The following is a 223,770-nucleotide window of genomic DNA, read 5'->3' as shown; positions in this document are numbered from 1 at the left end:
TCAGCACGGAACTGGTGGATACGCTCGCAGCCATCCACGGCGTCGACTACGAGGCCGTCGGTCTCGGCGAGTTCGGCTACCCCGAGGGGTTCACCCAGCGGCAGGTCGATCGGTGGCACGAACAGTTCGAGTGGGCGCGGGAGACGACCGCCGACCACCGCGACCTGCCGGAGCTAGAGCGAGTCACTGCGTGGCTCGACGAGCACGTTCCCGCGGAACATCCACACACGCTCGTCCACGGCGACTACAAACTGGACAACGTGATGCTCGCGCCGGCGAACGCCGACGGCGCGACCGACGCGGGCGACCCGGAAGTCGTCGCCGTCTTCGACTGGGAGATGGCTACGCTCGGCGACCCCTTCACCGATCTCGGCTGGATGCTCTCGTTCTGGCACGATGCGGACGATCCCGAACCGCCGATCCCGGACCTGTATCCGACCCTGACGGCCCGAGAGGGCTATCTCACGCGACGGGAACTGATCGACCGCTACGAGGACCAGACCGGATTCGAGTTCGACGAGCCCCGGTTCTACGTGGTGCTCGCGATCTACAAGATGGCCGCCCTCGGAGAGATGTTTTTCCGTCGACACCTCGAGGGTAACAGCGACGATCCGCTGTACCCGAGAATGGAAGACGGCGTCTCACGGCTGTTCGACGAGGCGACGAGCCTCATCGACGGGGAGTACGAAATCTAACGGCCGAACGGAGGCCGTCGACTACCGCGCCGTCCAGCCGCCGTCGGCCGCGAGTACCTCGCCGGTGACGTAACTCGCGGCGTCGCTCGCGAGGAAGACCGCCGGGCCGGCGATCTCCTTCGGATCGGCGAACCGATCGAGCGGCGTCCGGTCGATAATCGACCGTCGGAGCCCCTCGTTGTCCCGGAGGTCGTCGGTCAGTTCCGTCGCGACGTAGCCGGGAGCGATCGCGTTGACCCGTACGTCGGGAGCCCAGTCGATCGACGTGCTCTTCGTGAGGCCGACGAGGCCGTGCTTCGAGGCGACGTAGGGGTGCTGGCGTGGCAGTCCGACCAGGCCGCCGACGCTGGCGACGTTGATGACCGCTCCGCCGTCGCTCTCGAGGAGTTCGTCGGCGGCCGCCGTCGTCACCTCGTAGGCGCCGTTCAGGTTGACGTCGAGGACCCGATCGAGGCTCTCGGTGGAGACGTCCTCCGGCCGCCCGAGTGCGTCGTCCGGGTTGAAGCCGGCGTTGTTGACGACGACGTCGACGGAACCGAAGGCGTCCGCTGTTCGATCGATCGCGTTCGCAACGTCGTCCGGATCGGTCACGTCCGCGGAGACGGCCAGCGCATCGCCGCCATCGTCCTCGATCGTCTCGGCGACCGCCTCGATCTCGGCGGTCGATCGGGCCGCAGGGACGACGGCGGCCCCCGCGTTTGCCAGTTCGACGGCGATCGCGCGGCCGATTCCGCGTCCGCCACCGGTCACCAGTGCGACTCGTTCGGAGAGGTCGAAGAGATCACTCATCAGTCAACACCACGTCGGCCCACTTGCGTAATCCTTCTGCCGGTCCGGTGGTCGTCCTGAACACGTACCGTCCCCCGAGTTCCGGTACCAGTCGGGCAGTCACGCGGGTCGATCGAACGCACTACGATCGACGTAGGAACCGGTAGCTTCCCGTATCGGGTAATCGAGCGACTACTATGAAACCAAGACTGAACGCACTAGAAATTATTTACCGGGAGTTCGTACGCCCCTCCCATGCTCGAAGCAGGTCACGAGAGAGCCGGACGGCGGATAGAACGGGTTCGGACCACCGTTCACGGGATTATCAGAAGTGGTAATGTGTACATGAATTTTTTGAAGGGGGAGGGATAGGGTGGATTCAATGGCTATTGACGAGGCCGACCAGTCGGATGCCGGGCAATTTTCTGAGGGCGAGGCGTCCCAATCTGAGTCGGAGGACCAACGATCCCACGAGTCGGACTCGAACGTCCGTGTCGGAGAGTACACATGGGCGGACTTCATGGAGGAACACGGACACGATGACGAAGTCTCGGAGCTCTACCCCGACGATAAGCCGGGGAGTCGGCTCGGACTTACCACCGGCGGATCGAACGAACCGGTTCCGAGCGGAGACGACTGGAACCAGGTCGAGTTCGATCCCGAGTCCTATCTGGGATTTCACCCGGACGACCTCGAGTCGATCGTCACGGATACTGCGGTCCCGAACGCCGGGACGCTCCAGCGGATCTTCCTGGATCACGTCGATCCCGAGACGACTCCGGTCACCAAGGACGTCTACTCGTGGGAACACTACAAGTGGGAGTACTACTACGAGGACGACGGCAGTCGACCGCGTGACAGTACCGGCGAGATCGTTCGCCACGACGAAGAGGCGGCGCTCGGCTTCGACCCCGACACGCTCGAGGACCGCCTCTCGATCGGGGACGATATCGCGATGGAACTCGACGACGTGGTCGAGGAACGGACGGTAAACGTCCAGCAGGACTTCGACGAGGACGAGTTCTTCTCGACGGCCGCGGGGAACACTACCGTTACCAACCGGTACGATCTCGAGAAGGCAGTTCCGATGGCCAAGAAGACCCACTTCCAGGAGGTCGAGCGCTACTGGGTGAACAAACCCTACGCCTGCGTCGTCATCTTCCACTCCGAGAAGGAAAACGAGAAGAAGTACTACGTGATCGAGCCGTACCTGAACGACATCGAGACGGAACTCCAGGAGTTCCTCTCGGGGAAACTCAGGACGGCGATCAAGTACTCCGAGGAAGGGATCAAGGAGAAAGCGAACGAAGACGGTCGACGGGACGTCATCGAGAACGAGACGCGACGGCTGTTGAAGCGATACGACCTCTTCGAGAAGACCTCGAGCAAAGCGAAGGCCGGCATTCTCGAGACGATGCGGACCCTGCTGGACGACGACAGGGACGACGAGGAGATCGAGGTTGGTCCGACCCAGCTCGATGGGATCGAGGTCCGACCGGAGCCGAATATCCTCGCCGACGACCCCGATACGTTGAACGAGTATCAGGTGGAGAAACTGCTGTACCTGCTGAAGCGGAACTTCATCGGCTACGAACGGATCGACGGAATCAAACACGACATCAACGTCGAGGACATCTCCGTCGACGGCTACAACTCTCCAGTCTTCGTTTACCACTCCGAGTACGAACAGATTATCACGAACATCTACCACGGCGAGGACGAACTCGACGACTTCGTCGTCAAACTCGCCCAGCGCTCCGGGAAGGGGATCAGTAAACGACTGCCACAGGTCGACGCGACCCTCCCCGACGGTTCGCGTGCCCAGTTGACGCTGGGGAAGGAGGTGTCCGACCACGGGACCAACTACACGATCCGACAGTTCAAGGACGTCCCGTTCACCCCGATCGACCTCATCAACTGGAACACCTTCTCGCTGGACGAGATGGCGTTCCTCTGGCTCTGTATCGAGAACCACAAGAGCCTGATCTTCGCCGGAGGTACCGCCTCCGGGAAGACGACGAGCCTGAACGCCGTCTCCCTCTTTATTCCGTCCAGCGCGAAGATCGTCTCGATCGAGGACACTCGCGAGGTCGAACTCCCACAGCGCAACTGGATCGCGAGCGTGACCAGACCCTCGTTCGCCGACGACGAGCAGGGTGACGTCGACGAGTTCGACCTCCTCGAAGCCGCACTGCGCCAGCGACCCGACTACATCGTGATGGGTGAGATCCGCGGTGAGGAGGGCCGGACGCTGTTCCAGGTCATGTCGACGGGCCACACCACCTACACCACCTTCCACGCCGACTCCGTCGACGAGGTGCTCAAGCGGTTCACGACGGACCCGATCAACGTCTCGAAGACGATGTTCACCGCGCTGGACCTGGTGTCGATCCAGACCCAGACCCGCGTCCAGGGGAACAAGGTCCGTCGGAACAAATCACTGACCGAGATCAACCACTACGAGGCCGAACACGACGAGATCAACGTTCAAGACGTCTACCAGTGGCAGGCCGAGACCGACGAGTTCCTCAAGATGGGGGACTCCAACACCTTAGAAGAGATCCAGTTCGATCGGGGCTGGAACTCGGAGAAACTCCAGGACGAACTGTTCAAGCGGGAGGTGATCCTCGCGTACCTCATCAAGAACGGACTGAACACGTACGCGGAGGTTGCTGCGACGGTCCAGGCGTTCATCAACGATCCCGACACGATTCTCACGCTCATCGCGAACGGCCAACTGGAGGACAGCCTCGACGACCTCCGGGAGATGGAGAGCGTGCTGATCGACGTCGACAAGGAGAAAGAGGAACTCGTCCCACGGCCGGAGGCGACGAGCGAGACGTACAACCTCTCGATGGACGTCCTGGAACGGGCCGAGGAGTCGCTTTTCGAGGAGTACCGCGGGAAAGTCCCGAGCGGCCTCGCGAGCGCCCTCGGCGACGTGGAACAAGAGAGTACGATCCAGGTCGACAGCGCGGAGACGGACGACTTCGACTTCGCCGGTACCGTCGACGACGTCGGAGCGGACGGCTGGGAACTCGGTGACGGCACGACGGACTTCGATGCCGGGACGAGCGGCGCCGGGGGCGGCGAACCGGCGTGGCTCGACGACGACAGTGGATTCGACATCGGCGGCGGCGACCCCCAACTGGAGTCGGCCGACGGCGATGCGACGGCGAACGCCGACGCGGCCGGCGGTGGTGTCACGTCGTCCGGCGCGAGTGAGTCATCCGCCGCCGGCGCGGAGGCGGCCGGCGACGACGGCGGTACCACTGACGTACCCACGAGGCCCGCGGACACGGGTGGACAGGGCGGGACGTCGGCTCGCCCTTCGGACGACGGAAGGGACGGAGATCTCGGCGGGTTGTTCAACGATATGGGCGAAACGCTCGACAAGATGGAGGCGGAAACCGGTGGCGAACCCACCGGGGGAACCGGGGGTACCGGCGCGAAGCCCGACACGTCCGGCTTCGACGCGATGTTCCCCGACGACGACCTCGACTCGATCTTCGATCCGGGCGCCGACGACGAACCGCCGGAAACCGACTTCCGCGATCAACTGGAGAGTGCGACCACGGACGCCGAGAGTGACGGGTTTGCTCCGGAGACACAATCACGGGACGATCGCGACGAGCCGACGCCCCCGACGATCGATCTCGGGGAAGACGACGCCGACGAATCGTCACCGACCGCGGGCGACGGAGCGACGGCCGGGTCTGGGGACGACGAGCCGTCCCCCCCGACGATCGACCTCGGGGACGGAATGGAGACCGACGAGCGCGACGACGACTCGACGAGCGATCGTCCGGACGGGGCGGACGGTGCGCCACCCGACGCCGACGACGGATCGATGTTCGGCGAGGACTCCGGATCGATCTTCGACGACGACGAGGACGACGAAGATTCCGTCTTCGGAGACAGTGACGAGGAGAGCGACGCATGAGCTTGCAAACCGACGATAGCGGGGGAACCGGCGTCTCGACGAGTTCCGACGCACTCGGTGAGATGTTCTACCCGCTGTACGACCGGCTGTTCGGCGAGGAAAGCGAGTTCGTCTCCGACCTCGAGGAGAAACTCGCGCAGGCGCGGATGACCGACACCGTCGAACTCTACCTCTCCCGTGCGCTGGGGATCGGATTGATCGCCGGGATCGGCCTGTGGCTGATCGGCCTGATGCTCGGCTACGGCTTGTTCGCCACCGGGGTCGTTCAGGTCGACGAGATCATCGGCATCCCGATCGGGAGCGAGGCGATCCTCGAGATAATCGAACTGCTCCGGGTCCCGGTACTGGTCCTGTTCACTGGGTTCCTCTTCGGTACGATCGGGTTCGGTCTCGGCTTCGGGTCGCTGGTCGCGATCCCCTACTCGCGTGCGTCCGCCCGCAAGCGCGAGATCAATATGCTCCTGACTGACTCCGTCTCGTTCATGTACGCCCTCTCGGTCGGCGGCCTGAATCAGCTGGAGATCATCGAGGCGATGGCTCAGGCCGACGACACTTACGGCGAGGTCGCAAAGGAATTCCAGAGCGTCGTCAAGGAGACGGAGTACTTCGACGTCGACTACCGGACGGCGATCCGCAAACAGGCACTCGAGACGCCGAGCGACGAACTCTCGCAGTTCCTGACCGACATGCTCTCGATCGTCAACAGCGGCGGTGACATGGAGAGCTTCCTCGAAGACAAGAAAGAAAAGCACATGCGGACCGCCAAGCAGGAGCAGGAGCTAACCCTCGAGACGCTCGAACTGTTCGGAGAGATGTACATGACGCTCTCGCTGTTCCCGCTCCTCCTGATCATCATCATGGTCGTCATGCAGATGATCCCTGGCGCCGACGTGACCGACCAGATGCTGTACATGACCGTCTACGGGCTGATCCCGCTGACGGGGGTCGGATTCATCGTCCTCGTCTCGACGGTCAAACACGACGAGCCGGGAGACGGCTACCTGACACTGGGCGGCGGCGACGATCGCCGGGTCGAGAACAGTCACGAGCAAGGACTGCTCAACCTCGGCCTCGTCGAACAGTTCACCGGCGAGCACAGCGTCTTCGATCGCATCAAGAACCGTGAGGGGACCTACGAAACGGTGAGCGTCCTCAAGCGGCCGCACATCTTCTTCCGTGACAACCCGCTGTTGACCCTGCTGTTGACCGTCCCGATCTCGACGATGATCGTCGTGACGGCGATGGTCTCCGGCTCAGCGCCGACGTCGTGGAACGGGATGGTGGCCAATCCGATCTGGGGGACGTTCATCTACGTGTACGTCCCGCTGTACATCATCGCGGTCCCGCTGTCGATCTTCCGAGAGTGGAACGTTCGCCACCGCGGTGCCGTCGTGAACAAACTCTCCGAAGACCTCCGGAAGCTCTCGAGCGCGAACGACACCGGACTCACGTTGCTCGAGTCGCTCAAGTCCGTCTCGGACACCACGAGCGGGAAACTGGCTCGCGAGTTCGAGATGATGCACACGAAGGTCAACTACGGGATGAGCCTGAAACAGTCGCTCATCGAGTTCAACAACAAGTATCACATCCCGCGACTGGCACGGACGACGCGGTTGATAACGGAAGCCCAGGAGGCGTCGAACCAGATCTCCGACGTGCTCCGGACGGCGGCCCGGGCCAGCGAGAATCACGACGACATCGAGCGGGAACGCAAATCACGAACTCGGATGCAGGTCGTGATCATCATCATGACGTTCATGACGGTGCTCGCGGTCATCACGATCCTCAAGACGCAGTTCATCGATACGATGGCCGGGCTCGAGGGTGGCAGTGCGGACGTCAACGCAGGTGGTGGTGGTGTCGGTAGTGGGCTCGCCGACGCCAACCTCAGCGAGAACATCGACGTCGACAAGCTGTCGATGTTGTTCTTCCACGCCGTCACGCTCCAGGCGATTATCTCCGGCTTCATCAGCGGCTACATCCGGGATGCGGACCTGCTGAGCGGGCTGAAATACGCGATCATCCTCGCGACGATCGCACTCGTCGGCTGGACACTCGTGGCATAACATGACTCGAGGCAACAGCTCTCGAACCCCAGCCCGACGCAGTCGACCACGGACGATTTCGGTCTCGCTGTCGGACCGCGGGCAGACGACGCAGGACTTCGCCGTCGGGATCGGCGTCTTCCTCCTGGCGGTCGCGTTCATCTTCACGTACGTGCCGTCGCTGGTGACGCCGTACGACTCGTCGGTTGGGGGAGCCGAAACCGCCCAGGCGAATAGGATCGCGGATCGGATCGTCGAGAACACGACCGATTCGTCGACGCCGAACGAACTCAACGGAAGCCTGTACCAGGAGCGGTTCGCAGACGATCCCGAGAACCTGATTGCAGAACTCGGACTCCGGGCGAACGACGATGATGACGTCTTCGATCGGGTGAATATCACGATCGAATCGCTCGGCGACGACTCGGTCGACGACGCCGACTGGAGCGGCGGCCACGTCTACGACGACCAGACTGCGGCCAGTTCGGCCCGAATCGTGACCATCGACGACGACGACGGGAGTATCGACTGCGATCCGGGCTGTCGGCTCGTCGTGAGGGTCTGGTGATATCATGAGAGGACAGACGGACCGCGCACAGGCGTACACGCTCGAGGGATTCATCGGCGCGATGATCCTCCTGCTTGCGGTCCTCTTCGCGCTCCAGGCGGTCGTGATCACGCCGACCACCGGCGGACTGGCCGATCGGACCGTGCAGGCCCAGCTTCAACAGGAGTCACAGGATGCACTTTCCGTCGCCAGTCAGGACGGAAACCTGTCGGAGACGGTCCGCAACTGGAACACCTCCCAGGAGAAGTTCCACAACGCGACCGAGCCCAGCAGTCCCGGACAGGAGGTGCAGACGTACACACCCGGGGAGTTCGCGAACCAGTCGCGACTCGGGCAACTCCTGCAGGATCGGTACACGAACGACGGCTGGAATTACAACGTCGAACTCGTCTACGAGAACGAGGACGGCGACGGATTCAACAGTACGCATCTGGTGTACCAGGGATCGCCGCCGTCGGACGCGTTCACGGCGAGTCACGTCGTGACGCTGTACGAAGACGACACCGTAACGGCCGGTGACGGATCGTCTCTCGAGGACGCCTACGACAACCACGAATATCCAATCCCACCGGCTGAGACCGACAGCGAGTACCTCTACACTCTCGTCGAGGTTCGGGTGATACTATGGTAACGACGAGTCAGCACAGCGATCAGGGGCGGAACCGCGACCGTGGACAGCTAATTCTGATCGGAGCCATCACGCTCGCGTTCATCATTCTCGGCGTCGTCGTCGTCTTCAACGGCGTTCTCTACACCGAGACGCTCTCCTCGAGTGCGACGAGCCAGAGTGCGAGCGATGCGGCGACGACGGAAGCAGAGGTCGCGCGCGGTATCGGGTGTCTCGCCGAGAACGTGAACGGGGACGCCGACGTAACTAATCCGAGTGACGAAGTCGAGACACAGGTCGAGAAATTCAGTGAGATGTACCGGAACACGACTGCTAACTCGGAACCAGCGATACGGAACGTCAGTCTGGTCGACGAACCACAGACCGACGGCAGTAACAACGTGACACAAGTAAATGTGACAGTCCAGTACAGTTCGAACGACGTCGACTATTCGACGGAACTGCAAATCGAACCCGAGAACTGTCCGGAGACGGAGTGAGATCGAATGAGACGACCACTACTCGGCGAGCGATCTCGCTCCGAACGGGGGATGTCGATCGCGATCACCCACGTTCTGACGATCGGGATCACTACGATCCTCATCGGCCTGCTGTTGACGAGTTCCGGTGCGATGCTGGACACGGAGACCGATCGGAGCGCCGATCGATCCCTCGAGACGATCGGGGAACGGCTGGCGGGAGAGATTGCGAACGTCGACGCGATCGCGACGGACAGCGACGAGAACGTCACGCTCACGACCGAACATCCACGGACGGTTGCAGGATCGGGTTACACGGTCGAGTTACTCGCCGCGGAAGAGGACGTCTGCGGTGACGCGCCCCTGCTCACCGACAGCACCGACTGTCTGCGTCTGACCGCCTCCAGTGCGGACGTGGAGATGTACGTGCCGTTGAAAGTCGATACGGACGTCGAGCACGAGAGTTCGGCATCCGGTGGACTGATCGAGATCAGATACGACAAGAGTCAGGACCATCTCACGATCGAGAGTGGTACGTCATGAACGAGCCAGGAACACCGCTCGGGACGGCTGCGGACGCACAGGGGGACAGGGAGCGTGGCGTCACGGAGGTGATCGCGTTCATCCTCGTCTTCGCGATCATCCTCAGTTCGGTGGGGGTGTTGTACACCACCGGGTTCCAGGCGATGGACGACTACCGGGAGAACGAACAGCTCAGCAACGCACAACGCGGGATGACCTCCCTTGGGGACAACTTCAACGACGTGCTGCGGTACGACGGCGTCGAGCGGCGGTACGGCGAACTGACGCTCCGTGGCGGCACGATCAGAACCGGTGGTGAGAACACCACCATACACGTCGCAACTGGTTGGAACGGATCCGATACGTCCGTGGCAAACAGTACGGAACTCGGGGCGCTCGCGTATGAGGGCGAATCGGCCACGGTCGCGTACGAAGGCGGTGGTGTGTTCCGCCGGAGTGGAGACTACAGTTTCGCGATCAAACAACCGCAAGTGCGGTGTACTCCCGAGAGCGACACCGCCGTCATCTCGCTCCTGGTCCTCGATCACGACGGCGAACGATCGTTCCAGAGCAGCGACAGCGTCGGGTTCACGATCGTCGAAACGAGTACGACGCGACACACCGACATGTCCGAGATCGACCCGACTGCCGACGAGATACGGATCGTCGTCGACGATGGCCCGTATCAGGACGGGTGGAACCAGACGCTGGAACGGGGCGGGTGGACCCGGGACGAGGACGACCCGGGGTACACCTGCGACGTCGAGGACCTCGAAGTGCAGATCGTCACCGCGGAGATCGAGTACTGATCCGTCGCTCACCACGTCCGGCAGTTTTCTCCCGGTTACGCTGGCTAGCGGCCGTTCATCACGTGGCGCACAGAGAGATGCGTCCGGATGGCGACGGTCGCGCGCGGAACCGAGATCCGCAGCCAGGAGCGGGAGCAGTCAGGAACGCCCGCAGTCAGGAGCAGCCGGAATTCCGGTGGCGACGCGAATCCCTCTCAGTTCCGATCGTCCTCCCAGTCACCCGTCAGCATCGCCCGTAATCCCGATCGGGACGCCAGCGCCGCGACGCGGGCGGCGCGATCGTCGACGCTTCCGCCGGTGTTGAGATAGAGTCCGTTCGAGAGTTGCTGGGCCGCAGCCATCGGGGAGCCGTCGGCGTGAACCGGTTGATCGTTCAGCGCGGTGCTGTCGCTGTCGTCGGGGCTCCAGGGAACGTCGACGCCGGAAAGTCCGCGTTCGAAACAGTACTCGGCGGCGTGAACGAGTGCGCGGTCCGAGGTCGAATGACCGATCGCCCCGATCGAGCCGCGTTCGTTGAAGAATCGGACGACGTAGTCGGTACCACTGCCGTCCTCGGCGCTGACCTCGTCATCACTGCCGACGTCGGCGCTGTCGTTGTCGGCACTGCCGTCGTCACTGCTGTCAGCGGCGCTGCCGACGTCGGCGCTGTCGGCGGAGGCACTGACGTCAGTGGCGCTGCCGACGTCGTCGCCCTCAGTACCCTCGGCGGTGTCGCCGTCGGCAGCGGCTGTCGACCTCGACGGTGCATCGTCCTCCTCGATCGCGTCCGTGGCTGCCGTGTCTCCCGATCGATCGGCGGCGTCCGCGTCCGTCTGTGACGCTTCAGTCGAGTCGTCTCGAGGAGAGGTACCGGACTGGGTCGCGTCGTCCGTCTCGGGCGTCGGTTCGGTAAACTGAATGGACACGCCCGCGTCGGCGTCCGATCCGTCGGCCGCGGGACGGGTCGTGGCGTCCGTGGCGAACGAGGCGACGAGTCGCTCGAGAAAGCGGTCGGTTTCGGACTCGAACTCGCTCTCGTAGGTCGACCCGCCGATGGCCACGAGTTCGTCGACGATCGAATCGACCAGTGCCGATCGGTCGATGGCGATTTGTCGGGCGACGTGATCACGCGAGTGGCGTTCGAGACGGCGGCCGATCCGATCGGTCGTGTAATGTGTCAGTGACGACTCGTGGTCGTCGATCGCAGAGAGCTGATACGTACTCTGGCCGACGTCGCTCGACCGGGCGAGCAACGCCACGTGACGGCCGTTCGTGTAGATCGCTCGATCGACACCCGTCCAGGCCATCGTCCGATAAATCGCCGATGCGCGGTCCTGCTCTAGCGACCCGGAGAAGGGTTCGACGGCGACGAACAGGGCAGGGATCGAATCGATCGTACAGACGTACTCGAAGCGGGTTCCGTCCACGGTCCGGCCGGTCAGACACGAGTCGGCGTGGACGTCCCAGCCGAGCGCTTCGAGGAGAGGGTCGACGATCCAGGCACGCGTTTCTCGTCGAGTGGTCGGCGGCGAGGTGTCGACCAGCGCCCGGTAACGGTTCGCAAACGAGCGGAGGTCGAGATCAGTCATTCAATGGAGTTACTCGAAGCATGTTCATGTAAGGACCGGTCATCTATCAGTACACGTTGAAATTAGTGAATAGTTCTCACCCGTGATAATCGTGGGAGAGGATTTATTGTTTGTCGAGAGGGTCTAGGTACTATATGTCTGGCCCGGTTCGGAGCGTCGTACCTGATTTCGTCCGGAAGAGCTACGCACTCAAGTTCGCACTGGTGTTGCTTCTTCTGGGCCTATCGGTGGGGGCGATCGGGTACGTTGGGACGGAACTGGTCGCAGGAGAGGTCCAGGAACAGGTCCACGATGACCAGAAACAACTCGCAGCACAGGAGGCGCGGAACATCGAACAGTGGAGCGAACGGAACGAGTTCTTCGCCAGTGACGTCGCCAGCGGCGTTCAGAACGCCGACGACGTAAACGCGTATCTCGACTCGAGAGCAGCCGAAGAAGAGGGAATCGTCGATATCCACCACGTGGATATGTCGACCGGGACGATTCCACACAGCACCAACGACGAACTCGACGGGGGAACGATCCTCGACACGAACGAGACGTGGGCGGCGATCGATCCCGCGGCCGTCCAACAGCGTGAGGGCGGACTCGAGTCCGAACCGATCATCGGATACGCACACGACGGCGAGACGGCGGCCCTCTTCTATGCGTCGTACGTCAACAAATCGCAAGGAGAGATCGTCATCGTCGTCATCGACACGTACGACTACGTCAACGAGATGATCACGGGCGAAGGGAGCGCCACCTACGCGGTCTACGCCGGCGATGCGAGCGCTATGATCGACGAGAATCGAGCGAGAGACGACGAACCGATCGCGCGTTCCGAGGACGTCGTCGTCATGGACACGTCCGGCGAGGCCTTCTTCGAGAACTACGAGAACGACGCGATCGACTTCAACGAGGTCGGGTTGGAGGCCGAACTGTACGAGATGGGGACCCCGGTGGAGCCGCTGACCCGGTCGGTCGACGAGGACCACCACGACGAGGAGTTCCTCGCGACGACGGCCCAGGTCAAAGAGGACAGCAACTTTTACGTCGTGATCCACTCCTCCAAGCCCGACGCTTACGGGATCGTCAACGACGTGAGTACCTACGGCATCTTCGCCTCGATCGCCGGCATCTTCCTCGTCATGCTGGTCGGCGGCGTGATGGGACGGAACACGTCCCGGTCGATCGATCGGCTGACCTCGAAAGCCGAACGGATGAAAGAGGGGGATCTCGACGTCGAGTTCCAGTCCGACCGCATCGACAGTATCGGTCGGCTGTACGCCGGCTTCGGTAGCATGCGCGACTCGCTGAAAACCCAGATCCAGACGGCCCACGAGGCACGCGAGGAAGCCGAACGGGCCCGCGCCGAGACCGAGGCGATCAACCGCCACCTCGAGTCGAAAGCCGACGAGTACAGCGACGTCATGCGGGAGTGTGCCGACGGCGACCTCACCGCCCGGATGGAACCCGAGAGCGAGAGCGAGGCGATGGAAGCGATCGCCCGCGAGTTCAACGAGATGATCGGGGAGATCGAACGGACGACGGGGCAACTCAAGGCCTTCGCCACCAGGGTCGCGACGGCATCCGAGCAGGTGACGGCCTCCAGCGAGGAGGTCAGATCCGCATCCGAGCAGGTCACCGACTCCGTCCAGGAGATCGCCCGCGGTGCCGATCGCCAGAACGAAAGCCTGCAGTCGGTCAACCACGAGATGAACGGGCTCTCGACGACGATCGAACAGATCGCGGCGTCCTCGAACCAGGTCGCCGACATCGCCGAACGGACCGCCACGACCGGTCGCCGTGGGCAACAGGCCGCCCAGGAGGCGATCGAGGGAATGAACGAGATCGAAGACGAGTCCGAACAGGCCGTCACGGAGATCGAACGTCTCGAGGAGGAGATGGCCCAGATCGACGAACTGATCGAGTTCATCTCCGAAGTCGCGGAGCAGACGAACATGCTGGCGCTGAACGCCAACATCGAGGCCTCGCGCTCGTCGAACTCCGGCGAAGGGTTCTCGGTGGTCGCCGGTGAGGTCAAGGATCTCGCCGATGAGACGAAAGAGGCGGCGGAGAACATCGAGGGCCGCCTCGAACGCATCCAGGAACAGACCGAGCGGACCGCCGAAGAGGTCCAGTTGACGAGTTCGCGCGTCGCCGAACACACCGACTCGATCGAAGAAGCCGCGGACGCGCTCGAGAAGATCGCCGACTACGCTCAGGAAACCAACAACGGCGTCCAGGAGATCTCGGCCGCGACTGAAGAGCAGGCCGCATCGACTCAGGAAGTCGTGGCAATGGTCGACGAAGTCGCGACGATCTCGGAGGAGACGACCACCGAGACCGACAACGTGGCCGCCGCAGCCGAAGAGCAGACGTCCGCACTCACCGAGGTATCCGAGAGCGCCAGCGACCTCGCGAGTCAGGCAGCACAGCTCTCGGAGGCGCTGGACCGGTTCGACACGGATACCGAGCCGGAGCTGGATGCCGACGGAACAACGAGCGGAAACGGGCTCGCAGCCGGCGACTCGACACCGCTCGAGTCCGAAGCCGGGGATCCAATACCCCTCGGCAGTGGCGACGACTCCACGGCCGACACCTCGGCCGAAACCGGTGCCCACGACCTCGATAGCTCCGACGAACCGACCGAGTCGGACGAGGTCTTCTCCTTCGGAACCCCCGAGGACGACCAGTAGCCAGCACGCGACCGGTCGGCCAGTCAGCTACGTGTCGGCGTTTTTCCCGGCGACTCGATTCACGTATAGCCGCGGACGGCCCTCCGGGGGCTCACGGCTCCGGATCGATCGGCTCTACGCGTCTCTCGACGGGTCGATCGGTCTGACGCGACGTACTGATTACCGCCTGCCGCGACGCTATCGACGATCGGGTCACAGGCCCACCGGACGTCTGTCTCCGGGGCCGAAAACGAGTCAGGAGCCTGAACTGGTGTCGGCACGGCCCCTGCTGGGTTCGGCCTCGGCGTCGGCGGGGTCACGCTGGTAGATGCGGAGTCGAGCATCGCGCACGGAAAACGCCGACTTGAGGTTCGGCGGGATCGTCTCCGCCTTGCCGATGACGAGGTAGCCTTCCGGGCGGAGGGATCGCGAGATCGTCCTGAGCATAGGCTGTTTGTACGCGTTGTCGATGTAAATAAACAGATTCCGACAGACGACGAGATCGAACCCTGACTTGGGTTCGTCGTTGATCAGGTCGTGGCGTTCGAAGGTGACGGTTTTCTTCACGCCGGCCCCGATCTCGTACCGTCTGCCGTCGACGTCGACGTACTCGGTGTACTCGTCGAGAAAGTCGAGTTGATCGGCCAGATCGATGGTCCGGGATTCTTCGTACACGCCTTGCCGTGCCGTCTCGAGCGCCGGCGTGCTGATGTCGGTGCCGAGGATGCTGACGGCGGCTTCGTCGATGTCGGGATCGGCGTGGGCGAGCATCGACAGCGAGTACGGTTCCCGACCGTCTGCGCAGGCGGCACTCCAGATACGGACGGTGTCGTTGGCCGCCGACAGCGATCGGAGCACCTCGCGGATGCCGGCCCAGACGTCGGGGTTGCGAAAGAAGCCGGTGACGTTGATGCTCATCGAATCGAGCAACGCCTCCTGTTCGTCCGGATCGTCCCGTAACAGATCGAAATACTCGTCGTACGTGTCGGTTTGCGAGCGACGCATCCGAGAGGAGATGCGCCGATCCAGATAGCTATCGTTGTAGTGGCTCGTCGCGAACGCCAGTTCGTCTTCGACGTACTCGAGCAGTTCGGTGAAGGCCCTGTCGCGATCGTCGCTCACAGTTCGGTCACTCCGTTCTCGCTGTCGGCGGAGGTCTTCACGACGAGTGCCCCCGATCCCGGCGTGAATTCGACGGTGCGGCCGTGGTCACCGCCGACGTCCTCCGCCACGAGAGGGACCCCGAGTTTCTCGAGTTCGTCCCTGGCGGCGGTGATGTTTCGCTGTCCGACACCGTCGCCGAAGCTTTCGAACTCGAACATGTCACTGCCACCCGCGATCTTGGCTTCGACGGTCGTGTAGTTGGCCCCTTGCTCGACCATCCGGCGCAACAGCGCGCGAATCGCGGTGTCTGCGTACTTCCCGGGTTTGACGTCGCTGTTTTCCGCCTCGTCGCCGTCGGGTAACATGGTGTGTGCGAGGCCGCCGATTTCCGAGTCACCGTCGTACAGTGCGATCGCGAGACACGAACCGAGCCCGTAGGACTTGAGCGTGTCGTCGCCTTCGCTGACCACCAGTTCGGAGATGCCGACCTGGACCGGCGTCGGTGCACCTGGTTCTGTGCCGTACGTCTTCATACGTTATCGACTTCCTGAAACTCCGCGGTCGTCGGTGCCTCCTCGATTCGATCGACGTCGAGATCGTTCAGCGCCCGTTCGAGGTCGTCTTCGTCGGGGATGGCGTACACCTGGCAGTTGAACTTGCGGCCGTCGGCCACGACGAGGGTATCGAAGACGAACGCGAAGTCCTGATTCTCCCCGAGCTGGATGATGACGGGATCGACTGCTGCCGCGCCGATGTCGTGGATGAACTCCGGCGTCGAGTGGTCGATCGTCGTATCGAGCACGTTCGCCCAGCCGTCGAGGAAGCCGCTGGCCATGATGTTTGCCAGTTCCGTGATCGCACTGATCGCCATCTCGCCGAAGCCGTCCTCGTCGACCTCCGTCGGGACCATCGCGTCGACGATCTCGTGTGCCGACTCCTCGTCGAACATGAAGACGAGATAGCCACTCGGCATCCCGTCGAACTCGAAGGCGACGCCGACGAGTTTCTCGTCCGCGACCTGCTCGGGGATCGCCTCGAGCGAGACGAAGTTCAACTGGCGAATCTCGACGCTGGTGTCGATCCCGGTCAGGGTCGTCGCCGTCTTGGCGACCTCTTCGGCACCACGCTCCGCCATCCGATCGAAGCCGTCGAGTTTGTCGTAATCGATCCCGTCGCTCGTCCGAAGCTGTTCCAAGAGGCGGGACATCGACTCCCGTTTCGGGAACAGGTAGTGGCTGAACCCGACCTCGGTGCCGACCGTCTCGATCCGACTCTGGAAGAGCAAGGCGAGGTCGTCGTCGGCGGGGACGCCCGTGACGTCGCCGAAGAACGGTTCCGCGGACTGGCCCTCGACGAACGTGGGGGTCGAGACGTCGATCACGGCCTCCAGCACGTCGGCCCAGCCGTCGATGAACCCGCTGTTCATGATGTGGCCGACCTCGGTGGCGGCGCTGCGGGTCATCTCGTCGAACTCGACGCCGTCGGCCTCCGAGAGAAGGGTCTCGACGAGTCGGAGCGCGTTCTCGCGTTCGAAGATCACCACGGAGTAGCCCTCGATGGCACCCGTGAGTTTGACGCGAATGCCGACCTTCTCGGTCGAGTCGTCGAAATCACGACGGATCTCCCGCCCGCGCATGAAGTTGAGTTTCGTGACTCCGACCTGCGTCTCGACGTCGGTCATGTGTGTCAGCCGGCCGGCAGCAAGGCCCGCGCCCTCGCGAGCCATTCGGTAGAACGTCCCGAGCGCGTTGACGTCGAGTTTCATGCGGGCTGGACTTCGATACCGTTGACCATTTCGACGAACTCTCCCAGGTCCGGGAACGCGTAGATCTCCGCTTCGATCTGGTAGCTCGGCACGGTCAGATCGGAGTCGAAGAACAGCGCGAGGTCGTCACCGCCGAGACTGGCCGTCCGGGTGACGATATCACCCGCCGGCGCGTACACCAGTTGCGGTGCAGCGATATCGATCGCACGCCCGAGCACGTCGGCCCAGCCGTCGATGAAGCCACTCGCCATCATGTTGCCCATCTCCTCGACGGCGCTTCTGGCCATCTTGCCGGAGACGTCGGACATGTCGTCGACGACGTCTCGAAGCATGATCGCCGTGATCTTCTTCGCGCTCGCCTCAGGGAACAGGACGAGGATGTGGCCGTGGGGCGGGTCGAGCAGTCGGACGCGGACGCCGACCCGTTTCCCGGGTTCGAGTTGACTCCCGATGTCGTCGACGTCGATGAAGTTCGTCTTCGTGACCTCCATCTGGGCGTCCTCGCCCGTCAGTTTGCTCATGTTGTCGGCGACGCCGTTCGTACCGACCTTTGCCATTTCGTTGATGAAACTCAGCTTCCGAATGTCGACTTTCATCGTCATAGATTCCTCCGTAGGTGTTCGTGTTCGTTCATAGTGTCGTCACGTCCAAGATGTTGACTACCTCTCCCCGACCCCGCACCGTTGCCCCACTGAGTCCGGGGATGTCACGCATGAAGCCTTCGAAGGGCTTGACGACGACCTCCTGCTGGCCGTGTACGTGATCACAGTGTAGCGCGATCGGCCGTACCTCGTCGCGGATCCGAACGACCATTCCGTTGCCGTTGGCACCGGCACGTGGGGTGTCGAGCAACTCGTCGAGTTGCACGACGGGACAGTCATCGCCCTCACCCTCGTCGCCCTCGTCGGAGAGGACGGGTTCCCCGTCGACGATCTCGATCACGGTCGCATCTTCGACGTCGTCGACCGCCTTGGTCGGGACGCCGAACTCCTCGCCGCCACACTCGACGAAGAGGATGTCGTCGATCGCGACCGACACCGGCAGCGTCATCGTCACCGTCGTCCCGGCACCTTCCTCGCTGTCGATCTCGACCGTCCCTTCCAGGTCCTCGATCGTCCGGTTGACGACGTCCATCCCGACGCCGCGGCCGCTGACGTCCGTCACCTCGTCGGCCGTCGAGAGGCCGGGATGGAAGATGAGTTCGTACACCTCGTCGTCCGAGAGGTCGGCCGCCTCGTCCTCGGAGAGGAGGTTCGCCGCGACGGCTTCGGATCGCAGGCGATCCGGATCGAGGCCACTCCCGTCGTCGGAGACCGTGATCGTGACCCGGTCACGCGATCGATCGGCGGTCACCGCCACGGTCCCCTCCCGGGGCTTGTCGGCTTCCTCCCGCGCTTCGGGTGGCTCGATCCCGTGGTCGACGGCGTTGCGAACCAGATGAATGAGCGGGTCGCCGATCCGATCGAGGATGCTGCGATCGAGTTCGACGTTCTCGCCGGTCATCTCGAACGCGACCTCCTTGTCCTGTTCGCGCGCGATGTCGCGCACCACGCGTGGCAGACGGTTTGCGACCGTCTCCAGCGGCACGAGACGGACGTCCATCACCGTCTCCTGGAGGTCAGTCGTCAGGTCCTCCAGATCGTCGAGTTCCTTCGCGATCGTCTGCAAGTCCTCCCCTTCATCGATCGCGTGCCGGAGTCGGACGCGACTCGTGACCAGTCCCTCGACGAGCGTCAGCAGCGAGTCGATCTGTTCGACGTCGACGCGGATCGACTGAATTTCGCCGGTCTGCTCCTCGGCGTCCGGCCGATCGGACGGTTCCGGAACGGTGATGTCCGGAATCTCGAGGTCCGGTTCGTCGACGATCCTGACGACGTCGTCGCCGTCCGTGTCGACTGCGTCGGCCCCGAAGGAATCGACCGACGCGTCGGCCGCGTCGAACGACGCCTCCGTCGTATCGAACTCGTCGTCCGCGATCGATTGGTCGGCCGTGTCGTCCTCGAACGGCTCGTCGGCGAACGTGTCGTCGGCCGCATCGGTGCCGAACTCGTCCTCCTCGTCGACCGCGAAGTCCGTCGAATCGATCGCGCTCGCGTCGGCCCCCTCGAAGTCGGCCCCGGTCGTCTCGAAGGATCCGTCATCGTACTCCGCGACTTCGTCGTCGAAATCCGTCCCAGCGGCGTCGTCTTCGAAGGGGTCGTCGTCCGCGACGGCATCCCCATCGTCTTCGTCCGCGGTTCCGGAGGCGTCGTCCGCGACAGCCGTCGTACCCGCGAACTCGTCGTCCGCATCGTCGAAACCGGCGGCAGGTGCGTCGTGGGTTTCGTCGGCTGTCGGTGCGTCTTCGGGTCCGTCGTCCTGGGCGGAGTCGTCTTCGGCCGATTCGTCGGCCGTCTGCTCGTCGGCTGTCGGTTCGGAGTCGTCTTCGGCCGAGGCATCGTCGATCGATCGATCGGCCGACGCCTCCGCTTCCGCGGACTCGTCACCGTCGAAGGCGGGATCCGGATCCGGTCCGGATTCGTCGACCGCGCCGTCAGATTCGGTCGTAGTCTCTGTGCTGTCCGCGGACTCGATCGAGTCAGCGACCAGTGCGTCGTCGGCTTCGACCGACGAATCCGCGTCGACGAGCACGTCGTCGATCGCCTCGTCCGACGGGTCGTCCAGAAGGAACGAGTCGTCGTCGAGGTCGACGTCGTCACCGAGCAGGTCGTCCATCTCGACCTCGTCTTCGTCGTCGAACTCGTCGAACTCCAGTTCCTCGAGTTCGTCCTGGAGTTCGTCGAACCCGACCATCTCGACCTCGTCTTTCAGTTCCTCGAAGACCGCACTGGCGTCGTCGACTTCGTCGTCGGCCCCCTCGGCCGCGTCGTCGACCGCCGATCCGTCTTCCTGGGGCCCGGCATCGACCGATGGCTCGCCTGGCCCCGCGTCGGTGTCGTGCTCGTCGAGGAGGTCGTCGAAGGACCCGGCGTCGCCCATATTCTCGAACGGCTCCAGGTCGTCGTCCTCGAGTTCTTCGACCTTCTCGTCCAGGTCGTCGAACTCGTCGAACTCGTCGAGCAGTTCGTCGACGTCGAGATTCTGGGCCTCTTCGTTGGAGAGTTCGTCGGAGGAGTCCCCGTCTTCGGCGTCGGTCCCGGACCCGAGAGCGGTGCCTTCGGCCCTCGCGTCGGACCCGGATGCGCCGGCCGCGTCGAATCGACCGGTTACGTTGACGATTTCGAAGTCAGCGACCTCGTCGACCGGTTCCAGCCCGGACCTGATCGCGCTCTCGCCGACGGCGCTGCCGAAGGCGGCGTCGAAGCTCCCGCCGTACCTGTCGGCGTCGATCCGATCGCGCCCGGGATCGGTCCCGATCAGGTCGAACGCGTCGATGAGTGCCTCGACGACCAGCGCCCCGTTGTTGACCTCGTCGTCCGGAGTGATCGCGAGCCGTACGAAATACGCATCGTGGTCATCGTCGGCCGGCGGATCGAACCGCGCGAGGACGTCGTCGATCTCGCTCTCGCTCGGCGGGTCGATCGACGGGGACCCGGACGGCTTCTCGAATTGGCTCCGGAGCGCCTCGATGGTCGCCGACGGATCGGTCTCGATCTCGCCGGTCGCCTCGACCTCGTCGATCATCGTCTCGAGTTCGTCGACGGCGTCGAAGACGACGTCCATCAACTCCGGCGTCACGTCGAGGGCGCCGGTCCGGACTGCGTCGAGGAGATCTTCGATCGCGTGGGCGAGATCGCTGGCCGACTCGAGGCCCATCGCACCGCAGTTCCCCTTGAGCGTGTGGGCGATACGGAAGATGTTCTCCATCGCCTCGTCGTCGTCGGGATCGCGTTCCAGCGTGAGCAGTGCGTTGTTCAACTCCGTGATTTGTTCGTCGCTCTCCTGAACGAAGTCGGTCACATAATCAGTCATCGTTCTCACCGTCCGTTGCAAACGCGTCGACGATCTGTTCGACGATTTCGTCTGCGGGGGCGACGTCGTCGATACAACCTGTTTCGATCGCCTGACAGGGGATGCCAAAGACCGGACTCGTCGCCTCGTCCTGGGCGATGGTGTAGCCACCGGCAGTCTTGATCGCCTCGACGCCGGCGGCACCGTCACGCCCCATTCCGGTCAGCACAACGCCACAGAGCGGGCCGTCGACCGCTTCGGCGGCCGTCTCCATCGTCACGTCGATAGCCGGCCGAACGCCGTGAATCCGCGGCCCGTCGTCCAGTCGAAGTCCGACGGTGCCGTCGGTGTTTCCCGTCACTTCGAGGTGGTGATCGCCGGGTGCGACGACCGCCTCGCCGGGTCCGATTCGATCGCCGTCCGACACTTCACCGACGTCGTACTCGCTCAGCGAGTCGAGTCGATCGGCGAACCGGCCGGTAAAGCCGATTGGCATGTGCTGGACGACGAGAATCTTCGCACCCAGGGCCGCCGGAAACCGTGTGAACAGCCGTTCGACGATCTTCGGACCGCCGGTGGACGCACCGATCACGATGGTCGGATCGGCTTCCGGATCGCCGCCGATCGGAACCGGTTCGGTCTCCTCGTCGGCACCCGCCGGTCCCGGATCGGGACCGGGTTCGGGAATCGATGCCGGACCGGCTTCGGTGGCGGTGCCTGCAGTGCGCGCGGACGCTACACCGCCACCGGCCTCCGTCGTACCGGCGCGGCCCGTCGAGTGGACGGCTGCCGCGGCCCGGGCGAGAGCGAGCGACGACACGTCCGCGCCCGCGAGTTCGTCGACCTTGTCGACGACTTCCTCCGCGAGGTGTGCGATGTTCTTCGACTCCGGGTTGCCGGGATCCGGCTTGTGCAGGAAGTCCACTGCACCGCGCTCTAGCGCGTCGAGGGACGCTTCCGAGTCCGATTCGGTATACGCGCTGAGCATGAGAATCAGCGTCGGGTTCGTCGCCATAATCCGCTCGACGGCGTCGATCCCACCCAGTTCGGGCATCTCGACGTCCATCGTCACGACGTCCGGATCGTACTCCGCGACAGCCTCGATCGCCTGCGAGCCGTTCGATGCCGTTTCGACGTCGTAGCCAGCGTCGGTGAGCGCGTTGCCGATGACTGTCCGCATAAACTGCGAGTCGTCGACAACGAGTACTCCCGTCATGCAGCAACGACGTCGGAGAGGGCCTTTCTGACGCTGGGTTCTTCGAACGGTTTCGTGACGTAGCCGTCCGCGCCGGCTTTCACGGCGAGTTTCATCTTCTCTCGCTGACCGACACTCGTACACATGATGACGCGCGCGTCAGGATCGAGTTTCTTGATCGCCGCGGTAGCCTTGATGCCGTTACATTTCGGCATCACGATGTCCATCATCACGATGTCCGGATCGTGTTCTTTGTACAGTTTGACTGCTTCAGCGCCGTTGGACGCCTCTCCGAGAATGCGGTAATCCTGTTCGAGGATCTGACGGAGTAAATTCCGCATAAAATGAGAGTCGTCCACGATGAGCACCCCTGTCGACATTCAGTAGTACACCAACCGCTGATAGAAATACAACTACCATAAATGCTGTCTCTCGATTATCAGTCGTGATAAACGTCGAATACGGCTGAGAGAGCCGCCTCAAACCCCGACATCTGAGCTACCATCTCTGGGCCTCATGCGGTGTGGCCCGACGCTAACAGGAGTTTGTCCACGTCGATCACTGCAGTCACCTCGACGAGAATCTCCCGGGTCCGTTCCTCCGACTCGACTGTCTCTTCTTCGCCCTCCTCGGCGTCGATATCGAACGTCTCACCGATAGCGTCGATTCCCCTCCCGACCGATTGGCCCCGCGACGACAGCGCGGTTACACCACCCGGCCCGGTCGGAGCCCCGGTGTCGATGCCGCTTCCCTCGTCGGCCGTCGCCTCCGTGGCGACCACGTTCCCGGCAGTGATCTCCGGTTCGCGCTGCTGTTCGACCAGCGCCTCGACGAGCGGATGTTCGAGGGCGTCGCCCGACAGGTCACGCTCCTCGACGACCGTCTCGTCGAGGACGTCCCGTTCCGGGATGCTATCGACTCCGATCACCTCGTCGATCCGGATCGCCGCCGACTGCTGGTCCGCGGTCCGATCGAAGACCAGCAACCGTTCGCGTTCCGGTCGATCGTCCGTCACCGGGAAGTGGACGCGCGGTTCGACCACCACAGTGATGTCGCCCCGGAGATCCGTCACGCCCTCGATCGCGGGCGGCGAGCGGGGCACCCGTGTCAGGTCCTCCGGGACCTTCGTGATCGTCTTCACCTCGTCGACCGGGAGTGCGAATCTGTGTTCACCGATTCCGACGAAGACGAACCGCTGGTGTGAATCCTCGTCCTCCGATCCGTCCGACTCCCCACCTTGCTCGTCGGCGTCGTCGATATTGATTCCGAGAAGCTTTTCAGGCAGATCCGGGGCCATGTTCCTATCCGTTTATCACATTCCATCAATAAAACGTTGACTCCCAACGCAGTCGAGATCGCTGACAGAACCGATCGATCGCTCCGATCGATTCTGGCGTCGCAGCGGCGATCCCGCGACCGTCCTCGGCGTGAACGGGGTGGAGACGCCGACGTCAGCAGCGGATCCGTGGACCGCCGGCACCGCCACCGTCGCCGTGAACGGGTCCGGGTCGTCGAAGACCGACGGGCTACCGCAAGCCTGGCGGCGGGCCGTCGTCCGAATCGTCCTCCACGTCGACGTCTAACCCCAGTTCCTCTCGCTGTTCGCGGAGTCGTTTGACCTTCCGGTAGTAGTAGCCGATCCCGACACCGCCGAGCAGGACGACCGTTCCCACGAGCCCGGCGAACAGCGTGATGTCCCGGGCGTGATAGAACCGAATCGAGATCGTGCTATCCACCTCCTCCCAGACCAGTCGTTCCCGGTCGCCGTCGACCGTCTCACGCTCGTAGCCGCCCGGATTGACGTCGCCGAACAGGAAGTTCGTCGTCCGGTGGTCTTCCGGGAGCGTCACCTCGTAGGATCCCGTCACGAACGCCGGCAGACGGAAGGTCTTGCTGCCCGCGTCTCCCGAGAACGCGAGGGTGCCGTTACCGTCCGGCACGGCGACCTCGGTACTCGATCGGCCCTGGTCGACGTCGAGTTCCGAGCCCGTCAGTACCGTCCCGTTGGGATACCAGTACCGGACGCTGTGGATATCGAAGGCCTCGTCCCGGTAGAACGACGAGCGGTACAGCGAGAGTTCGTCGGTCTCGTTGAGATCGTAGACCGCGCGGAACTCGCCGTCCCCGATCAGTCCGCCACCCTCGACGTCGATCGCGACGTCGGCGTCGCTGTCCCTGAGGTCGTCGTACTCCTCGTCGCGGTCGAGTTCCTCGTCGGAGATACCGCCGAAGATCGTCGAACAGCCGGCTATCGACACGAGGAGTGCGACCGCGAGGATGGCGAGAGCGAACCGTCGGTTCATGCTAGGGGACGACACATCGCAGTTCCGCCGGCAGGTACTCGCCGACGCTCGCGAGGAGGCCCGGCGGATCGGTATCTTCGGTACAGAGGACGCTCTGTTCGAGCAACCCGAGTCGCTCGACGGTGACGTAGTCCTGGGCGTGTCCGGCCCGGTTGAGCGTGGCCCGCACCTCCGCGCGCGTCGCGCTGTTGACGTTGAGCCGTCCGGTGCCGCGAGTCCACTCGTAGAGCCGATCGACTTCCTCGTCGGCGAGCCGCGATTTCCCTTCCGCGTCCGGATCCTCGTACACGAACCGCAGCGGCACGTGCTGGACCAGTCCGTACCGCTCCCGGATCTGGCCCGGGGACCCGGGACCGAGTCCGAGTTCGGCCGCCGGAATGCGGACTCCCTCGCCCTGCCCGGCGTCGAGGGCGAACCCGTCGTCGTCCCACGACTCGAGCGTGCCGACGTAGGTCTCGCCGGCCTCGAGGTCGGGGACGATCTCGCCGAACTCCTCCCGCAGGACGTTTCGTGCGACGACCGCGTCGTCGCCGTCGATCGTCACCGACGGGAAGTCGTCGTGGCGGATCCCGACCTCGTACTCGACGTCGAGGTCGCCGATCTCGTTGTCGACGAGCGATCGCAGCGAGTCCAGTGCTCGATCACGGGCGTCACCCTCGACGTACAGTTTGGTTGCGAGTACGACCATCAGGCTTCCGCGTCGATGTTGAGTTCGTCCTCGAGTGCCTCGAGTCGATCGTCCATCGCGTTGACGAGTCGGTCGTTGTCCATCGATTCGACCGGCGAGCCACACTCGGGACACTCGAAGCCGAAGTCCATCGCCTCGCCGAACTCGAAGCGGATCGAGCAGATCTCACAGAGGTAGAACTCGTGGTTGCGCTCGTACTCCCGGCGGTCCTCCAGGGCCTCGTGGAGCCGGTACATCTCCTCTTCTAAATTCTCCGGAATGTTGTCGTACTCGAAGGTCCAGAGGTAGGTGAGCCACCCCGAATCCTCGTCCCGGAGCCGACGGTACGTCGCCAGGTCGTTCTCGTAGAGAATGAACAGCGCCCGGCGCACGTCGTTCAACTCGAGGTCGAGTTCCTCGGCGAGCTCCTCGTCGGTTACTTCCCCGTCCGGCGGTGCCGCCGCGACGGGCATCCCTTTGGGACCGACCAGCTCGTGCAAGTACTTCTGGATGACTGGATCCTCGAGCAGGTCCTCAAAAGCCATTACCTGTCTATAACGCCATCCGGCCATTAAGTCTTGTCAACTGCTCGCGGTGGCGCGGGACTCGGCAGCGACCTCCGTCATTACCGTCACCGTCCGCGGAACCACAATGGGTCCGTACTGGGCAAGACCGTGACTCGAGACGATCCGATGGAACGGCGGTTCCGACTGTAAATACGAACACCGCTTCGATTCGAGTGGCGGGCTGTTCAGCGACGAAGTACCGGATCCGGCTGCCGTCGAGCACGGCGCTCCGGAACGTCCATATTGAACGACGTGACCGATCCAAAATTTTTAATAATTAGATACATAGTTTACGGACGGTGCGTATGAATGACAAACCCTAACACACCACCAGCAGCAATGGAATCGAAGGCGGACTCAGTCGCGGGCCACACGGCGGCCGACGACAGCGGGGGCAACGGCCCGCCGCGACGGAAGGTCCTGAAGCTCGCCGGAACGACCGTGGCGGCGACGACCGGTATCGCGGCGTTCTCCGGGAACGCGGCGGCGCTCAGCTGCGGCGACTATCTCGACGCTTGGACTGGCTACCCCCACCTGTACTACGGACGCCTCAACAGCGTTCGGGGCGGGATGACCTACCGTCTCGTGAATTCGGACTACCCGGACAAAGTGATGGACGTCGAAGGGGCGTCTACCGACAACGGGGCCGACGTTCACCTCTGGGACTGGGACGGCGGCGACAACCAGAAGTGGCAGATCGATTGGGCCGGCGATGGCTGGCGATTGACCGCCCAGCACAGCGGAAAAGTGTTGGAGGTGGAAGCCTCCTCCCAGGACGACGGCGCGAACGTCCAGCAGTGGGAGTGGCTGGACAACGATAACCAGAAGTTCGACATCTTCCTCACGGACGGCAACGGCGACCTCAGACTCGAAGCCCAACACAGCGGCAAGGTGGTCGACGCCGACAACTACGAAGGCGATAACGGCACCAAAATCTTCCAGTGGGACTGGTGGGGTGGCGAGAACCAGCAGTGGTCCCCCGAGTTCGTCGACAACGACGGGACGTTGGTCATCTTCACGCACGGGTGGCTCGAGGAGATCGGCGGCACCGCCCAGGACCAGGCCTACACGGCAGAGGACGCCCTCAGGAACGAGGGCGTGAACGTCCCCGTCATCGGCAACAAGTACGATTCCAAGACGTTAGACTGGTGGGATGCCAAGGAGGAGGCCAAGAACGCCGGGAACTACTTCGGCGACTGGCTCTCGGGGTTCATCGACCGGAATCCGAACGTGACGATTCGTGTCATGGGCCACTCCCTTGGTGCGATGATGACGTTGACGGCGCTGAACCGGCTGTCCGACCACGGGAAGCGCATCGCCACCCTCGACCTGGTGGGCGGCGCGGTCGACCACGACTCCATCGAGGACACCTGGGCCGACGGCGTCCAGAACGCCGCGGGCGAGGTGCACAACTACCACAGCTACAACGACGGCGTCCTCGACGTCATCTACGAGGTCGGCGAGTGGGACGATGCATTGGGGTACTCCGGTGCCGAGGGCTGGACGCCCGGCAACTACTACGATCACGACGTCTCCGACGACGTCGGCTCGCACTGCGAGTACTTCAAGCGCGACGGCTGCATGCACCACGTCGTCGCCAACTGGTGAGTCGGCAGGGGTATTCGATCGCCCACGCGTCGCCTCGCCGGTTCTCGGCAATAGTCGTATGTTGGCCGGGACGATACTCAGACAGTAGCGTGAGTGCGTGTTGGTGCCGCAAAAATACCGTCGAGCCCCGTTCCTTCGTCAGGATAGCTTCTCGAGGAAGCGAGGGAGAACGAGAGCCACTTGAGCATCTGCGATCACGACGTAGACGACGAGGATGTAGACGAGGAAACGGTCGAGCAACGGCGGGAGGCGGCCGACGAACTCGAGGCCGTGCTCGACTCCCTCGAGGCGAAGGCCGACTACGACGAGGGCGCTCCCGAACCGGTGGAGTACGTCCGCTACGAGGGAGAACGGTATCGAATCAGTATCACGAACAGTGTCGTCTGAGTTGTGTACTCGTTCGCAAAGTCGACTTCCGGACGGCGGTCAGATGATTCGAGGGCGTGACTTCGAACTCCGGGTGAGAGGTTCGACGCGTTTCGAGTCGATCTAACCGCTCTCGAACCGGCTTTCGTCGCCCGACGATGTTCGATCTCTCGCCGGCCGGGTCACGCGGAACGGGAGGATAGATTAAAGTCGCTCCCAGGATGTTTTAATCTATGACGCACCGGCTTCGGTTTTTCGAACGGTTCAGACAGACGATCGCTTCGATCATTCACCTTCCGCTCTCCGCAGTCGGCCTCTATGCCGAACGGAAGACGCCCCGTGACCAGTACGCCCTCACGGTCCGAGCGCCGAACGGTGAGTTCGAAGCGACGCTACACCGCCTCGGGTTCGTCCGCAACTTCGTCTCGTCGCTAAAACGCCGCGAGTACGATGCCCCGCCCGAGGTCTCGGTGGCCAGTTGGGTGTGGTACCCCGACAACGCGCTGTTCAGCACGCACCAGCTCCACGTCGCCCTCTACGTCGGTCCGAACGGGGAGACGACCGACGTATACGCTCACTGGGAGCCGTCGTGGATCCGACACCCGATTCGCCACTACCGGGCCCGCGAGGTCGACAACTCGAAAGGCGTCCAGCGAATCCGTGAAATCCTCTCGGATGCAGGCGTCGAGTACGTCGAAAAGCCGGCCGACGAGCGATTCCCGAGCGCAGACGAACGACGGTAGGAGTGGTCCGGATCCGGCTCACGGATCACCGATCGTCGGAAGCGCCGCCATCGAAATCGACGGAATCGACGCCGACGTGGAGGACGAGGTGACGTTCGAACGAGACGACGGCGTCCGATACTATCGGACGACGTGATCGGGGCGACTCGTGAACTCCGTCGCGCGGTCTCGTCCGATCGCGGAGCCAGCCGGCGGGTCGAATCACCAAACCGTTTTGACAGTCGTGCGCCTCCGTTCGGTATGGTCCACCCACAGGAGACCCCTGCCCGTGATCTGCTCGCTCACGTCCTCGTCCCGGTCGCAAACGACGAGGACGCTCGGGTCACGGCCCGCGCGCTCGAACCGTACGACCCGACCCACGTCACGGCACTCCACGTCGTCGAAAAGGGCGAGGGCGTGCCGGACAAGACCCCGGTCGAACAGTCCGAGGAACTGGCTGCGGACTCGTTCGCCGCCGTACGAGAGGTGTTTCCCGACGCCGACGATCACGTCGCGTACGACAGGAACGTCGCCGAGTCGATCTTCGACGCCGCCGACGAGGTCGACGCGAGTGCGATCGCGTACCGGGCGCGCGAGGGCGGTCGGCTCGCGAGGTTCCTGTCCGGCGATCTGTCACTGAAGCTCGTTACACGGGCCGATCGGCCCGTTATCGCGCTTCCGCGCGCCGACGGTGGCGAGGACTGAGCCGTGACCCCGCCGAGGGGGACGATCCCCTGCACGGGGATGCGGCGAAACTACGGTATCGGTTCCGTATCGACTGGAAATTACGCGGGTCTAACGCACGGCGAATGCAAAAGGTTCAAATTCACCTCGCCTATCGAATAGATATGTTGACTCCTCAGATGGATACCCCTAGTCGTCGACACGAAAGCGTGAGACGATCAGGATCGCGGCCTGCTCCGCATGCCGAGTCACAGGCGAATACTGGCCAATTTCAGGCGTGGTGATCGGTCGTGAGTACAGAGGAAGAACTCGCGAAGGACCTCGGACCGCTCGCCGCGCTGACGATCGGGATCGGGACGATGATCGGTGCCGGAATATTCGTCCTGCCAGGGACGGCAGTCGCACGTGCCGGGCCGCTCGCTGCCGCGACGTTCGTTCTCGGCGGAATCATCGCACTCTTTACGGCGCTGTCTGCCTCCGAACTCGGGACGGCGATGCCCAAGTCCGGCGGCGCGTACTTCTACGTCAATCACGCGCTCGGCCCGCTGTTCGGGTCGATCACCGGCTGGGCGAACTGGATCGGACTCGCCTTCGCGTCCGCCTTCTACATGTACGGCTTCGGCGAGTACGTCAACGCGCTGGTCGGCATCGGCGGACTCGCACTCGGGCCACTGACGCTGTCGGCCGGCCAGTTGATCGGTTTCGTCGGGGCGTTGTTATTCATCAGCGTCAATTACTTCGGCGCCAAGGAGACCGGGACGCTCCAGATCCTCATCGTGATGACGTTGCTCGGGATTCTGGGCCTCTTTACCGTCGTCGGACTCCTGAACGCAGACCTCGCCTCGCTCAGACCGATCGCGCCACCGGGAACGACGGCGGAAGTGTTACCGGTGACCGCCGTCGTCTTCGTCTCCTTTCTCGGCTTCGTCCAGATCACGTCGGTCGCCGAAGAGATAAAGGATCCCGGTAGAAACCTGCCGCGGGCGGTCATCGGTTCCGTCGTCATCGTCACGGTGGTCTACGCGCTGTTCCTCCTCGTTCTCCTCGCGGCGGTCCCGAACGAACTCGTGGCCGACAACGATACGGCGGTCGTCGACGCAGCAGAGCTCCTGTTCGGACAGTACGGCGCACTCGGATTCGGATTCGGCGCGATCGGTGCCGGCCTGCTCCTGATCGGCGGACTGTTGGCCACCGCCTCCTCCGCGAACGCGTCGATCCTCTCCTCGTCCCGGATCAACTTCGCGATGGGCCGTGAAAAGATCGTCACGCCGAAACTCAACGAGATCCACCCGCGCTTTGGCACGCCGTACAAATCGATCGCGATCACCGGCGGCCTCATCCTCCTCTTCCTGGTCGTCGGCAATCTCGAGTTGCTGGCGACGGCCGGCTCGGTCCTCCACCTGATCGTCTACGGACTGCTCAACATCGCGCTGATCGTGATGCGAGAGGCCGACCCCGAGGACTACGAACCCGACTTCGAGGTTCCGTTCTACCCGTTCGTCCCGATTATTGGCGCCATCGTCTCGTTCGCCCTGATCGCGTACATCGAACCGGTCGTTATCATCCTCTCGGTCCTCTTCGTCGGCTTCGCAGCGCTGTGGTACCTGCTGTACGCGCGCCGGAAAGTCGAATCGTCCGGGATTCTCGCCAACTGGATCCTCGATCGCTCGGAGACGATGCCCGACGCTGCAGTCTCCGCGGCGACGTCGGTCCAGCCGGAGAAAAGCACCTATCGCGTGATGGTGCCGCTGGCGAACCCGGAGACCGAAAAACACCTCATCACGCTCGCGTCGGCGATCGCGAAGCAGCGAGACGGCACGGTCGTCGCGGTCAACGTCGCGAACGTGCCCGACCAGACGTCACTGGAAGCGGCCCGCGACCGCGGCGCGTACGACGCCGCCAACGAACTGCTCGATCGCGCGAAAACCGACGCCGAGACGTTCGGCGTCGACGTGGAAACGCACGTCATCCTCTCACACCGAGCCTTCGAAGAGGTGTTCGACGCAGCGACGATGTACGACGCGGATATGACGGTGATGGGATGGGGTGAAAACTCCCACGGGTCGCCGGGCCGTGCGGAGTCCGCGATCGACGAACTCGCACACAACCTGCCCAGCGATTTCCTCGTCTACAAGCACCGCGACTTCGACCCGTCGCGGATTCTCGTGCCAACCGCCGGTGGTCCGGATTCGGCCCTCTCGGCAGCGGTCGCACAGACGCTCAGAGCGGAGTTCGACGCCGAAGTGACCCTCCTTCACGTCGCGGACGATACCGACGCCGGGCAGGCGTTCCTCCGAGAGTGGGCCGCCGAGCACGACCTCGAAGACGCGACCCTTCGCGTGGAGACCGGCGACGTCGAGAGCCGTATCGCGGAAGCGGCGACGGATGCGACGCTGCTCATCATCGGTGCGACCGAGAAGGGGCTGCTCTCACGGCTGGTCCGTGGCTCGCTCGTCCTCGACGTACTGGACGACGTCGACTGCTCGGTCTTGCTCGCCGAAACGCAGCACAAGCGTGGCCTCCGGGAACGGGTGTTCGGCACCCGCGATCGCGCTACCGGAGAGAACAAATCGGAGAGCGAGGCGGAGACGAGAGCGTAGGAACTCCCCCGTTCCGAGGCGGAGACGAGGGGAGTCCTCACGCATTCTGCTGGCCACTCGAATCAGTCGTAGAGCCGACGGTCCGGCGCGACGCCCGTATTCACGTCGTCACGCGGAACGAGACGACCGCGAGATCACCGCCGCCAGAACGCGCCGGTGAACAGCACGAGCGCGGGAATGACCTCGAGGCGGCCGACCCACATGAGGAAGGTCATCAGCAACTTCGACGTGTACGGGAACTCGAGGTAGCTTCCGAACGGTCCCAGCGAGCCAAAGCCCGGTCCGATGTTTCCGATCGTCGCGATGCTCGCGCTGATGGCCTCGAGCGTACTCAATTCGTAGCCAACGCGGGACGCGTCCAGTGCGATCAGGACCGCCGAGACGCCGAAGATGAGGAAGTATATGAACGTGAATCCGAGGATTCCCCGAACGGCGTCTTCGTCGACCACGTAGCCGCCGAGTCTGATCGGCCGGACGGCCTCGGGGTGGGCGGCGGTGAACAGTTCCCGGTGGGCGACCTTCAGGACGATCAGCCAGCGGATGATCTTGACTCCGCCGCCGGTCGATCCGGCGCTCCCACCGATGAACATCGCGAACAGGAGCACGATCTGGCCGTTCGTCTCCCACTCTGCGAAGTCGCTGGTCGCGTACCCGGTCGAGTTCAACAGCGAGACGATCTGGAAGGCTGCCTGTCGGAGCGCAGGCTCGGTCGTTCCTTCGGTCGTCCCGCCGAGGTTCTCGAGCGGCGGCGCCGCACCGCTGTAGAGTAACACACCGACGATCCCGGTGAGCACGGCGATCGCGCCAGCGTAGGCGCGAAATTCGGTGTTGCGGATGAGCCGTCGCGGTTCCCCGCGAAGGACGTACCAGAACAGTGCGAAGTTCATCCCCGCGACCGTCATAAACGGGATGACGGCCCACTGGACGACGGCGGAGAACGCCGCGATACTGTCCGCTTCGGGGGAGAACCCGCCGGTCGGGAGCGTCGTAAACCCGTGGGCGACCGCGTTGTAGAACCCCATATTGGGCGCGAGACCCACGAGGTGGAGCCCGTAGAGCAGGCAGATATAGAGGATCGTGAAGGCGAAGTAGACCAGCCACAGGATCCGCGCCGTCTCGGCGATCTTCGGCGTGAGTTTCTGTAGTTCCGGCCCGGGTGCCTCGGCGCGAATCAACTGCGCGCCGTTGACCGCCAGTTCGGGGAGGATGGCGATCATCAGGACGATGATCCCCATCCCGCCGAGCCACTGGGTGAGCTGGCGCCACATGAGCAGCGCGTGGGAGTGCCGTTCGAACGAGATCTCACCGAGCACGGTCGCCCCGGTGGTCGTGAACCCGGACATCGACTCGAAGAGCGCATTGACCGGGTGTGAGAGGGTCGACGCGGTTCCGTACCCCGCGAGCACGTACGGGACCGCCCCGACGATCGCGACCGCGAGCCAGGAGATCGCTACCAGCAGCATCGCCTCTCGCGGCTGCAGGTCCGGATTCCGATCCGGATGGAGCCGTTCGAGGGCGCCTCCGAGCGTGACCGTGAACGCGATCGTCACCGCGAACACGAGGATCTCCTCCCGATAGACGAGCGCGACGACCAGCGGGACGAACATCGTCAACGCGAGATACTTGAGGGTCGTCCCGGTGAGCGCGACGCTCGCGCGCCAGTCGATCCGCACCATCAGCGCCGTCCCCCCGACCGGGCGCTCGTCGTCCTCCCCTTCGATCGCACGTCCGTCATACTGTCCGAGACCGACTCGGGGAGATGTCTAAAGGGCTTCGTCTCGTAGCGTTCCACGAATGCACGTACGTCTGCCCAGTGTCCGCCACCCTCGAACGTTTTTCGATGTGTTCGGGGTCGTCGTCATTTCGATCGGGCTGATGGCCGCCGTACTGACCGTCTGGCACGGAACGATCGTCCGGCTGGAGATGGTGGCGTTCGTCGTCCTGGTGTTCGTCTGGGCGGCGTGGGCAGTGGACAAGATACTCGAGCGATCGGTCGAGAGTGCCGAACGAGAGTCGGGACAGAACCGGGAGTGGCGGCGCTGATCGCAGCCCCGTCGATCGCTGCCGCGGACGCGACCCGGTGACCCACGCGTCGATAGCGGATCGTGCCGGATTACAGGACGTCGAGGACGTCGTCGAGGACCCTCGCGTCGACGAAGAGAACGACGTGATCCCCCGGTTCGACGACCGTCGTCCCGCGGGGCGTCACGAGTTCGCCGCCGCGGGAGATCGCGCCGATCACGACCCCGTCTGGCAGGTCGGACGTCGTATCGGCTATCTGTCGATTCGTCAGGATGCTGTCGACGCCGGCCTCGATCTCGATCACTTCGGCTCGATCGTGTTCGAGCATGGCCACCTTCTCGGTGTGGTCGGCGCGGGTAAAGCGGATGATGTCCTCGGCGGTCTCCTCCCGCGGGTTGACGGCGACGTCGATCCCGACGGTCTCGAAGACGTCGGCGTACTCGGGGTGTTCGATGACGGCGACGGTCCGATCGACCCCGAGCCGACGGGCCAGTAGCGAGACGAGCAGGTTCTTCTCGTCGCTGTCGAGCGCGGCGATGACGATGTCGGCCTTGTCGACGTGCTCTCGGGCCAGAAACTCCGCGTCAGTCGCGTCGCTTTCCATCACCATCGTGTTCGGCAGTTTCTCTGCGACCTCTCGGGCGCGATCGGGATCCTGCTCGATCAGCCGCGACCGATGACCCTGTTCCTCGAACAGGCGGGCGACCTGGAATCCGATCTCGCTCGCTCCGACGATGACGACCTCCTTAGAGCCGTTCGACTCGGCCGTGACGATGTCGGCCGCGAATCCCCTGACTGAGTCGGGGCTGCCGATCACGACAATCTTGTCGCCGGCGCGGATCATCGTGTCACCGGTCACGACCATCATCTCCCCGTCGCGGAAGATGCCGGCGAACGTCAGCGAGTCGTACTGGTCGGCCTCGCGAACGGACAGGCCGGCGACGGGGCTCTTCGGCCCGATGTCGAACTCGGCCATCCGGACCAATCCGCCGGCGAACATCTCGACGTCCTGGGCCGCTTCCAGGCCCGAAATTCGGAAGATCGCCTGCGCAGTAAGGAGATCGGTACAGGCCATGAAGTCCACGCCGAACGCCCCCTGTGAGCCCTGCCAGGTCTCGAGTAACGTGCGCCGCTTGACGCGGGCGATGGTGAACGCGTCGCTTCTGGTCTTCGCCGCACCACAGACGACGAGATTGGTCTCGTCGTCGTCCGTACAGGCGATGACCAGGCCGGCCGACTCGATCCCTGCCTCCTCGAGCGTCTCGATGTCCGTCCCGTCCCCTTCGATCGCGAGGACGTCGAGCGAGTACGTCAGATCTTCGACGACGCCGCTGTCCTGATCGACCACCACGACGTCGTGTGAGTCCTCGAGGTTGGCGGCGATCGTGCGCCCGACCTCGCCGGCACCGACGACGATCACGCGCACGATGATCCCTCGCGAATCATTGCTAGCTTGGGGTTTTCGTAGCGCGGGGATATACGTTACGCACCATCAATACAGCATTCAAAAAGCAGTCACGGGCCCGCTTCGTGGTGTGCTTCGAGCTTGTACTTCTGGACCTTACCGCTCGTCGTCCGGGGCAGTTCGTCGACAAACGTCACCTCTCGGGGGTGTTTGTACTCGGCGATTCGATCGAGACAGTACTCCGTGATGGCCTCGGCGGTGACGTTCTCACCCGGGTCGACGTTCGGCGCGGTGACGACGAACGCCACCGGTACCTCGTTGCGCCGATCGTCGGGAACGCCGATCACCGCCGCGTCCGCGATCGACTCGTGGTCGACGAGCAGGGCCTCCAGTTCGCTGGGGTAGATGTTGTAGCCGCCGCTGACGATCACGTGTTTCTTGCGATCGACGATCTCGTAGTAGTTGGACCCGTCTCGCCTGGCGACGTCGCCGGTCCGGAGGTAGCCCCGATCGGTGAACGCGGCGTCGGTCGCACGAGGCATGTCGTGGTAACCCGCCATCACGTGCGGGCCGCGGACGAGGAGTTCGCCCTCCTCGCCCGGCGGGACCTCGTCGCCGTCCTCGTCGACGATCTTGCAGTCGGTCATCCGGAGCGGCTGGCCGACCGTCCCGTGTCGCAGGCCGAACGTCGCCGCCGACTGGGTGTGGGTCGCACCGTGGGTCTCGGTGAGTCCGTACCCTTCCTCGATGTCGACGGCCGCGGTCTCCTCGAACCGCTCCTGGACGGCTGCGGAGAGCTTCGCGCCGCCCTCGGCGGCCATCTCGAGACTCGTCAGGTCGGCCTCGGCGAACGACTCGGACTCGACCATGTCGGCGTACATCGTCGTGACGCCGACGAAGTGGGTGATCCCCTCGGCCTCGATGAGGTCGAGACACGCCTCCGGGTCCCACTCTAGCGCGCTCCGGAAGAAGAGCCCGCCGCCACGGACCAGCGGCTGGAGCGCCGCGTGGGTGAAGCCGGTGATGTGATACAGCGGGAGCCAGATGAGACTCCGGATCTCCGTCGGCGCGAGGTCGTCGTTCGGAGCCGCGAGCACCCACGAGAGCTGTGCCCGGGTGTTCCGGTGGGTCAGCTTCACTCCCTTCGGGTCGCCCGTCGTGCCCGAGGTGTACGGCAACAGGGCCACGTCGTCGTCCGCACGATCGATCAGCGTCGGCTCCCCCGTCACGTCCTCGAAGGCGTGGTCGTCGGAATCCCGGTCCACTGCCTCGGACGCGACGGTAATGACCGTGGGGTCCAGTCCCGTCTCGTCACGGGCCTCGTCGACGATCGGTCGCAGCGCCGGGTGCGTGACGATCGCGGCGGCGTCCGTATCCGAGAGCTGGTGGGCGACCTCGCGGCGCTTGTACTGGGGGTTGACCGGCGAGATCGCGACGCCGGCCCTGAACGCGCCGATCGAGGCGACGAGGTGTTCGGGGCAGTTCGGCAAGAAGCACAGCAGCCGATCGCCGGGATCGAGCCCGAGATCGTGGAGACCGCCCGCGAACGCGGCGGTCCGATCCCGGAGGTCGGCGTGCGTCCACCGCGTCCCGTGGTGTTCCATCGCCAGCGCGTCCCCGTGGCGGGCCGCGGTTTCGTCGAACAACCGTGCGACGGTCCCCGTCCGCGAATCGTGCGGGACGTCACCGAGGTTCATGGCCGACACACACTGCCCCGACCCATAAAGTCACACGTCCGGACGGCTCTTCGCGAGCGATCGACCCGGAACGCCCCTCTCCGCGGCCGATAGACGGCCCGACTCGCTACGCCGCGTCGGACTCGGCGTCTTCGTCGACCGATTCGACCCGCTTGCCGGTCTCCATCGGGATCACGCGCCGATCGGCGTCAGCCCAGTCGCGGTCGAGTTCCCGACCCTCGAAGAGCCGATCGAGGAAGACCGCGAGGCCGGCCACCTCCGAGTGGGGCTGGTTGGTGATCCCGACGTTCCAGTCGGCCGCCTCGTAGACGTCGAACGGGACCTTCTCCGCCCCGACGACGACCAACAGCGGTTCGCCGTCGTCGCGGTGGGCCGATCGGATTTCGCCCTCGACGTCCTGGACGCGCTCGCCGTACATCGTGAGGTGGACGATCCGGCCGTCCCAGTCGCGGATCGAGGCCCGCGGCGAGTCGGTGCGTTCGACCGCGAACGGGCCGCCGAACCGATCGGTGATGTCCGCGACCGTCTCGTGGGACTGGCCCGCGTTGTCGGGGAAGACGGCCCGATCGGCCCCGAGCGCCCGCGCGGTCAGCCCGACGTGGGTCGTCATCCGCTCGTCCCGGCCGGGCCGGTGGCCGAGTCGAAGGACGGCGACCTCGGGAAACTCCTGCATGACGCTACCCACTGCGGCGGGAGGTTAGGGGATTTCGTTTTCGTCCCCGACTCCAGATGGCGCGATCGGACCGACAGTGCGATCGCTCCGGTGGCGCCAACCGTTATTGATCCGGTCTCCGTGCGGTGAACTATGGAGAAAATCAACGACTCCGACCTCGAATGGGACGAGTACGATCGCGACGACACGGACGGCGAAACCGCCTTTCGCCGAAAGGAACTCGCGAACGCCGTCGACGCCGACGACCTCGGCTGTAGCCTCTACGAACTGCCCCCGGGAACGCGATCGTGGCCCTATCACTACCACACGGCCAACGAGGAGGCGATGTACGTGCTGTCCGGCGAGGGACTGCTCAGGGTCGCCGACGGCGAGGAGTCGCTGACTGCCGGGGACTACGTGACTCTCCCGGCGAACGAGCGGGGCGGCCACCGGGTCGTCAACGACGGCGAGGACCCGCTCCGGTACCTGATGGTCTCGACGATGACCGAACCGGACGTCACGATCTACCCGGAGATGAACAAATTCGGCGTCTTCGTCGGATCGCCGCCGGGCGGACGCGACGATCGATCGTTCGAGGGATACTATCGAATCGACGACGAGACGGAGTACTGGGAGTAGTTCGACGATAGGCTTTTTCGGGCCCCCTGCGAAACACTCGCGTGATGATCGATTCCGGGAGCGGACGGGTGAGCAGTCGATGAGTGGCGTTCGCGAGTGGCTCCAGACCGCACGAGAGGAGCGATGGGGGATACTGACCGATCTCGCGTTCGCGATCGTCTGGGTGACGATGGTCGAGGTCATCGACTACCTGCTCGAGACCCCGACCTGGGTGTACTACATGCTCATGCTCGCGGGGATCCTCGCGTATTTCGGATTCGTCTGGAATTTCGAACTCGCGACCAAGCAGAACCGGTAGTCTCCGACAGTCGCGGTTCGACCACCGTCCCCCGAAACTGTCGAACGAACACCGCTCTCTCGGGATCGGTCGGAACCGGTCTCGGAGTTCCCCTTCCCAACGGCGCCGTCGCTGTCCGGCGTGGCGTCACAAAAAACGAGCCGCGGTCCCTGATTCGCTAGTCGTTTCCGTTCACGTCGACGACGAGGACCGGCACGTGCGTCGATCGAAGGGTTCGCTCGGTAACGCTGCCGAGCAGCGCCCGCGTGACCCCCGAGCGACCGTGCGACCCCATCACGACGAGATCGATCCCGTTGTCCTCGACGTAGTTGGCGATTTGCGTGTGGGGTTTGCCCGCCGAGACGTGCTCGACGGTGTCGAGTCCGCGCTCGCTAGCGCGGTCGGCGACGTGGCCGGTGGCGCGTTCGGCACGCTCCCGCACCTCGTCCATCTCGCCGTACCGGCCCTGTTCGATGCGATCGAGCTGTTCACCGCCGAGGGTGAGGCTCATCGAGTCGGTGTCGACGACGTACAGGGTGTGGATATCGGCCCCGTACATCTCGGCGAGGTCGATCGCGTGATCGACGGCTACTTCGGACGTCTCGCTACCATCAGTCGGAACGAGTATTTTTTCGTACATGGTTAGTCGTCCGCGGGGGTCTCGCCCCCGTCGGTCACAACGTCTTCTGCGGTCCTGTGCTGGCCCATCGGTTCAGGGCTGTGGCACTGGCGCACGACGCGTTTCGTCTCCATGTCCGGTTCGGCGGTCACCAGCGAGACGATGATGGTGACGGCGAAGACGATCGGCAGGGTGATCAGCGCCGAGCCGATGGCCGGCATCCACTGTGCCAGTCCCGCCGACAGCGGTGCCTCGAGCGAGGACATGTACGTCGGGACGATCTCGTTGATCATCGGGATCGACCAGCCGACCAGCCCGGTGGTCATGCCGGCGAGAGCACCCTGCCGGTTGGCGTTCTCCCACCACATCCCGATGAAGAACATCGGGAACAGCACGGACCCGGCCAGCGCGAACGCGTAACCGACGAGCGCGGCGATCGACGACGCGGGATTGAGTGCGGCCAGCGTGGTCAGCGCGCCCAGTGCGACGATCGAGAGGCGACCGACGAGGATCTGTTGGCGCTGGGTCGCGTCCTCGTTGACGATGTTCGTGTAGATGTCGTGGCTGATGGCCGACGAGCCGGCGATGAACAGCCCGGCGACCGTCGCGATGGCCGCGGCGATACCGCCGGCAGCGACGAACCCAACGAACCACTGCGGCAGATTCGACAGCTGGGCCGCCAGCACGACGATGACCTCGCTGGCAGCACTGGCCATGCCGGGGTCACCGTACGTCGGGCGGACGTTCGAGCTGTAGAGGTCGGTCCCGAACGCCGCGAACGCCGGTGCGCTCCAGTACAGGAGGCAGATGAAGAACAGCCCCCAGACGGTCGACCAGCGGGCCGTCCGCTCGCTCTCGACCGTGTAGAACCGCACCAGCACGTGCGGGAGCCCGCAGGTGCCGACGATGAGCGAGAACGTGGTCGCGATCCACAGGTAGTAACTCGAGGTGACGAACGGTTCGGAGAACTCGCTGCCGAGTTCGCTGATGAGCATGCCGTACTCCATCTGCGGCAGCACCGTCGAGTAGCCGTTCGTGTAGCCGACGACGAACAGGCCCAACAGGAACGCTGAAATGAGGATGACGTACTGGACAGCCTGGTTCTTCGTCGCACCGAGCATTCCGGACAGCGTCAGGTAGCCGACGGTAATCGCCATCATAAAGACGACCATCACCTGGTAGCCGTCCAGTCCGGGGATGATACCGCCGTAATCCCCGAAGACGTACAGACCGACGAGTGCCATACCCTTCGCCTGGCCGATGGCGTAGACGAAGCCGATGAGGAACGTCGTGACGGCCGCGATGGCGCGTGCGGTGTCGGAGTTAAAGCGGTCGCCGACGAAGTCCGGCGCGGTGTACTTCCCGAACCGGCGCAGTTGCGCCGCCAGGAAGATGAGCAGGATGAAGTAGCCCGTCGTCCAGCCGACGACGAACACCAGCCCGTAGAAACCGGCCAGCGCGATCGAGGCCGCCATCCCGAGATAGGAGGCGGCAGACATCCAGTTCGCACCGATGGCCATCCCGTTCTCGACGTTCCCGATGGAACGGCCGGCGACCCACATGTCTTCCGTGTCTGCCACGCGGAAGACGAACCCGATGGCGAGGAATAGCCCCAGCATCCCCAGCACGAGGATGGCGGGGAGCAACTTAAACGAGATGTTGAGCGACTCGGGAAGGAGACTCTCCTGCAGCGGAACGATCGGGACGCCGGTCATTCGTCGACACCCCCGTCCGTGGCCGCGGCCTCGCTGCCGCGACCGGCCTCTTCAACCGTCTTGTGATCGATGCCGTACTTCTCGTCGAGCGCGTCGCGCTTGCGCGAGTACCAGAACGACAGGATCAGCGCGCTGGTCGGTGCGCCGAACGCGACCAGGAAGTAGTGAAGCGGGAAGCCGAGCACCGGCATCTGGGTCGTCATCGCGTCGGTCGCCAGGTACGTCAGCGTCACCGGCCCGAACACCGCCAGTACCCAGATGATAAAGCCCGTCCAGACCACCCGCAGGTGATCGCGCATGAACGGCGTACTCGGATTCAGGAGGTTCACCTCCGAACCGAGGTAGTCGGTGTTTCGGTGGGCCTGGCCGGCCTGGCCGGCCACGCCACCGTCCGTTTCCACGGTATCGTTCGAATCTTGGTTGGTATTATCTGCCATATTTTTCGTGTTATATGTTCTCGTGTATCTCGGTTAACCCCATAAAAATCAATCGATCGATCAGTCGCTTTCCACCTGATCGGCGATGTCGTCGACGACTTCGGGGTTCCGCAGCGTCGACGTGTTTCCGAGTTCGTTTCCACTCGCGATGTCCTCGAGCAGACGGCGCATGATCTTCCCCGATCGGGTCTTGGGCAGTTCGGGCGTGAAGATCACCTCTTCGGGCTTGGCGATCGGCCCGATGGAGTCGAGGATGCCCTCGATGGCCTGCTCCTCGAGTTCTTCGTCACCCTCGTAGCCGTCCTCGGGGATGGCGTAGACGTAGACCGCCTCGCCTTTGACCTCGTGTTCGCCGCCCACGACGGCGGCTTCGGCGATTCCCTCGACGCCGACGACGGCGGACTCGATCTCCATCGTGCCCAGCCGGTGGCCGGAGACGTTGATCACGTCGTCGACCCGGCCGAGGACCGTGATGAAGCCGTCCTGGTCGATCTTGGCGCCGTCCTCGGGGAAGTAGACCCACTCGTCGGCGTCCGGATCGGAGTACTCGCTCCAGTACTCCTCGATGAACCGATCGTCGTTGTTGTACAGCGTCCGCAGCATGCCGGGCCACGGGTTGTTGATCGTAACGTAGCCGGCCTGGCCGGCGTCGACTTCCTCGCCCTGCGCGTCGACGACGCGGGCGTCGATTCCCGGCAGCGGCGGCCCCGCGGAACCGGGTTTCATGGTGTTGATCCCCGGCAGCGTCGTGATCATCATGCCCCCGGTCTCGGTCTGCCACCAGGTGTCGACGATCGGGCACTCCTCGTTGCCGATGTGTTTGTAGTACCACTTCCACGCGCGCGGATTGATCGGCTCCCCGACGGTGCCGAGCAAGCGCAGCGACGAGAGGTCGTGGTTCTCCGTGTACTCCGCGCCCCACTTCATGAACGCCCGGATCGCCGTCGGCGCGGTGTAGAAGATGTCGACCTCGTTCTTCTCGACGATCTCCCAGAGCCGATCCTTGTCGGGGTAGTCCGGCGTCCCCTCGTACATCACGGTCGTCGTCCCCAGCGCCAGGGGCCCGTAGACGATGTACGAGTGGCCGGTAATCCAGCCGATGTCCGCCGAGCACCAGTAGGTGTCGTCGGCTTCGATGTCCAACACGGCGTGGCTCGTCCACGCGGAGTACGCGAGGTAGCCACCCGTCGTGTGCTTGACCCCCTTCGGTTTCCCGGTGGTCCCCGAGGTGTACATCAGGAACAGCATGTCCTCGGCGTCCCTCGAGACCGGCTCGACCGTCGACCCCTCGTGGTCGGCAACCAGTTCGTCGTAGTCGTGCTGGTTGTCCGCGAGGTCGTGCTCGAGGTCGTCACCCAGCCGGTCGACGACCACGACGTCGGAAACCTCGTGCTCGACGCCCTCGAGGCCCTCGTTGGCCTTCGAGATGTGATCGAGTGCGTCGCCGCGACGGTAGTAGCCGTCGCAGGTGACGAGGTACTCGCTGTCGGCCGAGTTCATCCGCGTCGCGAGCGCGTCCGCCGAGAAGCCGGCGAAAACGACGCTGTGCGGTGCGCCGATGCGGGCACACGCCAGCATCGCGATCGGCAATTCCGGAATCATCGGCATGTACAGCGTGACGACGTCGTCTTCCTCCACGCCGAGGTCACGCAGCGTCGCGGCGAAGTCCTCGACCTCGTCCAGCAGTTCGTCGTAGGTGTAGCTTCGCGTCTCGCCGAGTTCGCCTTCCCACTCGATCGCTACGCTGTCGCCAGCACCGTCCTCTACGTGCCGGTCGAGACAGTTGTACGATGCGTTGAGTTCACCGCCGGTGAACCACTCGTAAAACGGCGCGTTTCCGTCCTCGAGGACGGTGTCGTACTCCTCGTCCCACGTGAGCAGGTCGGCAGCACGCTCCCAACACTCCGGCCAGTTCTCCTCGAACTCCTCGTATACCCCCGGATCAGTGACGTTTGCCTGCTCGACGAACGACTCGGGCGGCTCGAACGCCTCTTGCTCCTCGAGTCGTGCCTCGAGATTGGCATTGTCCTGTGACATGGTACACCCTCTCAATTGAGTACCCACTTAGTAAAGCCGGCCTCTAGTTGTGCAAAATCGACCCGATTCTCGGAAGATCATCTAGCATGTATTGACGATATTAAGACATGATTGCTCTTCGTGACGCCCGTTTTGTCCGGAATATCCGCGGCGCGACGCGTCGATTCTCGACGGACTAGGACGACTCGCGTGGGATCGCGTCCCGGAACTGGTCGACCCGATCGGAACGTCTAGAGATCTAGTACCGAGTCGATCGGGATCGCTTCGGCGCTACCCGTCCGGATCGTCGAAGAACGTTCGGAGCAACTCGTGTTGGCCCTTCCGCAAATGGTTGTGGAGCGTCGGCGAGGAAACCCCCATCGCGTCGGCGACTTCCTCGGCCGTACTCTCTCGGGGCCAGTCGTAGTAGCCGCCGAAGTAGGCCGCCCGAAGTGCGGCCTCCTGGCGGTCCGTCAGCCGATCCTCGAGACCCTCCCGAAACTCGCGAGCGGTCTGGACGGTCCGTTCGGCCTCGCGTTTTCCCTGCAGTTCGGAGTTCGGGAACGCGGAGCGAAGCCCGTCGAGGATCGTCCGGAGGTCGGCGTCGGCAGCACAGTCGCCGGTAATCGTCGCCGAACCGGTCTCGAAGACCGCCTCGTGGACGGTAACGCCGTACTCGGTCAGCGTGACGATCGGACAGGAGCCCTCGATGACGAACTCGACGCGCCACCCCTCCTCGTCGGTTTCGACCAACCGACAGTCCTCGATTCCTGGGGCAGCGTCGGCGAGGTCGAAGACGTCGGCCGGCGACGCCCCCTCGAGCCGGACGTAGTAGAGCTGTGTCGACTCCCCGATCGGAACCAGCGAATCGAGTTCGAACCGGCAATCGAGCCGGCGCGAGGCGTCGACGAAGAACGATCGATCGTCGCGACAGGCGACCTCGAGTTCGACCACCCGATCGGACAGCAGGAGGTTCCGCCGCCGGATGGCGGCGATCGCGTAGCCGATCTGATGGCCGATCGTCGCGAGCCACGCCCGTTCGTCGTCCTCGAACGCGCCCGTGCGCTCGGTCGCCACCGAGAGCGTCCCGTAGACGGTATCGCCGTATGCGAGCGGGACTTTCGCGATGGCTCCCTCGAACACGTCGTCGTCGAGCGTCGCCGTGACGTCTTCCGCGACCGTCAGCGTTCCGTCTTCGGGCCGGACGTCGGCTGCCGATTCCGAACGCTCGAGCGCGCCAGCCGAACCGTCCGTACGCCACTCGTCCGGCACGACTCGTTCGACCGCGCCGGGGGCGATACCGCTGGACGCGCGCCACTCCCGGCGGCGATCCGAGATGGTCGCCCGATCGATCCAGGCGAACTCGTAGGCCTCGCCCTCGGTGAGTGCGGTACACGTCGCCGTCTCGACTTCCTCGTGGTCGGTCGACTCGAGCAACGCGTCGGTCACGTGTCGGTGTCGCCGGGAGACTGCATAGAGCCGATCGAGTTCGTCCCGTTGCTCGCGAACGGACTCGAGTTCCTCGTGGGCGGCCGTCACGTCGCGGACGAAGACGGCGAACCCGCGGTGGTGGCCCTGGTCGTCTCGTAGCGGCGAGACGACTTCGGTCGCTCGGAACTGGGATCCGTCCTTGTGAACCCGCCAGCCGTCGGTTTCGCAGCCGGATTCGTCGAGCGCAGTCGAGAGCGTCCGTTCGGGAACGCCGTCTTCGACGGCCTCGTCGGTGTAGAACGCCGAGACGTGGGTGCCGACTATCTCGCCGGCCCGGTACCCGAACATCGCGGCCGCGCTACGGTTCCACTGTTCGACGTAACCGTCCGCGTCGAGGCGGACGAGCGCGTACCGATCGCTGGCGGCCAGCAACAGTCGGACGACGCTGTCGTCGCTCACCGCAGGACCGGGCTGGTGATCGCCGGCGCGAGGACCGGTCGCCCCCTCGACGGCGTCGAACGCGTCGACGATCTCGGTGTCCGTCGGCTCGGGTAGATAGGACTCGAGGGCTTCGAAGCTGCGCCAGCCGCCGACGGTTTTGACGACCCGCGGGTTGACGTCGTGGTCGACCAGCGCGGTCCGCGCAAAGTACTGCCGAAGGTCGCTCGTGGAGACGTGGGCGAGGTCGGGGTCGTCGAACAGGTCGCTCGCGCGATCGGCGACGTCCGAGACCAGCATCTGGAGCCGACGGGGCGTAACGGTGAAGATCGGATCGTCGGTCGAGAGGCCGTTACTGCGGGCGTAGCGCCGGAGTTCGCGTTCGACGCGGGTCGGAAGGTATGCAGTTCGGCCCCTGTCACCGTCACCGGTTGGTACCCGTATCAGGTACCGTGGCGGATCGATCCGCACCTGCTCGACGTCGTCGATCGTAACCCGCGTCAGCTCGGCCGGCCGGAGCCCGGCGTCCCCACAGAGCCGAATCACCAGCGCCTCGCGGTACGTTTCCGCGGCGTTCAGGAGAGACTCGTACTCTCGCCGCCCGAGAATCACCCCCGTAGTCCCCTCGAGACTCATGGCGTCCGGTTCGCCTCTTCTGGCGACGCGAACATAACTGTATCGCCTGCCGTCGACGATTTCGGGATCTCTGCGAATTCGGTGGCGGACGATGACCGGCGTCTCGTTTCGTAACTGTTGAAACGGCGAAACGGGATCAGTTACGCTCGTTCGCTTCGCCCTCGTCGCCGATCTCGGCCTGAATCTCGCCGACGATCTCGGGATTTCGCAGCGCGCTCGTGTCGCCGAGTTCCTCGTCGTTGGCGACGGCCGCGAGCAGGCGACGCATGATCTTCCCCGATCGGGTCTTGGGCAGTTCCGGCGTGAAGATCACCTCGGCGGGCCTGGCGATCGGGCCGATCGTCGACTCCACGCTCTCGACGATCGCCTCTCGGATCGCGTCGCCATTCTCGCTGTGCCCCTCGGTACTCACGTACGCGTAGACGTCGGTCCCGTTGGCGTCGCTCGAACGTCCGACGACGGCCGCCTCCGCGACGCCGTCGACGCCGGCGATCGCGGACTCGATCTCCATCGTACTCAGCCGTCGCCCCGAGACGTTGATCACGTCGTCGATCCGGCCCAAGACGGTGATGTAGCCGTCCTCGTCGATCCGGGCCGCGTCACCGCTGAAGTACCACCACCGGTCCGTCTCGGGGTCCGAGAACTGGGTCCAGTACTCCTCGAGGAACCGATCGTCGCCGTCGTACAGCGTCCGGGCCATCCCCGGCCACGGCCGGGCGAGGACGAGATAGCCGGCTTCGCCGGGCGCGACCTCCGTCCCCGAGTCGTCGACGACGCGGGCGTCGATCCCCGGCAGCGGCGGCCCCGCGGAACCGGGTTTCATCTCGTCGATCCCGGGCAGCGTCGAGACCGTGATGGCACCCGTCTCGGTCTGCCACCAGGTGTCGACGATCGGGCACTCGCCGCCGCCGATGCGCTCGTGATACCAGTCCCACGGCCGCGGACTGATCGGTTCTCCGACCGAACCCAGCAAGCGCAGCGACGAGAGGTCGTGTTTGGCCGGATACTCCGCACCCCACTTCATGAACGCCCGGATCGCCGTCGGCGCGGTGTAGAAGACGTCGACCGCGTTTCGATCGACGATCTCCCAGAGGCGGGCGCGATCGGGGTAATCCGGCGTCCCCTCGTACATCACGGTCGTCGTCCCCAGCGCCAGCGGCCCGTAGACGATGTACGAGTGGCCCGTGATCCAGCCGATGTCGGCCGCACACCAGTAGGTGTCCTCGGGTTTGACGTCCAGCACCGCGTGGCTCGTCCAGGCGACGTGGGCGAGGTAGCCGCCCGTGCTGTGGACGACCCCCTTCGGTTCGCCTGTCGTCCCCGAGGTGTACATCAGGAACAGCATGTCCTCGGCGTCACGGGCCACCGGGTCGACGGTCTCGCCGGAAAACTCCTCGCGGAGGTCGTGATAGTCCCGTTCCCCGTCCCCGAGAACGTGGGGGAGGTCGTCACCGAGTCGATCGACGACGATCGTCTGGACGTCGTGGTCGAGCGCGATGCAGGCGTTGTCGACCTTGCTCTTCTGGTTGAACGCGTCGCCACGTCGGTAGTAGCCGTCACAGGTGAGCAGGTACTCGCTCTCCGCGGCGTCCATCCGGGTGGCGAGGGCCTCGGCCGACAGTCCGGCGAAGACGACGCTGTGGGGCGCGCCGATTCGGGCGCAGGCCAACATCGCGATCGGTAGCTCCGGGATCATCGGCAGGTAGATCGTGACGACGTCGTCCTCGCCGACGCCGAGGTCGCGCAACGCCGCCGCGAGTTCGTTGACCTCGACGAACAGATCCTGGTAGGTGTAGGTCTCGCGTTCGCCGCGTTTGCCCTCCCACCTGATGGCGGTGTGTGTCTTTCGTCCGGCCTCAATGTGCCGATCGAGGCAGTTGAACGACGCGTTCAGCGTTCCGCCGGTGAACCAGCGGTAGAACGGCGCCTCCTCGTCCTCGAGGACGGTGTCGTAGGGTTCGTCCCACGCGAGCAGGTCGGCAGCGCGCTCCCAGCTTGCCGGCTCGTCGAACTCCTCGTGGATCCGCTCGTTCGTCACGTTCGCCTGCTCGACGAACGACGTGGGCGGATTCCGAGGCAACCCGGTGGGGGCGGGTCGCTCCCGCCCCCACCCGTTCCGATCGTCCATGTGTCGTACGAATCGAGGACAGTCAGACGAATAAACGTTCCTCCAGCGGTCCGAAAATCGGCGGTCGAGGTGAGCGACGGTCGCCCCCGACTGATCGGGACCGCGTTTGCCGATCTAGAATCGTCGAGCGTCGGCCGCGTCGCCGCGGAACCTTGAACGATCGTGAGAACTGACTCATCTGTCGCGTCTGACCGTCCCGCACCGGGTTAGAACGGATCCGTCGTCGAGTCGACGTCGGAAATCTCCTCCGGATCGACCTCGGCAGTGGGGTGGCGAACGACGTAGACGTCGTAGCGGTGGTCGTTCGCGACCGGGCTTCCGACGCTCGACTGCGGTGCGATCACCGACCCGGCGTTCTCCGACCCGATGAACACGACGGACGCCTCGACTTCGGCGGCGATGCGACGGATCTCCCGAACGACGTTCGTCGTCGCCGTCGCCGTCGGTTCGTCGGAACTGACCCGTTCGACCCGGAACGACGCCTCCGGTGCGACCTCGCTGGCACGCGTCTGGATCCCCGCGGCGATCCGTTCCGAATCGAACGGTTCACCCTGGGTGATCCAGCCACGGTCCACGGCGTAGTCCGCGTCGTCGGGGATCACCGTCAGCACGACGACGTCTTCGTCCAGCAGATCGCCGAAGGTCGACGCTTTCTCGAGTGCGTTCGTCGCGAGTTCCGATCCGTCGAAAGGGACGAGGAGTGTCATGGCGCTATCTCGTACGAGGGCGGTGGTAAATGTTCGCCCTTCTCTTCTCGAACGAATGTATGAACCCGGAACGGGTTCTCAGGTTCCGACGACGAGGACCGGCCGATCGGCGAATCTGACGACGCCGTCGACGGTGCTCCCGAGCAGCGCTCGTCTGAGGTTCGATCGCCCCTCCGCACCCACGACGATGACGTCGACGTCGCGCTCGCTCGCATACGCGACGATCTCCTCGTGGGGAACGCCCGATCGGATCGTCGTCTCGACGGGGATTCCGGCGTCGCTGGCGGCGGATTCGACGGCCTCGATCGATTCCTCGGCCTGCTCGCGAAGCGCGCGTTCGGCCTCGTCGGGATCGACGATCGCGTTGTCGTAGGCCGTCCGGGTCTCGACGACGGCGATGCCGGACAGCGAGGCATCGAACCGGGTCGCGAGTTCGATCGCGTGCTCGGTCGCGTCCATCGCGGCGTCGCTGCCGTCAGTGGCGACGAGGATCGCGTCGTACATACGCGACGATAGGGGGCCCGACACTAAAGACACATACCCACTCGTGGGACCTGCAACGAGCCAGTAGTCCTGCGCTCGCCCCGGCCGGTCAGTTCCCTAATCGTCGATTTCCTCGCCCGCTGACACTGCCGCAACGACGTTCTGGACGTACCGCATGCTCGTCGCGATCGACATGACGCCGTCCATCAACCGCTGCTGACTCGCCCCGTCGGGATAGACCCGGTACTCGACCTGTATCGTCTCCGCGTCCCGTAACTGACAGGCGGCTCCCTCAGGGTCGAGGAACGTGTAGAACCCGGGCGTCGACGCGAGCATCGGCCCGACGTACTCCAGTAATTCGCTCCGTCGTCGATCGTCCCGGAGCAGATCCTTCGCTCGATCGGTGTCGAACCCGCTCCGACCGACGATCCGAATCGGTCCGAACGGCTCCTCTTGGATCACGTGTACCGGCAGCCGCGAGAGTTCGATCTGGAAGTTGAACGCGGTATCCTCGTCCGCGTGGCGCGTGACGTCCTTGATAGCCGTGTCGTCCAGCCAGTCGCGGACCTGTTTCTCGCTGATGTGTCTCGACATAGGGGTGCCACGATCGACGGGCCGATAAGGCTTCAGCGCGCGCTATCCTGCCGTCGCGATCGGGTCTCGGCGACCGAGGAGATCCTCGACCGCCAGGCCACCGTTCCGTCGGAATCGAGGGCGTCCGTCGCCGCCGTTGACGCGCCCGTCAGTTCTTGTCCGGCATCGTCGAGTATCGCCTGACGGCGCGCATGTCCGCTCGCTCGGACGGTGGCGGTGCCATCGTGGAGTGTCTCGAGGACTCGCTCGGACCGCTCCGCAGGTCCTGTTCCCCGCCGAGAAGGCCGTCCTCGTCCGCCGTTTCCTCGTCCTCGGCGTCGTCCGCTTCGGCCGACTCTCCTCCCGTTTCGTCGTCGGCCGCCGCGTCTTCATCCGCCTCGTCGTCCCCTGCCGTACCGTCGCCAGTCGCGTCGGTAGCCGCCGCTTTCAGTTGCTCCTGGAGCGACGAGACGTCGTCGCCGAAGTCGGCCACCCGATCGGACAGGGACGATCGTACCCGGTCTTCGAGGCCACCAGACTCCGCGTCCTCGGACTCGGCTTCGTCGGAGTCCGCCCCTGCCCCGGCTTCGTCGCTGGATGCTGCCCCGTCCTCGCTCTCGGACGACTCCGCCGTCCCGCCCCCCGTCTCGATCGACTCCTTGAGACTCCCGACTGCGTCGTCGAGGCCACCGTCGTCGGACCGATCGGCGAGGTTTGCGAGATTCAACAACCGCTTGAGATCGTCCACCTGCTCAGGATCCCCGCGCGCGATCGCTTCGGGGATCGTGTCCGGTTCGGACCCGTCGGGAAGCGTGTCGAGGCCGACCGCGGCGAGCAGTTCCTGCGGGTCGGTCGATTCGACGAGATCGCTCGCTTCCCGGGCCGTCTCGCCGAGCGACGGTTCGCCTGACGAGTCGGCGCCATCGGACTCGTGAGAGAGGGCGGCCCCGCTCGCGGCGTCGGCCTCGGCCAGCAGTTCGTCGACTCGTTCGGTAAGATTTTCGCTCATGTGTTCGTTGGGTTCCGTCGCGCGACGCTCGCAGTCGAATGCAGTGCTTACTCCGCTTCCTGTGTCGCCTCATCGTCCGCCGATTCCCCATCGGTGCCTTCCGACTCGTCCTCCTTGCCCGACACCGTCTCGATGATCTCGTCCGTCATCTCCTCCCGGCTGAGGTTCGCCTTGACGTCGACGTCCTTGGCGATCGACTGGAGGTCCTGGTAGGACATCACCCCGAGGAAGTCCGAAAGCGTTTCCCGCCTGAGATCTTCGAGGTCTTCGGCCGACGGTTCGGAATCGGGTTCGGCTTTGTCCGCCTCGTCTGCCGACTCCTCGCCTTCCGACGGTTCTTCCTCGTCTTCGCTCGCTTCGTCCTCCTCCGTTTCTTCCTCATCTTCGGTCGCTTCGTCTTCCTCCGCTTCTTCCTCATCCTCGACCTCCTGCTCCCCCGCTGACTCGTCTCGATCGAGCAGCCCTCCCAGCCGGCCCCCGTCGGCGGCCGACCCGGCTAGCGATTCGAGGGCCTCCCGCCCGCCGATTTCGTCCAGTGCGTCGCCGACCCCGTCTCGGACCCCCGACGTGACGTCGGATCGGAGTTCCGAGAGGCTCTTTCCCTCCTCGACTCCCCTGGCGAGCGCCTCGTGCACCTCGCGGCCGATCGAGCCGCCAAGTTCCCGGCCGATCTGCTCGCCGAACTTGCGACCGACTGCGGCCCCGATCTCGTCGCCGTCGATCTCGTCTTCGAGGTTGCCGTCGCCGAGCAGTTCGGAGATTCCGACCTGGTTCGTGACCTCTTCAGTCACGACGTCCGTCAGCCCCGACTCGTTACTCATCGTCGTCACCTCGCGTCGATCGGCCGTCGATGGAACGGTGCGTTGTCACGGAGTTAGGCCTCCTCATCACTGTCGTTGTCGTCCTCTTCCGCCTCGGCTTCGGCCGCTGTTTCGTCGCTCTCGTCGGCAGCGTCTTCTTCCTCCTCGGCTTCCGCCTCGTCACTCTCGTCTTCGGTCTCCGCTTCGGCTTCTTCGGCCGCTTCCTCCTCGGCCTCGTCGGTCTCTTCTTCCTCGCTTTCCGCCGCTTCCTCCTCAGCTTCTTCCGCCTCGTCCGCCTCGGCCTCGTCTTTCTTCCCGAAGAGTTCCTCGACGACGAGGTGGCCGATCGATCGACCGAGGGTCTCGCCGAGCTTTCGGCCGATAACTGCTCCGATCATCGCACCGAGTGCCTCGCCGAGGGGTTCGTCCTCGTCGATCTGGTCTTCCCACTGGGTTCCCTCGATCAGTTCGTTGAGGTTGATGTTCTCGGTGATCGATTCGTAGTCGATCCGCTGGGTCATCGATTCGGATTCCTGACTCATGGTTATGCTTCCGCTGGTGCGCCCTCTTGCTCCTGTGTGTCCCCTTCCTCGCGTTCGCTCTCCGGTTCGAGTTGCTCGAGGAGTTGTCGGATCGCGCTGCGAACGATCGTCGCGATGACCTCCTCGATCGGCAACTCGGGAACGAGACCGACGAGTTTCTCCTTCAGCCAGCCCGCCGCACCCGACAGTTTCGATCGGACCCACTGGACCGCCGAGGCGATCCGTCCAGGTTCTGCCTCCGCTTCCTCCTCGGCCGGTTCTTCCTCCTCGGCCGGTTCTTCCTCCTCGGCCGGTTCTTCCTCCGCTTCTTCTTCGAGATCCTCCGCTTCACCTCGGCCGAAGAGACTCCTGAGGAACGCTCCCGGTTTCCCGAGCAAGTTGCTGAGCACGCTCTTTACTTTCTCCGACAGGGACCCGAGCCACTCCTTCGGCTTGCCGAGTACCGACTTGAGTTTGTCCGTCAGCGATCCGAGGAACTCCATCGGTTTGCTCAGCAGCGACGTTACCTTGTCCAGCACCGCGCTCGGGCCATCCAGTAGCCCTGTTACGGCGGAGAGCAGGTTCCCGAGTAAATTGCCCCCGCCGGGCCGGGCCGAAACGTCGAGCGTGACCGGGTTCAGGTTGACTTCGAGCCCGAGCAGATCCAAGAACAGACCGTCGAGATCGAGGTGCAAAACGCCGGAGGCGTCGTCACCCTCGTACACGGTTTCGGCGTCGTCGGCGTGACCCTCCGCGCGATCGTCTTCGACGAGGTCCCCGGTTACGTCAAGTCCCTCTTCGGCTTCTTCTTCGGCTTCCTCAGGCTCGTCTTCTCCCTCTTCTTCGGCTTCTTCGGCTTCTTCGGCTTCTTCGGCTTCTTCGGCTTCTTCGGCTTCTTCGGCTTCTTCAGCTTCTTCCTCGGCCTGGTCTTCTCCCTCTTCTTCGGCTTCCTCCGCAGTCTCTTCCTCCGATTCTTCGCTCTCCTCTTCAGCTTCCTCCTCGGCTGCTTCGGTCTCCTCTTCAGCTTCATCAGCCTCCTCTTCTGTCTCTTCTTCGACTTCTTCGGCCTCCTGTTCGTCGTCTGCCTCGCTCTCGTCGTCTGCCTCAGGCTCGGTCTGTGCCTGCCCTCCGTCGGTCATTACCCGTCGGGAAGACTGGGCCCACCGATCGGCCTCGTCGTGACGGCTCGAGGTGGATCCGACCTCCACGGGATCCGGACATTCCTCGCTGCCGTTATCTTCTAGTCCCGCTGTCATTATTCGAGAACACAGACGAGAGACAGCGTTGTGGTGGTTTCCCTTGCGTGTGCGACTGTTCGAAAAACTCGAGATCCGGACCTCCTCGACGGCCTGATAGATCGGCTATCGGAACGGGTGACCGTGTCGAGAGTGAAACGGACTCCCGCGACGATCGAACGGGTCAGTTACTTTCGATCGGGCCGACGTGAAGCACGTACTCGCCGCGCGTCTCGCCCTCGTCGTGGTACCCGACGGGTTCCTCGATGACCGCGACCGTCCCGTCATGGACGGCGGCCGCGGTCGCGATTCCGTCGAATCGACCGTCGCCGCCGGTTCCCGTCTCGAGGTCGAACCAGCGGACGGCGTGAGTCTCGGGGTCCCGCACTCGGAAATTCTGCGCGCAGGGCGCGACGATCGTCCCATCGCCGACGTCGAGTCCGTGGACGAAGCCGCGGACCGCGTCGTCCCACGCGGGGTCCCCCTCGACGTCGAAGGCCGCGATGCGGTGTTCGTTCGGATGCCGGTTCTCGGTCTCCCGACTCTCTTCAGCGTAGGTGTTGCCGGTCACGAACGCGACGCGGCCGTCGTTGGCGAAAACGTGGTTCGGATAGGCGTACAGCGTCTCCCCGTCGACGTCCGTCTCGACCCCGAGGTCGACCCGCCACTGCTCGGCACCGCCCGGCCCGAGCAGGTAGCCGCGCTTGTCCCCGTGGCTCGCGACCGCGATCCGATCGCCGTCGAAGGAAACGTCACCGACGCGCCGATCGCACGGCGTGCCGGGGTCCCACGACCACTCGGGGTCGCCGGTCGCCGCGTCGAGGACGACCAGCCCGTGATCGTGGTCGCCCAGACAGCGGTTGTAGCCGACAGCCAACTGTTCTCCGGCGTCGTCGAGATCGATCGCGATCGGGGACGCGTCGGTCTCGTACCGCCAGCGAACGGTACCGTCGACGCCGATCGCGAGGACGGTGCTGTACCAGCGCCGATCATCGCCATCCCGTTCGTACCGTCGAGTCGCGGCGTAGAACCGTGCGTCCTCGCCCGTTCCGGCAGTCTCGATCGCGACGACGTACGGCAGGTAAAAGACGGTATTCATGATCGGGTCGCCGACGTCGTCGACGGTGTCGTAGCGCCACTGCTGGCTCCCGGTTTCGGCGTCGTAGGCCACGATCGCCCCCGTGTCACCGCGACCGGCGACGACGACCGTGTCGGCGTCGCTCACGTTCTCGGTCCCGTCCCCGCCAGCGAGCGTCGCGATCCCGACCGCGTGATCGGGGTGGACAGTCGTCCACCGCGTCTCGAGCGAGCCGGCATCGAACGCGGTGACGGTGCCATCCCACTCCCCCGCGAGGACGACCTCGTCGGTGACGTGGACGGCCGATCGGGTCCACATGTGGCGACTCCGCGCGGTCTCGACGTCGCCGAGGGGGATTCGACGGAATTCCCCGACGCGATCGGTCCCGGCTTCGGTGTCGGATTCGGATCTCGCCATGGTCACTCCGCTACGGGGAACGTTTCGTGGAGGGTGTCGTGGGTCTCGCCGAGGCCGTCGACGATGCTCTCCCCCTGCACGATCAGTCGCCGGACCGTCCGCTCGGCGTTGCGGACCTCGAGCAATCTGCCGCGGGTGTAGTCGTACGCCGGGTCCTGGCTATCCATCGTCGCGACCTCCGCTTCGAGGTCGACCAGCGCCGCGTCGAGGTGGCGCTGGATCTCGGTGAGGCTCTCGGCGTTTGCGAGGCCCTCGATCGGTCCCTCGAGGTGGCCCTCGAGTTCCTTCTCCGCGTGGTCGCGGGTGCTAACGTCCCCGACGCCGAGGACGGTCATCAGTCCGAGTCGTAGCGCTTCGATTTCGTGACAGCTCATGTGTGTTTGTGGTAATTCGTGTCGGTGGTCGTGTGTCAGGGGAGCGATGCTCCTCCTACAGCGTCTGATCGACGAGATCGCCGACGATCCGATCGCGATCGAGGTGGTCGGCGACGATCCGCTCGGCGTCGTCGGGGCCGACGTCGCCGTACCAGATCCCGTCGGGATAGACCGCGACCATCGGCCCGTCGCCGCAGCGACCGAGACAGGACGATCGCGCGATGCGGGCGTCGCAGTGGTCGGAGTCGCGGGCCGCCTGCCGGAGTCGTTCGATCACCGCTGGCGATCCCATCTCGGCGCAGGTCCGGTTCGTACACACCGCGACGTGGTTCGCCGGCGCGTCGTGGCTGTGCGGCTCGTCGTCGACGTCGTCCCGATCGGCGTGAGCCTCCTGATGGGCGAGCGCGCGTAACATCGCGCGTGCGCCGCCGACGTCCTCCTCGTAGCCCTCGAGGTCGACTTTGTACTTGCAGGTATCACAGGACATTTCGACGCTGCCCGTCCGGGCCGCCTGCCACCGATCGGCGAAGACGTCGAGCAGCCGCGAGTCGGTCCCGAGCGGATCGCCGGCCAGCGCGTCGACGTACGGATAGCCGTCGTCGAAGTCCGCCGTCCAGTCGCGGACGCGCCCGGTGAGCACGCCGTCGCCGAGCATGTACGGCAGGACGACGACCGCGTCCGGCCGGTGTTTCGAGAGCCCGTGCAGCGTCTCCTCGAGCGTCGGCTCCGTCACGCCGACGAACGACGCCTCCACGCGATCGAAGTCGCGTCCCTCGTACAGCAGGCGAGCCAGTTTGTGGACGTCCCCGTTCGCGTCCGGATCGCTCGACCCGCGCCCGCAGAGGACGACCGCGACGTCGTCGGCCTCGCGATCGACGCCGAGTTCGCGTTCGACCGCGGCGGCCCGATCGTCGAGCAGGTCGACGATCGCGGGGTGGATCCCCAGGTGCGAGCCGTTGTTGATCTCGACGTCGTGGGCCGCGCGAGCCTGGTCGATCGCCAGCGGCACGTCGTTCTTGACGTGGCTCGCGGCGAACAGCGAACAGTGGACGACCGTGACTTGCGAGGCGATCGTCGCGAGTTCGGCGAACGCATCGTCGAGCGCCGGTTCCGCGAGTTCGAGGAACGCCGCGTCGACCGGGATTCCCAGGCGCGACTCGAGGTCGGCGGCCAGTTCACGTACCTGTTCGTTGGACCTCTCCCTGCGGGAGCCGTGTCCCACCAGCAGGACTGCCTCGTCGTCGAACGTCGTGGACGTGGTGTCGTCGGGTGTGCTCATCGTGGAATACGCTATGGGTCGTCAGACTCGGCCCGTTCGAGGCTCCGCTCGAGTTTGCGGCGGCTCGGTGCGAACAGGCCGGTCTCTTCGCAGTTCTCGTACAGCCACGTTCCGAACTCGGGTGCGGCGTCGTCGTCGATGCCGAACCAGGAGCCACCCGAGGAGGTCTCCGAGAGGTCGCCCATCGGGGCCGAAATCGGACAGTCGGCGATCAACTCCTGGACGAGTTCGAGCAGGTCGCGATCGTCGTGGACGAACGAGATTCCCACAGTGCCGCTGGAGGACTTGAAACAGATCGTTCCACAGCCCTCGAACAGGCCCCGGAGCAGTTCCCGATCGTACTCGGCGAAGGCCCCGAAGCGGTAGTTACCCCGTCCGTCGACTGGAAGGCCGATCCCGCCGCCGCGGCCGAGGAGTCCGGCGGGGTCGTCGTCCTCGCCCTCATTAGCGCCGATCGAGAGCGTGTACTCGTCTTCGGTGCGAGTAATCGATGTGTCGCGGGCGTACTCGCGAGTGGTCGTCTCTTGCTCGACGTCGCCGCCGGCGATCGCCGCGAGTACCTGTGCCGACTCCTCGTCGCCGGTGACGACGCCGATACCTGTACTGGACACCTCGCCACTGCCCGCGACGTGACCCCAGAAGTACGCCGTCGCAGGGTGGCCCGCGAGCGGGTCGGCGGGCACCTCGATCTCGCGGTCACGCCCGTCCGCTACGACGTCGCTCATTCGCCCGCCTCCTCGACGACGATCGCGTCCGTCGGACAGGCCGCCGCGGCCTGTCTCGCCTCGTCGATCCGATCGTCGTCGAACGTCGCGACGACGCGATCGTCGGTGTCCGTGACCGTGCCTTCGCAGTCGTAGACCGGATCCGCTCCGGGCTCGATCGTCGCGAGACCGTCGTCGCCCTCGACGAACCGCGGATCGCGGGTCAGGCAGGCGAAGATGCCGTCGCAGGCCTCCTTCTCGATGGTGACTTCGTATCGTGGCATGGCTAGTACTCGTACTTCGTCTCGTAGCCGCGCGGCGTGACCATCCGGTCGTCCCAGACGTAGGTGTCCTCGGTGCCGACGACGATCGTCGTCGTCATGTCGACGATTTCGTGTTCGCCCAGGTCCTCGAGGTCGCCGAGTTCGGTGAGCATCACCTGCTCGTCCTCGCGGCCGGCCCCGTGGACGATGCCGACCGGCGTGTCGGGATCGCGGTGGGTGAGCAGGATCTCGCAGGCCTTCTCGAAGTTCTCCCGGCGCTTGCGGCTCCAGGGGTTGTAGATCGTGATGGTGAAGGTTTCGCTGGCCACCGCGTGGAGGCGCGACTCGATCTCCGGCATCGGGACGAGGTGGTCCGACAGCGAGACCGAGACGGTGTCGTTCACGAGCGGCGCGCCCAGCCGAGCCGCACAGGACTGGGCCGCCGGGACGCCCGGCACCACGTCGAAGTCGACCATCGACGCCGTCGCCCCCTTGGACTCGAGGATCTCGAGCGCGAGGCCCGCGAGTGCGTAGACGTTGGGGTCGCCGCTGCCGACGATCGCCACGTCGTTGCCCGCGAGCGCGCGATCGATCGACTCCTCCGTGCGGGAGACTTCGCCGCACATCGGCGTGTCGTAGATGTCATCGGCCGCCTCGGTGATTTCGTCCGGAATCAGTTCGATGTAAGTCGTGTAGCCGACGATGTGATCGGCCTCGAGCAGTGCGGTCTTCGCCCGCTCGGTCATTCCCTCCGGATGACCGGGACCGAGCCCGACGGCCGTTAGCTGGCCGGGTTCGGCGTCGAAGTCGTCGATCGTCGCGCCGACCTCCTGCTCGTTCGAGGTCTCGTCGTCGGCACTCGCGGCCCCGCACTTCGAACTCGAGCTCTCGGCGCTCGCTTCGCTGCTCTCGCCGTTCGAAGACGCGCCGCATTTGGATGTCGATTCGGCGTCAGCGTCCGCGTTGGTGTCCGTGCTCATGATCGTCTGGTTTCTCAGAAATCGTCGACGTCGCGCCCGCCGCGCGGGGTGACGAGGTACGTTCGATCGTCGTTGCGCCAGGTTTCGGTCTCGTGGTTGCCGATGATCAGCGAGGTCCCCATCCCCGACACCCTGTCGTCGTGGTCGGCGGCCTCGCCGAGGGTGGTGACGAATTGGCTCTCGCCGTTCCGGCCGGCGTCTTCGCGTCCGGCGTCGTTGACGATGGCCACGTAGGCGTCGTCGGTCCGCTCCTCGCGGACGATCTCGACCGCTTTCTCGTAGTTTCGCCAGCAGTTGTAGAGGACGATCACGAAGTCCGAAACTGCGGCCGCCCGCAGTTTCTCCTCGATCTCGTCCCAGCCGCGCCACTTGTCCGACAGCGAGACCGTACAGAAGTCGTTGCACAGCGGCGCGCCGACGTTGGCCGCCCCGCCCAGCGCAGCGGTGAGGCCGGGGACGATCCCGATCGGCACGTCCGTCGCGTCGTCCTCCTCGGCCATCTTGAAGATCAGGTCCGACTTGCCGTAGACCGAGGGATCGCCACCCGAGACGTGGGCGACGTCCTTCCCTTCGCGGACGTAGTCGAACGCCGCACGGGCGAGTTCGATCTGTCGGCCCATCGTCGAGCGGACGATCTCCTGTTCGAAGCCGTCGTCTCGGGTCGCGATGCCGTCCTCGTCGGTCGCCTCCTCCGACGGGACGGTCCCGTCGTCGCGCAGGAACTCCTGGTAGAGACTCGAGGCGATAACGACGTCCGCTGATTCGATGACCCGCTTTGCTTTCGCGGTCATGTGGTCCGGCAGGCCGGGTCCGATGCCGACGACGTAGAGGGTGCCGTGGTCGTCGGGGGTGCCGCCGGCCGTCGGGCCCGTCGACTCGCTCTCACTCCCGCTCATCGACCGATCGCCACCGTGACCTCGTTCTCGTAGCTGATCTTCTCGAGGACGAGTTCCTGTTCGGCCCCGCCCGCGATAGCGGAGGCCTCGGAGACGCCCGGCCAGCCGATCAACTCCTTCGATTTGGAGGGCGTCGGCCCCTCGTGGTCGAGCAGGGTCTCCTTGTCGAACGCGACCACGCCGAGATCGAGTTCCTGGGCCGCCTCGAACAGTCCCTCCTCGTCTTCCTTCCGGGTTGCAGTTCCGACGAACTCCACGTCCTCGAAGTCGTAGTCGGTCCGATCGAGTGCATCCTCCCACGCGGCGATGAACGACTCCTTGCTCGCGCCGGAGACGCTGCCGGTACCGAGGACGCACCCCTCGTCCTCGTTGCGCTTGAGGACGGTCACGTCGTCCCCGACGAGGACGGCCTTCGGCCCGTCGAGTCGGGCCACAGGACCGAGGTTCTCGTCGAGGACGGCGAGGTTCGTCTTCACCGTCGAGTCGCCGTTGACGACGTGGGCGTCCATCGCCTTCGCGCGGGACTCGACGCCCTGCTTGCCCGCCGCCTCCGAGGCGGTGGTCATCGCCGGGACGGCACCCATCGTCGCCAGGTCCCGTGCGACCTGGTTCGCACCGTGGTGGCCGCCCGTGATCGGGATGGCCCACGTCAGTTCCTCGTCGACGACGCAGATCGCGGGGTCGTCCCACTTGTCCTCGAGCAGGTGGGCCGTCTTTCGCATCGCGATCCCGGAGGCCATCAGGCCGACGAAACAGTCGTACTTCCCCCAGTACTCCTCGAAGACGTCGCCGTGGTACTCGAGGATCTCGATCGCCTCGTAGCGATCACCGATCTCGTCCCTGATCTCCTCGGCGGTTTCCATCTTCCGTCCGAAGGAGACGATCGCGATCTCCTCGGCGACTTCGCCGTCCGAATCCGGCGTGGAACAGTGTCCACCGTCGGAGTCCGATTCCGCATCGTCCGTCGTATCCGCGTTCTCGGTTCCTGAACTCATCGTGTAAGCTCCATCGAATCGAACGAGTCCGCTCCGCGTTCCACAGCACCGTCCGGTCCGCCGCCCGGGTGGGACTGGCTCCTTTCAGCGTGTTTGCGGTAGCTCCGTTGCATCTCAGTCATCACCTGCCTCCGGTTCGCTCGTGTTCTCCGACGACGGACTGCGATTGGCCCAGTCGCCGTAGAGGAACGATCGCTCGTAGCCCGCGCCGGTCACGGCGTCGCCGATGACGACCAGCGCCGAGGCGCGGTAGCCCGCTTCCTCTACCCTGTCCGCGATATCGCCGATCGAACCGACGATCACGTCCTCGTCCGGCCAGGAGGCGTGGTAGATCACCGCGACCGGCGTCTCGGGATCGTGGTCGTCCGCGAGCAGCCGATCCATCGTATCGCGAACCGCGTGGGTCCCCAGGTAGATGCAGGTCGTCACGTCGCCCATCTCGACGAAGTCGGAGATGTGGTCCTCCTCCTCGGTCAGGGTCTTGCCCTGCGGCCGGGTGAACGCGACGTGGTTCGAAACCTCGTTGAGCGTCAGCTGGGTCCGAAGCGTCGCGCTGGCCGCGAACGCAGACGTGACGCCCGGCACGAAGTACGTCGGCACGCCCTCGTGTTCCAGCGCGTCCATCTGCTCGAGCGCGGCTCCGTAGATGGCGGGATCGCCGCTGTGTAGCCGGACGACGTTCCGGCTGTTCTCGTAGGCGTCCCGCATCAGCGGGATCAGTTCCTCGAGGTCCTTCCCCACGGAGTTCACCGGTTCGGCGTGGGAACAGTACTCGTCAAGGAGTTCGCTGTTGACCAGCGATCCAGCGTGGACGACCAGATCGGCCGTCTCGAGCAGTTCCTTGCCCGCGACGGTCAGCAACCGCGGGTTGCCGGGTCCGGCACCGACGAAGGGGATCCCCTCCCGTTCGTCGCCGGCGCTGTGCTCGAAGATCCGATCGTCCAGTTGCTCGCGGCGGCGGTCGCCCTGCGAGTCGATCGCGTCCTGCGGGTCCGACGACGCGTCGTCCGTCATCGTCGTCCTCCGTCCGTGACGGGCTCACCGTCTGTCGTCGCCTCCTCCGACCCACTCTCGTCGTCGGTCCGGAAGGCAGCCGTCGCCCGCTCGACCTCGAGGGCCTCCTTCTCGGCGTAGGCCAGCGTGTAGTAGTCCCGTTCGTCGATCGTCTCCGGATCGTCCGTGACGATCGTCTCGCCCTGTTCCATGAACAGTCGTCGGCCGTAAGTCACCTCGTAGCCGGCCTCGACGAGGCCCTCGTGGGTCGCCGGCGCGTCGGTGACCTTGAACAGGATCATCCGATCGGGACCGGTCGGACTCGCTCCGCTCGCGGCCTCGCGCAGGGAGAGGCCCGCGCCGGCCTCGATCTCGACGCCCAGCGCGGTCGCGAAGGCCGTCACCGCGCTCACGCCGGGAACGGTCTCGAGGTCCACGCCGGGGTGGAACGCGTCGATCGTCCGGCGCAGGTGTCCAAAGGTCGAGTAGACGTTCGGATCGCCGAGCGTGACGAAGGCGACGTCGCCGTCGCGTGCGTTCGGAGCGATCTCCGCCGCGGCTTCCTTCCACGCCGTTCGCAACGTCTCCTCGTCGTTCGTCATCGGGAAGTCCAGGTCCCCGATCGTCGACTCGTCGACGTGGTTCAGCGCGACGGTCCGCGAGAGGCGACCGGGCGAGTAGACCACGTCCGCGCCCTCGAGGATCCGTTTCCCCCGGACGGTGACGAGGTCGGCCTCGCCAGGGCCGAGTCCGACGCCGTAGAGCGTCATCGATCGGGACCCTCCGTCTGCGAGCGGCCGCTTCCGTCGACGGCGACTCTTTCGTCGTCGTCGTCCGCATCGGCAGCATCGTCATTGGGCGTCGCGCTCCCGATCAGCATGTAGACCGGGTTGTCCGCGTCGAAACTCGTCGCCCCGGCGAGTTCGTAGCCGTGGCTCACCTGGAACTGGACGACCTCCTCGAGCAGATCGCGCTCGCGAAACGCCGCCGTCGCCTTACCAGCGACTTCCAGACGCGAGACGTTCATGACTACCCGATCGATTTCCGTCTCGACGGCGTGGTCGAGCACGGCCTCGAAGTTGCGGCTCCCGCCGAGAAAGAGCGCGTCGGCGTCGTCGGGCAGTCCCTCGGGCGCTTCCGCGTTGCGAAACTCGACGTCGGCCCGCACCGACTCCGCGTTCGCCGCGAGGTTCTGCTCGGTCGTCTCGAGGCGCTCGGCTTTTCGTTCGAGAGCGGTCACCCGCTCCGCTCGTCGTGCGGCTTCGATCGTGACGGCCCCCGTACAGGAACCGACCTCCGCGAAGTGATCGTCCGAGTCGAGAGCGAGTTTCGACTGGACGACGGCGCGGACCTCCGGCTTGGTCGGCCCGGCCTTCGCGTCGTGTGGAAGCGCGATGGGTGGCATCACTCGTTGGAACAGAGCCCGGGCCTAAAACAATTTTGTTTGGAGTAGCACAATCCCAGTTGCCCATCTCAAATTGGGATAGCACAAATCGTATTGTTCGGGGCCGATCGAACGTCCAGTTCAGGGGCGATCGAACGTCCACGTTGCGGAACGACTCGTCTCGATCCACGGGTCGATCGACTGCAGGGGCACCTCCTGTGCGACGCGGACGACGAGTCGCTCGACAACGATCGACGAACGGTCCGAAGGCAGAGAACAGCGCGCCGAGACCGGGCTCGAACCCGTGCTACCACCGGTCACGCGGATTCGGTCGTGACGGTTCGAGCGTGACGGCAGTGGAAAACGGGGTCAGCGTTCGATCGACTCGAGGAATCGATCGAACCCCCCGCTCTCCGCGTGAACGTGCACGTAGGTGCCGAGCGACTCGTACTCGGTCAGGCCGTCGCGGTCGCCGTCGATGCCGTCGCCGCGCACCGTCTCGAACGCGAACCGGGCGTCGCGACCCACGTTCGCACTCGAGTAGTGGAACTCGTGGCCGCGGATCGATTCCCCGGCGCGAGCGGTCAGCGTTCCCTCGATCGCCTCGAGTTCGACGTGATCGAGCGCCCGGTAGCGATCGTGCATCGTCACGTCGGCCGGCAGGATGCCGGCCATCTCGCTCCGATCACCCTCTGCGGTCGTCAGCGACTGGCTCATGGCCATCAGACCGCCGCACTCGCCGAGGACGGGGAGCCCCTCGCTCGCCCGATCGCCGAGTTCCGAGAGCGTCCCCGCAGACTCGAGATCCTCGGCGTTCAGTTCGGGATACCCGCCGGGGAGGTAGACGCCGTCACAGTGGGGAACCGGATCCCCCGCGATCGGCGAGAACGTGACCAGTTCGGCCCGCTCGCGGAACCGCTCGATCGTCGCCGGATACCGAAAGCAGAAGGCCGCGTCGCTGGCGACGGCAACAGTGGCGTCGACGGCATCGGCGGCTTCGACCGGCGTTTCCGGCCGGGGCGGTTCCGTTGCGACCGCTGCGAGTCGTTCCGCGTCGATCGTCTCCGCGGCGTCCTGCAACGCGTCCCTCGGCAGCGCCGCCTCTTCGCCCATCTCCAGCCCGAGGTGGCGATCGGGGATCTCGAGGTCGGGAGACGGCGGAATCCGGCCGAAGTACTCGAGGGCCTCGGGCAGGGCGTCGCGGATCCCCTGTTCGTGGCGGCCGCCGTGGGCGCGCTGGGCGACGATCCCCCCGACCTCGACATCGCGACCGATCGCGTCGGCGTACTCGCGGAAGCCGAGCGCGGTCGCCGCGACGCTCTCCATGCCCGCCTCGGCGTCGACGACCAGGACGACCGGCAACCCGAGGGCTTCAGCGACCATCGCGGTGCTCGAGCCGTCGCCGTCGTACAGGCCCATCACGCCCTCCACGACGCAGATATCACCCTCGCCGCGGGCGTAGTTGCGCCGCAAGCCGTCCTCGCCTTCGAGCCACAGGTCGAGCGTTCGTGAGGGACGTCCCGCGATTTCCTCGTGGTGGCTCGGGTCGATGAAGTCCGGGCCCGCCTTCGCGGGCTGGACCTCGTAGCCGGCGTCCGCGAGAGTCCGGACGATCGCCAGCGTCGCGACCGTCTTGCCGACGCCGGAGCTGACGCCGCCGAGCACGAACCCCTTCATCGGTCTCGCTCCGGGACCCGATCGACCCCCGCAGTGATTCGTTCGAACGCGTTGGCCGTGCTATCCACGATCATTGTATTTGAGTTACGACAAGTGAACTTGAATCCGTCGGTGGCCGCGATCGATCCGGCGGAAAGGAAACGGGAATTCGAAGATTTCTGGGCCCGCAGTCGGGGTACTCCCGAGAACGCTATCCGCTTCGATCCGGTTCGATCGTCGTACGTTCACGACCGCGACGGGCGGGCTCTCGACCGACCCGTAGTGCAGTTCGTCCCGCTCGCCCCCGATCGCGGTCGCGTTCCGACGACTTACCTGATCGGCCATCGTCTCGGAGTGGCCGACGCCAACAACCCGTCCCTCGGAGCAGCCGCGGCAGCGGACTCGATACCGGGGCCACGGCCTCCCTATCGCGCCGATCTCGACTCGAGCAGTGCGGTAACGATCTTCTTCTCGGCTTTCTGCAGGTGATCCGATACCGTATTCGGCGCACACCCCATCCGATCGGCCAGGTCCTCGTGCGTGGCCTCCCGTGGATGGTCGTAGTATCCGAGCGAGAACGCCGTGACCACCGCTTCCCGCTGGCGATCGCTCAGCATCGAGAGCGGCGAGTCACGACGGCGATCGAATTCGCCGATCGTGTCGATCTCCAGTTCGATATCCGACGGGAACTTGCCGATCGCCGCCTGCAGGGCGGACGAACTGCCGACGATACGGGAGTGAACCCGTTCGTCGCGGTAGACGACGGGTTTCGCAACGACCATTCCCTCCTGCGTGATCGCCCCGAACGCGTCCCGAAGCAGCGCCACCGTCGACGGATCGAGCGTGACGAGGAGATTGAACGTCCCGTCCGTCACGGGTGCCGTCTCGACCGACCGGACGCCGTTCGACCCGTTCAGTTCGGTACGGACCCGATCTTCGTCTCCGTCCACTTCGAAGAGGCCCGTCGGCTTCCCGCCCGGCGACACGTTCAGGTCGAACAGTCGGGCTTCGGTCACGTACGAGGATCCCGCCAACACCCGGAAGAACTCGGGCGCTCGTTCCGGATCCGGTTTTCCGGTTACTCGTACGTACTTCATGCGTCACTCGATACCGCGGTCTTATTTAAATATCGCGACTATGGTCGCCAGAGAATCTTATTTTGTCCTCATCCTATATACTCGCATGATCATCAGCGAATCGGCAGCTACCGCGGTCTCGAGGGGTGCCGCCGGTGAGAAAAACCGCGGAACGGACGGTGACCATGAGGGATAGTCGGGTCGGTTCGGAGAGCGCGACGTACGCCGTCTCGTTCGAGGACGGTGAGGCGACGGACGCCACCGTCACCGGCGGGAAAGGGGCGACTCTCGCGCGGCTCGTCGACGCGAACTTCGCCGTCCCGCCCGGGTTCTGCGTGACGACGGCCGCCTATCGGACGCTCCTCGCCGACGCCGAAACGCGACGGGCGATCGAATCAGTAGACCATCTCGATCCGTCGGACGTCGATCGGATCGGTGAGCGAAGCGCCGCGATCAGAGAGCGGATTCGGAACGCAGACGTCCCCGATCCGATTCGGCGGGCGATCGAAGCGCGCCTGGACGCGCTCGATGCGAACGCCGTGGCCGTGCGATCGAGCGCGACGGCCGAAGATTTGCCGACGGCTTCGTTCGCGGGTCAACACGAGACGTTCCTCGGAATAAGCGGGCGAGAAGCCGTTCTCGATCGGATCCGTGACTGTCTGGCGAGCCTGTTTACGGAGCGAGCCGTCTCCTACCGGTTGCGGAACGACGTTTCGCACGCAGACGTCGCGATGGCGGTGGTCGTCCAGGCGATGGTCGATCCGGACGCGGCCGGCGTCCTCTTCACCGCCGATCCCGTGACGGGAAACCGCTACGTCGCGTCGGTAGACGCCAACTACGGTCTCGGTGATACGGTCGTCGCAGGAGAGATTTCGCCCGACAACGCCCGCGTCGATCGACGGACCGAAGAGATACTCGAGTACGAAATCGGGGATAAGAGCCACGCCCTTCGTGCGAGGACCGACGAAAACGGACCGGAACGAGTGGCGGTGGCGTCGACGCAACGAGAATCGCGCGTGCTATCGGACGCACAACTGCGCGAACTCGTCGAACTCGGCGAGCGCGTCGAAGAGCTATTCGGTACCCCGCAGGATATCGAGTGGGCGCTGGTCGACGGTGACTGTATCGTTCTCCAATCTCGGCCGATCACGTCGTTGTTCCCGCTGCCGTCCCCCGCTCCCGGCGACGATCGTCTCCGCGTCTACTTCAGTTTCGGACACCAGCAGGCGATGCCGGAGGCGCTGCCGCCGCTCGTCGTGGACTGGTGGCGAGGTTTCCTCGAGCGGACGGCGACGCGAATCCGATCGCAGGACGCCGGGGCGCCGTGGGCGGTCGAGGCCGGCCACCGGGTGTACGTCGATCTGACGCCGCTTCTCCGAATCGGGCCGCTCCGACGGCTGATTCCGACCGTGCTCGCGGCGGCGAACGAACCGGCGTCGGACGCGCTCGAAGAGTTGCTCGTTCGGCGTCGCGACGCGTTCCCCGATCGCAGACTGTTCGCAGACGTCCGTGCCGTGGGCCGGATCGTTCGCCGCAGGGCACCGAAGCTCGTTCCCGTACTCCCAAAAGCGATCGGTCGATTCCTCCGGACGTTCCTCACGGGTTCGCCCGATCCCGAGCGTGAGCAAGCCCAGATCGAGGCCTGGGGCGAGGAACTCGCCTCCCGAGTTCGCGAACCGGAGACGCTCACCGATCGCGTCCGAGTCGCCGTCGACGAATTCGACCTCGCGGCGGTTCTCGGCGGACTGTTGCCCCGCATCGGTCCCCTCCTGGTAGCGAGCGTTCTCGCCCGGAAGGCGCTCGGACGCCTGTTTCCCGATGCCGACGCGGAACTCGACGCGATCGGCAAGGGACTCGAGATGGAACTGGTCACGCGGATGAACCAGCGACTGGGGGACCTCGCCGCCGTCGCTCGCGAGCACCCTGAGGTCCGCGCTGCGCTCCAACGAGAGGCGTCGCTCGCGGAGATCCGGGCCGCGGAGGGCGGTGATGTCTTCGTCACCGAACTCAACGACTTCCTCGGGGAGTTCGGCCACCGGGCGAGCGGCGAGATCGACCTCAGTCGATCGCGCTGGACCGACGATCCCGAGACGCTGATACGCACGATCCGGAGCGATCTCGCGGGGACCGAACCCGGAGCGCATCGGGAACACCTCCGTCGATTGGAACGCGACGCCGAGGACGCGGCCGCCCGACTCGAAGCGCGCGCCGATCGCGGCGCGCTCGGACCGGTACGGAAGGCAGTGGTGCGACGGCTGATTCGGGCGTACCGGGGCGGAATCCAGCTTCGAGAGTACCCCAAGCAGGGTGTGGCACACTTCTTCGCGGCCGTCCACGAGGCAGTCTCCGACGCCGGGGAGTCGCTCGCCGCCGAGGGCCGCCTCGATCGTCCCGACGATGTCTGGTACCTCCGCAGGGACGAACTGCTCGCCGCGCTCGAAACCGACGCGCCGATCGACGCGGACGTCGACGCTCGCCGGCGGCATCACGATCGCGCCGCGTCGATGACCGCGCCGCCGCTGCTCACCAGCGAGGGAGAAGCGCCGACGGCGGTCGAGGACGGCGATCGATCGGACGGGACGCTCACCGGCACGCCCGTCTCGTCAGGCGTCGTGGAAGGACCCGCCCGCGTAATTCGCGACCCGTCCGGGGAATCCCTCGAAAAAGGCGAGATCCTCGTCGCGCCATCGACGGATCCGGGGTGGACGCCGCTCTTTCTGAACGCGGCCGGACTCGTGATGCAGGTCGGCGGGCAAATGACTCACGGAGCGCTCGTCGCGCGCGAGTACGGGATTCCGGCCGTCGTTTCGGTCTCGGACGCGACGTCGGAGATCCGAACGGGGGAGCGGATCCGGATCGACGGGAGTCGCGGCACCGTCGAACGGCTCGACCGATCCTCGGAATCGGCCGCCGAAGACGATCCGGAGGGGCCTCCCCGCGATACCGACGATGATGCGTAACGAGTTGGCGGAACGGATCGACCGCGACGATCTGGACGCAGCGATTACATTCCTCGCACTCATCGTCGTCCTCCTGGTACTCCCGAACGAGAACCTCGACGCGCTGTTCGGGGTGAACCCCCAGCGCGTCTGGTCGGTCGTCGTGTTCGTCGCCGGCCTGAGTTTTTTCGGCTACCTCCTCTCGAGAGTCGTCGATCCGACGACCGCGATCGGGGTCACCGCGGCCGTCGGCGGGTGCGTATCACCGGGGTTGACGATCACGTCGCTCACGGAGCAGGTGCGGCGGTATCCGGCGTTCTCCCGAATCTACGCGTTCGCCGCCGCGATTGCGGTGACGATGCTGTTTCCCCGGAATCTACTCGTCGTCGGGATCGTCAGCCCGTCGCTCGCCCGCTCGGTCGCACTGCCGTTCGTCGCCATGGCCGGCGTTGGGGGTGCGGTCACCGGGTTGCTGTGGATCCGAATCGAACGACACGAGCGGCCGGCGGGCGAACTCGAGACACCGTTCCGGCTTCGATCGGCGTTCGCGATCGGCGCCGTTGTCGCCGGTATCGTGCTCGTGATCGAGACGGTCCAGCCGTCGATTCCGTCCGACGTCACCCGGCTCGGACTCGTACTGCTGACGATAGCCGAACAGGTCGTCTACGTCGGCGTGACGAGGGCGGCCGGCGCGAGGACGATAGCGCTGGCTATCGGTGCGATACTCCTCGGCAGTGCGAGCCTCGGAATCGCGCTCGTTCTCCTGCTGTAACGGACCGCCGCGGCGACGATCGACCCGGGATCGGACGCGATCGACCGGTCGACCACCAATGCGCTTACCCGTTTCAATCCCATACCTGCCGCTCCGATCACCCATGAACGGAGACGACCACCACGGAACCGAGTATCACCTCCGGGAAGCGCTCCGTCATCTGGGCGAAGCGCGGGACGAAGGCGATCTCCGGAAGACAAACGACACCGCGATCGAGGAGGTGTCGAACACGATCGCGACGGTTCTCAACGAGTACAAGAGAGACGAGCGGTGACGTCCCGTTTTTTGGAACGCCGTCTCACGCCGGCTCCGAACCAGCGACGGCGCCAGACGCGTCGGCATACCGAATCGGCAGGGGCACCGACGTCATCTCGGCTGTCGAACGGCGAGTACGACGAGATCGGAGAACGGCGTGTCCTCCCGGCCGTCTCCGCCGGCGTGCTCGGCCAGTTCGGCCAGCGTGAACCGGTGGATCTCTTCGTCGTCGTGAGTCAGCTTCTCGAGAACCAGCGCATCGAGATCGGGTGTAGCGCCCGCCGCGAGCAGGAACTCGGCGATGTCGCCCGGCATCCGATCGTACGGCCGCGGGAGGACGAGCAGGTGGCGATCGTCGACCGCCTCGGCGAGTCGATCCATGTCGGCCTCCAGATCGCCGCTCTTGTGAAGCGTGATGAACTCGGTGTCCTCCATCGGCGTCCGGGCGCGACTGGCCGCAACCTGCAGCGAGGAGATGCCGGGGATCACCCGGACGGCCCGAGGAGCGACGGAGCGACGATCGGCCTCGCGCTCGACGGCATCCTGAACCTTTCCGACGAACTGGTAGCCCGAGTGGTTGGGATCGCCCATCGCGACGGCGGTCCCCGACTCGCCGGCCGCCACGCGGTCGCCGAACTCCCGGAGCGCGTCGGCCTCGTCTTTGTACCCGCAGGTGAGCAGATCGGCGTCCGTCTCGTCTTCGACGAACTCGACGACGGTGGTGAAGCCGACGACGACGTCCGCCTCGCGGAGCGCCCGCTCGCCGCGCGGCGTGAGGTACTCGGGATTCCCGGGTCCGACGCCGACGGCGTAGACCGGATCGTCGGCGTCGATGTCGGGTTCCGGGTCGGCGGCCGCGAACGTCGCCGGATCCGGCCCGCTGTCGAGATCGTAGTCGTCGCTCATGCGTCCGTCCCACCGCGATCGGACGCGAGGTCGTCCTCGAGTTCGCCGGTACGGTGATCTTTCGCGACGTGGATCAGTTCGTTCGTCAGTGCGGCGGCGAGGCCGCTCCCGCCGCGGCGGCCGACGTGCGTGATCGCCGGCACGCCGTAGGCCTCACTGACCTCGCGGATGCGCTCGCGGCTCTCCTCGGCCTTGACGAAGCCGACCGGGTTCGCGACCACGACCGCCGGTCGCGTGCCCTGTTCGATACAGTCGGCGAGGGCGAACGCCGCGGTCGGCGCGTTGCCGATCGTGACGACCGCCCCCTCGAATGCGTCCTCCCTGTCGAGTTCGAGCATCGCCGCCGCGGTCCGGGTCATCCCGGTTTCCGCGGCGAGTTCTTTCCCGTGACCGATCGCCTTCGACACGTCGCAGTTGTGGCCGCGGCCCGTGACGCCGGCTTTCACCATCGTGATGTCCGTGATGACGGCCGCCTCGTCGAGGACGGCCCGCGCGCCGGCACGGACGGGAGCGTCCTCGTCGTCGCCGAGGTCGTCCGCGCCCGTAAAGCGGATCAGGTGCTGGAACTCGATGTCGCCCATCGAGTGGACCGACTTCTGGCGAAGCCGATCCGCGAGCGTCTCGTCGGGGACGAACTGCCTGACGATGTCCATGCTCGTCTCGGCGATGTCCATCGCGTTCTGCGTCGTTGCTCCCAGGTCGGCGTACTCTCTGTCGAACTCCTGATTGCTGTCAGTCATCGGTCGTCACCTCGATCGCGTCGTTGGTCGTCCGCGCCTCCAGATCGCCTTCGATCTCGAGATTCAGGTCGCGCAGACGATCGATCGTCTCGTCGTCGGCGTCCCAGAGGTCGCGCTCGATCGCCTCGAGCAGCGTGTCCGTGATCGACTCGAGCGCCCACGGATTCACGTCGCGCAGCCACTCCTGGCGATCGTCGTCGAAGGCGAATTTCTCCGCGACCTCCTCCCACAGCGTATCGGAGACGAGGCCGGTGGTGGCGTCCCAGCCCAGCGTCACGTCGACCGTCGTCGAGAGATCGCCGGCGCCCTTGTAGCCGTGTTCTTCCATCGACTCGAGCCAGTCCGGATTGAGCACGCGCGATCGCATCGCCTTGCGGACCTTCTCCTCGTTCGTGTAGACGTCCACGTTGTCCGGGTCCGAGGAGTCGCCGACGTAGGAGGCCGGTTCTTCGCCCGAGATTTCGGAGACGGCGGAGATGAACCCGCCGTGGAAGGCGTACCAGTCCGAGGAGTCGAACTCGTCCTGTTCCATCGTGTCCTCGATCTTGACCGTGGCGTCGACGCTCGAGAGGCGACGTTCGAAGGCGTCGTGAGCGTCCGAGACCCGTCCCCTGGAACCCATCGCGTAGCCGCCCCACTGGACGTAGACCGACGCGAGGTCGGAGCGATCGTCCCAGTTGCCCTCGTCGACGGCCTTGTTGGTCCCGGCGCCGTAGCCGCCGGGTTTCGTCGTGAAGACGCGGTGTTTCGCGGCTTTTCGGGCCTCTGACTCGCCGAGTCCCTCCGCGTCCTGCAACGCTTCGGCCTCTTCCTCGACGTGCTTCTTCACGAAGTTCAACTCCGGCGGTTCGTCGAGGTCGACGACCGCGTCCACGGCGTCGTGGATGACGCCCGCCGCGGCCGGGAACGCGTCCCGAAAGAGACCCGAGACGCGCGTCGTCACGTCGATTCGTGGCCGCCCGAGTTCCTCGATCGGGATCGGTTCCACGTCGTCGATCCGGCCGGCGTCGGTCCACCGCGGTTCGACGCCCATCATTGCGAGCACCTGTGCGATCGTCTCACCGCGGGTGCGGACCGTCGGGGTTCCCCACGCGACGACGCCGATCTCCTCGGGGTACTCGTCGGTCTCGGAGAGATGGCGATCGAGCACCCCCTCCGTGACCTCGCTTCCGACCTGCCAGGCGGCCTTCGCCGGCACCTTGCGCGGGTCGAGCGTGTAGAAGTTCCGCGCGGTCGGCAGCAGGTCGACGCCGCCGCGGGTCGGCGCGCCCGATCCGCCGGGCGGGACGTACTCCCCCGAGAGGGCGTCCGCCGTTCTCGGAATTTCGTCCTCGGAACCCTGGACGCGAGGCTGGGCTTCCTCGCAGATGTACGCGAGCACCTTCCGCAGGTCGTCGTGAGCGCCCGATTTCGCCCGGGAATCGCCGATCGTCTCGAGGTCGACGACGAGGAGGTTCATGTTCACCTCGTCCCCGGGACCGGCTTCTCGCTCGGATTCGGGAACGTCGAAGTCGTGTTCGGCGAGCGTCTCGATCAGGTCGACGCTCGTCTCGTAGACGACGTCGGCGGCCTCGGCGTAGGTCAGCCCGAGCGTCGCGTCGTACTCGCCGGGCGACTCGAGCATCGTCTCGTAGTCGACGCCCAGCGCGCCGGCCACGCTCTCGCGCAGGCTCGGCGCGCCGGGGTTCTCGAGTCGGGTGAGGGCGACGAGGTACTCCACGAGCCGATCGCTCTGCGGCGGCTCGGACATGGTGTGCAGTCCCAGCCGGATCTGAGTCGTCTTGACGTCCGTGAGGTACTCGTGGACCCGTTCGACGAGTTCGTCGATATCGACCTCGTCGCCTTCGATCGCACCCTCGGCGAGCGTCGAACCGGCCTCGTCCGGGCCGCGGACGGTTGCCTGCTCGTCGACCGTCCCCGCGATCCTCAACTCGACCGCGAGATCCAGTTCGTCGACCGTCTCACGAACGAGGGTCTCGAGGTGCTCACCGTCGTCGTTCCGGGCGTCTTCCATCCCGGCCTCGCGGTACTGGTTGGCCAGTTCTTCGAGTTCCGCGAGTTCGTCGTACGTGCCCGCCGATCGCATGACCGGCGTGAGGTAGTCGACGATCGCGGCGTACGACCGGCGCTTGGCCTGGGTCCCCTCGCCGGGGTTGTTCACGATGTAGGGGTAGACGTTCGGGACGTCGTCGATCAGTCGATCGGGCGCGCTCTCGCCGTCGAGGCCGACGGTCTTGCCGGGGAGCCACTCGAGGCTGCCGTGGGTCCCGAGGTGGACGACGGCGTCGGCCTCGAAGGTATTCCGAAGCCAGCCGTAGAAGGCGTAGTAGTCGTGTGGCGGCTGGAGATCGGAATCGTGGTAGACCGTCGAGGGATCCAGCCCGAACCCGCGCGGGGGCTGGACGGTGACGAGGACGTTGCCGAACTCGACGCCCGGAATCGCGAACGGGCGGTCCGGTGGGGCACCCCACTCTTCGATAACGTTCCGCTGGAACCGATCGTCGGCCTCGGCGAACCACGCCGCGTAGGTGTCGGGTGAGACGACGTCGATCGAGCGATCGCGGACGTCCTCGGGTGCGATCCAGCGATCGTCGAGGGTCAGTTGCGAGGTGAGCGTCTCGACGAGGGACTGGCCGCTGTCCGGCATCTCACCGCCGAGGTCGTAGTTTCGGGCTTCGAGTTCCTCGAGCAGATTCACCGTCGATTCGGGGCTATCGAGACCGAAGGCCGTCCCGATTCCGTCGTCGCTCGGCGGGTAGTTGTGCAGGACGACGGCGACCCGCTTGTCCTCGTTGGGCGTGTGGCGGAGTTTCGCCCAGTTGACCGCGAGACGGGTCGCGTGGTCGATCCGATCCTCGATCGGGAAGTGGTGTTTCGGCGCGCTGCCGATCCCGGCCTCGTCGTCGGTGCGTTCTTTCCCCGAGATAGGGTGGGTGATCACGTTACCGTCGAACTCCGGCAAGGCGACGGACAGGGCGAGTTCGAATCCCATCACGCCCGTGTCGCTGGACTGGTAGCGCGATCGCGATCGCATCGTCGTCACCGTCTGGAGGACGGGGACGCCGAGTCGATCGAGGAAGACGTCTTCCGCGCTCTGGCCCTCGTCGCTGGCGCTCCGGCCGCGTTCGTCCATCGAGAGCGAGAACATGAACGAGGAGAGGACGGCGTCGACGATCGGCTGACCCGCATCGTCTATGAGCCAACTATCAGTCACCCACTCGGCGTCTTCCTGCTCGTCCGAATCCGTCGCCGGATTGCAGAAGATCGGCAGGGCGTTCGCGCCCTGTTCCTCCAGCGCCCAGACCTGCGCGTCGACGTAGCGGGTGTTCTCGTGTGTCCAGTGGGACTCGTAGAACCAGATCGCCACGGTCGGCTTCTCGGGGTCGTGGGTCGCGAGCAGTTCCTCGTACTCGATCCCCGGATGATCGGGGTGGTAGACCCCCTCCGTCGGCAGTTCCGTGGGGTCGTCGTACTCGAGGTCCCGCCCCGCGTACTCGGCGGCGAGGAACCGACAGCAGTTCTCGACGTTGATCGTGCCGCCTCTCTCGAGGTACTCGTAGACCCGATCGCGGTGGGCCGCGGAGACCGTCGTATCCTCGACGGCGAAGGCGTCGCCGGTCGACTTGACGATCAGCGGCACGCCCGCTTCTGCGAGCGCGCCAGTCGCGTAGTCGTACCCCGGCATGCTATCCTCGGCGCCGTGCAGCCAGAAGATGGCGGCCGCGGCGTCGGTCAATTCCTCGACGAACTCCTCGATCGCGGCCTCGTCGTCGAGATCGCTCTCCGATCGAACGACCAGTTCGACGTCCTCGAGGCGCTCGGCCGCCCGGCCGATCGAGCCGAGTTCGTTCGCCGTCGCGGTGTAGATCCCGATCCGTGCCATCGAGTTTTTAAACCTCTATTGTATTAGCGCAAGTATGGTTGCAAACGCCGGGGGCAAAAAGCTATCGTCACTCCCCTTTCCGGCGATCGTCGGACAGGCCGACCTGAAGCGGGTGTTGCTGGCCGTTGCGGCCAACGACGACCTCGACGGAGCCCTGATCACTGGCGAGAAGGGGACCGCGAAGTCGACGGCCGTGCGGGCGCTCGTGGATCTCCTGCCCGAACAGCGGGTCGTGGCGGACTGTCGGTACGGCTGTTCGCCGACCGATCCGGACCTGCAGTGTGACGACTGCCACGCGCGCGACGCCGACGATTTACCCGTCGAGACGCGGCCCGTTCCGCTCGTCACGCTCCCGCTGGGGGCGACCCGCGATCGGGTCGTCGGGACGCTCTCGGTCGAGGACGCCCTCGCGGGGTCGGCGGAGTTCGATCCCGGCCTGCTCGCCCGTGCCCACCGCGGGATTCTGTACGTCGACGAGGTCAACCTGCTCGACGACCACCTGGTGGACGTCGTCCTCGACGCCGCCGCGAGCGGCGCCAATACCGTCGAACGCGACGGGACCAGCGTCGTCCACCCGTCGGAGTTCACGCTGATCGGGACGATGAACCCCGAGGAGGGCGACCTCCGACCACAGCTCCGGGACCGGTTCGCCCTGCAGGCCAGCGTCGAGGGCTGTCGCGAGATCGACGATCGAGTCGAGATCATCGATCGGGCGCTCGCGCGGGGCGAGACGGGCGACGGCGACGACCGCGACCCGGCCACGGCCGACGAGGTCGATCGGCTCCGCGAGAAGCTGGCCGACGCCCGCGACCTGCTCCCGAGGGTCGACCTCCCGACGGATTTCACGGAGGAGATCGCCCGGCTCTGTCTCGAGGCCGGCGTCGACGGCCACCGGGGGGACGTCGCGACGGCACGCACCGCCCTGACGCTGGCCGCGCTCGACGGCCGGACGACGGTCATCGAGTCCGACGTCCGCGAGGCCGCGACGTACACGCTTCCCCACCGCCTCCGGAGCACGCCGTTCGAGGAGACGCCTGACATAGCGGACCTGCTCGAGGAGCACTTCCACGAGAGCGATCCGGACCGTGAGGCCGACGGGGACGACGCCGAGAGGGATGTCGACGAGACGGACGTCGGTCGCAGCGAGGGCGACACGGGCGACGACGCGGCCGGGGACGGTACTCGAGGTGGCGAGTCGAGCGACGGAGAACGGGCGACATCGGACGGCGGGGATCGATCGGGCGATGCGGCCGCTGGTGGGAGCGACGAAGCCGACGGTTCTCCTCCCGAAGATCCTCGAAACACCGACGACACTGCTGCCGGGACTCCAGCACCTGCAGAACTCGGCGGTGACGGTAACTACAGCGAGGGCGACGGGTCGAGCGAACCGGATCGTGACGACGGGAACGGCGACGACGGAACCGGTGACGGCAACAGCGGCGACGGTGACGACGAGGGCGAAACAGCGACCCCGATCGTCCCGGGTCAACGGCGGGCCGAGATCGGCGAGGCGCGAGCGCCGGACCTCGAGACGCCGGGACTCGACGGGGCCGGCGGCGGGACCGGATCGCGAGCGACCACGACGCCGAGCGTCGACAACCGCGGTGCGCGGGTCCGGACGGAACCCGCGTCCGGGGACGGCCCGATCGACGCCGCCGCGTCGGTCCGATCGGCCGCGACCCGGGGCGAGACGCGGGTCGAGAACGGCGATCTCCGACAGTCGGTCCGGGCCGGGGAGACGTCGGTGACGATCGTCTTCGCCGTCGACGCGAGCGCCTCGATGCGGCCGGCGATGCGGACCGCGAAGGGCGTCGTCCTCGACCTGCTCCGGGACAGTTACCAGCAGCGCGACCGGGTGGCGTTCGTCGCCTTCGCGGGCGAGGACGCCGACGTCCTGGTGCCGCCGACCGACAGCGTCACGCTCGCCGCGCGCCACCTCAAGGACCTCCCCTCCGGCGATCGGACGCCGCTGCCCGCCGGCCTCGAGACATCGCGGCGGGTCCTCGATCGGGCCGGGACCGACGCCGCTGTGGTCGTGGTCGTGACCGACGGTCGGGCGAACGTAGCCGAGGGGAGTCCGACCGAGGCGACTCGACGGGCCGCCCGTGCGCTCGCGACGGACGACACGCACGTCGTCGTCGTGGACGCGGGGACCGACTCGCGGGGTGGCCTCTCCGAACTCGTCGCTGGCGAGACCGACGGGGAACTCGTCTCGCTGTCGTCGCTGTCGACGGAGACGGTTCGTGCCGCGGCCGAGCGGGCGGCGTCGGAGCGATAGTCGGTACTGACCGACACGAAACCGGCACCACTCACCTGCTGCGGTTTCGACGGCGTCCGTGCTACCAAAGTGTGTGGGGGCATCGTTTACGACGGCCCGGTACGCAGTGCACAGTACTGTGGGAGATGTTGATTGTCCGGACTGTTTGCACAGCACTGGCGTCGAAACGGCGCGGCAGGTGCTCGAAAGTGGACTGAAACGGACGTTCGAGTGTGACAACTGCGGCCACGTCTGGAGCGTCGTTTTCTGATCGTCCGTCTCTTAGCCCGTCACTCCCTCGATCGCGGACCGGCTACGTCCGCGATCGGCGCCCAGTTACTGTACCCGCTGCCGAGAGTACGGGCGACCGCGGATCAACACCCCTATGAGCGGGCTGGGCCGTTATCCGACGACGGAGCATGACGGACGACGCAGCCGGCACGACCGCGGCCGGTGACGACATCGAGTACGGTATCGACGATCGGCCACCGGTGGGGGAATCGATGGTCCTCGGGGTCCAGCACTACCTGACGATGGTCGGCGCGAACATCGCGGTGCCGCTGATCCTGGCGAGTGCGATGGGAATGACGGAGTATCCCGGCGTGACCGCGCGGTTCATCGGAACGTTCTTCGTCGTCTCCGGGATCGCGACGCTCGCCCAGACGACGTTCGGGAACCGGTACCCGATCGTGCAGGGCGCGCCGTTCTCGATGCTCGCGCCGGCGCTGGCCATCGTCGCCGTCGTGACCGCCGGCGGCGTCTCGGGACAGCCGAGCTGGGAGGCCGCGCTGTTGCAGTTACAGGGTGCGATCATCGTCGCGGCGACGGTCGAGGTCGCGATGGGGTACTTCGGACTGGTCGGGAAGCTCCGCCGGTTCCTCTCGCCGGTCGTCATCGCGCCGACGATCGCGCTGATCGGCCTCTCGCTGTTCAGCGCCCCGCAGATCACGACGCCGAACCAGAGCTGGCCCCTGCTGGCCCTCACGCTCGGCCTGATACTCCTCTTCTCGCAGTACCTCGACGTCAAACACAGGGCGTTCCGTCTCTATCCGGTCATTCTGGCGCTCGTTATCGCCTGGATCGTTGCCGCGGCCCTCTCGCTCGACGTGACGGTCGGCCCGCTATCTATCGATCCCGTCCTCGAGAGCGACCATCCGGGCTACGTCCCGCTCGAGCAGGTCAGGGACAGCCGGCTGCTGCTCCCAATCTACCCGCTCCAGTGGGGGATGCCCCAGGTGACGACCGCCTTCGTCGTCGGGATGTTCGCCGGCGTGCTGGCCTCGATCGTCGAGAGCATCGGCGACTACTACGCGGTGGCGAACCTCTCGGGGTCGGGAGCCCCGAGCGAGAAACGGATCAATCACGGCATCGGGATGGAGGGGCTGATGAACGTCTTCTCCGGCGTGATGGGGACCGCCGGTTCGACCTCCTACTCCGAGAACATCGGCGCGATCGGCCTGACCGGCGTCGCCTCGCGATACGTCGTCCAGATCGGAGCCGTCATCATGCTGTTCGTCGGCTTCGTCGGCTACTTCGGCCAGTTGATCGCGACGATCCCGGGCCCGATCGTCGGCGGCCTCTTCATTGCCATGTTCGGCCAGATCGTCGCCGTCGGCGTCTCGAATCTGCGCCACGTCGACCTCGACTCCTCGCGGAATACTTTCATCATCGGCTTTGCTCTCTTCGTCGGGCTTGCGATCCCGGCGTACATGGGTAACTTCCAGAGCACGCTCGCGTTCCGCGAGACCGTCGGTCTCGAGGCGACGATCGACTCGCTGATCGGGGCGATCGCCGTCGCGGACACGGCCGCTGCGATCTGGATCGAAGCCGCCGCACAGGCCGTCGTCGACACCGTCTACATCATCGGTTCGACCGGCATGGCCGTCGGCGGCCTCGCGGCGCTCGTGCTCGACAACACGATCCCTGGCACCCGCGAAGAGCGAGGCCTCGCGGAGTGGGACCGCATCACCGAGGACGACGCCGAGTTCGAACCGTTCTGGGACCGCTGGATCGGCGTCGACACCGAGAGCGCCACCGACGCCGAGGTCGACGCTGCACGCGATCGCTAATCTCGACGCCGGAACTGCGCCGTTGCGGACGGTTCCCGTTCGACCCCGTTCCGATCCCGACGCGCTCCGATTCTCAGCGGCTTCGTACGCAACCCGTCGTACTATACGCGTCCGGCCCCCAGAACAGGGAGATGACAGAACTCTCGCGTGACGACGGCACCCTCTGGTACGAGACTGCAGGTGACGGCCACCCGATCGTGTTCGTCCACGGCGGCTGGATGAACGGCGAGGCGTGGACGAACCAGGTCAGTCACTTCGAAGACGACTATCAGGTCGTCACGCTCGACGTCCGCGGCCACGGCAAGACGGGCGCGACCGAACCGGATCGGTACTCCATCGAACTCTTCACGGACGACCTCGAGGCGCTGCTCGACCACCTCGGGATCGACGAGCCGATCGTCTGCGGGATCTCGCTGGGGTCGATGGTCGTCCAGGAGTACCTGGACCGACACCCCGATCGGGCGGCGGGCGCGATCATGTGTGGCGCGGTGCAGTCGATGCCGCCGGTCGATCTGCCGACGGACCTCAAACCGTGGCTGTCGCCACTTCCTGCCCTGTCGAGTTCGCTGACGATGACCGGCCCGAAGACGACCTTCCGATCGATGCTGGGATCCATTCGAGCGACGACGGGGACGCCGTGGCTGGCACTCTCCCCCGAGGTCCGATCGGAAGCGATAGACGCCGTCGGCGACTTCTCCCGACTGGAGTTCCGGAAGGTCTTCGGAGCACTCTACCGGTACGAACCGCCCGAACTCGGGCACGTCGACACGCCGACGCTCGTCGTCCACGGGGCCCACGAGGCTCCGCTCGTGAAACGGCAGGGAAAGGAGATCGCGACGGCCATCGACGACGGCACCTGGCTGACGATCGACCGGGCAGCCCACCTCGTCAATCAGGATCGGCCACGGGCGTTCAACGACGCGAGTACGACGTTCTTCGAAGGACTGCCCCTGGCGTAGCGATCGAGTCGGAACCGAAATCGCGCCGTCGTTCGACGGACCGTCCAAAGTGCTTTGGAACGGAGTAAAAGAAGACTGACGTCCAACGTTTGGACGGCACCGCACGGAGTCGGTGTTGCCGCCGCGCGATCGATCTCTCGACGAACGATCCGCCACAGCAGGCGAAACCAATGAGTAGTCAATCACCGCAATCCGTCGACGTCGATTCGGCAGCGATCAACGAGCACTGGGCGAACATCTCACAGCACGTCGTAAACAGCTACGTCGAAGCCAACAACGCGTTCCTGGCAGCGATGGGGCTCTCTCCATCGTCAGCCAAGCGTGGAGACGACGGGGAAGCGACCGCGACGGAGGAGTCCGAATCGGTCCCGTCGGTCGCCTGCAGTGACGAAACCTGGACGATGGAACGATCGGTCGCCGAGGTTTCGGACCTCGGGGTCGGTGACGGCGTCCAGTTCAGCAAACCGATCGCGGAGACCGACGTCTCCGCGTTCGCACAGGTGAGCGGCGACACGAACCGGTTACACCTGGACGACGACTACGCCGAAGCGACCCGGTTCCAGGATCGGATCGCCCACGGCACGCTCGTCGCCGGCACGATCAGCGCCGCGCTGGCCCGATTCCCCGGGACCACGATCTACCTCTCGCAGGACCTCGAGTTCCTCGCACCGGTCGACGTCGGCGACACCGTCACCGCCGACTGTACGATCGTGGAAGCCCTCGGCAACGACCAGTACCGCCTCCAGACGACCGTCTCGAACGACGAGGGCGAGACCGTGATCGACGGGGAAGCCGTCGTCATCATCACGGCCTCGCCCGACGCGGAGTGACGCGAACGCGCATCACGTGACCTGAGGGATGTATCCTGCCGCTCCCAGACGTACCCACTGCCCCCAGACTTACACACTGTCGCGGTGGAGCCACCACCCGTGCCCGTAACGATCGTCTGTTCGACCTGCGGGTTCGAGCATCGAATTCCGGACCGGACGTTCGATCAGGGTCGTGGCGGGACGGTGTGTCCGTCGTGTGGCGATCGAGAATACACCGTCGAGCACAGTGGGCTCCGGTGGCATCCCTGAGCGGAACCGATCGCCGGCCCGGAGGGCCTCGGCGCGAGCCCCCGTCACCGAGGTTCTTGGCCCCGCCTACCGTAGGAACCGACGGATGACGGACGTCACAGGCCCGGTCGACGTGCAGTTACGAACCGCCGCCGAACGGGACGCGTTCGCCGTTGCGACGCGGTACGCCGACGCGAACGACCTCGCGAACCCGCCCGAAACCGCGTACCTGTCGGTACTCCCCACAGCCCGATCGATCGCCACTCGACGGCTGCTCCGCGGGCTAGTGCGTGGTTCTCCCGACGCGCTTCCCGACCCCGAAACGTGCCGGCCGACCGCCGCCACGACGATCGCCCGGCGCATGGTGCCGACGCTCGACGACGCGAACTGGACTGACGGCTCTCTCCAGGTCCCCGACGGCTGCGATCGGGTCGCCCTGTTGCCCTTTCCGGAACCGGCCACGGTCGTGTGCGCCCCGATCGAGGGGGAGTACGGCTACGGTCGGCTGCGGCTCGCTGAGCCGATCCGTCGGCTTGCGGTGGCCGGGATCGTCGATCTCGACCACCCGCTCGACCTCGCGGCGCTCCTGCGGCGATCGGAGGCGTTTCGCGACGTCGAGCAGGCCGCTCGGATCGAGCGGGAACTGGCCGAGAGCACCGCGAACCTCGCGCTGGCCCGGGTGGCCCGATGCGATCACCGACGTTCGTTTGGCTCTGCCGGGACTATTCTCGGTCCAGGCTCCGACCCCGAGGACGTAACCCGGAGGCTCCGCGCCGCCGACGCTCCCGCCGCACTCGAACGCCTCGTCACCGACGGCCACCCGCTTCACCCGAGCGCGAAGATCCGCCGCGGGATGGCCGGGACTGCAGGATTGGCGTACGCACCCGAGTTCACCGGCTCGATCGACGTCCGCTTCGTCGCCGTCCACACCGAACGGGTGCGGGAGACGTCGATAGACGACCGATCGCTGACCGATCGGCTCTATACGGCGTTCGACGGGCTCGCCGACGCGGTTTCGCGAACGGTGCCGACCGACGCCGGCGAGTACGCGGTAATCCCGGTCCACCCGTGGCAGTTCCAGCACGTGCTCCCCGACCGGTACGAGAGCCAGCGTGCGGACGGGACGGTCGTCCCGATACCGGATTTCGTCCGGTCGGCGACGCCGCTGCTCAATCTCCGCACGGTCGTTCCGTACGCGGCAGCCGAAGACAGCGCCCCGACCGCCCCGCTCCACTGCAAACTCGCGATCGGCGTCCAGTTGACGAACGTCGAGCGGACGGTCTCCCCGCAGGCGGTCCACAACGGCCCGCGGGTGACGCGCCTGCTCCGCGAAATCGCCGATTCGGCGGCGTTCTCCGGACTCGGCTTCCTCTCGGAACCCGCCGCCACCTGTTACTATCCGCCCGGCGGTCCCCACGTCGACGGCGACTCGTACGACGACGTGCGACACCTGTCCGGACTGGTTCGATCGAACCCCCGATCCCATCGACTCGTCGGTACCGACGGGCGGGTCGTCCCAGCGGCTGTGCTCGTCGCCGACTCGCCCGCGACGGGGGACCCGCTCGTTCGCGAGGCCGTCGACCGGTACGCGGACGCGATCGACGCGACCGATCTCGCGGACGCAACGCGGGCCTTCGTCGACGCCTACGTCTCGGCCGTCGTCACCGACCAGCTCCGTCTGCTCTCCGCGTACGGGATTGCGCTCGAATCGCACCTCCAGAACAGTTACGTGGTCTTCGAGGACGGTCGGCCGACCGGGACCCTCGTCCGGGACTTCGGCGGGATCCGCGTCCACGAAGAGCGACTTGCAGAACGGGGCCTCTCGATGGAGATCTATCCCGACTCCGATATCGAAGCCGACGACGAGCGGGACCTCCACTGGAAGCTGTTCTACGCGCTGTTCCAGAATCACCTGACCGAACTGTTCGTCGCGCTCGTCGAGTCCACGCCAGTCGACGCCCGCGAGTGCTGGGCGATCGTTCGCGATCACTGTCGATCGACCTTCGAGGACCTCCGCGGGTCGGGAGTCGTTTCGACGGAGCGGGTCGATCGGGACGAGACGGCCCTGTTCGCCGAGCCAGCGACCCACAAGGCGCTCACGACGATGCGACTCGAGGGGAAGCGCCACGAGTACGCGACCAGTTCGGTTTCGAACCCGATCGGCGGTCGATCGACGTCATCGGATCGGGTCGACAGGTCCGAATGAACGCAAACAGCAGGACCGTGTTCGATTATCGTCGGTACGTAGCAGTCGGCGCCCTCGTTTCACACGCGATTTGAACTGATCGCTACGTTCAGACAGCGTGTGCAGTATCGACGGAAATCTCACGCGCCGGATTCGGTGCTGACCAGCGTTTCCACTCCCTCGATAGTACGAGAAACCAGCCGTCGTCCCTCGTCGTTGCTCATGATTTATAATCGCTCTCCTGGTACGGTCAGGTCTATCTAAGGTTGGCGCCGGCACTGTCTAGCTGAACGCCTCCCGACTCGGGAACTGTTTCAGAAACGCCGACCCAGCAACCGCCGATATGCGGGTCCAGAGCCACCTATACTACTGGTACCGGCTACTCTGATCACTGCTCTATCTCGGTGTAGTGGACCACCACCTCGGCACGGTTGGACTCGACGACCGGCCCGGTCGGCAGGTGAATCGCCGATTCGGCGTGGACGCTCTCTCGGGACTGGATCTCGTCGCCGATCGGCGGCGGGTCGGTTCCGATCGGATGGCCGACCGTGACGACGACCCGTTCCGGCTGGCGGAACGGAATCGGGTCGGTGTACTCGATTCTGACGTCGATGAGTGTCAGGTCGGCGTACTCGGGCGAATCGAGGACGGCGGCGACGTCTTCGTTGACGTCCTCCTCGTAGGCCCCGGTCCGGTACGTGTCGTACGTCACGCCGCCGAGAAACCCCGAGAGGGCGACGATCGCGACGGCCAGGACGACGGCGCGTTTTTTCGTGGCGACGCGAGCGTCGTCCTGCTGGAACCAGTTCTCCGGTCGATATCCCTTGTACCAGAGGACGGCGAGGCTGGTGACGTTGATCGTGAGGATGTTGACGAGGACGAGGACGCCCGCGGCGAGAGCGACCTTCGGGAGACCCCACGCGAGACCGATGCCGACGACGCCGAGGGGCGGAACGAGCGCCGCGGCGATCATGACGCCGACGAGGGCAGCCGACGTGCCTGCAGTGAGCGTCCACGCACCAGCCACGCCGGCACCGATCGCGATGACGAGCGAGAGCAAATCTGGACGTAACCGTCCCTGGATCTCCGAAATCTCGAAGAGGTCGATCATCGGTGAGACGAGCCCGGTTGTCCGGACGACGAACGCGAAGGCGGCGGCGGTGACGATGCCGACGCCGAGCCCGATCGCCTGGAGCCTGATCCCCCGACGAAACAGCGCGCGATCGTTGATGACCGTGCCGACGCTCGCACCGAGCGCGGGTCCGATCAACGGGGCGATCACCATCGACCCGACGACGACCGCCGGTGAATCGAGCAACAGGCCGGCGGTCGCGACGACCACGCTCATGATCGTCATGACGATGTACGTGCTGAATCGCGGGGTGAGGTCCTTCGCTTGCGCCTGCATCTCCTCGCGAGAGATGCGCGCGGTGTTCCGGGCGTATCGCTGTTCGAGGTCGTCGAACCGTTCGGAGATGACGGTTTCCGCCTCGACGATCACGGTGTAGGAATCCTCGTCGATCCCCGTCTCTCGGACGTCGTCGAGGACGGATTCGACCGCGGGTGCCGGAAGCGGGAACGTGATGACGACCGAGGGCTCGCTGCGACTCTCTTCTTCGATGAGGGTGTAGTCGATATCCTCTCCCTCTAACACCTCCTCGACGGCTTCGCGCTTTCGTTTCGGGATCAGGATCTCCACGAGGCGCATACTCTCACCTCCACGATGCCGTGGAAAAACGTTCGTCCGGCAGTGAACCGGCTCGCTGCTACCGATCGATCCGTCGAGTCTTCATCGACGGGGGATCCGAGACTCTGCTGCCGACGGAGTGCTGGTTTCGCACGCCCGTTCCCCGTCCGGTCGAACCGCGTCCGACTGGCGAGACGGGCTCCTACTCGTCGTCGCGACCAGCGACACGCCCGCCCAACGGCTGTTCGACTCTGCGAGACGGTCTGAGCACGCGCCACGCGACGCCCGGACGCAGCAGTGAACTGGGGGGCCGCTCCATCATGAGCACGCGCACGAACGCGTCGGTCAGCGAACCGTCGGTATGAGCACTCCTGAACAGTCGCTTCAGATACCAGTTGAAGAAGGCCGTTCCGCGAGGCTTCCGGCCGCGCGTTTCCGGAAATCCGAAGTCGGCACCGACCGCCATCGTCCACGCGATGTCGACGACTGCCGCGGCCCGGTGGAAGAAGCGGCGCGCGAGATCCTCGCGGCCGCCCTCCGCGAGCGCGCGGTGAAGCACCAGGGCCTCGAGTGCGGCGACCGACATCCCCTGGCCGTAGATCGGGTTGTAGCTGGCGATCGCGTCGCCAGTGACGACCAACCCCTCGGGGACCCGATCGAGTTCCTCGTACCGGTACCGGCGGTTGGCCGGAAACGGATACTGGTCGATGTCGTCGGCCCTCCACTGGTACTCGTCGAGGAGGTGCTTCAGTTCGGGAGTGGGAAGGCTCGCCGCGAACGTCGTGAATCCCGCCGCATCCGCCGGGGGGTGGTCGCCGTGCATGCCGTGGAGGTTCACCAGCCAGCGATCGCCTTCGATCGGCATCACCGCGCCACCGCGGGTACGAGGTGCCTCGGCCAGCACGCCAACCGTCCGGCGGTCGTCGGCAGGACGGTCGATAACGGCGGTGCTGTAGCCCAGATCGATACCCACCTTCTCACGAGGAGGCGACGCGTAGCCGTGGTTCTCGAGCCAGGCGGGCGTCCGGCTCGTCCGGCCGGTGGCGTCGACGACCAGTTCGGCGGACAGGGCCTCTGTCTCGCCACCTCGATTCCGGATCGTTACGCCGTGCACAGCGGTCGCCGCATCGTCGGAGATGTACTCGAGAAATTGACAGCGAGACCGCACGTGAACCCCGTCGAGTTCGGAGACCCGCCGCCGGACCAGTTGCTCGTACAGCGGTCGTGTCGCCAGGTGAAGGCGGAACTGTTTCGTCCCGCTGGCGAGGTAGTCCCCCTGGCTGTACTGGAGGAGGTCCCGGCGTCCGTCGATCGATACCCCGCCGGCTGCGAGCAACTCCTCGCTGTAGCCCGGGAAGAGGTCGTCCAGCGTCGCCCGTCCGGCTTCCCACAGCAGATGTGGCTGGCGGGCCTGGGGGACCCCGCGACGGGCGACTGGTTCGTCGGGGAGTCGGTCTTTTTCGACGATCGTGACGGTCTCGAACGCGTCAGCCAGGACGCGGGCCGCGACGAGACCGGCCACGCTCGCTCCGACTACCACTGCACGCCTCCCCTCCCCGGAGACCCGATCGCCGTCGTATCGTGGAACGGTCGCCAGGGTCATCGGGTCAGATCCTCTCCCTCGTCGAGGGGTTTGGAATCCGATCTGATCGAATCGTACACCCGACTGGCCCACTCGCGTGCGATCGGCGCATCCGTATCGACGAACACCTGCATGAGTCCGGTGGTCTCGTCGTAGCCCCCGATCCCGACGCGCTCGTCGAAGATCGCGAGACCGTACGGCAACTCGTCGCGCGTCCGGAGGGCCAGGTGCCCGCGATCGATCGCCTCCCGGGCGCGTTCGGGGTACGTCTCGAAGAGCGTCTCGACGATGCGGGGAAGGTAGACGATTTCGGTGTCGGTCTCTTCGAAGATCTGGTGGTGAAACTCGCCGAGGACGAGCGGTGCCATGTGCGTCGTGTTGAACCCGCGGAAGGTCTCCGATTCGCGGAGCAACGAGACGAACCGCCTGACCGGCTGGTAGGGGGCGTCCGGTTCGGCGAGGGTTACCCTCGCATCCACGAACGGTTCGATGACGAACTCCTGGTGGTCCTCACAGATAACGTCCAGCAGCGGTGCCAGCCGGTGGACGGTACGCACGTTCGCCTCGAACCGGAGCATCTCGTCGGCCACGGCCTCACCACGCCCCGTCAACTGGAACCGGCCCTCGACCTTTTCGACGAACCCCTGCTCGTCGAGCCACTGGGTGAAGCGGTGGCTCGTCGCCCGAGAGACGTTCAGGCGCGCTTCGATCTCCCGACGATCGAGCGGTTCCGTGCGGAGCGCTTCGAGCACCGGTCCGTGACGCACGATGTCGCCGAGCAGATCCGTGTCGACACGATCGCCCGCCGCGTCGAGTCGCTGACCGAGATGCTGCCGATCGCGAGCGTTCTTCAGGATCGCCTCCAGGACCGGCGAGCCAGGCGGTGGTCGTCCGTCAGCAGCCGCTCGATCGTCTTCCTGGCGTCCGTCAGCAGCCGTTCGGTCGTCTTCCTGGAATACCATGATATCATCTAACTAGGTAGAGGATGGCATAGGTAGTAACTCTATTTTGTACGTCAGGCGAAATTCATCTCACGACCTGAAACGGTGCGTCTTCCGTCGAACGCGTCTCCGTAAATGAGGCTAACAGCCTGGCAGCCGACCGATCGTATATGGCACGACTGACCATCGGTGACGAGCAGATCGAACGGTTTCGGGCCGGCGTTCGCGGGGACGTGATCCGGCCCGTTGACGCCGCTTACGACGACGCCCGGGCCGTCTGGAACGGAATGATCGACAAGTATCCGGGGCTGATCGTCCGGTGTCGAGGCGCGGCGGACGTTATCCGCGCGGTGGAGTTCGCCCGCCAGAACGACCTTCGCGTGGCGGTCCGGGGCGGCGGTCACAACGTCGCCGGAACGGCCGTCTGTGACGATGGCCTCGTCATCGACCTTTCCGAGATGACGGGTGTGCGGGTCGACCCTGACGAGCGGACGGCGTGGGTCCAGGGCGGTGCCACGTGGGCCGACGTCGACCACGAAACGCAGGCGTTCGGCCTGGCGACGCCTGGAGGCGTCGTCTCGGATACGGGCGTCGCGGGCCTCACTCTCGGCGGCGGCCTCGGGCACCTCCGGTGTCGGTACGGCCTGTCCTGTGACAACCTCGTTTCCGTCGAACTCGTCACGGCAACCGGCGAGTTCCTGACCGCCAGCGAGGACGAGAACCCGGACCTCTTCTGGGGGCTCCGTGGTGGCGGCGGCAACTTCGGGGTGGTGACCGGGTTCGAGTTCGACCTGCATCCCGTGGGGCCGGACGTTGCGACCTGTCTGGTCTTCTACTCCGGTGACCGGCTAGCCGAAGTGTTGCGAGCCTACCGGGAGTTCGTCCTGGAAGCGCCCGACGAGATTAGCACGCTCGTCTTCGCCGGCGAACTCCCGGACGAGGAGTTGTTCCCGGCAGAGCGGGTCCACGAGGGAAAGTTCGCCATCATGGGCTGCTACGCTGGCCCCGCCTCCGAAGGCGAGCGGGTACTCGCACCGCTCCGGGAGTTCGCCGATCCGATCGCCGACTTCAGCGGGACGATGCCGTATACCGACTTCCAGCGGGTTCTCGACGAAGACTACCCGGAGGGGATGCGATACTACTGGAAATCGCTGTATCTCGACGGCCTCTCCGAGTCAGCCATCGATCGGATCGCCTACTGGGCCGAGACGGCCCCGTCACCGCTCTCGACCGTCGACGTCTGGCAACTGGGCGGCGCGATCGCCGACGTCGGCGTCGAAGAGAGTTCCTTCGCCGGCCGGCACGCACCGTTCCTCCTCGGCGTCGAAGCGAACTGGGAGGACCCCGAGACGGATGCCGCCAACGTGGAGTGGGTCCGCGATTGCCTGACCGACATGCAGCAGTTCTCCGACGGTTCGGTCTACCTGAACTTTCCGGGCATGCTGGAGGACAACGACGAACTGATGGAGACCACGTTCGGGCCGGCCTACGAGCGGTTGGTCGCGTTGAAAGACGAGTACGATCCGACGAACCGCTTCAGTCTGAACCAGAATATCAAGCCGACGTGAGGGCGGTCGGACTGTCTCGGTTTTCCGCCCGCCGTGACGAGGGCGCGTCCCCTATCCATCACGTCAGTTGCGGTCTTTTAGTTCCGACCCGATCGTCGGGCGTTCAGTAGACGACGCGTTTCTACCGCGATTTTCGAGCAAAATCAGCGGGACAACGTGACTGGACCTTTCCGGCCAATCCGTGTTAACAATTAACACAGCTCGTGTCCAAGTACTACTCGGCGTTCTCTGCGAGACACCGGCGGCGACGAGGGGGAGTCGAGATGAGCGCGCCGGAGGACACTATGCCAACAACTGAAGCGACAGACAACCGGTTGACGTCGAACACGGACGCCAGGATACGGGCAGGAGGAGTCTGGCTCGCGATCGGGGCCCTGCTGCTCGTGGGTGGATTCGTCCTCCACCCGCTGCCGTCCCCCGATCCGGCCGAGTTCGTGGCGACCATCGCCGACGCGCCGACCCGATGGGTGGCGGCACACGTGACAACGGCGATCGGGCTCTCCGTGGTCGCGATCGCGGCGCTGATCGTACTGACGGCCGACTCGCGGCTCACCCGGACCTGGTGGACGACGACAGCGTGGGCCGCGCTGATCGTGAGCGCACTCCTGGTCACGACGGCCGCCGTGGTCGAGGCGACCGTGATCGCCGAGGCCGCCATCGGCGGGGACACGGCAACGTTCGAAGCGTGGTCGGTCTTCGCCGACGTACATAGCGCTGCGTTCCTCTTCTTTGCCCTGGCGATCGCGGTGATCGCCGGCAACGAGGCCCGCAGCGCGCCCCAGACGACACCCGCGTGGGCGTCGTGGATCGGCGCCGTCGCGGGAGTCGCGGCCTTCGGAGGGATGGTCCTCGTGTTCGTACTCGGGATCGCTCCGGGTGGCCCCGTCTGGATCGGTTCCACGATCGTGATGAGTCTGTGGACCGCCTGGTTCGGCGTCGTTCTGGCGCGATCCGAGGCCGACGCCTGGATCGTGTCCGAGGAGCCACGGGCCGGCGGACAGGAGACCGTTCACTGAGACCCACCGGGCACGGAAGCGCCCAGTGCCGATCGACGGCGCAGACGCGGTCGCTATCGGGCACCTCTCTTTTGACGCCTTCCGGAGAGGCCGACGAGTCCACGCCGAAGAGAGCGGCTGAACCGATCGCGGCCATCGCGTTCTCGACGGGATCCGCTCGGGCGAACCAGTCAGCGACTAGCCCAGACTGACGTCGAGGTACAGCATCACGACGACACCGGCCATCACGCCGAGGGTGGCGATTCGCTCGTACCCACTGGTGTGGGTTTCGGGGATGATCTCGTCGGAGATAACGAAGAGCATCGCTCCCGCCGCGAAGCCCATCGCGTACGGGAGTAACGGCGAGACGATGCTCACTGCCAGTGCACCCAGCACCGCGAGCGGGATCTCGACGATGCCCGATCGCAACCCGGCGAAGACCGCGTAGAAGCGTCGATCCAGCCCGGCGTTGATCGCGGCCACGGAGACGGCCAGCCCTTCGGGAACGTTCTGGATGCCGATCGCGAACATGAGCGCGATCGCGTTCTCGACGTCGCCGGAGCCGAAGCCGACGCCCACTGCCAGTCCCTCCGGCATGTTGTGGAGCGTGATGGCCAGGATGAACAGCACGACGGGGACCAGCCGCTCGCTGTCGACGGGGAGAGACGTGCTCGGATCGGCTTCGTCCGGTCGACGCCGCCCGGTCAACAAGTAGTGTGCGTGCGGGACGAGGCCGTCGGCTCGATCGAGAAAGATCGCGCCGAGCACCACGCCCACGAGCGTGGGAATCGGGTTTCCGTCAGAGTACTGCTCGATCCCAGGGATGATGAGACTCGTGAAGGCTGCGGCGAGCATCACACCGGCCGCGAATCCGAGCGCGCCGTCGAGCGCACGCTCCGAGGGATTCCGCCAGACGAGTACTATCGACGCGCCGAACAGGTTCAGCCCCGCGATGACGATTCCGCCGACGAGTCCCTGAATCACCGGGTCTTCGCCGGCGACCCGAACGAACAACTCGACTACTGAAACCATGCGTTCATCCTTCGAGTCGGTGAACGGACGTCGTCGCGTCGTCTCTCACCAGGTACCATTTCCGTGGTGTATACCGACGGCGATCAAAAAAACTCACCGGTCGGGTGGAATTACCGATCACAATCGACCTCGAGACGACCGATCACGGGGGGTTCAGTCGGCACGCTGTTCGGTCGGCTCCGACTGATCTACGTGCAGTGGATCTCCCGAGGAGGGTGCGGTCACCAACCGCAAGAACTCGCCCGCGTTCGTGAGGAGCTTGTTCTCCGCCTTCCGGAGGTGCTCTTCGTACGTCGACCGGGCGACTGACGTCCGATCGGCCAGTTCGCGAAGCGACGTCTTCCGGGGCTGCTCGTAGTACCCGCTCTCGAGGGCCAACCGCAGGGCCGCCAACTGTCGCTCGGTGATCTCCTCGAAGAGTTGATCGACTGGGGCTAACATACTGTGCGGGATCGCCTGTTCCGCGATGGTAGTCTTGGAGAGCACGTCGATGTCCCGATCGGCCTCCAGGTCCCGAAGCAGCGCCCGAACGTCGGCCTCGTCGAACGCGATCACCGTGTAGTGCTCCCAGCCCTGGCGGTGGATCGTCGGCGGTTGATACAGGCAATTGTACTCCTCGAATCGATCGATGATCGACCCCTCGAGCGAACAGAGACACGACTGCGTGACGACGTGAAGCCCGGAGTCGTCGATCGATCGGTGGAGGATCGTTCCCAGACTATCGATCTCTTCGAGCAGATCGTCCGTCGGCGTCCCCGTGGAGGTGATCTCGAGTACCTGGCAATCGCTCACGTACCACTCGCGTATCGTGAGGTCCGGGTAACGCTCCGAAATCTCCCGATAGGGACACTCGTGTTTCACCCGGAACGAAGCCTCGTACAGGCTCATACGCGCTATTTGGTTCCCGGACACGTAACGGTACCGGTCATGACCGGCACCACCTATATTGGAACAGCTCTCTTACGAGCGATCATCGATGACGGAAGTGAGCCCGGACGAACTCGGGAATCAGTTGCAAGCCGTGGAGGACGACGTTCTCGTCCTCGACATTCGTCACCAGGAGGACTACGACGACTGGCACATTCCGAACAGCGTCAACGTCGACGTCTACGACGAACTGACCGCCGACCCGGAGTCGGCGAAAGATCGCCTCAACGAACTTCCGGACGACCGCGAGATCGTCACCGTCTGCGCCGCAGGGGTCGTCTCGCAGACGGCAACGGACGTCCTGCGAGAGATGGGCTACCACGCCGCGACGCTCATCGACGGGATGAACGGGTGGAGCCGCGTCCATCGAAACGCTCCCGTCCAGGCCGACCTCGACGGGACGCTCGTTCAGGTCGCCCGTCCCGGGAAGGGCTGTCTCTCGCACGTCCTGGTTTCGGACGGCGAGGCCGCCGTGTTCGATCCCTCCCACTACCTCGACGAGTACGGTGCAATCCTCGACGAGCACGACGCCGACCTCGTCGGTGTCTTCGACACGCACGCGCACGCCGACCACGTCTCCGGCGGTGCGGAACTCGCCGAGCGTCACGACGTTCCATACTACCTCCATCCGAAGGACGCGCTCGCGATCGACGCGACCCCGGTCGAAGACGGAGCGACGATCGAAGTCGGGACCGTTGACGTCGACGTAATCCACACGCCGGGACACAGCGAGGGAAGCGTCTCGTTCGATCTCGAGGGCGAGGCCCTGCTCACGGGCGATACGCTCTTCCACGAGAGCGTCGGGCGCGTCGAACTCGGCGTCGAAGCCGGTATCGAAGATTCCGATATCGAAGGGAATGCGGCGACGCTCTACGAGAGCCTCCAGCGCTTGCTGGACCGGCCAGACGACGCGGTCGTCCTCCCGGCACACGACCCCGGCTCACCCGAGCCACCGGTGACTGCGACACTCGGTGAACTCAAAGAGCAAAACGAGGACCTCGGGCGTGACCGCGAGGAGTTCGTCGCGACGCTCGCCTCGGACGTACCGGACCATCCGCCGAACTTCGAGCGCGTCAAGCGCACGAACGTCGGGCAGGAGGACGTTCCCGACGAAGAACTGTCCGAACTCGAACTGGGCCCCAACCGCTGTGCAGCCGAGTAATCTATGAACGGGCAAACTAACTTGAGACAGGGCATTCGCGAACACCTCGGGCAGTTCTCCCTGCACGTCCTGCTGGTGTTCGCGACCGGGCTGACGATCGGGTCCGAGCGGACCGTCGTCCCCGTCCTCGGCGAGGAGGTACTGGGCGTCGAGTCGTTCTTCGTCATCGGCTCGTTCGTCGTCTCTTTCGGCTTCGTCAAGGCCCTGCTCAACCTCTATGCCGGCAAGTGGGGCGAGGAGTACGGCCGCAAGCCAGTGCTCGTGCTCGGCTGGCTCACCGCGCTGCCGATCCCGGTGATCCTCATCTACGCGCCGAGCTGGAGCTGGATCACCGTCGGGAACGTTCTGCTGGGGATCAATCAGGCGCTGACCTGGAGCATGGCGATCAACGCCAAGATCGACCTCGCGAGCCCCGACCAGCGCGGACTCGCCGTCGGCATCGACGAAGCCTTCGGCTACACCGGCGTCGCAGCGGGGGCGTGGATTACCGGCGTCATCGCCGGCCGGACGAGTCTCCGGCCGGAGCCGTTCTACTTCCTCGCCGCCGTGGTGGTGCTGGCGTTCCTCATCTCGATCTTTCTCATCAAAGAGACGGTCCAGCTGGCACACCTCGAGGGCGACGATGACCACCACGATGCGAACCTCCCGTTCTACGACGTCCTGAAGCGCGCGACCTACGGCGACAAGACGCTGTTCGCGGCGGCCCAGGCCGGCCACATCGAGAACTTCGTCGATACGCTGTTCTGGATCGCCGTCCCGCTGTATCTCACGAGTCAGGGCCTCGCGATCGAAGCCGTCGGCGTCGTCGTCGGCGTTCACAGCGCGATGTACTTCCTCCAGATCGGGACCGGCGGCCTCGCCGACCGGATCGGCCGCCGGCCCCCCGTCGTCGTGGGAATGTTTATCGCCGGTGCCGGCGTCCTCGGGATGGTGTTCGTCGAGAACTACCTCCCGTGGGCCGTTCTGGCTGGCGTCTCCGGCCTGGGGATGGCGCTGCTCTACCCGAACCTGATGACCGTTCCCGGCGACGCCGCCCACCCGACCTGGCGATCGGCCGGCATGGGCGTCTACCGGATGTGGCGCGACGCCGGCTACGGCGTCGGCGCGATCGTGATCGGCCTCTCCATGCAGTTCGTGAGCGCCGAAGCCGCCTTCTACGTGACCGCGTTCCTGATGTTCGTCTCCGGCGCGATCGTGTACCTGTGGATGGAGGAGACACATCCCGACTTCGGCACCCACGAACCACCGGCTCCGGCTCCAGACGCACGGTCGCAAGCGACACCCGACGACTGACGGTATACACGACGTGCCGCCATCGTTCGAACGCTGATCGATCGGAAAACCGATAGTCGACGAAATTTCAATACTAGTGATGTTTTCCCTGTCGGCCGGGTCGGCATCTCGGTGCCGGTTCTCGCGTGGATCGCTACCGGTCTCGCTCGCCGCTCGGAACGTCCGTCGAACGGTGGCGGTGCAACGGCTGTCCCACAGATTGACCACCAGTCGATCGATAACGAACGGTGCGTAAGAGACCGGGTTACTACGCGTTGTCGAGGTGGCACTTGCAACTCGGCGGGCGAGGCCATTCCGGAAGGCGTGTCCCGTTCAACTCACTGGTCGAACCGGCGAGATGAGTTCTAACTACCGCTACGTTGTCGGTTGGATTCTCACCGACTCAAAGAGAAGTGGGGAGTTGCAGGCTCCGGTTCGACTGTCGAGCGAATCGCCCTTTGAAGCGTGTGACGTCCGATTTCGAGGGGTTCAAAGCAGGAGCGCTAACAGGTTCTGAGAGAATTCGTACTCCCGTTCGTCACCGAATTCGGCACTGCTTTTTGGCCTAACAGGCGGGTTCCTGTTCGCTCTCGGGGGGACGGAGATACGTTTTGCCCCATTCTTCGAGTGAGTCGATTACCGGCTCCAGTGACTGCCCACGTTCGGTAAGCGAGTATTCGACGGCGACGGGCTTTTCGTTCACTATCTCCCGGTCGACGAGTTCGTTCTCTTCTAAATCTTCCAGGCTCTGTGACAGCATCTTGTTCGTGATGCCATCGACCTCCTCGCCGAGTTCGTTGAATCGCAGTGCCTCGTGTTGCAGGAGTCGGTGAACGATCACAGGGTGCCACTTTTTCCCGATGACGTCCATCGCACACGTGACTGCGCACCACTCGTCGCCCGCACACCAGACCGCCAAGCAGTCATCTTCTGGAACCTCGGCCGTGTCGCTCATAGATCGACTTTGGATGCCTGAACTGAAAGTAGTATGCCTTCGATACGTCGTATACAAACGAAACCGCGGTTTCGCGGACGAAACCCCGTTTCGTAACACATACCTGATACTTATTCCGCAGGCGGTCCTTGGCTGAACTGCAATGACGGAAGTCAACATCGAATACTGTGTCCCGTGTGGCCTGCTCGACCACGCCGTCGAGACGCAGGAAACGTTGCTCGAAGAGTTCGGGAAAGACCTCGAAGGAGTTCGGCTTCAACCTGGACACGGTGGTGTGTTCAATGTCCACGCCGACGACGAACTCGTCTGGGACAAAGACGAACACGATGGTGAAATCGACCTTGCGGCGATCACCGAGGCCGTTTACGAGCACACTCACGCCCACGCCTGAGTCCTACTGAACACCCGGCCCTTGAGTCACCTAACCCATGTTAGAACTCTACCAGGCAGAAGGATGTGGCTACTCGGCGAAAGTCCGTGAGGACTGAACTACGCCGATTCTGTCTCTAGTCGTTCGACTAATCCCTCACGGAACATCTGTCGCGTTCCCGCAGGGCCAGTGACGGTCAAAACCGTCTCTTCGTACGGGGGCGATACGATAATCCGGTATTCCGCGAACGAACAGCATCGCAATTCGTCTGACGTGAACCGAGCGACTGCTTGAAGGGACTCGTTTGTACCTTCGAACCGAATGTCCAACCCGTCTTCGGAGTCTTCGTACCCGACGTAGTGCGAGATGAGACGTGATCGGACTTCCGCTGATCGTTCCGTTTCCTGTTCTTCAGTCAGCGTACACACAACCTCCCGTGATGAGTCATTTTGACTCATGATACAGCATTACTTTGAATGCCGAACTATTTATACTGTCAAGTCCAAAGTATAGAACCAAGTGGGGTAAATGAAAGCTATGGCGGACTCCCCTGACTCGGCAACTGAGACGCTCGACTCCTCAAATACTGACCTAGACTGCCTTTGTCCCCTGGGCGGAGTGATGGATCTCCTTAGCCGTCGCTACGCGATGCAACTCATTTGCGTGGTCGGCGCTATCGGTCCAGCAAGGTACGGAGACATCGAGGAGACGTTCGATGGGGTGAGTAGTTCGACGCTCTCGACGAGATTCGACGAGCTAGTCGAGGCCGGGATTCTCACCCGCGAACAGTACGCGGAAATCCCACCACGGGTCGAATACGATCTCACGGAAACGGGTGAAGAGTTAGGTCAACATCTGGAACCCCTCCTCAAGTGGGCAGACGAAGCTGATGTGGAGAATACGACGGTCAGTCAGGAATAGTTTCCTGGGTCCATACCGGGACGAAATAGCGGATCGTAAGCCGACCTGCTGTGAGGGCGAATAGGACCGCAGGAACGGCGGTCTTCGACGGCGGGACACCGATGTGAACGTGGGTCAACACCGCTCCAACCACGACTCCACCGGGGAGGAAGCCGCCTGCCCACCCTCCTTCGGGTCGCCACAACAGTCCGATCCCGCCACCGATCTCGACGGTTCCGGTACCAACCCGGAACCAGTGTGGTTATCCGTACCGCTGGAACTCTCCTGTTTGATCTTCTCGGATGGTATCTTTCACTGCACCGCCTCCCAAGCCGACGCGTCCGAGTAGTGCTCGAGAGGCGACGATCGCAACGTTCCCAGGATTCATTCTGCAACCTCCGGCGGGGCCGTCGCCGTCAGGGCAGCGGCGATAGGCACCCCGGATTCCAGCGGAATTCCAACCGTGGTCGCAGCCACATCCTCTGCCCAGCGTTCGTAGTCCTCACGGGTGTGGAATGCCTTTACGTACGGGCAGACGGACCCATAGACGTCCTGAGCGGTAGGGCCATCGCCAGCGGGGCCGTCTCGATCAGTGGCTACGCCGAAGGACATGACCGCATCCGGCGGAGCGACGTCGATATCGCTCTCAGGTGATACCTGTATCTCGATGGATTCCTTCGTGGGGGTCTCCGTTCGAATCTCGACCTGTTCACCTACGAGATGTGCGAGTGCTATCCCGTCGTAGAAACACCGGAAGTAGTAGGTCTCGTCGTCCGTCGTCGCGTAGTGGGGAGTTTTCCCCTCGACGTGGCAGAGTTCGTCGATGGCGATCCCGTCCCCCTCGACCACGTCCCGGACTGCCGATATCACGTCGTCGAACGCTTCGATCGACTCGCCGAAGAACTGACTCATGTTCTCCGCCACACCCACCGGGAGTTGCGCGGTCTTCACCGGTCGCTCCTCGATCCACCTATCCGCACTCGCAGCGCGTTCGGTTGCCTGATCCACCGTTAGATCGGCGCAGTTGCAGCCTTGATCCGACATGCACCTATACATCTATTCTCGAAGTAGTTATACTGCCAAGTCCGAAGTAATGCATCAACTTCGAGCAATCGAAGTCGGTGACCCGATCGAAATCAACAGGATGGTTGTAGTTACCTTGCCGCAGAATTCGTATGTACCTACCTGGTGAACGACCGTGTGAGTTCTCTTCAATTGCCGGGTGATTTTCTCGATTGCCACCAGTTTGGATGCACGCGAATCCCGGAGCAGATCACTCCCTCGTGTGACCACCGAGCGAAAGCGAAACAACGACCGATCGAGATACAGACCCGCCGCTATCCGGTGATTATCCCGCAGTCAGATACGAGCGCTGCAGGCTCCGGTTCGACTGTCGAACGAATCGGCCTCTGAGGCGCGGGACGGCCGAATTCGTGGAGCTAAAAACAGGGCACTCTATGAGTCAGTGCTCCCAGTGCAAGATATCGCGTGCGTATTCCTCGTCGAGTTGGTCACGAGCAGCGATATACATTATACTGTGGTACGCATACACACATCATGGATGTCGCCACCGAAGAAATCGAATTTCTCGCCCGATCGAGCCACCGAGTCGGTGTGATGGAGGGACTGATCGATGGCTCTTGTGAACGAGGGGAGCTTCGCGCCGCGACGGGCGCCTCCTCACCGACCATGAGCCGGATTCTCGCTGACTTTGAAGATCGTCGATGGATCGTCCGGGAGGGCCCGACCTACGAACTGACCCCGCTCGGCGAGTTCGTCGCCGAACGATTCCTTGAGCTCCGAGAAGCGATGGAGATCGAACGCAAGTTACGCGACGTTTGGCAGTGGCTGCCGCGGGAAATGGATGGGTTCTCCGTCGACCTCTTCACCGATGCGGTGGTCTCCTATCCCGGACCGGGCTACCCGTACGAGCCCGTCGAGCGTCTGACCCACCTCATCGAGGGGACCACTCGACTGCGAGGGTTCGACAGTATCGTGTTCAAGTCGATCAACAACGAGACGGTCTGCCAGGCTGTCCTCGACGGCATGGAGTTAGAGTACGTGTACTCGCCGACAGCGCTTGAGAAGACGTTCGCCTGGAACCCGGAACGCGTCACGGAGGTCGCCTCGTGCGACCACTGCACCGTTTTCGTCCACGATGACCTCCCCGACAGGTCCCGGTGTGGCCTCGGTATCGTGGACGACCGCGCTGGCATCTGCTGTCACGACACCGAGACTGGGGCACTGACAGCCGTGATCGATACGGACGCTCCGGCGGCCCGAGAGTGGGCCATCTCCACCTTCGAGCGCGTCCGCAAGGAGGCGAGGCTAGTCGAGCCCCAGGCGTTCGAGACGCTCGTCTCATCGGATCTTCACTCGTAGGACGCCTGCGGGTGGCGGACGTAGTTTCGGCGCTTCGCGATACGCCCAGCTATTATGAATCGAATCTAATACGTGTGGCAATCAACCGTACCAGATCGTGTTTCCTTTCCGTCGGAAATCCGACGCTTTCTTCACAGGGTGAAATATTTCACAAGGAATATACATGTCTGCGGCGAGCCTATTGGGAATCGAGGCATCATGGCCGATCAAGCAGAGATACAGGACGCATGGACCGAAATCGCACCGAGGTATGACGAGCACGTTACTCCATCGAACATAGCCATAGCGGAGGAGGCCCTCCAGCGGGCTGGGCTCCGCCCAGGAATGGAAGTGTTGGACATCGCGGCCGGCAGTGGTGCGTTGAGCGTTCCCGCGGCTCGCGCTGGCGCACAGGTGCTGGCGACGGACATCTCGCCCGCCATGGTCGAGCGACTCGAAGCACGGGCGCGTGAGGAAGGACTCTTCAACCTGGAAGCCCGCGTCATGGACGGTCACACTCTCGCACTTGAGGACGACGCGTTCGACATCGCCGGCTCACAGTTCGGCGTCATGCTCTTTCCGGATCTGCTGCGCGGTCTCGCCGAGATGGCGCGCGTCACCAAGCCGGGTGGTCGCGTGCTGCTGGTCACGATGGGCCCGCTCTCGGACGTCGAGTTCCTCGGAGTCTTCCTCGACGCAGTAACAGCTGTCGTCCCCGACTTCACGGGCCTCCCGATGGACCCCCCGCCGTTACCCTTCCAGGTAGCGGATCCCGAGAAACTGCGCGAGAAACTGGCCGACGGCGGACTGACGGATATCCGCGTGGAGACAGCGAACCATCGGTTGGAGTTCCGCTCCGGCACGCAGATGTGGGACTGGGTGACCGCCAGCAACCCGATCGGGGCGGAGATGGTCGCCGATCTGACGGCGGAGCAGACAGCCGCGGCCCAGCAGGCGCTGGATGAGAAGCTGAGCGAGCGGTCCGGAGGAAGCGGCCTCGCCGTGTTGAACAACGCGGTTAACATCGGGATCGGGACGAAGTGAGCCAGTGCACCCGACGAAAACGATGACCAGACAGGAACAACAAACGGAGGACGCTCGGGAGCGGCTGCTCGTCGAACTCCCCGTCACGGAACGACGGCTGCAGCTGGCTGGCGTTTCGACCGCCGTGCTGGAGGGCGGTGCTGGCCCGCCGATCGTCCTGCTGCACGGCCCCGGCGAATCCGCGTTCTGGTGGATGCGGGTCATTCCGGATCTGGTGAGGACCCACCGCGTGATCGTCCCCGACCTGCCCGGTCACGGCGCCTCCGAGGTACCGGACGGCGCGCTGGACCCCGACTCGGTGGTCGCGTGGCTCGGCGAACTGATCGAGCAAACCTGCCCGACGCCGCCGACGCTGGTCGGACACCTGCTCGGCGGCGCGATCGCGGCCCGCTTCGCAAGCGACGAGAGTGACCGACTCCAACGGCTGGTGCTCGTAGATTCGTTGGGCCTGGGCTGGTTCCGGCCGTCTGCGAGGTTCGCGTTCGGTTTGATCCGTTTCCTCGTGCGACCGACGGAACGGGCATACCACAGGTTCCTCGATCAGTGTATGCTCGATCGGGACGGCCTGATCGAGGGAATGGGTGATGACTGGGAGCCCTTCCTAGCGTACAACCTCGATCGCTCACGCACGCCAAGCGTGAAGGCCGCCATGCGGACCCTCATAAAGGAGGTCGGGGTGTCTCCGATCTCGTCAGAACGCTTGGACCGGATCACGGTTCCGACGACTCTGATCTGGGGACGGGACGACCGCGCCATCCGGCTGGAGATAGCCGAAGACGCGAGCGCACGATACGGATGGCCACTGCGCGTGATCGACGACGCCGGCGACGATCCCAAACTCGAACAGCCCAAGGCGTTCTTGGAGGCGCTTCATGGGGCGATCGACGGCGATCCAAACTCCAGGAGGAGATCGTTGACGTCATGAGTACGTTCTATCGGATCGCGTACCGTCTCGACTTCCACCCCTGGGAGGACGCCGCAGGACATCCCCCGTTCGTCGAGAAAATCGCGGAGCTGTTGGATCACGAGGAAAACGGCCGCGAGCCGCCATATGGACGGGCGCTCGACGTCGGTACCGGCAGTGGAATCTGGGCGGTTGAACTGGCGAAACGGGGCTGGCAAGTCACCGGTATCGACATCGTCGATGGGGCCCTCCGACGGGCCCGTGACCGGGTACAAACTGCCGGTGTCGACGTCCGTCTCGTCCACGGTGACGTGGCGGAACTACACGCAGTCGGTGTCGAGCCCGGCTTCCGGCTGGTACTGGATACCGGCACCTTCCATGGCCTCGACAGCGCTCAACGGCACGCGATGGGTCGGGAGATCAGCGCGGTCGCCGCTGACGATGCTACCGTGCTACTGCTCGCGTGGACGCCCCAACGCAGAGGACCCTTGCCACGTGGCGTAAGCTACGGCGAGATCGAGACGGCCTTCCCTGATTGGGACGTAACCGACGTCGGACCCACGCACTTCGAGGCCCCCAAGCCAGTCGAACTGCTGATGAATCCAAACGAGCGCTGGTATCGGCTCCGTCGTGAGTAAGTCGTCCGCTACCGACCCACCTCTTTACAATACGATGACGGACGCGATACAGACTGTCCAGTAACGTCCTCGACTACCGATCGCGGTGAGCTCAGCACCCAAATGAGAGACTGCCTCTGTACCCAGCACGTAGATCTTGACGGTATCTCGGTAGCTCGTTCAGACTCTACCGAGCACAAGGCGTGTATTCATCAAAGAACTGCCGCCGAATCGGTTTCGGAATCAGTTATCGCCCCGTCGCCCACCGTCGGTCCGAGTGCTTCCGGACGGCGTGACGTTCTGGTTCAGCCGGAACAGGTTCTCGGGGTCGTACTCATCTTTCAGCGCGACCAACCGCTCGTGGATCTCTCGACCGTGCGCCGCACGCACTAACTCTTCGCCCTCTTCGCTGAAGCCCGGGAAGTTCAGGTAGAGGCTACCGTCGGAGAATCTATGCATGTCCGCCCACGCCTCGCGTGTCCAGTCGACCATTTCTTCGCTTTTGGCTGGATCCTCCCAGGTCGAATCGAAGCTCAGCATGAAGTCCGTACTCCGGCCACCGTAGGCCGTTTCGGGAGGATCCACGCGGTTCATTGCACCGCCGTGATGCCAGATCGGGATGAGAACTCTGTCGTCGGGGCGATCCTCAGCGATCGAGACGATCGCCTCGATGACTTCGTCGTCGAGGCGGTCCAGATTGATCGACTTCCAGTAGTACCGTAGCTCTCCCTCGGGCAAGAACGGGTCGAACATCTGCTGGACCTGCGTGTACGGGGCCGGCCCGCTCAGATCGATGAGTGGCTCGGCGAGTTCGCGCAGCGGCTGGAGAACCCGACGGCCCTCCTCGACCGAGCCGCAGTGCATGGCGGGAAGTACAACGACGGACTTGCCACGTGTTTCCTCGGGGAAATCGGGGAGTTCGGGAACCGACCAGAAGACCGCCTCCGCAGACACTTCCTCCGGAGCGTCCGCGACGAACTCGCGCCAGTCGGGGAGGACGTCGCGCGCCGTCTCGAGCGGGTACATCGGCGCGGCGAACATGACCTCCGGGCCCACCGGATGGAGTCGGTACTCGAAGCTGGTGACGACACCGAAGTTGCCACCACCTCCCCTGAGTCCCCAGAACAGGTCCGGATTCTCGCGGTCACTGGCGGTACGGAACTCGCCGTCGGCGGTGACGAGGTCGACAGAGACGAGGTTGTCGATGGTCAGGGCGTACTTCCGGCGGAGCCAGCCCATCCCGCCACCGAGGGTCAGCCCTGCGATACCCGTCGTCGAGACCACGCCACCGGGCGTCGCCAGCCCAAAGACCTGCGTCTCTCGGTCGAGATCACCCCACGTCGCACCTCCTTCAGCCCGAACGACTGATGCATCGAGATCCACGTGAACGCCGGTCATCGCCGAGAGATCGATGACGATCCCGCCGTCACAGACGCCGGATCCAGCGACGTTGTGACCGCCACCGCGGACTGCCACCAGGAGATCGTGCTCGCGGGCGAAGTTCACGGCTTCGATGACGTCGGCGACGCCGGTACACGTGGCGACGAGTGCCGGGTATTTGTCGATCAGTCCGTTCCAGACCGCGCGCGCATCGTCGTAGCCGGCATCGCCGGGACGAACCACCTCGCCGGCGAAGCTCTCGACGAACGCTTCTAGGTCAGCGTCGGCGAGCAGCGTCCCGGACCACTCCACGATCGAGTCCTCCTCAACGTGGATGACCTCGAAGCCCGAGAGCGTCGGTTCGTCGTCCTCGCCGTCAAGGTTCTCCGAGCTGGCACGACCGACCGTCCGGACGGCCACCGTTCCATCGGCGACAGTGACGTCCTCGATCGTCAGTTCTAGGTCAGCGGCTTCGTCCGTGATCCGCGAGACGTACCGTTGGTACCCTGTGGGCCCGATTTCAGCGGTCGGATTCGCGGGATCGTGGACGACGACATCGTTGGTACACAGGCCCTCGACCCGGTCGAGATCGCCGTCGTTCCAGGCCGCGTCAACGAACGTACGGCCGAGCGTTTCGTGGTCGGTCGGAGATGGGGATTCAGTTGCCATCGGTCGCTCACTCGATTGATTGGTTTCTCGTTCCCGACTGCCGGGTCGAGACTGCCCGAACGGGGCATACGTCCACGACGGTGGGCGAATAATTGTAATTAACTAGTGAGATTCTCGCGGGTGATGAGAGCCCCTACGAGGTGTCTCACCCCCTGAGACAGATCTATTAGCAACAGGCGCGAATCATGCGTATGGCTACCACACCACGAGGCGAGCATCTCGACGTCCTGATCGACTTGCTCCGGCGGTCGCCACTCTTAGAGGAACTCCAGGGAGACGGGTTCGATCGACGGGAGTTACAGGACCGGCTGGACGTATCGCGGGCGACCATCCACCGACACACGAGACTGCTCGAGGAGTTGGGCGTGATCGAGAAGGTGAACGGAGAATTCAGGCTTACGCCGTCAGGTTTACTGCTCGCCGAAGCGGTCGTCAGCTTCAAGCGGGAGGTAAGCTCGGCGCTCCAGCTCGCCCCGGTACTGGAGGCTATTGGGGATGCGCCGATAGATATCGACATCCACGCGTTTGCCGGAGCGAGGGTGACGAGCGCCGTACGCGGTGATCCCTACAGCCCGGTGGTGAGGTTTGTCGCGCTCGTTCGAGAAACCGAGTCGCTCCGAGGGTTCGATATCGATGTTATCGCTCCAGTCTACTTGGACGAAATCCAGCGAGAAATCGTCGAGGGGATGGAGACAGAGACGATCGCCCTTCCCGAGGTAGCCAAGGACACTATTGACGGCTATCCGGAGAAATGCATAGAGGCATGTGCGAGCGGCTATCTGACGGTCCAGCTACACGACGAACTCCCGTTCGGACTCGCTATTTTCGACGATCGGGTCGGTATTGGAGTCAGCGAGCCGGACACCAGGCAACTCAGCGTGTTTGCTGATACCGACTCGCCGGCGGTGCGTGAGTGGGCCGAGACCGTCTACGAGGTGTACGATTCCGAAGCCGTTGTGCTGGAGGAGGTTACGCACAACGGATTCCAGCAGGCCATGGAACGGCAGGCGCTCAGCTGATCGTTCGCTCCCGGCTCATTCGAATCACCGTACTGGTCTAACTTAGGGAGATCGATCCCTTGTGTTTTTTGACACGCAATCGCACGTTCAGTTACCAATGGCCGACATCGCCGCGCATTCTAAGGCCGACAACGAGGAAAACCCTTAGAGCGGCAGCGTGAGCGGATGGAGCTGCTGTCACAGGAAACTCGACACAGCATCATTCAGGCACTCGCGGGGCACCCGAAAATCATCGCGTCGGCGGCTGAAATCAACCATTTCGTCCCGAGTAAATCGAAAAAGACCGTGGAAGAGCAACTGGACGTGCTCGTTGAAGCGGACATCCTTGCGATCTACGAGTATCCCCCAAACAAGGAAAAGCGCGGCTTGCCGTGGAAATTCTACGGCTTTACCGAGTGTGGTGCCGATATCCTCGGGGACTTCAACCACCTCAAGGGCGTCCCAATGGCGCGAACCGTTCACCAGAAAGCGCGAAAGCCCGAAAAGATCGAGCGGCGCGAAACGTCCCCACGACCGCCCCTCCCAGAATCAGTCCGTGCGACGTTCCGACTCGACGAAGAGGCGAAATAACGGCGATCGTCTGGAACTGGTAGGTGTCTCAGCGGTCAGTTCGCAGTCGTACCGATCGCTGAGGTTGTCAAACCCATACTCTTTACAACCTATTTAGAGGGCGGTGTATCGATCGGCGATTGATTTTCTCGGTCCCGACCAGTTTGGCTGTACGCGAATCCCGGTGGCAGCCACTCGTCCATTCGATCATCGAACGAAAGCAACGGCGCTGCGTTCGTAGTAGGGATCAACCCGCTGCTGTCGGGCGATTACACCCCCTGAACAGATGGGCGCTGCAGGCTTGAGTTCGACTGTCGAACGAATCGTCCTTTCAGGCGTGAGGCGGCCGATATCGGCCGTTTCAAAACGGAGTTTCTAACGGGGGTCCGCGTGGAGACGATCAATGAGTCCCGAATCAATCGACCCCGACCACGCACTCGAACTGTACTTATCCGACCGTGAAAACAGTGTAACCCAAGCGACGATCTATTCACATCGTTCAGGATTGGGCCACTTCATCCGATGGTGCAACGAGGAAGGAATCCAGAACCTGAACGAGCCTCCGATCGTGCTGTCGTAGTGAATCTGCCAGTTTTCGTAATGTGACCGTACGGTTCGAGACGACTCAACGTTTGTCATCGGGACGGGACAGGCGTCGCGTCGCCCGTGCTTATGGCTGCCCAATACGTTGAGTCAGTATGGATCTGATTTGTGGTCGAGAAGTTGCCGAGGGGGTGTATCGGTTCGGCACGAGTCGGATCAACTGGTACGTCGTCGAGGAGGGAGACGCGCTCACCGTCGTCGATGCCGGACTCCCCGGACATTGGCAACTACTCGTCGAGGGGATCGAACGGCTTGGATACACGTTGGGAGATGTCGCGGCCATCCTCATCACCCACGGCGATTTGGACCACGTCGGGTTCGCCGAGTGGTTGCGACAGGCCGCCGATGCTCCGGTGTGGATTCATCCGGCCGACGTCCAGCGCGCGAACACGGTCTCACGGTCGCTCCCCCCTATCGGCTTCCTGAAGGAGCTCTGGAGGCCCTCGGCGTTCGCGTACTTCGTCGAGGTCGTTCGCTCCGGGGTCGGGTCGGTGCCACAACTCACGGCGTTCGAGATCTTCGAAGACGGCGACGACCTCGACGTTCCCGGACATCCGACGGTCATCCACCTCCCGGGCCACACGGCCGGTTCGTCCGCGTTCTACCTCTCCGACAGAGACGTGCTCTTCTGTGGCGACGCCCTGATGACCTATAACGTTCGAACCGGCCGCCACACCGAGCCGACGGTGCTGCCGCCGATACACTACGACGCGGAGAAGGCGCGCTCGTCGATACGGAAACTAGACTCCTGTGGCGAAGTGGTGCTGCTGTCTGGGCACGGTGAACCGTGGAGAGGCGACGTTAGCGACATCGTCTGACGTCTAGAGCCAGGTCAAGAACAAAGTCCGCTCAGAACGAAGTGGGAACCGAACACGAGACGCGGCCTGTGGAAGCCACCCCGCTTCTCGGAGCCAGCACGATGAATCCAATTACAAAAGGGAAGATCACTCTCGACGTGTGGCGTGCCAACCGGGGGACCCGCTCGGATATCGAAGCCCGCCAACGAGGACGGCTGGCTGACCTGCTGGCGTTCGTCAGGCGGCAGTCTCGATTCTATAAGCGACACTACGCAGACGTTCCCGAGGGCAGTACCGACCTCGAACAGTTCCCGCCGGTGACCAAGCCGATGCTGATGGAGAACTTCGACGACGTGGTCACTGACACAGCGCTCACGAAAGCCGAGATCGACGCGTTCGTCGCCGACGAATCGACCATCGGCCAGCGCTTTCTCGACCGCTATCCGGTCTGGTTGACCTCGGGAACGACCGGCGAACCGGGCTTCTTCGTTCAGGACGAGACAGCGCTGACGCTGATCAACGTGCTTCCCGACCGATGGACGCTACCTGCGTTACTCGATACGACGTCCATACTGAAACTCGGAAAGAACCGTTTCAAAGGCGCAGAGATAGCCGTCACCGGCGGTCACTTCGCCGGTGCCTCCGGAATCGCAATGTTACAGCGCGAGTCGAAATTCCTCCAGCACCGAATTCGGTTGTTCTCCCCGACTCGACCTCTCGCCGAACTCGTTGCAGACCTGAACGGCTATCAACCCGCGTTCCTCGTCGGATACTCGACCGTCCTCGTCGAACTGGCGCGGGCGCAGCAGGAGGGGAGACTCGACATCAGTCCCGCCTTCGTCGCGCCGACGGCAGAACCGATTTCGGACGCGGAGAAGCGCAAACTACGGGAGAGCTTCGAGTGCGAGGTACGCGAGATCTACGGGGCCACGGAGTTCTTTCCGATTGCGGTCGAGTGTGAGCGCGGGAATCTGCACGCAAACACGGACTGGGTCGTCCTCGAACCGGTCGATTCGGAGTATCGACCGGTCGAACCCGGCGAGCCGTCGGAGACAGTGCTGATCACGAACCTCGGAAATCGCATCCAACCGCTCGTTCGGTACGATCTCGGTGACAGCATCACGATGTACGAGGAGCCGTGCCCGTGCGGAAGCCCCTTCCCGGTCATAGAAATCGAGGGGCGACAAGGAGATGTGCTCCATTTCGAGACGGAGGAGGGAGAGCGCGTTCCCGTGTTCCCGCTGGCTATTTCGAGCGTCGTTGAGGAGGTACCGGGCGTCCATCGGGCCCAGATAATTCAGACAGCTCCGCAGACGCTCACCATACAACTCGACGTAACCGAGGATTCCGACGAACGGACCGTCTGGGGCCACGTAGAGCAGGACGTTGAGACGTTTCTGGACCAACGCGGTATCACCGAGATTAGCATCGAGAAAGCGTTAGAGACACCACAGCGCGACTCCGGTAGCGGAAAGTTCAGACACGTCTGGTCTGAAACAGATTGACGAGAGTGCCTACTGCTTCGGGGAAATCTGTACTCAACCGAGCGCGTCCGCCAAATGTGATTCTGGACCCAGTCGACTCGTGAGAGGTTGTTCTCACTGCAATCGGAGATTGATTTTCTCGAATGCGGCCAGATTGGCTGTACACGAACTCCGGTGGAAACCACCCGTCGTTCGACCATCGAACGAAAGCAAACTCAGACCCATTCGCCCGATGATCGCCATGCTGTATGGCGATTATCCCGCCTCAAATGTATGGGCGCTGCAGGATTTGAACCCGCGGCAGCTTGGTCCGAAGCCAAGTACTCTGTCCAGGCTGAGCTAAGCGCCCGCACCCGTATTTTCCTGCCGACTCCGTATAAGTCACACGATTCGCATCGGTTTCGTCAGCCACCGACACACCGATCGATCCCAGTTACTTCTCACACAGTGAAAACCGCCTTCGGGGGTCTTTGTGCTGGCGAGACGAGAGACAGTCGTGCCATGACGGTGAACGAGGCCCCGATACCCGAGGACGGTCAGCGTAGAACGGCACCGCTCGAGTTGCTTTCCGACGGCGACGAGACGGTCTGGACGGCCGTTCCCGTCGACGCGAGCGGCGACGAACGGGTGACGAAGTGGCTCTCCATCGAGACGGACGGCCTCTGTGATCTGGAGGAGTGGCGGTAGGTCCCACACGCCCGATCGAACTATGCTGTGATCCTGCGTTGCTGTGATCTGGAGACGCGTGCGCCGGCAGATCGTACCGTTTAACCACGACGACTGAGCACCCACGGGTATGACAGCGGGGGAGACGAGCCGCGGGTTGCTCGAGTTGACGCGGCCGGTGAACGTGATCGCGGCGAGCGCGCTGACGTTCATCGGGGCGTTCGTCGCCGGCGGCGTGACCGCCGAGTCGCTCGCCGTCGCGGCGGCGGTGGGTGCGACGGGGCTGGCGGTCGGTGCCGGGAACGCCATCAACGACTACTTCGATCGGGATATCGATCGGATCAACCAGCCCGATCGGGCGATTCCGCGAGGAGCCGTCAGCCCGCGGGGGGCACTCGCGTTCAGTATCGTCCTCTTCCTGGGTGCGGTTGCGCTCGCGCTTACCCTTCCGGCGCTGGCGATCGCGATCGCGGCGATCAACCTCGTCGCGCTGGTGGCCTACACGGAGGTGTTCAAGGGACTTCCCGGGGTCGGCAACGCGCTCGTGGCGTACCTCGTCGGCAGTACGTTCCTGTTCGGCGCGGCGGCGGTCGGCAACGTCGCCAGTGCGATCGTGCTCTTTCTGCTGGCCGCGGTGGCCACGCTGACGCGGGAGATCATCAAGGACGTGGAGGACCTCGAGGGCGATCGCGAGGAGGGATTGAATACGCTTCCGATCGCGATCGGCGAGCGGCGTGCGCTCGTCGTCGCGACGGCGTTGCTCGTCCTCGCAGTCCTCGCCAGCCCGATCCCGTACGCGCTCAGGTACTTCGGCCTCGCCTACCTGCTGGTCGTGGTGCCTGCCGACGCGATCATGCTGTACGCGGCCTACGAGAGCTTCGAGAATCCGACTGCGGGCCAGTCACACCTCAAGTACGGGATGTTCTTCGCGGCGCTCGCGTTTATCGTCGGACGGGCGGCGCTTGCGGCCCCGACGATCGGCTGAGATACCTTCGACCGGATCGCTCGACCCCCAACGGGAAAGGGTCCGGAAGAAATGTCAGTTGCCATAGGATAGCTAATGAAAAGTATTATAAGCTGGATGCTGCATCTTCGTACCACACGACGGTGCGGACAGCGGTTCCGCTGACGGTGGACGCAACGCTGTAGATGGATGTGAGTATTCGGTATGTATGATCTCGCAGACGTCCTTCCGGACGCCGAACTCGATCCCGGGACGAACGTACTTATCGCGGGTCCTCCACTGACGGGTAAACGTCGAATCGCGCTCGACGTCCTCGCAAGCGGCGCCGACCGTGGCGACGGGTCGATCGTCGTAACGACGAAAGATAGCGGCGGCGACGTACTCGAGGAGGTCACCGGACACGTCGCGGCCGAGGACTTCGACGTCGGCGTCGTCGACTGCGTCACGAAACAGCGGGGCATCGGCACGGTCGTCGACGACCCACGGATCAAGTACGCCTCCTCCCCCGTCGACATGACCGGCATCGGGATCAAGCTCTCGGAGTTCCTCCAGGAGTTCCACGACGCACGGGGGCTAACCGAGAATCGGGTGCTGCTGCACTCGATCTCGACCCTACTGATGTACTCGAACCTCCAGACGGTCTTCCGGTTCCTCCACGTCTTCACGGGCCGCATCCAGAGTGCGGACGCCTTCGGCGTCTACGTCATCGACTCGTCGGCACACGACGACCAGATGATGAACACGCTCAAACAGCTGTTCGACGCGGTCATCGAGGTCGAAGAGAGCGAGGACGAAGACGAGTCCGAACCCGAGATCCGGACTGTCGGCCTCCCCACCTGACCGCTGCGCTCTCACCCTGCCCGCGTTCCTGGTAACCTGACCGACGATCGATCGACGAGTTCGTCTCGCGAACGTTTCCCGATCGAGTCCGAAAGTGGGATATGCCAGTCGATACCGACGCAGCCGTTCGAGAGATCCTCGAATCGCGAACGGAGACGGTTACCGTCGTCGGCTGTTCGAGTACGCCGGGGAAAGCGGCCCACGACGTCCCGAAGTACCTGCTCGAGCACGGCTACGACGTGCTCCCGGTCAACCCGCACGCAGACGAGATTTTCGGCCGCGAAGCGTCCGACTCACTGGCTGACGTAGACGACGAGATCGATCTCGTCTGTATCTTTCGCCCCAGCGAGGACGTGAGCGGGATCGTCGACGAGGCGATCGTGCGCGACGACGTTGACGAGATCTGGACGCAGCGGCGGATCCGCGACGACGAGGCGGCCGCCCGTGCAGAACGGGCCGGGCGGGACGTCGTGCAGGACCGCTGTGTGAAGGTCGAGCACCGGCACCTGGCGGCCGGAGTCCGAGTCCGGTTCGCCGAAGCGGTTCCGCGTGCTTAGCCGTCGAGCGTCGCCGCAACGATCGTGGCTTCGGCCCGGCGCAGGAGTTCGTTGGCCGTACTCGGGGCGCAGTCGAGTTCGTCGCCGATCTCCTCGTAGCTGGTCCGACGGGGCGTCTCGTAGAAACCGAGGTCGTAGGCCGTCCGGACGGCCTCGCGCTGGCGAGAGGTGAGCCGTCCGAGCGCGTCGGATTTCCCGGGCTCGTAGCCGCCGGACCACTCGATGCTGACGTCGATCGTCCCGGTCGCGTCGTGGTAGGCGTCCCGAATCGCGCTCGCGTCGCCGACGACCGTCAGGACCGCGTCGCCGTCGACGAACCGGATCGGCCGTTCGAGTACGAGTGCGTGTGCGTCCGCGATCGCGAGCAGTTCCGACAGCAGTTCGCGTTCCTCGACGTGGACGTAGCAGTACCGCTCGCGATCGCCCGACGCGACGAAATCGTAGTCGATGACCTCCTCGTGAGACGCCAGCACGTCGTCGAGTTCGGTGCCCGGTTCGACGGCGAGTCGGTACAGCATCGAGTACGTCCCATCACCGAGCCACTCGAAGTGCACGAGTGCCTCGCGGTCGACTCCCTCGGTCGTCGCGAACACGGCGTCGACCCCCGGGAACGATCCCTCGGGCGGCCGGAGGCGGAGTCGCACCGTCTTCATTTTGTTGCCATTCAGTGACACGTCTAATAAGCCTACCGTCGCCCACCGGGGACCGGTCGATCGGGGGCTCGACTGCGGTGTGTGCCCGCCACCGTGCAGTTCGTGTCTCCAGGACCGTCCCTCCAGAACCGCACCCACGGTTCAGGACCGAACCGACGATTCAGTACTCGAATCGGGTGTCGATCTCGCCCGCGTTCGCGGTCATGACGACCGCGGCGTCGCTGTACTGCAGCACTTTCTGCATGTCGCCGTCGAGGTCGAACTGGCCGTTCATCATACCCTCGACGGCGTCGACGTCCCCGCGGACGAGCGCCTTCCAGTCGGTGTAGTTGCCGCGGAACGCGAAGCCCCAGTCTTCGCCCTCGGGATCGTCGGTCCGGTAGGCCTCGGTACACTCGCCGTCCTCGAGTCCGACGAAGAGGGAGAGCGTGTCGCCGTCGTAGGTCTTGTCGGGGAGGATCTCGAAGAGAAAGTCCCCGTTGAACCCGACGCCCCATCCCTCGCCGACGTCGCCGTACTCGTCGGACTCGTTGAGGGTCGTCTGCCACGCGTCGATCCACTCGTCCGCCTCGCTCGGGAGTGCGATTGCCATACGAACTGAGTCGACTGAAACTCCGTTACCCCTTCTCCCGAATGGAAGTGGATCTTTAAGTGAACCGCCGACGGTCAGAACTCGTCGCAGACCGGGATCCCCATCGTGTCGTACTCGCCGAGGCGCTCGATCACGTCGGGAACGTCGCCGAGCGAACAGGTCTCGCCGACGATCCGGCCGGGATCGATCAGCCGACGTTCGGGACGTCGCCGAGGTTCGTCTTGACCGTCTTGACCTCCGAGTAGTCTGCGATGGCCTCGTCGCCGAGTTCGCACCCCATCCCGTTCCCTTCGTAACCGCCGTGCGGTGCGGAATCGAGCAGGTCGTTGTACGTGGTCATCCAGACGGTCCCGGCCCCGAGGTCGGCGGCCATCTCGTGAGCCGTCTCGAGGTCGTCGGTCCAGACGCCGGCGGCGAGGCCGGAGAGTGTCGTCGGTTCGCCGAACGACGTCGAACCGATCGCGATCGTAGAATTCCACCTGATCGGTCACTCCTCCGCCTCCGCTTCGGCGAGGACGCCGCGATCGAGTTCGACGCCGAGTCCCGGCCCCGACGGCGGCGCGATCGTTCCGTCCGCCTGTTCGATCGGTTCGGCAAGCATGAAATCCCGGACTGCGGGGGTCCACGGCGGTTCCAGCGGGTACTCGCACCACGGCGCGTCGACCGCCGCGATCACGTGGAGGTTCGCGACGAAGCCGATTCCGTTGGTCCACGTGTGCGGAACGAACTGCGCACCCGTCTCCCGGGCCGTGCTGGCGACTTCGGTGGCGCCGAGGACGCCCGTCGCGAGCGCCGCGTCGGGCTGATAGATATCGAGCGCGTCCCGCTCGGCGAACTCCCGGAACTGGAAGATCCCGTCGTTGAACTCGCCGCCCGCGATCGGGACGTCAGTCGCATCCCGGAGACGGGCGTAGCCGTCGTAATCGTGGCGTGGGAGCGGTTCTTCGAGCCAGGCGACTCCGCCGATCGCTTCGAGTTCGCGGGCGACCGTGAGGGCGTCCCGATAGCTCCAGTGCTCCTCGTGCTCCATCACGCGTACCGACCAGCCCTTGTTGGCGTCGACCATGAGCGTCAGGTCGGGGAACGCCTCCCTGACCTCGCGGACGATCGCGACGTCGTCGACGCTCGTCACCCGGAGTTTGACCGCGTCGAACCCCTCCTCGACGCGCCGGCGGACGTAGTCGATACGATCCTCGGGGGGCTGGACCTCGCCGGTGCTCGCGTAGACCGGAATCGGGTCGCCGGTCCCGCCGAGCAGTTCGTACACTGGCTTGCCGGCGTCTTTCCCGATGACGTCCCACAGCGCGATTTCGAGGTGCCAGGGCCGCGGTCCGACGAGGTTGACGCTGTCGAGTTTGCGCCGAATCCCCCGAACGTCGTGTGGATCCTCCCCGACCAGAAAGACCGAGAGCGCGTCGGCGTAGTCGAGCCCACCTGCGAAACTCGGGCTCGCGGCCAGGCCCGTGATTCCCGCGTCGGTCTCAACCTCGAACAACTCGACCTCGTGGCTCCCCTGCGGATAGCCGGGGATCCACGTCGGCTCGAACGACCCCTCCATCGAGTGCTGCAGGTGATGCTGGGTGACGTCGGTGATCTGCATACGGTCGCCTTCGACCGACTCGTCGGTAAGGCTTCAGACGGATCGGTTCGGACAGTTAAATCCCGGCGGCGAATCGATCGATCGTCCCCCATCCTTTCGGCTCCCCCCCTCCGCCTCGCGGTCGTGTTTCTTTCGGCTCCCTCTCTCTGTGCCTCTCGGTGACGTTTCGCGGCGATCGATCCCTGGCCGGCCCCGCCGCAATCGGTGTCAGTTAACCGTTCGCTTTCTCGGAATTAGCATTATTCGTCTCGAGTGGGTACCAACAGCCATGGGTGTGAATAACAACCATGATCTCGAAGGGGTCGAGGTCCTGACCGGCGGTCTCACGGCAGGCCTCGCCGGTGGCATCGGGATGGGACTGGTCCTCCAGCTCGGACCGAACGTCTTCGAGATCCTGGGTGCGCTCATCGGTTCGTCGACGATCGTCGCCGGGTGGCTCGTCCACCTCGCGCTGAGCATCCTGTTCGGGATCGCGTTCGCGACGATCGTCTCGCGCCCCGCGGTCGCGGAGTTCGTCGGGACGTTCGAGAGTTACGTCGGAGCCGGGATCGCCTTCGGCGCGGTGCTCGGGATCCTCGCGGGTGGCCTGATCCTTCCCGTCGCGGTCAGTCAGGCCGGCGTGGCGGTTCTCCCGCTCCCGTACCTCCCGTTGCCGGGACCGGCCGCGGAACTCGTCGGTGCGGCTACCTTCGCCGTCGGTCACCTCGTCTACGGCACGATCGTCGGGGCCGTCCTCGCCACCATCGTCGGTGCTGTCCCGGCGCGATTTGCCGATCGAACCGTTCCACACGAGTAAGAGGCGACACGAGTAGAGGTGACTGCGTGGATTCGAGCACGGCGGGGGAAGGGTGACGACGTGAGCGCGAACGGGGCGGGCAGAGAGCGACGATGTGGGGCTTACGTATCTGGGGCGCCAGTGAGTTCGATCCGGCCTTCGTGGTCGACTGCAACCTGATAGCCGGCGTAGTGAAACCTGACAGAGCCGATCGCGTCCTCTCGATCGAACAGCGCGTCGAGTGCAGTCGGATCGATCGCGTCGTAGAGCGGCCCGAACTCCCCCGCGAGTTCGATCGCGTCGATCCCCGATGCCGTCGCGACGGCGTCGATCACTGCCTCGCTGGGCGGTCGTTCCGGGGCCGCATCGGACGATTCGCTAATCGGTTGTGAGTCAGAGGTGGACATTCCAGTACCACTTCTACCGGTGCCTCCCGGGAAACGAACGGGGTTGAGTGGTAAACTCTTTAAGTCGGGTCGCGATCCAGCGCGATCGTATTCCGGAGCAGATTGGCCTGGCCGCGCCGAATTCGGGCCGACAGCGCCTGATCGGAGATGTCGAGTTTCGAGGCGACCGCCGAGAGCGTCGTGTCTCGGGGGACGGCGAAGTACCCGGCCTCGAGCGCAGCGAGGAGTGCCGTTCGCTGCCGATCGCTGAGTCCGTACCGATCGCTGTCCACGGGCTCTTCCTGGTAAATTCGCTGGAGGCGGAAAGGGATCTCTTTCTCTCGGCAGCCGTCGCGGTACGCGGCCAGCGCCTCCCTCGATGGGACCCTGGCCCGAATCTCGGTCTCTTCGAAGCCCGTGACGTCGAGAAACGTGATATCGTGTTCCACCGCGAGCGGATAGGTCAGACACTCCATCCCCCGGTCGGACAGCGTCACCCGGTACAGTCGCCGATCGGCCGTCTTATCGATCAACGAGTACTCGTCTACGGTTTCGTCCGCGTCGAGTCCAGATTCGAACGCCTCGAACGCGTCCCCGTACGCCCAGAAGATTACCTTCGCCGGTCCCGTCGCCGGCTGGGTGATATCTTCGATCGTGCGCCGCTCGATCTCCTTCGATGCCTCCCGGAGGATCGGCGACCCCAGTACGAACTCGACGATCAGGGTCATAGACCCACTCGCAACGGGACGGCAGTTACCGTTGTCGGTCTTCGCGGATCGATCTTCGGTGGGACGACTGAATCCCGGAATTGCGATCGAAACCCGGTGGGACGACCGACTCCTGGAATCACGACTGAATTTCCGTGCGTCGACCGGATCGGCTCCCTCCGGGACGGCCAGTCGGATCCCCTGCCCAGATCCCGGCCCCTTATCACCGCTGCCTGCCTGCAGAACCCATGAGTCTCTTCGCCGAATTTCACGTGCCGTCGGACGTCTTCGCGCTCTACCGGACGTTACAGGCAGTCCCGGAGACGACCGTCGAGATCGAGCGAGTCGTGGCAGCCGACGAGGTCCTGACGCCGTACTTCTGGGTGTCCGGCAGCGGACTCGAGAGGTTCGAGACCGCCGTCGAGGGGGACCCGACCATCGAGGATCTTCACCGACTCGACGAGTTCGATCGAGCCACGCTCTATCGCGCGAACTGGACGGAAAACGTCGAGACGATCGTCTACGCGTACACGCAGGTCGGCGCGACGATCCTCGAGGCGACCGGGGAGGGCGACCGGTGGGAGTTGCAGATGCGGTTCGACGATCACGACCGACTCGATCAGTTCCAGACCTACTGTAACGACAACGCCATTCCGTTCCGGTTGAGCCGGCTTCACGAACTCACACAGCCGCGAACGAGCAGACGGTACGGACTCACGCCGAAACAACACGACGCCCTGGTGACCGCGTGGGAACTGGACTACTTCACGTCCTCGGACGTCTCGCTCACCGACGTCGCGACCGAACTCGGCATCAGCCAGCAGTCGCTCTCCCAGCGACTCCACCGGGGCTACCAGTCGCTGATCGGGGAGACGCTGATCGTCACGCCGCCAGCCGAGGAGGGCACGGAGACGCGGTGACCGGGAGCGGTGCCGCCGATCACCCGGATCGAACGGGGATCGTGTCCCGTCCACCGGATGGCTCCCCAGTCACCCCGGTCGGGGCCCACCTGTATAAAAAGGACTGTGATAACAGTATATCTCCTCATCTACCACCCCGGCGTACGAACCCTATGAGACGGGAGTCACTACCGCTCGATACCGCGTTCGATCTCTGCCAGAACCATCGTCGCAGGGCGCTTCTCACCCTTCTCGCGGACCGTGACCGGCGGGTGACGGTGCAGGATCTCGCGACGGATCTCGCCGTTCGGGAACACGACGCTCCGATCACGGATGTCCCCGGCGACCTCGTCACTGAAATCCACACCCTGCTGTACCACGTCCACCTCCCGAAACTGAACGGCGCGAACGTCGTCGACTACGATCACGAGCGCGGCCACGTCGAGTTGACGGAACGGGGCACCGAACTGGAAGCCACGCTCTCTGCGATCGGCGGACTGGAAACGCCGTCGTAGGCCCCTCCCCGGTGGCACCTGACTACGACGACCACTCCTCGAACGAGCGGTAGATCCCCTTCGACAGGTAGCGTTCGCTCGAATCCGGGAAGACCGTCACGACGGTGTCGGAGGGGGCGTCAATCGTCCCCGCGTCGATCGCCCGGGCGACGCGTTTCGCCGCGACGCTCGCCGCGCTCGCACTCGAGGCGACGAGGTGGCCCTCCTCGCGTGCGAGCCGTTTCAGTTCCTCGTGGGCGACCCGATCGGGGATCGCGTAGACGTCGTCCACGAGGTCGGGTTCGAAGAGTTCGTTCGTTTCGACGTTGTGCGTCCCGATCCCCTCGATCTTGTACTCGCCTTCCTCGCGGTCCTCGCCGAGGAACTCGCCGTAGAGCGACCCCTCGGGTTCGACCGCCGCGACGTACGTGTCCGGCTCCCGTTCGAGGGCGTAGCGGGCGATTCCCATGAGCGTTCCCGCCGTCCCACAGCCCGCGACGACCGCGCCGACGTCGCCGTCGAGCGCCTCGTAAATCTCGGGCCCGGTCGTCGCGTAGTGTGCCTCGGTGTTCAGGGGGTTCGAGAACTGCTGTGGGACGACCGCGTCGTCGAGTTCCGCCGCGAGATCGTGGGCGCGCTCGATCGCGCCGTCCATCCCGTCCTCGGTGGGGGTGTTGATGATCTCGGAACCGAGGGCACCCATCAACTGCTGTTTCTCGACGCTGAACCGCTCCGGAACGACGAAGATCGCGTCGAGACCGAGCTGTTCGGCCGCGATCGCGAGTCCGATCCCCGTGTTGCCGGCGGTCGGCTCGACGATCGTCCCGCCGGCCGGGACGTCGCCCCGCTCTAGCATGCGCTCTAACATGTACCGGCCGATGCGGTCCTTGACGCTCGCGCCCGGATTGAACGACTCGAGTTTCGCGTAGATCCTGACGTCGCCCGGTGCGTCGTGGAGGCGAACGAGCGGCGTCCGACCGATCGTCTCCAGCACCGAGTCCACCGGTCGCTCGTGGGTAGTCATCGTTCTGGCAAATGTTGCCCCGGTTGTTAGCTGTTACTGATGCGTTCGAAATCCGGACCCCGACCGGACGCCGCCTGGACTCGGCCGGCGACGATCGCTGTCGCCGTTCTCGGTCTACTCGGCGCTGGTTTCGCTCGCTTCTCCCGCCTCGCCGTTTGCCGTCGAGTCCTCAGTGTCGGTGGCGTCCCCCGAACCAGCATCGTCCTCGCCGTCAGTGACGTCCTCGGCACCAGCGTCGTCCTCGTCCGCGAGTTCGTCGGCCTCGTCGATCGCCGCTCTGGCGAGGATCTCCTCGCCGTCGAGTCCGTGTTCGTCGGCGATCGCGAGGAGGAGTTCCCGCTGTTCGGTCAACTGGTGGTCCATCCGGGAGACCGTGTCGTGGGTGTCGTCGACCTCTTCCTCCAGGTTCGTGATCCGCTGCTGGAGTTCCTGTACCTGTCTGTACATCGCCTCGGCGCGCTCCGAGAGGCCCTGAATCTTCTTTGCCGTACTGCCAAGTCCCATACCCGAGAAATGTATCGACTGACTAATGGGCCTTTTCCTCGGCCAGATCCGATCGAGGATACCGTCAGGGAACGGCCGCCGTCGCGACCCGGCCACGACATCCGATCGTCGGCCCGATCGGACGCCATCACGCGGATGATGTTGTTTGTTACTATATGTCATAATTCGTTAGATTTATTACGAACCGCATACAATCGCCAAATGGAAACGAGGTGACCAGCGATGGTGCTCCGACCGACACCAAGCACCTGGACCCAGGGCCTCGACATGCCCTCTCGTCTGTTCGGTGACCAGGGAAGCAACGACTACGAACTGTACGAGGAGGACGACGAATTCGTCCTCACGGTCGACATGCCGGGCTTCGAGACCGACGAGATCGAGGTGACGTGGGACGAGGGCGTCCTGAACGTCGCCGCCGAACACGTCGACGACGAGCGCGGCCGAAAGCAGACCTACCACCGCCGGTTCCGGTTCCCCAAGGACATCGTCGACGAGGAGATCTCGGCGGCGTACACCAACGGCGTCCTCGAGATCTCCCTGCCGATCGCGGGGGCGACGACCCGCGGCAAGGAGATCCCAGTCGAGGGCTAACGATCGGGTCGGTCTCCGACCGTCGTCCTCGCGCGGGGTCACCGACCGCCGCACGTGCATCGCCTCCCGGCACCCGCCGGTGAGCTATCCCCTCCGCGTCGGCGCGTTAGTTTCCGGCGCACCGACCGCTCACACTGGTTCCAGTTCCGTCGCCACAGCGTCGAACCAGCCACGAGCATCCGAACCATGCGCCTCCGAGTAAAACCCCTCAAACGAAAAGACGCTGGCAGTGGCCTCGCCTCGATCGACCGCGCCGCGATGGCGGAACTCGACGTCTCCAGTGGCGAGTTCGTCGCGATCGAGGGCCGCGAGGGCCGGGTCATCGCCCGCGTCTGGCCCGGTCGCTCCGAAGACAGGGGTCGGGGTATCGTCCGCATCGACGGCCGGCTCCGGCGGGCCGCCGGGGCCCGGATCGACGACACCGTCGCGGTCGAACCCGCCGAGGTCGAACCGGCCGAACGCGTCCGGGTCGCGCTCCCGGAGAACGTCCGGCTCCAGGGTGACGTCGGCTCCTACCTGAAAGACGAACTCTCCGAGCGCGCCGTCAACCCCGGCGACCAGCTCTCGCTGTCGCTCGGGTTCGGGCTCCTGTCGACCCGCTCCGGGCGTCGGCTCCCGATCACCGTCGTCGATACCGAACCGAGCGGCACGGTCGTCGTCGGAAGCGGGACCGATATCGAAGTCGTCGATCGCTCGCCCGACGAACTCTCGATCGAGGCCGAGGGCCCGCTCGGGACCGACGACGAGTCCGGGACCGAGACGCCGACCGTCACCTACGAGGACGTCGGGGGGCTGGACGACGAACTCGAACAGGTCCGCGAGATGATCGAGTTGCCGATGCGCCACCCCGAGCTGTTCCGGACGCTCGGCATCGAACCGCCAAAGGGGGTCCTGCTGCACGGCCCGCCGGGCACCGGCAAGACCCTCATCGCGCGGGCGGTCGCCAGCGAAATCGACGCCTACTTCCAGACCATCTCCGGCCCGAAGATCATGTCGAAGTACTACGGCGAGAGCGAGGAGCAACTCCGCGAGGTCTTCGAGGAAGCCGCGGAGAACGAGCCGGCGATCGTCTTCATCGACGAACTCGACTCGATCGCGCCCAGGCGCGAGGACGTCCAAGGTGACGTCGAACGGCGGATCGTCGCCCAACTGCTCTCGCTGATGGACGGCCTCGAACAGCGCGGCGAGATCACCGTCATCGGCACGACCAACCGCGTGGACGCGATCGATCCCGCACTCCGCCGACCCGGCCGGTTCGATCGGGAGATCGAGATCGGCGTCCCCGACGTCGCGGGTCGCGAGGAGATCCTGCAGATCCACACTCGCGGGATGCCCCTCGCCGAGGAGGTCGACCTCGAACGCTACGCCGAGAACACTCACGGGTTCGTCGGAGCCGACCTCGAGAACCTCGCGAAGGAGGCCGCGATGACCGCCATGCGTCGGATTCGGCCCGAGCTAGACCTCGAGGACGACGAGGAGATCCCGGCCTCGGCCCTGGAGGCGATCGAGGTCACCGCCGACAACTTCAAGCGCGCGCTGCGGGGGATCGAACCCTCCGCTATGCGCGAGGTCTTCGTCGAGGTCCCCGACGTCACCTGGGGCGACGTCGGCGGCCTGGAGGAGGCCAAGGGCCGACTCCGCGAGGCGGTCCAGTGGCCGCTGGAGCACGGCGACGCCTACGAGCGGGTGAACTTGAGCCCCGCCAAGGGGGTTCTCCTGTACGGCCCGCCGGGCACCGGCAAGACCCTGCTGGCGAAGGCCGTCGCCAACGAGTCCCGGTCGAACTTCATCTCGGTCAAGGGCCCCGAACTGTTCGACAAGTTCGTCGGCGAGTCCGAACGTGCCGTCCGCGACGTCTTCGACAAGGCCCGCGCCAACGCGCCGACCGTGATCTTCTTCGACGAAATCGACGCGCTCGCGAGCGAACGCGGGCGCGGCGTCGGCGACTCCAACGTCGGGGAACGCGTCGTCTCACAGCTCCTCACGGAACTCGACGGGCTCGAGGAACTCGAGGACGTCGTGGTCGTCGCCGCATCCAACCGTCCCGAGTTGATCGACGACGCGCTCCTTCGACCCGGCCGACTCGATCGCCACGTCGAGGTCGGCGAACCCGACGAGGACGCGCGCCGGGAGATCTTCGCGATCCACACCCGCGATCGGCCGCTCGCCGACGACGTCGACCTCGACGCCCTCGCGGCCGAGACCGAGGGCTACACCGGCGCGGACGTCGAGGCGGTCTGTCGCGAGGCCGCGACGATCGCCGTCCGCGAACACGTCCACGCCGAGGCGGCCGGCGAGAAGGGAGACGTCGAGGCGATCGAACTCACCGCCGACCACTTCGAGCGGGCGATCGAAGAGGTCTCGCCCGAGGCAGGCGAGGCGTTCGAAGCCGGCGGGTTCGGCGACGTGCTGGAGGGTGCCGAGGGCGAGGCGTAACGATCCGCCGCCGGATCGGTAGCGTCCGGCCTCGACTCCACCCTACGATCGGGCCGCAGTCGCGATCGCTCGGGCCGCAGTCGCGATTGCCCGCGCAGTCGGGCGATCGAGAGGCGAAAGGCCCTTAAGTAGTAACCCGCTATGTACTTCTGGATAGGTCGGGCAGTTAGGCCCTGCTCGTAACCCGCAGTATGGCCTTTAGCGGGGACCGAACACCGCGGGCGTCCGGTCAGACCGGCCGGGGCCCCGGGAGCCAACGTGGAAGCCTCGTCCGTCGGGGACAGCGGTCCACGGTGGCCGTCCGCAGGGACGCCCCATCGTGGTTAACCGGCGACAGCCCATCAGGCGCGGAAGCGAGCAGTGGACCGCCGGACACCTGTCGCTCGACGGGTCGCGGGGTGGAGAAGGCAACCGGGATTCCCCCGACCGGAACGTCGGGCAATCGCGGCTTCCACACATTCATACCGACCTTTTACGCTGCGCTCAGCGACGACGGCAGCATCGCTGCTGCACGCCGTCGCGTCGCTCGGTAAAAGCCACTGCGCGATGCCGATACTCTAACAAGTTCGCCAGCGATTCCGATCGATCGACGACCGCAACAGGATTGATCGTTCGTCACGAGGGGTTCGTATGATCAATCTCGCGCTTACCGTCCGGCAGTGTGACTGTCCGCTGAGCGCGGCGAGTGCAGCCCACGACGTGGCGTTCGTGACGCCTCACTGGCACTACCACCACGATCGATCGCGGCTCGAACTCCGCGTGCTCGCCGAGGGGAGCGATCGGACCGCCGTCGAACGCGGGCTGAACGTGATCCGGGCCCACGAGGAGACCACGTCGTTCGACCTCCTCGCGAAACAGGGACACACGGCGCGAGCACGGGTCACGTTAGGAACGACGAACGTGATGGGGACCGTCGTCGAACACGACGGCTACCTCACCGGCCCCTTCGAGAACGTCGGCGGAAGCGAACGCTGGGAGATCGGATTCGACGCCGACGCCGACGCCGATCGGACGCTCGCGGCCCTCGAATCCCACGAGGACGAGTACGAGGTCCGGAGTCGACAGCGCGTCGATCCGGCGACCGTCCTCGCGAACGTCCGGGCCGACAGCGTCGGGACGACGGTGCTCGAGGGATCGCGCCGACTGACGGCGACCGAACGCGAGACGATTCGCCGAGCCGTCGACGCGGGCTACTACGACGTGCCGCGGGCAACGACGCTCGGCGACCTCGCCGCGGAATTCGACATCTCTGACGCCGCCGTCTCGAAAACCCTCCGGCGCGCCGAGCGAAAACTCCTGGCACCGACGGTGACCGCGCTCGAGACGAGCGAGCGACGCGATCGGACCCGCGTCGACTGAGCGGTGTGGGTCCACCGGGGTTAACATTCTAACGGGAGCACCGATTCGCGGGTGGTGCGTACTCGTCTACGTGACCGAGCACTCGAAGCCGAAGTCTGCGGCGCGCCCGTTGCTTGCGATCGCCTCGACCTACCTGTTTGCGCTGGCACCGCTCGCTGCGGCCGCCCTCTGGGGCGGTCTCTACGTGGTGAGCAAGTGGGGGTTCGACGCCGTGCCGCCGCTGACGCTCGCGTTCCTGCGGGTTGTCGTCGGCGCGATGGCGCTGCTCGTCGTCGTCCGCCTGACGTCTCCGCGCCGGCAGTTCTCCCGGCGCGATCTGCTCGGATTCGCCGGTCTCGGCGCCATGGTCGCCGCGTCGCTTTCGACTCAGTTCGTCGGCACTGCCCTCACCACGGCGAGCCAGGGATCGCTCATCACCGTCCTCACGCCGATCTTCACCGTGCTCCTCGGCGTGACGCTTCTCGGGGAACGGCTCTCCCGACGGCTCGTCGTGGGCATCGGCGTCGCGACCGCCGGGACGATCGTCGTCCTCACCGGGCAGTACGATCCCGCGGAACTGGCCGGAACCGCGACGACGGGCATCGGCATGCTCCTGATCGCGAGCGCGACGTGGGCCGGGTACACCGTCTGGGGAAAACCGCTGATCGATCGCTATTCGGCGCTCGAGACGGCGGCGTACTCGACGGCTGCGTCGGTTCCGATGCTCGCGGCGTTCGTCCCGATCGAGGTCGCGACGACCGACGCCTCGCTGCGAGCGATCGAGCCGACGCCGACGTTGCTCGTCGCAGTGCTGTACCTCGGTCTGTTCGGGACTGCAGCGGCGTGGTACCTCTGGTACAAGGGGATGGAGTACGTCGACGCCAGCGTCATCTCGGCGTTTTTCTTCGTTCAGCCGATCGTCGGCGCGCTCTTCGGGGCGACGCTGCTCGGCGAATCGCTCGGCTCCCGGTTCGTCCTCGGTGGAGCGGTGATGGCCGCCGGCGTCTACCTCGTCTCGACGACGGGGGCGGAGACGGACGATACCAGCTAGAACGAGGAGTACGGACCGGAGTTACTCGGCTGGTTCGGCGATGTTCTGCCGGCCGCCGAGTTCGAGACCACCCTCGAGCGTCTGGACGGGGTAGGGAATGTCGATCCCGTCCTCGTCGAACCGTCGTTTGACCGCGGTGACGTACTCGCCTTTGATCCGGACGAAGTCGGCGCGCGAGGGGTCCGAAATCCAGAACCGCGACTGGAGTCCGACGTCGGAGTCGCCGAGTTCCGTCAGGCGGACCGACGGCGCGGGATCGCCCATGATCTCGGGGTGGCGCTCGGCCTCGTCGACGATGATGTCCGTCGCCTGCTGGATGTCGTCGCCGTAGCCGATCCCGAAGACGAACTTCAGGCGGAGTTTCTCCGCGTCGACCGGGTTCTTGATGACGCCCCCGGTGAGTTCGGAGTTCGGAACCGTCAGCAGTTCGTTGTCGAACGTCCGGACGCGCGTGACCCGGAGGCTGATGTCCTCGACGACGCCCGCGTAGGTCCCGTCGTCCCACTCGATCCAGTCGCCGATCTTGAACGGCCTGTCGGTGTAGATGAACACGCCCGCGACGAAGTTCGAGATCACGTTCTGCATCGCGAGACCGACCGCGAGCGCCCCGGCCGCGGCGATACCGGCCATCGACACCAGGAAGTTGCCGTAGTCGGCGAAGCCGAACGCGACGGCAATCGCGACGAAGACGACGACGAACCGGGTGATCATCAACAGCGGGTTCTGGGCGTGTCTGTCGAGGTCGCGCCTCTCCATCGCTCGCCGGGTGAGTGGGATCACGACCAGTCGGCCGATCGTCCAGATGGCGACGAACGCGACGACGAACCTGATCGCACCCTCCGCGCTCGCCGCCTGGGCCGCGGTGAGTCCCGCGTCGACGAGCGCGCGGCCGATCGGGCCGAGCTGGGGGTCCGCCTGCAGGAGGCCGGCGCTCATCGGTACATCACTGCGGTGTGGCCCCGGGTGTCGACGAGTTCCGCCCCGACCCTGTCCGCGAGGTCGGCCGCCTTCTCGTCGGTCGAACTTCCCGCCCGGGCGGCCCGCAGGAATTTGACCTTTACGAGGTCTCGATCGGATAGCTGGTCGTCGAGTTCGTCCACGACGGACGCGATACCGCTCTTGCCGACCCAGACGGTAACGTCGAGGTCGTGTGCCTGCCGCCTGCGCTCTGCTTCGTCCATAGCGCCGCATAACGGTGCGAACCGTTTCAATCTTCGCGAAACGGAACGCCGCCGTCCGCCGGACGTCGGGCAGCCACTCCGATCGCTCTCGAAGCGGCGCCCGGTCAGTCCTCGTACGGATATCGCGCCTGTGCGCCACAGTCACAGGTGACGACGACGTGGCCGTCCTGGAGCCTGACGCGGGCGTTCTGCCCCGGCCGGAGGTACGCGTCGCACTCGTCGCAGGTGAACCGCCGGAACTGTCTGGGTAGCGTGAGCCGGTTTCGCTCCGCGACCCGCCGGGCCAGGCGCACGTAGTATCGCGCCCGATCGTGATCGCCCTCGGCAGCCGCCGCTCGAGCGAGGTCGTGCAATCGATCGATTCGCTCGGCGGCGATCCCCATGGGGAATCCTTTCGCTGGTCACCCTATTGGTGTTGCGCTCCGTCGGCGCCCCGCTCAGAGCGGAACGCCGACGTCGGACGCCGGTGCAGTAACGCTTTCAGTCTCTCCCTGATCGACTCGCCGCGGATCCGTCTCGTCGACGGCGACTCGGAGAGCGGGCCCGTGTAATAGCCGCCGAAATCGATCTCGGGAAAGTTGGGCGGCAGCTACTTAAATATTATCGGCGAGTCAGTCCACGCGAGGAACTAACTCAAAATCACGTCAACAACACGCATAGGTAGCTCTCCTGACGGATTCCCCTTCCCCATATCCGTCCAGAGGACACAAAATTGTTATATATCAAATGCGAATCAGGGATATACACTGGAATGAATCGAGATTCGACCAACTCCGTTGACGGCGTCAGCCGACGATCGGTCCTAGCCGCCGGCGCAGCCGGACTCGCCCTCTCGACCAGCGGCTGCATCGACCGCGTTCGAAGCGTCGTCAACGACGCTGGAGGCGAACAATTCTCGCTCTCCATCCTGACGGTCCCCGCGGACGGCGACAGGGAGAACGTCCAGATCGCGACCCACCTCGCGGACAACCTCGAGGCGGTCGGGATGGACGTCTCCGTCGAGATGCGGTCGCGAGCGGAGTTTCTGGAAGCAGTGCTGATCGAGCACGACTTCGATTGCTACGTCGGCCGCCACCCCGCCGATTACGACCCCGACTTCCTCTACGAGGCCCTCCACTCCTCGTACGCGAGCGAGGCCGGCTGGCAGAACCCGTTCGGGTACACGGACTACCGCGTCGACGACCTCCTCGAAGAACAGCGGCGGGCCGACGGTGAAGAGCGGAAAGAAGTGGTGACGGACCTGCTCGAGGCGATCGCCCGCCGACAGCCGTTCGTCCCGATCTGCATCCCGGACGAGGTCCGGGTCGCCAGAACCGATCGGTTCGAGGGCTGGGAAGACGGTCACCTCGCGAAGCGCTCGGGCTATCTGGGACTCGATCCACAGGCCGAGGAGGCGCAACTCCACGCGCTGGTCACCGACTCCCGTATATCCCGGAATCTCAACCCGCTCTCGTCGACTCTCCGCGAGCGCGGGACGACGATCGACCTGCTGTACGACTCACTGTTGACCGAACGGGACGGCGAACTGATCCCGTGGCTGGCCAAGGACGTCGAGTGGATCGAAGACGAGGACGGATCCGCAACGGCGACGGTCACGCTTCGTGAGGACTGTCTCTTTCACGATAGCGAACCCAACGACAGAAAACAGGTCACCGCCCAGGACGTCGCGTTCACGTACCAGTTCCTCGCCGACACCTCGCTCGGCCGGGCCGACGTGCCGTCTCCGGCACCCCGCTATCAGGGCCCCGTCTCGGCGATCGACTGGATCGATCCCGACGGCCAGTATCAGCTCACGATCTCCATGACGACTGGAACCGAGGTCGGAGAGCGAGCGCTTACCGTCCCGATATTGCCGAAACACCGGTGGCGCGCCCAGGTCGTCGACCGTTCCAGTAACGACGACTTCTCGGCTCCGCAAGGCACGTGGGGACTCGTCACGATGGACAACATCCCCCCGACCGGCAGCGGGCCGTACCGGTACGTGGACAGCACCGAGCGCGAGTACCTCACGCTCGAACGGTTCGACGACCACTTCACGCTCCGGGAGGACGTCGACCTCCCCGAGCCGACCGTCGAGGAGATCCGGTTCAGTATCGATCCCGGCAGCAAGTCCTCCGTCGAACGTGTCATGAGTGGGAACGCCGACGTCACAGCCTCGATGCTCGGGGCGAGTGCGATCGCGAACATCCCCGACGTACCGGGGATGACGAAAGTCGAGTCGTCCTCGCGGATGTTCTACCACATCGGGTTCAACAGGCGAAGGACGCCGTTTAGCAAACCCGACTTCCGCCGCGCGGTCGCGCGCATGATCGACAAACAGTACCTGGTCGAGGACGTGTTCGACGAGTACGCCTCGCCCGTCGCCACGCCGGTGACCGGCGAGTGGATCCCGGACGACCACGACCTCGCGTGGAACGACGAGGACGGGGTAGATCCCGTGGTCCCGTTCATCGGCTCCGACGGCGAACTGAACGTCGAGGAGGCGAGAACGAGGTTCGTCGAAGTGACCGGCTACCGGCTCGACGACGCGGGCCGGTTATTGAATCAAAACTGATGCTAGCCGAAGTATTGACGCAGGTTATCGCTACCGTCGCGGTCATGCTGATGGTATCGATCGGCGTCTTCATCGGCCGGAAACGGCTCACGACGACCAGACGCGAGTGGCGGACCAGGATCCGGACGAGCGCCCCGTTTATCGCGGTATTGCTCGTCGTGCTGGGGTTGAATCGAGTCATGCGACAGGTCGGGCCGACGATCTCCAAGGAGATCGGGTTCCGCCTGTCCGCGACGTTTTACGAAATCGAGGGCCAGTTCGTCCTCGTCTTCCAGGAGATCGCCTTCCCGGAACTGACGACGTACTTCTCGTTCGTGTACATCTACGGCTACACGTTCCTGCTGGTCTTTCCCATCTTCGCGTACTTCGCGCTGTCGGATACGCGGCCGTTCCGACGGCTGTTGACGGCCTACTCGTTCAACTACGCGATCGGGGTTACCCTCTACATCCTCATCTTCGCGTACGGGCCCCGCAATTACATGCCCGATCTGGTGGCCGAGACGATGCTGTACGACAACAACCCCCAGTACAAGTTTCTCACCCAGGAGGTCAACCGGAACGTCAACGTCTTCCCGTCGCTGCACACGTCGCTTTCGGCGACGGTCGCCATGTTCGCCTATCGGACCCGTGAAGAGTACACGAAGTGGTTTCCCGTCGCGACCGTACTCGCGGCCAGCGTCGTCATCTCGACGATGTACCTCGGCATCCACTGGGCGATCGACGTGGCCGGCGGCCTCGTCCTCGCGGTGACCAGCGTCGTCGTGGCCGATCGAATCGTCGACCAGGGGGTGCTGGCGGACCTCCAGGCCGCGTACGACGACTTCCGGGAGGCGGTGGAAACCCGGGTCGGTAGGCTGCTCGAGAAACGGTAACGGATCGTCGTTCGGTCGATCGATCCGCACCGGGAGCCAACACAATACTGTTATATTGCCACCATCGAAGTGCAACTACGACCGAAATGACCGAGGGACGGCTCGCCCGGAACGACGGTGGACAGTTCAGCCGACGAGCAGTACTGGCAACGACGGGTGGACTGACGGTCGGGACAAGCGGATGCGTCCGTCAGGTCCGCAGCATCGTCAACCGAGAGGAAATCGAACAGTTGTCGCTCACGATCACGACCCTCCCCGCCGACGGGGACCGGGAGAGCATCCGTCTCGCACGGGATCTCGCCACCGTGTTCGAGGCCGTCGGCATCGACGTCTCGATCGAGATGCGATCGAACGAGGAGTTCCTTCGGGCGATCCTGATCAACAACGACTTCGACGTCTACGTCGGCAACCACCCCGGCGGAACCGATCCCGACTTCCTCTACGAGGCGTTGCACTCGGTGTACACCGACGAGTCCGGCTGGCAGAACCCCTTCGGCTACACGAACCTGGTCGTCGACGACCTGCTCGAGACCCAGCGGACGGTCGATACGGACGAGCGGGCGGACGCGGTGACGGACCTGCTCGAGGCGATCGCTCGCGAACAGCCGTTCGTCCCCATCTGTGCACCCGAGGAACACCGCCTCGTCCGGACCGATCGGTTCGACGGCTGGGACGAGGGTCACCCCGCGACGGGACGCGGCTATCTCGGGCTCGACCCGGGCCAGGGCGTCGATCGACTCCGGGCCGCCCACACCGACGCCCGCCCCTCGGAGAACGCGAACCCGCTCATGGCCGAGTACCGAGGACGGGGCGTGTTCGTCGACCTGCTGTACGATTCGCTCGTGGCCGATCGCGACGGGGACCTCGTGCCGTGGCTGGCCGACTCCTGGGAGTGGGACGACGGAGCGCTCGCGGTAACGCTCCGGGACGACTGTCCGTTCCACGACGGCGAGTCGCTGACCGCCGACGACGTGGCCTTCACCTACCGGTTCCTCGCGGACACCACCCTCGGCGAGAGCGAGACGCCAGCCCCGTCGCCGCGGTATCGCGGCCTCGTCAGCGCCGTCGACGAGGTCGACGTCGTTGATCCGTCCCGGCTGGAGTTTTCCGTCGCGACTAACCGGCCCGTCGCGGAACGCGCACTGACCGTGCCGATCCTGCCCGAACACGTCTGGCGGCCCCGATCGGCGGCCGCGAACGTTCCCGGTGTCAGTGTCGCACAGGGGACGACCGAGGCCGTCGTCACGGACAACTGGCCGCCGATCGGGAGCGGGCCGTTCCAGTTTTCGACCCGGGCCGAGCGCGACTACGTGATCCTGGAGCGATTCGACGACCACTTCACGCGCCGAGACGGCGTCGATCTTCCCGCCCCGACCGTCGAGACGATGCGGATTCAGATCGATCCCCGCAGCACGTCGGCGATCGAACTCGTCCAGACCGACGCGGCGGATATCACGAGCGAACCGATCGATACGTACGTCCTCGACGACGTCGAGGAGTCGCCCGACACGCGATTGCTCGAGTCGCCGTCGTGGACCTTCTACCACCTCGGGTTCAACGCGCGCAGGGCGCCGTTTTCCAACCCGCGGTTCCGGCGCGTCGTCGCGTCGTTGATCGACAAGGCGTGGCTCGTCGACGACGTGTTCGACGGCTACGCGACGCCGATCGCGACGCCGGTGACGGCGGCGTGGACGCCCGACTCCCTCGCGTGGGACGGCGAGGACCCGGAGACGCCGTTTCTCGGGTCCGACGGGGAGGTCGACGTCGCGGCGGCCCGATCGGCGTTCGAGGACGCCGGCTTCCGGTACGCCGAGGACGGCACGCTCCGGGTGAGACACTGATGCTCGTGCGAGTCCTCATACAGCTCGTCGTGGTCGTGACGGCGATGGTCCTCGTCGGGATCGGGGTCTTCGTCGGCCGGTATCGACTCCGGGATACCCGCGTGGAGTGGCGAGCCCGGGTTCGCGCGGCCGTACCGATCACGGTCGTGCTCGCGATCGTCTTGCTGTTCAACAGCGTCGCCAGAGAGGTCGTCCCCGACCTCTCGTGGATAATCGAGTGGAACCTCACGTGGATCATCTACGACCTCGAGGGCGAGTTCATTCCCTGGCTACAGACGTTCGCGACGCCGTCAGCGACGACCTTTTTCTCGTTCATCTACATCTACGGGTACGTCTTCCTGCTGGTCTTTCCGCTGGTCGCGTACTTCGCGCTCTCGAACACCAGACCGCTCCGGGAACTGCTGACGGCCTACACGCTCAACTACGCGATCGGTCTCCTGTTGTACACGTTCGTCGTCGCGTACGGGCCGCGGAACATGATGCCCGAACTCGTCCAGGCGTTGCTGTACGACACCTACCCCGAGTACCAGCACCTCACGCGACAGGTCAACCGCAACACCAACGTCTTCCCGTCGCTTCACACGTCCCTTTCGGCGACGGTCGCCTTCCTCGCGTACCGGACGAGAGCCGTCTATCCGAAGTGGTGTGTCGTCGCGGTCGCCCTCGCGGTCTGTATCGCCGTCTCGACGATGTACCTCGGCATCCACTGGGCGATCGATGTCGTCGCGGGGATCGGACTGGCCTACCTCAGCGTCGACTTCGCGTCCCTCCTCGTGGGACGCTGGTCACTGTCGGAGCGCGTGGATCTCGAGAACTGGGTCACGGCACTTCGCCGGAGTTGACACCGCCGGCACTCGATCGCGCGATCGGTTCGAGAGCCTGACGCGTCGGTGGGAATCGCCGAGAACGGAAACCCCGATCGGCCTTACTGATCCTCGAGCGCGTCCGCGATGCGCTTGAGGGCGCGGGTCTGGTCGCGCATCTCGTCGCGGAGTTGGCGGACTTCGCGGACGAGTTCCTCGTTCCCGGCCTCTTCCTGACCGCGACCGCCTGGACCGCCGCCCATACCGCCGGGGCCGCCGCCCATCATGCCGCCCATCATCTGCGCGAACGGGTTGCCCCCGCCGCCCATTCCGGGGCCGCCACCGCCACCGAACGGGCTCTCCGGTGGCTCGCCCTCGCCTTCACCTTCCTCGGCCCGCTTTTCGCGGATCTCCTCGACGCGCTCGCGGAAGGATTTCTCCTCGCCCGCTCCCTCTTCCTCTCCGTCGTCCGATTCGCCGTTGGCTTCGCTGTCGTCCGTCATACCTCCGGATTCTTGACGGCCGGGGAAAAGGGTTGCCATGTCTCGGATCGTCTCCGCGACGGGACGGCCCGATTGGTTAGCCGAACGAACCGAGCGACGACTGGAGTCGCCGGTCCGTGGACCCTTCCTCGAGTTCGTAGCCCACGAGATCACGCATGTCCACGGCGTAGGTCGTGCCGGTCCGTTCGAGCACGAGGAGGCGGCCTTTCACGCCGACGACCGTCCCCGCCGCCATCGTCTCCCGGACCGGGCGGGAATCGCAGTCGATCCCGTAATCGAACGCGTAGCGATCGATGACGTCGAACTCCGCGAGAACGTCGCGCCAGGCGTCCTCGTCGACCTCGCTCGCGAGGGAGGCGACTTTCGCGTCGGTTCTGACCCGATCGACGAGTCGGGTGGCGATCTCGGCTTCGATCTCTCGGGCGACGCGGCCGTTCGAAACGGTGTGGACGTGAGCCGCACGATCGGCACCCTGCTCGCGCAGGCGGGTCTCGAGCCGTCGACGTTTTGTCACGCCAACCTTGAACGTGTCGGGTGCGAACGCGGCGATGTAGACGGCGTGCTCCTCGTAACAGTCCATCTCCTCTTTCAGGCAGGTCCCCGTACAGCGGGCACACACCCACGAACTGGTGTGATACTCGCAGTAGGGTGCAGCGGGACGATCGCAGGGTACGTGCTCGTCGCCGTCGACGACGCCGGCACAGTGGCGCGATCCCAGCGCGTACGAGAGAGTCGTCTCGGGATCGAGCGAGCGGGGCCGAACGCTCTCACCGTCGCTCACGAACACCGCAGTCCCCCTGGCGCTCGGTTCGTAGCCGACCAGTTGCACGACCGCAGGTAGGTGTCCCCGATTCTTATACTGTTTGTTGTCCCCGTTCGCGGGGTTCGTCGGGTGTGATCGCGACGTACGACGGTGTTCGCCGATCGCTACGGAGAGCGATATTTTCCACGCGGCGAGTAAAGGATTATAAACGGGGGCGACGAAGGCCGATCATGGCACTCGAGGGCGAACTCGACGCGCGGGTATCGGAGAGTGGGGGAGACGAGACGGTCGCGTTCGCGTTTTCCGTCACCAACACGGGCACCGAACCGGTCGAGTTGCAGTTTTCCGACGCCTGCAAGGCCGAATTCGTGGTCCAGACCGACGGGCAGGAGGTCTGGCGGTTTACCGACGGTCGCATGTTCACACAGGTCATCAGTTCGGAACGGCTCGCGCCCGACGAGACGGCGACCTACGACGGCGAGTGGAGCGATCCCCGGTCCGGTTCGTACACCGCCGTCGCCGAACTCCGGGCCCAGGATGCGACCTGCGAGGCGCGGACCCAGTTCACGGTGTGACCGATCCGTCACGACCGGCCGCGTGGTATGTACGGACGTGATCGCGGGACGCGACTCCGGCGGGCGGACGAGGCCATCGATCGCGATCGATCAGTGCCGTGGAACGGGGAGCGACGATGACCGATCGACAGCGTCCGGCCGGTCGTGTCTCGTGACCGGCGGTTCGCGGGGTATCGACCGCACCATCGCGATCGAACTGGGGCGGCGTGGGCAAGCGTCGTCAACTACCGGTCGTCGGAAGCGGCCGGCCACGAGGTCGCCGAACGGATCGACGTCGCCAACTGCGTCGCGCCCGGCTTCACCCGGACCTCGATGGTCGAAGCGATCCCCGAGGAGATCCAGGACCGGATCCGATCGGTCATCCTCCTCGAACGGTTCGCGAACCGGAAGAGATCGCCGGCCTCGTCCGGTTCCTCGCGAGTCGGGACCCCCCGTGCGTCACTGGCGAGATCATCGACGTCGACGGCGGGATCGACCTCTAGCGGCGACGCGGGCCGACAGCGAAGTCGATAAACCATCGCCATCCTAACGACCCGGTATGCAAGCGCTGGTCATCGCGGCCCACGGTTCGCACCTGAATCCGGACGCTTCGGACCCGACGTACGCCCACGCGGACGCCGTCCGCGAGACGGGCGCGTTCGACGAGGTACGCGAGGCGTTCTGGAAGGAAGAACCCCACTTCCGCGAGGTGATCCGGACGCTCGAATCCGACGAGGTGTTCGTCGTTCCACTGTTCATCAGCGAGGGCTACTTCACGGAGCAGGTCATTCCCCGCGAACTCAGGCTCGAGGAGTGGGATCCGGACCTGTGGGAGTCCGACGGTACCGACGCCTCGCAGGTGACCCTCGAGGCGACGGACGTCGATAAGACGATCCACTACTGCGGGCCGACCGGGACCCACGACGCGATGACGGACGTCATCGTCCAACGGGCGGAGAGCGTGACGGGCGATCCCGACGTCGGAGACGGGTTCGGACTCGCCGTCGTCGGTCACGGCACCGACCGAAACGAGAACTCCGCGAAGGCGATCGAATACCACACCGTGCGGATCCGCGAGCGCGATCGGTTCGACGAGGTGAAGGCCCTGTTCATGGACGAGGAACCGGAAGTCGACGACGTCACTGATTACTTCGAGAGCGACGACGTCGTCGTGGTGCCGCTGTTCGTCGCGGACGGCTACCACACCCAGGAGGATATCCCCGAGGACATGGGGCTGACGGAGGACTACCGGCTCGGCTGGGACGTTCCCGCCGAGGTCGACGGCCACCGGATCTGGTACGCCGGTGCCGTCGGCACGGAGGGCCTGATGGCCGACGTCATCCTGGAGCGGGCCGCGGACGCCGGTGCCGACGTCGGCGACGCCCGCGACGCGATCCGGGCCGCCGCGAACGTCGCCGTCCCCGACGGCGGGCGAGACGCGGACGCCGGCGCAGGGACGGGGGACTGATCGTGACGGTGCCGACAGCCGACGTCGACGACCTGCAAGCGGCCGTCGAGACCGACGGCGCGATCGAGTTCGACGGTCTCCGGCTCGCACGCGGCGAGGAGGGATACGCCCTCGAGACGCCCGAGAGCGACTGGAGCGGACTCGACGAGGTTGAACTCCGTGACGCCCTCGTGACGGTCCGCGAGTACGTCACGAACTGGCGCTACTGGCAGGACTCGATCGGCGGCGACGGAACGGCCCGCCGGACGTTCCTCCGGTGGTGTGAGCGGGCACCGCTCGCGGACGAAATCGACCGACTGCGGGCGGACGACCAGTCCTCCCCCGCGCCCGACGACTACGAGACGCTGGCCGTTCCGCAGCGGTACGAGATCCTTCGGGACGGGTTCGATCGCGAGTGGGGTCAGCTGTGCGTCACGACCCGACTCGTCGACAGCCACGACGTCGACGAACGGGCGGGCGAACGCGTCTACGACCTCTGGCACGTCGACGACGCCGACACCGATCTCGCCGACCTCGAGGTCTACGACGATCCCCGGGACGCACGCGAAATCGCGACCTTCGACGAGGACGATCGGTACCGGCCGCTGAAGACCGCACCGACGCTGGTGTCGGGGTGGGCGTTTACCGGCCTCTCCGGCGACGAACTGGTGGAGACGATCGAGTTCTTCTACCCGGCCACGATCGCCAACTGGCACCGCGAACTGCGGGGGGACCTGGACGTCGACCACTGGCTCGAGACCGCCGAGCGCCAGACCGGCATCTACGACGTCATCGACGAACTCCCCCGGGAGGCCGTCGACTGGATGGCGGAGGCCTGCTGCGTCGATTCGCAGTGTCTCCGTCGCCGGGAGTGGCAGTACGAGGCGGGTGACGACCTCGACGTCGACGGCGGCGACGGGCCCTTCCCCTGTCGCGAACCCTGCTCGCTGGTCGTCGCCGCGGCCCGGAAGTGGACCGTTCTCGAGTCCGAAGACGAACGAACCTACGAACTCGAGTTGACCACGAGCGAACTGAACCAGCTTACGGAACTGATCGACGCCGTCGCGGAGGGGCGCACCGACGAAATCCGCGAGGCGGACGTCTACGACGGGGCAAACCGGTATCGCGCTCGCTACCTTCGGGCGAAGCGATTCGCCGACGACGGCAGCCTCGACGCTCGCGAGGTCGACGAGTGATCGACCGGGCGAGCGGCCGACCGTTTTGCAGCCGTCCGCCGATCCCACGGCCACGATCCAGGTCTCCACGGAGACGGGGCCGTGAACCGTCGCTCGTTCCTGTGGCGCATCCCGGTAGCGTCGGTGCCGGCGCCGGGTGCCGGCTCGCGGTCGAAGAGGAGAGTCGATCGGCTAGCGCATCAGCAGGCCGAGACCGACGGCGACGCCGATGACGACGATCGCGAGGCCGCCGACCGCGACTGGCCCGCCGATCGTCGCCGCCGTCGCGGTCGCGATCCCGATCGCGACGAGTCCGAGCGCGACGACCGCGATCGTTCCCATCTCGATGTCGAGGAGCGGCGAAACGGCGTTCACCGCACGCTCGATCGGCGTCGGCTCGGGTTCCGACCGGGTCGGTTCGGAAAGCGAGTCGTCGACGTCGACCTGTGGCGGGTCGGGCGTGACGGTGACGTCGATCGAGACCGATTCGGCCCCGTAGCCGCCGACGATTTCGAGCGTTCCCTCGACCGGCCGGTCGATGGTGTCGGAGTCGACACTGATCGGGACGGGCGTGACGTCGTCAGGTTCGACGTAGTAGTTCGGCTGCTGGATCGACGCAACGCGATCGAGGCGCTCGTCCAGTCGGCAGTGGACGTGGGCAGGCGTCTCGTGGCCACGTAACACGAGCGCGATCGACTCGCAGGTTTCGACGGATCCCACGTCCGTCTCGAGGACGTCGGTAGACCCGCGGTTGACGTGGACGGTGACCTCGAGGGGAGACACGGTCGATCAGGCCGGTGTCTCTTCGCGCATATCCGGCGGCAGCAGGTTCGGGATGCCGTCGTCGATCGGGTAGCGCTCGCCGCACTCGGTACAGACGAGTTCGCCCGCGACGACCTCCCCGTCGTCGTATTCGGCGTTTTCGAGTTCCAGGTCGTGTTTGTCCAGCGGACAACAGAGGATTTCCAGCAGCGACTCGTTCATGGTACACAGGATTTCCGCCGTCAGCAAAAGGTTTCGGGATCGTTCGGACCGATCGTCGACGCCAGGGGCCGCGCGTCGCTACTCGTGAGGGCTCTCGACGACGACCGTCTCGTCGCGTCCGGGGCCGACGCCGATCGCGTAGATCGGGGTGTCCAGTTCGTCGGCGATGTACTCGAGGTACGTCCGGGCGTTCTCGGGAATGGCCTCGTAGCCGTCCTCGGCGACCGCTTCCCAGTCGACGTCGGGCCAGCCGTCGAAGGTCCGGAAGGTCGCCTCACAGCGGCTCCACTGTTCGGTGGTCGCCGGCATCGTCTCGATCTCCCGTCCGTCGAACTCGTAACTGTGTCCGACCTTGACCTCGTCGAGTCCGGCCAGGACGTCGACGTGGTTGATCGCGAGGCCGGTGAAGCCGTTCGCGCGGGCGGAGTGACGGAGCATCGGCATGTCGAGCCAGCCGACGCGGCGGGGACGGCCCGTGACGGTGCCGTACTCGCCGCCTTCCTCGCGGATGTACGTCGCGAGTTCCTCGTTCCGCCCGTCAGTCTCCTCGTCGTACCCCGGCGTGTCACCGACGACGCCGCCGAGTTCGGTCGGGAGCGGACCGCTCCCGACCCGCGTGAGGTAGGCCTTGACGATACCGATGATCTCCCCGTCGCCGATGACGCCGGGACTGAGTCCGGTTCCGGTCGCGGCACCACCCGCGGTCGGGTTCGACGACGTGACGTACGGGTAATTGCCGTGGTCGATGTCGATGATGGTTCCCTGTGCGCCCTCCAGCATGACGGTCTGTCCGTCGGCCATCGCGTCGGTGAGGAACGCGCTGGCGTTGACGGTCATGTTCTCCTCGTCGAGTCGACGGCCGAAGTCGCGGAACTCCGCGAAGAGTGCGTCGACGTCGAACGCGTCCGGGTCCTCGAGTTCCTCGACGTCGACGCCGTAGACGTCCTCGACGAGCGCACGTTTCTGGGGGACGACGTATTCGAGGCGGTCCCGCAGGACTTCGGGGTCGAGCAGATCCCCGATCCGGACGCCGCGGCGACCGACCTTGTCCTCGTAGGTCGGGCCGATACCGCGGCCCGTCGTCCCGACCTCCTGGTCCGAATCGCTTTTGACGTCCTCTTCGATACCGTCGAGGACGCGGTGGAACGGCAGGATGACGTGGGCACGCTCCGCGACCCTGACGTCCGGATCGAGCCCCTGTTCCTGGAGCGTGGTTATCTCGTCGAACAGCGTTCGCGGATTGACGACACAGCCGTTTCCGAGCACGCCGACCTTCCCCCGGACAGCGCCCGACGGTACGAGCGATAACTTGTACTTCTCGCCGTCGTGAACGACGGTATGGCCAGCGTTGTCGCCACCCTGATAGCGGGCGACGACGTCGGCGGCGTCGCCGTACAGGTCGACGACTCCGCCCTTGCCTTCGTCGCCGAGTTGCGACCCGACGATTGTGACGGTCATAACAGCGGCGGATTCTTGCCGGGTCGATAAACAGATTACGGTATTGCCGGGTGGACCGATCGGAGATGTACACAGACGTGGATATCCTGTCGGCACTTCGGCGGTTTCCTGGTCCGCCGCCCCGGCAGTTGCCCGGACCGCCACGACTATACGTGCCGCCCGAATGGCCGTTACCGGGAACGGAAACGTTAACTACTGACAGGAACGACCATCGAGTTGAGAGTGGTCCTTTCAGTTGTCGAGAGTAACTTTTAAAGGGCCCAAAGACAAGTTAACAAATGCCATGATAGACCGACTTGAGAAGGAAGTCGATATGTTGGAACGTCATCTGCAGGTCCTGAAGATGGTCATCGAAAACGAGCCTATCGGGATTGTCAAGATGTCGAACGAGACGGGGTACCCGCACCACAAGGTTCGCTACTCGCTTCGCGTTCTCGAGGAGGAGAACCTCATCGAGCCCTCCAGCCAGGGTGCCATCAAGACCGAACGCACCGCGGAGTTCGTCGACGAACTCGACGGCAAACTCGACGACATCGTCGATAAACTCGAAGGAATGAAGATCGAAGACGTCGCGGAGATCGAAGGCTAACGGATCGCTACTGCCCTTACAACTCTGGGACGTTCATGTGGAACCCTTCGGATCGGGACTCCACGAGACAGAGGTGGTAGCCCTCTTTCCGTGACAAGTTGATGTAACTCAGTTTCGAGCCGCGGGTGAGGAAGCCGCTACTCGTCGCCTGCTCTGCGACCTCGAGCGCGCCGGGTTCGAAGTAACTCGACGTGACGACGATCGCCGCCGCGAGATCCGGATAGTTCGCCTTCACTGCCGACGCGGCTTCCTCCATCTCCGCGAGCATTTCCTCGGACGCCGGACTCCGGGAATCGTTGAGGTTCGCCAGCACCAGCGGGTTCCCCATCTTGTCGTACGCGACCACGTCGAACTCGACCTGGTCGGGGACGTCCTCCATCTCGTCGTCTTCGAGCGAGATCGACGCGTGGAGTTCGGCCCGATCGATCCGGGGAATGGCGTCGTACAGGTCGCCCAGTCCGTCGGCGTGGCCGGTGTCTCGGATCTCGTAGAGCAGCATCTCCGTGAGCCAGTCGACGAACCGGTACTCCATCGTCGACGTGAGAAACTCCTCGTAGGGCCGGCCGTCGACGGCGACGTCCATCGCGTCGAATCCGGTGTGGTGTTCGAGCCGCAGGTTCCCGGCCACCTCGTCGCGATCGGCCCCGCCGCCGTGGGCCGTGTCGAGCGTGGGCTGGCTCTTGGACGCGTACCTGACGAAGAGGTTCGTCTCCGAGAGTGCCCGCTGGGGCTGCAGTTCGGTCCTCGCATCGACGCCGGCCCCGGCCGATCCGGCCGCGTTCCGCGCCCGATCGAGTTGGGTTTCGAGTTCGTCGATCCGCGACCGCAGTCGCTCGATCGTCGAGACCAGTTCCTGATTCTTCGACCGTAGCTGGTCGCGATCGGTCTGGAGTTCCTTGGCTTTCTCCCGGAGCGCGTCGCGTTGCTCCTCGGACTGTTCGAGGCGCCCGGTCAACTCCTCGATCCGATCGGCGTCCTGTGATCGGTCCGTGGATCCCGCTCCACGCTGCGTCCCGGCCGACTGCTGCTCGGATCGATCCGGTGTCGCGACCGTCGACTCCTGGGTTTCGTCGCCGGCGGTCCCGCGGTCGGGACCGGAGCCACCGGCGTCTCCCGATCGCGGATCGCTGCGGTCGCCGGCCGATTGCGCTTCGGTCGGGGACGGGGCGGACGTTTCGCTGTTGTCCGGATCGATCGACGGAATACTCCGGGCCTCGCGCCACTGTTCTTCCTCCTGGAACCGCTCCTCGAGATCGTCGTCGCTCGCCGTCTCCGCCAGGGCTCCCGCCGGATCCGCGTCGATGCCGTCGTCGGCGAGCGACTCGTCCGACTCGTCCTCGACCCAGGAGATGCCGTTTCGATCGAGTTCCTCGGCCGCGGCTTCGACCTCGGCCAGATCGGGACTGGCCGACGAGTCGTCGGTGTCGGACGGCGTCGTCCTGATCTCCTCGGGCGACGCTGCTTCGTCGACGGTCTCCTGATCGGAACCGCCCTCGCGCTGATCCCGTCCGTCGTCCGCGTCCCCGACTTCGGCTTCGGCTTCGGCTTCGTCGATCGGCATCCCGGATCCCGTCTCGTCGTGCTGAGCAGCCGGTTCGTCGGCGTCGGCGGTCGACGTCGACGCCGACCCCGCGTCGGTGATCCCGGTCGACGTCGGTTCCGGGTCCGTCTCCTCGGTCGTCATGATTCCGGCTGGATTGTCCGTGAGGTCGATATCCGACATCAGCGGCGAGTCGTCGGAATCGGCGTCTCCCGTCGCGTCCGCCGTCGAGTCGTCACTCCCGCCGACGTCGATCGACTCGATCGCCGACGTCGCGTCGCCGATCGGTGCTGAATCGTCGGTCGATTCGTCGGCCTCGACGTCGGAATCGCCGCCGGTACGGGCGGCGGTGGCCGACGTAGTCCCGCCGGGGTCGGTCGTGGCGTCGTTCGAGTCAGTGCCGCCGGTCCCCGGAACGTCTATGACCTCCACGTCGACGTCGATCACTTCGTAGATGCCGACCTCGTCGGCGGCACGCTCGAAGGCCTCGTCGCCGGTGATCAGCCGTTCGGCGTTGCCGATGTAGGCGGCGGCCATTCGGCGACCGCCGTAGTAGACGGCGTAGTAGTCGCCGCTGAGCACGTTTTCACTCAGTACGATGTACCCGGTAAACGACCCGTTCTGTAAGGTGCCGTCGACCTCCCGGATCGGAGTCTCGTTCGTGTAGTACTTCGCTCTCGTCTCACCGCCGCGTTCCTCCATCGAACAGAGCAGGGGAAGCGACGGATGCGGTGCGTCGTAGCGGGTTCCCGACGCGTTCTCGAAGTCCTCGATATCGCCGTGGAGGACGCCGACAATGCGCCCGTTGAGCATGAACAGCCACGTGCCGGTCACGGTCACGGCACCCGAGAAGTCCGCCGCAGCGAGATCAGAGAGACCGTCGTAACCGCCACTGAACGGACGTGAGTCCCACCGTTCGACGCGCTCTTTCGTGCGCGAGTCCATAATCCAACAAGCGGGAACCGAACCAAATACGTTTCGCCTGTATTTCCGCTTCGCCGACCAATCCGTTCGTCTAGATTTTCGATTCGGCGTCCTCGGCGAGTTCCTTCATCCGCTTGCCGATCCGGCCCGCACTCGAGAACTCGTCTTCACTCATCGCCTTCGCCAGCGCGTTGCCGAGCACGAAGACGGCGTGTTTGTGTTCACTCTTCGACTTGTGAACGTGCGAGGGATCGACGTCGAGCTGGCGGTACGGGTCGAACAGCTCCGCGTCGACCTCCTCGCGCTCGGAGAAGTACTCCATTATTACGACGAGTTCTTCGTGGAGCTCGAGGAGTTCGTCCTTATGCATGGACGCGTATAGGAACGGTTTCGGTTTAAGCGTTGTGTGGCGATCGATCGCAAAGCCGGTATCACGCGCTCAGCGGGACGGTATCGGTTCGGGCGCGATCGGCGGCGACGACGAGGACCCAGCCACCGAACGCGAGCGCGGCGACGAACTCGGGGACGGCGAACCACGCCCACGGGTCGCTCGCGCCGGCGCGATACAGCAGCCACCCCAGCCACGCGAGCGGGTGGGCGATCCCGAGCCAGATCGAGACGAGGCCGAGTCGGCGAACGTCCGCGAGGACCTGCCCCGTCCCGTAGACCCACTGGGCGAACGGGGCCACGCCGAAGAACGTCAGCGCGGCCGCGAAGTGCAGTTCGGTCTCGAGGTAGACCGTCGTGTGGTCGAGAAAGAAGACGCCGACGCCGATCATCCCGCCGACCGCGACCACCAGCAGGGCGACGCCGACGTGCTCGAAGACGTGGCGGCTGGCGCTCCAGAGCCGCCAGCCGAACGGCAGGCCGAGCACCCCACCGACGACCAACCCGCCGTTGAAGAGCCAGAACGTCTCCGCCCCGTACCGACCCATATCCGAGAGCGCCCGGCCGCGCCACGTAAACGTCTCCGGCGAGGCCACGATCGTCGCGAGCAGGAGCGCCCCGAGGGCGACGATCGGTGCGGCGATCCCACACCGCGTTGCGATCCGACGTCGATCCGTGTCAGCCATCGACACGGACTCGTGGGTAACGGGACATCAACCTGACTGTTCCGGAACCACCGAAAATCTCACCGTCGGGCGTTTCGCTGGGGGAAAACCGGTTACTGCACGTACGAACTGACCGCTACGCTCAGAGATGGAGCCGCCCCGGGTCTCGATTACGAAGGGGGGTCGATTCGGTTACGGAAGACGCCTCGGCAGACGCCGTATTCGATACCACCGACGACGAGTGCGCCCACGACCAGCCCCGGCCAGAACCAGAGAACGAAGTCGAACCAGAATGGCGTTATGCCCGCGCCGGCGTTCTGTACAGATTCGATCATCGACGACCAGAACGTGGTGGGCGTAACCCCGTAGAGCATGACGGCGACGAGCACAGGAGAGACGAGGCGATAGCGATCCGAGACGAAGGCCGGAACCGCCCGAACAGGATCATTCCGTCCACGATCCAGAGGCGTGCATCTGGCGACCTCCAAATCCCTTCGTCGTGTTCGAACTCCGCGAGATACCCGCGGACGAAAAGCGTGAAGGCGGAGAGAACGAGGCCGGTACGATCGCAAATCTGAGCCGGGAGTTCCGCGGCCGAACGCGGGTCACGGTTGCAGGCGATACTATCGTCGGGCGTATAGTCGTTCGCCGATCCGGTTGGTTTCCGTCTTCCATCCGGAACTCGATCGCCGATCGGATCGGCGTCGCGATCAGTCGGCCGCCGTCGGAACCCGTCGCTCGCGCTGGCCGGCGGGGAACCACGCGAGTTCGTGATCCGCGGTGACGCGTACCCGGACCCGTTCGTCGAGATCGATCCTGTCGGAGTGGTTGTGCATGCACTCGATCGTCTCGCCGGAGTCGAGTTCGACCCGGTAGAGGACGGTCGGGCCGAGATACCGGCGGTAGACGACGGTGCCGTCGGCCTCCTCGTCCGCCTCGTCGGCAGGGAAAGCCGTCACGTCGTCCGGCCGGACGAGCAGGTCGATGTCGCTCCCGTCGTACTCCTGGGCGAGGCCGTTGACGTTGTCGCGGAGGACCCGGCCGAGTGCGGTGTCGACGTGATCGCCCCGGACCGCGCCCGAGAGGAAACTCGCGTGCCCGAGAAAGCCCGCGACGAACCGCGACTCCGGCTGCTGGAACACCTGTTCGGGGGTGTCGACCTGTTCGATCCGACCCTCGTTCATCACGGCCACCCGATCGGAGATCGACAGCGCCTCCTCCTGGTCGTGGGTGACCGAGATGGCGGTGACGCCCGCCTCCTTGATGATCCGGCGGACCTCCTCGCGCATCTCGACGCGCAGGTCGACGTCTAAGTTCGAGAACGGTTCGTCGAGCAGGAGCATCTCCGGTTCGGGGGCGAGCGAGCGAGCGAGGGCGATCCGCTGTTGCTGGCCGCCTGAGAGTTCGTCGGGGTAGTCCTCGTCGTGGTCCGAGAGGCCGACGAGGTCGAGGAGGTCGTCGACCCGTGCGTCGCGGGCCGCCTCGTCCCACCCCTGCAGTCCGAACGCGATGTTCTCGCGGGCGGTGAGGTGTGGAAAGAGGGCGAACTCCTGAAAGACGACGCCGACGCCCCGGTCCTCGGGCGGCACGAACCGCCCGTTCCCCGCGACGGAATCGTTCTCGAGTCGGATCTGGCCGGCGTTCGGTTCCTCGAGGCCGGCGATGAGGCGTAGCGTCGTGGTCTTGCCGCAACCGGAGGGGCCGAGCAACGTGAGAATCTCGCCGTCCCGAACGGTCAGGGAGAGCTCCGAGATGACGGCCTCGCTCCCGTACTGCTTGGCGACGTCGTCCAGTTCGAGAACCACGTCGTCCGCCGTGGACACCGCTTTCGTGGTTTCTCGGGACGTTTCGTCGGCCGCCGTCGTGAGCAGTTGTTCGTTCCCCATCGTTCGACTCCCCGGCGTCTGCCGGCGCACATTCGATTTAGGCGTCCCTAAAACACTTATAGCTGCCGGTCGCTTCCAGCCAGGCGGGAAGGAGAGGGGGCGTCTTACAGTTCGACGCCGCTCGGGATGAGACTGTGCTGACGGAGGAGGTTCCCGTCGTCGTCGTAGACGAGAAACATCCGCTTGTCGAAGGTGACGAACGGTTCGTCGTCCAGCGTGATTTCGACCTCGTACCGACCCTCGTCCTCCGTCGCGTCTTCGCCGTAGCCACGAGCCGCTCGGATGAACCTGAGCACGTCCTCGGCAGCCTCGTTCAGTTCGAGTACGTACTCGCCGGTGATCCGGTTGGTCACGCTCACTACTCCCGCGGTGTCGTTCCCGAGCGGTTCCTGCAGGCGGAGAGCCGTATCGGTCTCGGCGGCGTCGAGAACGTCTCCATCGGGACCAGTAAGGCGCTCGCGAAGTTCCGTCGCCGGGCCAGTGAAGTCGATCGATACCGAGGGTTTTTCCGGTTCGCCATCGGTTTCGACCCAGTCGACATTGCTGACGTCTAACGTGAAGTGCTCGCGCCTCATTCCGTATCAGTCGGTTAGCACTCCCACCGTATGAACGTAACGCACAACGAACTGGACGTTTGATTGGTTCAGTTCGTGCCGAATAGACCGAGGCGTACAGCGAGTTATCCGCGACCGAAGTGAGCCGATGCGCGCGAGAGCGTGGGGCTCTTCCCGGCCGGAGGCGAGCGCGGCGGGAGCGAAAACGTCTCCCGAGCGGACGGCGCGTAGCGCCGTCAACGCCAGGTGCTTTCGAGGTGAACGAACCCGGTTCGTGTCAGACTCGACGACCGATAGTCGTCGATCGATCACGAACGCTTTTTGCACCGTCCCGCCGGAGTAGGGCCCGATGGACCGCCGGGCAGCCGTCCGCGACACCTACGATCGGATCGCGAGCCACTTCGCGTCCACGCGAGAGTACGCCTGGCCCGAAGTCGAGGACTTCGTCGAGGGTTCGATCGCCGGCGGCGGTGGCGTCGGACTGGACCTCGGCTGTGGGAACTGTCGGCACGCGGAGTTGTTGGCCGGGGCCGGCCTCGAGCGCGTCGTCGGCCTCGACGTCAGCCGCGGGCTGCTGGAAACGGGGCGCAAACGGGCGGCCGAGCGCGGGTTCGACGTCGCGCTCTGCCAGGGCGACGCCGCCGCGCTCCCGATCACCGACGATACCGTCGACGTCGCCGTCTACGTCGCGACGCTGCATCACCTGCCGACCGCAGCGGCCCGCCAGCGGAGTCTCGACGAACTCGCCCGGGTACTCGCTCCGGCGGGCCGCGCGCTCGTCAGCGCGTGGTCGACCGCCCACGATCGGTTCGACGAATCCGAGGGGTTCGACACCACGATCGAGTGGACTCTCCCCGGCGGCGAGACGGTCGATCGGTTCTACCACATCTACGACCCCGACGAGTTCGATCGCGATCTCGAGGAGAGCGACCTCGAGGTGATCGAGCGGGAGCTTTCGAGCGGGAACTGTTACGCGGTCGTGTCGGCTCCAGCGCACTGATCCCGACTGTCACTTCGCTCGCGATCGGCCCTCCGGCGAGCGTCCGCTACGGGTACGAGCCATCGCGATCGTGCAAATCGCCAGCCGGAGATCGATCCGAAAAGCAAGAGCCTTAATGGTAGAGCGAAAAGCGGGGGATGCGCGCGGATGGTCTAGTGGTAGGACCTGAGCCTTCCAAGCTCATGGCCCGGGTTCAAATCCCGGTCCGCGCACTCCTCAGCCCTTCTCTCCACGGTTTTCCCGGTTTCCAGCAATGACCCGACTATGCCAATCCAAGCTCACAACGTGGGTAGTCGAACGGTATCGTCCCGCTGTATAGCGATTACAAAAAGCATCAGGCTTACTAGAGCTAGCAGGCAGCGCAGCCCCGGATTTCGGGCTGCGCGTCCGACGGTGATGACACGATGACGGAGACGCGAGAGAAAATCGAGGGAGTCGTGGTGGTCCCACAAGCCAGCGAGGACTATCTGAACCCGCGCCAACTGGAGGACTACCGCGAGCATCGGCGCAAACTCATCGAGTGAATCTGCCACCTTGGCAACGATCCGGAGAAAGCCGAGGGCTACGCGCACGAGACGGCGCACCAGCGGAGCTACAAGATCGACCGCTTCTACCGGTGGGTGTGGGAGCAGGAAGACGGCTACATGTTAGCGGTGACGCCAGGCCAGGACGCAGACCGCAGGCGCGTGCGTCCATCAGCGCCGGTCCGAACCGTCACAATACTCAGTCGGGGTGTGTGTTCTCGAGCATCGTTCCGAAGTTGGGCGTCCCGAACCGCCGCCGGAACTCGCGTTCCCCCTGCCCAACCACGAGGGGGATCAGGCTCATCCCGAGCACCACCAGCCATCCGTCGAGACCGATAGGAGCCGTGCTCAACGCCAGCGAGATCCCGGGCAGGTAGACCGCGCCGACCAGAATTAGCGTCGACAGGCCCAGCGCACCCCAGATGTACAAGTTCGTCGTTATCTCGTTCCGGAGGGTACCGGACGTGATCTCCCGGACGTCGAATACGTGCCAGAGTTGGGCAAAGGCCAACGTGAGAAACGAGACCGTGACGGCTTCCTCGGTCTCCATGCCGCCGGCGTACATCCCGCCAGCGATCACGAACGCGCCGATCGTCGCGACTGAAATTAACACGCCGTAGAACCCCAGTTCGGTCCAGTTGGTGCGCGTCATGATCGGTTCGTCGGGGTCTCTCGGGGGGCGATCCATGATGTCCTCGCTTCCCTCGCAGGTACCGAGCGCGAACGCCGGGAAGATGTCGGTCACGACGTTGAGAAAGAGAATCTGCAAGGGAAGCAAGGGCAACGGGAAGGCCAGTAACGCGGCGATCAGGATCGCCAGGAGTTCGCTGAGATTACAGGACATCAGATACAGCACGAACTTCCGGATGTTGTTGAAGATGATACGACCTTCTCTGACGGCGTGATAGATGCTCTCGAAGTTGTCGTCCCGAAGAACCATGTCCGAGGCCTCCTGGGCGACCTGAGTCCCGCGCTGTCCCATGGCGACGCCGATGTCGGCGCTTTTCAGCGCCGGCGCGTCGTTGACGCCGTCGCCGGTCATCGCGACGATAGAACCGACCGACTGGTGCAGGTCGATCAGGTCGAGTTTGTTCTCCGGGGCGACTCGCGCGAAGACTTCCGCGTTCACGAACCGATCCCGTTCCTCCTGGGAGAGGTTCTCGGGGTCGTCCAGTTCGCGGCCCTCGACGACCTCGACGTCATCCGCGTCTACCAGGCCGACGCTCTGAGCGATGTTTCTGGCCGTCCCCGCGTGATCGCCGGTCGCCATCACGACCCGCATCCCGGCGTCCTGACACCCCTGGATCGTCGACCTGACCTCCTCGCGCGGCGGATCGATGAAGCCGACCAATCCGATCAGCGATAGATTCTCGTACGGGGCGTCCTCCGTATCGTCCACCTCTTTCCGGCCGAGCGCGAGGACCCGCAACCCATCTTCGGCCATTCGATCGCTCTTCTCGAGCCAGGCGTCCCTCTCGCTTGACGACAGTTCCTCGGTGTCGTCGCCCGTCACCACCCTGGTCGACGATTCGACGACTGCCTCGGGTGCCCCTTTCACGGCGACCGTGTACCGCCCGTCCAGGTCGTGGTACGTCGCCATCATCTTGGCGGACGGGTCGAAGGCGACCTCCCGGCGTTCCGGCATCTCCTCGAGGACGTGGTCCCGGTCGAGACCGGCCTTCAGGCCCGCAATCAGGAGTGCAACCTCCATCGGGTCACCGGTCTCCTCGACTTCGCCGTCGCTTTCGGTCACGGAGGCGTTGTTACAGAGGACGCCCACTTCGAGCGCCTCCCGCAAAACGGGGTCCTGTGGTTCGTCTCGTTTCTGGCCACCGTGCTGAAACGCCCCCTCGGTGTCGAGCCCGGTCCCGGTGACTTCGACCGAGCCGTTCGACAGCTCGTACGCGGCCACGGTCATCTCGTTCTCCGTCAGCGTGCCCGTCTTGTCGGTACAGATGACGGTGGTGGAGCCGAGCGTCTCGACGGACGCGAGGGTAGTGACGAGTGCGTTGCGATTAGCCATCCGCCGCATCCCTCTCGCGAGTACCAGCGTGGCGACGATGGGGAGTCCCTCCGGGACGGTCGCGATGGCCAGCGCGATCGCCGTCTCGACCATCAGGAACAGATTCTGGCCCCTGAGCCATCCAGACACGAGAACAATAGCCGCCACGACGAGCAGGAACGGCACGAGCTTCTGACCGAGTTCGTCAAGTTTCGCCTGTAGGGGCGTCTGTTCCTCGGCCGCCTCCTGAAGCGAGGCCGATATCTCTCCCAGTTCCGTGTCAGGTCCTGTGTCCACGACGACAGCTTCTGCGGTACCCCGGGTCAGGTAGGTCCCCTTGTAGAGCATGTTCTCTCGCTCGGCGAGGGGCACGTCCCCCTCGAGAGGCTCACTCGTCTTCCCGACAGGAACCGATTCACCAGTGAGCGCCGACTCGTCGACCCGGAGCCTAGAGGGGTCGATCACTCGAAGGTCGGCCGGGACGACGTCTCCGGCCTCGAGGACGACAATATCTCCCGGAACCACCTCTGCTGCCGGAATCTCTCGGTCCTGGCCGTCTCGACGGACTCGGGTCTCGATCACCGTCAGCTCCTGAAGACTCTCCATCGAACTGAGGGCGCGCATCTCGGTGACGAACCCGATAGCCCCGTTGATGAGGAGGACGGCGAAGATGGCGACGGCCTCGACAGTATCTCCCAGCAGGAACGCCCCGACGCCCGCAACTGCCAGCAACAGAATGATGACGCTCTTGAACTGATCTGCCAGAATCTCGTACCAGCGTCTCCGTTCAGCCTCGTGTAACTCGTTGGGGCCGAACTGTTCGAGTCTGCGCTCGACGTCCTCCTCGGCCAGGCCCTCGCCTTTCGATACACCCTGCCGTTCCAGAACGTCGCTCACCGAGCGCGCCCAGGGCGGCTGATCCTCGTTCCCGTCTAGTGACATAGCTTACTCGAGGCTCGGATTCATGTCCGCGGACGCATTCGAAATCAAAGGGCAGATGTTTCGGTCTCCAATCTCCAAGATAAGGTTCGGTTCTCTTGGAGGGGAGAGCTCCCTCGGCGGTCCCTTCGGTGCCGTTTCCACGACCACTCGGGCGTTACCCGTGGCGTGAACCCCGGCATAGATGATCATCAGCTCCGCCGAGCCGAAGGAGGATCGTCGAAGTACTGAGTCAGTGATGCGGACAGCACGGTTCGAGTGTCGCGGAAGGCCCTTTGAGTCCCTGAATGGGGTTGCGAGTTGACGCGAATTCATTCATCGGCCCCCTCGTCGGATTCCTCTATCCCGACCAGCTCCCGTGCCCGGTCGATCCAAGTTCCGGCCAGTTCCTCGTTGGCCTCGGCGACTTCGGCGACGTGTGCCTCATCGGCGACGGCGAGTTCAGAGACTGACTCGAGTCCCCCAGATCGAAGCCGCTCGGCGTACGTCGGTCCGATCCCTTCGACGTCATCGAGGTCGTACGAGGCAGCGACAGCGACCTCTTCGACGGCCTCTTCGACTTCAGTGCGAATCGCCTCGCCGATGTCTTCGACGACCGTCGTCTCGACGCCTTCGTCGGTTTCGACCTCGACAGCGATTCCCGTCGGTCCGATATCCAACCCGACTTCGACACCCAGTTCATCCTCGAAAAACGTCTCGATAGCTGTCGCATCCCGCTTTACCTCGTCACGCGCAATCTCGCCCTCATCGTCTGCGAGGACGACTTCCATTTCGTCGACATCCCCGACCGCGACGTCGGTTTCGACGTCGACATCGAGCGCTTGCTCGACACCTTCGCCGATAACGTCTGCAAATGTTGGCTGCTCGGAGTGCTCAAGGAACCATTCTGCGACTTCGGGCCAGAGGTCCCGATGTGCCCCATTGGACATCGCGAGGCCGACGTGTCCACTCGGGTACTCGAGGGTAGAGACGTCATCAGCACCGGCGACATCGTTGAACTGTTTGCTTGCCTCCGACGGAACGAGATTGTCGTATTCGCCGACGATCTGGAGGAGGGGCATATCGACGTTCGTGATATCGACGTGCTCGCCGCCGATAGTCAGTTCGTTCTCGTACAGGAGATTGTCCTGATAGACGTCCTCGAGGAACTCGACGTAGACCTCACCGGCCACGTCGACGCTATCGGAGAGCCACTGCTCCATCCGAGTGAAGTTTCTGACGAAATCCTCGTTTTCGAGCCGGTCGTAGAGATGTCCGTACTTTATGACGTTGTTGGCCACGGGATCCATCAGGCCGAAGCCGACGGCGAGGAACTCCCCTGGTACGTTCCCGAACGTGTCGGTCACCGCCCGCGGATCGTAGTAGTCCTCGTCACCCCACAGTTCGAGGACGCCACCGGTATCATCGAAGTACAGTCCGGTCGCCATCAGCCCGAGCGCGTTCACCTTCTCCGGGTACAGTGCGGCGTACATCGTCGAGGGAGTGCCACCCATGCAGTAGCCGAGGAGGTTGATCACGTCCTGTCCCGATCGCTCGCGGACTTCGTCGACGCAGTTGTCGATGTACCGATTGACGTAGTCCTGGAGCCCGAGATGTTGATCGAGACGTGATGGTTCGTGCCAGTCGATGAGGTATACGTCGTGGCCGGCTTCCAGCAGCCGGCGGACGATCGATCGGTCCGGCTGGAGGTCGAGGATGTACGGCCGATTGATCAGCGCGTAGACGATGAGAATCGGCACCCGATGTTGGTGCTCGGTGAGCGACTCGTAGTGGAGCAATTCGAGTTTGTTCTCCGTGTAGACGACCTCGCTCGGCGTCTGGCCGACATCGGCGGACGCGGCGTCCTCAAGACGGTCTGGAACGAGAGTCGCCTTGGGAAGCCCGTCAGTGACCGCTGCGAGTACTGTCTGTTGGGCTGAGAGGAAGATCTCGACAGGTGTCCGTACTTCTTGCTGTTGGTCAGTGGTCATGGTGAGGGCCCGCATCGAACCTGGACTTCGATTGTGGGTGTTACGATCATCGTGTTTCTGGTCTGTCCTCTCGTGTCGTCATCTCTCGGCCTCGATGACGCGAACTTCCCGGCCACTCCCTTCGAGGACGGTCTGTCCGACTCCCGAGAAATGTGCCTCGTGGGCGCCATGTTCCCCGACGACGATGAGATCGGCATCTGTCTCGTCGGCGTACTCTAGAATGACTTCATGCGGGATTCCGTGTCTGGTATTCCCTTCGACACGAACGTTGCGTTCCGCTGCCATGTCCATCACCCCCTAACACAAACCGCAGCGTGATCCTCTGCGTAGATGGTCGCCAGTTCTGCCGAACTGAGCGCTGGGTCGTCGAAGTGCCGCTGGTCCACGACACAGATGACGTGCAGCGTCGCCTCCCGCTCTTCTGCGAGTTCGATGGCCCGTTTGGCCGCCTGCCGCGCGTATTCACTCCCATCGGTGGCCAACAGAATGGGTCCCATGGCGGGGGTTCGATGTGGAGCGGATTAACTGTTCGTCGTGGTTCCCAACGAACCAGAACAGACTCCGAGTTCCTGTTGTTTTGCTACGAGGGATGCTTTCCGAGGCGGGAATACCATCCGGAGGAGTCGCCCGTTCGTAGTCGACCCCGTATACATACAAGAAGTCGGTGAAAGCACAGGTTCAAGGGGACGTTCAAGAAGTTCTACAAAGTCGAAAACGGTGATCGGAATCATCCCGAGAAGGTCGACTTCTTCTCGGTAACACGGAAAAGAGGCTCTGTTGAATTCATCAATATATGATAGGTTTGACCCTCCATTGTTCAGTGCAGGGCGTCTGTCTATCAACAAGACTGACAACGACGATTAGTGGCGCGAGAGTTGGATGCCGCGAGCGATAGCGTAGATGAGGATACTGGTGAGTCCCGTGAGGACGAACAGGACAGCGAGGTTATAGCCAACCTCGAAGAAGAAATTTCCGGGGCGGGCTAGTCCAATGTTCGCGACACCGTAGCGTGCAAACGCACCGAGGATACCCCAGAATAGGAGGATTGCGATGATTCGGCCTCCTTCTCGGAGTATCTCTTGAACGCCGATCGGCGCGGAGTCTGAGTCAGTAGACATACGTTGTCATCCGCTGATTTCAACATAAGTATTTTGATGATTGGTTTCTGTTCCGAGAGCGGTCGTTTGCGTATTCGATAGATTCGCATCTGTAGTTATCGGCTGTTTCACATCGAATTCAGTCTAAAGAATAGGATTTCAAGGGAGCCAGATCAATAGGTTTCGCGAGCATCTCCTGGAACGATGGTTCGTTGCGGTGCTCTTCGAACCGGCCCTCGAGATCGCCACGCCAGTAGCCCGTCTCGTGACGCGATACTGACCCGTCCCGATCGGTCCAATAGACATCCAGCCGTTCATCAAGCAACTTGTTTAGATCCTGATCGTACACCAGCGCCTCGCGACCGCGATCGCGGATCGCGATCAGGTCGCCATCGACGAACCTGCGGGCGAGCCGATCGACCATCGTCTCGACGTCTCCCCCCACGGAGTTCCAGGAGACGCGTGCCGAGTTCGTATCTGACGACGCGGTGGTTCCGTTCCTGCTCGTACATAGTCGACTGGATATCGACGAGCACGCTCAGCGCTGGCTGGGTCGGATCCGTTTCTTCCGTAAATGTCAATAGAACTGTTGGTACTCCATTAGAATTAATTGGTCGGGGTGTATTCACTGAATTGGCGAGAGGGTGTAGATCTTGATTGTCCGGGCAGACATCCCCCCATCCCACCACTCTCGCCCTGATTCTACCGAGACTTTTTACTGGAAGCCGCGGCCAAGGTCGGGGCGTCCTCTGATCGACAGGATGACCTCCTGATCGCGATCGCACTCGCAGAGTTCAGCTTCGAAACTGAGGACGTCGAACCCAATCTCGCCGACCGTGTGTGGCAGTTGGCCGTCGAAATCGACTTTTGAGCGTAGCCAATCTTTTTGTTCGCTGCCACACATGCTCACGTATGAAACGTCGAACTCTCCTGTTCCTGGTCGTTGCGGGAGCGGGAGGGACGGCAGGCTGTCTCTCTCGCACGAGTGGTGGGAACCGGACTACAGATTCGAATCCGAATGCAGCCAACACCTCTAATCAGATAGATATGCCCGAGCAAGTCGAATCCATTGATTTTTCAATACTCGAGGAAGGCGCAGATCCACTTGCAGGCCCAACCATTGAATTCGACTCAGCGAAGAATCAACTCCGGATCACAGGAACGATGTGGGCTGGCAATCCCTGTCACGAAGCGCGAGTAGACTCGCTACACTATGAGAAGCAGACGAATGAACTCGAGGTTCTCGTTGCTGTCGAGAAAGTGCGGTCGGGGTGTCCAGATTCACTTGGCACAAATACGTACGAAGTTGTGATCACGATGTCGTCAGAACTTCCAGAAACTGTCACTGCGATGCAGGAAGATTCCGAGGGCGCATCCGAGACGACGACCGCCAGTCCAGCGTAGGTCGGAGAGTCAACTACACTGGCGACCGTCAGTGACAGGTTCGGGTTATACACGATCGCTGGTCGCGTCGACCGTCGAGCGAATCTGCTCGACCTCGTCCTCTCGATGCAGCAGATTGGGTGAAATGAACTCGTCGTCAAACACTCGCGAATCCGCGATCGTACTCTGTCCGACGATCAGATATCACAAAAAGACTATTCGTAATTCCGAATCATCTTTCGATGAGACTGGTAGTAACTCTGTTGAGACACACTATTTCAGACCCAATTCGGATGCGAGAACTGCTCGCTACATGTGCAAACTGAACGCCGGAATTTCCGTCAGGTGCCGATGATGCTCGCTCGTGCTGAATACATAGCGCGTATCGGTCAGCGAAGCAGCGAGAGTCCCGAAGTGGTCCCCTCGCGAATCACGAATCCCTCCTCAACTGCTACAAGACTATCGATAGTGCCGAGGTCGTACTCGCTGCGCGACCAGGTGGTTCGCTGCTCGCCCGTTGATCGGTCGTAGAGGGTGACCCCAGAGTTTGTCCGACCGAACGCGACCCAGTCGTCGCCGACTACTGGACGGCCAGTGACGATACCGGTGTCGACGGCCCAGCGTGTCTCGCCCGTGGTCGCGTCAAGGGCCACGCTCGTCGTACCGACCCCGGCGGGAACGATCACGTCGTCTCCAGTCACAGCGAGTCCAGAGTGGATTTTACCAACACCGGTAGGCGAGCGCGACCAGTACGTCTCCCCGGTTAGGGCGTCGATAGCGTAGACAGTCCCGTGATTGTCGGCGACCCAGACCGTCCCGTCGAGGACCGAGGCGGACCCGACAATCTTCCCGAGTGAAAGGTGCCAGCGCTCCTCGCCGTTCAGGTCGTGAGCGAAGATACCGCCGGTCCCGTTGGCGTTTCGGGTCGTGTAGACGCCCCCGTCGTCGAGGGCTAGCGTGTCGCCGCCCTCAGCGCTCCACTGAATCGTTCCGGTGCGGGTGTCGACGGCGACGGGGTTGACTCCAGCGACGTAGGTAGTGTCGTCGATAGACGCGACAGCGGTCTTGCTGTGACTCCCGACGTCGGCTCGCCAGTACTTCTCGCCTGATTCGGGGTCGAGGGCAGCCAATCGATTCAGCCCCAGAGCGAGGACGACTCCACAGGCAAGCGCTGGCACCGCGTTGACGTCGTCTTCGAGGTCGTGACTCCAAATCGGCCCGTCCGCCGGAGCGTCGAGGGCGACCGCGACGAGTCCACCGCTCACGGGGAGATACGCTGTTCCATCTGCGACCGCAGGGAGAGACGAGGCGAGTCGCTGACGACCATTGTCGCGGACGCCGGCGAGCAGGTCCACAACGTCGGCGTCGGGAGCGGGGGGAGCGGTGTCAGCCCGACCGGTGCGTCCGGGATTGCCACCAGCGGTCGGCCATGTTCCAGCCGGCTCGTCACATGGACCTTCGACAGGGGGGTCGTCCTCAAGTGCGTGGCGAACCTGACCGACACAGCCGGCCATTCCAGCGGAGGTGGCAGTACCGAGGGCTGTTAGGAGAGCTCTCCGGGAGGGCATCGTGTTATGTGCCACACGACAGACAAAAAGAGATACCGACTGATCTCGCCGTCGTACTCTCGGAAAGCGAGGCTACATTCTCTGGTACCCGTCGGCAAACAAACGATGTTCTCATCGACGTTCGTGACCGAAGCTCGCGCAGCTCGGCGTTCCTCGCCGGTGTCTACGTCTGTCAGAACGAGTTCACCGTCCTCATGAGTCACTTCGAAGGCCGTATACTGCTGCACTTTCGTTTCGGAATCTGCGATACTGCCACCGATCAACAGAACTCAAATCCCAAGAACCAACAACAAGAGATGTATTATTTACGGATGCTGAAAATTAAATTCTGCGATAAATAATTAATTTACATTTATATTTGGATTGTCTCTTTCGAGTGTGATCGACAAGGCTCTGTTGAACCCTCAGATAGCGATAGGTTCAGAATCCTTTGTGGTGAGTACAGGCGATCGATGTAGCACTTCCATCAACGACCTATACAGAAACTGTCAAAAACGACGCGTCGAATACAGAGGATAGCTCTCACGAGACAGCGATGAGCAACGACTTTCCTGAATTCGTTTCCTATTTAAGCCACGAACTGATCCGGTCAGCCGGTTCTCTTTTTTATAAGTCACAATCGAAGCACCAAAACTCCTCATGGAGTCGCTCGTACCGGGTTCGTCCGATGCCGTGGACTTCTAAGAGGTCGCTCATATCGCAGTAGGGTCGGTTGTGCTGGATCCGTTCGAAGAGTGCCTCTCCGAAACCCGGAAGTGCACAAACTCGAGCGGGAGGGACGAGGTTGATTTCTCGCCAGAGTTCGTCCCATTTTGGATCATCGGCCCAGAACTTGTCCGCTTCAAGCGCCAGTTCGTGTGCTTCCTCAACGCCGTATCCTTCGGCCCGATACTTTATTTCGTTGAGTTCGTGATACAGGACGTATTTCTCGTACGGACGCAAGAATTCGGTGAGCCAGACTTCGTTCAGTGGAACACCCATTCGACGAGCGGCCGGTGGCGCAATCACGTCACCGTCGTACTCGACGCGATAGAACGCGTTGTATTCTGCCATCTGCTTGTGCGGTTTATAGACGATATCGTAGCCCAATGCTTCCATTTCGGCTTTTGGATCGGGTCTCGTCCGTACGCCGGCAGCCATACTGCACAGTACTAGTGTATCGATGTTAATTACCTCGATTCGGACAGTTCGTATCTCTTTACCGTCTCGATCGGCACCAGTGACTGACCTTGTATTCACACACCTCTCCGAGAATGTTCTCTATCTAATAGAATACTCGACGCTCAATATGCATCTGTAGAGAGCGTGTGTTTCACTCAGAAACACATCTGAAGAATGAAGTTTCAACAGAGTCGGCACCGCGGAAAGGCAAACCCGTCGACGAACGACCCGGTAAACTCCGCGAATACTCCCCTCTATCCAGCCCTTCTACCAGCTCATTACCAACCCGCACCGTGACAGCAGTTGATTTTGATACGCAGCGGAAATCTAACGAACGAAAAGACTTAGGAACGAGTACTTCGATCCGATCGACATGTCTCTCCTCTTCGAGAGTGCGATCGGCGACTTCGACTTCTCGACTGCGGCACTCTATTCCCCGACAGACGACGACCTCGAGCCGACGCGGGACGAACCCGTTCCGGTCGACGGAATCGTCGAGTACGCAAGTTACCACGAGCGACTCGCACATCCCGAGAAGGACGACTGGGTAGTGATTCCGCTTCACGAACCCGACAGCGCGGAGCTATCGGACGAGTACGTCGCCTTCACGGATCACGCGCTACACGGTGAAATCTTCATCTACGACGACGGCGAGGAATACGAGTCGATCGACCGTGATGCGTTCGTCAGGTCCTCGTTGGCCGGGCGTGTTCGATTCTGGCACTCCGACTACGCGCCCGACGATCCTCCGTCGTACTTCGACTCTCCGATCGCAGAACGTGAGCCGGCTCGCAACCCGCTTTCCGATGACGAAGCCGACGCCTTGTTCGACGAACTCGAGTCGTTCATTCGGGCGGAGATGGACGCCCAACGTGACGAGAACAGAGAGACGGCTATTACGTCGACGCCCGAAGCGTTCCGTGCAAAGGGGTTCGGCGCGATTCCGTCGCTCTCGTCGCTCGGACGTCCGGAAGACGGCGTGTATCGGTTTCGAATCGACGACGAACACTCCGATCAGCGTCAGGACCAGTACAGATTCGTCCAGAGTGAGTTCGGCATCTTCGAAGGGAACGAAGTGCTCGTTCACCCGCCGAGCGAGGACCACTCGCCGGACGCGTTCCCGATCCCGGCGACGGTAGATTCGATCGACGGACGGACCGTCAGCCTGGCGATCGACTGGCACGCGATCGAGGATCGGTCGACAGTCGGTGGCTACTTGCGGAAGAAGCGCCGGGGATTCGCGTTGACCCTGCTATTGAATCCTGTTCCGTACGAACGCGAGCTTACCGCGGTTGAGCGAGTTCGCGACCGTGACGATCACTGCGCTCTCCTGACGGGAGAGAGGGCGGTCACCTTCGGGGATACCGCCGGCGTGAAGAGTAGTCAACAGGACGTCGAACTGAACCAGGAGCAGGAACTCGCGGTCTCCTGTGCCCTCCTTGCGGATCAATTGTTCTGCATCCACGGCCCGCCGGGAACGGGGAAGACGCGAACGCTCGTCGAAGTCGTCAGACGGTCCGTGGAGGCCGGCGACGACGTTCTCGTCTGTGCCGATTCGAACCAGGCGGTCGACAACCTCGTCGTCGGATCGAGCACGGCCGAGGAGGCCGACGAACGATCGCTCCACGCTTACGCACAGCACGGCGCCGACGAGTTCGTACTCCGGCGGGTGAACGCAAGTAACTCGTCGAACGTCGTCGTCAGCCGGCAGTACGCAAGCTCCGACGGCCGGGCCGACGTCGTCGCCGCGACGAACAGTAGCGCGGCCACCCTCGATCGCGAGTTCGACGTGCTCGTCCTCGACGAGGCGACGCAGGCGACGTGTACGGCGTCCTGTATACCGCTCTCGCGGGCGAACAAGGTGGTTCTCGCGGGAGATCACAAACAGTTGCCGCCGTTCAGCGCGACCGAAGATCCTCCGGAGTCCGCGGCTGGGATGTCGCTGTTCGAACACCTCTACGCCGATGGCGGCGTCTACGAGGGAGTCGGCGTTCAACTCCGGACGCAGTACCGGATGCATCGCGACATCGCCTGGTTCTCCAACCGACGGTTCTACGATCGAGCACTGCGACAGGGGCGTACCGTAGCGGCGCTCGAGGACCGACCGGCAATCGTCGGCTACGACGTCGGCGGCGGTGAGGCGACGAACGATCACTCGAAGTGCAACGACGCAGAGGCACGACTTGTCACTCACGTCGTCGACGAACTCCTTACCGATACTGAACTCGAGCCGTCCGAAATTGGAGTCATTACACCGTACACGGCACAGGTCGATGCGATCCGGGCAAAACTGACTACCCACCTCGATCGTGGGACCGATGTCACCGTCGACACGATCGACTCCTTCCAGGGTAGCGAGAAGGCCGCGATCGTGATCTCACTGGTCCGGAGCAATGGCGAGGGCGATGTCGGCTTCCTCGATCGCCCGATCGACGGCCCCCGGCGGTTGAACGTAGCGATGACCCGTGCCGAACAGTACTGTGCGCTCGTCGGGGACTGGTACACGTTACGGTATTCCCAGGAAAACACAGACAAAGATTCAGATCTGTATAACGACCTCTATTCGTTTCTCGAGAACACTGGCAGACTACGGCAGGTTGAACCGGAGTTCATTCCAGTTCCTAAGTAACTGGCTACCTGTTTCGTTCGGAGTGCTCTGAGAGGCGGACGAGCGTTGCTTCGAGAACGACGGCAACTCCAGTTAGTGCGACCACTGCCATCGTTTCCCACCGGAAATGATCATGGTGCCTACATTATATGGCACACACTAAACGAAAGCGAGAAGGAGGCGTTCACCAGTTAACGATGATTTAGAACGAGCCTATTATATTTACCCCTCAAGTAGCCTGATATTTACTATAGTTCTTCTCGCTTAGATCCAGCCACAGTCTGATGAGAAAGTATGGAAATAAAATGGATGAAAGGTAGGAGGCGTGCGGCGGCACTGGTGGGGGTTCTCCTCATCGTGGCGGCGGGGATCGGCATGACCACGCTCGGGGGCGTTGCGGCTGACAACCCGTTCACGGCGAACGACAGTAGCACGGACACTTCCACGCCCTCCGGAAGCGAAGGCGCCACGGACGAGGAGGCCACCCCGGCGGACGAAGAGAGCTCGGCGGCATTGTCACCCTCGACAGCTGAGCCCGACCCTGAACCCTCGGACGACCAAGTCGAGGACAGGCCGGAGGTCAACTTCGTTCCAGGAGTCAGGAATTTCAATATTTCAACAGAAGTGTTTGATGAGTCCAGCTCTGACGTTGAAGACGGTTTCGTGACCCCGGGTGAACATAGACTACTTCGATTTGATATGATTATCTACAATGAAGGAGACAGAGATGCCGAATTGGGCCGTCCTGAGGACCACCCGGATCTGTTCGAGTATTCGGACTCCCATGGTCACGCGCATTTGAAAGGATTCAATAACTATGTCCTGTTTAATGAATCGGGCGACAGGACGGGAGTGGTGCGGAAACAGACCTTTTGTCTTCGGGATCTGTACCAAACCCGTTCAACCGCCAATAGTAGTGCCCAGTTCGATTGTGAGTATCAAGGGATTAGTGCCGGGTGGGCTGACGAGTATGACGCGTCTCTGCCCGGCCAATATATTGTCATCGACGATCTCCCTGACGGAGAGTACACGCTTCAAGCGACGACGAACGCCGAAGGAACAATTGACGAGAAATGCGACGACGATAACACCGTTCGAGTCGATCTTCACATCAACAATGATACAGTTACGGTCCACACTTCCCAAAGCCACTACGTGAAACCGTCTGCTTGCTGAGAGATTCGTTACTCTCTTAGGATTTCAACAGAGCCGAGGGGTTTGAATTACGGAAAACGCACGCTTACGAACGAAGTGAGCGGGACCGTCTCAGGTGGTCGAATCCCGGTCCGCGCATTGCTGCGGTGATTACTTCCGGATACCGTTACGCAACGGGTCGATCTGTCCGATGGCGATCGGTCACCCACCGCCGTTCCCGAACACCGGCACGAGAAGCGTGCGCCTGGGCCGATCGGCGACTCCTGAGGGTCGTGTGTCGACGACACGACCGACGAGTTCGAGGTCGATCGGGCCGGAGCGCACTGTCCGGCGACGAAAGAGAAGTGTCGTGGACGGGCCGCTGGCGCAACTGATTCTGTGTTCGGGGACCAGCGCGCTACTCGTCCGATTCGTCGGTTTCCGATCCCTCCGTTTCTCCGGTCTCCGATCCCTCCGTTCCTTCAGATCCCGGCTCGTCCGACTCTTCAGTCTCCGACTCGTCCGCCGTCTCCGCAGGCGGCACGTCCCACTCGAGTTCGATCTCCAGTTCGATCTCGTCGGCGTCGTCCCCCGGTTCCCGTTCGACCTCGAGTTCGAACTCGAGGGTCTCGTCGGGCCGGTCGATCGTGACTGACTCGTCGTCACCCGCGACGGTCAGATCCCCGGTTCCGTCGAGGTCGTCGGCGAACGCACGAAGCCAGTCCGCGACCTCGGCAGGGGTCTGTTCGCGTTCGGTCTCGAGTAACTCTCCGTAGCTCATCGATCGAGGCTACCATCCGGGCCGAGAAAAACCCATCGCGGTCGTCGCGGTTCGAAGCGCCTCGGTGGCGTCAGTCGTCAGTCTCGCGGACGGCCGTCGCGATCTCGTCGACGAGATCGGCGTCGTAGGTCCAGAACCCGGCGAACGAACCGGGATCGCGCTCTTCGGCGAGCAGTCCGCAGGCCTGCTGGTCGTCCGGGCCGCCGTCGAACGTGAGAAACCAGAACTGGCCGACCTCACCGCCAGGGTCGGTGTGGACCGTCAGACCGGGACGTGACGGCGGGTCCCAGTCGCCACTCCCGTAGACGTGGATTTCGAGAGCCGTGTCGTCGACCAGTCGCTCGTAAACCGGGAGTTGCGCCTGCAGCGCGGAGAGTCGCTGGAACCCGACCTTGAGCGTCCCTCGACCGACCCGCCACGCTCGGTCCTCGATTTCTCGGCTCGTCGCCAGTAGCTGTCGTCGATCGAGCGATTGCCACAGCGTCTCGTCGAGTACCTCGAGTAACGTCCGGTACGGTGCGTCGACTAACGCGGCGTCCCAGGGTCGGTAGACGGGCGGTTCGAGGAATTCGCGGACTTCGACGAGCCCGATCGATCCGGCGAAGCCGTCCACATCCCTGACGACGAGAAATCCCTGGTCCGTCTCGTCGGGGAGCGAACAGTAGCCGACCGTGGTACCCCGCGTTTCGAACTGTGCCGTGACGTCCGGTTGCGGTGCGCTCGCGTACACGGTGATCGTCCGGCGAGGGTGATCGAGACGGTCGAACACGTCGGACAGGGTCATGAGTCGAGGTCGTGGGGGTTACGATCCGGTCTCGGCGAGACAGGCCAGACGGACGAACTCGCGGATCGCGTCCGGACAGGGCGTCAGCGAGACCGTGTTCGTCCCGGCGTCGTAGTCGACGATTTCGGAATCGGCCAGGATCGGCAGGTGCTGGTGAACGAGCGTCTGGTGAATCCGATCGCGCTGTTGGCTGGTTGCCATCCCGTAGGAGGTCGCCTCCATCCAGGCTGTGACCACGTCGGCGAGTTCCTCGACCGAGGCGGTCTCCTGTTCCAGGAGGAAATAGAGCGCGTACCGGCGTGCCTGGTCCCGGAGAACGGCGAACCCGTGGTCGATCACCTCCCAGTCAGGGTCCGACCCTCCGGAGTGCTCTTTGTTACCCATCATCATTACTCATACGGAAGTGACGGATCACTGCTGTCCCTGCATCTGCCACCGAAACGACGATCGCGACGAATACGGCGACCCGGAAGGATCGACCGAACGGGGTTCGGTCCTCGAACGGAAACTCGCGGCCGCCTCGGATCGACCGTTCGCGTCGGCGCGGCCCAGCACGGCCCCGAACACGAGGTGCCCGAGGAGCACGATGCCGGCCACGACGGCACTGAGTACCCCCGGACGACCAGTTCACGCGGCTCCCGACGCCGAACACGAACGAACACCCGTGGCATCCTGACGAACGACCGATAACGCGACGAGGGCGACACGTGAATTGTAGTGGCTGGCACCCGAACGCCGGATGTGGAGTACGACATACTGGGGTGGCCGCCGGACGGGCCGAAACTGCGACTCGATCACGAACGATTCAGCTACGCCGGGAAGTTCGTGATGACGAACACGGGCAAGGCCGTCGCCCGGGACGACGCGGCGGCCGACGAACCGATCGTCGCCGCCGTCGCGTTCAACGAGGACCGTACCGACTCGGGGACGCTGTGGCTGCGGTACGTCACGGTCGCGCGCGATCGCCGGGGTGAGGGGATCGGCCCGCAACTGCTCGGCCGCGTTCGCGATCGAGCCATCGAGCGGGGCTACGATCGGCTCCGGATCGCCGTCAACAATCCGTTCGCCTACGAGGCACTGTATCGGACGGGATTCGAGTACACGGGCGAGACGACGGGGATCGCCGAACTGGTCCTCGAGTACGAACCGGACCGGGACCCGCCGGGCCGCGAGCGGTACCAGACCGGCCTCGACGAGTTCCGCGATCGCGACCTCTCCGCGGAGGAGGAGACGTTTCTCGAGTCGCGACGTGATCGCGGCCCGCCCGATCGAGCGTACTGATCCATCCGGAAGCCAACGATTCAAATCCCAGCCCCGTCAATCGGCTGGTAATGGGCAACGCTGCACTCCGGGATATCGCGGTCATCGAGGAGATTCCGTTCTCCGAGATCGAGGGCGTCGTGGCCGTCGACGCGCACAACTGGCTCTACCGGTACCTGACGACGACGGTCAAGTGGACGAACGGCGAGGTGTACACGACCGCCGACGGGACCGAAGTGGCGAACCTCGTGGGAATCGTCCAGGGACTCCCCAAGTTCTTCGAGAACGACGTCGTCCCGGTGATGGTCTTCGACGGCGGCCCCTCGGAACTCAAGGACGACGAGATCGAGTCCCGTCGCGAACAGCGACGGAGCTACGAGGAGCAACTTGAGACCGCCCGCGAGAGGGGCGACGAGGTCGCGATCGCACAGCTCGAATCACGAACCCAACGCCTGACGCCGACGATCCAGGAGACCAGCCGGGAGCTCTTCCGCCTGCTCGACGTCCCGATCGTCAAGGCGCCGGCCGAGGGCGAAGCGCAGGCCGCGCACATGGCCCGGCGGGGCGACGCCGACTACGTCGGCTCGGAGGACTACGACGCCCTGCTGTTCGGCGCACCGCGGACGCTGCGTCAGTTGACGAGCAAGGGCGATCCCGAACTGATGGACCTCCAGGCGACGCTCGATCGCCACGATCTCACCCTCGAGCAGTTGATCGACGCGGCGATCCTCATCGGGACGGACTTCAACGAGGGCGTCAGAGGGATCGGTCCCAAGACGGCTCTCACCGAGATCAGCGAACACGGCGACCTCTGGAGCGTCCTCGAGGCGCGCGGCGACACCGTAGAGAACGGCGATCGGGTCCGCCAGCTGTTCCGGAACCCCAACGTGACCGACGACTACGAGTTCGATACCTCTCTCGATCCCGATCTCGCGGCGGCACGGGAGTACGTCACCGACGAGTGGGGCGTTCACGAGGACGAAGTCGAACGCGGCTTCGAGCGGATCGAGGAGAGCGTCACCCAGACGGGACTCGATCGGTGGACCTGAGAGGCTCAGCCGAGACTCGACGCGAACGACTGATCGCGGGCGACCACCGTGTCCGGATCGAACCGGACGAACGCCCATCGGTCGGGATCCAGCCCCCGGAATCGCGGATCCCACGCGTCCCGATCGAGTCCGAGGTAGCGCTCCAGGAGCCGCTCCGCCCGATCGACGTCGAACGGTTCGAGGACCGCGGTGCCGCGCATCCCGACGTGGTGGACGCGGCCGCCGGCGGCGTCGAAGTCGACGATCGCGATCGCCGCTCGCGAATCTCGGTGGACCCGATCGGGATAGGTCTTCGCGACGGTGTCGGCGATGATCCAGACGGACTCGTCCTCCCAGAGGTACCACAGCGGCGAGATCCGAGGCGCGCCGTTCTCGGCCGTCGTCGCGAGCGTACAGAACAGCGGCCGTTCGAGGAACGCGTCGAGGCCCACCGGAAGCGTGTCTTCGACGATCTCCATGCGTCCCAATTGCCGATCAAATTCGCAATAATCCACCGATCGGCCCGCTGCCCGAGGCCGATCCCTGCTAGACCCGGCCCGGTGAAATTGCGTCCCGATAGACCAGTTCGGCCGCGTTTCTTATACCGCCGATCGACGAGAGGTAGCCGACGCCGACGGTCGTCTTCAGCGCCTTCGCCGGGCGGCCGGTGAAGACCGCCGGGCCGACCTGCGCGACCGCGTCGTCGCCGACGCTGACCAGCCACCCTGGCGAGTCGAAGGAAAACGTCTCGAGGTGCGGGACGAGCGGGTCGCTCCCGGTCGATCTGGCGTCGACGAGACGGGAAATATTCTCGGCCGCGGTCCGGGCCTCGCGAACGGCCGACTGCGCGCTCGCCGGCACGGCGTCGCCGTCGGCGTCGACCACCCGTGCGGCGTCTCCGAGCGCGAACGTGTGCTCGTCGAGTCGCAGGTCGCCGTCCACGGTCGGTCGATCGCCCGCGAGTGCGTCGGAGCCCCGGATCCCGCCGGTCCAGACGAACTGGTCGTAGGGGACGCGCTCGCCCGATTCGAGGGTAATCCGCTCCGCGTCGGCTTCGACGACGGTCGCCCCGGTTCGAACCTCGACGCCGGCGTCCTCGAGCGTTCGTTCGACCGCCCGCTGGAAGTGCGCCGGGAACCCCGGCGCGACCCGATCGAGCTGTTCGAGGATCGTCACCGACGCGGTACTGCCTTCCTCGCGTGCGAGCGCCGCGAGTTCGCCCGCGACCTGTACTCCGGACAGGCCGGCCCCGCCGACGACGATCCGGGCGTCGTCGCGCCGACACACCGCCAGCGCTCGCCGTCGAATCCGAGACGCGTGTGACAGCCGCTTGAGCGGCGTCCCGTACTCGAAGACCCCTTCGAGTCCGTAGAAAGCGGTCTGCGCGCCGAGACAGATCGCCGCCAGATCGTATTCGAGGTCGCCGTCCGACAGCGTGACGACCCGTTCGTCCCGATCGATTCCCTCCACGCGAGCGACGCGGACGGTCGCCCGATCGAGCGCCGCGGGCAGCGACACCGTGATCTCGCCGGCCAGTTCCGGGCGGCGAATCACGCGGTGGAGTTCGTGCTGGACGAGGTGGTCGGGGGATTCGTCGACGAGCGTGATGTCGACGCCCTCCGGGAGGGTTCGCTCGAGCAAGCGCGTCAGCGTCAGGCCGGCGTAGCCCGCGCCGAGCACGACGACGTGCATACCGATCGGTACGGGTGCGAGGGTGAAAGGAGTACGCGAAGCGGTGATCGCGAATTTCGAATCACAACGGAAACCGATGGCCGGGAACGGGAGCAACCGCAATACGCGGCTGCTCGTGCGAACCAACGGAAGAGCATGCTCTTCCAAACATCTCGGAACCGAAGATTCCGCTCAACGGGGAAGGGAAGGAGGTGTTCCGTTTGTATGCCGGGAGCGAACGCAGTGAGCGAGCGGGCCGACGACCGATGTGAAGAGTGCGTCGCGCTCGGAACGGAGAGGAGTGCTTTTCATCAAAGTTTTGCCGAGGGTGCACCGTGGCGCACCCGCAGAGCAAAAGTTTGGTTTTAGAACAGGTGGTCGTCCTCGTCGAGCAGCCGTGCGGGACCGCCGACCTCCCAGACGGTCGTCGAGACGCCGCAGTCGGAAATCGCTTCCTCGACCTCGTCGGCGTGCTCCTCGGTCGTGTTGACGTAGACGCTGGCACCCGTGTCGGTCGAGAAGTAGACGGGAATGTCCTCCTCCTCGCGGAGTTCTCGGACGCGGTTGAAGATCGTCAGCGTCGCGGGCTGCCAGTAGACCCAGCCCGACGGGCCGGTCATCGTGGTCGCGGCGAGCGAGAGCGAGTCCTGTTCGGCGAGTTCGAACGCCCGATCGAAATCGTTCTTTCGGAGGGCGTCGCGCATCTCGGCGAGCTGGCCGTGAACGTGGGCCATCCGCGCCTGAAACATGTGACTGTCGGCGGCCTCCTCGTGGGCGTCCTCGGTCTCCTTGTGGTAGGGAACGAGGCCGACGACGATCTTCAGGTCCTCGTGGAGGTCGGACGGAATGCGCCGGGAGAGACAGTCCTCGTCGTTGAGACCGCTGTGAAGCTGCGAGAACGCGCCGGTGACGGCACGCGCCGCGGAGGCGGAGCCGACGCGGGCGATCGTCGAAATTTCCTGTTTCGAGGCGTCGAGTTCGGCCGCCTCGGCGAGTGCCATCGCGGCGGCGGCGAAGCCGGACGATGACGAGCCGAGTCCGACGTTCGAGGGGAAACTGTTCTCGCTCTCCAGTCGGACGGGGTACACGGTGTGGGCTGCGTCCGACATATCCCGGGCTTTCTCGACGACGGCTTCGACGCGCTCGTACGCGCGCCCGTCGAGTTCCTCGCCGTCGACGACGAACGTGTCCTCGTCGTAGTCCATCGAGAACTCGACGGTCGTTCGCGTGTGGCTCGGGGCCGTACAGACGCTGATACTGTCGTGGTAGGGAAGTCGTTCGATCTCGTCGCGCATCCCGTGATACTTGACCAGCCCCTGGATCGGGTGGGCCATGGCCGTTGCTTTCATACCCGCATACGCGCAAGACGCCCGCTTAAAGGTCACGGCATGCCGCGCTCACGTGGGGCGATCCGCGATCGCGAGGCGACGGCGTTACACGGCAGACGGGGAAAACGCCGACGACCGTCGCCGAAGGACGAACTCCGCGAGCGATTCGCGCATCCGGGACAGAGGAACGAAATCGAGTTCCCGTCGAGAACGCAAGAGCCTGCCGTCCGGAACGCGGAACCGTAGCGGTGGTGGCTTCGCCCGGAATCGAACCGTGTGGGGCTCGCTCCCAGCGCTGTCTGTGACAGTGTACAGCGGACGAACGAGTTCGGAACTCCTCCCGCATCGTGGGCCGAATCGGTCCGTGGCCGAGAAACCCGCGACTGCGGTCGAGGGGAAGTTACTGGAGCGCCGTCTCGAGGGACTGACGCCACTCCTTGACGTCGTCGAGATCGGCCGCGAGCGCCGCCAGTTCCGCCTCGAGGTCGTCGAACTCGCCCTCGAGGGACGCGAGGTCGTCGTCCACGTCAGTTTTGAACTCGCCGAACCGGGTATCGACGCGGGACTCGATGCGGCTGAGCTCCGATCGGAGCTCCTCGTCGGTGTCGGCCAGGTCGGCCTCGACGTTCCGGACGTCGCCCTCGAGCGCGGTCCTGAGTTCGGTGAGCCGATCGTCGAACGTCGATTCGAGGTCCACGATCGCCGATTCGAGCGTCCCCGTTCGCGATTCGATGGTCGACTCGGCGTCGTCGAGTCGGTCCTCGAACGATTCGATCCGGTCCTCGAGCGCGTCGGTGCGTGCCGCCATATCGTCGGCGACCGTGTCGAGTTCCGACTCGAGGGCGTCGACGGCGTCGTCGATCCGGTCGACCTCAGCATCGAGCGTCTCGATGCGGTCCGCCCGATCACCGCCGGTTTGTTCGAGGTGTTCGAGTTCCGCCGAGAGGGTATCGATTTCGTCGTGAGCCCGATCGAGTCCGTCCTGGACCTCCGCGAGGACGGTCTCGGCCGTCCCGTTCTCGTCGAGAAACGCCTCCAGTGCGTCGGTGTAGGCGGCGAGCGATTCCACGGTCGACTGCAGTCGTTCGATGCGAACCTCGTCGCTCGTGCTGGTCGGGGTCGCGACCGTCGTCGCTTCGCTACGGGTCGCAGCGGTCTCGGCGTCGTCGACGCCGGCGTCGATTTCGAGCGCGCGTTTGAGCGCTGCCCGCCTGGCGCCCCCCTGATCGTCCTTCAGTTCGGATAGCAGTGCGTCGACGACGCTGCCGCGTCGGTGTGCTGGCGATTCGGAGTCGGGCGTGAGTGTGTTATCCTCTCCCATCATGGTTCCCTCACTCCACCGTCGATCCCCTCGTACCCCCTGGCGATCGACACGCGACTCACGAAGTGAGTCGTTTCGACGCGTACGACAGTCACCGTAATAATAGTGTCCCACGGAGTGACACAGTTGAGCCGGGCGAATCCGCCAGACGGCGGCGGTTCACACGAGGCGGAGTGACGTCGGATCTCCTGTGCACGGAGTAACGGCGGTTCATGCAGTGGAAATCCGAACGCCCCGTCGGTCTCGACGAATCCAACAACTAGTTACAGCCGACAGTCCATCCGTCGCGCATGGGAACCCCACTGGAGACGCGCAGCGAGCAGGCCGCGGAGATCGTCGATCGACTCGAGGAGGCCTACCCCGACTCGACCATCTCGCTGCGGTACGCGAACCGACTGGAGTTGCTGATCGCCGTTATCCTCTCGGCCCAGTGTACGGACGAGCGGGTCAACGCGGAGACCGAGAAACTCTTCGAGAAGTACGACGGCCCCGAAGACTACGCGAACGCGCCCCAGGAGGAACTCGCGGAGGACCTGAACTCGATCACCTATTACAACAACAAGGCAACGTACATCCGGAGCGCCTGCCAGACGATCGTCGAGGAACACGACGGCGAGGTCCCGGACACGATGGACGAACTGACCGACCTCTCGGGCGTCGGCCGCAAGACTGCGAACGTCGTCCTCCAGCACGGTCACGACGTCGTCGAGGGGATCGTCGTCGACACGCACGTCCAGCGCCTCTCGCGCCGACTCGGACTCACCGAGGAGGAGCGTCCGGAAGCGATCGAGCAGGAGTTGATGGAGATCGTTCCCGAGCGCTACTGGCAACAGTTCACCCACCTCTGTATCGACCACGGCCGCGCGACCTGTACGGCCCGGAACCCGGACTGTGGGGAGTGCGTGCTCGCGGATATCTGTCCCTCCGAGAAGGCTGACAGTGAGATCGACCTCGCGTCCGGCGAGCCCTGGTAAGCGAGACGGCAGCGATTGCGATCGGTCCGTCGGGCACTGCCGACCGTCGCAAGCCCAACGCCTTTTCGGGGACCGGCGATACCCTCGACCGGGATCACTATGGCCAACGACAGTGAGGACCGCCGCGAGACCGGCAAAGACGAGCACGGACGGGACGTCGAACTCGCACACGAGGACACCGACGCCGACGACGAGGCGGAGGAACTCACCGAGGAGGAAAAGGAGGCTCGCGAGCGGCAGGACGAAGAGCAGCGCCGACAGGACATCGAACACAAGTCCGCCGATCGGGAGGACGACGCGCTGGAAAACGCGAACCCGGACGACCATCGGGACGAGGAACCGTACAACAGCTAGACGACCGTCGACGAGAGGGCGTAGACGGTCGACGACGGGAGAGCCGACGACGATGGTGTCCGCCGACCCGCCGTGACACAGCCCCGATCACGCTGTTTTTCGTTCGTCCCGGCCGGTAGTATCCGATCGGCGTGTCGTCCCCAGCGTCGGCGGCGGCTACAGCCTCGCCTCGGGAACGACGAGCGTCGAGAGCGTCCCGTCGACGACGACGGTGACGCGTTCACCCGGTGACACCGTTCCGACGGCGCGGTCGTCGGCGAGCAGACGGACGTCGCCCTCGTCGCGTTCGACCGCGAGCGCGAGGGCGTCCTCGGGGAGTACCCACCGGCGCGTCGAGGTGACGAAGGGGGCGATCGGGGCGACCGCGACGGCGTCGACGGCCGGCGAGAGGCGCGGCGCGTCGACCGCGCTGGCGTAGCCGTAACTCCCCGCCGGCGTCGCGACGACGACCCCGTCGGCACGAAACTGCGCGACCGCGTCGCCACGGCTCTCGACGCTATACTCCGAGATGCGAGCCGGTTCGCCGGTGACGAGCGTCACGTCGAACAGCGCCCGCTCGCGGTCGCCCGACGTCGATCCCGACTCGCGGCCGACGCCGAGCAGCGGCCGCCCCCGTTCGATCGCGTCGCCGTCGAGGGCCGACGCCACGCCGGCGTCGATATCGGCGGCGGCCACCGTTTCGAGTCCCGGAACGGAGCCGATCGGGAGGACGGGGACGTCGGTTCCCGTTCGAGCGACGGTCGTCAGTCCGGTCTCGCCGACCGTGACCAGCACCGACGGCGCTGCAGCGAGGACCTCTTCGACGGTCCCCGTCACGATCGAGACGGGTCGATCGGCGAGGGTCTCGTCGATCGCCGTGGCCGCGTCACGGTCGGTCTCCGGGTCGATCGCCTCCGGGTCGGGGTCGACGACGCCGACGACTGGCTCGTCGTCCGCGAGCCACGCCGCGGAATCCATGTGCGTCAGTTCACACGGCCTGCTCAAAAGCGTGCGGTTGTCCCTCCGTCGAGACGTAGACGTGAAGTCGGACTCCCAGCGGACGCGAACGGGACCGGCTCACTCGTCGTACGGCCAGTCGCCGGTGATCCGCATCCCTTCCGCGAGATCCTGGGCCTCGAGGTCCGCGGCGATCGACTCGGGGTCTCTGTGGTCGATCGTCACGTCGGACCCCGCGAGTTCGACGACGAGGTCGGTCAGGAGGATCGCCTGCTCGCGAAGGTCGCGTCTCTCGAGTTTGTCGAGCGTATCGGCGAAGGTGTGTCCCCAGCCGCGACCGACCTCGTCCGAGGTCGACATGACGTGATACCCCGGGACGCCCCACTGGACGAACGGCCAGTGGTCGCTGTGGGGGCCGAGTCGGGGCACCGTCTCGATCGGGTGGTCGTAGCGATCCGCGATCGTTTCCACGGCGGTCTCGAGTCCGTCGAACCCGTGGGTGGTAACCTCGAGCGTTCGACCCCGAACGACGCCGTCGTTGTTGACGATCGCCGTGATCGTCTCGTGGTCGGCTTCCTCGGCGTGGTGCGTCGATCCAACCAGGCCGACCTCTTCGGCCCCGTAGGCGACGAACTCGACGCGAGTGTCGAGGTCGGCCTCGCGGTTCGCGAGCGCGGTCGCGATCTCGACGATCGCGGCCGTCCCAGCGCCGTTGTCGAGCGCGCCTTCCGCGATGTCGTGGGCGTCGACGTGGCTCGTGACCAGCACGCGCTCCTCGGTGTCCGGTCCGAGCTCGGCGTGGACGTTCTGGCTCTCTGCGGGGTGGACGTCGGCCTCGACGGAGACGGTCACGTCGTCGCCCTCGTGGCGACGTGCCAGCCGCGCCCCGACCTCCGACGAGACGCCGACGGCCGGAATCGCGCCGATCGGATCGTCCGCCGTCCCGACGCTGCCGGTCGGCGGCAGACAGCCCTCGACGTGGTTGCGGTAGACGAACGCGGCCGCGCCGTTGTCGACCGCGTGGTAGTACTTCTCCCGGCGGTGGACGTATCGATCGTAGTAGTCCGGGATGTCACTGCGGACCATCACGACGGTACCCTCGACGGCTGCCGACTCGAAGTCCTCAGGCAGGCCGTAGCCGAGGTCGACGAGCGGTGCCTCGACGCGCTCGGCGGGACTGCGAGGGAGCGAGATGCAGTCGAGGTCCTCGTCGCTGGCCGCGATCGAACTGTCGCCGCGCGTCCACCCCTGAATGTCGAAGCTGTCGAGACGGGCGTTTCGAGCGCCAGCGTCCGCGAGCGCGTCGCGGGTCAGTTCCGCGGCCTCGCGTTCGCCGTCGCTACCGGCCATTCGATCGCCGATATCGACCAGTCGCTCGAGGTGCGTCCAGCCGACGTCACTGGTGAAGACGTCACCGATCCAGGTCGTCATGCGAGTGGCGAGTACCCACGAGCGGGTAACTGTTCGGAATCGAGTCGATCGACGACGATCGGGCCGAAACTCGTCCGGGGTCGGGGGCTTCGACGGCAGCGTCGCCACTGGGAGACGGCCCTCGCCATCAAAACGGCATCGCGGCGTCCGGATCGGTGCAGGCCCCTGTCGGGCCGGCGAACGGCTCGCGATCCTACAGTTCGCCCTCGGATTTCAGCCCCTCGACGACGTCGTCGACGAGCGAGTCGACGTCTTCGTACGGGAACTCCTGCTGGCCGGAGGCCCTGGTGCCCAGTTCCATCGCGGTGAAGCTAACGTCGCCGGACTCGAAGGAGGTCGCCGGGCCGTTCGGCAGCGCCGGCACGAGGTCCATCTGACTGGTGACGGGATAGTCCGCACCTTCGAACGCTTCGACGAGTTGCTCGCGGAGTTCGGCTTCGTCCGCCATGGTCCCGCGTCCCCAGGCCGGCAGATTAAGGGTTCCGAAACCGTGATAAATCCAACCAGTGTTGTACCCGAATAACTGAATCTTTTTGAGGGCGCTCCCTCTCTGGAGGTGTATGCGGAAGACGCTTGCTGAGTGGCGGCCAGCCATCGACGAGGCGATCGCCGACCTCGTTCCACGTGAAATCGACACCGACTATCTCGAGTCGTTTTTCGGCGAACCGACCTACGAGTACGATCCCGACGGGATCCAGCGGGCCCTGTCGGATCCGCTCTGGGAACTGCTCGATCGGGGCGGGAAACGGTGGCGCGCGGTGCTCTTTCTCGTCTTCATCGACGCGTTCGGCGAGGATCCGGCCGACTACCTGCCGTACGCGTGTATCCCCGAGATCCTCCACAACGGAACGATCATCGTCGACGACGTCGAGGACGAGGCCGCGATGCGCCGCGGGGAACCGGCACTCCACCACATCTTCGGCCACGACGTCGCGCTCAACGCCGGGAACGCGATGTACTTCCTGCCGCTGAAGATCCTGACCCGGAATCCGGCCGACCTGCCCGCCGATCGACGGCTGGCCGCCTACGAGATGCTGATGGACGAACTCAACAGGACGCATCTCGGCCAGGGATTGGACATCTGCTGGCACAACGACTACGAGGTCCGTATCACCTCCGAGGAGTACCTCGAGATGTCTGCCTGCAAAACCGGCTGTCTGGGCCGCATCGTGGCCCGACTGGCCGCGATCATCACGGATCAACCGGCCGCGGTCGAGGAGGCCGTCGCGCGATACGCGGAGTTGACCGCAGTCGCGTTCCAGATCGGCGACGACATCCTCGACGTCGAGAACTCGCTGGGCCGGGCCGGCGAGTTCGGCAAGGAGTTCGGCAACGACATTCGAGAGGGGAAAAAGACCCTGCTCGTCATCCACGCGATCCAGGAGAGCGATTCCGACCGGGCCGATCGCCTCCAGGAAATTCTTCAGGCCGACACCAACACCGACGAGGAGGTCCTCGAAGCGCTCTCGATCATCGAGGACGCCGGCAGCCTCGCGTACGCCCGTGAGCGTGCGCTCGGACTGGCCGCCGAGGCGCGCGCCGAAATCGACGGCCTCGACTTCGATCCCGAGATCGTCGACGAACTCCACGAGTTCACCGAGTTCGTCATCGATCGCGACGTCTAACGGCCGTCGCCCGATCTCGTCGCTACCGTCCAAGTACGTAGCTCTCGTCCGATTACGTGGCCGGCACCCGATCGTTCGGCGTATCCCGTCCGCTCGTCCGGCGCATCCCGTCCGATCGTTCGGCACACTCCATTCGTCTTCGCCTCCCGCCCGATCGGCGGATCGTTCACGGGATCGGAACTGTCGTCGCTCCCGACCCTTGGGACCAGTTACAATTGCCAGGCCGTCGTAGGCGGCGTATGGCCGATCACACCACCCGGTCCGACGGTCGGACGGCCGCGAGTCCGTGGCCGTTCCTGCTCGCCGTCGGACTCGTCCTGTCCGAGATCGGCGTCCTCGTCGGCTTCTTCCCCCTCGCGGTCGGCGGCCTCCTGCTGTTCGTGGCCAGCGTCGCCGGCTTCGTCGCCGAGTCGAACCACGTGACGAGTCCGTGGCCGATCGTCGCCGGCCTCGGGGCCGTCTTCGTCGCTGGCGGCGCGCTCCTGTACGCCGTCGGGACCGGACTAGTGACGATCGGCGGCAGCGAGGCCCTCGTCGGACTCACGAGTCGCGGCGTCGCAATCGCCGTGGCCGGCGGCCTCGCCGTACTGGGGGCCGGGATCGGCCGCTATCGGGACAGATGAACCGGTATCGAACCCACTCCACCAGCGCTACCACCATCCATGAGTCGACGAGCCTTCGACGCCGAAATCGCGCTCGACCTCGTAGTCAATGCCATCCCGCTGGCGATCATCCTGTTCTTCGTCGCCACGTTCGCGGTCTTCAACCCGTGGGGGATCGACCCGCTCCAGTCGGGACTCCAGTTCGCGATCCTCCTGTCGATCGCCACCGCGCTCGCGGTCGCGACCTACCTGGCGGCCCGCGTGATCGAGACGGATCCGCGGACGCGACACGAGTCGCCGGAGATGATCGACGGTGGCGACGCTTCCGAGCCGACCGATTCGGAGTGACGGAGCGCCCTCACCGGTCCCGAACTCAGGTAACGATGAGGACGTACCCCGAGATGGCCATCAGGAGCGCGATCCCGACCAGGACCAGTCCGAACAGTTCCTTCTCTTTCACGTCCACTGTGTCACCGAAAACCGACAAAAAGTCTATGCCACGGGCGCTGACCTGTCAGCGATGACTGCCGATCGCGTCCCCGATTCCGATCGGTCCCGGACCGCGGGCGGAGCCGAGCGGCAGACACCGACGGGCCGCCGCGTGGTCGTCGGACTCGGCCTCGCGCTCGTCACCGTGACCGCCGCGTTTGGGGCGGTGCTCGGCTACGCGCTTCCCGCCCGGTCCGGCGTCGAGACCCTCGCCGTGGCCGGCGTCTCGGTCGTGATCTCGCCGGTGACGATGGCGCTCTACGGGGCCGTCACGGTGGGAACGTTCCTGGTGACGGTACTGCTGGTCCTGCATACCGTTTCGCGATTCGACGAGAACGCGGTGTGATCGCGGGCCCGGAGGATCGATCGCGCGTTCGTGAGCGACAGCGCGGCCGTTCAGGCCAGCCCGATCTCCTCGCTGTAGGCCCCGTGTTCTTCTTCGAACACCTGCATGATCTCGCCCATCGTCGCGTACGCCTTCACGGCGTCGACGATCGCGGGCATCGTGTTCTCCCCGCGCTCGATCACGTCTCGGAGCTCGTCGAGGGCCGCCTCGACCGCGTCGTCGTCTCGATCGGCCTTGACGTCCTCGAGACGGGCGAGTTGGCGTTCCTCCGTGGTCTCGTCGATCTGGAGGATCTCGGGGCTGGTGTCTTCCTCGAGGGTGTACTTGTTGACCCCGACGACGACCTCCTCCTCGCGTTCGACGCGTTCCTGGTACTCGTAGGAGGCCTCCTGGATCTCCCGGAGGAAGTAGCCGTCCTGGATCCCCTGCAGGATGCCGTCACGGACGGAGCCGTCGCCCATGTCGCGAATCTCCTCGATGTAACGCATCGCCCGCTGCTCGGTCTCGTCGGTGAGCGCTTCGACGGCGAAACTCCCGCCCATGGGGTCGACGATGTCCGCGACTCCGGACTCGTCGGCGATGATCTGCTGGGTTCGCAGCGCGACCCGGACCGCCTTCTCGGAGGGCAGTGCGAGGGCCTCGTCGAAGCTGTTGGTGTGCAGCGACTGGGTCCCGCCGAGGACGCCGGCCAGCGCCTGGATCGTCACCCGGACGACGTTGTTCAGCGGCTGCTGGGCGGTCAGCGACTGGCCCGCCGTCTGCGTGTGGAACTTGAGGCGTTTCGACTCGTCCTTCTCGGCGTCGTACCAGTCGTCCATCACCTGGGCGTAGATCCGCCGGGCCGCCCGGTACTTGGCGATTTCCTCGAAGAAGGAGTTGTGGCAGTTGAAGAAGAAGGAGAGTCGCGGCGCGAACTCGTCGACGTCGAGGCCGCGATCGATCGCGTCCTCCACGTAGCCGAAGCCGTCGGCGAGCGTGAACGCGAGTTCCTGGACGGCCGTCGACCCCGCCTCGCGGATGTGATAGCCCGAGACGGAGATGGGGTGGAACTTCGGCGTCTCCTCGGTGCTGAACTCGACGACGTCCGTGACGAGGTCGAGCGAGGGCTCCGGCGGGATCACCCACTCCTTCTGGGCGATGAACTCCTTGAACATGTCGTTCTGGAGGGTCCCCCGCACCTTTTCGCGCGGGACGTCCTGCCGGTCCGCCAGCGCGACGTACATCGCGTAGATCACCGGCGCGGACGGGTTGATCGTGAAACTCGTCGAGATCTCCTCGAGATCGATCCCGTCGAAGAGGATCTCCATGTCTCGAAGCGTATCGACCGCGACGCCCTCCTTGCCGACCTCGCCCTGGCTCATCGGGTCGTCGGAGTCCAGTCCCATCAGCGTCGGCATGTCGAAGGCGACGGAGAGCCCGGTCTGTCCCTCGTCGATCAGGTAGTGGAATCGCTCGTTGGTCTCCTCTGCGGTCCCGAAGCCGGCGAACTGGCGCATCGTCCACGTCCGCCCGCGGTACATCGTCGGGTACGGTCCCCGGGTGTAGGGCTCCTCCCCCGGAAAGCCGAGATCCTCGAGGTAGTCGAGGTCGGCGACGTCGTCGGGCGTGTAGAGGCGGTCTACCTCGAGGTTCGAAACGGTCGCGAACCGATCCTGGCGCTCCCCGTGGCGTTCGAGCACCGGATCGAGCGTCTCTTCTTCCCACTCTTCGGTGGCCTGTCGAATCGACTCGAGGTCCTCCTCGTCGTACATGTCCGCAATTTTTGCCGAGCCGAGCATTAAGGATTCCGGGACCTGCTGGCAAGCCACACGACACCGGACGGTGTCCTCAGAGGCGCATCCGATCGCGATCGGCCTGCACGCGATCGAACGCCCAGTCGACGTCGACGAGGTTCGTCGGCGTCCCCTCGAGGCCGTCCCGGCTGACGATCTCGAACGTTCGATTCCGTGCGTCCGAGGTGAACGGCGCGGCGGCCAGGATCCGTGCGATGTCGGTTCGTGATATCGATCCCGTCACCGAGTCGCCGCCCTCGCCGATCAGCAGGTCGCCGCTCGGCGGTGCGTTCGTCAATTTTCCGGGGCGAACGATCGTGTAGTCGAGACCCGAGCGGCGGATCGTGGTTTCGGCGTCCTGTTTCGCCCGTAGCGATCCCCGGATGAGCAATCGAGCGGGCAGCGGTAGCCCCGCCTTCGAGTTGCCGACGCCGATCGCGCTCATGTGGACGAAATGTGAGACGTCCCCGCTCACCGACGCGGTCAGGAGATTGCTGACGCCGGTTCGATCGACGAGTTTTCCCCCGATCGTGTGACGGTAACTCGGCGGCGTTCCGAGCGTACAGTAGACGACGTCACAGTCCTCGGCGGCGGTGACGGCGTCCGCGGCGTCGAAGAAGTCCGCCACGACGACCTCGTCCGCGCCGAGGCGCTCGAGGGTGTCGACGTTCGCGTACGATCGGGTCGTCGCGCGGACGGTGAGGTCGGTAGGGTGAAGGACGGACAGCAGTTCGGTACCAGTGTCACCGGTCGCACCGGCGATCAGGACGCGATCGGCAGTCGCTCCAGCGTCAGTCATCGGCGAGGGTACTCGCCGGAAACGCATAATCCTCACCAGTGATCACGACGGGAGACAGTCGCCGGAACAGACCCGATCCGGCTATACGAAGGCGGGAGACTGCGTTTCTACTCGCCGGACTGGAGCCGTTTCGTCGTCTGGACCAGCGGGTGGCGGGCGTAGTCAACGACCTCGATGTCGTCGATTCGTTCGAGGTCCTCCTTCTCGGCCGTCTTGGCCATCCCGAGGTCGACCTCGTGGTCGACGACGATGACGTAGGCGTCCATCTCGTCGATCTCCAGTCGATCCGCGGCGAGCACGCGGTGGTGACCGTCGGCGAGCAGGAGGGTCCCGTCGTTGTCGATCACGACGAGGGGTTCGGCGAGGCCGTGCTCTAACTCGTACCGTCTGCCCTCGAGTTCGTCCGCGTAGACCCGACCCTGCGTAGGCGTGAGTTCGTGGAGCGGAACGGTTCGGCGTTCCTGGCGAAGCGTCACGTCGTGGATCTTCTCGAGCGTTCGCATCAGTTTCCCGACCTTCTCGGGGGTCGCCCGCTCGATCTGGCTCCGGATCACGTCCGCGTTCGAGATGATGCCGACGAGGTTCCCCGCGTCGTCGACGACCGGGAGTTTCTGGATCCCCGAGCGGAGGATGACGCGGGCCGCGTCGGTCACCTTCATGTCGGGGTGAGCGACGAGCAGATCGGTCGTCATCACCTTGAAGATCGGGTCGTCGTCGTCGGCCAGCAGCAGGTCCCGGGCGCTGACGAACCCCTCGACGCGACGCCGCTCACAGACCGGAAAGCCGCTATGCTCGTCGCTCCCGGCGATCCGCGACGCGACCGCGCCGACGGTCGCGTCGGGCGAGACCGTCGCCACCTCGCGAGTCATGTACTCCTCGACCTGGGGTTTGCTCCTGTCCGACGCAACCTCCATACACGGCGGTTGGGCGTCCGCGAGCAAAAGTACTGTCCTGTCGCCGCCGTTAACTCCACCGTAGACGATCGGTCCGGTAGCGTCGAGTAGACGAGAGACGTCCGATCGACCGCATCCAGACGACTGTCCAGTCGACCACACCCAAACAAATTTATCAGTATACTCAAAAGCGGATGTATGTCCAGTGCCTACCTGACTGAGAGCAGCCCCGTAGCGTACGTCATCGTGCTCGGTATCGCACTTGTGGCTATCGTAGTCGGAAGTCTGATATTCACACTCCTGTTGGGGATCCCGCTTATCGCGTTGCTACAAACGATCGCAGGCGCCGCTTCACTCGGAATCACCCTCTTTTTCCTCTACCTCTTCTACAGACTGGTTCTCGCCATCGAGCGGATTTCCCGGAAGCTTTGATCGCTGCGTCGAGACGGTTTCGTTCGTAGAGCGGGAGCGTGCTCGGCGAGATCAGGACGGTTCCTGGTCGTCGTCCATCGTGAACAGCCACTCGCTCGTCCGGGTGTAGGTTCCGACCGGGATTCCGGGGCGGGTCCGGATCGCCTCGAAGAACCGGTTGGTGATCACCTCCTCGACGACGCTGACGATCGAGTCGACCTCCTGTTCGCCGTCGGCGCTGGCGAGGATCCCGATTTCCAGCTGTGCGCCGGCCATGTCGGCGTGACCGCCCGCGCTCCCGATCTGGTCGAACGCGTCCCGGAGGGTCTCCCCGAGGTCGACGTCGGCGGCCCGCGACCGGGCCGACAGGTACGCCATCTCGTCCATGAAGCCGAAGACGAGCGTCGTGTCGACGCCCTCCATCGCGAGCACCTGGTCGGCCGCCTGCGGCAGGGCGTCGCGGTTCCCGATCCGGCCCACGCTCGCGACCGCGATCGAATCCCTCTGCTCCCGGTTCTTGATCGCCCTGGCGATCGTCTCCAGGGTCTCGCCCTCGACGGTCGGCTGTTCGATCTGGCGCAGGACCGTCGTGTCGACGTGAGGCCAGAGCATCGATGCCGCGTTGAAGTCCGCGGCGGACACCTCACGAGTGAAGTCGTTCGTGTCGACTCGAATACCGTACAGCAGTGCCGTCGCCGTCGACTCGTCGAACGTGACGCCGAAGCGGTCCAGGTACTCGGTCAAGACGGTACTCGTCGCGCCGACGTACTCGCGCAGATCGACGAATTCGGCGGGGACCGGTCCGCGGGGCGGGTGGTGGTCGATGACGATGTCCACGTGGCTGTCGTCCGGTAACTGATCGTTGATCCCGGGTCTGGAGTGGTCGATCAGGGCGAACGCCGCGTACTCCTCCAGCGGGTGGTCCGGGTCGAGATTGCGCAGGTTGAGGCCGAGCAGGTTGACCATCGCACGGTTCTCCTGGTGGGAGATCTCCCCGTAGTAACACGCGTCGGCCTCGACGCCGACCGACGTCGCGATGTCGACCAGCGCGACCGCGCTCGCGATCGCGTCCGGGTCCGGGTTGTCGTGCATGACCACCGCCAGCCGACCGTCGATCGTCTGCAGTTGCCGTCTGAGTTCGATGGCGGCCCCCGCGGAGGTACTCGTGGTTTCCTCGAGAATCCGGTCGACCATCGCCCCTTCGGCGTCGACGACGTGGTCCGCGAGGTCGCGACACGCCGCGCGGTCCGCTTCGGTCGGGTTCCCGCCCACGTACGCGACGATCGAGGACGCCGGAAACTGCGCCCGGGCGTGCTCGAGTGCGGTTCGGTTGACGTCGGTCCGATCGGCGGCCACGAAGATCACGTCCGGCGGGTCGAGCGAAGCGACGACCGATCGATCGGTGGGATCGCCGCGGCGCGCCGGGACGCTCTCGTCGCGCAAGCTCTCGACCGTACTCTGATCCTCGGTGATCACGAGGAGGCGATCCCCGTCGTCGGGGAGTCGCTCGACGACTCGGCGACCGACGGTCCCACACCCGAGCACCAGCCGGAAAACCATATATCGCGGCTTGCGACCGCGACGGGTAAAAGCTACCGGGTCGACGGTTTCAGCTCAGGACGGTGGCCGCCGCCTCGGACGCCGTGTCGGCGACCGGTCCGAACGCCGGGAGCAAGACGACGGTCATCACCGCGGCGACGACGATCGCCGCGTAGAGGGCCGTCGGCTGGGCGAGCGCGTCGCGCTCGACGATCGGTTCCTCGATCCAGACGGCCTTCACCAACCGCGAGTAGTAGTACAGCGAGAGCGCGCTATTGACCACCAGCGCGGCGGCGACAACGAGCATGGCGGTGCTGCCGACCTGGAGCGCCCCCGTGAACAGGAAGTACTTGCTCCAGAAGCCCCCCAGCGGCGGGATGCCGGCGAGGCTGAACATGAAGATACCGAGGGCGAAGCAGGCGACCGGTGCCCGGTTCGCCAGGCCGTTGTAGTCCTCGAAGGTGCGACCGACGCCCCAGTGTTCGGCCAGCGCGACGAACAGGAACGCACCCGTGTTCATGAAGCCGTAGACGAGCAGGTGCATCATCGCCGCGCCCATCACGACCTCGCCGCCGTCGGTCGTGAGCCCGGCCAGTCCGATCAGCACGTAGCCGGCGTGGCCGATCGAGGAGTACGCGAGCATCCGCTTGACCTTGTCCTGGGTCGCCGCCGCGAAGTTCCCGACCGTCATCGTAGCGATCGCGAGGATGACGAAGGCCCAGGTCCACTCGATCCCGATCACCTCGGTCGTCGCCTCGAGCGGGAACGCCGTCGTGAACACGCGGAACGCGATCACGAAGCCGGCGGCCTTCGAGGCCGAGGAGAGGAAGGCGGAGATCGGGGCGGGCGCACCCTCGTAGGCCTCGGGTGCCCAGAAGTGGAAGGGGACGCTCGCGGTCTTGAACGCGAAGCCGCCGATGAGCATCAGGATGCCGAGCCCGAGCAGGCCGCCGAAGGCGTCGGCGTCACCCGCTTGCAACACCGCCGCGATCGCGTCGAGTTGCAGGCTCCCGGTCGCGCCGTAGACCAGCGAGATCCCGTAGACGAAGATCGCCGACGAGAGCGCGCCGATCAGGAAGTACTTCAGACCGGCTTCGACGCTCCCGCGGTTGTCCTTCAGAATCGCGACGAGGGCGTACGACGGCAGACTCGACAGTTCGAGCGCGATGAAGATCGTCACGAGGCTGTTTGCAGTCGCCATCGTCGCCATCCCGGTCGCCGCGAGCATGATCAGCGAGTAGTACTCGGCCTGGTAGGTGTGATCCTGCAGGTAGTCGTAGCTCGCGACCGAGACCAGCGCCGTCACGATGGCGACGATCATCGTGAAGTACAGCGCCATCTGATCGACGACCAGCTGGCCGTCGAACAGTTCGATGACGCCACGGCCCTCGAAGCCGGGCGCTCCCACGCCCGCCGCGATGAACCAGACGGCCACGGCAAGCGACGCCAGCGAGCCGACGGTTGCGGTACCAGCGAGCAGTTCCCGGTTCGTCGATCGGGGCGAGATGCTGTCGATGATGAACAGCGCCATCGCGGTCCCGAACAGGATGAGTGCCGGTGCGAGCGCGGCCCACTCGGGGAGTTCGAGGACCGCCATCACAGTTCACCTCCGTTCGCGATAATCGGATCGACTGCGTCCGTGATCATCTCGAGGATCAGGTCGGGAGCCACGCCCAGCAGGATAATCAGTCCGAGCAACACGAACATCGGGGCGACGTCGTGCAGCGGGGCGTGGTTCACCTCGTAGTCGGTTTCCAGGTGATACGGACCGAAGACCGTTCGCTGAAGCGCAAAGAGCAGGTAGCCGGCGACGATGACGATGCCGAACATCGCCAGCACCGTAAACACTTGCGAGTACGCGAGCAGGTCGGAGCCGAACGCGCCGAAGAAGATGTAGAACTCGGCGGCGAAGCCGCTCATCAGCGGCAGTCCCATGTAGCCGAACGCGCCGGCGACGAGGATGCCGACGGCGACGGGCATCCGATCGGCCAGCCCGGACATGTCGGTGACCATCCGGGTGTGGGTGGCGTTGTAGACGACGCCGACGGCCATGAACATCAGCCCCGAGATGAGGCCGTGTGAGACCATCTGGAACGTCGCGCCGCCGACCCCGAACTGGGTGTAGGCGATCAGCCCGAGGATGACGTAGCCCATCGACGAGACCGACGAGTAGGCGACGATCCGTTTGAGGTCGGTCTGGGCCAGCGCCAGCATCGCGCCGTAGATGACGCTGATCACCGCGATCGCGGCGATCGGGACGGCGTAGGCCTCGACCTGGTCGGGGAACATGGTGAAGTTGAACCGGAGCAGGGCGTAGGTCCCCATCTTCAGCAGGACGCCCGCGAGCAACACGGACGCCGGCGTCGGGGCCTCGACGTGGGCGTCCGGCAGCCACGTGTGGAACGGGACGACGGGTACCTTCACCGCGAACCCGACGAACATCGCGACGAAAACGATCGAGGCGAGCGACGTGCCGCCGACGCCCAGGAAGCCCTCGGGTCCGCCGTCGAGCATCGCAGTCGCGATTTCGGGAAGAGCGAAGCTCGTGACGGAGTCACCGAGGCCGAACACCAGTGCGATGAACGACCCGAACATCAGCAGCGACGCCACGTTCGTGTAGACGAAGAACTTGATCGCCGCGTACTTCCGGCGCGGGCCGCCCCAGACGCCGATCAGCAGGTACATCGGGATCAGCACGGCCTCCCAGAAGACGAACCAGAGGAAGAAGTCCAGCGCGGCGAAGACGCCGATCAGGTTGGCCTCGATGAACAGCAGGAGTCCGTAGAACTGGGACTCTCGCTCGTCGATCGGCGTCCACGAACTCACGATCGCGAGCGTCGTCAGGATCGTCGTCATCACGACCAGCGGCAAGGAGATGCCGTCGAGACCGACGAACCACGAGATCGCGTAGTCGCCGAACTGGAGCCACTCGGCCCGCGACTCGAAGGCGAGATCGCCGTCGAGCAGGGCGTTTCCGCTGCCGTCGAAGGCGGCGAACAGCCAGAGGCTGAGCCCCGCGGGAACGAGGCTGATGGCGAAGGCCAGTTTGCCGGCGATACGATTCGGCGCGACGAACGTGACGAGCGCGCCGACCAGCGTGACAGCGATGAGTGTCTCGATCATCATAGGAACCACCCGCCGAGATATCCGAGCACCAGCAGTAACAGGATGAATCCGGTCACCAGCAGTGCCGCGTAGTTCGTCACGATCCCCGTCTGCAGTCGCTTCATTCGGTCACTGCCGAACAGACTGACGGTCGAGACGCCGTTGACGGCGCCGTCGATCGCGGTCTGGTCGAACCGATCGGCCGCGCGTGCGAGCGGCAGCGTCAGGCCCTCCGCGAGCCAGACCTGGTACTCGTCCTGGTAGTAGTTGCTCCGCAGGACGTCGTACGCGCCGCCGAGTTTCGCCGTGTGGCGCGTGGGCTCGGGGACGTTGTACAGCGTGTGCGCCGTGAACGCGCCGGCCAGCGCCAGGCCGAGCGACAGTCCCGCGCTCAACAGCATGGTGACGGTCTCGGAGCCGATCGCACCCTCCTCGAAGGGGACCATCTCGTGGTACGCGTGGTAGGTCAGCCCCTCCGCAGCGCCGTACTCGCCGTCGAGCCAGAACTCGAGGTACGTGATGTCCGCGCCCGCGAGGTTTGCGATCGGGGCGAGGTTCACGAGGCCGGCCACCGTCGCGAGGACGCCGAGGACGACCAGCGGGGCCTTGATCGACCACCCGACGGCGTGGGGGTTTTCGGCCGCCTCCGTCCGCGGTTCACCGTGGAAGGTCAGGAAGACCATCCGGAAGGTGTAGAAGCCGGTGAAGAAGACGGCGACGAGGCCCATGGCGTAGGCCGCGAGAATGACCGGTTCCTCGAGGCCGACGATCAGCGCGTCGAACAGGACTTCGTCCTTCGACCAGAAGCCGGAGAACGGAACGATCCCCGCGAGCGCGAGCGCACCGGCGAGGAACGTGTAGTAGGTGACGGGCGCTTTCTCCTTCAGGCCGCCCATCTCCCACATGTCCTGTTCGTGGTGCATGAGAACGATGACGGAGCCAGCACCGAGGAACAGCAGCGCCTTGAAGAAGGCGTGGTTCATCAGGTGGAAGACCCCGGCGACGTAGCCGCCGACGCCCATCCCGAGCATCATGTAGCCGTACTGGCTGATCGTCGAATACGCGAGCACCTGCTTCACGTCGTCCTTGACGACGCCCATCGTCGCCGCGAACAGCGCCGTGAAGCCGCCGACGAACGCGATGATGCCGAGCGCCGTGGGGGACAGCGCGTAGTAGCCGTACATCCGGGCGACGAGGTAGACGCCGGCGGCGACCATCGTCGCCGCGTGGATCAGCGCCGAAACCGTCGTCGGGCCCTCCATCGCGTCGGGCAGCCAGGTGTGCAGCGGGAACTGCGCCGACTTGCCGATGACGCCACCGAGTACGAGCAATCCGGTGAGCGTCACCCAGGTCTGGGCCTCGAAGCCGAACAGCGTCGTGCCGTCGTCGATCGCCGTCTCCGCCGCGGTGACGAACGAGTCGTCGCCGGCGAACCCCAGCGTGCCGAACGTGGCCGCGATCGCGACGACCCCGATCAGGAAGAAGTAGTCGCCGAAGCGGGTGACGAGGAACGCCTTCTTCGCCGCCGAGGGCGCGGATTTGGTGCGGAACCAGAACCCGATCAGCAGGTACGAGCACAGTCCCACGAGTTCGAAGAACATGAACGCCATCAGCAGGTTGTCCGCGTAGACGAACGCGAGCATGCTGAACGTAAAGAGGCCGAGTCCGGCGTAGTACCGGGGGAGACCGGTTTCACCTTCGGCGTTCATGTACCCGAGACTGAAGACGTGGACGAGGAAGGCGATCAGCGAGACGATCACCAGCATCAGCGCCGAGAGCGGATCGATCAGGATGCCGAACGTGAACTCGATTCCCTCGGCACCAGCCTCGCTGGCCGCGTCGCCGGCCGCCCACGTGTACAGGGTCTCGTGATAGAAGCCGTCTTCACCGGTCGCGACCGTTCCGAGCATCAACAGCGAGAGCAGCAACGAGCCGCCCGTCGCTGCGATGCCCGGAATCGCCCCCTTCTTCGGCAAGTAGTTGCCGAAGACGAGCGCGATGACGAAGGCCGCGAGCGGGAACAGTGCGATCGCCGGAGCGAATCCGAATGTACCTGTGCCTGCCATCTTACCACCTCATCGTCGTCGGAACCGTGACGTCGACGTCACGGAAGTTGCGGTACAGCACCAGGATGATCCCGAGTCCGACGGCGACCTCCGCGGCGGCGAGCGCCATGGTAAACAGCGCGAACACCTGCCCCGTGAGGTTGCCGTGGTAAAACGCGAACGCGATCAGGTTGACGTTCGCCGCGTTCAGCATGAGTTCGACCGACATCAGGAACATCAGTGCGTTGCGACGCGTCAGGATGCCGAACAGGCCGATCGAGAACAGGGCCATCGACAGCAACACGTAGTACTCGACGGCGACGGTCATCGATCGTCACCTCCCGCGTCGTCGGCGTGGGCTGCCGTCTCGTCGCCACCGTCGGCGATGGCCGGATCGGCTGGCGTACCCGCGCCGGTCCCGGCACCCGAGTCCGTTCCCGCTCCCGTACTCGAGAGCGCAGCGACCGGTTCGCCCGCTTCCTCGCGTTTCGCGAGGACGAGCGACGCGTCGAGTGCGGCGTCCAGCACGACCGCGATCAACAGGAACGAGACGAGGAACGGTTCGCTGTCGATCTGCTGGAGTGCCGAGAGGTCGAGCAGCGCGTAGCCGATGTTCTCGGTGATCGTGGTGTCGGCCGGCGCGAAGCCGTTCGCCGGCATCGGTTCGAACGGCGTGTTCAGGACGATCAGCGCCATCACCCCGAAGAGGACGACGGCGAGAAGACCGGGTGCGAGCGTCCCCCCGAGTCGGAGTTTCGGGCCGTTCGTCATGCCTGTACCACCTCGTCCGTGTCCTCGCGCTGGGTGAGCATCACGGCGAACGTGATGAGGATGAGCACCCCGCCCACGTAGACGAGGATCTGCATCATGGCGACGAACTCCGCCGCCAGAAACACGAAGTGCACCGCGATGCTCAAAAGCGCCACGCCCAGCAGCAGCGCCGAGTGCCATGGATCGCGCATGAGTACGACGCCGAGTGCGCTGGCGAGCGTGATGGCGGCGAACAGCGCGAACGCGATCAGCTCGTATATCATTGTTGGTAATTGCCCGTTCTCTGGGGACGGGCGACCCGTTACTGGTAATCGACCTCCCCTTCACCTTCGCCGATCCACGCGCCCCGATCGGGTTCACGGGACTCGAGCGGATCGATGTCCTTGTACCACGGGACGGCCTTCAGCTGCTCTTTGTTGTACACCAGGTCGTGTTTGGTGTCGCCAGTGAACTCGAAGTTCTGGGTGAGCAGGATGGCGTCGACCGGGCACACCTCCTCACAGAGCCGACAGTAGATACACTGTCCGATGTGGAGGTTGTACTGTTCGCCGTTTCGCTGGTCGTCCATCACGATCTGGATCGTGTCGTTCGGACAGACGTTCTCACACTGGCGACACCAGATACACCGCTCCTGGCTGAACTTGTGGACGCCGCGAAAGCGCGGCGAGACGTCCGGTGCCGTCTCCGGGTACTCGACCGTGAAGGTCGAGCCGTCCAGTGCGTGTTTCATCGTCGTTGCCATCGATTTGAGTAGTCCGATCATGCGATTACCCCCACGATTACCGCGGTGAGGACGAGGTTCGCGAAGGAAAGGACGAGCAGTCCCTTCCAGCCGATCTCGATCAACTGGTCGATCCGGACCCGCGGCACCGCCGATCGGAGCCACTGGGTCAGCAGGAACACCGCCCAGATTTTGACGATGAACCAGACGATTCCGATCTCCGCCGGGCCGGGGCCGGCCGGCCCGCCGAGGAAGATCGTCGCGATGATCCCGCCCCCGAGGAAGATGTGGAGGAACTCCCCGAGGTAGATCAACACGAAGTAGACCGAGGAGTACTCGGTCTGGTAGCCGGCGACGATCTCGGTCGGTGCTTCGGGCGTGTCGAAGGGGTTCCGACCGACCTCGGCGAAGTTCGCCACCAGGAAGAGGACGAACGCGAACGGGTTGACGATCGCGAACCAGGCCGGAATCGTCACGAGGCCGAGATCGACGAGCGTCTGGTTCTGGACCGCGACGATCTCGCTCATCCGTAACGACCCGGCGAAGATCACGACCGACATCCCGGTGACGACGAGCGGGATCTCGTAGGCGATGTTCTGTGCGACCGCCCGCAACCCGCCGAGCATCGAGTACTTGTTCGACGACGAGTAGCCCGCCATCACCAGTCCGATGCTCGCGATGCCCGCGATCGCGAAGACGTAGGCCAGGCCGACCTCGGGGTCGGCGAGGTGGATTCCGCTTCCCATCGGGATGACCGCGAAGCCCAGCAGCGCCGACCCCGCGACCACGATCGGCGCGAGGTCGTAGGCCGGCCGATCGGCGTTCTCCGGGATGATCAACTCCTTCGAGAGGAGTCGGACGGAGTCCGCCACGATGATCAGCAATCCGGCCGGGCCGAGCCGATTGACCGCGATCCGGTCCGTGAACGCGGCGGTGATCTTTCGCTTCGCCCACGGCCCAGCGACGCCGGTCATCGCGAGCATCAGGCTGCCGACGAGAAACGCGGCGAGCAACGACGCGATCAGATCGCCGGGCACTCCGAACCCGTCGAGACCGGTCAGCTCACCGATCCGATCGGGGAGCAACACGGTGTCCTGTAACGGAACCGCCGGGACCGTCCCAGCCATACTAGCGATCCACCTCCCCGAGCACGATGTCGAGACTGCCAAGCGAGGCGATCAGGTCCGGGATGTACTCGTCCTGGACCATCTCCTCGAGCGCCGAGAGGTTGTGAAAGCACGGACTCCGGATCTTGAACCGACCGGGCTTGTCGGTGCCGTCCGATCGGATGTAGATACCGAGTTCGCCCTTCGCGCCCTCGACGGCCCGGTACACTTCGGTGTCGGCGTCCGGCTTGAGCGTCCGCGGCACGTTCGCCTGTACCTCCCGCTCGTCTTCCGGCCAGTCCTCGAGCAGGTCGAGACACTGCTCGATGATCTTCGCCGACTCCTCGACCTCCTGCATGCGCACGAGCACGCGACTGTAATTGTCGCAGCCGTCCTCGGTGACGACGTTCCAGTCGAGGTGTTCGTAGTAGCCGTACGGATCGTCGCGGCGCAGGTCGTAGTCGATACCCGACCCACGGGCGACGGGGCCCGTACAGCCGTACTGCTTGGCGACCTCGGGTTCCAGAATCCCGGTGTCGACGCAGCGAAGCTGGAAGATCTCGTTCGAGGTGATGAGATCGTTGTACTCCGAGACCTTCGCGGGGAGTTCGTCGAGGAAGTCACGCGCCTTCTCGAAGAACTCCTCGCGCGGTTCTGGCAGGTCCCAGGCGACACCGCCCAGCCGGAAGTAGTTGAACATCAGGCGCTGACCCGTCAGATCCTCCAGGATGTCCTGGACGACCTCCCGATCGCGGAAGGCGTACTGGAAGACGGCGGTGAAGTCGCCGTAGACGTCCAGTGCGAAGGTGCCGAGCGCGAGCATGTGCGAGGCGATCCGACAGAGTTCCGCGCCCATCGTTCGGACGATCTGGGCGTACTCGGGGACCTCGATGTCCGCGAGGTCCTCCGCCGCGCGGGCGTAGGACCACTCGTTCAGGAGCCCAGCCGAGACGTAGTCCCAGCGATCGGGGTAGGGCATGATCTGGTGGCGGTAGGTCCCCGACTGGCACATCTGCTCCTCACACCGGTGGAGGTATCCGATGTCGGGATCCACGTCGACGACGGTCTCGCCGTCCAGTACGGTCTCGACGTGGAGCACGCCGTGAGTCGCCGGGTGATGCGGCCCGATGTTCAGGAACATCGTGTCCGACTCGGTGTCGTGGTGGTCGGGCTTGATCGGGTTGGCGTGCTCCGAGAGGGTGACGATCTGGGGTTTCTCCTGGTCGTAGTCCTTCGAGAGCGGATGTCCCTGCCAGGTCTCCGGCAGGAGGATCCGGCGCGGATCCGGATGGCCCTCGTAATCTATCCCGACGAGGTCGAAGGCTTCGCGCTCGTGCCAGTCCGCGGTCCGGAAGACGGGTTCGGCCGTCTGGCTCACCGGATCGTCGATCGACGTCGGAACGACGATCGACACTTCCTGCGTGGGATCGGCGTACTTCTTCAGGTGGTAGATCGACTCGTACCGGTCCGTGTACTGCTGGGCGGTCAGACAGGACAGGTGGTCGAAGCCGGCCTCCTCTTTGAGGTCGGAGAGCACGTCCTGGACGTCGTCCGGGCGGATGACGAAGCCGGGCGCGTTCAGGTGGTCGTCGCGACCGAGCGCGCGATCGCCGATCAGGGCCTCGAGGTCGTCCTCGGTGACCTCGACGGACGGTTCCTGCGTGCCCTTCTCGAGTCCGGTTCCCGTGCTCATGGCGAATCAGCCCAGTTGTACCGCATGACGAGGTCGTCCTCGTCGATCTCGTCCGCGAGTTTCTGTACGAGTTCGTCCTGTTCTAAGTCGCCGAACTGCTCGAGTTCGTACGGTTTGACGACGACCGGAGTGCTCTCCCCGTTCCGGATCCGCTCCTGGAGTTTCATGACGCCGTAAACGAGTGCCTCCGGTCGCGGCGGACAACCGGGGACGTGAATGTCGATCGGGATGATCTCTTCGGCACCCTTGACGACGTTGTACCCCTCCTGAAAGGGGCCGCCGGAGATCGTACACGACCCCATCCCGACGACGAACTTGGGTTCGGGCATCTGGTCGTAGACCCGCTTCATCCGGGGGCCGAACTTCGAGACGATCGTCCCGGGCACGATCATCACGTCGGCCTGGCGCGGCGACGCGCGCGGGACGCCGGCCCCGAATCGATCGAGGTCGTGTTTGATCGCGTACGTGTGTATCATCTCGATACTGCAGCAAGCGATCCCGAACTGCAGCATGAACATGGAGTTGCCGCGAACCCAGTTCATGAACTTGTCGAACTTCGTGAGGATAAACGGTGACGCGCCGAAGGCCTCACGGAGCTTCGAGTTGAAGCGATCGTCGACGCCTTCACCCATCCGCGACTCGCGGGTGTCCGTCGACGGAGCGGTACTCTCGTAGATGTCCTGCCGCGGGTTGTCGCTACTCATGGTCGATCAGTTCCGGACTCTAACTGCCGAGGCGTCTGTGCCCACTGTACAGCACCGGTGCGCCACGCCCACGCGAGTCCGACCAGCAGGATGGCGACGAACAACAACATCGGCCCGAGCGCGTGGAGCAAGCCGTACTCCTCGGCTCCGAGCGCATCCTGGTAGACGACCGCCCACGGGAACAGTAGGACGGTCTCGATGTCGAAGACGACGAACAGAAGCGCAACCATGTAGTACTGGATATTGAACCGGATGCGCGTCCCGCCAGTCGGCACTTCGCCACTCTCGTAGGTGGCACGTTTGCTCGTTTCGGGAACACTCGGCCGCAGGAGGTACGACACCGCCATCATACTGAGCGGTATCAGCAGCCCCACGAGCGCCAGCGCCCCGATGGCGATCCAATCATTCATCTCCGTAACGTTCGGCACTTCAAACCGCACGCATATAAGGGTTGATTGTTCGTTTTGGGGCCGGAAACGGGCAAAGCGGCGACTTCAGTGGACAAGAAACAACCCGAATAATCACCGTACACTATATATGCTCGATCGAGGACTGAACGAATCGGTAGTCTCGAATTACCGGGCCGATCGATCCGATCGGTTTCCGCTCCGGACCGGAACGCGGTCAGGCCCCGGCCGAGACGACGAAACTCGGTCACCCGCGACGCGGTCGGATCTCGGTCGAGACGACGGTATTCGATCGAGCGGGGATCGAAACGGCGGTCTAGGAGACGTTACTCGGACGAGAAAGCGTCCGTTCCCCGATCGTGCAGGTCTCTGGAAACGGTGCCGACGTCTTCTCGCAGTTGCTCGTGGTAGGCCACGAGTCGATCGCGAACCGGGTCGTGCTGTCGGGCGAGTATCTGCGCCGCGGACAACGCCGCGTTGAACGACTTCCCCGCGTCGACCGCGACCAGCGGCGCGCCGGTCGGCATCCCGATGACGCTGTCGACGGACTTCTCCTGGACCGGCACCCCGATGACCGGCAGCGGGTACGCGATCGAGGCCGTCATGTTCGGCAGGTCGGCCGACTTCCCGCCGGCCCCGGCGATGATCACCTCGATCCCCCGATCTTCGGCAGTTGCGGCGTAAGCCCGCATTAAGTCCGGCGTGCGGTGGGCCGAGGTGACGTAGGTCTCGAACGTGAACCGTTCTTCGGGTGGCTCCTCGTAGTCGGTCTGCTCGGCGAAGCCGAGTTCGTCGACGAAGGCGTCGTAGGCCCCGCGACGGCGGCCCCCGGTGGACATGACTTCGAGATCCGAGTCACTACCCATGACGATCCCCACGTCGGGAGTCTCTTCGGTCGGTCGGTCCTGTTCGGCCTCACGGTGCAGTCGATCGATCAGGTCGCTGACGCTGTCGCTCATGGATCGAGATGGTCGGGCAGGTGACTTCAACTAAGCGGAAGCGCGGATCCGACGATCGGAACGTCAGGGCCGCCAGTTCCCTACGGTCGGAACGTCACCGCGTCCTCGAGTTCGCGCGCGGTCTCGAGCAGGTCGTCAGTCGACGCCTCGTCTCGGCCGGTCAGAGTAACGTGCCCCATCTTGCGCAGCGGGCGCGCCTGGCGCTTCCCGTACCAGTGGAGGTTCGCACCGGGCGTTTCGAGAATTCGATCGACGCCCCGAAGCGCCGCGTCCCGCGGTTCCTCGACGTCGCCGAGTAGATTCACCGAGACGGTCGGCGCGCGGAGGTCGGTCGCACCGAGGGGCCAGCCGAGCACCGCGCGGACGTGCTGTTCGAACTGCGAACTCTCGGCCCCCTCGATCGTCCAGTGGCCGGAGTTGTGCGGTCGCGGCGCGATCTCGTTGAGCAGAATGTCACCGTCTCGCTGACTCCGTCCGCTCGACGCTTCCGAGGCGGGTGGCGCCTCGCTCGTTTCGAATAGTTCGATTCCATAGACACCCCGTCCGTCCATCACCTCGAGTACGTGCGCCGCGACGTCTCGGGCGCGGTCCGTCACTGCGTCGCTCGATCCCGCGGGAACGATCGTCTCCCGGAGGATCTCGTCCTCGTGGACGTTCTCGCCGACGGGGAAGGCGGCGATTTCGTCGTCGCCCTTGACGGCGATCACCGAAATCTCGCGTTCGAAGTTGACGAACGACTCGACCATTGCGGGGCCGGCGACCGACTCCAGAGCGTCCTCGGCGTCGGCTTTCGTCTCGACGGGCACGTTGCCGCGGCCGTCGTAGCCGCCGGTGCGGGCCTTGAGCATGACCGGCGCACCGTAGTCGTCGATCGCCTCGTGGACGTCGTCGGCGTCGGTTACCTCGCGGAACGGCGGGACCGGAATCCCTTCGTCCCGGAGGGTGCGCTTCTGGACGAGTTTGTCGTGAATCGTCTCCAGCGTCGACGGCTTCGGGTGGACCGGCGTCCCGGAGTCCTCGCTCACGCGATCCAGGGCCTCTTGATCGGCGAGTTCGATCTCGAAGGTGAGCACGTCCGTTCGCGCGGCCAGTTCGCGAACTCCCGCCTCGTCGTCGAAGTCGGCCACGATCTGGTCGCGGGCGACGGGTGCGGCCGGGCAGTCCGGCGTCGGATCGAGGACGACGAGTTCGACCCCGAGCGGTGCCGCCGCCTCGGCGAGCATCCGACCGAGCTGTCCCCCGCCGACGACGCCGATCGTCGGTCCTGGCGTCTCCAGCGTTGTCATTGCGCGCCGGTTGTCCGCGTCGGCGCTTAAGAGTTCTCAATTGACGTCACGATCGTGCTCACCGGACGGACAGATCGCGTCTGTTTTGAGCACAAACGAGGATATTCTAGCGACGTCGGGGCTGGGCGACCGACCGGGCACCGATCGCCGTCTCCGGACGGGATCGTTCGCGACGCCAGTCGACGGGAATTGACCTCCGGTCCGGCTACCCGAGAACGGTACCTCTTTTACCCGTCCTCACCACCGCTCGGGTATGACCACGCTCGGACTGGTGGTCGCGGAGTTCAACCGGCCGATCACCGAGCAGATGGAGCAGGAGGCCAAAGCAGCGGCGAACGCCGCCGGCGCGGAGGTGTACGACACGATCCACGTCCCCGGCGTGTACGATGCACCGCTGGCGGCCGATCGGCTCGCTCGGCGCGAGGCCGTCGACGCCGTCGCCGTCGTCGGAGCGGTCATCACCGGCGATACGGACCACGACCAGGTCATCAGCGACGCGACCGCCCAGCGGCTCTCCGACGTGAGCCTCGAGCGTGACACCCCCGTAACGCTCGGCGTGACGGGGCCCGGCATGTCCGCCGCCGAAGCACGCGAACGCGTCGAGAACGCGGCGAAAGCCGTCGACGGCGCGATCGACCTCGTTTCGGAACTGCCCGACGCCACCGAGTAACCCACCAACCGACACCACCGATACCATGACTATGGAATTCACCGACCGCGTGACCCGAGTCGAACCGTCCGCGACGCTCGCCATCTCCGCACTCGCCACCGAACTGGAGAACGAGGGGGCAGACGTCGTCGACCTGAGCGTCGGCGAACCCGACTTCCCGACGCCCGAAAATATCGTCCAGGCGGGCAAGGACGCGATGGACGCCGGCCACACCGGCTACACCACCTCCGCCGGGATCCTCGACCTGCGCGAGGCGATCGCCGACAAACTGGCCGCCGACGGCCTCGATCACACCACGGACGAGATCATCGTCACGCCCGGCGCGAAGCAGGCACTGTACGAGATCGTGCAGGCGCTCATCGAAGACGGCGACGAAGTCGTCTTGCTCGACCCCGCGTGGGTCTCCTACGAGGCGATGGTCAAGATGGCCGGCGGCGATCTTACCCGCGTCGATCTCTCGGGATCGGACCTCCAGCTCGAACCCGCGCTCGACGACCTCGCGGCCGCGGTCTCGGACGAGACCGAACTGCTGATCGTCAACTCGCCGTCGAACCCCACCGGTGCGGTCTACTCCGACGCGGCCCTCGAGGGCGTCCGCGACCTGGCCGTCGAACACGACGTCACCGTCATCTCCGACGAAATCTACAAGGAGATTACCTACGGCGTCGAGCCGACGAGCCTCGGCACGTTCGAAGGGATGGCCGATCGCACCGTGACGGTCAACGGCTTCTCGAAGGCCTACTCGATGACCGGCTGGCGGCTCGGCTACTTCGCCGGTCCCGAGGACCTGATCGATCAGGCCGGCAAGCTTCACAGCCACTCGGTCTCCTCGGCCGTAAACTTCGTCCAGCACGCCGGGATCGAGGCTCTCGAGAACACCGAGACGGCGGTCGACCAGATGGTCCAGGCCTTCCGCGAGCGCCGCGATCTGGTCGTCGACCTGCTCGACGACCACGGCGTCGACGTGGCCGTCCCGGAAGGCGCGTTCTACATGATGCTCCCGGTCGACTCGGACGATCAGGCCTGGTGCGAAGGCGCGATCGAGGACGCCCACGTCGCGACGGTGCCAGGCAGCGCCTTCGGTACGCCCGGCTACGCCCGGATCTCCTACGCGGCGAGTGAAGAACGGCTGAAGGAGGGGATCGAACGACTCGCGGACGAAGGCTACCTGTAGCGACTCCCGACGGATCGGCGATCGACCGATCGTCCGACTCCCGACGTTCTTCGACTACCGAACGATCGTCACCGGGACCCCCGCCCGTCTGGTGACCGTTTCAGCGACGCTGCCGAGAAGCATCCGCGAGGCACCCGCGCGGCCGTGACTCCCGATGACGATCTGATCGACGTCGTGCTCGTTCGCGTAGGCGACGATCGTGTTCGCGGGCCGACCGGATTCGACCGCCGTCTCGAGTGTCGTGTCCGCCGGATCGGCGTCCGCGAACCGCCGACGGGCCTCCTCGTTCAGTTGGTCCCCGACGTCCTCGACCTGCTCACGCGCCTTCGAATCGAACAGACCGCCGTCGTCGGGGGCAAAGAGGCCGTGGTCGTCCGCATCCGTGAACAGCCCCTGCATCGGATGGGTCACGGTGAGGGCGGTGATCGTGCTTCCTTCGTGGTTCGTCAGCGCGTGTTCGAACGCCTGCCACGACTGATCGGACCCGTCGATCGGAACCAGAACGTGGGTTGCCATATTTACGGTACGGGCCCCGTAGATAAAACAGTACGTTGCGAGCGTCACGCTGGGAGTCCAACCTCAGTCGTCGGTTGCCGGTGCGGACCCGAGTCGGCACCGTCCGCGGCGTCACGCTCGTCGAGGATCCCCTCGCGACCGACCAGTTACCAGCCGATCGAGCGGGACGGCCGAGTCCGGTTCGCGTTCCGGAGACCGGTTTCGGATCGATCGGTCGCGAATTTATACGGGAATGCGCCAGCACCACACGAAAGTACACAGCCGTTACCGAACCGGACGTGCAACGGCTGTGAGACGAACTTTTTCGATCCGAAATCGCGACTGGAGTACTGCGACGACTGTGATCCGAACGCGGGTGACCACAACGGAACCTTGGTGCGAGGGAGACGACAACGGGTACAACCTGTGGCGACTCGTTTTCGTTCTATCCATCGAACAGAGATGGGACGTACTGCCCCGATTGCGTCAGGGTGGCTGCTGAACTCCGTCCCGAAAATCCGTCGGAACCGGGTGAACGGGCATCCGTAACCTGTCGGTACTGTACGACGGGATCCGAAGTCGTCCCTTCCAGAGCGGCGAATCAGAGCCGCGGCGTTTTCTGTACGCTCGAGTGTTCCGGGAACTGGCTCTCCGAAACCGTCGTCGGATCGGATCATCACCAGTGGGGGTGGCCCGATCGAATACGGCCGATCGTAGTGGCGGGTTCGAAGGCAGGCGCTCGATCGGGACGGGTACGAGTGCCAACACTGCGGTGCCGGACCGGACGAACTCGACCAGAACCCGGACGTGCATCATCTGACGCCCGTTCGCGACTTCGATCGGCCAGCGGAGGCACATACGCTGGCGAACGTGATCACGCACTGTCGAAGTTGCCACCGTCGGGCGGAGGGAGGTGAGATTCGCGTTCCATCCCGGGATGAAAAGTAACACTATTGTACCGACGAGTGATTAGACGGGACACGAAGTCCCGTAGTGGCGAGCAGTTCCGACGAAACTGCGAGGTACGCGGGGATTCGAAGCAGTCCCGTGGTGTAGTGGCCAATCATCTGAGCCTTTGGACGTGTCCGGCTCGATCCGTCACGGAAGACAGCTCAGGACGGCGGTTCGAATCCGCCCGGGACTACTTAAAAATCTTACATAGTCCCCGGACCTGAAAGGCGGTTTTCTCCGGGGAACACTACCCGTTTAGCCGAGGACACCCCTACAGCAGTATCTGGATTATTGCCTTCTCCAGGGGGTGTTCCAGTGTGAGTTCCGTGACCGACGGGTTCGGTCCGTTCTGCGGAGTGCTCGGCTGTACCGACGACGCCGGCGTCGTCATCGATCATCCTGAGCACGGTGAACGGACGGTCTGCAAGGCCTGCGCCGGCGACTATGAGGTGATCCGGCATGTGTAGTGAGGCCGGTGACACGAGAGTGTCCGACGCACTCGTCATGTCACAACGCGCGCTCGGTCGATGCGTCGACCTCGAGGGCGACCTCGCCGAACTCCGCGAGGAGATAGACGATCTCGATCGCCGAATCAGGGCCCTGGAGCGTGATCTCGATGAGTGACGGCAGCAACGTCCGGCCAGAGGACGCACTCCAGGTCGCCCAACGGGCGATGGCTCGCTGCTCGGAACTGGAAGACATCGTCGACGAACTCCGGGAAGACAACCTCGATCTCCAGGATCGAGTCACTTCCCTGGAGTTGCGCTATGAAGACATCGAGGAGAACCGCTCCTACGACGATCTCGATCGAGATGGCCGTGTCGGCGCTGTTCGCGAACACGCCTTCCGCGGGGCGACCGAGAGCCACGGGAAGGCCGCACTCGACTACAACGACATAATGTGGAGCGTGTTCGACGGCGAACCCAGCGCGGACTACTGCTACAAGCTGATGCGTCTCGCCGCGAAGGAGCCGGGATTCGAGTACCAGAACCCCACCGGGAAGGGGAAGCAACTGATCGTGGACGCCCGCGAGGCAAGAACTGGCGCTTCGTTTTCGTCCGCGAAGAAAACGGATCTGGAGGGGGAGATCTAACGATGGGTTTCTTCCACCGAGGTATTCCACCACCAGTTTCATAGAGTGAAAATTGCGTTGTAGTGCGGTTTGTACAAACTTTCGATTAGCTGTGAGTACGCCGAATCCGACGCCGTCCGACGCCGTCGTTGGTCGTCTGGAAGGCTCGATTCGGTTTTATTCGCAGACGAAAACCGCGACCGATCCCATGTCAACAGCCCAAACCCAGGACGAACCACTCACCGATCGTCTCGCGACGGAGTTCTACCGTCGCTACTCCAAGGAGGCGATCGGCCAGCTGGCACAACGCTATCCGAACGAACAACGCTCGCTCGAGATCGACTGGCGCGACGTCCATCAGTACGTCCCCGACATCGCGGACGACTATCTCACGCAACCAGAGCAGATGCGGCGGTACTTCGAGGAGGCGCTCCGGATGTTCGACCTCTCGATCGACATCGAGTTGAACGCGCATGTACGCGTCGGGAACCTCTCAGAGGAGTATACCTACTATCCGGGCGAATTCTCTCCGTCGGGGCACCTCGGCGACTACCGGTCGATCCGGGGCGAAATCACGAAGACATCCGATGTCTACCCGAAGATCGAGGAAGCCGCGTTCGAGTGCAAACTCTGCGGCACGCTCACCCGCGTCCCACAGTCCGACGGGAACTTTCAGGAGCCTCACGAGTGCCAGGGCTGTGAGCGACAGGGGCCGTTCAGAGTGAACTTTGATCAGTCAGAGTTCGTCGACGCGCAGAAGCTCCGTATCAAGATGCCGCCGGAGCTCGCCGACGGCGCCGGTCAGAAAATCGACGCCTTCGTCGAGGACGACATCGCCGGGAAGGTAACGGTCGGCGACCGGGTCTGCGTCTCGGGAATCATCCGGTTCGAGCAGAACACCAGCGGCTCGAAAAAGGAGCCGACGTTCGACGAGTACCTCGAAGGCTACCACATCGATATCGAGCAGACAGACCAGCAGGATCTCGACATCTCGAGCAAGGAGCGAAAGCGGATCCACGATCTCGCTGACGGGGCCGAAGGCGATCCGTTCGAGGTGGCTGCGCAGTCGTTCTCAACGAAGGTCTTCGGCTACGACCTCGAGAAGAAAGCGCTTGTCCTGGCGCTGGTCTCTGGCGGGTCGATCGAGTACGCCGACGGTGACACTGACCGATCGACGGTGAACGTCTTCCTGATCGGTGATCCTGGAACTGGCAAGTCAAAGCTAATCGATCGAGCAGAAGATGTTGGATGGCGGACTGTCGGTGTGACAAGCCGCCGTGCGAGTGGGCCTGGCCTCACGGTTGCAGCTGAACAGGACGACTTCGGCGACGATGGCTGGTCGCTCAAAGCCGGCGCGTTCGTCAAAGCCAACGGCGGGGCGGTGTGCATCGATGAGCTCGACGACATGGACAGCGAGGTCCGTGCGCACATGCTCGAGCCGATGTCGAAGCAGAAGATCAATGTCGAACTCGCCGGCGAGAGCGCCACCTTCGCAACCGAAGCCGCGGTGATCGCGGCGGGCAACCCGAAGCACGGTCGGTTCGATCCATACGAGCCGATCCCTGAACAGTTCGACTTCCGTTCGGACCTGTTGTCACGCTTCGACCTGATCTTCACCGTCCAGGACGAACCCGACGAGGATGACGATCGGGAACTGGCTGATCACGTCCTGGACGTACGCGATGCCGCAAAGCGCGACGACCAGAACGAGGACAAGGAAGACGACGGCGTCGAGCCGATCGTCGAACCGGAACTCTTCCGGAAGTGGATCGCGCTCGCGAAACAGCAGCCTGCCCCGCCGTTCGAGAGTAAGGCGATCAAAGAGCAGCTCCGGGATAGCTTCCTCGAGATCCGCCGGCTCTATGATGTCAGCGACAACTCGCCAATCCCGGTCACCTTCCGCGACCTCGAGGCGCTGGTCCGGATCGCCGAGGCCGCTGCGAAGTTCGAACTCTCGGACGTCATCACTGAGCGCCACGCTCGGATCACGACCGAGATGGCCGGTCGGTCGATGCAGGACGTCGGCAAGAACGAAGATGGCGAGTACGACGCCGACGTCGTCGAAGTCGGTCAATCGAAAAGCCAGAAGAAGCGGATGAAACTCCTCGCGAGCGCTATCAACGAACTCGAGGACGAGTACGCCGATGGCGTTCCACGCGATCGCGTGATCGAGTGCATGACCGAGGACGACGATCGGTGGAGCGCCGATCGGCTCTACTCGGACATGGACAGTATGCTCGAGGATGGCGTCGCGATCGAGCCGAAGACCGATCACATCCGATATTTGGGGAGGGCGTGACCATGGCGGATGATGCCTCCTCAAAAGCGATCTACGAGAGCGTGGTCGGCTACGTCGAGCACAATACGGGCGGAAAACAACCGCCGCTGATCCACGAAGGGCCGGTCGTCTCGAGTGTCTCGTGGAGCTATCCAGACGAACATCCTTCGCGGATCCGGTCGGCGATCGCGGTGGCGACGTCCCGGGGCGACCTCTTCCGCTACGTCGACGACTCGGACGGGCGTGACCGGGCGTATCTGGGGATCGACGACGCGGATACACTCGAGCGCAAGATTCGCGAGTACTACGACCGAACCGAGCGGACGACCCGTAGCGGGGCGCTCAGACTTCGGGTTGCGAATCATCGAGTCGACGACCTTCGAGGTGAGGACGATGACTGATAACGACAGCAGCAACTACAGCTGCGGAACTGATCAACGGCCCTCACCGGATAGTTCGCGAAGAAAGGGGGTGTTTGTACTGGTTGAGTACGCTACCGTTCACCGAAGTGGCCGGAATGTATTGGATCCACAGGTGCACGAATTGGAACCTATCGGGCGGATCCGTCCATTCGAGAGTTCTCTCGCTGCGTATACCGCCTCACAGCGTTCGCAGACGGCCACAATGCGATTGTGGTCGCCCAAAGTGATCACCCCGAGAAGTATCCCTCGGCCCAGCGTCATCAACCCCATTCAGAAATCCCGTGTAGATCATTGTCAAGAGAACTTCAATAGGAATCGGTCACTTCGCACGGCCACTGATAACTCGTCTTCGAATTCTAAGAACTCCACTGGAACCGAAGGGGGTGACAACTCGTGACAACCGGCTACGTGGTCAACCTCGACAATGGGCATAACGGCTACTGCGTCGAGAGCCTCATCGGCGTCACCTACTGCGGTGAAACGTTCGATCCCACGGCTCTCAAGCGCGAATCGTATGCGATCAATCGCGGTCACGACCATCCGCACAACACGCTCTGCTTCGACTGCTCGAAGGCCGACTCGCGAAAACTCCGTGGCGCGGCGCGAGGTGAACTCAAGGGATGACCGTCTTCGAAGACACCCTCGAACTCTGGCAGAATGCCCTTGAGCACGATGACATCGCGACAATCACGGGCGTGCCCTCGCTCGAGACGCTCCTGGAGGCACACGACCGCTTCGCGGAGTTTGGTAACGAGCCTCGCGACGGCTGTCTCGTCATCTCGATCGATATGGCCCGCGAGATCCCGCGTGGCTGGGTCGAGATCGAGGGGCCAGCAGTTCCGCCAGGCCACGAGGAGTTCCAGCCGTTCGACGACATGATCTCGATCATCGGCGGCGTGGATCGTAGCGCGTTCGTCTGCCGATCGGACGCTGTCCGACTCGACATGACGATCTTGGATCCCGACGGGGTCGTCGCGATCGACTTCGATGGAGGTGACCAGACCGATGTCTAAACAAGAAGAACGGGCCCTCGAGGCCCTCCCACCGAGTGCGAAGTTCGTGTACAAAATCCTCGAATACGAGGCACCACTCACACAGAAAGAGATCATCGAGGAGACACAGCTGACTCAGCGGACCGTCTACAATGCGCTTCAAGATCTCGAAAAGATCGACGTCATCGACAGCCATCCCCTGCGGACAGATCTTCGTCAAGACGTCTACTATCTAAAGTAAGCCTCGTCGTTTCTAGATGATCGCTCAATACAGGGCAAGCAGTTACCCAAGCGGCTATCGATCTATCCGAACTATGCCAAAAGCCACCTGCTGAATATAGAGGCTGTATCCAGCTCGGCAGCACCTACGCACTACACACTTCCTTCAATTGATTGGGAGACCGGTCGAGACTGCTGTCCCGGCAGCATCTAGTAGCATCGAATGATTTCAAGTGTCTACTTTGGAATGTCAACCTATCTGATCCCGAATCAGGAATACCAAATCTCCTATAACGGCTCCGAGACCAACAACATCTCGTCATCAATAATGTAGCCGTATTCGTACTCGTCCTCTTTTAGGAACTATTGTTGTGACGTTCGGCGGACTAGTAAGTGCAACGGTGACCGGCCTAATTATATCTGCCATCCTCGCCGCGGCTACGTTCGGTATCGTCGCCCACGGCCTCGACGTGTTGTTGGAGTTCGGTGACCTGCGCTTCGAGCTGCGCGAACTGTGTTTCGAACTCGGCCTGAAGCTCCTCGAGGTTGTCTTCAATGCCTTCGAAGACAGCGAGGGTCTGGTCTTCGACACCCGCGTGGGCGTCCAGAACCGCCTCGAACTGCTCGTCGAGGGCCACGATAACCCTCTCGAAGAGTTCGTCGACGGACTCACTGCCTTCCTGCGCGTTCGCCTCGACGGCCTCGATGGCTTCGGCCTGGTTGGCTTCGGTGGCGTCGAGTTGTTCGTCCACGGTGGCGCGGAAGTCACCGAGTATCTCCTGCTGACCGGGCGTCGTGGACTCGACGGCGTCGAAGTACACGTCGACAACCGTACGGACGGCGTCGTAGCTGCGCTCGTTTGCCTGCTTTGCGGGGCCGAAGTCGACGAATGCCTCGCCGAATTCCTGCTGGGTGTCGACACCGCGTTTGACGGCTTCGTGTGTCTGTTCGATCGCGTTTCGCTGGAGGTCGAATACGGCACTGACGGGAGAGTTGGTTTCGCTCATTGTAGTTGAACGGAGGGGCCGCACACGGATATATATGCCTCTGAATGCCATTCAATACCATCAGATGTTTTTTCATGACGAAGGTTCTGATACACGGTAGCTCACGTCCCAACAGGTACCGCTGTTGCGGGAGCGCCGATGCTGTGAAATGCGACTGCATGACACGGGTCGGTCGGCTACGAACTCCGATGGACGGGAGATTCTTGGGCCGGGCTGATGGATACGCGCTGTGGGTCTTGTTTAGATGGTCGAAATCATCAGAGTTAGGCCCTGAGCGATTGTTCGATGTTTCTGACGGCGGCCTTAAGGACGAGTTCTCGGAACTGTCCAAACCACGTTCTTGCCTTAAGTGTTGAACCGAATCGCTTGCGCAACGCGAAAAACATCGATTCTGCGATAGACCGTTGATGGTAGGTTTCATCATTAATCCGAGCATTGTGTGTGGCATCGAGCGAGTAGAACTCACGATGCTTGATCACCGGTCTAATCCCCTCGTTTCGCAGCATCTGGCGGAGTTCATCCCAATCAAACCCTTTGTCAGCGACGACGGTTTCCACGTTGCTGAGGTTTCTTTTCAGGACTTGCCACGCAATCTGCGTGTCATGTGGTAGGTTCATCGAGCAGTGTATATCGAGAATAGCTCGCGTGGAACAGTCTACGAGAATAGTGGTTTTGACCGACTCAAACGTCCCTTTGACGCGTTTTGCGTAGTTATGGCTGGACGAGCGATGAGCGATGCAGGTTGAGTCGATTGCTTGTACCTCTCCGGTATCGAATAGTTCCGCCGACAGCTGCAACAGCATCCGCCAGACGGGCATCTTGAGATCCTGTTTTCGAACACAAACGGTGGTGAAGTCCGGCAACTCATCCGGTGAAAGGCCGAGTTTGGCGACAATAGCTGGCATTTCTCGAAGAACGTCTAGCAACCGTCGGTAGGAGTGATCGAGGTATTCCCGAAGACCATGGATCGCTACGATCACCCAATCAGCGTAGCCACCCTTTCCTTTGCTGAGAGGTTCTTTCGAACCGCTTCCGACAGCTTTTTGAGACAATTCGACGCATCGTTCGGTGAAGCGGGCCAGTTTGGAGTGCACATCCACCTGTGCTCGCTTCATTTCCTAGAATTCCCGACATAGAGGCAATATTACTAGCGTCTAAACACGGCCCGCGCCCTGTATTTAGCACGGCCTTAGGGACCTACCGAACTGTTGCCAGAAACAGCGTGCTGCATACAGAGGATGCGTTCAGCACGACCATTGAATTTGTTTCGTGCCGAAGATTCTGAACCGACCGCTCAGTAGATATACGTGTGTATCATTCTGCTCACGGAAGACATATGCATCCGAACCAGTAAACTCGGGGACATGCTCTCTCGACGAACGGTACTCGGTACTGTTGGGTCTGGCGTCCCGCTCGCCCTTGCAGGGTGTCTGAACTCCGCCGAGCGCGTCGACGCGTACATACAGTTCAAAGCTATCGACGGCCTCATCGAGGAGCCCGGCCGGACCGTAGAGGTGCCCGTCATCAACGTCGATGCCAGCTATGAGCCGAACGATGCTCCACCAGGACTCGTCCACCTCGGCGAGGAGTGGGCAGACCGGTTTCCGACGCCCCGAATGCCGGTCGTCTCCGATGCCCTTCACGACGCGTTTACTGAACAGTTCGATTCCGTACGCTACGTGGTCGGAACCACCAGTCCGGAGTGGGCCGAGGATGGCGAGTCGGTCGGCAGTTTTAACGTCGCGACGTCACGGGAGAACTTCAACCGGGTGCAGGTTCACAACAGGGTCACCGCCTCGTCGGATGGGACGTATCTCACGATCCACTCGGTTGACGGACTGTGGAACTTCGACTCGAACGACCGGTAGATGCACCCCATATACTGAGCGATCACCACCGTCGCAAATCGAGTCGAATCTCGTGCACCATTCGCGCCCTGTATCCAGCACCAGTTCACCGTTCTCCTCAAATTCTGTCAGAAGCAGTGTGCTGAATATAGAGAGGATGCGATCAGCAAACCGATTTCATTTGTTCCGGAGAATCTGAGCTGAACCTACCGATTACTAGGGCGTATCAAGTGGAGAATATACACCTTGTCTCTTACACCGTTTCAGGGATCGTCGAGCCACTTTCAAAAAAGGGCGGCTGAATATATCCCGGGAGGTTCAGCACTTCACGCAGACGATGGGGGCCAGCAAGTTCGCCGAATCGTATTGGTTCGCGATGGGCCCTGACCGAGATATCCTTGTTAACCGTTCGGACCGTCGATATCGGGGTACTTTGTTCCTCGACAGCGATTAGAGCGATATGACCGACGATCCTTCGAGGCTGCTGGACTCAGTGGCTGGTACTATGCAACGGACGACGATACGCGCAGTATGAGTCAGGAACTACCGAATGAGTGGTTCGTTACTGACACGCGAACAAATGCTGTGATCACGTGGGTGCTTACTGGAATCCTCGCCACTGCAGTAATCGCGCACCTCTTCGTGGGCTACTTCGTTGGGGCAGCGTTCGCCACTGTCGCGACGGCAACTGCGGTAGTTCCACCGCTGGTTGTCCGTTCATGGACACACACGCTCCCGTGGCCACTTCTCGTCGTCGCGTCGCTTCCGCTTGTCCTCGGACCACTCCAGCCAGCGTTCCTCGGCCAGTTTTTCGTTGGTGTCGGCGTCGCGGTGCTCGGCATGCTCGTCGTCAGCACGCTCCAACTCACGACGACGCTTCAGATGACACCCGCCTTCGCCGTGTTCTTCGTCTGTATCACCACGCTCGCCGTCGCCGGATTCTGGGCGGTCGGCTCGGCGTTTAGTGCGGCCTATCTCGGCGACACGTTCGTTGAGACGAACGACGACCTCATGCTAATCTTCAGCGTCGCGCTCGTCGCGGGGCTCGTTTCGGGCTTCACCTTCTGGCTGTACTTCCGGTGGCAACTCCGACGCGAACAGTCGCCACCACGAGGGGTGGAATCGACGTGACGATCCGCGAGCGGTTGAGACTCACCGCCAAACAGGCTGCCCTACTCGTCCGCGTACTCCAACTCCTCATGATCGTAATCCTCGTGACTGGATTGTGGTTCGGGAGTCTGGGCATAGTGGTCAATGCGACTACCGGTCTTCTCGTCTCGCAACTCCCCGCCCTTTTCAAGCGGCGGTACGGATTCACGATGGACGTCGGACTCGTCCTCTGGATCACGGTCCCGATGGTCCTCCACGCGCTCGGAACAGTACCGCTGCCCGGACTCGGTTTTCTGACGCCGTACCAGGCCGTGTGGTGGTGGGACCACCTGACCCACGCGCTCTCTTCCTCGCTCGTGGCAGGCGTCGGTTACGCGACCGCACGAGCGCTGGACGTACACACCGACGCCGTCGATTTTCCGCCGACGTTTCTGTTCGTGTACCTCCTCATCTTCATGATGGCGTTCGGTGTCGTCTGGGAACTCTACGAGTTTTACGTCACCATCGCAGCGCAACTCCTCGGTATCCCTGACATTCTCACGCAGTACGGTCTTGAAGACACCGTCCTCGATCTCACGTACGACTTGCTCGGTGCCCTCCTCGTCTCCGTTCTCGGAACCGCGTACCTCACGGACGTTTCGAACCAGCTAGCCGACCTATTGGACACTCGAGCGCCCTGACGACCCAGATCTTCCCCAACTGTGCGCGTTGGGAAGCGAAACGGGACGCAGATTCCGATCGTCAATCCGGCAGGATGCGATCGTACAACGAAGCGACGACGTATCCACTGGTAAACCCGTCCAGAAACGCCCAGCCAGCACCAATGATGAGTCCGGACCTGGTCTCATTGAAGCCGCGGTACATGTCCGCGAGTAGCTCTTCCCACCGTTTTCCCCACCCCACTCGAGCAGTGAGACCGATAGCCGCCACCGCGCCCGCCCAAAATATTCCACACGCTAACCCGAACGCATTTGGTTCCAGTCGAGACGGTTCCGAAATCGTGGTCCGGCGCGGTTCTTGCATCGTCTCAGAATCTGATTGTTGCACTTTGGTGCCGATCCAGTTGCTCATAGTAACACCTCTCTCGAACCGTGACAGCGGGTCTGTCTCGATCGGCTCACACCGACACACGGCAACCCCGTATATAATACCATGACGATACTATTCCGCAAATTACTGTCAGCATGATGGTACGGGTCGGTGAACGATAATCCCGACGTGAGACCTGTTCCGCCGTACTGACCGATCTAACCTGCCAGGTATTGAGAGATAATCCTCCGCGCTATCTTGCAGAGATCAACGAACTGCCGAGTCGCTGTCACGAGCGGCGTGCCGAATACAGAGCATGAGTGCAACACGACGACATCGTTTGTTTCACGGCGAAACCGGCGAACCATTCGCTCACTTCACGTGCTTACTGATCGGTGATGATCTCTCTGAGTTCGGGTAGCATAGGTAACGAATCAACTCGAGTGCGAGTAACCCAGTCGAAACCAATGATCGATTCGTCTTCGGGGGTATTACTAATGTCTACTGTCCCGTCGACTACTTCGCACTCGAAAACCGTTGCTACTACGCCCTTCGCGCGCCCGTCCCAAGTGTACGAATACACGTCGATCGGATCTCCAACGGTGATCTCGAGGGACGTTTCCTCCCTCACTTCACGGACGACTGCGTCTCTCGGGTCTTCGCCAATCAATGCCCGTCCACCCGGCACCTCCCACACGTCGCTCCCATCGGGCGTTCGTTGTTTAATGAGGAGAACTCGACCCTCGTTCTCAATGAGACCCCGAACCGAGGCGTGGGCAGGTTGATCCATAGAATTCGATACCGTGCGCGGGAAATGTCATTTTTGATTCGAATGATCACTTCGCATCCTGTACTGACCGATCACTAATCCTTGCAGATCGCCTCTCGGTACGTTCCACATTCGCGCTGTGTATTCAGCACAGCTCTATTAACATCTATATTTCCTGATGAAAGCATTCACGTTAGGTTTGCACGAGTAGTGTGCATCTGCCCTATCGGGTCTGAATTGTTCAATACAGAGCAGCCACAGACCGCCGATCAATGGCAACCAGTAGTAGTATGCCACGTGAGGAGACAATACGTTCGCTCGCGAACGACAGCTATGGCCCCGTCACACGTCCTTGTCCCGCTGGACGGCTCTCCATTGGCCAAGGATGCTCTCGAACATGCACTTGACGTATTCGACTGTGAGATCACCGTCTTGAACGTCGTGACACCACTTGATACGAACATGAGCGAAGGAGGCATTCTGGAAGTGGAGGAATCACGGCTTGATGCGGCCTATACCCAAGCTGATCGACTGATCGAGCGTGCCCGCGATCGGAGTGGAGCGGTAGGCCGATCAATTGAAACAACAGTCGAAACCGGTGAACCAGCAGACACAATCCTCGCTTATATCGATACGAGCAACGTCGATCATGTCGTGCTGGGGGGGCACGGAGGTCCCCCCAGCCCATTTCATCGTCTACTCGGCACTGTTGCAACTACCGTCGTCAACAAAGCCTCCGTGTCGGTAACAGTTATCCGGTGACACAACCAACTCTTAAACCGATCTAATTCAGCTCCGGTAGTGGATACACTTTCAGTGTTCTGTTCGCAGATCTACTGAACGGTTAATTCATTAACGTTGGAGTGAAACAAAGAACGCCGTCGTGCTGAACGCATCCTTCGTATTCAGCAGGCGATTTCTGATAGAATCTGTATAGGTCAAGTCCGATCGTGCGGAATACAGGGTGCGAATGTTGCACGGATTGTCACTTGACAATGGCTTGGTCGGGCCGCTCAGTCTAAGGAGGATGATTATCACTGGCCGAAGTTATTCTTGGTAGTGATTTGGATTGCCAAATGATCGGCAAAACCGGACTGAACTACTGTTCGGTTAGTCTGATCGGTACTCTCTTAGCAGTCCTCCGCCACCGACAAGAGCCCCGAAAACCCCGAGTATTCCGAGTCCAATTCCCCAGATCCAGTCAACCCACCGCTCCACATCCGCTCGGTCGCAGAAGTCGTCGCCGCTCGAACTACAGAACGAATCGGAGTCGCCGTACACTTTGCTTCCAGTTTGAAGAATTGTGTAGTACTTCCCACCGTGCTCTACGAGGTGGTTTGGATGGGGAACGGGTTGTGTGGAGACGGTCTTCCCTTCTTCTAGCGCATCGCGTTCTGTATCCGTCAGTCGATCACTGTCAAGAGCTAACGCGGCGAATGCGTCCGAGGCATCCGTTCGCTCGAATTCGAACTCGAAATCATTGGTAGCCGTAAGTCGATAGAACTCACCGTCGAAGTACGCGTAGCGAAATTCACTCGAAATGCCGGTGGAATTGACCTCGCCGTTGTACTCTCGGAAAGCGAGGCTGCATTCTCTGGTACCCGTCGGCAAACAAACGATGTTCTCATCGACGTTTGTGACCGAAGCTTGCGCATCTCGGCGTTCCTCGCCGGTGTCTACGTCTGTCAGAACGAGTTCACCGTCCTCATGAGTCACTTCGAAGGCCGTATACTGCTGCACTTTCGTTTCGGAATCTGCGATACCGCCACCGGTCAACAGAACAGCGATCCCAAGAACCAACAACAAGAGATATATTGCTCGTGGATGCTGCAAGTTCATTCCTGTAATAACGAAACCGGGTACATGTCTCTTTTCGCAATGTCATTTCCGAGAGGAGTGATATAAACGATGGCAATGTGATGCATCCATTCTCCGTATCTCGCACGCTCCTTCTGACACTATCTCGGTAGTTCGTCGAGTCTCTGCAAGATACAGGGCGGGTATCTCGTACGCTCGCCGGATGTGACCAATTGAGCGCGGCCAACTATCGTACAGAACGTTCCGTGTCAGCTGTATCTGCGGTCGTGATCGCTACCAGGAGGCGGTTGAGGCACCTCTTCGGTATTCGTGAGTGTCGCCGCTCCCCAGATTACTGTAATTATCACTGCGAGCAGCACCCAGTGAGAGTAATAGAATACGTCTCCGACTTCGATCGTTTCGGAGACGAAATTAATCCATCCGTGAAGAAGGATAATGCCGAGGATGCTGCGTGAGGTGTGATTATAGACCCACGTGAATACGACTGATAGCGCGACAATGCCGATCATGAACAGCCAGAACCCGAGTGTGGCGAATCCAACTTCCTCGCGTTGAAATGAGCCTTCGATAAAGAATAACGGGAGGTGCCAGACGGCCCAGACCACGCCTAACAGCACGCTGGCACTCAGCGCGGACCAGTTCATCTGAAGCCGGTCTAACGCATAGCCTCGCCATCCTAATTCTTCGAGAATAGGCGGGAGTGTGGCGAAAAATAGCGCAGGCAGGATCGCAAGTGGATTCACGCCAAATTCCTGCACCCCTTCGCCCCATGTCGCACCTGACCCACCTAATAGCATACTTACTGCTGCGGCTGTGACAGTCACTGCCAGCGGAAGCAGAAGTATCACGAGGAACCACCGAACGCCGATTCGGCGAACTTGTTTGAGGCGATTCCAGAAATCCGCCCGTCCTCGATCATCGTACACAAGGTACACAAACCCAATACCGGCAGCTCCAGGGCCAACAAGGCCGATTAGTAGCAACACGAGGCCTGCGGCGCTGTCAAACCTTACCTCAAGAGCGATTGCTGCCAGCCAGAATCCCCACGTTATGGCGAATGTGACGGCAAAGAACAGCCATGGATTCCCGATTGAGACGGACGTATTGCCAATCGTTCGATGCGCAGTCTGTTCCATACTCCATTTACGGCCTGGACACAGTTAACATAGAGTGGAATGTAGACTCCCTCCATACTGTAAGTCAGCGGTCAACACCCCCAATGGATACACTCACCGTACAGGGCGCATCCTACGTGCTGAATCCATCCTCTATATTCAGCACACAGTTTTTGATATCTTCCGGACAGATCAGTCGTCGCTCCGTTACCTACTTGCTATTCTGAGCGATTCACCACCGTCGCAGATCGAGCCGAATCTCGTGCACCATTCGCGCTGTGAGTTCAGCACAGGTTGTTCAAACTTCTGGGCTTCTGTCAGAAGTGGCGTGACCGACTCAGAGGATGAGTTCAGCACAACGACTTGATTTGTTTCACGCCGAAGCCGATGCACCAACTGGTCAGTAGACCTGCTCATGTCATGTGCATACCTTTCACAGTCATCTGCCGTTCACTTCCGTGTCCCACTGCCAGCGAACCACCCGGCCAGGCCGAGCAGTATCAACCCCGAAACGCCTGTAATAACGACCGGTTCTGTATCGGTATGGGTTGTACCAGAAAATACAATTGCCCACTTTATCCAGTGGAGGCCTACTATACCGAGGGCACCAGCCACACCGAGATGCCACCCAGTATGGTGGGCGTCGGTTGCCCAGCGATGAATGAGATGTGCAGCAGCGGTACCGACCAGTCCGAGAAGAAAGAGTTCTGCGATAAACACCGCTGGATCGAAGGCATCTGGGTAGTTTAGTCCCAGTATCGTAGTAACTCCCAGTGGATTGAATCTAAGTAGAAGGGTGCCAAGTGGAACCGCCTCTCGAAGACCGTACACCCCTGCAAGGAGTACCGTAGCGAGAATGGTATTCTGGAGAAACGAGTTCCACCGCATATGCATCACCCATATTTCAGTCTACTATGTGATGATTGTTTTGCCTGTACTTAGCGGTCATTAACGTCGCAAACCGAGTCGAATCTTGTGGCACATTCGCGCCCTCTATTCAGCAGAAACTGAGCGATCTGCCGATCTGCTGAATTCATCCTCTGTATGCAGCACGCCGTTCGTGACAGCAGATCGGTAACGATAGGGTACAGCGTTAACGGTAGGATTCGTGGCCTACAATAACAAGCTGTGACCTTGTTACTTCATTCCATGGTTAAATGTACTCGATGCGGCCGTGATGTGGATGATCTTCAAAGCATCACGCCAGATGTTATCACGAAAGAACTAATCGACTCAATCGATCGCGGCGAAGAAGACCTTGCCGGGGAGGATGATATGAAAGTTTGCGCCGAGTGTATGGATGAACTGAAGGGAGACTGAAAACGAAACTGGTATCATTACTGACGATTTCAGCACGATCTGGATTACAAGATTCGCGCCCTGTATTCAGCAGATCCTGACCGAAATCTCGATTCGCTATCACGAGCGGCGTGCTGAATAGGGAGCATGCGTTCAACACGACGGCTTTGTTTGTTTCCCGCCGAAGACAATGAACCAATTGTTTGGTAGATCGGCGTAGTTGGCAGGAGATAGTAGCGTATTGACAATTCGGAACAACTATGACCTCAGACTATATCTTATCAAATATGTTGGTTATTCATACTACAATTCCATTCGATTTAGCGCAGCGGGAGGAAGCGATGGAACTCGTGTCTGATCTCGTTGAATACTCGAAGACCGAAGACGGAACCGTCCGGTACCGCGCAATGATGGACATCGACGACCCCAGCGTCATGCGGTTTTTTGAGCAGTACGAAGATGCTGCTGCTGCCGAAACGCACACCAAATCCACGCAATACCGCAGATTTGTCAAGTCACTTCCAAACCTCGTAGATGGGAAGATCGAAACGATTCAGTTTGAGACTGATGAGATAGAGTGTGCAGAGTTCACAGCAAGTGATGCTGCCGCGGCACTTGATTGAACCGCTGACTGATATATAATCCATCTGTGCTGAACGATCACCACTTTCGCAGATTGAACAGGATATCCTGTGCTACACTCGCGCCCCGAGTGCAGTACACTTTGAACGGACTACCGGTCACTGTCAAAACCGACGTGACCGACTCAGAGGATGGATGCAGCAAACCGACATCGTTTATTCCAAGCGATTCGTGCTGAAGCAGCCGATCAGTAGACCTGCGGATTTGTCAGCGGTTATGAGGGTGAAACTCGGTCAAACAATCCTGGATAATCAATGACGAGTCCATCCGGATCAACCGGTAACTCGGCCGTGAAGCCACTGGATATGCTTTCATAGCGATACCGTCCGCCATCCTCGTCGATTGGATCGAGGCAGGTGTACCTCTGAGAGGTAGCCTCAACACGTAATTCGGGCACCGCAATATATGCAATCTGCACCTCGGCTGACTCGTTCTGGTCAAGTTCCAAACGTCGAATTGGTAGTGTATTGCTGAACGGCGTTGCTGAAATGTCCACGTCGATGCATCCATTCAGTGCCGAAACCTCCTTTCCTTGTCCATCAGTCCATTTGCCTTCCCCATCGGCCCGAAGTGTTATCGATTCTGATTCCCGGCCGAGGGCGGCAACGTCCACTCGCTGAACGTGATATTGGCGGTCGCACTCAACTTCGTAGCGGACACGAAACGATGCGCCATCGACCGAACCGATGACGACACTCTCAGCAGCGACACCTGCTGAGTCCTCGATGAGATGTAGAGATTCTATCCCAACCCCGGCAACCGGTGACCAGAATATGTCTCGGTTCATATACCGAATAATGTTGTGGGCGCGGATTACCATATCTTTTCATATACTGAATTCTCTGTATCTACCGGTCTGATGCCGTTCCATTCGAACCTTCTGTGCTGCACACGCGCCCTGTATTCAGCAAAACCTGATCGAGTTACCGAGTCGCTGTCAAAAGTGGCGTGCTGAATACAGAGGGTGTATTCAGCAGACCTTGTGCTACGGTAACAGCTAACGCGATTCGTGTAGTAGGAGAACGTAAGACATGGTAACAGTTAACGACTTCCGAGAAACGCTTCGGGGCACTTTGATCCAGCCCCACGATAAGGGCTACCACGAGGCCCGTGCGGTCTGGAACGGGACGATCGACCGCCGTCCTGCGGCCATCACCAAGTGTGCAGGCACCGCGGATGTGATCGCGGCTGTGAATTTCGCACGGGAGCACGACCTCGAAATCGCGGTACGCGGCGGCGGCCACAACGTTGCCGGCACCGCCGTCTGCGACGACGGAATCGTCATCGACCTCTCAGAGATGCGAGCCGTATGGGTCGACCCTCGCGCACGGACCGCCCGGGTACAGGGCGGTGCCCTGTGGAGTGATGTCGATCACGAAACCCAGGCCCACTGCTTGGCAACCACGGGCGGTATCGTCAGCCACACCGGCGTCGCCGGACTCACACTCGGCGGTGGGATCGGCTGGCTGATGCGCAAGCACGGCCTCACCGCCGACAACTTGCTCTCCGCCGATGTGGTGACCGCCGATGGCGAGTTCATCCGAGCCTCGGACGACGAGCACTCCGACCTGTTCTGGGCGCTACGAGGCGGCGGCGGAAACTTCGGGATCGTGACCTCTTTCGAGTTTGCCCTCCACCCGGTCGGTCCCATGGTGCTCGCCGGCCCCGTGTTCTGGGCGGCGGACGACACCGCCGACGTGCTACGCTTTTATCGCGACTTCGCGCGGGATGCTCCCGACGAGCTTGGCACCGTCATCAGGTTCGGGACTATTCCTCCCCTCCCAGCCGTCCCCGAGGAGCTTCACTGGCGACCCGCCGTGGCCATCAACGCCTGCTACGCCGCGCCAGTCGACGAGAGTGAACGCGTCCTCCGACCGTTGCGTGAGCACGGCACACCGATTCTCGACCTGGTCTCCCCCAAGCCCTATCTGGCGCACCAGAGCGGGCTTGACAGCACCGTCCTCCATGGATGGCACTACTACTGGAAGTCGACCGATCTGCCGGAGCTGTCCGACGACCTGATCGACGTGTTCGTCGACCACGCCTTCTCGGCGGAGTCACCTCGCTCGTACTCGGTGCTATTCCATCTCGGCGGAGCGGTGAGCCGCGTCGATAATGATGCCACCGCCTACACCGGTCGGAACTCACCTCACAACATCAACATCAACGGTATATGGCGTCCCGACGAGGAAGAGGAGTACGCCGAGTCGGAAACAGCGTGGACCCGTCGGTTCTTCGACGCGCTCGAACCCCATCGAGAGGGGGTCTACGTGAATTTCCTCGACGCCGATGACGACATCCAACGAGTCCGCGAATCCTACGGTGAGTACACCTACCGGCGGCTCGCCAGCATCAAGACCGAATACGATCCCGAGAACGTGTTCCATCTCAACCAGAACATTGAACCGACCGTCTGAGAAGTTCTCCCTCGATATTCCTTCGAAGTACCGGTTGATCCGACAAAGCTTGATGAATACGCGTCCTCTATTCAGCAGAAACTGAATGATCTACCGATCTGCTGTCAAGAACGGCGTGCTGAATACAGAGGGTGCATACAGCAAATCAACTCCGTTTGTTTCGAACGATCTGTAGTGGATCAGCCGATCAGTAGATCTGCATAGTGAGCGTTCGATGGAGGTGAGTTGGATTTACTACCGACTGTCGATGCCTCGCTCAATTCGCTTTACCGTCAGCCGCCGCCACCGGCGACACCGCTACCGATTGCTGCGCCACAATTGTTGCAGGCGACCACGTAGAACCGTTTGGAGGACCGAAAGAGTCCCGCTATCTTCGCGTCCAAGTCTTTGAACTCGACATCCGATTCCTCAGATATCTCGTGCTCACATTCAGGGCAGTGTACCATCGAGTTTCAGTAGCTCGGGAGCCGGTAAATATTTTCTCCATACTGAACAGTAACCACGTCTGAGAACTGTCCAATCTGACTCACGATCGGGCTGACAAGGTAATTAAGCCCAAAACGGCAACCGCGACAGTTGTCAGCCACACAGTCCTCGTCTCCTCAGAGACAATGTGAGCCGTAAAGCTACCCCCGAATATGCCACCAAGCGGTCCAGAAATGATAACGATTGAAATTGCGTCACCCACCGAGACCTCCGAATTTCCCACGGTGGAAAGAGTCTCACCAACGCCCATAGAAGAAATTGGCCGCCGATAAAGTATAATCCTACCTACGTTCTGTCTGTCTGTTCGCTCACTCCTTCACCTGTACTGAGCGCCCACCTGCCCTTGATGACTGGCCATCATCTCGTGCCACGTTCGCGCCCTCTATGCGGCAGCGGCTGCCCATTCTGCGTGAACACTGTCAGAAACGCGCTGACTACAGAGCATACATCCATCACGTCGCGTCCATTACGTTCGAGCCGATGGGGATGAGCCAACCGCTATGTGGAGACGCACGCTGAACGGTCAAGTCTTCTTTTTGAGATAGGTAGCTCCGTTTTTGTATGTGATGACATACGAGATGATCGGTGCAATTAGTAATAGAGGAATCCAATAAAAAATCATGGTGAACGGGTCGGGCGGCGAAACGACTGCCGCGATCATAGTCGCAAGGACGGACAACAGCAACGTTATCGCTAAAAATCGAAGGAGTTTTTCGGAGTTCATATTTCAATTATGTTATATACACGATATATGTCTTGTGTCATAGGCGGGGCCTGTATCCAGATTATGCCCCCTTCCTGTGTTCATCCTACTGAACGCTACTTGCTTGACCCGCGCTGAGCGATTCCCCTCCCACGTGATCGGCCACCAACTCGTGCCACGTTCACGCTTTGTACTTCCAGCGACTCGATAAGCTGCCGAGATAGTATCAAGCGTGCCGAATTCAGAGGATGGATGCAGCAAACCGATGTCGTTTGTTCCAAGAGAGTTGTGGTGAATCAGTTGATCAGTAGACCTGCTTAGTTACACTGGATTGTAGCGGATTTTCATGCTGTTGAATCGTGTCGGTAGTAGTAATACTCGGTGAGCGTTCGGACGAGGCTTCCCCCGATAATCGGCAGGCCAAGCCCAATCATAATGAGCCAGAGACCGATGGTGCCTGGTCCTGACATAGTGCCCTCGGGGAGCGTACCGATGATGAACGTGAATATACCACCGAAAGGACGACGATGATGGCTTCCCCCGCACGGACGATACTGTACATCGGACGGTCGGCGAACCGGTCGGTCAGCGGGCGACCGGTTCTGGGAGATCGGTAGCCCACAAGCAGCGACTCAGCGGTGACGACAAGAGCGAACCCGAGACTGAGAGAGGGGATGAGGAAGAGACTAGTTACACTTTGGTCGGGAATAAGTCCGAAAACCACTCCCAACGCATAGGGAAGTGTGACGATGATGGCGGTGAGCTTGACGGCTTGCAGGGGCTTCGATTTGATGAACTGGATGAACATTTAGATTATTGAACAACTCAATCGATCAGATAAGGGTTTTGTGGTACCTAGGTACACGACGATCAGGATACATCGACTGCGATGAAACGAGATTCCATGCGAAATACGCGCCTTCGGCCTTGTTTAGACGCGAGTGAGAGCGGTGCTGTGGCTCGATGCTGATCTGCTATCCGATACCTCGTCGAGAGTTTTGACCCTCGATCGAGGCGATGGTGTCCCTCCAACCTCAACAAAACGGCTGTAGAAACGAAATTGTAGAGATTAGTTCCTCGATGGCGATTCCATTTCCAGCCTCTTCGTGTCTACTCTCGGTCTGCGGCTGTCGTTACCCTCGAATTTTCGCGTCTAAACACGGCCCGCGCCTTCTATTCGGAAGTACGCGCTCACCAGGAGGCTCGCCTCCGAGTCGGTCAATCCGAACTGATCCTGGACGACGGGAAGTGCCGGTGCGACGAGTGGAACGCCCAGTGGCGCGACCGGGCTGGAACTCGAAGGCGGATACGACGTCGTCTACTTCGAGATCGAACCCGGGAAGGAACTGGGGACCCACAAAGATAGCCCCGAAGAACTCATTGTCTGCCTCGAAGGCGACGGCATCGAGGCCTGGGCCGGGGACGCGGAGGGAACCATCGGCGCCGGCGACCTGGCGGTGATTCCACCGCTGGCACCCCACGGCTTCCGCAATACAGGCGATGTGACGGCTCGTTTCATGGGCATCTTCTCGGATAGTGCGATCGTCGCCGAGTTCGAAGAAGAACTTGAACCGTTCGGAGACCGAATCGTCAAGGCATAGGGTGGCGCATCGATCCCTTCGGTCCCCTCTGTCTTTCGATTATGCTGACACGGTGAACGGCCATGCCTGATACCGATCCAAATAACGATGGCTCGGAGGCTGCAGACGAGCCATCCGACGACTCACGGACAGACCGGCAGCGGAAGCAAAACGATACCTTGCTTCCGGCTGTCGAGGAGTTTCAGGATCTCCGAGACCACGATGACGAGGCCGTTCGACGTATTGCGAACGGAACGGTCACGCGACTTGCTCGAGAACGACCAGAGGCTGTCGGCGATGGGTAGTCAGAGAAGTGGCTCTTTAAACTTCTCAGGAAGTGATGGGTTTCAGCAGCCGTGCCGTGTACGTGCGTTGTATCATTGTAGAGATCCAACGAACTACCACAATGCTACCAGAAAGGGCGTGCTGACTACAGAGGGTGAATTCAGCAATCCAACTTCGTTTTCCGGGCATCTATGCTGAATCAGCTGCTCAGCGCACATATTTATCGAATTATCTGACAGCCGATCCGGCGTTTAGTTTGCACTGGCCACCACACAAAGCATTTATATTATTGACAGAAATCGGAAAGTATGCATCGTCGGACCTTTCTGGCAGGACTTCCCACGGGAGCACTCATCTCTCTCGCTGGCTGTGCGGCGTGGGGCGGTTCATGGGGCGGTTATTCCTCTCGTGAAATCACGCTCGAGCGAGTCGATATTGAAGCAGCGAGTACTGAGATTACGGACCACGCGACAGTGACGGATGCTGACCTAGTTCCATCCCCGTTTGTCACCGAATTGTTCTCTCGCCTCCGTGACGGGGAGCGAATTGAACTCGAGGAGATCGACCTCGAGTTGTTCGATCGCCGGGTTCACCATAGCCCGGTCTATCACGAGAGAGACGGTGAGATTTACCGCATCGATAGAATTGTAGTGAACGCTGGTCCGGTTACCGGCCCGGAATACCACGTGTCACGGATCGGGAACCTACCTGACGATGTTTCTGCAGACGATAACGCCGAGGTCTTGTCGTTCGCAGAGTTACCAGAAGTTGACCAGTGGCGGTTACATGAGGCGTTCAGTTTTTCGGAGAGGGCTGGTGGATTGATATTTTTCTCGGATTCAACAGTTATCGGCTACCACGATCCGGACCACGAGACGAACTCGGTACTGATTGACGGGATCGACCAGCGGTTTCTCGACATTGATGGGGATTACGTGGAATTGGAGCGAGGCGAGGAAGCGTCAGTACGGGTAGAACACGTACGGTTGGCCGCCGAGTATATTGCGGATGATACAGAGTCGTTCGCGGAATATGCGCTCGGTCACCAAGCGATTGAGCGGACCGAACTGCATCCCGAATTACAGGAACTTCTCGATGAACTACAGGCAAACGAGGGCTCGCTATACGCCGACAGTGAGGAGGATAGTGAGAAGTACGACGAACTAAATCGATACATAGACCAACTGAGAATGGCAAAAAAAGACCAGCGGATTCTCGGTCCTGGGCTGTATATTTGGTATGAGGGAGAGTACTACCGGGTCAACTGGCACGCTGATCACGCCCCGTAACGATTGTGTTCCGTACATAAAGCAAGTCAGCGAATCAGTATTGGTTGTTTTCTATTGGTGAGCCATCAAATCCTGAACAGACGCTCTATCTGCAAGTAATGGTACATCTCTCGTACTCCGCGCTCCAATCAAATGCTGTCAGAAAGGGCGCGCTGAATAGAGAGAATGAGTTCAGTATGACGATTTTGTTTGTTTCAACTCGAAGCCGATGAACGGGCCGTTCAGTAGAGATGCGTACTGGCTACGCCGGTTGATTGATCGGGAACTAAATCGGGAATCGGAAAACTCATTTTGCTTGATATTTGTGGTTACACATGGTTCTCGTCACTCGTCGGAATGCCCTTCAATTAGGTGGTGCGATACTCGGTATAATTGGAAGCGGTTGTACGGCCTTCGAAGATGAATCACCGGAAGAGACGTATCTAAACGACCTTACAGTACTTAACCGTGATCGCACCGAATACACACTCTTCGTTCTAATGATAACAGGAGAGAAGCCAGTATACTGGAATTCAATGGACGTAGACGCGTACTCAGAAGAAGAGGATCGGGCGGGTAGTGGCAAGTTCACGAACTACCCAACAGATCCCGGTTCGTACTCTCTGTATGTTTGGCGTGACGATCAACCTCGTTCAGAGTGGGAACAGGTCGATTTTGATAAATTCGATCATCCTACAGGTGGTTGTGTAGAGATAATGATCATGATCGGAGATGCAAGCGACGAAGATCATGGAAACATATCTATCCACCATTCTATTAGCTGTCGGACTGGGGCAGATAGTAATTCCTGAAAAAGTAGTCGTCTTAACTAGCCTGATCTATGCAGTAATTGGAATCCTCTTGGGAACACCTGTCTGGGTTGTCAGAGACCACTGTCAATTCTGCCAGCGTCACTCCCAGCGCGGTCACCACCACGAAAAAGTCGAGCGCGATCGGCGTGGTGCCGGATGCATCGCCTCGCACCGAGCGTGTGCTCTCGGAGCGGGCGAGCGTCACCGTCGGCGACGACCGTTCGGTTGGGGCCGCGTCACGCAGGGTGGCGGCGCGACCCTGGTCGGCGGTTGCATCGCACCCCGGGTCGGCAACCACCGGTAGCACAACTGTACTGAGCGACGACGATTTCGATGCTGTCGACGACGACGATCGACTCGACACAGCGACGGCCTCGGACGACCCACGCTGACGACACGGGGGAGAAACCGGAACGTGGAGCGGGGCGCTGAATCAGTACTCTCACCGGTTCGTAGCGGAGGTAACTATAATAGGCGACGAAAGAACGATCACGTGATGGCGGAAGAGGCGGACTCACCCGGTCATCCACCGGTAGGGATCATCCTCGTTTGCCTCTTGTTAGGGCTGTATAGTCTCTTCTGGATTCTTACGGGAATGGTCGGAAACGGACCTATTGCTCTGCTCTCGCTGGCCGTAGCGGCAGGTGTCTTGCTTCTCGCGTACTCGCTGTATTCCGGAAGTCGCACTGCCTGGTGGCTGACGATCATCTTTTTCGGAGGAAGCACGCTGTGGCGGCTTTCGCTTGTTGCAAGTGGGGAGCCGAGCAATCTCCTGAACGCCGTTGTTGGAGTAATGCTCGTCCTGTATCTCCTCAGCAAGCACGAGTTCTATCACCCCTCACAGTCCTAATGACCGATTCGCAGAGCTACGTACCGGAGGGTTCACTCGAGATTGTGTCTGAGAAATGGGGATCCGACAGCGCCGGCGATTCGTACCCCGTGGCAATCTCTCGTATACGCGGAGATCGTCGTTTCGAGCCCGAGTCGTGAACACGGGCCGACATTCATGGGATTCTTGGGTGGCTCAGCGCGTGCGGGTTTATAAACAGAGAATTAGAGGGCAGCGTGCTCGATATAGTCGGCAAGGTGATTGTGCGACCGCCCTACGGACCGTGCAGTAGAAGCGACTACCTCCGTTGGAATCCTTAATCAAGGACAGGTTTCGGCAGTAATGCGAGTAGTCTGTCTCAGAAGTACGGGCGGGAAATACGCGCTGCTCAGTCCCGCCACCGACCATACAGCCAGACCCCTCCCGACGCGAGCAGGGAGACGAGGCCGACAGCAGATGCGATGATCCCGAGGAACAATCCGTCGGGAAAGTTGAGGTCGTCCGTGTGGGACACCACTTCGACGGCATAGTGGGTGCCGTCGCGTTCGACGAGTGGCTCGTCGGGCACGGGTTCGTCCGACCACGGACGGTATTCGTACTGGTCGGGTGCTTCCGTAGCGTTCCGGATCTTGTCGAACGTCGCTTGCTGGGCAGGTGGAAGCTGTCCGTAGGCGACGACGAGTTCGTCGCGGACCGCACGCGCGATCGTGGCGTTGTCGACGGGGGTCGTCCGGACTGTCGTGGTGTCTGCCGCCGTCGAAATCGAGTAGTCGTAGTACGCGTCGTGGGAAATCGTGACGAACGTTTCGTTGCGTTGGAGTTGCTGGAGGTCGGCGTAGACGGCCTGACTACTGGTCGTCGCTGTGCCGTTCCGGATGGCACGCTCGAGCACGCGTCGGGTCTCGTTCGGGGCGCGGTAGTCCGCCGCAACGTACGGGTGCGTCAGGTCCCCGGTCCGAAACGAGAGGTGCCCGCCATATCGATCGGCCAGGAGTGAATCGTTCGAAGCATCGATCGGCGTCGCCACGTAGCCGGCCGAGGACCGGTCTCTGTCCGGTCCATCGAGTCGTTCGATGCCGATCGCGTAGGCTGGTCCGGGGAGCAAGATCAGCCCGGTCAGGAGGAGAGCGAGTACCACGCGGTTCGGGGACATGGCTCTCGATCATCAGCAGATTATAAGTGTCTTGTGGAGTGACACGAACACGTCGTCCAACATCGATGCATCTGTGTTGCTAGATAGTACTCTTCTGGAGAACGTGAGATGACGAACTCCGCAGCTATACTCTCGGCTGAGAGCACCCATCTGTCGCTTGCGAAGTTTTTGAACAGCGCTCGTGAACGTGATATGGACGAATCCGAGGCTCTCACTGTCTCGATCACGTCGTGATCTACGAGCGCGTCATCCGACGGCTGACGTCGATCCCGACCACGCAAGTCGGGCACAGTGGCTGGTGGGAGCGACTGAATATCTGTGAGGGCGTTGGACCTCTCGTCTCAATCACGCCACCAATGCGTACAGCACTTGACCGAGGTCCTATGGATTGTCCCGTCGATCCAGCGCGTAAATCCCCTCGTCCGTCGCCACGAACACGGATTCGTTCACGAGATAGTTCCTGATCGCCCCAGAGACCGATCCCTCCCACGTCTTCTCGCCGTCCGGCGAGAAACTGGCGAGTCGATCGCCGGCGTGTGCGAAGACGGCGTGGTCTCCCCCGACGGATTCTTCGACCACGTTCGCCGACTGAACAGGACCGCCGTCGAGCGACGCGCTCCAACGTTCCTCGCCGGTCGCGGCGTCGAGGGCCCGCAGTCGGTCCGTGCTGACGTACACGGCCTCGTCGTGGACGTCCACTGGCGGTCTGTATTCCGGGTTCGAGTGCTCCAGCGGTCCTGTCGTCCAGTCCCGGTCGCCGGTCGCGAGGTCGATCGCGTCCAGACGGAACTCGCGCCGACCGTCCTCGGTGCGCCCGCTCTCCGCGAGCAGGAAGAGGCGACCCGAGACGATTGCTTGGATCTCCGTCCGTCCCTCGGTCGCTTCGAACTCCCGTCGCCACAGCTCGTCGCCCTGGTCGACTGCGGCGACCTGATCGAACGTGACCACGTACGCGACCCCGTCCGCGACCGTCGACCCGGTGAGGACTTGATCGCCGGCCGGTTCGTACCGCCAGCGTGGGTCCCCCGTTTCCCGATCGAGCGCGACGACGGAGGAACTCAGCTCGACATAGACGACATCGGTAACGGCGGCGATTCCCCCTCCGGACGACTCCCCCTCGCGGAGATCGTAGTCCCAGCGCGTCTCTCCGGTCGCCGCGCCGAGGGCACGCACGGGCCCAACATCGTTGGCAACGTAGACCACGCCGTCGACCACGAATGGCTGGTGGTATCCGGGATCGATGTCGCGCGTCCACCGCTCCTCGCCATCGAGTTCGAGCGCGGTCAGGTCCGTGCAGTCGTCGTCAGTACAGTACCCGAAGTAGACGCCGTCGGAAACCGCGAGGTCCGTGTAGGAGTCCATCCCTACCGCTTCGCCGTACGACCACCGTATCTCGCCGGTTTCGGCGTCGAGCGCGACGATCTCCCCGTCGGCCGTCGGACCGGATTCGAAGAATCCGCCGTTACCGCGAGTGACCCCGGCGGTCCGCTCTCGGACGAATACCGTCTCCTGCGAGGCTTCGTCGAGCGTTCC

General features: G+C 63.5%; 216 protein-coding genes, 3 tRNA genes, 1 other RNA gene and 2 pseudogenes (2 of these 222 running past the window's edge). 97 read left to right on the top strand and 125 right to left on the bottom strand.

What is annotated here, in order from left to right; genetic code table 11:
* On the top strand, positions 1 to 695 hold the 3' portion of the coding sequence (locus MUG98_RS06295; protein ID WP_265111294.1) for a phosphotransferase family protein. Its footprint begins 394 nt before the window's first position; the window shows 695 of its 1,089 coding nt (coding positions 395-1,089); the start codon falls outside the window, past its left edge; it ends in the stop codon at positions 693 to 695.
* 21 nt (positions 696 to 716) lie between these two features.
* Here the strand turns inward: MUG98_RS06295 and MUG98_RS06290 are convergent, their stop codons facing one another.
* Positions 717 to 1,484: an SDR family NAD(P)-dependent oxidoreductase gene (locus MUG98_RS06290; RefSeq protein ID WP_265111293.1), complete on the bottom strand. Its 768-nt coding sequence runs from the start codon at positions 1,482 to 1,484 to the stop codon at positions 717 to 719.
* 361 nt (positions 1,485 to 1,845) lie between these two features.
* Here MUG98_RS06290 and MUG98_RS06285 point away from each other — a divergent pair, with 361 nt between their 5' ends.
* From MUG98_RS06285 to MUG98_RS06255, 7 genes are read left to right on the top strand one after another with little or no spacing between them, the layout of a single operon-like run.
* Positions 1,846 to 5,406 (top strand): ATPase, T2SS/T4P/T4SS family, encoded by a 3,561-nt coding sequence (locus MUG98_RS06285; RefSeq protein WP_265111292.1) that lies wholly within the window; start codon positions 1,846 to 1,848, stop codon positions 5,404 to 5,406.
* The gene (locus tag MUG98_RS06280; RefSeq protein WP_265111291.1) at positions 5,403 to 7,472 is read left to right on the top strand and encodes a type II secretion system F family protein; all 2,070 of its coding nucleotides are present in this window, start codon (positions 5,403 to 5,405) and stop codon (positions 7,470 to 7,472) included. The genes MUG98_RS06285 and MUG98_RS06280 overlap by 4 nt, the downstream gene beginning before the upstream one ends.
* A gap of 1 nt (position 7,473) precedes the next feature.
* Positions 7,474 to 8,019, top strand: a complete 546-nt coding sequence (locus tag MUG98_RS06275; protein ID WP_265111290.1) for a DUF7287 family protein — start codon at positions 7,474 to 7,476, stop codon at positions 8,017 to 8,019.
* A 4-nt stretch (positions 8,020 to 8,023) separates the two neighbouring features.
* Positions 8,024 to 8,650, top strand: coding sequence for a DUF7288 family protein (locus tag MUG98_RS06270; protein ID WP_265111289.1), 627 nt, complete (start codon positions 8,024 to 8,026; stop codon positions 8,648 to 8,650).
* Positions 8,644 to 9,126, top strand: coding sequence for a DUF7261 family protein (locus tag MUG98_RS06265; protein ID WP_265111288.1), 483 nt, complete (start codon positions 8,644 to 8,646; stop codon positions 9,124 to 9,126). Before MUG98_RS06270 ends, MUG98_RS06265 begins: the two co-directional genes overlap by 7 nt.
* A gap of 6 nt (positions 9,127 to 9,132) precedes the next feature.
* Positions 9,133 to 9,648 (top strand): DUF7266 family protein, encoded by a 516-nt coding sequence (locus MUG98_RS06260; RefSeq protein ID WP_265111287.1) that lies wholly within the window; start codon positions 9,133 to 9,135, stop codon positions 9,646 to 9,648.
* On the top strand, positions 9,645 to 10,436 hold the full coding sequence (locus MUG98_RS06255; protein ID WP_265111286.1) for a DUF7289 family protein: 792 nt from the start codon (positions 9,645 to 9,647) through the stop codon (positions 10,434 to 10,436). The genes MUG98_RS06260 and MUG98_RS06255 overlap by 4 nt, the downstream gene beginning before the upstream one ends.
* A 194-nt stretch (positions 10,437 to 10,630) precedes the next feature.
* Here MUG98_RS06255 and MUG98_RS06250 read toward each other — a convergent pair whose 3' ends face one another.
* Positions 10,631 to 12,004: a membrane-attack complex/perforin family protein gene (locus tag MUG98_RS06250; RefSeq protein ID WP_265111285.1), complete on the bottom strand. Its 1,374-nt coding sequence runs from the start codon at positions 12,002 to 12,004 to the stop codon at positions 10,631 to 10,633.
* A 134-nt stretch (positions 12,005 to 12,138) separates the two neighbouring features.
* Here MUG98_RS06250 and MUG98_RS06245 point away from each other — a divergent pair, with 134 nt between their 5' ends.
* Complete coding sequence (locus MUG98_RS06245) at positions 12,139 to 14,685, top strand: methyl-accepting chemotaxis protein (RefSeq protein ID WP_265111284.1); 2,547 nt, start codon at positions 12,139 to 12,141, stop codon at positions 14,683 to 14,685.
* Positions 14,686 to 14,919: 234 nt separating this feature from the next.
* Here MUG98_RS06245 and MUG98_RS06240 read toward each other — a convergent pair whose 3' ends face one another.
* From MUG98_RS06240 to MUG98_RS06190, 11 genes are all read right to left on the bottom strand, one after another.
* Positions 14,920 to 15,786, bottom strand: a complete 867-nt coding sequence (locus MUG98_RS06240; protein WP_265111283.1) for a CheR family methyltransferase — start codon at positions 15,784 to 15,786, stop codon at positions 14,920 to 14,922.
* Positions 15,783 to 16,301 carry a chemotaxis protein CheD gene (locus tag MUG98_RS06235; protein ID WP_265111282.1) on the bottom strand — a complete coding sequence of 173 codons (519 nt, stop codon included), beginning with the start codon at positions 16,299 to 16,301 and terminating at the stop codon, positions 15,783 to 15,785. Before MUG98_RS06235 ends, MUG98_RS06240 begins: the two co-directional genes overlap by 4 nt.
* Complete coding sequence (locus MUG98_RS06230) at positions 16,298 to 17,533, bottom strand: chemotaxis protein CheC (RefSeq protein ID WP_265111281.1); 1,236 nt, start codon at positions 17,531 to 17,533, stop codon at positions 16,298 to 16,300. The genes MUG98_RS06235 and MUG98_RS06230 overlap by 4 nt, the downstream gene beginning before the upstream one ends.
* On the bottom strand, positions 17,530 to 18,135 hold the full coding sequence (locus MUG98_RS06225; protein ID WP_265111280.1) for a chemotaxis protein CheC: 606 nt from the start codon (positions 18,133 to 18,135) through the stop codon (positions 17,530 to 17,532). The genes MUG98_RS06230 and MUG98_RS06225 overlap by 4 nt, the downstream gene beginning before the upstream one ends.
* Positions 18,136 to 18,163: 28 nt before the next feature.
* Positions 18,164 to 21,445, bottom strand: coding sequence for an Hpt domain-containing protein (locus tag MUG98_RS06220; RefSeq protein ID WP_265111279.1), 3,282 nt, complete (start codon positions 21,443 to 21,445; stop codon positions 18,164 to 18,166).
* Entirely contained in the window at positions 21,438 to 22,640 is a 1,203-nt protein-coding gene (gene cheB / locus MUG98_RS06215) for a chemotaxis-specific protein-glutamate methyltransferase CheB (protein ID WP_265111278.1), read from the bottom strand. The genes MUG98_RS06220 and cheB overlap by 8 nt, the downstream gene beginning before the upstream one ends.
* Positions 22,637 to 22,999, bottom strand: a complete 363-nt coding sequence (gene cheY / locus MUG98_RS06210; RefSeq protein WP_265111277.1) for a chemotaxis protein CheY — start codon at positions 22,997 to 22,999, stop codon at positions 22,637 to 22,639. Before cheY ends, cheB begins: the two co-directional genes overlap by 4 nt.
* Before the next feature lie 134 nt (positions 23,000 to 23,133).
* On the bottom strand, positions 23,134 to 23,916 hold the full coding sequence (locus MUG98_RS06205; RefSeq protein WP_265111276.1) for a chemotaxis protein CheW: 783 nt from the start codon (positions 23,914 to 23,916) through the stop codon (positions 23,134 to 23,136).
* Between the two features lie 229 nt (positions 23,917 to 24,145).
* The gene (locus MUG98_RS06200; RefSeq protein ID WP_265111275.1) at positions 24,146 to 24,922 is read right to left on the bottom strand and encodes a DUF5803 family protein; all 777 of its coding nucleotides are present in this window, start codon (positions 24,920 to 24,922) and stop codon (positions 24,146 to 24,148) included.
* Between the two features lies 1 nt (position 24,923).
* Positions 24,924 to 25,610 carry a DUF2110 family protein gene (locus tag MUG98_RS06195; RefSeq protein WP_265111274.1) on the bottom strand — a complete coding sequence of 229 codons (687 nt, stop codon included), beginning with the start codon at positions 25,608 to 25,610 and terminating at the stop codon, positions 24,924 to 24,926.
* Entirely contained in the window at positions 25,610 to 26,134 is a 525-nt protein-coding gene (locus MUG98_RS06190; RefSeq protein ID WP_265111273.1) for a transcription factor, read from the bottom strand. The genes MUG98_RS06195 and MUG98_RS06190 overlap by 1 nt, the downstream gene beginning before the upstream one ends.
* 330 nt (positions 26,135 to 26,464) lie before the next feature.
* On the opposite strand from MUG98_RS06190, the gene MUG98_RS06185 reads away from it, so the two are divergent.
* The 5 genes from MUG98_RS06185 (at position 26,465) to MUG98_RS06165 (ending at position 32,135) form a co-directional block, all read left to right on the top strand.
* Positions 26,465 to 27,763 carry an RICIN domain-containing protein gene (locus MUG98_RS06185; RefSeq protein ID WP_265111272.1) on the top strand — a complete coding sequence of 433 codons (1,299 nt, stop codon included), beginning with the start codon at positions 26,465 to 26,467 and terminating at the stop codon, positions 27,761 to 27,763.
* A 180-nt stretch (positions 27,764 to 27,943) separates the two neighbouring features.
* Positions 27,944 to 28,150, top strand: coding sequence for a hypothetical protein (locus MUG98_RS06180; protein WP_265111271.1), 207 nt, complete (start codon positions 27,944 to 27,946; stop codon positions 28,148 to 28,150).
* A 212-nt stretch (positions 28,151 to 28,362) separates the two neighbouring features.
* Complete coding sequence (locus MUG98_RS06175) at positions 28,363 to 28,872, top strand: hypothetical protein (protein WP_265111270.1); 510 nt, start codon at positions 28,363 to 28,365, stop codon at positions 28,870 to 28,872.
* A gap of 240 nt (positions 28,873 to 29,112) precedes the next feature.
* The gene (locus tag MUG98_RS06170) at positions 29,113 to 29,556 is read left to right on the top strand and encodes a universal stress protein (protein WP_265111269.1); all 444 of its coding nucleotides are present in this window, start codon (positions 29,113 to 29,115) and stop codon (positions 29,554 to 29,556) included.
* 269 nt (positions 29,557 to 29,825) lie between these two features.
* On the top strand, positions 29,826 to 32,135 hold the full coding sequence (locus MUG98_RS06165; protein ID WP_265111268.1) for an amino acid permease: 2,310 nt from the start codon (positions 29,826 to 29,828) through the stop codon (positions 32,133 to 32,135).
* A gap of 134 nt (positions 32,136 to 32,269) precedes the next feature.
* On the opposite strand, the gene MUG98_RS06160 is transcribed toward MUG98_RS06165, so the two are convergent.
* Positions 32,270 to 33,814, bottom strand: coding sequence for a TrkH family potassium uptake protein (locus MUG98_RS06160; protein WP_265112421.1), 1,545 nt, complete (start codon positions 33,812 to 33,814; stop codon positions 32,270 to 32,272).
* A gap of 163 nt (positions 33,815 to 33,977) precedes the next feature.
* On the opposite strand from MUG98_RS06160, the gene MUG98_RS06155 reads away from it, so the two are divergent.
* Positions 33,978 to 34,178 carry a hypothetical protein gene (locus tag MUG98_RS06155; protein WP_265111267.1) on the top strand — a complete coding sequence of 67 codons (201 nt, stop codon included), beginning with the start codon at positions 33,978 to 33,980 and terminating at the stop codon, positions 34,176 to 34,178.
* A gap of 70 nt (positions 34,179 to 34,248) precedes the next feature.
* Here MUG98_RS06155 and trkA read toward each other — a convergent pair whose 3' ends face one another.
* The 3 genes from trkA to MUG98_RS06140 form a co-directional block, all read right to left on the bottom strand.
* A complete protein-coding gene (trkA, locus tag MUG98_RS06150; RefSeq protein WP_265111266.1) occupies positions 34,249 to 35,583 on the bottom strand; it encodes a Trk system potassium transporter TrkA in 1,335 nt (444 codons plus the stop codon).
* 89 nt (positions 35,584 to 35,672) lie between these two features.
* Complete coding sequence (locus tag MUG98_RS06145) at positions 35,673 to 37,259, bottom strand: class I adenylate-forming enzyme family protein (RefSeq protein ID WP_265111265.1); 1,587 nt, start codon at positions 37,257 to 37,259, stop codon at positions 35,673 to 35,675.
* Between the two features lie 106 nt (positions 37,260 to 37,365).
* Positions 37,366 to 37,932: a tRNA (cytidine(56)-2'-O)-methyltransferase gene (locus MUG98_RS06140; RefSeq protein WP_265111264.1), complete on the bottom strand. Its 567-nt coding sequence runs from the start codon at positions 37,930 to 37,932 to the stop codon at positions 37,366 to 37,368.
* 132 nt (positions 37,933 to 38,064) lie between these two features.
* Between MUG98_RS06140 and MUG98_RS06135 the strand changes: the two genes are divergently transcribed.
* Positions 38,065 to 38,550: a cupin domain-containing protein gene (locus tag MUG98_RS06135; protein WP_265111263.1), complete on the top strand. Its 486-nt coding sequence runs from the start codon at positions 38,065 to 38,067 to the stop codon at positions 38,548 to 38,550.
* A 79-nt stretch (positions 38,551 to 38,629) separates the two neighbouring features.
* The gene (locus MUG98_RS06130; RefSeq protein WP_265111262.1) at positions 38,630 to 38,848 is read left to right on the top strand and encodes a DUF8119 family protein; all 219 of its coding nucleotides are present in this window, start codon (positions 38,630 to 38,632) and stop codon (positions 38,846 to 38,848) included.
* Positions 38,849 to 39,005: 157 nt separating this feature from the next.
* Here MUG98_RS06130 and MUG98_RS06125 read toward each other — a convergent pair whose 3' ends face one another.
* From MUG98_RS06125 to MUG98_RS06000, 26 genes are all read right to left on the bottom strand, one after another.
* Positions 39,006 to 39,467, bottom strand: coding sequence for a universal stress protein (locus MUG98_RS06125; RefSeq protein WP_265111261.1), 462 nt, complete (start codon positions 39,465 to 39,467; stop codon positions 39,006 to 39,008).
* Between the two features lie 2 nt (positions 39,468 to 39,469).
* Complete coding sequence (locus MUG98_RS06120) at positions 39,470 to 41,161, bottom strand: VC_2705 family sodium/solute symporter (protein WP_265111260.1); 1,692 nt, start codon at positions 41,159 to 41,161, stop codon at positions 39,470 to 39,472.
* Positions 41,158 to 41,598: a DUF4212 domain-containing protein gene (locus MUG98_RS06115; protein WP_265111259.1), complete on the bottom strand. Its 441-nt coding sequence runs from the start codon at positions 41,596 to 41,598 to the stop codon at positions 41,158 to 41,160. Before MUG98_RS06115 ends, MUG98_RS06120 begins: the two co-directional genes overlap by 4 nt.
* Before the next feature lie 60 nt (positions 41,599 to 41,658).
* Positions 41,659 to 43,635, bottom strand: coding sequence for an acetate--CoA ligase (gene acs, locus MUG98_RS06110; protein ID WP_265111258.1), 1,977 nt, complete (start codon positions 43,633 to 43,635; stop codon positions 41,659 to 41,661).
* Positions 43,636 to 43,905: 270 nt separating this feature from the next.
* Positions 43,906 to 46,119, bottom strand: coding sequence for a bacterio-opsin activator domain-containing protein (locus MUG98_RS06105; RefSeq protein ID WP_265111257.1), 2,214 nt, complete (start codon positions 46,117 to 46,119; stop codon positions 43,906 to 43,908).
* 136 nt (positions 46,120 to 46,255) lie between these two features.
* Positions 46,256 to 48,247 carry an acetate--CoA ligase gene (acs, locus tag MUG98_RS06100; RefSeq protein WP_265111256.1) on the bottom strand — a complete coding sequence of 664 codons (1,992 nt, stop codon included), beginning with the start codon at positions 48,245 to 48,247 and terminating at the stop codon, positions 46,256 to 46,258.
* Positions 48,248 to 48,453: 206 nt separating this feature from the next.
* Complete coding sequence (locus MUG98_RS06095; protein WP_265111255.1) at positions 48,454 to 48,954, bottom strand: universal stress protein; 501 nt, start codon at positions 48,952 to 48,954, stop codon at positions 48,454 to 48,456.
* Between the two features lie 78 nt (positions 48,955 to 49,032).
* On the bottom strand, positions 49,033 to 49,458 hold the full coding sequence (locus MUG98_RS06090; RefSeq protein ID WP_265111254.1) for a universal stress protein: 426 nt from the start codon (positions 49,456 to 49,458) through the stop codon (positions 49,033 to 49,035).
* Between the two features lie 96 nt (positions 49,459 to 49,554).
* The gene (locus MUG98_RS06085; protein WP_265111253.1) at positions 49,555 to 50,031 is read right to left on the bottom strand and encodes a type III secretion system chaperone family protein; all 477 of its coding nucleotides are present in this window, start codon (positions 50,029 to 50,031) and stop codon (positions 49,555 to 49,557) included.
* Between the two features lie 148 nt (positions 50,032 to 50,179).
* The gene (locus MUG98_RS06080) at positions 50,180 to 51,019 is read right to left on the bottom strand and encodes a hypothetical protein (RefSeq protein WP_265111252.1); all 840 of its coding nucleotides are present in this window, start codon (positions 51,017 to 51,019) and stop codon (positions 50,180 to 50,182) included.
* A 47-nt stretch (positions 51,020 to 51,066) separates the two neighbouring features.
* Positions 51,067 to 51,840, bottom strand: coding sequence for a hypothetical protein (locus MUG98_RS06075; protein WP_265111251.1), 774 nt, complete (start codon positions 51,838 to 51,840; stop codon positions 51,067 to 51,069).
* A gap of 53 nt (positions 51,841 to 51,893) precedes the next feature.
* Positions 51,894 to 52,361, bottom strand: coding sequence for a hypothetical protein (locus MUG98_RS06070; RefSeq protein WP_265111250.1), 468 nt, complete (start codon positions 52,359 to 52,361; stop codon positions 51,894 to 51,896).
* A 2-nt stretch (positions 52,362 to 52,363) separates the two neighbouring features.
* Complete coding sequence (locus MUG98_RS06065; RefSeq protein ID WP_265111249.1) at positions 52,364 to 53,479, bottom strand: DNA primase; 1,116 nt, start codon at positions 53,477 to 53,479, stop codon at positions 52,364 to 52,366.
* A 280-nt stretch (positions 53,480 to 53,759) separates the two neighbouring features.
* Entirely contained in the window at positions 53,760 to 55,070 is a 1,311-nt protein-coding gene (locus tag MUG98_RS06060) for a PQQ-like beta-propeller repeat protein (RefSeq protein WP_265111248.1), read from the bottom strand.
* Positions 55,071 to 55,072: 2 nt separating this feature from the next.
* Positions 55,073 to 55,444, bottom strand: a complete 372-nt coding sequence (locus MUG98_RS06055; protein WP_265111247.1) for a DUF3209 family protein — start codon at positions 55,442 to 55,444, stop codon at positions 55,073 to 55,075.
* Between the two features lie 55 nt (positions 55,445 to 55,499).
* Complete coding sequence (locus MUG98_RS06050; protein ID WP_265111246.1) at positions 55,500 to 56,723, bottom strand: CbiX/SirB N-terminal domain-containing protein; 1,224 nt, start codon at positions 56,721 to 56,723, stop codon at positions 55,500 to 55,502.
* Positions 56,724 to 56,734: 11 nt separating this feature from the next.
* Positions 56,735 to 57,448 (bottom strand): LAGLIDADG family homing endonuclease, encoded by a 714-nt coding sequence (locus tag MUG98_RS06045; RefSeq protein ID WP_265111245.1) that lies wholly within the window; start codon positions 57,446 to 57,448, stop codon positions 56,735 to 56,737.
* The gene (locus MUG98_RS06040; protein ID WP_265111244.1) at positions 57,445 to 57,711 is read right to left on the bottom strand and encodes a ferredoxin; all 267 of its coding nucleotides are present in this window, start codon (positions 57,709 to 57,711) and stop codon (positions 57,445 to 57,447) included. Before MUG98_RS06040 ends, MUG98_RS06045 begins: the two co-directional genes overlap by 4 nt.
* Before the next feature lie 2 nt (positions 57,712 to 57,713).
* Positions 57,714 to 58,670, bottom strand: coding sequence for a precorrin-3B C(17)-methyltransferase (gene cobJ, locus MUG98_RS06035; protein WP_265111243.1), 957 nt, complete (start codon positions 58,668 to 58,670; stop codon positions 57,714 to 57,716).
* A 14-nt stretch (positions 58,671 to 58,684) separates the two neighbouring features.
* The gene (locus tag MUG98_RS06030; RefSeq protein ID WP_265111242.1) at positions 58,685 to 59,566 is read right to left on the bottom strand and encodes a precorrin-3B C(17)-methyltransferase; all 882 of its coding nucleotides are present in this window, start codon (positions 59,564 to 59,566) and stop codon (positions 58,685 to 58,687) included.
* Positions 59,563 to 60,561: a cobalt-precorrin 5A hydrolase gene (gene cbiG / locus MUG98_RS06025; RefSeq protein WP_265111241.1), complete on the bottom strand. Its 999-nt coding sequence runs from the start codon at positions 60,559 to 60,561 to the stop codon at positions 59,563 to 59,565. Before cbiG ends, MUG98_RS06030 begins: the two co-directional genes overlap by 4 nt.
* Before the next feature lie 114 nt (positions 60,562 to 60,675).
* Positions 60,676 to 61,575: a cobalt-precorrin-4/precorrin-4 C(11)-methyltransferase gene (locus tag MUG98_RS06020; RefSeq protein WP_265111240.1), complete on the bottom strand. Its 900-nt coding sequence runs from the start codon at positions 61,573 to 61,575 to the stop codon at positions 60,676 to 60,678.
* Positions 61,572 to 62,324: a cobalt-factor II C(20)-methyltransferase gene (locus tag MUG98_RS06015; RefSeq protein ID WP_265111239.1), complete on the bottom strand. Its 753-nt coding sequence runs from the start codon at positions 62,322 to 62,324 to the stop codon at positions 61,572 to 61,574. Before MUG98_RS06015 ends, MUG98_RS06020 begins: the two co-directional genes overlap by 4 nt.
* A complete protein-coding gene (gene cbiT, locus MUG98_RS06010; protein WP_265111238.1) occupies positions 62,321 to 62,959 on the bottom strand; it encodes a precorrin-6Y C5,15-methyltransferase (decarboxylating) subunit CbiT in 639 nt (212 codons plus the stop codon). The genes MUG98_RS06015 and cbiT overlap by 4 nt, the downstream gene beginning before the upstream one ends.
* Before the next feature lie 348 nt (positions 62,960 to 63,307).
* Positions 63,308 to 64,615, bottom strand: coding sequence for a cobyrinic acid a,c-diamide synthase (locus tag MUG98_RS06005; protein WP_265111237.1), 1,308 nt, complete (start codon positions 64,613 to 64,615; stop codon positions 63,308 to 63,310).
* Between the two features lie 404 nt (positions 64,616 to 65,019).
* Positions 65,020 to 65,691, bottom strand: coding sequence for a helix-turn-helix domain-containing protein (locus tag MUG98_RS06000; RefSeq protein ID WP_265111236.1), 672 nt, complete (start codon positions 65,689 to 65,691; stop codon positions 65,020 to 65,022).
* Positions 65,692 to 65,855: 164 nt separating this feature from the next.
* On the opposite strand from MUG98_RS06000, the gene MUG98_RS05995 reads away from it, so the two are divergent.
* The 3 genes from MUG98_RS05995 (at position 65,856) to MUG98_RS05985 (ending at position 69,655) form a co-directional block, all read left to right on the top strand.
* Positions 65,856 to 68,630, top strand: coding sequence for a PEP/pyruvate-binding domain-containing protein (locus MUG98_RS05995; RefSeq protein ID WP_265111235.1), 2,775 nt, complete (start codon positions 65,856 to 65,858; stop codon positions 68,628 to 68,630).
* Positions 68,623 to 69,381, top strand: a complete 759-nt coding sequence (locus MUG98_RS05990) for a DUF4010 domain-containing protein (RefSeq protein ID WP_265111234.1) — start codon at positions 68,623 to 68,625, stop codon at positions 69,379 to 69,381. Before MUG98_RS05995 ends, MUG98_RS05990 begins: the two co-directional genes overlap by 8 nt.
* Positions 69,382 to 69,484: 103 nt before the next feature.
* Positions 69,485 to 69,655: a hypothetical protein gene (locus tag MUG98_RS05985; protein ID WP_265111233.1), complete on the top strand. Its 171-nt coding sequence runs from the start codon at positions 69,485 to 69,487 to the stop codon at positions 69,653 to 69,655.
* Positions 69,656 to 69,747: 92 nt separating this feature from the next.
* On the opposite strand, the gene MUG98_RS05980 is transcribed toward MUG98_RS05985, so the two are convergent.
* From MUG98_RS05980 to cobN, 3 genes are read right to left on the bottom strand one after another with little or no spacing between them, the layout of a single operon-like run.
* Complete coding sequence (locus MUG98_RS05980; protein ID WP_265111232.1) at positions 69,748 to 70,542, bottom strand: cobalt-precorrin-7 (C(5))-methyltransferase; 795 nt, start codon at positions 70,540 to 70,542, stop codon at positions 69,748 to 69,750.
* Positions 70,539 to 71,282, bottom strand: coding sequence for a precorrin-8X methylmutase (locus MUG98_RS05975; RefSeq protein ID WP_265111231.1), 744 nt, complete (start codon positions 71,280 to 71,282; stop codon positions 70,539 to 70,541). Before MUG98_RS05975 ends, MUG98_RS05980 begins: the two co-directional genes overlap by 4 nt.
* Positions 71,275 to 75,165: a cobaltochelatase subunit CobN gene (gene cobN, locus MUG98_RS05970; RefSeq protein WP_265111230.1), complete on the bottom strand. Its 3,891-nt coding sequence runs from the start codon at positions 75,163 to 75,165 to the stop codon at positions 71,275 to 71,277. The genes MUG98_RS05975 and cobN overlap by 8 nt, the downstream gene beginning before the upstream one ends.
* Positions 75,166 to 75,199: 34 nt before the next feature.
* Between cobN and MUG98_RS05965 the strand changes: the two genes are divergently transcribed.
* The 5 genes from MUG98_RS05965 to MUG98_RS05945 all read left to right on the top strand — a co-directional run bounded on the left by MUG98_RS05965 (position 75,200) and on the right by MUG98_RS05945 (position 83,714).
* A complete protein-coding gene (locus tag MUG98_RS05965; protein WP_265111229.1) occupies positions 75,200 to 77,443 on the top strand; it encodes a VWA domain-containing protein in 2,244 nt (747 codons plus the stop codon).
* 398 nt (positions 77,444 to 77,841) lie between these two features.
* The gene (locus MUG98_RS05960; RefSeq protein WP_265111228.1) at positions 77,842 to 79,491 is read left to right on the top strand and encodes a uracil-xanthine permease family protein; all 1,650 of its coding nucleotides are present in this window, start codon (positions 77,842 to 77,844) and stop codon (positions 79,489 to 79,491) included.
* A gap of 131 nt (positions 79,492 to 79,622) precedes the next feature.
* Positions 79,623 to 80,450: an alpha/beta fold hydrolase gene (locus tag MUG98_RS05955; protein WP_265111227.1), complete on the top strand. Its 828-nt coding sequence runs from the start codon at positions 79,623 to 79,625 to the stop codon at positions 80,448 to 80,450.
* Positions 80,451 to 80,620: 170 nt separating this feature from the next.
* Complete coding sequence (locus tag MUG98_RS05950) at positions 80,621 to 81,280, top strand: MaoC family dehydratase (protein ID WP_265111226.1); 660 nt, start codon at positions 80,621 to 80,623, stop codon at positions 81,278 to 81,280.
* Positions 81,281 to 81,614: 334 nt separating this feature from the next.
* Complete coding sequence (locus MUG98_RS05945) at positions 81,615 to 83,714, top strand: IucA/IucC family protein (RefSeq protein WP_265111225.1); 2,100 nt, start codon at positions 81,615 to 81,617, stop codon at positions 83,712 to 83,714.
* A gap of 367 nt (positions 83,715 to 84,081) precedes the next feature.
* Here the strand turns inward: MUG98_RS05945 and MUG98_RS05940 are convergent, their stop codons facing one another.
* From MUG98_RS05940 to MUG98_RS05930, 3 genes are all read right to left on the bottom strand, one after another.
* Positions 84,082 to 85,401: a TIGR00341 family protein gene (locus MUG98_RS05940; RefSeq protein ID WP_265111224.1), complete on the bottom strand. Its 1,320-nt coding sequence runs from the start codon at positions 85,399 to 85,401 to the stop codon at positions 84,082 to 84,084.
* Between the two features lie 181 nt (positions 85,402 to 85,582).
* On the bottom strand, positions 85,583 to 86,983 hold the full coding sequence (locus MUG98_RS05935) for an FAD-dependent oxidoreductase (protein ID WP_265111223.1): 1,401 nt from the start codon (positions 86,981 to 86,983) through the stop codon (positions 85,583 to 85,585).
* Positions 86,980 to 87,924, bottom strand: coding sequence for a helix-turn-helix transcriptional regulator (locus MUG98_RS05930; protein ID WP_265111222.1), 945 nt, complete (start codon positions 87,922 to 87,924; stop codon positions 86,980 to 86,982). The genes MUG98_RS05935 and MUG98_RS05930 overlap by 4 nt, the downstream gene beginning before the upstream one ends.
* Before the next feature lie 149 nt (positions 87,925 to 88,073).
* Between MUG98_RS05930 and MUG98_RS05925 the strand changes: the two genes are divergently transcribed.
* Complete coding sequence (locus tag MUG98_RS05925) at positions 88,074 to 89,471, top strand: FAD-binding oxidoreductase (protein ID WP_265111221.1); 1,398 nt, start codon at positions 88,074 to 88,076, stop codon at positions 89,469 to 89,471.
* A gap of 284 nt (positions 89,472 to 89,755) precedes the next feature.
* Positions 89,756 to 90,487: a hypothetical protein gene (locus tag MUG98_RS05920; RefSeq protein WP_265111220.1), complete on the top strand. Its 732-nt coding sequence runs from the start codon at positions 89,756 to 89,758 to the stop codon at positions 90,485 to 90,487.
* Between the two features lie 177 nt (positions 90,488 to 90,664).
* Here the strand turns inward: MUG98_RS05920 and MUG98_RS05915 are convergent, their stop codons facing one another.
* Together MUG98_RS05915 and MUG98_RS05910 are read right to left on the bottom strand one after the other, a co-directional pair.
* Entirely contained in the window at positions 90,665 to 91,498 is an 834-nt protein-coding gene (locus MUG98_RS05915) for a ZIP family metal transporter (protein ID WP_265111219.1), read from the bottom strand.
* Between the two features lie 153 nt (positions 91,499 to 91,651).
* Positions 91,652 to 92,386, bottom strand: coding sequence for a helix-turn-helix domain-containing protein (locus MUG98_RS05910; protein WP_265111218.1), 735 nt, complete (start codon positions 92,384 to 92,386; stop codon positions 91,652 to 91,654).
* Between the two features lie 88 nt (positions 92,387 to 92,474).
* Here MUG98_RS05910 and MUG98_RS05905 point away from each other — a divergent pair, with 88 nt between their 5' ends.
* Together MUG98_RS05905 and MUG98_RS05900 are read left to right on the top strand one after the other, a co-directional pair.
* Positions 92,475 to 93,587, top strand: a complete 1,113-nt coding sequence (locus MUG98_RS05905) for an MBL fold metallo-hydrolase (RefSeq protein WP_265111217.1) — start codon at positions 92,475 to 92,477, stop codon at positions 93,585 to 93,587.
* Between the two features lie 3 nt (positions 93,588 to 93,590).
* Entirely contained in the window at positions 93,591 to 94,880 is a 1,290-nt protein-coding gene (locus MUG98_RS05900) for an MFS transporter (protein WP_265111216.1), read from the top strand.
* Positions 94,881 to 95,424: 544 nt separating this feature from the next.
* Here the strand turns inward: MUG98_RS05900 and MUG98_RS05895 are convergent.
* Positions 95,425 to 95,814, bottom strand: coding sequence for a winged helix-turn-helix transcriptional regulator (locus MUG98_RS05895; protein ID WP_265111215.1), 390 nt, complete (start codon positions 95,812 to 95,814; stop codon positions 95,425 to 95,427).
* Between the two features lie 142 nt (positions 95,815 to 95,956).
* On the opposite strand from MUG98_RS05895, the gene MUG98_RS05890 reads away from it, so the two are divergent.
* The gene (locus MUG98_RS05890; RefSeq protein ID WP_265111214.1) at positions 95,957 to 96,205 is read left to right on the top strand and encodes an Rdx family protein; all 249 of its coding nucleotides are present in this window, start codon (positions 95,957 to 95,959) and stop codon (positions 96,203 to 96,205) included.
* A gap of 600 nt (positions 96,206 to 96,805) precedes the next feature.
* Positions 96,806 to 97,105 carry a winged helix-turn-helix transcriptional regulator gene (locus MUG98_RS05885; RefSeq protein WP_265111213.1) on the top strand — a complete coding sequence of 100 codons (300 nt, stop codon included), beginning with the start codon at positions 96,806 to 96,808 and terminating at the stop codon, positions 97,103 to 97,105.
* A 363-nt stretch (positions 97,106 to 97,468) separates the two neighbouring features.
* On the opposite strand, the gene MUG98_RS05880 is transcribed toward MUG98_RS05885, so the two are convergent.
* Entirely contained in the window at positions 97,469 to 98,092 is a 624-nt protein-coding gene (locus tag MUG98_RS05880) for an alkylmercury lyase family protein (protein WP_265111212.1), read from the bottom strand.
* 549 nt (positions 98,093 to 98,641) lie between these two features.
* Between MUG98_RS05880 and MUG98_RS05875 the strand changes: the two genes are divergently transcribed.
* The 4 genes from MUG98_RS05875 to MUG98_RS05860 all read left to right on the top strand — a co-directional run bounded on the left by MUG98_RS05875 (position 98,642) and on the right by MUG98_RS05860 (position 102,031).
* Positions 98,642 to 99,466, top strand: coding sequence for a helix-turn-helix transcriptional regulator (locus MUG98_RS05875; RefSeq protein ID WP_265111211.1), 825 nt, complete (start codon positions 98,642 to 98,644; stop codon positions 99,464 to 99,466).
* Between the two features lie 198 nt (positions 99,467 to 99,664).
* Positions 99,665 to 100,489 carry a class I SAM-dependent methyltransferase gene (locus tag MUG98_RS05870; protein WP_265111210.1) on the top strand — a complete coding sequence of 275 codons (825 nt, stop codon included), beginning with the start codon at positions 99,665 to 99,667 and terminating at the stop codon, positions 100,487 to 100,489.
* Positions 100,490 to 100,511: 22 nt separating this feature from the next.
* Positions 100,512 to 101,414, top strand: a complete 903-nt coding sequence (locus MUG98_RS05865) for an alpha/beta fold hydrolase (RefSeq protein WP_265111209.1) — start codon at positions 100,512 to 100,514, stop codon at positions 101,412 to 101,414.
* On the top strand, positions 101,411 to 102,031 hold the full coding sequence (locus tag MUG98_RS05860) for a class I SAM-dependent methyltransferase (RefSeq protein WP_265111208.1): 621 nt from the start codon (positions 101,411 to 101,413) through the stop codon (positions 102,029 to 102,031). The genes MUG98_RS05865 and MUG98_RS05860 overlap by 4 nt, the downstream gene beginning before the upstream one ends.
* Before the next feature lie 222 nt (positions 102,032 to 102,253).
* Here the strand turns inward: MUG98_RS05860 and MUG98_RS05855 are convergent, their stop codons facing one another.
* Positions 102,254 to 104,059, bottom strand: a complete 1,806-nt coding sequence (locus MUG98_RS05855) for an FAD-binding protein (RefSeq protein WP_265111207.1) — start codon at positions 104,057 to 104,059, stop codon at positions 102,254 to 102,256.
* Positions 104,060 to 104,250: 191 nt separating this feature from the next.
* Between MUG98_RS05855 and MUG98_RS05850 the strand changes: the two genes are divergently transcribed.
* The 4 genes from MUG98_RS05850 to MUG98_RS05835 all read left to right on the top strand — a co-directional run bounded on the left by MUG98_RS05850 (position 104,251) and on the right by MUG98_RS05835 (position 108,532).
* The gene (locus MUG98_RS05850; protein ID WP_265111206.1) at positions 104,251 to 105,078 is read left to right on the top strand and encodes a helix-turn-helix transcriptional regulator; all 828 of its coding nucleotides are present in this window, start codon (positions 104,251 to 104,253) and stop codon (positions 105,076 to 105,078) included.
* A gap of 165 nt (positions 105,079 to 105,243) precedes the next feature.
* Positions 105,244 to 105,648, top strand: coding sequence for a helix-turn-helix domain-containing protein (locus tag MUG98_RS05845; protein ID WP_265111205.1), 405 nt, complete (start codon positions 105,244 to 105,246; stop codon positions 105,646 to 105,648).
* A gap of 677 nt (positions 105,649 to 106,325) precedes the next feature.
* Positions 106,326 to 107,048 carry an MBL fold metallo-hydrolase gene (locus MUG98_RS05840; protein ID WP_265111204.1) on the top strand — a complete coding sequence of 241 codons (723 nt, stop codon included), beginning with the start codon at positions 106,326 to 106,328 and terminating at the stop codon, positions 107,046 to 107,048.
* 101 nt (positions 107,049 to 107,149) lie between these two features.
* Positions 107,150 to 108,532 carry a hypothetical protein gene (locus MUG98_RS05835; protein ID WP_265111203.1) on the top strand — a complete coding sequence of 461 codons (1,383 nt, stop codon included), beginning with the start codon at positions 107,150 to 107,152 and terminating at the stop codon, positions 108,530 to 108,532.
* A gap of 253 nt (positions 108,533 to 108,785) precedes the next feature.
* Here MUG98_RS05835 and MUG98_RS05830 read toward each other — a convergent pair.
* Positions 108,786 to 108,860 (bottom strand) — tRNA-Arg (locus tag MUG98_RS05830).
* 152 nt (positions 108,861 to 109,012) lie between these two features.
* Here MUG98_RS05830 and MUG98_RS05825 point away from each other — a divergent pair.
* From MUG98_RS05825 to MUG98_RS05810, 4 genes are all read left to right on the top strand, one after another.
* Positions 109,013 to 109,198, top strand: a complete 186-nt coding sequence (locus MUG98_RS05825; protein WP_265111202.1) for a DUF7511 domain-containing protein — start codon at positions 109,013 to 109,015, stop codon at positions 109,196 to 109,198.
* A 109-nt stretch (positions 109,199 to 109,307) separates the two neighbouring features.
* Positions 109,308 to 110,162 (top strand): geranylgeranylglycerol-phosphate geranylgeranyltransferase, encoded by an 855-nt coding sequence (locus tag MUG98_RS05820; protein WP_265111201.1) that lies wholly within the window; start codon positions 109,308 to 109,310, stop codon positions 110,160 to 110,162.
* Between the two features lie 183 nt (positions 110,163 to 110,345).
* Positions 110,346 to 110,981 (top strand): RAD55 family ATPase, encoded by a 636-nt coding sequence (locus MUG98_RS05815; RefSeq protein ID WP_265111200.1) that lies wholly within the window; start codon positions 110,346 to 110,348, stop codon positions 110,979 to 110,981.
* A gap of 101 nt (positions 110,982 to 111,082) precedes the next feature.
* Positions 111,083 to 111,538: a CoA-binding protein gene (locus MUG98_RS05810; protein WP_265111199.1), complete on the top strand. Its 456-nt coding sequence runs from the start codon at positions 111,083 to 111,085 to the stop codon at positions 111,536 to 111,538.
* Here MUG98_RS05810 and MUG98_RS05805 read toward each other — a convergent pair.
* From MUG98_RS05805 to MUG98_RS05790, 4 genes are all read right to left on the bottom strand, one after another.
* The gene (locus MUG98_RS05805; RefSeq protein ID WP_265111198.1) at positions 111,535 to 112,191 is read right to left on the bottom strand and encodes a helix-turn-helix domain-containing protein; all 657 of its coding nucleotides are present in this window, start codon (positions 112,189 to 112,191) and stop codon (positions 111,535 to 111,537) included. The two genes, MUG98_RS05810 and MUG98_RS05805, sit on opposite strands and share 4 nt — an antisense overlap.
* 160 nt (positions 112,192 to 112,351) lie before the next feature.
* Positions 112,352 to 112,783, bottom strand: coding sequence for an SCP2 sterol-binding domain-containing protein (locus MUG98_RS05800; RefSeq protein ID WP_265111197.1), 432 nt, complete (start codon positions 112,781 to 112,783; stop codon positions 112,352 to 112,354).
* Between the two features lie 187 nt (positions 112,784 to 112,970).
* On the bottom strand, positions 112,971 to 113,156 hold the full coding sequence (locus MUG98_RS05795; RefSeq protein WP_265111196.1) for an aldehyde dehydrogenase family protein: 186 nt from the start codon (positions 113,154 to 113,156) through the stop codon (positions 112,971 to 112,973).
* Positions 113,157 to 113,270: 114 nt separating this feature from the next.
* A complete protein-coding gene (locus tag MUG98_RS05790; protein WP_265111195.1) occupies positions 113,271 to 114,383 on the bottom strand; it encodes a mandelate racemase/muconate lactonizing enzyme family protein in 1,113 nt (370 codons plus the stop codon).
* Between the two features lie 268 nt (positions 114,384 to 114,651).
* Here MUG98_RS05790 and MUG98_RS05785 point away from each other — a divergent pair, with 268 nt between their 5' ends.
* Positions 114,652 to 115,179 carry a hypothetical protein gene (locus tag MUG98_RS05785; RefSeq protein ID WP_265111194.1) on the top strand — a complete coding sequence of 176 codons (528 nt, stop codon included), beginning with the start codon at positions 114,652 to 114,654 and terminating at the stop codon, positions 115,177 to 115,179.
* 101 nt (positions 115,180 to 115,280) lie between these two features.
* Here MUG98_RS05785 and MUG98_RS05780 read toward each other — a convergent pair whose 3' ends face one another.
* A complete protein-coding gene (locus MUG98_RS05780; protein WP_265111193.1) occupies positions 115,281 to 115,565 on the bottom strand; it encodes a HalOD1 output domain-containing protein in 285 nt (94 codons plus the stop codon).
* Between the two features lie 59 nt (positions 115,566 to 115,624).
* The gene (locus tag MUG98_RS05775; RefSeq protein ID WP_265111192.1) at positions 115,625 to 116,272 is read right to left on the bottom strand and encodes a helix-turn-helix domain-containing protein; all 648 of its coding nucleotides are present in this window, start codon (positions 116,270 to 116,272) and stop codon (positions 115,625 to 115,627) included.
* 227 nt (positions 116,273 to 116,499) lie between these two features.
* Here MUG98_RS05775 and MUG98_RS05770 point away from each other — a divergent pair, with 227 nt between their 5' ends.
* Entirely contained in the window at positions 116,500 to 117,171 is a 672-nt protein-coding gene (locus MUG98_RS05770; RefSeq protein ID WP_265111191.1) for a bacterio-opsin activator domain-containing protein, read from the top strand.
* A gap of 152 nt (positions 117,172 to 117,323) precedes the next feature.
* A complete protein-coding gene (locus MUG98_RS05765; protein ID WP_265111190.1) occupies positions 117,324 to 117,665 on the top strand; it encodes a DUF7344 domain-containing protein in 342 nt (113 codons plus the stop codon).
* Positions 117,666 to 117,687: 22 nt separating this feature from the next.
* On the opposite strand, the gene MUG98_RS05760 is transcribed toward MUG98_RS05765, so the two are convergent.
* The gene (locus MUG98_RS05760; protein ID WP_265111189.1) at positions 117,688 to 118,668 is read right to left on the bottom strand and encodes a PLP-dependent cysteine synthase family protein; all 981 of its coding nucleotides are present in this window, start codon (positions 118,666 to 118,668) and stop codon (positions 117,688 to 117,690) included.
* Between the two features lie 114 nt (positions 118,669 to 118,782).
* Positions 118,783 to 119,172, bottom strand: a complete 390-nt coding sequence (locus tag MUG98_RS05755) for a DUF5798 family protein (RefSeq protein ID WP_265111188.1) — start codon at positions 119,170 to 119,172, stop codon at positions 118,783 to 118,785.
* A gap of 222 nt (positions 119,173 to 119,394) precedes the next feature.
* Here MUG98_RS05755 and MUG98_RS05750 point away from each other — a divergent pair, with 222 nt between their 5' ends.
* From MUG98_RS05750 to MUG98_RS05730, 5 genes are all read left to right on the top strand, one after another.
* On the top strand, positions 119,395 to 119,763 hold the full coding sequence (locus tag MUG98_RS05750) for an Hsp20/alpha crystallin family protein (protein ID WP_265111187.1): 369 nt from the start codon (positions 119,395 to 119,397) through the stop codon (positions 119,761 to 119,763).
* Between the two features lie 186 nt (positions 119,764 to 119,949).
* Positions 119,950 to 122,199, top strand: coding sequence for a CDC48 family AAA ATPase (locus tag MUG98_RS05745; RefSeq protein ID WP_265111186.1), 2,250 nt, complete (start codon positions 119,950 to 119,952; stop codon positions 122,197 to 122,199).
* 146 nt (positions 122,200 to 122,345) lie between these two features.
* Positions 122,346 to 122,657: signal recognition particle sRNA (gene ffs / locus MUG98_RS05740), an RNA gene on the top strand.
* A gap of 172 nt (positions 122,658 to 122,829) precedes the next feature.
* Positions 122,830 to 123,558 (top strand): helix-turn-helix domain-containing protein, encoded by a 729-nt coding sequence (locus tag MUG98_RS05735; protein ID WP_265111185.1) that lies wholly within the window; start codon positions 122,830 to 122,832, stop codon positions 123,556 to 123,558.
* A gap of 109 nt (positions 123,559 to 123,667) precedes the next feature.
* On the top strand, positions 123,668 to 124,588 hold the full coding sequence (locus MUG98_RS05730) for a DMT family transporter (protein WP_345779809.1): 921 nt from the start codon (positions 123,668 to 123,670) through the stop codon (positions 124,586 to 124,588).
* Between the two features lie 21 nt (positions 124,589 to 124,609).
* Here the strand turns inward: MUG98_RS05730 and MUG98_RS05725 are convergent, their stop codons facing one another.
* The 3 genes from MUG98_RS05725 to MUG98_RS05715 all read right to left on the bottom strand — a co-directional run bounded on the left by MUG98_RS05725 (position 124,610) and on the right by MUG98_RS05715 (position 126,152).
* Positions 124,610 to 125,524, bottom strand: coding sequence for a mechanosensitive ion channel family protein (locus MUG98_RS05725; RefSeq protein WP_265111183.1), 915 nt, complete (start codon positions 125,522 to 125,524; stop codon positions 124,610 to 124,612).
* Complete coding sequence (locus MUG98_RS05720; RefSeq protein WP_265111182.1) at positions 125,521 to 125,769, bottom strand: YhbY family RNA-binding protein; 249 nt, start codon at positions 125,767 to 125,769, stop codon at positions 125,521 to 125,523. The genes MUG98_RS05725 and MUG98_RS05720 overlap by 4 nt, the downstream gene beginning before the upstream one ends.
* 104 nt (positions 125,770 to 125,873) lie before the next feature.
* Positions 125,874 to 126,152: a ribonuclease P protein component 4 gene (locus tag MUG98_RS05715; protein ID WP_265111181.1), complete on the bottom strand. Its 279-nt coding sequence runs from the start codon at positions 126,150 to 126,152 to the stop codon at positions 125,874 to 125,876.
* 368 nt (positions 126,153 to 126,520) lie between these two features.
* Between MUG98_RS05715 and MUG98_RS05710 the strand changes: the two genes are divergently transcribed.
* The 4 genes from MUG98_RS05710 to MUG98_RS05695 all read left to right on the top strand — a co-directional run bounded on the left by MUG98_RS05710 (position 126,521) and on the right by MUG98_RS05695 (position 131,878).
* Entirely contained in the window at positions 126,521 to 128,323 is a 1,803-nt protein-coding gene (locus tag MUG98_RS05710; RefSeq protein WP_265111180.1) for an ABC transporter substrate-binding protein, read from the top strand.
* Positions 128,323 to 129,195, top strand: coding sequence for a phosphatase PAP2 family protein (locus MUG98_RS05705; protein ID WP_265111179.1), 873 nt, complete (start codon positions 128,323 to 128,325; stop codon positions 129,193 to 129,195). Before MUG98_RS05710 ends, MUG98_RS05705 begins: the two co-directional genes overlap by 1 nt.
* Before the next feature lie 86 nt (positions 129,196 to 129,281).
* Entirely contained in the window at positions 129,282 to 131,036 is a 1,755-nt protein-coding gene (locus MUG98_RS05700) for an ABC transporter substrate-binding protein (protein ID WP_265111178.1), read from the top strand.
* The gene (locus MUG98_RS05695; protein ID WP_265111177.1) at positions 131,036 to 131,878 is read left to right on the top strand and encodes a phosphatase PAP2 family protein; all 843 of its coding nucleotides are present in this window, start codon (positions 131,036 to 131,038) and stop codon (positions 131,876 to 131,878) included. Before MUG98_RS05700 ends, MUG98_RS05695 begins: the two co-directional genes overlap by 1 nt.
* A gap of 83 nt (positions 131,879 to 131,961) precedes the next feature.
* Here MUG98_RS05695 and MUG98_RS05690 read toward each other — a convergent pair whose 3' ends face one another.
* The gene (locus MUG98_RS05690; protein ID WP_265111176.1) at positions 131,962 to 132,381 is read right to left on the bottom strand and encodes a hypothetical protein; all 420 of its coding nucleotides are present in this window, start codon (positions 132,379 to 132,381) and stop codon (positions 131,962 to 131,964) included.
* A 37-nt stretch (positions 132,382 to 132,418) separates the two neighbouring features.
* Positions 132,419 to 133,171: a DUF2797 domain-containing protein gene (locus tag MUG98_RS05685; RefSeq protein WP_265111175.1), complete on the bottom strand. Its 753-nt coding sequence runs from the start codon at positions 133,169 to 133,171 to the stop codon at positions 132,419 to 132,421.
* Positions 133,172 to 133,335: 164 nt separating this feature from the next.
* Here MUG98_RS05685 and MUG98_RS05680 point away from each other — a divergent pair, with 164 nt between their 5' ends.
* From MUG98_RS05680 to MUG98_RS05665, 4 genes and pseudogenes are all read left to right on the top strand, one after another.
* On the top strand, positions 133,336 to 133,680 hold the full coding sequence (locus MUG98_RS05680) for a BsuPI-related putative proteinase inhibitor (RefSeq protein WP_265111174.1): 345 nt from the start codon (positions 133,336 to 133,338) through the stop codon (positions 133,678 to 133,680).
* Between the two features lie 273 nt (positions 133,681 to 133,953).
* Positions 133,954 to 134,162: pseudogene (locus MUG98_RS05675) on the top strand (SDR family oxidoreductase); the annotation flags it as partial.
* 56 nt (positions 134,163 to 134,218) lie between these two features.
* Complete coding sequence (locus MUG98_RS05670) at positions 134,219 to 135,127, top strand: CbiX/SirB N-terminal domain-containing protein (RefSeq protein ID WP_265111173.1); 909 nt, start codon at positions 134,219 to 134,221, stop codon at positions 135,125 to 135,127.
* A 2-nt stretch (positions 135,128 to 135,129) separates the two neighbouring features.
* Complete coding sequence (locus MUG98_RS05665; protein WP_265111172.1) at positions 135,130 to 136,302, top strand: DR2241 family protein; 1,173 nt, start codon at positions 135,130 to 135,132, stop codon at positions 136,300 to 136,302.
* Between the two features lie 171 nt (positions 136,303 to 136,473).
* Here the strand turns inward: MUG98_RS05665 and MUG98_RS05660 are convergent, their stop codons facing one another.
* The 3 genes from MUG98_RS05660 to MUG98_RS05650 form a co-directional block, all read right to left on the bottom strand.
* Positions 136,474 to 137,064, bottom strand: coding sequence for a DUF7524 family protein (locus tag MUG98_RS05660; protein WP_265111171.1), 591 nt, complete (start codon positions 137,062 to 137,064; stop codon positions 136,474 to 136,476).
* A gap of 6 nt (positions 137,065 to 137,070) precedes the next feature.
* Complete coding sequence (locus tag MUG98_RS05655; RefSeq protein WP_265111170.1) at positions 137,071 to 137,265, bottom strand: methytransferase partner Trm112; 195 nt, start codon at positions 137,263 to 137,265, stop codon at positions 137,071 to 137,073.
* 78 nt (positions 137,266 to 137,343) lie between these two features.
* A complete protein-coding gene (locus MUG98_RS05650) occupies positions 137,344 to 138,723 on the bottom strand; it encodes an adenylosuccinate synthase (RefSeq protein ID WP_265111169.1) in 1,380 nt (459 codons plus the stop codon).
* A 283-nt stretch (positions 138,724 to 139,006) separates the two neighbouring features.
* Here MUG98_RS05650 and MUG98_RS05645 point away from each other — a divergent pair, with 283 nt between their 5' ends.
* Positions 139,007 to 139,312, top strand: a complete 306-nt coding sequence (locus tag MUG98_RS05645; protein WP_250138421.1) for a hypothetical protein — start codon at positions 139,007 to 139,009, stop codon at positions 139,310 to 139,312.
* A 16-nt stretch (positions 139,313 to 139,328) separates the two neighbouring features.
* Here MUG98_RS05645 and MUG98_RS05640 read toward each other — a convergent pair whose 3' ends face one another.
* The 6 genes from MUG98_RS05640 to MUG98_RS05615 form a co-directional block, all read right to left on the bottom strand.
* On the bottom strand, positions 139,329 to 141,797 hold the full coding sequence (locus tag MUG98_RS05640; RefSeq protein WP_265111168.1) for a DUF7527 domain-containing protein: 2,469 nt from the start codon (positions 141,795 to 141,797) through the stop codon (positions 139,329 to 139,331).
* Between the two features lie 70 nt (positions 141,798 to 141,867).
* Entirely contained in the window at positions 141,868 to 142,146 is a 279-nt protein-coding gene (locus MUG98_RS05635; protein ID WP_265111167.1) for a UPF0058 family protein, read from the bottom strand.
* Positions 142,147 to 142,207: 61 nt separating this feature from the next.
* Positions 142,208 to 142,849, bottom strand: coding sequence for a DUF998 domain-containing protein (locus MUG98_RS05630; protein ID WP_265111166.1), 642 nt, complete (start codon positions 142,847 to 142,849; stop codon positions 142,208 to 142,210).
* Between the two features lie 149 nt (positions 142,850 to 142,998).
* Positions 142,999 to 143,316, bottom strand: a complete 318-nt coding sequence (locus MUG98_RS05625; protein WP_265111165.1) for a hypothetical protein — start codon at positions 143,314 to 143,316, stop codon at positions 142,999 to 143,001.
* Between the two features lie 222 nt (positions 143,317 to 143,538).
* Entirely contained in the window at positions 143,539 to 144,714 is a 1,176-nt protein-coding gene (locus MUG98_RS05620; protein ID WP_265111164.1) for an ABC transporter ATP-binding protein, read from the bottom strand.
* 104 nt (positions 144,715 to 144,818) lie between these two features.
* Entirely contained in the window at positions 144,819 to 145,289 is a 471-nt protein-coding gene (locus tag MUG98_RS05615) for a DUF5793 family protein (protein ID WP_265111163.1), read from the bottom strand.
* Positions 145,290 to 145,617: 328 nt separating this feature from the next.
* Here MUG98_RS05615 and MUG98_RS05610 point away from each other — a divergent pair, with 328 nt between their 5' ends.
* A complete protein-coding gene (locus tag MUG98_RS05610) occupies positions 145,618 to 146,268 on the top strand; it encodes a class I SAM-dependent methyltransferase (protein ID WP_265111162.1) in 651 nt (216 codons plus the stop codon).
* A 141-nt stretch (positions 146,269 to 146,409) separates the two neighbouring features.
* Positions 146,410 to 146,480, top strand: a tRNA-Gly gene (locus MUG98_RS05605).
* A 511-nt stretch (positions 146,481 to 146,991) separates the two neighbouring features.
* Here the strand turns inward: MUG98_RS05605 and MUG98_RS05600 are convergent.
* The 6 genes from MUG98_RS05600 to MUG98_RS05570 form a co-directional block, all read right to left on the bottom strand.
* Positions 146,992 to 149,736 (bottom strand): cation-translocating P-type ATPase, encoded by a 2,745-nt coding sequence (locus tag MUG98_RS05600; protein WP_265111161.1) that lies wholly within the window; start codon positions 149,734 to 149,736, stop codon positions 146,992 to 146,994.
* 308 nt (positions 149,737 to 150,044) lie between these two features.
* Positions 150,045 to 151,703: a class III poly(R)-hydroxyalkanoic acid synthase subunit PhaC gene (gene phaC, locus MUG98_RS25235; protein WP_320443116.1), complete on the bottom strand. Its 1,659-nt coding sequence runs from the start codon at positions 151,701 to 151,703 to the stop codon at positions 150,045 to 150,047.
* 78 nt (positions 151,704 to 151,781) lie between these two features.
* Positions 151,782 to 151,988 (bottom strand): universal stress protein, encoded by a 207-nt coding sequence (locus MUG98_RS05585; protein WP_265111160.1) that lies wholly within the window; start codon positions 151,986 to 151,988, stop codon positions 151,782 to 151,784.
* A 5-nt stretch (positions 151,989 to 151,993) separates the two neighbouring features.
* The gene (locus tag MUG98_RS05580) at positions 151,994 to 152,200 is read right to left on the bottom strand and encodes a universal stress protein (RefSeq protein WP_265111159.1); all 207 of its coding nucleotides are present in this window, start codon (positions 152,198 to 152,200) and stop codon (positions 151,994 to 151,996) included.
* A gap of 363 nt (positions 152,201 to 152,563) precedes the next feature.
* A complete protein-coding gene (locus MUG98_RS05575) occupies positions 152,564 to 152,821 on the bottom strand; it encodes a hypothetical protein (protein WP_265111158.1) in 258 nt (85 codons plus the stop codon).
* Positions 152,822 to 152,939: 118 nt separating this feature from the next.
* The gene (locus tag MUG98_RS05570) at positions 152,940 to 153,224 is read right to left on the bottom strand and encodes a hypothetical protein (protein ID WP_265111157.1); all 285 of its coding nucleotides are present in this window, start codon (positions 153,222 to 153,224) and stop codon (positions 152,940 to 152,942) included.
* Between the two features lie 488 nt (positions 153,225 to 153,712).
* Here MUG98_RS05570 and MUG98_RS05565 point away from each other — a divergent pair, with 488 nt between their 5' ends.
* On the top strand, positions 153,713 to 154,204 hold the full coding sequence (locus tag MUG98_RS05565; protein ID WP_265111156.1) for a hypothetical protein: 492 nt from the start codon (positions 153,713 to 153,715) through the stop codon (positions 154,202 to 154,204).
* A 368-nt stretch (positions 154,205 to 154,572) separates the two neighbouring features.
* On the opposite strand, the gene MUG98_RS05560 is transcribed toward MUG98_RS05565, so the two are convergent.
* Positions 154,573 to 155,751, bottom strand: a complete 1,179-nt coding sequence (locus MUG98_RS05560) for a PQQ-binding-like beta-propeller repeat protein (RefSeq protein ID WP_265111155.1) — start codon at positions 155,749 to 155,751, stop codon at positions 154,573 to 154,575.
* A 606-nt stretch (positions 155,752 to 156,357) separates the two neighbouring features.
* Positions 156,358 to 156,891, bottom strand: a complete 534-nt coding sequence (locus MUG98_RS05555; RefSeq protein WP_265111154.1) for a helix-hairpin-helix domain-containing protein — start codon at positions 156,889 to 156,891, stop codon at positions 156,358 to 156,360.
* Positions 156,892 to 157,285: 394 nt separating this feature from the next.
* Between MUG98_RS05555 and MUG98_RS05550 the strand changes: the two genes are divergently transcribed.
* On the top strand, positions 157,286 to 159,541 hold the full coding sequence (locus tag MUG98_RS05550; protein ID WP_265111153.1) for an AAA domain-containing protein: 2,256 nt from the start codon (positions 157,286 to 157,288) through the stop codon (positions 159,539 to 159,541).
* 273 nt (positions 159,542 to 159,814) lie between these two features.
* On the top strand, positions 159,815 to 160,696 hold the full coding sequence (locus MUG98_RS05545; protein WP_265111152.1) for a lysyl oxidase family protein: 882 nt from the start codon (positions 159,815 to 159,817) through the stop codon (positions 160,694 to 160,696).
* A 376-nt stretch (positions 160,697 to 161,072) separates the two neighbouring features.
* Here the strand turns inward: MUG98_RS05545 and MUG98_RS05540 are convergent, their stop codons facing one another.
* From MUG98_RS05540 to MUG98_RS05530, 3 genes are all read right to left on the bottom strand, one after another.
* On the bottom strand, positions 161,073 to 161,435 hold the full coding sequence (locus MUG98_RS05540; protein ID WP_265111151.1) for an amphi-Trp domain-containing protein: 363 nt from the start codon (positions 161,433 to 161,435) through the stop codon (positions 161,073 to 161,075).
* Between the two features lie 70 nt (positions 161,436 to 161,505).
* Positions 161,506 to 162,219: a DICT sensory domain-containing protein gene (locus MUG98_RS05535; protein WP_265111150.1), complete on the bottom strand. Its 714-nt coding sequence runs from the start codon at positions 162,217 to 162,219 to the stop codon at positions 161,506 to 161,508.
* An 18-nt stretch (positions 162,220 to 162,237) separates the two neighbouring features.
* Positions 162,238 to 162,603: a DUF7344 domain-containing protein gene (locus MUG98_RS05530; protein ID WP_265111149.1), complete on the bottom strand. Its 366-nt coding sequence runs from the start codon at positions 162,601 to 162,603 to the stop codon at positions 162,238 to 162,240.
* Positions 162,604 to 162,960: 357 nt separating this feature from the next.
* Between MUG98_RS05530 and MUG98_RS05525 the strand changes: the two genes are divergently transcribed.
* Both MUG98_RS05525 and fen read left to right on the top strand, forming a co-directional pair.
* The gene (locus tag MUG98_RS05525) at positions 162,961 to 163,500 is read left to right on the top strand and encodes a GNAT family N-acetyltransferase (RefSeq protein ID WP_265111148.1); all 540 of its coding nucleotides are present in this window, start codon (positions 162,961 to 162,963) and stop codon (positions 163,498 to 163,500) included.
* A 50-nt stretch (positions 163,501 to 163,550) separates the two neighbouring features.
* Positions 163,551 to 164,528, top strand: a complete 978-nt coding sequence (fen, locus tag MUG98_RS05520; protein WP_265111147.1) for a flap endonuclease-1 — start codon at positions 163,551 to 163,553, stop codon at positions 164,526 to 164,528.
* 5 nt (positions 164,529 to 164,533) lie between these two features.
* Here fen and MUG98_RS05515 read toward each other — a convergent pair whose 3' ends face one another.
* The 4 genes from MUG98_RS05515 to MUG98_RS05500 form a co-directional block, all read right to left on the bottom strand.
* Positions 164,534 to 164,986, bottom strand: coding sequence for a pyridoxamine 5'-phosphate oxidase family protein (locus tag MUG98_RS05515; RefSeq protein ID WP_265111146.1), 453 nt, complete (start codon positions 164,984 to 164,986; stop codon positions 164,534 to 164,536).
* Between the two features lie 67 nt (positions 164,987 to 165,053).
* Complete coding sequence (locus MUG98_RS05510; RefSeq protein WP_265111145.1) at positions 165,054 to 166,199, bottom strand: NAD(P)/FAD-dependent oxidoreductase; 1,146 nt, start codon at positions 166,197 to 166,199, stop codon at positions 165,054 to 165,056.
* 344 nt (positions 166,200 to 166,543) lie between these two features.
* Positions 166,544 to 167,527, bottom strand: a complete 984-nt coding sequence (gene mvaD, locus MUG98_RS05505; protein WP_265111144.1) for a phosphomevalonate decarboxylase MvaD — start codon at positions 167,525 to 167,527, stop codon at positions 166,544 to 166,546.
* Between the two features lie 379 nt (positions 167,528 to 167,906).
* Complete coding sequence (locus MUG98_RS05500) at positions 167,907 to 168,830, bottom strand: hypothetical protein (RefSeq protein WP_265111143.1); 924 nt, start codon at positions 168,828 to 168,830, stop codon at positions 167,907 to 167,909.
* A gap of 287 nt (positions 168,831 to 169,117) precedes the next feature.
* On the opposite strand from MUG98_RS05500, the gene nth reads away from it, so the two are divergent.
* Together nth and MUG98_RS05490 are read left to right on the top strand one after the other, a co-directional pair.
* The gene (gene nth / locus MUG98_RS05495; protein ID WP_265111142.1) at positions 169,118 to 169,801 is read left to right on the top strand and encodes an endonuclease III; all 684 of its coding nucleotides are present in this window, start codon (positions 169,118 to 169,120) and stop codon (positions 169,799 to 169,801) included.
* 99 nt (positions 169,802 to 169,900) lie between these two features.
* The gene (locus MUG98_RS05490; RefSeq protein WP_265111141.1) at positions 169,901 to 170,155 is read left to right on the top strand and encodes a hypothetical protein; all 255 of its coding nucleotides are present in this window, start codon (positions 169,901 to 169,903) and stop codon (positions 170,153 to 170,155) included.
* A gap of 156 nt (positions 170,156 to 170,311) precedes the next feature.
* Here MUG98_RS05490 and MUG98_RS05485 read toward each other — a convergent pair whose 3' ends face one another.
* The 3 genes from MUG98_RS05485 to MUG98_RS05475 form a co-directional block, all read right to left on the bottom strand.
* A complete protein-coding gene (locus tag MUG98_RS05485; RefSeq protein WP_265111140.1) occupies positions 170,312 to 171,112 on the bottom strand; it encodes an NAD(+)/NADH kinase in 801 nt (266 codons plus the stop codon).
* 99 nt (positions 171,113 to 171,211) lie between these two features.
* Positions 171,212 to 172,522, bottom strand: coding sequence for a M28 family metallopeptidase (locus tag MUG98_RS05480; RefSeq protein WP_265111139.1), 1,311 nt, complete (start codon positions 172,520 to 172,522; stop codon positions 171,212 to 171,214).
* A 193-nt stretch (positions 172,523 to 172,715) separates the two neighbouring features.
* Positions 172,716 to 172,970: an MTH865 family protein gene (locus MUG98_RS05475; RefSeq protein ID WP_265111138.1), complete on the bottom strand. Its 255-nt coding sequence runs from the start codon at positions 172,968 to 172,970 to the stop codon at positions 172,716 to 172,718.
* 112 nt (positions 172,971 to 173,082) lie between these two features.
* Here MUG98_RS05475 and MUG98_RS05470 point away from each other — a divergent pair, with 112 nt between their 5' ends.
* The 4 genes from MUG98_RS05470 (at position 173,083) to MUG98_RS05455 (ending at position 175,584) form a co-directional block, all read left to right on the top strand.
* A complete protein-coding gene (locus MUG98_RS05470; RefSeq protein WP_265111137.1) occupies positions 173,083 to 174,147 on the top strand; it encodes a polyprenyl synthetase family protein in 1,065 nt (354 codons plus the stop codon).
* Between the two features lie 239 nt (positions 174,148 to 174,386).
* Positions 174,387 to 174,770 (top strand): DUF7541 family protein, encoded by a 384-nt coding sequence (locus MUG98_RS05465; protein WP_265111136.1) that lies wholly within the window; start codon positions 174,387 to 174,389, stop codon positions 174,768 to 174,770.
* Between the two features lie 39 nt (positions 174,771 to 174,809).
* Positions 174,810 to 175,097 (top strand): DUF6684 family protein, encoded by a 288-nt coding sequence (locus tag MUG98_RS05460; protein WP_265111135.1) that lies wholly within the window; start codon positions 174,810 to 174,812, stop codon positions 175,095 to 175,097.
* A gap of 172 nt (positions 175,098 to 175,269) precedes the next feature.
* Positions 175,270 to 175,584, top strand: a complete 315-nt coding sequence (locus MUG98_RS05455) for a DUF7520 family protein (RefSeq protein WP_265111134.1) — start codon at positions 175,270 to 175,272, stop codon at positions 175,582 to 175,584.
* 50 nt (positions 175,585 to 175,634) lie between these two features.
* Here MUG98_RS05455 and MUG98_RS05450 read toward each other — a convergent pair whose 3' ends face one another.
* From MUG98_RS05450 to MUG98_RS05440, 3 genes are all read right to left on the bottom strand, one after another.
* Complete coding sequence (locus MUG98_RS05450; RefSeq protein ID WP_265111133.1) at positions 175,635 to 177,335, bottom strand: methylmalonyl-CoA mutase family protein; 1,701 nt, start codon at positions 177,333 to 177,335, stop codon at positions 175,635 to 175,637.
* A 76-nt stretch (positions 177,336 to 177,411) separates the two neighbouring features.
* Positions 177,412 to 178,155 carry an SDR family oxidoreductase gene (locus tag MUG98_RS05445; protein ID WP_265111132.1) on the bottom strand — a complete coding sequence of 248 codons (744 nt, stop codon included), beginning with the start codon at positions 178,153 to 178,155 and terminating at the stop codon, positions 177,412 to 177,414.
* A gap of 107 nt (positions 178,156 to 178,262) precedes the next feature.
* On the bottom strand, positions 178,263 to 179,069 hold the full coding sequence (locus tag MUG98_RS05440) for a CBS domain-containing protein (RefSeq protein ID WP_265111131.1): 807 nt from the start codon (positions 179,067 to 179,069) through the stop codon (positions 178,263 to 178,265).
* Between the two features lie 177 nt (positions 179,070 to 179,246).
* Here MUG98_RS05440 and MUG98_RS05435 point away from each other — a divergent pair, with 177 nt between their 5' ends.
* Entirely contained in the window at positions 179,247 to 179,480 is a 234-nt protein-coding gene (locus MUG98_RS05435) for a hypothetical protein (protein WP_265111130.1), read from the top strand.
* Positions 179,481 to 179,531: 51 nt separating this feature from the next.
* On the opposite strand, the gene MUG98_RS05430 is transcribed toward MUG98_RS05435, so the two are convergent.
* The 14 genes from MUG98_RS05430 to MUG98_RS05365 all read right to left on the bottom strand — a co-directional run bounded on the left by MUG98_RS05430 (position 179,532) and on the right by MUG98_RS05365 (position 193,795).
* Positions 179,532 to 181,019 (bottom strand): DHH family phosphoesterase, encoded by a 1,488-nt coding sequence (locus MUG98_RS05430; protein ID WP_265111129.1) that lies wholly within the window; start codon positions 181,017 to 181,019, stop codon positions 179,532 to 179,534.
* A 49-nt stretch (positions 181,020 to 181,068) separates the two neighbouring features.
* Positions 181,069 to 182,595 (bottom strand): NADH-quinone oxidoreductase subunit N, encoded by a 1,527-nt coding sequence (locus MUG98_RS05425; protein WP_265111128.1) that lies wholly within the window; start codon positions 182,593 to 182,595, stop codon positions 181,069 to 181,071.
* Positions 182,595 to 184,124 carry a complex I subunit 4 family protein gene (locus MUG98_RS05420; RefSeq protein ID WP_265111127.1) on the bottom strand — a complete coding sequence of 510 codons (1,530 nt, stop codon included), beginning with the start codon at positions 184,122 to 184,124 and terminating at the stop codon, positions 182,595 to 182,597. The genes MUG98_RS05425 and MUG98_RS05420 overlap by 1 nt, the downstream gene beginning before the upstream one ends.
* A complete protein-coding gene (nuoL, locus tag MUG98_RS05415) occupies positions 184,121 to 186,169 on the bottom strand; it encodes an NADH-quinone oxidoreductase subunit L (protein WP_265111126.1) in 2,049 nt (682 codons plus the stop codon). The genes MUG98_RS05420 and nuoL overlap by 4 nt, the downstream gene beginning before the upstream one ends.
* Position 186,170: 1 nt before the next feature.
* Positions 186,171 to 186,476 (bottom strand): NADH-quinone oxidoreductase subunit NuoK, encoded by a 306-nt coding sequence (gene nuoK, locus MUG98_RS05410; RefSeq protein WP_265111125.1) that lies wholly within the window; start codon positions 186,474 to 186,476, stop codon positions 186,171 to 186,173.
* A complete protein-coding gene (locus MUG98_RS05405; RefSeq protein WP_265111124.1) occupies positions 186,473 to 186,919 on the bottom strand; it encodes a hypothetical protein in 447 nt (148 codons plus the stop codon). The genes nuoK and MUG98_RS05405 overlap by 4 nt, the downstream gene beginning before the upstream one ends.
* Positions 186,916 to 187,182 (bottom strand): NADH-quinone oxidoreductase subunit J, encoded by a 267-nt coding sequence (locus tag MUG98_RS05400; RefSeq protein ID WP_265111123.1) that lies wholly within the window; start codon positions 187,180 to 187,182, stop codon positions 186,916 to 186,918. The genes MUG98_RS05405 and MUG98_RS05400 overlap by 4 nt, the downstream gene beginning before the upstream one ends.
* A gap of 38 nt (positions 187,183 to 187,220) precedes the next feature.
* Positions 187,221 to 187,682 (bottom strand): NuoI/complex I 23 kDa subunit family protein, encoded by a 462-nt coding sequence (locus MUG98_RS05395; RefSeq protein WP_252489693.1) that lies wholly within the window; start codon positions 187,680 to 187,682, stop codon positions 187,221 to 187,223.
* A complete protein-coding gene (locus MUG98_RS05390) occupies positions 187,679 to 188,767 on the bottom strand; it encodes a complex I subunit 1/NuoH family protein (RefSeq protein WP_265111122.1) in 1,089 nt (362 codons plus the stop codon). The genes MUG98_RS05395 and MUG98_RS05390 overlap by 4 nt, the downstream gene beginning before the upstream one ends.
* Before the next feature lies 1 nt (position 188,768).
* Positions 188,769 to 190,439, bottom strand: a complete 1,671-nt coding sequence (locus tag MUG98_RS05385; RefSeq protein ID WP_265111121.1) for an NADH-quinone oxidoreductase subunit D — start codon at positions 190,437 to 190,439, stop codon at positions 188,769 to 188,771.
* The gene (locus tag MUG98_RS05380; protein ID WP_265111120.1) at positions 190,436 to 191,143 is read right to left on the bottom strand and encodes an NADH-quinone oxidoreductase subunit B; all 708 of its coding nucleotides are present in this window, start codon (positions 191,141 to 191,143) and stop codon (positions 190,436 to 190,438) included. The genes MUG98_RS05385 and MUG98_RS05380 overlap by 4 nt, the downstream gene beginning before the upstream one ends.
* Complete coding sequence (locus MUG98_RS05375) at positions 191,140 to 191,553, bottom strand: NADH-quinone oxidoreductase subunit A (protein ID WP_265111119.1); 414 nt, start codon at positions 191,551 to 191,553, stop codon at positions 191,140 to 191,142. The genes MUG98_RS05380 and MUG98_RS05375 overlap by 4 nt, the downstream gene beginning before the upstream one ends.
* A 323-nt stretch (positions 191,554 to 191,876) precedes the next feature.
* Complete coding sequence (locus tag MUG98_RS05370; protein ID WP_265111118.1) at positions 191,877 to 192,509, bottom strand: AIR carboxylase family protein; 633 nt, start codon at positions 192,507 to 192,509, stop codon at positions 191,877 to 191,879.
* Between the two features lie 80 nt (positions 192,510 to 192,589).
* A complete protein-coding gene (locus MUG98_RS05365) occupies positions 192,590 to 193,795 on the bottom strand; it encodes a 5-(carboxyamino)imidazole ribonucleotide synthase (RefSeq protein ID WP_265111117.1) in 1,206 nt (401 codons plus the stop codon).
* 253 nt (positions 193,796 to 194,048) lie between these two features.
* Between MUG98_RS05365 and ribH the strand changes: the two genes are divergently transcribed.
* Positions 194,049 to 194,465, top strand: a complete 417-nt coding sequence (gene ribH, locus MUG98_RS05360) for a 6,7-dimethyl-8-ribityllumazine synthase (RefSeq protein ID WP_265111116.1) — start codon at positions 194,049 to 194,051, stop codon at positions 194,463 to 194,465.
* A gap of 25 nt (positions 194,466 to 194,490) precedes the next feature.
* A complete protein-coding gene (locus MUG98_RS05355) occupies positions 194,491 to 195,639 on the top strand; it encodes a pyridoxal phosphate-dependent aminotransferase (protein ID WP_265111115.1) in 1,149 nt (382 codons plus the stop codon).
* Positions 195,640 to 195,693: 54 nt separating this feature from the next.
* On the opposite strand, the gene MUG98_RS05350 is transcribed toward MUG98_RS05355, so the two are convergent.
* Positions 195,694 to 196,155 carry a universal stress protein gene (locus MUG98_RS05350; protein WP_265111114.1) on the bottom strand — a complete coding sequence of 154 codons (462 nt, stop codon included), beginning with the start codon at positions 196,153 to 196,155 and terminating at the stop codon, positions 195,694 to 195,696.
* 232 nt (positions 196,156 to 196,387) lie between these two features.
* On the opposite strand from MUG98_RS05350, the pseudogene MUG98_RS25395 reads away from it, so the two are divergent.
* The 10 genes and pseudogenes from MUG98_RS25395 (at position 196,388) to MUG98_RS05300 (ending at position 202,090) form a co-directional block, all read left to right on the top strand.
* Positions 196,388 to 197,082 (top strand): annotated as a pseudogene (locus MUG98_RS25395) (HNH endonuclease).
* Between the two features lie 93 nt (positions 197,083 to 197,175).
* Positions 197,176 to 197,278, top strand: a tRNA-Gln gene (locus MUG98_RS05340).
* Between the two features lie 124 nt (positions 197,279 to 197,402).
* Positions 197,403 to 197,552, top strand: coding sequence for a hypothetical protein (locus MUG98_RS05335; RefSeq protein ID WP_265111113.1), 150 nt, complete (start codon positions 197,403 to 197,405; stop codon positions 197,550 to 197,552).
* On the top strand, positions 197,545 to 197,709 hold the full coding sequence (locus MUG98_RS05330) for a hypothetical protein (RefSeq protein WP_265111112.1): 165 nt from the start codon (positions 197,545 to 197,547) through the stop codon (positions 197,707 to 197,709). Before MUG98_RS05335 ends, MUG98_RS05330 begins: the two co-directional genes overlap by 8 nt.
* Positions 197,702 to 198,178 (top strand): hypothetical protein, encoded by a 477-nt coding sequence (locus MUG98_RS05325; protein WP_265111111.1) that lies wholly within the window; start codon positions 197,702 to 197,704, stop codon positions 198,176 to 198,178. Before MUG98_RS05330 ends, MUG98_RS05325 begins: the two co-directional genes overlap by 8 nt.
* A 187-nt stretch (positions 198,179 to 198,365) precedes the next feature.
* The gene (locus tag MUG98_RS05320) at positions 198,366 to 200,456 is read left to right on the top strand and encodes a minichromosome maintenance protein MCM (protein ID WP_265111110.1); all 2,091 of its coding nucleotides are present in this window, start codon (positions 198,366 to 198,368) and stop codon (positions 200,454 to 200,456) included.
* A 2-nt stretch (positions 200,457 to 200,458) separates the two neighbouring features.
* A complete protein-coding gene (locus MUG98_RS05315; RefSeq protein WP_265111109.1) occupies positions 200,459 to 200,836 on the top strand; it encodes a hypothetical protein in 378 nt (125 codons plus the stop codon).
* A gap of 414 nt (positions 200,837 to 201,250) precedes the next feature.
* Positions 201,251 to 201,481 (top strand): hypothetical protein, encoded by a 231-nt coding sequence (locus MUG98_RS05310; RefSeq protein WP_265111108.1) that lies wholly within the window; start codon positions 201,251 to 201,253, stop codon positions 201,479 to 201,481.
* Positions 201,478 to 201,870, top strand: coding sequence for a hypothetical protein (locus tag MUG98_RS05305; protein WP_265111107.1), 393 nt, complete (start codon positions 201,478 to 201,480; stop codon positions 201,868 to 201,870). Before MUG98_RS05310 ends, MUG98_RS05305 begins: the two co-directional genes overlap by 4 nt.
* A complete protein-coding gene (locus tag MUG98_RS05300) occupies positions 201,863 to 202,090 on the top strand; it encodes an HTH domain-containing protein (RefSeq protein ID WP_265111106.1) in 228 nt (75 codons plus the stop codon). The genes MUG98_RS05305 and MUG98_RS05300 overlap by 8 nt, the downstream gene beginning before the upstream one ends.
* Before the next feature lie 388 nt (positions 202,091 to 202,478).
* Here MUG98_RS05300 and MUG98_RS05295 read toward each other — a convergent pair whose 3' ends face one another.
* Together MUG98_RS05295 and MUG98_RS05290 are read right to left on the bottom strand one after the other, a co-directional pair.
* A complete protein-coding gene (locus MUG98_RS05295) occupies positions 202,479 to 203,126 on the bottom strand; it encodes a hypothetical protein (protein WP_265111105.1) in 648 nt (215 codons plus the stop codon).
* Positions 203,127 to 203,338: 212 nt separating this feature from the next.
* Positions 203,339 to 204,169 carry an IS5 family transposase gene (locus MUG98_RS05290; RefSeq protein ID WP_265112545.1) on the bottom strand — a complete coding sequence of 277 codons (831 nt, stop codon included), beginning with the start codon at positions 204,167 to 204,169 and terminating at the stop codon, positions 203,339 to 203,341.
* Between the two features lie 270 nt (positions 204,170 to 204,439).
* On the opposite strand from MUG98_RS05290, the gene MUG98_RS05285 reads away from it, so the two are divergent.
* From MUG98_RS05285 to MUG98_RS05275, 3 genes are all read left to right on the top strand, one after another.
* The gene (locus MUG98_RS05285; protein ID WP_265111104.1) at positions 204,440 to 204,943 is read left to right on the top strand and encodes a hypothetical protein; all 504 of its coding nucleotides are present in this window, start codon (positions 204,440 to 204,442) and stop codon (positions 204,941 to 204,943) included.
* A gap of 510 nt (positions 204,944 to 205,453) precedes the next feature.
* Positions 205,454 to 206,053: a hypothetical protein gene (locus tag MUG98_RS05280; protein WP_265111103.1), complete on the top strand. Its 600-nt coding sequence runs from the start codon at positions 205,454 to 205,456 to the stop codon at positions 206,051 to 206,053.
* On the top strand, positions 206,050 to 206,712 hold the full coding sequence (locus MUG98_RS05275) for a DUF2238 domain-containing protein (RefSeq protein ID WP_345779791.1): 663 nt from the start codon (positions 206,050 to 206,052) through the stop codon (positions 206,710 to 206,712). The genes MUG98_RS05280 and MUG98_RS05275 overlap by 4 nt, the downstream gene beginning before the upstream one ends.
* Positions 206,713 to 206,773: 61 nt before the next feature.
* Here the strand turns inward: MUG98_RS05275 and MUG98_RS05270 are convergent, their stop codons facing one another.
* Positions 206,774 to 207,103: a bacteriophage holin gene (locus tag MUG98_RS05270; protein WP_265111101.1), complete on the bottom strand. Its 330-nt coding sequence runs from the start codon at positions 207,101 to 207,103 to the stop codon at positions 206,774 to 206,776.
* 343 nt (positions 207,104 to 207,446) lie between these two features.
* Positions 207,447 to 207,851 (bottom strand): NUDIX hydrolase, encoded by a 405-nt coding sequence (locus MUG98_RS05265; RefSeq protein ID WP_265111100.1) that lies wholly within the window; start codon positions 207,849 to 207,851, stop codon positions 207,447 to 207,449.
* A 312-nt stretch (positions 207,852 to 208,163) separates the two neighbouring features.
* On the opposite strand from MUG98_RS05265, the gene MUG98_RS05260 reads away from it, so the two are divergent.
* Complete coding sequence (locus MUG98_RS05260; RefSeq protein WP_265111099.1) at positions 208,164 to 208,592, top strand: universal stress protein; 429 nt, start codon at positions 208,164 to 208,166, stop codon at positions 208,590 to 208,592.
* A gap of 348 nt (positions 208,593 to 208,940) precedes the next feature.
* Here MUG98_RS05260 and MUG98_RS05255 read toward each other — a convergent pair whose 3' ends face one another.
* The 3 genes from MUG98_RS05255 to MUG98_RS05245 form a co-directional block, all read right to left on the bottom strand.
* Positions 208,941 to 209,669 (bottom strand): DUF8127 domain-containing protein, encoded by a 729-nt coding sequence (locus MUG98_RS05255; protein ID WP_265111098.1) that lies wholly within the window; start codon positions 209,667 to 209,669, stop codon positions 208,941 to 208,943.
* A 227-nt stretch (positions 209,670 to 209,896) separates the two neighbouring features.
* Entirely contained in the window at positions 209,897 to 210,784 is an 888-nt protein-coding gene (locus MUG98_RS05250; RefSeq protein ID WP_265111097.1) for a CPBP family intramembrane glutamic endopeptidase, read from the bottom strand.
* Between the two features lie 429 nt (positions 210,785 to 211,213).
* Complete coding sequence (locus MUG98_RS05245) at positions 211,214 to 211,657, bottom strand: hypothetical protein (RefSeq protein ID WP_265111096.1); 444 nt, start codon at positions 211,655 to 211,657, stop codon at positions 211,214 to 211,216.
* Between the two features lie 285 nt (positions 211,658 to 211,942).
* On the opposite strand from MUG98_RS05245, the gene MUG98_RS05240 reads away from it, so the two are divergent.
* Together MUG98_RS05240 and MUG98_RS05235 are read left to right on the top strand one after the other, a co-directional pair.
* Positions 211,943 to 212,083 (top strand): hypothetical protein, encoded by a 141-nt coding sequence (locus MUG98_RS05240; protein WP_265111095.1) that lies wholly within the window; start codon positions 211,943 to 211,945, stop codon positions 212,081 to 212,083.
* 266 nt (positions 212,084 to 212,349) lie between these two features.
* On the top strand, positions 212,350 to 212,685 hold the full coding sequence (locus MUG98_RS05235; protein WP_265111094.1) for a putative quinol monooxygenase: 336 nt from the start codon (positions 212,350 to 212,352) through the stop codon (positions 212,683 to 212,685).
* Positions 212,686 to 212,918: 233 nt separating this feature from the next.
* On the opposite strand, the gene MUG98_RS05230 is transcribed toward MUG98_RS05235, so the two are convergent.
* A complete protein-coding gene (locus tag MUG98_RS05230; protein ID WP_265111093.1) occupies positions 212,919 to 213,491 on the bottom strand; it encodes a putative glycolipid-binding domain-containing protein in 573 nt (190 codons plus the stop codon).
* Positions 213,492 to 213,735: 244 nt separating this feature from the next.
* Here MUG98_RS05230 and MUG98_RS05225 point away from each other — a divergent pair, with 244 nt between their 5' ends.
* Entirely contained in the window at positions 213,736 to 215,121 is a 1,386-nt protein-coding gene (locus tag MUG98_RS05225) for an FAD-binding oxidoreductase (protein WP_265111092.1), read from the top strand.
* 1,009 nt (positions 215,122 to 216,130) lie between these two features.
* Here the strand turns inward: MUG98_RS05225 and MUG98_RS25510 are convergent.
* Together MUG98_RS25510 and MUG98_RS05220 are read right to left on the bottom strand one after the other, a co-directional pair.
* Positions 216,131 to 216,268, bottom strand: coding sequence for a DUF7534 family protein (locus tag MUG98_RS25510; protein WP_425601107.1), 138 nt, complete (start codon positions 216,266 to 216,268; stop codon positions 216,131 to 216,133).
* Positions 216,269 to 216,740: 472 nt separating this feature from the next.
* The gene (locus MUG98_RS05220; protein ID WP_265111091.1) at positions 216,741 to 217,118 is read right to left on the bottom strand and encodes a hypothetical protein; all 378 of its coding nucleotides are present in this window, start codon (positions 217,116 to 217,118) and stop codon (positions 216,741 to 216,743) included.
* A 481-nt stretch (positions 217,119 to 217,599) separates the two neighbouring features.
* On the opposite strand from MUG98_RS05220, the gene MUG98_RS05215 reads away from it, so the two are divergent.
* The 4 genes from MUG98_RS05215 to MUG98_RS05200 all read left to right on the top strand — a co-directional run bounded on the left by MUG98_RS05215 (position 217,600) and on the right by MUG98_RS05200 (position 221,105).
* The gene (locus MUG98_RS05215; protein ID WP_320443131.1) at positions 217,600 to 217,911 is read left to right on the top strand and encodes a cupin domain-containing protein; all 312 of its coding nucleotides are present in this window, start codon (positions 217,600 to 217,602) and stop codon (positions 217,909 to 217,911) included.
* A 572-nt stretch (positions 217,912 to 218,483) separates the two neighbouring features.
* The gene (locus MUG98_RS05210) at positions 218,484 to 219,464 is read left to right on the top strand and encodes a hypothetical protein (RefSeq protein WP_265111090.1); all 981 of its coding nucleotides are present in this window, start codon (positions 218,484 to 218,486) and stop codon (positions 219,462 to 219,464) included.
* A 314-nt stretch (positions 219,465 to 219,778) separates the two neighbouring features.
* Entirely contained in the window at positions 219,779 to 220,255 is a 477-nt protein-coding gene (locus MUG98_RS05205) for a hypothetical protein (RefSeq protein ID WP_265111089.1), read from the top strand.
* Between the two features lie 496 nt (positions 220,256 to 220,751).
* Positions 220,752 to 221,105: a hypothetical protein gene (locus tag MUG98_RS05200; RefSeq protein ID WP_265111088.1), complete on the top strand. Its 354-nt coding sequence runs from the start codon at positions 220,752 to 220,754 to the stop codon at positions 221,103 to 221,105.
* Between the two features lie 367 nt (positions 221,106 to 221,472).
* On the opposite strand, the gene MUG98_RS05195 is transcribed toward MUG98_RS05200, so the two are convergent.
* Both MUG98_RS05195 and MUG98_RS05190 read right to left on the bottom strand, forming a co-directional pair.
* Positions 221,473 to 222,237, bottom strand: a complete 765-nt coding sequence (locus tag MUG98_RS05195; protein WP_265111087.1) for a DUF7979 domain-containing protein — start codon at positions 222,235 to 222,237, stop codon at positions 221,473 to 221,475.
* Between the two features lie 381 nt (positions 222,238 to 222,618).
* Positions 222,619 to 223,770, bottom strand: partial view of a PQQ-binding-like beta-propeller repeat protein gene (locus tag MUG98_RS05190; RefSeq protein WP_265111086.1) — the 3' portion only. It continues 144 nt past the right edge of the window; 1,152 of the gene's 1,296 nt are visible here — the last part of the coding sequence; its start codon lies off the right edge, out of view — the gene reads right to left on this strand; the stop codon is at positions 222,619 to 222,621.

Source organism: Halosolutus halophilus, from assembly GCF_022869805.1.
Lineage (GTDB): Archaea > Halobacteriota > Halobacteria > Halobacteriales > Natrialbaceae > Halosolutus > Halosolutus halophilus.
The sequence above is the reverse complement of the archived record's forward strand: the minus strand, read 5'-3'. Positions and strand labels throughout refer to the sequence as shown.

What these genes read in the sequence shown, in the direction of transcription:
- MUG98_RS06285 (WP_265111292.1), top strand. Translation starts at nt 1,846, where the DNA reads ATGGCTATTGACGAGGCCGACCAGTCGGATGCCGGGCAATTTTCTGAG.
- MUG98_RS05255 (WP_265111098.1), bottom strand. Translation starts at nt 209,669, where the DNA reads ATGAACTTGCAGCATCCACGAGCAATATATCTCTTGTTGTTGGTTCTT.
- MUG98_RS05225 (WP_265111092.1), top strand. Translation starts at nt 213,736, where the DNA reads ATGGTAACAGTTAACGACTTCCGAGAAACGCTTCGGGGCACTTTGATC.
- MUG98_RS05575 (WP_265111158.1), bottom strand. Translation starts at nt 152,821, where the DNA reads ATGTCTACTGACTCAGACTCCGCGCCGATCGGCGTTCAAGAGATACTC.
- MUG98_RS05710 (WP_265111180.1), top strand. Translation starts at nt 126,521, where the DNA reads ATGAATCGAGATTCGACCAACTCCGTTGACGGCGTCAGCCGACGATCG.
- MUG98_RS06235 (WP_265111282.1), bottom strand. Translation starts at nt 16,301, where the DNA reads ATGAAGACGTACGGCACAGAACCAGGTGCACCGACGCCGGTCCAGGTC.
- cobJ (WP_265111243.1), bottom strand. Translation starts at nt 58,670, where the DNA reads ATGAGCACGGACACCAACGCGGACGCTGACGCCGAATCGACATCCAAA.
- MUG98_RS05990 (WP_265111234.1), top strand. Translation starts at nt 68,623, where the DNA reads ATGCGTAACGAGTTGGCGGAACGGATCGACCGCGACGATCTGGACGCA.
- acs (WP_265111258.1), bottom strand. Translation starts at nt 43,635, where the DNA reads ATGTCACAGGACAATGCCAATCTCGAGGCACGACTCGAGGAGCAAGAG.
- MUG98_RS05315 (WP_265111109.1), top strand. Translation starts at nt 200,459, where the DNA reads ATGGCGGATGATGCCTCCTCAAAAGCGATCTACGAGAGCGTGGTCGGC.
- MUG98_RS05545 (WP_265111152.1), top strand. Translation starts at nt 159,815, where the DNA reads ATGGAAATAAAATGGATGAAAGGTAGGAGGCGTGCGGCGGCACTGGTG.
- MUG98_RS05790 (WP_265111195.1), bottom strand. Translation starts at nt 114,383, where the DNA reads ATGCAGATCACCGACGTCACCCAGCATCACCTGCAGCACTCGATGGAG.
- MUG98_RS05445 (WP_265111132.1), bottom strand. Translation starts at nt 178,155, where the DNA reads ATGACTGACGCTGGAGCGACTGCCGATCGCGTCCTGATCGCCGGTGCG.
- cheY (WP_265111277.1), bottom strand. Translation starts at nt 22,999, where the DNA reads ATGTCGACAGGGGTGCTCATCGTGGACGACTCTCATTTTATGCGGAAT.
- MUG98_RS05785 (WP_265111194.1), top strand. Translation starts at nt 114,652, where the DNA reads ATGGGTGTGAATAACAACCATGATCTCGAAGGGGTCGAGGTCCTGACC.
- MUG98_RS05615 (WP_265111163.1), bottom strand. Translation starts at nt 145,289, where the DNA reads ATGAGGCGCGAGCACTTCACGTTAGACGTCAGCAATGTCGACTGGGTC.
- MUG98_RS05370 (WP_265111118.1), bottom strand. Translation starts at nt 192,509, where the DNA reads ATGAGCGACAGCGTCAGCGACCTGATCGATCGACTGCACCGTGAGGCC.
- MUG98_RS05650 (WP_265111169.1), bottom strand. Translation starts at nt 138,723, where the DNA reads ATGACCGTCACAATCGTCGGGTCGCAACTCGGCGACGAAGGCAAGGGC.
- MUG98_RS06045 (WP_265111245.1), bottom strand. Translation starts at nt 57,448, where the DNA reads ATGAGCGACGTCGTAGCGGACGGGCGTGACCGCGAGATCGAGGTGCCC.
- MUG98_RS05600 (WP_265111161.1), bottom strand. Translation starts at nt 149,736, where the DNA reads ATGTCACTAGACGGGAACGAGGATCAGCCGCCCTGGGCGCGCTCGGTG.
- MUG98_RS06130 (WP_265111262.1), top strand. Translation starts at nt 38,630, where the DNA reads ATGAGTGGCGTTCGCGAGTGGCTCCAGACCGCACGAGAGGAGCGATGG.
- MUG98_RS06280 (WP_265111291.1), top strand. Translation starts at nt 5,403, where the DNA reads ATGAGCTTGCAAACCGACGATAGCGGGGGAACCGGCGTCTCGACGAGT.
- MUG98_RS05865 (WP_265111209.1), top strand. Translation starts at nt 100,512, where the DNA reads ATGACCAGACAGGAACAACAAACGGAGGACGCTCGGGAGCGGCTGCTC.
- MUG98_RS05845 (WP_265111205.1), top strand. Translation starts at nt 105,244, where the DNA reads ATGGAGCTGCTGTCACAGGAAACTCGACACAGCATCATTCAGGCACTC.
- MUG98_RS05900 (WP_265111216.1), top strand. Translation starts at nt 93,591, where the DNA reads ATGAACGGGCAAACTAACTTGAGACAGGGCATTCGCGAACACCTCGGG.
- MUG98_RS05895 (WP_265111215.1), bottom strand. Translation starts at nt 95,814, where the DNA reads ATGAGCGACACGGCCGAGGTTCCAGAAGATGACTGCTTGGCGGTCTGG.
- MUG98_RS05210 (WP_265111090.1), top strand. Translation starts at nt 218,484, where the DNA reads ATGCATCGTCGGACCTTTCTGGCAGGACTTCCCACGGGAGCACTCATC.
- mvaD (WP_265111144.1), bottom strand. Translation starts at nt 167,527, where the DNA reads ATGAAAGCAACGGCCATGGCCCACCCGATCCAGGGGCTGGTCAAGTAT.
- MUG98_RS05760 (WP_265111189.1), bottom strand. Translation starts at nt 118,668, where the DNA reads ATGACTACCCACGAGCGACCGGTGGACTCGGTGCTGGAGACGATCGGT.
- MUG98_RS05875 (WP_265111211.1), top strand. Translation starts at nt 98,642, where the DNA reads ATGGATGTCGCCACCGAAGAAATCGAATTTCTCGCCCGATCGAGCCAC.
- MUG98_RS05700 (WP_265111178.1), top strand. Translation starts at nt 129,282, where the DNA reads ATGACCGAGGGACGGCTCGCCCGGAACGACGGTGGACAGTTCAGCCGA.
- MUG98_RS06140 (WP_265111264.1), bottom strand. Translation starts at nt 37,932, where the DNA reads ATGCAGGAGTTTCCCGAGGTCGCCGTCCTTCGACTCGGCCACCGGCCC.
- MUG98_RS05285 (WP_265111104.1), top strand. Translation starts at nt 204,440, where the DNA reads ATGCTCTCTCGACGAACGGTACTCGGTACTGTTGGGTCTGGCGTCCCG.
- MUG98_RS05295 (WP_265111105.1), bottom strand. Translation starts at nt 203,126, where the DNA reads ATGGCATTCAGAGGCATATATATCCGTGTGCGGCCCCTCCGTTCAACT.
- MUG98_RS05795 (WP_265111196.1), bottom strand. Translation starts at nt 113,156, where the DNA reads ATGGCCGCCGACCTCGGGGCCGGGACCGTCTGGATGACCACGTACAAC.
- cbiT (WP_265111238.1), bottom strand. Translation starts at nt 62,959, where the DNA reads ATGCCACCCATCGCGCTTCCACACGACGCGAAGGCCGGGCCGACCAAG.
- MUG98_RS05515 (WP_265111146.1), bottom strand. Translation starts at nt 164,986, where the DNA reads ATGGAGATCGTCGAAGACACGCTTCCGGTGGGCCTCGACGCGTTCCTC.
- MUG98_RS05935 (WP_265111223.1), bottom strand. Translation starts at nt 86,983, where the DNA reads ATGACCCTGGCGACCGTTCCACGATACGACGGCGATCGGGTCTCCGGG.
- MUG98_RS06015 (WP_265111239.1), bottom strand. Translation starts at nt 62,324, where the DNA reads ATGACGCTCTACGGCGTCGGACTCGGCCCTGGCGAGGCCGACCTCGTC.
- MUG98_RS06290 (WP_265111293.1), bottom strand. Translation starts at nt 1,484, where the DNA reads ATGAGTGATCTCTTCGACCTCTCCGAACGAGTCGCACTGGTGACCGGT.
- MUG98_RS05645 (WP_250138421.1), top strand. Translation starts at nt 139,007, where the DNA reads ATGATAGACCGACTTGAGAAGGAAGTCGATATGTTGGAACGTCATCTG.
- MUG98_RS05385 (WP_265111121.1), bottom strand. Translation starts at nt 190,439, where the DNA reads ATGAGCACGGGAACCGGACTCGAGAAGGGCACGCAGGAACCGTCCGTC.
- MUG98_RS05755 (WP_265111188.1), bottom strand. Translation starts at nt 119,172, where the DNA reads ATGGGACTTGGCAGTACGGCAAAGAAGATTCAGGGCCTCTCGGAGCGC.
- MUG98_RS05670 (WP_265111173.1), top strand. Translation starts at nt 134,219, where the DNA reads ATGCAAGCGCTGGTCATCGCGGCCCACGGTTCGCACCTGAATCCGGAC.
- MUG98_RS05840 (WP_265111204.1), top strand. Translation starts at nt 106,326, where the DNA reads ATGGATCTGATTTGTGGTCGAGAAGTTGCCGAGGGGGTGTATCGGTTC.
- MUG98_RS06000 (WP_265111236.1), bottom strand. Translation starts at nt 65,691, where the DNA reads ATGAAGTACGTACGAGTAACCGGAAAACCGGATCCGGAACGAGCGCCC.
- MUG98_RS05735 (WP_265111185.1), top strand. Translation starts at nt 122,830, where the DNA reads ATGATCAATCTCGCGCTTACCGTCCGGCAGTGTGACTGTCCGCTGAGC.
- MUG98_RS05375 (WP_265111119.1), bottom strand. Translation starts at nt 191,553, where the DNA reads ATGAATGATTGGATCGCCATCGGGGCGCTGGCGCTCGTGGGGCTGCTG.
- MUG98_RS05975 (WP_265111231.1), bottom strand. Translation starts at nt 71,282, where the DNA reads ATGACTGACAGCAATCAGGAGTTCGACAGAGAGTACGCCGACCTGGGA.
- MUG98_RS05640 (WP_265111168.1), bottom strand. Translation starts at nt 141,797, where the DNA reads ATGGACTCGCGCACGAAAGAGCGCGTCGAACGGTGGGACTCACGTCCG.
- MUG98_RS05330 (WP_265111112.1), top strand. Translation starts at nt 197,545, where the DNA reads ATGTGTAGTGAGGCCGGTGACACGAGAGTGTCCGACGCACTCGTCATG.
- MUG98_RS05620 (WP_265111164.1), bottom strand. Translation starts at nt 144,714, where the DNA reads ATGGGGAACGAACAACTGCTCACGACGGCGGCCGACGAAACGTCCCGA.
- MUG98_RS05235 (WP_265111094.1), top strand. Translation starts at nt 212,350, where the DNA reads ATGTTGGTTATTCATACTACAATTCCATTCGATTTAGCGCAGCGGGAG.
- MUG98_RS06190 (WP_265111273.1), bottom strand. Translation starts at nt 26,134, where the DNA reads ATGGCTTTTGAGGACCTGCTCGAGGATCCAGTCATCCAGAAGTACTTG.
- MUG98_RS05885 (WP_265111213.1), top strand. Translation starts at nt 96,806, where the DNA reads ATGGATCTCCTTAGCCGTCGCTACGCGATGCAACTCATTTGCGTGGTC.
- MUG98_RS05270 (WP_265111101.1), bottom strand. Translation starts at nt 207,103, where the DNA reads ATGAGCAACTGGATCGGCACCAAAGTGCAACAATCAGATTCTGAGACG.
- MUG98_RS05300 (WP_265111106.1), top strand. Translation starts at nt 201,863, where the DNA reads ATGTCTAAACAAGAAGAACGGGCCCTCGAGGCCCTCCCACCGAGTGCG.
- MUG98_RS25510 (WP_425601107.1), bottom strand. Translation starts at nt 216,268, where the DNA reads ATGATCGCGGCAGTCGTTTCGCCGCCCGACCCGTTCACCATGATTTTT.
- MUG98_RS05425 (WP_265111128.1), bottom strand. Translation starts at nt 182,595, where the DNA reads ATGGCGGTCCTCGAACTCCCCGAGTGGGCCGCGCTCGCACCGGCACTC.
- MUG98_RS06275 (WP_265111290.1), top strand. Translation starts at nt 7,474, where the DNA reads ATGACTCGAGGCAACAGCTCTCGAACCCCAGCCCGACGCAGTCGACCA.
- MUG98_RS05480 (WP_265111139.1), bottom strand. Translation starts at nt 172,522, where the DNA reads ATGACGACCTGGATCGGTGACGTCTTCACCAGTGACGTCGGCTGGACG.
- MUG98_RS05815 (WP_265111200.1), top strand. Translation starts at nt 110,346, where the DNA reads ATGTATGATCTCGCAGACGTCCTTCCGGACGCCGAACTCGATCCCGGG.
- MUG98_RS06070 (WP_265111250.1), bottom strand. Translation starts at nt 52,361, where the DNA reads ATGAGTCAGGAATCCGAATCGATGACCCAGCGGATCGACTACGAATCG.
- MUG98_RS05490 (WP_265111141.1), top strand. Translation starts at nt 169,901, where the DNA reads ATGGCCAACGACAGTGAGGACCGCCGCGAGACCGGCAAAGACGAGCAC.
- MUG98_RS05890 (WP_265111214.1), top strand. Translation starts at nt 95,957, where the DNA reads ATGACGGAAGTCAACATCGAATACTGTGTCCCGTGTGGCCTGCTCGAC.
- MUG98_RS05850 (WP_265111206.1), top strand. Translation starts at nt 104,251, where the DNA reads ATGGCTACCACACCACGAGGCGAGCATCTCGACGTCCTGATCGACTTG.
- MUG98_RS06020 (WP_265111240.1), bottom strand. Translation starts at nt 61,575, where the DNA reads ATGACGGACGACGCGTCGTCGGACCCGCAGGACGCGATCGACTCGCAG.
- MUG98_RS06080 (WP_265111252.1), bottom strand. Translation starts at nt 51,019, where the DNA reads ATGAGCGAAAATCTTACCGAACGAGTCGACGAACTGCTGGCCGAGGCC.
- MUG98_RS06230 (WP_265111281.1), bottom strand. Translation starts at nt 17,533, where the DNA reads ATGAAACTCGACGTCAACGCGCTCGGGACGTTCTACCGAATGGCTCGC.
- MUG98_RS06260 (WP_265111287.1), top strand. Translation starts at nt 9,133, where the DNA reads ATGAGACGACCACTACTCGGCGAGCGATCTCGCTCCGAACGGGGGATG.
- MUG98_RS05695 (WP_265111177.1), top strand. Translation starts at nt 131,036, where the DNA reads ATGCTCGTGCGAGTCCTCATACAGCTCGTCGTGGTCGTGACGGCGATG.
- MUG98_RS05905 (WP_265111217.1), top strand. Translation starts at nt 92,475, where the DNA reads ATGACGGAAGTGAGCCCGGACGAACTCGGGAATCAGTTGCAAGCCGTG.
- MUG98_RS06170 (WP_265111269.1), top strand. Translation starts at nt 29,113, where the DNA reads ATGGTCCACCCACAGGAGACCCCTGCCCGTGATCTGCTCGCTCACGTC.
- MUG98_RS06115 (WP_265111259.1), bottom strand. Translation starts at nt 41,598, where the DNA reads ATGGCAGATAATACCAACCAAGATTCGAACGATACCGTGGAAACGGAC.
- MUG98_RS05250 (WP_265111097.1), bottom strand. Translation starts at nt 210,784, where the DNA reads ATGGAACAGACTGCGCATCGAACGATTGGCAATACGTCCGTCTCAATC.
- MUG98_RS05455 (WP_265111134.1), top strand. Translation starts at nt 175,270, where the DNA reads ATGACTGCCGATCGCGTCCCCGATTCCGATCGGTCCCGGACCGCGGGC.
- MUG98_RS05555 (WP_265111154.1), bottom strand. Translation starts at nt 156,891, where the DNA reads ATGGCTGCCGGCGTACGGACGAGACCCGATCCAAAAGCCGAAATGGAA.
- MUG98_RS05395 (WP_252489693.1), bottom strand. Translation starts at nt 187,682, where the DNA reads ATGATCGGACTACTCAAATCGATGGCAACGACGATGAAACACGCACTG.
- MUG98_RS05770 (WP_265111191.1), top strand. Translation starts at nt 116,500, where the DNA reads ATGAGTCTCTTCGCCGAATTTCACGTGCCGTCGGACGTCTTCGCGCTC.
- MUG98_RS05635 (WP_265111167.1), bottom strand. Translation starts at nt 142,146, where the DNA reads ATGCATAAGGACGAACTCCTCGAGCTCCACGAAGAACTCGTCGTAATA.
- MUG98_RS05435 (WP_265111130.1), top strand. Translation starts at nt 179,247, where the DNA reads ATGTCCAGTGCCTACCTGACTGAGAGCAGCCCCGTAGCGTACGTCATC.
- MUG98_RS05715 (WP_265111181.1), bottom strand. Translation starts at nt 126,152, where the DNA reads ATGGGGATCGCCGCCGAGCGAATCGATCGATTGCACGACCTCGCTCGA.
- MUG98_RS06220 (WP_265111279.1), bottom strand. Translation starts at nt 21,445, where the DNA reads ATGACTGATTATGTGACCGACTTCGTTCAGGAGAGCGACGAACAAATC.
- MUG98_RS06200 (WP_265111275.1), bottom strand. Translation starts at nt 24,922, where the DNA reads ATGAACCGACGGTTCGCTCTCGCCATCCTCGCGGTCGCACTCCTCGTG.
- cheB (WP_265111278.1), bottom strand. Translation starts at nt 22,640, where the DNA reads ATGACGGGAGTACTCGTTGTCGACGACTCGCAGTTTATGCGGACAGTC.
- MUG98_RS05585 (WP_265111160.1), bottom strand. Translation starts at nt 151,988, where the DNA reads ATGGCAGCGGAACGCAACGTTCGTGTCGAAGGGAATACCAGACACGGA.
- MUG98_RS05860 (WP_265111208.1), top strand. Translation starts at nt 101,411, where the DNA reads ATGAGTACGTTCTATCGGATCGCGTACCGTCTCGACTTCCACCCCTGG.
- MUG98_RS05380 (WP_265111120.1), bottom strand. Translation starts at nt 191,143, where the DNA reads ATGAGTAGCGACAACCCGCGGCAGGACATCTACGAGAGTACCGCTCCG.
- MUG98_RS05245 (WP_265111096.1), bottom strand. Translation starts at nt 211,657, where the DNA reads ATGCATATGCGGTGGAACTCGTTTCTCCAGAATACCATTCTCGCTACG.
- MUG98_RS05725 (WP_265111183.1), bottom strand. Translation starts at nt 125,524, where the DNA reads ATGAGCGCCGGCCTCCTGCAGGCGGACCCCCAGCTCGGCCCGATCGGC.
- MUG98_RS06125 (WP_265111261.1), bottom strand. Translation starts at nt 39,467, where the DNA reads ATGTACGAAAAAATACTCGTTCCGACTGATGGTAGCGAGACGTCCGAA.
- MUG98_RS05720 (WP_265111182.1), bottom strand. Translation starts at nt 125,769, where the DNA reads ATGGACGAAGCAGAGCGCAGGCGGCAGGCACACGACCTCGACGTTACC.
- MUG98_RS05450 (WP_265111133.1), bottom strand. Translation starts at nt 177,335, where the DNA reads ATGTACGACGAGGAGGACCTCGAGTCGATTCGACAGGCCACCGAAGAG.
- MUG98_RS05195 (WP_265111087.1), bottom strand. Translation starts at nt 222,237, where the DNA reads ATGTCCCCGAACCGCGTGGTACTCGCTCTCCTCCTGACCGGGCTGATC.
- MUG98_RS06225 (WP_265111280.1), bottom strand. Translation starts at nt 18,135, where the DNA reads ATGACGATGAAAGTCGACATTCGGAAGCTGAGTTTCATCAACGAAATG.
- MUG98_RS06195 (WP_265111274.1), bottom strand. Translation starts at nt 25,610, where the DNA reads ATGGTCGTACTCGCAACCAAACTGTACGTCGAGGGTGACGCCCGTGAT.
- MUG98_RS05680 (WP_265111174.1), top strand. Translation starts at nt 133,336, where the DNA reads ATGGCACTCGAGGGCGAACTCGACGCGCGGGTATCGGAGAGTGGGGGA.
- MUG98_RS05800 (WP_265111197.1), bottom strand. Translation starts at nt 112,783, where the DNA reads ATGGCAATCGCACTCCCGAGCGAGGCGGACGAGTGGATCGACGCGTGG.
- MUG98_RS06005 (WP_265111237.1), bottom strand. Translation starts at nt 64,615, where the DNA reads ATGAAGGGGTTCGTGCTCGGCGGCGTCAGCTCCGGCGTCGGCAAGACG.
- MUG98_RS06040 (WP_265111244.1), bottom strand. Translation starts at nt 57,711, where the DNA reads ATGCCACGATACGAAGTCACCATCGAGAAGGAGGCCTGCGACGGCATC.
- MUG98_RS05550 (WP_265111153.1), top strand. Translation starts at nt 157,286, where the DNA reads ATGTCTCTCCTCTTCGAGAGTGCGATCGGCGACTTCGACTTCTCGACT.
- MUG98_RS05485 (WP_265111140.1), bottom strand. Translation starts at nt 171,112, where the DNA reads ATGGATTCCGCGGCGTGGCTCGCGGACGACGAGCCAGTCGTCGGCGTC.
- MUG98_RS05540 (WP_265111151.1), bottom strand. Translation starts at nt 161,435, where the DNA reads ATGAGCTACGGAGAGTTACTCGAGACCGAACGCGAACAGACCCCTGCC.
- MUG98_RS05915 (WP_265111219.1), bottom strand. Translation starts at nt 91,498, where the DNA reads ATGGTTTCAGTAGTCGAGTTGTTCGTTCGGGTCGCCGGCGAAGACCCG.
- MUG98_RS05910 (WP_265111218.1), bottom strand. Translation starts at nt 92,386, where the DNA reads ATGAGCCTGTACGAGGCTTCGTTCCGGGTGAAACACGAGTGTCCCTAT.
- MUG98_RS05510 (WP_265111145.1), bottom strand. Translation starts at nt 166,199, where the DNA reads ATGCACGTCGTCGTGCTCGGCGCGGGCTACGCCGGCCTGACGCTGACG.
- MUG98_RS05960 (WP_265111228.1), top strand. Translation starts at nt 77,842, where the DNA reads ATGACGGACGACGCAGCCGGCACGACCGCGGCCGGTGACGACATCGAG.
- MUG98_RS05775 (WP_265111192.1), bottom strand. Translation starts at nt 116,272, where the DNA reads ATGACCCTGATCGTCGAGTTCGTACTGGGGTCGCCGATCCTCCGGGAG.
- MUG98_RS05430 (WP_265111129.1), bottom strand. Translation starts at nt 181,019, where the DNA reads ATGGTTTTCCGGCTGGTGCTCGGGTGTGGGACCGTCGGTCGCCGAGTC.
- MUG98_RS05530 (WP_265111149.1), bottom strand. Translation starts at nt 162,603, where the DNA reads ATGGGTAACAAAGAGCACTCCGGAGGGTCGGACCCTGACTGGGAGGTG.
- MUG98_RS05230 (WP_265111093.1), bottom strand. Translation starts at nt 213,491, where the DNA reads ATGAACCGAGACATATTCTGGTCACCGGTTGCCGGGGTTGGGATAGAA.
- MUG98_RS05355 (WP_265111115.1), top strand. Translation starts at nt 194,491, where the DNA reads ATGACTATGGAATTCACCGACCGCGTGACCCGAGTCGAACCGTCCGCG.
- MUG98_RS06175 (WP_265111270.1), top strand. Translation starts at nt 28,363, where the DNA reads ATGACGCACCGGCTTCGGTTTTTCGAACGGTTCAGACAGACGATCGCT.
- MUG98_RS05470 (WP_265111137.1), top strand. Translation starts at nt 173,083, where the DNA reads ATGCGGAAGACGCTTGCTGAGTGGCGGCCAGCCATCGACGAGGCGATC.
- MUG98_RS05205 (WP_265111089.1), top strand. Translation starts at nt 219,779, where the DNA reads ATGGTTCTCGTCACTCGTCGGAATGCCCTTCAATTAGGTGGTGCGATA.
- MUG98_RS06065 (WP_265111249.1), bottom strand. Translation starts at nt 53,479, where the DNA reads ATGACCGACGGAGGGCAGGCACAGACCGAGCCTGAGGCAGACGACGAG.
- MUG98_RS05405 (WP_265111124.1), bottom strand. Translation starts at nt 186,919, where the DNA reads ATGACGAACGGCCCGAAACTCCGACTCGGGGGGACGCTCGCACCCGGT.
- MUG98_RS05945 (WP_265111225.1), top strand. Translation starts at nt 81,615, where the DNA reads ATGACGGACGTCACAGGCCCGGTCGACGTGCAGTTACGAACCGCCGCC.
- nuoL (WP_265111126.1), bottom strand. Translation starts at nt 186,169, where the DNA reads ATGGCAGGCACAGGTACATTCGGATTCGCTCCGGCGATCGCACTGTTC.
- MUG98_RS05930 (WP_265111222.1), bottom strand. Translation starts at nt 87,924, where the DNA reads ATGGTATTCCAGGAAGACGACCGAACGGCTGCTGACGGACGCCAGGAA.
- MUG98_RS05440 (WP_265111131.1), bottom strand. Translation starts at nt 179,069, where the DNA reads ATGGAGGTTGCGTCGGACAGGAGCAAACCCCAGGTCGAGGAGTACATG.
- MUG98_RS06135 (WP_265111263.1), top strand. Translation starts at nt 38,065, where the DNA reads ATGGAGAAAATCAACGACTCCGACCTCGAATGGGACGAGTACGATCGC.
- MUG98_RS06205 (WP_265111276.1), bottom strand. Translation starts at nt 23,916, where the DNA reads ATGGCCCCGGATCTGCCTGAAAAGCTTCTCGGAATCAATATCGACGAC.
- MUG98_RS05535 (WP_265111150.1), bottom strand. Translation starts at nt 162,219, where the DNA reads ATGACCCTGTCCGACGTGTTCGACCGTCTCGATCACCCTCGCCGGACG.
- MUG98_RS06265 (WP_265111288.1), top strand. Translation starts at nt 8,644, where the DNA reads ATGGTAACGACGAGTCAGCACAGCGATCAGGGGCGGAACCGCGACCGT.
- MUG98_RS05475 (WP_265111138.1), bottom strand. Translation starts at nt 172,970, where the DNA reads ATGGCGGACGAAGCCGAACTCCGCGAGCAACTCGTCGAAGCGTTCGAA.
- MUG98_RS05280 (WP_265111103.1), top strand. Translation starts at nt 205,454, where the DNA reads ATGAGTCAGGAACTACCGAATGAGTGGTTCGTTACTGACACGCGAACA.
- MUG98_RS05950 (WP_265111226.1), top strand. Translation starts at nt 80,621, where the DNA reads ATGAGTAGTCAATCACCGCAATCCGTCGACGTCGATTCGGCAGCGATC.
- MUG98_RS05500 (WP_265111143.1), bottom strand. Translation starts at nt 168,830, where the DNA reads ATGATGGGAGAGGATAACACACTCACGCCCGACTCCGAATCGCCAGCA.
- MUG98_RS05420 (WP_265111127.1), bottom strand. Translation starts at nt 184,124, where the DNA reads ATGATGATCGAGACACTCATCGCTGTCACGCTGGTCGGCGCGCTCGTC.
- MUG98_RS05460 (WP_265111135.1), top strand. Translation starts at nt 174,810, where the DNA reads ATGAGTCGACGAGCCTTCGACGCCGAAATCGCGCTCGACCTCGTAGTC.
- MUG98_RS06060 (WP_265111248.1), bottom strand. Translation starts at nt 55,070, where the DNA reads ATGGCGAGATCCGAATCCGACACCGAAGCCGGGACCGATCGCGTCGGG.
- MUG98_RS05350 (WP_265111114.1), bottom strand. Translation starts at nt 196,155, where the DNA reads ATGGCAACCCACGTTCTGGTTCCGATCGACGGGTCCGATCAGTCGTGG.
- MUG98_RS05610 (WP_265111162.1), top strand. Translation starts at nt 145,618, where the DNA reads ATGGACCGCCGGGCAGCCGTCCGCGACACCTACGATCGGATCGCGAGC.
- MUG98_RS05630 (WP_265111166.1), bottom strand. Translation starts at nt 142,849, where the DNA reads ATGGCTGACACGGATCGACGTCGGATCGCAACGCGGTGTGGGATCGCC.
- MUG98_RS05570 (WP_265111157.1), bottom strand. Translation starts at nt 153,224, where the DNA reads ATGGTCGATCGGCTCGCCCGCAGGTTCGTCGATGGCGACCTGATCGCG.
- MUG98_RS06030 (WP_265111242.1), bottom strand. Translation starts at nt 59,566, where the DNA reads ATGAGCGGGAGTGAGAGCGAGTCGACGGGCCCGACGGCCGGCGGCACC.
- MUG98_RS06270 (WP_265111289.1), top strand. Translation starts at nt 8,024, where the DNA reads ATGAGAGGACAGACGGACCGCGCACAGGCGTACACGCTCGAGGGATTC.
- MUG98_RS05745 (WP_265111186.1), top strand. Translation starts at nt 119,950, where the DNA reads ATGCGCCTCCGAGTAAAACCCCTCAAACGAAAAGACGCTGGCAGTGGC.
- nth (WP_265111142.1), top strand. Translation starts at nt 169,118, where the DNA reads ATGGGAACCCCACTGGAGACGCGCAGCGAGCAGGCCGCGGAGATCGTC.
- MUG98_RS05780 (WP_265111193.1), bottom strand. Translation starts at nt 115,565, where the DNA reads ATGTCCACCTCTGACTCACAACCGATTAGCGAATCGTCCGATGCGGCC.
- MUG98_RS05365 (WP_265111117.1), bottom strand. Translation starts at nt 193,795, where the DNA reads ATGACAACGCTGGAGACGCCAGGACCGACGATCGGCGTCGTCGGCGGG.
- MUG98_RS05765 (WP_265111190.1), top strand. Translation starts at nt 117,324, where the DNA reads ATGAGACGGGAGTCACTACCGCTCGATACCGCGTTCGATCTCTGCCAG.
- MUG98_RS05820 (WP_265111201.1), top strand. Translation starts at nt 109,308, where the DNA reads ATGACAGCGGGGGAGACGAGCCGCGGGTTGCTCGAGTTGACGCGGCCG.
- MUG98_RS06090 (WP_265111254.1), bottom strand. Translation starts at nt 49,458, where the DNA reads ATGTACGACGCGATCCTCGTCGCCACTGACGGCAGCGACGCCGCGATG.
- MUG98_RS05810 (WP_265111199.1), top strand. Translation starts at nt 111,083, where the DNA reads ATGCCAGTCGATACCGACGCAGCCGTTCGAGAGATCCTCGAATCGCGA.
- MUG98_RS05400 (WP_265111123.1), bottom strand. Translation starts at nt 187,182, where the DNA reads ATGATATACGAGCTGATCGCGTTCGCGCTGTTCGCCGCCATCACGCTC.
- MUG98_RS06085 (WP_265111253.1), bottom strand. Translation starts at nt 50,031, where the DNA reads ATGTCGAGACACATCAGCGAGAAACAGGTCCGCGACTGGCTGGACGAC.
- MUG98_RS06250 (WP_265111285.1), bottom strand. Translation starts at nt 12,004, where the DNA reads ATGACTGATCTCGACCTCCGCTCGTTTGCGAACCGTTACCGGGCGCTG.
- MUG98_RS05325 (WP_265111111.1), top strand. Translation starts at nt 197,702, where the DNA reads ATGAGTGACGGCAGCAACGTCCGGCCAGAGGACGCACTCCAGGTCGCC.
- MUG98_RS05465 (WP_265111136.1), top strand. Translation starts at nt 174,387, where the DNA reads ATGGCCGATCACACCACCCGGTCCGACGGTCGGACGGCCGCGAGTCCG.
- MUG98_RS06105 (WP_265111257.1), bottom strand. Translation starts at nt 46,119, where the DNA reads ATGAGTCTCGAGGGGACTACGGGGGTGATTCTCGGGCGGCGAGAGTAC.
- acs (WP_265111256.1), bottom strand. Translation starts at nt 48,247, where the DNA reads ATGGACGATCGGAACGGGTGGGGGCGGGAGCGACCCGCCCCCACCGGG.
- MUG98_RS06095 (WP_265111255.1), bottom strand. Translation starts at nt 48,954, where the DNA reads ATGACACTCCTCGTCCCTTTCGACGGATCGGAACTCGCGACGAACGCA.
- MUG98_RS05690 (WP_265111176.1), bottom strand. Translation starts at nt 132,381, where the DNA reads ATGGCAACCCTTTTCCCCGGCCGTCAAGAATCCGGAGGTATGACGGAC.
- MUG98_RS05995 (WP_265111235.1), top strand. Translation starts at nt 65,856, where the DNA reads ATGAGGGATAGTCGGGTCGGTTCGGAGAGCGCGACGTACGCCGTCTCG.
- MUG98_RS05305 (WP_265111107.1), top strand. Translation starts at nt 201,478, where the DNA reads ATGACCGTCTTCGAAGACACCCTCGAACTCTGGCAGAATGCCCTTGAG.
- MUG98_RS05320 (WP_265111110.1), top strand. Translation starts at nt 198,366, where the DNA reads ATGTCAACAGCCCAAACCCAGGACGAACCACTCACCGATCGTCTCGCG.
- nuoK (WP_265111125.1), bottom strand. Translation starts at nt 186,476, where the DNA reads ATGACCGTCGCCGTCGAGTACTACGTGTTGCTGTCGATGGCCCTGTTC.
- MUG98_RS06145 (WP_265111265.1), bottom strand. Translation starts at nt 37,259, where the DNA reads ATGAACCTCGGTGACGTCCCGCACGATTCGCGGACGGGGACCGTCGCA.
- MUG98_RS05870 (WP_265111210.1), top strand. Translation starts at nt 99,665, where the DNA reads ATGGCCGATCAAGCAGAGATACAGGACGCATGGACCGAAATCGCACCG.
- MUG98_RS05655 (WP_265111170.1), bottom strand. Translation starts at nt 137,265, where the DNA reads ATGAACGAGTCGCTGCTGGAAATCCTCTGTTGTCCGCTGGACAAACAC.
- MUG98_RS05565 (WP_265111156.1), top strand. Translation starts at nt 153,713, where the DNA reads ATGAAACGTCGAACTCTCCTGTTCCTGGTCGTTGCGGGAGCGGGAGGG.
- cobN (WP_265111230.1), bottom strand. Translation starts at nt 75,165, where the DNA reads ATGGCACGGATCGGGATCTACACCGCGACGGCGAACGAACTCGGCTCG.
- MUG98_RS05965 (WP_265111229.1), top strand. Translation starts at nt 75,200, where the DNA reads ATGGTTGCAAACGCCGGGGGCAAAAAGCTATCGTCACTCCCCTTTCCG.
- MUG98_RS05580 (WP_265111159.1), bottom strand. Translation starts at nt 152,200, where the DNA reads ATGGGACCCATTCTGTTGGCCACCGATGGGAGTGAATACGCGCGGCAG.
- ribH (WP_265111116.1), top strand. Translation starts at nt 194,049, where the DNA reads ATGACCACGCTCGGACTGGTGGTCGCGGAGTTCAACCGGCCGATCACC.
- MUG98_RS06075 (WP_265111251.1), bottom strand. Translation starts at nt 51,840, where the DNA reads ATGAGTAACGAGTCGGGGCTGACGGACGTCGTGACTGAAGAGGTCACG.
- MUG98_RS05825 (WP_265111202.1), top strand. Translation starts at nt 109,013, where the DNA reads ATGACGGTGAACGAGGCCCCGATACCCGAGGACGGTCAGCGTAGAACG.
- MUG98_RS06185 (WP_265111272.1), top strand. Translation starts at nt 26,465, where the DNA reads ATGACAAACCCTAACACACCACCAGCAGCAATGGAATCGAAGGCGGAC.
- MUG98_RS06050 (WP_265111246.1), bottom strand. Translation starts at nt 56,723, where the DNA reads ATGAGCACACCCGACGACACCACGTCCACGACGTTCGACGACGAGGCA.
- MUG98_RS05980 (WP_265111232.1), bottom strand. Translation starts at nt 70,542, where the DNA reads ATGAGCGACGACTACGATCTCGACAGCGGGCCGGATCCGGCGACGTTC.
- MUG98_RS05560 (WP_265111155.1), bottom strand. Translation starts at nt 155,751, where the DNA reads ATGCCCTCCCGGAGAGCTCTCCTAACAGCCCTCGGTACTGCCACCTCC.
- MUG98_RS05220 (WP_265111091.1), bottom strand. Translation starts at nt 217,118, where the DNA reads ATGTTCATCCAGTTCATCAAATCGAAGCCCCTGCAAGCCGTCAAGCTC.
- MUG98_RS05390 (WP_265111122.1), bottom strand. Translation starts at nt 188,767, where the DNA reads ATGGCTGGGACGGTCCCGGCGGTTCCGTTACAGGACACCGTGTTGCTC.
- MUG98_RS05835 (WP_265111203.1), top strand. Translation starts at nt 107,150, where the DNA reads ATGAATCCAATTACAAAAGGGAAGATCACTCTCGACGTGTGGCGTGCC.
- MUG98_RS06255 (WP_265111286.1), top strand. Translation starts at nt 9,645, where the DNA reads ATGAACGAGCCAGGAACACCGCTCGGGACGGCTGCGGACGCACAGGGG.
- MUG98_RS05920 (WP_265111220.1), top strand. Translation starts at nt 89,756, where the DNA reads ATGCCAACAACTGAAGCGACAGACAACCGGTTGACGTCGAACACGGAC.
- MUG98_RS05705 (WP_265111179.1), top strand. Translation starts at nt 128,323, where the DNA reads ATGCTAGCCGAAGTATTGACGCAGGTTATCGCTACCGTCGCGGTCATG.
- MUG98_RS05265 (WP_265111100.1), bottom strand. Translation starts at nt 207,851, where the DNA reads ATGGATCAACCTGCCCACGCCTCGGTTCGGGGTCTCATTGAGAACGAG.
- MUG98_RS06120 (WP_265111260.1), bottom strand. Translation starts at nt 41,161, where the DNA reads ATGACCGGCGTCCCGATCGTTCCGCTGCAGGAGAGTCTCCTTCCCGAG.
- MUG98_RS05260 (WP_265111099.1), top strand. Translation starts at nt 208,164, where the DNA reads ATGGCCCCGTCACACGTCCTTGTCCCGCTGGACGGCTCTCCATTGGCC.
- MUG98_RS05940 (WP_265111224.1), bottom strand. Translation starts at nt 85,401, where the DNA reads ATGCGCCTCGTGGAGATCCTGATCCCGAAACGAAAGCGCGAAGCCGTC.
- cbiG (WP_265111241.1), bottom strand. Translation starts at nt 60,561, where the DNA reads ATGAGTTCAGGAACCGAGAACGCGGATACGACGGACGATGCGGAATCG.
- MUG98_RS05805 (WP_265111198.1), bottom strand. Translation starts at nt 112,191, where the DNA reads ATGAAGACGGTGCGACTCCGCCTCCGGCCGCCCGAGGGATCGTTCCCG.
- phaC (WP_320443116.1), bottom strand. Translation starts at nt 151,703, where the DNA reads ATGACCACTGACCAACAGCAAGAAGTACGGACACCTGTCGAGATCTTC.
- fen (WP_265111147.1), top strand. Translation starts at nt 163,551, where the DNA reads ATGGGCAACGCTGCACTCCGGGATATCGCGGTCATCGAGGAGATTCCG.
- MUG98_RS06055 (WP_265111247.1), bottom strand. Translation starts at nt 55,444, where the DNA reads ATGAGCTGTCACGAAATCGAAGCGCTACGACTCGGACTGATGACCGTC.
- MUG98_RS05925 (WP_265111221.1), top strand. Translation starts at nt 88,074, where the DNA reads ATGGCACGACTGACCATCGGTGACGAGCAGATCGAACGGTTTCGGGCC.
- MUG98_RS05955 (WP_265111227.1), top strand. Translation starts at nt 79,623, where the DNA reads ATGACAGAACTCTCGCGTGACGACGGCACCCTCTGGTACGAGACTGCA.
- MUG98_RS05855 (WP_265111207.1), bottom strand. Translation starts at nt 104,059, where the DNA reads ATGGCAACTGAATCCCCATCTCCGACCGACCACGAAACGCTCGGCCGT.
- MUG98_RS05750 (WP_265111187.1), top strand. Translation starts at nt 119,395, where the DNA reads ATGGTGCTCCGACCGACACCAAGCACCTGGACCCAGGGCCTCGACATG.
- MUG98_RS05985 (WP_265111233.1), top strand. Translation starts at nt 69,485, where the DNA reads ATGAACGGAGACGACCACCACGGAACCGAGTATCACCTCCGGGAAGCG.
- MUG98_RS06245 (WP_265111284.1), top strand. Translation starts at nt 12,139, where the DNA reads ATGTCTGGCCCGGTTCGGAGCGTCGTACCTGATTTCGTCCGGAAGAGC.
- MUG98_RS05200 (WP_265111088.1), top strand. Translation starts at nt 220,752, where the DNA reads ATGGCGGAAGAGGCGGACTCACCCGGTCATCCACCGGTAGGGATCATC.